This is a genomic window from Pseudomonas sp. GW821-FHT02H09 (assembly GCF_059421425.1).
On the sequence record NZ_JBWKVA010000004.1, the window covers coordinates 158959 to 363484 of the forward strand.

At 59.5% G+C, this 204526-nt stretch carries 142 protein-coding genes and 12 pseudogenes (1 of these 154 cut by a window edge); 91 read left to right on the forward strand and 63 right to left on the reverse strand.

From position 1 onward, the window contains the following. From AC07VR_RS07080 to AC07VR_RS07090, 3 genes are all read right to left on the reverse strand, one after another. On the reverse strand, positions 1–1027 hold the 5' portion of the coding sequence (locus AC07VR_RS07080; RefSeq protein WP_495010822.1) for an ABC transporter ATP-binding protein. 149 nt of this gene lie to the left of the window's left edge; 1027 of the gene's 1176 nt are visible here — the first part of the coding sequence; it begins with the start codon at positions 1025–1027; its stop codon lies beyond the left edge, outside the window. Next, positions 915–1859, reverse strand: a complete 945-nt coding sequence (locus AC07VR_RS07085; protein WP_495010930.1) for a fatty acid desaturase — start codon at positions 1857–1859, stop codon at positions 915–917. Before AC07VR_RS07085 ends, AC07VR_RS07080 begins: the two co-directional genes overlap by 113 nt. Before the next feature lie 827 nt (positions 1860–2686). After that, a complete protein-coding gene (locus AC07VR_RS07090; protein ID WP_495010823.1) occupies positions 2687–3805 on the reverse strand; it encodes an NADH:flavin oxidoreductase in 1119 nt (372 codons plus the stop codon). 102 nt (positions 3806–3907) lie between these two features. On the opposite strand from AC07VR_RS07090, the gene AC07VR_RS07095 reads away from it, so the two are divergent. Next, complete coding sequence (locus AC07VR_RS07095) at positions 3908–4282, forward strand: winged helix-turn-helix transcriptional regulator (RefSeq protein WP_495010824.1); 375 nt, start codon at positions 3908–3910, stop codon at positions 4280–4282. A 207-nt stretch (positions 4283–4489) separates the two neighbouring features. On the opposite strand, the gene AC07VR_RS07100 is transcribed toward AC07VR_RS07095, so the two are convergent. The 6 genes and pseudogenes from AC07VR_RS07100 to AC07VR_RS07125 form a co-directional block, all read right to left on the reverse strand. Then, positions 4490–5785, reverse strand: a complete 1296-nt coding sequence (locus tag AC07VR_RS07100; RefSeq protein ID WP_495010825.1) for an OprD family porin — start codon at positions 5783–5785, stop codon at positions 4490–4492. Between the two features lie 286 nt (positions 5786–6071). Then, on the reverse strand, positions 6072–6767 hold the full coding sequence (locus tag AC07VR_RS07105; protein WP_495010826.1) for a hypothetical protein: 696 nt from the start codon (positions 6765–6767) through the stop codon (positions 6072–6074). Positions 6768–6788: 21 nt separating this feature from the next. Further along, positions 6789–7682 (reverse strand): fumarylacetoacetate hydrolase family protein, encoded by an 894-nt coding sequence (locus AC07VR_RS07110; protein WP_495010827.1) that lies wholly within the window; start codon positions 7680–7682, stop codon positions 6789–6791. Positions 7683–7685: 3 nt separating this feature from the next. Further along, positions 7686–8486: a 2-keto-4-pentenoate hydratase gene (locus tag AC07VR_RS07115; protein ID WP_495010828.1), complete on the reverse strand. Its 801-nt coding sequence runs from the start codon at positions 8484–8486 to the stop codon at positions 7686–7688. Then, on the reverse strand, positions 8483–9289 hold the full coding sequence (locus tag AC07VR_RS07120) for an IclR family transcriptional regulator (RefSeq protein ID WP_495010829.1): 807 nt from the start codon (positions 9287–9289) through the stop codon (positions 8483–8485). Before AC07VR_RS07120 ends, AC07VR_RS07115 begins: the two co-directional genes overlap by 4 nt. Before the next feature lie 287 nt (positions 9290–9576). Continuing rightward, positions 9577–10524: pseudogene (locus AC07VR_RS07125) on the reverse strand (fumarylacetoacetate hydrolase family protein); the annotation flags it as partial. A 253-nt stretch (positions 10525–10777) separates the two neighbouring features. Here AC07VR_RS07125 and AC07VR_RS07130 point away from each other — a divergent pair. The 5 genes from AC07VR_RS07130 (at position 10778) to AC07VR_RS07150 (ending at position 16609) form a co-directional block, all read left to right on the forward strand. Beyond that, entirely contained in the window at positions 10778–12358 is a 1581-nt protein-coding gene (locus AC07VR_RS07130) for an aldehyde dehydrogenase (NADP(+)) (protein ID WP_495010830.1), read from the forward strand. A 417-nt stretch (positions 12359–12775) separates the two neighbouring features. Continuing rightward, entirely contained in the window at positions 12776–14209 is a 1434-nt protein-coding gene (locus tag AC07VR_RS07135; protein WP_495010831.1) for an MFS transporter, read from the forward strand. 117 nt (positions 14210–14326) lie between these two features. Beyond that, a complete protein-coding gene (locus AC07VR_RS07140; RefSeq protein WP_495010832.1) occupies positions 14327–15253 on the forward strand; it encodes a shikimate dehydrogenase family protein in 927 nt (308 codons plus the stop codon). 158 nt (positions 15254–15411) lie between these two features. Beyond that, the gene (locus AC07VR_RS07145) at positions 15412–16431 is read left to right on the forward strand and encodes a Gfo/Idh/MocA family protein (RefSeq protein ID WP_495010833.1); all 1020 of its coding nucleotides are present in this window, start codon (positions 15412–15414) and stop codon (positions 16429–16431) included. A gap of 7 nt (positions 16432–16438) precedes the next feature. Then, complete coding sequence (locus tag AC07VR_RS07150) at positions 16439–16609, forward strand: hypothetical protein (RefSeq protein ID WP_495010834.1); 171 nt, start codon at positions 16439–16441, stop codon at positions 16607–16609. 31 nt (positions 16610–16640) lie between these two features. Here the strand turns inward: AC07VR_RS07150 and AC07VR_RS07155 are convergent. Then, positions 16641–16967 (reverse strand): annotated as a pseudogene (locus AC07VR_RS07155) (MFS transporter); the annotation flags it as partial. 204 nt (positions 16968–17171) lie between these two features. Here AC07VR_RS07155 and AC07VR_RS07160 point away from each other — a divergent pair. Continuing rightward, the gene (locus tag AC07VR_RS07160; RefSeq protein ID WP_495010835.1) at positions 17172–17495 is read left to right on the forward strand and encodes a hypothetical protein; all 324 of its coding nucleotides are present in this window, start codon (positions 17172–17174) and stop codon (positions 17493–17495) included. A 180-nt stretch (positions 17496–17675) separates the two neighbouring features. Here AC07VR_RS07160 and AC07VR_RS07165 read toward each other — a convergent pair whose 3' ends face one another. Beyond that, on the reverse strand, positions 17676–17900 hold the full coding sequence (locus AC07VR_RS07165) for a hypothetical protein (RefSeq protein ID WP_495010836.1): 225 nt from the start codon (positions 17898–17900) through the stop codon (positions 17676–17678). 115 nt (positions 17901–18015) lie between these two features. On the opposite strand from AC07VR_RS07165, the gene AC07VR_RS07170 reads away from it, so the two are divergent. From AC07VR_RS07170 to AC07VR_RS07230, 13 genes are all read left to right on the forward strand, one after another. Continuing rightward, positions 18016–19890, forward strand: a complete 1875-nt coding sequence (locus AC07VR_RS07170; protein ID WP_495010837.1) for a 3-dehydroquinate synthase — start codon at positions 18016–18018, stop codon at positions 19888–19890. Continuing rightward, positions 19887–20777 carry a UbiA family prenyltransferase gene (locus AC07VR_RS07175; RefSeq protein WP_495010838.1) on the forward strand — a complete coding sequence of 297 codons (891 nt, stop codon included), beginning with the start codon at positions 19887–19889 and terminating at the stop codon, positions 20775–20777. Before AC07VR_RS07170 ends, AC07VR_RS07175 begins: the two co-directional genes overlap by 4 nt. After that, on the forward strand, positions 20774–21547 hold the full coding sequence (locus AC07VR_RS07180; protein ID WP_495010839.1) for an EboA domain-containing protein: 774 nt from the start codon (positions 20774–20776) through the stop codon (positions 21545–21547). The genes AC07VR_RS07175 and AC07VR_RS07180 overlap by 4 nt, the downstream gene beginning before the upstream one ends. A gap of 36 nt (positions 21548–21583) precedes the next feature. Next, positions 21584–22468, forward strand: a complete 885-nt coding sequence (locus tag AC07VR_RS07185; protein WP_495010840.1) for a TatD family hydrolase — start codon at positions 21584–21586, stop codon at positions 22466–22468. Further along, positions 22465–23697, forward strand: coding sequence for a metabolite traffic protein EboE (gene eboE, locus AC07VR_RS07190; RefSeq protein WP_495010841.1), 1233 nt, complete (start codon positions 22465–22467; stop codon positions 23695–23697). Before AC07VR_RS07185 ends, eboE begins: the two co-directional genes overlap by 4 nt. Continuing rightward, positions 23687–25132, forward strand: coding sequence for an alkaline phosphatase family protein (locus AC07VR_RS07195; RefSeq protein WP_495010842.1), 1446 nt, complete (start codon positions 23687–23689; stop codon positions 25130–25132). The genes eboE and AC07VR_RS07195 overlap by 11 nt, the downstream gene beginning before the upstream one ends. Beyond that, positions 25111–26250, forward strand: a complete 1140-nt coding sequence (locus AC07VR_RS07200; RefSeq protein ID WP_495010843.1) for a hypothetical protein — start codon at positions 25111–25113, stop codon at positions 26248–26250. Before AC07VR_RS07195 ends, AC07VR_RS07200 begins: the two co-directional genes overlap by 22 nt. Positions 26251–26260: 10 nt before the next feature. Next, complete coding sequence (locus tag AC07VR_RS07205; RefSeq protein WP_495010844.1) at positions 26261–28645, forward strand: hypothetical protein; 2385 nt, start codon at positions 26261–26263, stop codon at positions 28643–28645. A 66-nt stretch (positions 28646–28711) separates the two neighbouring features. After that, positions 28712–29635 (forward strand): hypothetical protein, encoded by a 924-nt coding sequence (locus AC07VR_RS07210; RefSeq protein WP_495010845.1) that lies wholly within the window; start codon positions 28712–28714, stop codon positions 29633–29635. A 19-nt stretch (positions 29636–29654) separates the two neighbouring features. Next, positions 29655–30947 (forward strand): hypothetical protein, encoded by a 1293-nt coding sequence (locus AC07VR_RS07215; protein WP_495010846.1) that lies wholly within the window; start codon positions 29655–29657, stop codon positions 30945–30947. Between the two features lie 3 nt (positions 30948–30950). Next, positions 30951–32759 carry a hypothetical protein gene (locus tag AC07VR_RS07220; RefSeq protein WP_495010847.1) on the forward strand — a complete coding sequence of 603 codons (1809 nt, stop codon included), beginning with the start codon at positions 30951–30953 and terminating at the stop codon, positions 32757–32759. A gap of 33 nt (positions 32760–32792) precedes the next feature. After that, positions 32793–33848, forward strand: coding sequence for a hypothetical protein (locus tag AC07VR_RS07225; RefSeq protein ID WP_495010848.1), 1056 nt, complete (start codon positions 32793–32795; stop codon positions 33846–33848). 572 nt (positions 33849–34420) lie between these two features. Next, entirely contained in the window at positions 34421–35965 is a 1545-nt protein-coding gene (locus AC07VR_RS07230) for a Fic family protein (RefSeq protein ID WP_495010849.1), read from the forward strand. A 437-nt stretch (positions 35966–36402) separates the two neighbouring features. Here AC07VR_RS07230 and AC07VR_RS07235 read toward each other — a convergent pair whose 3' ends face one another. From AC07VR_RS07235 to AC07VR_RS07250, 4 genes are all read right to left on the reverse strand, one after another. Further along, a complete protein-coding gene (locus AC07VR_RS07235; RefSeq protein ID WP_495010850.1) occupies positions 36403–39528 on the reverse strand; it encodes a multidrug efflux RND transporter permease subunit in 3126 nt (1041 codons plus the stop codon). 44 nt (positions 39529–39572) lie between these two features. Then, positions 39573–40727, reverse strand: a complete 1155-nt coding sequence (locus tag AC07VR_RS07240; RefSeq protein ID WP_495010851.1) for an efflux RND transporter periplasmic adaptor subunit — start codon at positions 40725–40727, stop codon at positions 39573–39575. Positions 40728–40797: 70 nt separating this feature from the next. Beyond that, complete coding sequence (locus tag AC07VR_RS07245; protein ID WP_495010852.1) at positions 40798–42219, reverse strand: diaminobutyrate--2-oxoglutarate transaminase; 1422 nt, start codon at positions 42217–42219, stop codon at positions 40798–40800. A 117-nt stretch (positions 42220–42336) separates the two neighbouring features. Continuing rightward, entirely contained in the window at positions 42337–44397 is a 2061-nt protein-coding gene (locus tag AC07VR_RS07250; protein ID WP_494994870.1) for a TonB-dependent receptor, read from the reverse strand. A 257-nt stretch (positions 44398–44654) separates the two neighbouring features. Between AC07VR_RS07250 and AC07VR_RS07255 the strand changes: the two genes are divergently transcribed. The 8 genes from AC07VR_RS07255 (at position 44655) to AC07VR_RS07290 (ending at position 82015) form a co-directional block, all read left to right on the forward strand. After that, the gene (locus AC07VR_RS07255; RefSeq protein ID WP_495010853.1) at positions 44655–45632 is read left to right on the forward strand and encodes a TauD/TfdA family dioxygenase; all 978 of its coding nucleotides are present in this window, start codon (positions 44655–44657) and stop codon (positions 45630–45632) included. 8 nt (positions 45633–45640) lie between these two features. Continuing rightward, positions 45641–49069: a condensation domain-containing protein gene (locus tag AC07VR_RS07260; protein ID WP_495010854.1), complete on the forward strand. Its 3429-nt coding sequence runs from the start codon at positions 45641–45643 to the stop codon at positions 49067–49069. 17 nt (positions 49070–49086) lie between these two features. Further along, a complete protein-coding gene (locus AC07VR_RS07265; protein ID WP_494994867.1) occupies positions 49087–50133 on the forward strand; it encodes a TauD/TfdA family dioxygenase in 1047 nt (348 codons plus the stop codon). A 111-nt stretch (positions 50134–50244) separates the two neighbouring features. Further along, on the forward strand, positions 50245–53307 hold the full coding sequence (locus tag AC07VR_RS07270) for a non-ribosomal peptide synthetase (RefSeq protein WP_495010855.1): 3063 nt from the start codon (positions 50245–50247) through the stop codon (positions 53305–53307). A 58-nt stretch (positions 53308–53365) separates the two neighbouring features. Then, positions 53366–67300, forward strand: a complete 13935-nt coding sequence (locus AC07VR_RS07275; RefSeq protein WP_495010856.1) for a non-ribosomal peptide synthase/polyketide synthase — start codon at positions 53366–53368, stop codon at positions 67298–67300. An 87-nt stretch (positions 67301–67387) separates the two neighbouring features. Beyond that, a complete protein-coding gene (locus AC07VR_RS07280) occupies positions 67388–76489 on the forward strand; it encodes an amino acid adenylation domain-containing protein (RefSeq protein WP_495010857.1) in 9102 nt (3033 codons plus the stop codon). 58 nt (positions 76490–76547) lie between these two features. Then, complete coding sequence (locus AC07VR_RS07285) at positions 76548–80375, forward strand: non-ribosomal peptide synthetase (RefSeq protein ID WP_495010858.1); 3828 nt, start codon at positions 76548–76550, stop codon at positions 80373–80375. After that, a complete protein-coding gene (locus tag AC07VR_RS07290; protein ID WP_495010859.1) occupies positions 80372–82015 on the forward strand; it encodes a cyclic peptide export ABC transporter in 1644 nt (547 codons plus the stop codon). The genes AC07VR_RS07285 and AC07VR_RS07290 overlap by 4 nt, the downstream gene beginning before the upstream one ends. Here the strand turns inward: AC07VR_RS07290 and fhuF are convergent. Then, positions 82006–82752 (reverse strand): siderophore-iron reductase FhuF, encoded by a 747-nt coding sequence (gene fhuF, locus AC07VR_RS07295; protein WP_495010860.1) that lies wholly within the window; start codon positions 82750–82752, stop codon positions 82006–82008. The two genes, AC07VR_RS07290 and fhuF, sit on opposite strands and share 10 nt — an antisense overlap. Before the next feature lie 106 nt (positions 82753–82858). On the opposite strand from fhuF, the gene AC07VR_RS07300 reads away from it, so the two are divergent. After that, complete coding sequence (locus AC07VR_RS07300) at positions 82859–84562, forward strand: ABC transporter ATP-binding protein/permease (protein ID WP_495010861.1); 1704 nt, start codon at positions 82859–82861, stop codon at positions 84560–84562. Positions 84563–84795: 233 nt separating this feature from the next. On the opposite strand, the pseudogene AC07VR_RS07305 reads toward AC07VR_RS07300, so the two are convergent. After that, positions 84796–85629: pseudogene (locus AC07VR_RS07305) on the reverse strand (type II toxin-antitoxin system HipA family toxin); the annotation flags it as partial. 526 nt (positions 85630–86155) lie between these two features. Here AC07VR_RS07305 and hisN point away from each other — a divergent pair. Continuing rightward, positions 86156–86947 carry a histidinol-phosphatase gene (gene hisN / locus AC07VR_RS07310; RefSeq protein ID WP_495010862.1) on the forward strand — a complete coding sequence of 264 codons (792 nt, stop codon included), beginning with the start codon at positions 86156–86158 and terminating at the stop codon, positions 86945–86947. A 29-nt stretch (positions 86948–86976) separates the two neighbouring features. On the opposite strand, the pseudogene AC07VR_RS07315 reads toward hisN, so the two are convergent. The 4 genes and pseudogenes from AC07VR_RS07315 to AC07VR_RS07330 form a co-directional block, all read right to left on the reverse strand. After that, positions 86977–87075, reverse strand: a pseudogene (locus AC07VR_RS07315) (restriction endonuclease); the annotation flags it as partial. A 17-nt stretch (positions 87076–87092) separates the two neighbouring features. After that, positions 87093–88142, reverse strand: coding sequence for a patatin-like phospholipase family protein (locus tag AC07VR_RS07320; RefSeq protein WP_494994854.1), 1050 nt, complete (start codon positions 88140–88142; stop codon positions 87093–87095). 117 nt (positions 88143–88259) lie between these two features. Beyond that, a complete protein-coding gene (locus tag AC07VR_RS07325; protein ID WP_495010863.1) occupies positions 88260–91703 on the reverse strand; it encodes an adenylate/guanylate cyclase domain-containing protein in 3444 nt (1147 codons plus the stop codon). A gap of 239 nt (positions 91704–91942) precedes the next feature. Further along, on the reverse strand, positions 91943–92422 hold the full coding sequence (locus AC07VR_RS07330; RefSeq protein ID WP_495010864.1) for an Lrp/AsnC family transcriptional regulator: 480 nt from the start codon (positions 92420–92422) through the stop codon (positions 91943–91945). A gap of 124 nt (positions 92423–92546) precedes the next feature. Here AC07VR_RS07330 and AC07VR_RS07335 point away from each other — a divergent pair, with 124 nt between their 5' ends. The 5 genes from AC07VR_RS07335 to AC07VR_RS07355 all read left to right on the forward strand — a co-directional run bounded on the left by AC07VR_RS07335 (position 92547) and on the right by AC07VR_RS07355 (position 103007). Continuing rightward, positions 92547–93746 (forward strand): methionine gamma-lyase, encoded by a 1200-nt coding sequence (locus AC07VR_RS07335; RefSeq protein WP_494994851.1) that lies wholly within the window; start codon positions 92547–92549, stop codon positions 93744–93746. A gap of 12 nt (positions 93747–93758) precedes the next feature. Then, positions 93759–96449: an alpha-ketoglutarate dehydrogenase gene (mdeB, locus tag AC07VR_RS07340; protein ID WP_495010865.1), complete on the forward strand. Its 2691-nt coding sequence runs from the start codon at positions 93759–93761 to the stop codon at positions 96447–96449. Positions 96450–97134: 685 nt separating this feature from the next. Next, positions 97135–98391 (forward strand): multidrug efflux RND transporter periplasmic adaptor subunit MexE, encoded by a 1257-nt coding sequence (mexE, locus tag AC07VR_RS07345; RefSeq protein ID WP_495010866.1) that lies wholly within the window; start codon positions 97135–97137, stop codon positions 98389–98391. Positions 98392–98406: 15 nt separating this feature from the next. Then, positions 98407–101586, forward strand: a complete 3180-nt coding sequence (locus tag AC07VR_RS07350) for an efflux RND transporter permease subunit (protein ID WP_495010867.1) — start codon at positions 98407–98409, stop codon at positions 101584–101586. Next, positions 101583–103007 carry an efflux transporter outer membrane subunit gene (locus tag AC07VR_RS07355; RefSeq protein ID WP_495010868.1) on the forward strand — a complete coding sequence of 475 codons (1425 nt, stop codon included), beginning with the start codon at positions 101583–101585 and terminating at the stop codon, positions 103005–103007. The genes AC07VR_RS07350 and AC07VR_RS07355 overlap by 4 nt, the downstream gene beginning before the upstream one ends. A 218-nt stretch (positions 103008–103225) precedes the next feature. Here the strand turns inward: AC07VR_RS07355 and AC07VR_RS07360 are convergent, their stop codons facing one another. From AC07VR_RS07360 to AC07VR_RS07370, 3 genes are read right to left on the reverse strand one after another with little or no spacing between them, the layout of a single operon-like run. Continuing rightward, positions 103226–104200, reverse strand: coding sequence for an HlyD family secretion protein (locus AC07VR_RS07360; protein ID WP_495010869.1), 975 nt, complete (start codon positions 104198–104200; stop codon positions 103226–103228). A 4-nt stretch (positions 104201–104204) separates the two neighbouring features. Continuing rightward, positions 104205–104405 (reverse strand): DUF1656 domain-containing protein, encoded by a 201-nt coding sequence (locus AC07VR_RS07365; RefSeq protein ID WP_494995315.1) that lies wholly within the window; start codon positions 104403–104405, stop codon positions 104205–104207. After that, complete coding sequence (locus AC07VR_RS07370) at positions 104395–106542, reverse strand: FUSC family protein (RefSeq protein WP_495010870.1); 2148 nt, start codon at positions 106540–106542, stop codon at positions 104395–104397. The genes AC07VR_RS07365 and AC07VR_RS07370 overlap by 11 nt, the downstream gene beginning before the upstream one ends. Positions 106543–106864: 322 nt before the next feature. On the opposite strand from AC07VR_RS07370, the gene AC07VR_RS07375 reads away from it, so the two are divergent. Next, a complete protein-coding gene (locus tag AC07VR_RS07375; protein WP_494995313.1) occupies positions 106865–107920 on the forward strand; it encodes a tetratricopeptide repeat protein in 1056 nt (351 codons plus the stop codon). A gap of 162 nt (positions 107921–108082) precedes the next feature. Here the strand turns inward: AC07VR_RS07375 and AC07VR_RS07380 are convergent, their stop codons facing one another. Both AC07VR_RS07380 and AC07VR_RS07385 read right to left on the reverse strand, forming a co-directional pair. Beyond that, entirely contained in the window at positions 108083–108460 is a 378-nt protein-coding gene (locus AC07VR_RS07380) for a response regulator (RefSeq protein WP_494995312.1), read from the reverse strand. A 78-nt stretch (positions 108461–108538) separates the two neighbouring features. After that, positions 108539–108894: pseudogene (locus AC07VR_RS07385) on the reverse strand (histidine kinase); the annotation flags it as partial. A 264-nt stretch (positions 108895–109158) separates the two neighbouring features. Between AC07VR_RS07385 and AC07VR_RS07390 the strand changes: the two are divergent. The 11 genes from AC07VR_RS07390 (at position 109159) to AC07VR_RS07440 (ending at position 121775) form a co-directional block, all read left to right on the forward strand. Beyond that, on the forward strand, positions 109159–109527 hold the full coding sequence (locus AC07VR_RS07390) for a response regulator (protein WP_494995311.1): 369 nt from the start codon (positions 109159–109161) through the stop codon (positions 109525–109527). 455 nt (positions 109528–109982) lie between these two features. Further along, positions 109983–111275 carry a glycosyltransferase gene (locus AC07VR_RS07395; RefSeq protein WP_495010871.1) on the forward strand — a complete coding sequence of 431 codons (1293 nt, stop codon included), beginning with the start codon at positions 109983–109985 and terminating at the stop codon, positions 111273–111275. A gap of 245 nt (positions 111276–111520) precedes the next feature. After that, entirely contained in the window at positions 111521–111775 is a 255-nt protein-coding gene (locus AC07VR_RS07400; protein ID WP_495010872.1) for a hypothetical protein, read from the forward strand. 324 nt (positions 111776–112099) lie between these two features. Then, the gene (locus AC07VR_RS07405; protein WP_495010873.1) at positions 112100–113002 is read left to right on the forward strand and encodes a helix-turn-helix domain-containing protein; all 903 of its coding nucleotides are present in this window, start codon (positions 112100–112102) and stop codon (positions 113000–113002) included. A 332-nt stretch (positions 113003–113334) separates the two neighbouring features. Further along, positions 113335–114645: an ABC transporter substrate-binding protein gene (locus AC07VR_RS07410; RefSeq protein ID WP_494995307.1), complete on the forward strand. Its 1311-nt coding sequence runs from the start codon at positions 113335–113337 to the stop codon at positions 114643–114645. Between the two features lie 82 nt (positions 114646–114727). After that, positions 114728–115654 (forward strand): carbohydrate ABC transporter permease, encoded by a 927-nt coding sequence (locus AC07VR_RS07415; RefSeq protein ID WP_495010874.1) that lies wholly within the window; start codon positions 114728–114730, stop codon positions 115652–115654. A 10-nt stretch (positions 115655–115664) separates the two neighbouring features. After that, positions 115665–116495: a carbohydrate ABC transporter permease gene (locus tag AC07VR_RS07420; protein ID WP_494995305.1), complete on the forward strand. Its 831-nt coding sequence runs from the start codon at positions 115665–115667 to the stop codon at positions 116493–116495. 108 nt (positions 116496–116603) lie between these two features. Continuing rightward, positions 116604–117707 (forward strand): ABC transporter ATP-binding protein, encoded by a 1104-nt coding sequence (locus AC07VR_RS07425; protein WP_494995304.1) that lies wholly within the window; start codon positions 116604–116606, stop codon positions 117705–117707. 16 nt (positions 117708–117723) lie between these two features. Next, positions 117724–119199 carry a mannitol dehydrogenase family protein gene (locus AC07VR_RS07430; protein WP_495010875.1) on the forward strand — a complete coding sequence of 492 codons (1476 nt, stop codon included), beginning with the start codon at positions 117724–117726 and terminating at the stop codon, positions 119197–119199. A 120-nt stretch (positions 119200–119319) separates the two neighbouring features. After that, on the forward strand, positions 119320–120816 hold the full coding sequence (xylB, locus tag AC07VR_RS07435; protein ID WP_494995302.1) for a xylulokinase: 1497 nt from the start codon (positions 119320–119322) through the stop codon (positions 120814–120816). 14 nt (positions 120817–120830) lie between these two features. Beyond that, complete coding sequence (locus AC07VR_RS07440; RefSeq protein ID WP_495010876.1) at positions 120831–121775, forward strand: carbohydrate kinase family protein; 945 nt, start codon at positions 120831–120833, stop codon at positions 121773–121775. Between the two features lie 9 nt (positions 121776–121784). Here AC07VR_RS07440 and AC07VR_RS07445 read toward each other — a convergent pair. Together AC07VR_RS07445 and ampC are read right to left on the reverse strand one after the other, a co-directional pair. Next, positions 121785–121915, reverse strand: a pseudogene (locus tag AC07VR_RS07445) (IS5/IS1182 family transposase); the annotation flags it as partial. Positions 121916–121952: 37 nt separating this feature from the next. Continuing rightward, positions 121953–123134, reverse strand: a complete 1182-nt coding sequence (ampC, locus tag AC07VR_RS07450; protein WP_495010877.1) for a class C beta-lactamase — start codon at positions 123132–123134, stop codon at positions 121953–121955. A gap of 251 nt (positions 123135–123385) precedes the next feature. Between ampC and AC07VR_RS07455 the strand changes: the two genes are divergently transcribed. Further along, positions 123386–124570, forward strand: a complete 1185-nt coding sequence (locus AC07VR_RS07455; protein WP_495010878.1) for an MFS transporter — start codon at positions 123386–123388, stop codon at positions 124568–124570. 6 nt (positions 124571–124576) lie between these two features. Here the strand turns inward: AC07VR_RS07455 and AC07VR_RS07460 are convergent, their stop codons facing one another. Next, positions 124577–125614, reverse strand: a complete 1038-nt coding sequence (locus AC07VR_RS07460; protein ID WP_494995298.1) for an alpha/beta hydrolase family protein — start codon at positions 125612–125614, stop codon at positions 124577–124579. Positions 125615–125865: 251 nt separating this feature from the next. Then, a complete protein-coding gene (locus tag AC07VR_RS07465; protein ID WP_494995297.1) occupies positions 125866–126477 on the reverse strand; it encodes an FMN-dependent NADH-azoreductase in 612 nt (203 codons plus the stop codon). Positions 126478–126606: 129 nt separating this feature from the next. Between AC07VR_RS07465 and AC07VR_RS07470 the strand changes: the two genes are divergently transcribed. Beyond that, the gene (locus tag AC07VR_RS07470) at positions 126607–127515 is read left to right on the forward strand and encodes a LysR substrate-binding domain-containing protein (RefSeq protein ID WP_494995296.1); all 909 of its coding nucleotides are present in this window, start codon (positions 126607–126609) and stop codon (positions 127513–127515) included. Further along, a complete protein-coding gene (locus AC07VR_RS07475) occupies positions 127512–127871 on the forward strand; it encodes an MmcQ/YjbR family DNA-binding protein (RefSeq protein ID WP_494995295.1) in 360 nt (119 codons plus the stop codon). Before AC07VR_RS07470 ends, AC07VR_RS07475 begins: the two co-directional genes overlap by 4 nt. On the opposite strand, the gene AC07VR_RS07480 is transcribed toward AC07VR_RS07475, so the two are convergent. Together AC07VR_RS07480 and AC07VR_RS07485 are read right to left on the reverse strand one after the other, a co-directional pair. Continuing rightward, positions 127866–128291 carry a DUF1294 domain-containing protein gene (locus tag AC07VR_RS07480; protein WP_495010879.1) on the reverse strand — a complete coding sequence of 142 codons (426 nt, stop codon included), beginning with the start codon at positions 128289–128291 and terminating at the stop codon, positions 127866–127868. The two genes, AC07VR_RS07475 and AC07VR_RS07480, sit on opposite strands and share 6 nt — an antisense overlap. Next, positions 128288–129118, reverse strand: a complete 831-nt coding sequence (locus tag AC07VR_RS07485) for an undecaprenyl-diphosphate phosphatase (RefSeq protein WP_494995293.1) — start codon at positions 129116–129118, stop codon at positions 128288–128290. The genes AC07VR_RS07480 and AC07VR_RS07485 overlap by 4 nt, the downstream gene beginning before the upstream one ends. A 437-nt stretch (positions 129119–129555) precedes the next feature. Between AC07VR_RS07485 and pnuC the strand changes: the two genes are divergently transcribed. From pnuC to fapF, 8 genes are all read left to right on the forward strand, one after another. After that, positions 129556–130119: a nicotinamide riboside transporter PnuC gene (pnuC, locus tag AC07VR_RS07490; RefSeq protein WP_494995292.1), complete on the forward strand. Its 564-nt coding sequence runs from the start codon at positions 129556–129558 to the stop codon at positions 130117–130119. Then, positions 130116–130640 carry an AAA family ATPase gene (locus AC07VR_RS07495; RefSeq protein ID WP_494995291.1) on the forward strand — a complete coding sequence of 175 codons (525 nt, stop codon included), beginning with the start codon at positions 130116–130118 and terminating at the stop codon, positions 130638–130640. The genes pnuC and AC07VR_RS07495 overlap by 4 nt, the downstream gene beginning before the upstream one ends. A 329-nt stretch (positions 130641–130969) precedes the next feature. Beyond that, entirely contained in the window at positions 130970–131407 is a 438-nt protein-coding gene (fapA, locus tag AC07VR_RS07500) for a functional amyloid chaperone FapA (RefSeq protein WP_495010880.1), read from the forward strand. 1 nt (position 131408) lies between these two features. Beyond that, a complete protein-coding gene (gene fapB, locus AC07VR_RS07505; protein ID WP_495010881.1) occupies positions 131409–131981 on the forward strand; it encodes a fibril amyloid subunit FapB in 573 nt (190 codons plus the stop codon). Between the two features lie 53 nt (positions 131982–132034). After that, positions 132035–133135 (forward strand): amyloid-like fimbrin subunit FapC, encoded by a 1101-nt coding sequence (gene fapC, locus AC07VR_RS07510; RefSeq protein ID WP_495010882.1) that lies wholly within the window; start codon positions 132035–132037, stop codon positions 133133–133135. A gap of 70 nt (positions 133136–133205) precedes the next feature. Then, on the forward strand, positions 133206–133886 hold the full coding sequence (fapD, locus tag AC07VR_RS07515) for a fibril amyloid maturation endopeptidase FapD (protein WP_495010883.1): 681 nt from the start codon (positions 133206–133208) through the stop codon (positions 133884–133886). Between the two features lie 33 nt (positions 133887–133919). Next, entirely contained in the window at positions 133920–134660 is a 741-nt protein-coding gene (gene fapE, locus AC07VR_RS07520; RefSeq protein ID WP_495010884.1) for a fibril amyloid subunit FapE, read from the forward strand. Positions 134661–134707: 47 nt separating this feature from the next. Further along, positions 134708–135988: a fibril amyloid transporter FapF gene (fapF, locus tag AC07VR_RS07525; RefSeq protein WP_495010885.1), complete on the forward strand. Its 1281-nt coding sequence runs from the start codon at positions 134708–134710 to the stop codon at positions 135986–135988. Positions 135989–136045: 57 nt separating this feature from the next. Here the strand turns inward: fapF and AC07VR_RS07530 are convergent, their stop codons facing one another. Beyond that, entirely contained in the window at positions 136046–137371 is a 1326-nt protein-coding gene (locus tag AC07VR_RS07530) for a sigma-54 dependent transcriptional regulator (protein WP_495010886.1), read from the reverse strand. Between the two features lie 352 nt (positions 137372–137723). Between AC07VR_RS07530 and AC07VR_RS07535 the strand changes: the two genes are divergently transcribed. Continuing rightward, the gene (locus tag AC07VR_RS07535) at positions 137724–137990 is read left to right on the forward strand and encodes a hypothetical protein (RefSeq protein ID WP_494995283.1); all 267 of its coding nucleotides are present in this window, start codon (positions 137724–137726) and stop codon (positions 137988–137990) included. Between the two features lie 151 nt (positions 137991–138141). Here AC07VR_RS07535 and AC07VR_RS07540 read toward each other — a convergent pair. Continuing rightward, positions 138142–138309, reverse strand: a pseudogene (locus tag AC07VR_RS07540) (aldehyde dehydrogenase family protein); the annotation flags it as partial. Between the two features lie 377 nt (positions 138310–138686). Here AC07VR_RS07540 and nhaB point away from each other — a divergent pair. Then, entirely contained in the window at positions 138687–140189 is a 1503-nt protein-coding gene (gene nhaB, locus AC07VR_RS07545; protein WP_495010887.1) for a sodium/proton antiporter NhaB, read from the forward strand. 127 nt (positions 140190–140316) lie between these two features. Here the strand turns inward: nhaB and zwf are convergent, their stop codons facing one another. Together zwf and gnd are read right to left on the reverse strand one after the other, a co-directional pair. After that, positions 140317–141837 carry a glucose-6-phosphate dehydrogenase gene (zwf, locus tag AC07VR_RS07550; protein ID WP_495010888.1) on the reverse strand — a complete coding sequence of 507 codons (1521 nt, stop codon included), beginning with the start codon at positions 141835–141837 and terminating at the stop codon, positions 140317–140319. Then, complete coding sequence (gene gnd, locus AC07VR_RS07555) at positions 141834–142814, reverse strand: phosphogluconate dehydrogenase (NAD(+)-dependent, decarboxylating) (RefSeq protein WP_495010889.1); 981 nt, start codon at positions 142812–142814, stop codon at positions 141834–141836. Before gnd ends, zwf begins: the two co-directional genes overlap by 4 nt. A 356-nt stretch (positions 142815–143170) precedes the next feature. On the opposite strand from gnd, the gene AC07VR_RS07560 reads away from it, so the two are divergent. Next, positions 143171–143392: a hypothetical protein gene (locus tag AC07VR_RS07560; RefSeq protein WP_495010890.1), complete on the forward strand. Its 222-nt coding sequence runs from the start codon at positions 143171–143173 to the stop codon at positions 143390–143392. A gap of 156 nt (positions 143393–143548) precedes the next feature. Here the strand turns inward: AC07VR_RS07560 and AC07VR_RS07565 are convergent, their stop codons facing one another. The 4 genes from AC07VR_RS07565 to AC07VR_RS07580 all read right to left on the reverse strand — a co-directional run bounded on the left by AC07VR_RS07565 (position 143549) and on the right by AC07VR_RS07580 (position 146668). Next, positions 143549–144040, reverse strand: a complete 492-nt coding sequence (locus AC07VR_RS07565) for a GNAT family N-acetyltransferase (protein ID WP_494995278.1) — start codon at positions 144038–144040, stop codon at positions 143549–143551. 189 nt (positions 144041–144229) lie between these two features. Then, on the reverse strand, positions 144230–145351 hold the full coding sequence (gene zapE / locus AC07VR_RS07570; RefSeq protein WP_495010891.1) for a cell division protein ZapE: 1122 nt from the start codon (positions 145349–145351) through the stop codon (positions 144230–144232). Positions 145352–145555: 204 nt separating this feature from the next. Continuing rightward, entirely contained in the window at positions 145556–145897 is a 342-nt protein-coding gene (locus AC07VR_RS07575) for a nuclear transport factor 2 family protein (protein WP_494995276.1), read from the reverse strand. A 54-nt stretch (positions 145898–145951) separates the two neighbouring features. Next, complete coding sequence (locus tag AC07VR_RS07580) at positions 145952–146668, reverse strand: helix-turn-helix transcriptional regulator (RefSeq protein ID WP_495010892.1); 717 nt, start codon at positions 146666–146668, stop codon at positions 145952–145954. A gap of 261 nt (positions 146669–146929) precedes the next feature. Here AC07VR_RS07580 and AC07VR_RS07585 point away from each other — a divergent pair, with 261 nt between their 5' ends. From AC07VR_RS07585 to AC07VR_RS07600, 4 genes and pseudogenes are all read left to right on the forward strand, one after another. Then, positions 146930–147313, forward strand: coding sequence for a tautomerase family protein (locus tag AC07VR_RS07585; protein ID WP_495010893.1), 384 nt, complete (start codon positions 146930–146932; stop codon positions 147311–147313). 340 nt (positions 147314–147653) lie between these two features. Further along, a pseudogene (locus tag AC07VR_RS07590) lies at positions 147654–147752 on the forward strand (TetR/AcrR family transcriptional regulator); the annotation flags it as partial. A 213-nt stretch (positions 147753–147965) separates the two neighbouring features. Continuing rightward, positions 147966–148508 carry a cysteine hydrolase family protein gene (locus AC07VR_RS07595; protein ID WP_494995273.1) on the forward strand — a complete coding sequence of 181 codons (543 nt, stop codon included), beginning with the start codon at positions 147966–147968 and terminating at the stop codon, positions 148506–148508. 304 nt (positions 148509–148812) lie between these two features. Next, the gene (locus AC07VR_RS07600; RefSeq protein WP_494995272.1) at positions 148813–149766 is read left to right on the forward strand and encodes a 2-hydroxyacid dehydrogenase; all 954 of its coding nucleotides are present in this window, start codon (positions 148813–148815) and stop codon (positions 149764–149766) included. A gap of 27 nt (positions 149767–149793) precedes the next feature. Here the strand turns inward: AC07VR_RS07600 and AC07VR_RS07605 are convergent. Continuing rightward, positions 149794–149994, reverse strand: a pseudogene (locus tag AC07VR_RS07605) (type VI secretion system protein TssA); the annotation flags it as partial. Between the two features lie 106 nt (positions 149995–150100). Here AC07VR_RS07605 and AC07VR_RS07610 point away from each other — a divergent pair. Next, positions 150101–150256, forward strand: a pseudogene (locus tag AC07VR_RS07610) (hypothetical protein); the annotation flags it as partial. A 33-nt stretch (positions 150257–150289) separates the two neighbouring features. Next, positions 150290–150883 carry a toxin-antitoxin system YwqK family antitoxin gene (locus AC07VR_RS07615; RefSeq protein ID WP_495010894.1) on the forward strand — a complete coding sequence of 198 codons (594 nt, stop codon included), beginning with the start codon at positions 150290–150292 and terminating at the stop codon, positions 150881–150883. On the opposite strand, the pseudogene AC07VR_RS07620 reads toward AC07VR_RS07615, so the two are convergent. Then, a pseudogene (locus tag AC07VR_RS07620) lies at positions 150798–151004 on the reverse strand (DUF4280 domain-containing protein); the annotation flags it as partial. The gene AC07VR_RS07615 and the pseudogene AC07VR_RS07620 overlap by 86 nt on opposite strands. A gap of 231 nt (positions 151005–151235) precedes the next feature. On the opposite strand from AC07VR_RS07620, the gene AC07VR_RS07625 reads away from it, so the two are divergent. The 3 genes from AC07VR_RS07625 to AC07VR_RS07635 all read left to right on the forward strand — a co-directional run bounded on the left by AC07VR_RS07625 (position 151236) and on the right by AC07VR_RS07635 (position 154639). Further along, complete coding sequence (locus tag AC07VR_RS07625) at positions 151236–152303, forward strand: phosphotransferase family protein (RefSeq protein WP_495010895.1); 1068 nt, start codon at positions 151236–151238, stop codon at positions 152301–152303. A 39-nt stretch (positions 152304–152342) separates the two neighbouring features. Further along, entirely contained in the window at positions 152343–153110 is a 768-nt protein-coding gene (locus AC07VR_RS07630; protein WP_494995269.1) for an SDR family oxidoreductase, read from the forward strand. 413 nt (positions 153111–153523) lie between these two features. Beyond that, positions 153524–154639, forward strand: coding sequence for a Gfo/Idh/MocA family protein (locus AC07VR_RS07635; RefSeq protein WP_494995268.1), 1116 nt, complete (start codon positions 153524–153526; stop codon positions 154637–154639). An 88-nt stretch (positions 154640–154727) separates the two neighbouring features. On the opposite strand, the gene AC07VR_RS07640 is transcribed toward AC07VR_RS07635, so the two are convergent. Then, positions 154728–156011, reverse strand: coding sequence for a Zn-dependent hydrolase (locus AC07VR_RS07640; protein WP_494995267.1), 1284 nt, complete (start codon positions 156009–156011; stop codon positions 154728–154730). A gap of 150 nt (positions 156012–156161) precedes the next feature. Beyond that, the gene (locus AC07VR_RS07645; protein WP_495010896.1) at positions 156162–157646 is read right to left on the reverse strand and encodes an NCS1 family nucleobase:cation symporter-1; all 1485 of its coding nucleotides are present in this window, start codon (positions 157644–157646) and stop codon (positions 156162–156164) included. 623 nt (positions 157647–158269) lie between these two features. On the opposite strand from AC07VR_RS07645, the gene hydA reads away from it, so the two are divergent. The 3 genes from hydA to preA all read left to right on the forward strand — a co-directional run bounded on the left by hydA (position 158270) and on the right by preA (position 162545). Continuing rightward, positions 158270–159709, forward strand: a complete 1440-nt coding sequence (gene hydA / locus AC07VR_RS07650) for a dihydropyrimidinase (RefSeq protein ID WP_495010897.1) — start codon at positions 158270–158272, stop codon at positions 159707–159709. A 193-nt stretch (positions 159710–159902) separates the two neighbouring features. Further along, positions 159903–161270, forward strand: a complete 1368-nt coding sequence (locus AC07VR_RS07655; RefSeq protein ID WP_495010931.1) for an NAD(P)-dependent oxidoreductase — start codon at positions 159903–159905, stop codon at positions 161268–161270. After that, complete coding sequence (gene preA / locus AC07VR_RS07660; RefSeq protein WP_495010898.1) at positions 161271–162545, forward strand: NAD-dependent dihydropyrimidine dehydrogenase subunit PreA; 1275 nt, start codon at positions 161271–161273, stop codon at positions 162543–162545. A gap of 126 nt (positions 162546–162671) precedes the next feature. Here preA and AC07VR_RS07665 read toward each other — a convergent pair whose 3' ends face one another. Continuing rightward, positions 162672–163292, reverse strand: a complete 621-nt coding sequence (locus tag AC07VR_RS07665; RefSeq protein ID WP_494995263.1) for a TetR/AcrR family transcriptional regulator — start codon at positions 163290–163292, stop codon at positions 162672–162674. A gap of 177 nt (positions 163293–163469) precedes the next feature. On the opposite strand from AC07VR_RS07665, the gene copC reads away from it, so the two are divergent. Both copC and copD read left to right on the forward strand, forming a co-directional pair. After that, positions 163470–163835, forward strand: coding sequence for a copper homeostasis periplasmic binding protein CopC (copC, locus tag AC07VR_RS07670; protein ID WP_494995262.1), 366 nt, complete (start codon positions 163470–163472; stop codon positions 163833–163835). Between the two features lie 3 nt (positions 163836–163838). Continuing rightward, positions 163839–164714 carry a copper homeostasis membrane protein CopD gene (copD, locus tag AC07VR_RS07675; protein WP_495010899.1) on the forward strand — a complete coding sequence of 292 codons (876 nt, stop codon included), beginning with the start codon at positions 163839–163841 and terminating at the stop codon, positions 164712–164714. A 38-nt stretch (positions 164715–164752) separates the two neighbouring features. On the opposite strand, the gene AC07VR_RS07680 is transcribed toward copD, so the two are convergent. The 3 genes from AC07VR_RS07680 to AC07VR_RS07690 all read right to left on the reverse strand — a co-directional run bounded on the left by AC07VR_RS07680 (position 164753) and on the right by AC07VR_RS07690 (position 168554). Further along, positions 164753–165901: an HlyD family secretion protein gene (locus AC07VR_RS07680; protein WP_495010900.1), complete on the reverse strand. Its 1149-nt coding sequence runs from the start codon at positions 165899–165901 to the stop codon at positions 164753–164755. Next, positions 165898–167565: an MFS transporter gene (locus tag AC07VR_RS07685; RefSeq protein WP_495010901.1), complete on the reverse strand. Its 1668-nt coding sequence runs from the start codon at positions 167563–167565 to the stop codon at positions 165898–165900. Before AC07VR_RS07685 ends, AC07VR_RS07680 begins: the two co-directional genes overlap by 4 nt. A 188-nt stretch (positions 167566–167753) precedes the next feature. Further along, positions 167754–168554, reverse strand: coding sequence for a sulfite exporter TauE/SafE family protein (locus AC07VR_RS07690; RefSeq protein ID WP_495010902.1), 801 nt, complete (start codon positions 168552–168554; stop codon positions 167754–167756). 161 nt (positions 168555–168715) lie between these two features. Here AC07VR_RS07690 and AC07VR_RS07695 point away from each other — a divergent pair, with 161 nt between their 5' ends. Beyond that, positions 168716–169579 carry an MBL fold metallo-hydrolase gene (locus AC07VR_RS07695; protein WP_495010903.1) on the forward strand — a complete coding sequence of 288 codons (864 nt, stop codon included), beginning with the start codon at positions 168716–168718 and terminating at the stop codon, positions 169577–169579. Here AC07VR_RS07695 and AC07VR_RS07700 read toward each other — a convergent pair. Both AC07VR_RS07700 and bkdR read right to left on the reverse strand, forming a co-directional pair. After that, a complete protein-coding gene (locus tag AC07VR_RS07700) occupies positions 169566–172415 on the reverse strand; it encodes a TRAP transporter substrate-binding protein (RefSeq protein ID WP_495010904.1) in 2850 nt (949 codons plus the stop codon). The two genes, AC07VR_RS07695 and AC07VR_RS07700, sit on opposite strands and share 14 nt — an antisense overlap. 138 nt (positions 172416–172553) lie before the next feature. Next, positions 172554–173042 (reverse strand): Bkd operon transcriptional regulator BkdR, encoded by a 489-nt coding sequence (bkdR, locus tag AC07VR_RS07705; protein ID WP_018929722.1) that lies wholly within the window; start codon positions 173040–173042, stop codon positions 172554–172556. A 194-nt stretch (positions 173043–173236) separates the two neighbouring features. Between bkdR and AC07VR_RS07710 the strand changes: the two genes are divergently transcribed. The 5 genes from AC07VR_RS07710 (at position 173237) to AC07VR_RS07730 (ending at position 179385) form a co-directional block, all read left to right on the forward strand. Continuing rightward, positions 173237–174472, forward strand: a complete 1236-nt coding sequence (locus AC07VR_RS07710) for a 3-methyl-2-oxobutanoate dehydrogenase (2-methylpropanoyl-transferring) subunit alpha (RefSeq protein ID WP_495010905.1) — start codon at positions 173237–173239, stop codon at positions 174470–174472. Between the two features lies 1 nt (position 174473). Beyond that, positions 174474–175532: an alpha-ketoacid dehydrogenase subunit beta gene (locus tag AC07VR_RS07715; RefSeq protein WP_494995254.1), complete on the forward strand. Its 1059-nt coding sequence runs from the start codon at positions 174474–174476 to the stop codon at positions 175530–175532. Then, positions 175533–176804, forward strand: coding sequence for a dihydrolipoamide acetyltransferase family protein (locus tag AC07VR_RS07720; protein WP_495010906.1), 1272 nt, complete (start codon positions 175533–175535; stop codon positions 176802–176804). 17 nt (positions 176805–176821) lie between these two features. After that, the gene (gene lpdA / locus AC07VR_RS07725) at positions 176822–178207 is read left to right on the forward strand and encodes a dihydrolipoyl dehydrogenase (RefSeq protein ID WP_495010907.1); all 1386 of its coding nucleotides are present in this window, start codon (positions 176822–176824) and stop codon (positions 178205–178207) included. 158 nt (positions 178208–178365) lie between these two features. Continuing rightward, positions 178366–179385, forward strand: coding sequence for a branched-chain amino acid aminotransferase (locus AC07VR_RS07730; protein WP_494995251.1), 1020 nt, complete (start codon positions 178366–178368; stop codon positions 179383–179385). 98 nt (positions 179386–179483) lie between these two features. On the opposite strand, the gene AC07VR_RS07735 is transcribed toward AC07VR_RS07730, so the two are convergent. Then, complete coding sequence (locus AC07VR_RS07735; protein ID WP_495010908.1) at positions 179484–180377, reverse strand: LysR substrate-binding domain-containing protein; 894 nt, start codon at positions 180375–180377, stop codon at positions 179484–179486. A 105-nt stretch (positions 180378–180482) separates the two neighbouring features. Between AC07VR_RS07735 and AC07VR_RS07740 the strand changes: the two genes are divergently transcribed. Then, on the forward strand, positions 180483–181091 hold the full coding sequence (locus AC07VR_RS07740; protein ID WP_495010909.1) for a LysE family translocator: 609 nt from the start codon (positions 180483–180485) through the stop codon (positions 181089–181091). Between the two features lie 13 nt (positions 181092–181104). Here AC07VR_RS07740 and AC07VR_RS07745 read toward each other — a convergent pair whose 3' ends face one another. Continuing rightward, a complete protein-coding gene (locus tag AC07VR_RS07745; protein ID WP_495010910.1) occupies positions 181105–181902 on the reverse strand; it encodes an ArsR/SmtB family transcription factor in 798 nt (265 codons plus the stop codon). Between the two features lie 81 nt (positions 181903–181983). Between AC07VR_RS07745 and AC07VR_RS07750 the strand changes: the two genes are divergently transcribed. The 4 genes from AC07VR_RS07750 (at position 181984) to gstA (ending at position 185702) form a co-directional block, all read left to right on the forward strand. Next, on the forward strand, positions 181984–183117 hold the full coding sequence (locus AC07VR_RS07750; RefSeq protein ID WP_495010911.1) for a cytochrome P450: 1134 nt from the start codon (positions 181984–181986) through the stop codon (positions 183115–183117). A gap of 140 nt (positions 183118–183257) precedes the next feature. Continuing rightward, complete coding sequence (locus AC07VR_RS07755; RefSeq protein WP_495010912.1) at positions 183258–184508, forward strand: S-type pyocin domain-containing protein; 1251 nt, start codon at positions 183258–183260, stop codon at positions 184506–184508. Continuing rightward, positions 184505–184840 (forward strand): hypothetical protein, encoded by a 336-nt coding sequence (locus AC07VR_RS07760; protein WP_495010913.1) that lies wholly within the window; start codon positions 184505–184507, stop codon positions 184838–184840. The genes AC07VR_RS07755 and AC07VR_RS07760 overlap by 4 nt, the downstream gene beginning before the upstream one ends. Positions 184841–185096: 256 nt before the next feature. Beyond that, complete coding sequence (gene gstA / locus AC07VR_RS07765; protein WP_495010914.1) at positions 185097–185702, forward strand: glutathione transferase GstA; 606 nt, start codon at positions 185097–185099, stop codon at positions 185700–185702. Between the two features lie 13 nt (positions 185703–185715). Here the strand turns inward: gstA and AC07VR_RS07770 are convergent, their stop codons facing one another. Next, positions 185716–186954 (reverse strand): SGNH/GDSL hydrolase family protein, encoded by a 1239-nt coding sequence (locus tag AC07VR_RS07770; protein ID WP_495010915.1) that lies wholly within the window; start codon positions 186952–186954, stop codon positions 185716–185718. Positions 186955–187059: 105 nt separating this feature from the next. Between AC07VR_RS07770 and AC07VR_RS07775 the strand changes: the two genes are divergently transcribed. Continuing rightward, the gene (locus AC07VR_RS07775) at positions 187060–187965 is read left to right on the forward strand and encodes a LysR family transcriptional regulator (RefSeq protein WP_494995242.1); all 906 of its coding nucleotides are present in this window, start codon (positions 187060–187062) and stop codon (positions 187963–187965) included. Between the two features lie 5 nt (positions 187966–187970). On the opposite strand, the gene AC07VR_RS07780 is transcribed toward AC07VR_RS07775, so the two are convergent. After that, positions 187971–188309 (reverse strand): FKBP-type peptidyl-prolyl cis-trans isomerase, encoded by a 339-nt coding sequence (locus AC07VR_RS07780; protein WP_494995241.1) that lies wholly within the window; start codon positions 188307–188309, stop codon positions 187971–187973. Between the two features lie 209 nt (positions 188310–188518). Between AC07VR_RS07780 and AC07VR_RS07785 the strand changes: the two genes are divergently transcribed. Then, entirely contained in the window at positions 188519–189823 is a 1305-nt protein-coding gene (locus AC07VR_RS07785; RefSeq protein ID WP_495010916.1) for an MFS transporter, read from the forward strand. Positions 189824–189848: 25 nt separating this feature from the next. Then, positions 189849–190625: a substrate-binding domain-containing protein gene (locus AC07VR_RS07790; RefSeq protein ID WP_495010917.1), complete on the forward strand. Its 777-nt coding sequence runs from the start codon at positions 189849–189851 to the stop codon at positions 190623–190625. A 14-nt stretch (positions 190626–190639) separates the two neighbouring features. Here the strand turns inward: AC07VR_RS07790 and AC07VR_RS07795 are convergent, their stop codons facing one another. The 4 genes and pseudogenes from AC07VR_RS07795 to AC07VR_RS07810 all read right to left on the reverse strand — a co-directional run bounded on the left by AC07VR_RS07795 (position 190640) and on the right by AC07VR_RS07810 (position 195204). Beyond that, on the reverse strand, positions 190640–191569 hold the full coding sequence (locus tag AC07VR_RS07795; protein ID WP_495010918.1) for a LysR family transcriptional regulator: 930 nt from the start codon (positions 191567–191569) through the stop codon (positions 190640–190642). A 757-nt stretch (positions 191570–192326) separates the two neighbouring features. Beyond that, a pseudogene (locus AC07VR_RS07800) lies at positions 192327–192912 on the reverse strand (SDR family oxidoreductase). A gap of 36 nt (positions 192913–192948) precedes the next feature. Continuing rightward, the gene (locus AC07VR_RS07805; RefSeq protein ID WP_495010919.1) at positions 192949–194016 is read right to left on the reverse strand and encodes a phosphotransferase family protein; all 1068 of its coding nucleotides are present in this window, start codon (positions 194014–194016) and stop codon (positions 192949–192951) included. A 189-nt stretch (positions 194017–194205) separates the two neighbouring features. Continuing rightward, a complete protein-coding gene (locus AC07VR_RS07810) occupies positions 194206–195204 on the reverse strand; it encodes an NAD(P)H-quinone oxidoreductase (protein ID WP_494995318.1) in 999 nt (332 codons plus the stop codon). Between the two features lie 186 nt (positions 195205–195390). Here AC07VR_RS07810 and AC07VR_RS07815 point away from each other — a divergent pair, with 186 nt between their 5' ends. Further along, entirely contained in the window at positions 195391–196263 is an 873-nt protein-coding gene (locus AC07VR_RS07815) for a LysR family transcriptional regulator (RefSeq protein WP_495010920.1), read from the forward strand. A 99-nt stretch (positions 196264–196362) separates the two neighbouring features. On the opposite strand, the gene AC07VR_RS07820 is transcribed toward AC07VR_RS07815, so the two are convergent. From AC07VR_RS07820 to AC07VR_RS07840, 5 genes are all read right to left on the reverse strand, one after another. Then, a complete protein-coding gene (locus AC07VR_RS07820; protein WP_495010921.1) occupies positions 196363–196620 on the reverse strand; it encodes a fumarylacetoacetate hydrolase family protein in 258 nt (85 codons plus the stop codon). Positions 196621–196871: 251 nt separating this feature from the next. After that, positions 196872–197705 carry an enoyl-CoA hydratase/isomerase family protein gene (locus AC07VR_RS07825; protein ID WP_494995234.1) on the reverse strand — a complete coding sequence of 278 codons (834 nt, stop codon included), beginning with the start codon at positions 197703–197705 and terminating at the stop codon, positions 196872–196874. A gap of 259 nt (positions 197706–197964) precedes the next feature. After that, entirely contained in the window at positions 197965–198822 is an 858-nt protein-coding gene (locus AC07VR_RS07830) for a fumarylacetoacetate hydrolase family protein (protein ID WP_495010922.1), read from the reverse strand. A 50-nt stretch (positions 198823–198872) separates the two neighbouring features. Beyond that, complete coding sequence (locus tag AC07VR_RS07835; protein WP_495010923.1) at positions 198873–201812, reverse strand: FAD-binding and (Fe-S)-binding domain-containing protein; 2940 nt, start codon at positions 201810–201812, stop codon at positions 198873–198875. Between the two features lie 217 nt (positions 201813–202029). Continuing rightward, complete coding sequence (locus AC07VR_RS07840; RefSeq protein WP_495010924.1) at positions 202030–202941, reverse strand: bile acid:sodium symporter family protein; 912 nt, start codon at positions 202939–202941, stop codon at positions 202030–202032. Positions 202942–203382: 441 nt separating this feature from the next. On the opposite strand from AC07VR_RS07840, the gene AC07VR_RS07845 reads away from it, so the two are divergent. Continuing rightward, entirely contained in the window at positions 203383–204384 is a 1002-nt protein-coding gene (locus AC07VR_RS07845; RefSeq protein ID WP_494995230.1) for an AraC family transcriptional regulator, read from the forward strand. Positions 204385–204526: the final 142 nt, after the last annotated feature.

Consider the following 204526-nt stretch of genomic DNA (forward strand, 5'->3'; position numbering starts at 1 on the left):
CGTTACTCGACACCGTTGTCAGCTCGGGAACAGGCACGTCCGATTCACTGACCCACTTCAACGGGTTGGACTTATCATCCAGCAGAAGTTTGAATTCGCAATTGACTTCATCCGCTGGAAGATCAGAAACCTTCATCAGCGAAAGTCTTTTTAACAGCGGATCTTTGCCGATAAAGTTCTTCACAAACTCGCTGGCAGGATGGGCAAGGATATTGTGAGGCGTATCGAACTGAACAAGCTTTCCTTCGCCCTCGAAGATGGCAATCCGGTCCCCGACCTTGATGGCCTCCTCCATATCATGGGTCACCAAAATAATGGTTTTATGCAAACGTCTCTGAAGCGCAACCAGTTCATCCTGGAGTCGCTCGCGTATCACCGGATCAAGAGCGGCAAAGGGTTCGTCCATCAATACAACCGGTGGGTCCGAGGCCAATGCCCTCGCCAGAGCGACACGACTTTGCTGCCCGCCTGACAGCTGATTAGGATACCGGTCAAGAAATTCGGGCTGAAGTCCAACCAGGGAAATGAGCTCGCTCACGCGCTGGCAGATTTTATGTTTGCTCCAGCCCAAGAGCCGCGGTACTGCGCCAATATTTTCTGCAACCGTCTGGTGAGGAAATAAGGCTGCGCTCTGCATCATGAAACCAATGCCGCGGCGTAGCGTAACGACGTCAAGCTCATCGGTCGCGACCCCATTGACACAGATGCGACCACTGTCCTGGGTGTCCAGCCTATTGATCATTCGCAAGATGGTCGTTTTGCCACACCCGCTTGGCCCGACAAATACGCAGATCTCCCCCTCCCGAACATGAAGCGTTAAATCGCTCACGGCCATTCGCGGGCTGCCCTTATGAGTTTTCTTGATGGCTTCAAAACGTATCATTTTTCCGACGCCCAGATTAGCTTTGGTATTTTTAGTGCCTGGCAGGATGGCGAGGACAATCCACGGGATTGACCAGATGCCGATGCAATAATTGGAAGTAGCCGTGAATGACATAGCCGTTGTTTCGAGCGATCCATTGTTCACGCCTGGCTCTATACACCCGGGGCAAGTAAAACCAAGGTAAACCGGGAAGATCGTGATGAACCAAGTGAAGATTGAGGTTCAGAAAGAGCCAGCTCAAAAGCCCTGACGATTCATTGATAACCGTGCGGTGCTCCGGCAGCGTTGACGGCCGATGTTCGTAAAACGACCGGATCATCGAAATGGACAAGGCCGGCAGCGAAACTAAAAATATGTACTGCACGGAGCTGATGGCGCTGTATTGTTCAACCAAGGTCAGCACCGCGACAACACTTAGCGAGTGAGCCGCCCACACTCGCCTAGCGCTTCGCTCCCCGAGAAATAAGTCTCTGATCTCGCTACCCAGAAGGGATGTCACCGCCAATGGCGCTCCCATAAGCAAGCGGCCACCCAAGGTCTTATTTACCCAAAGCAACGCTTTCACATAACGAGGTGACTGCAACCAGAAGGCACTTGTGACATAGCGACTTTCTGGATCTTGCCCAGGCGCCGTCAGCACCGCGTTGTTGTGATGCGCCAAATGCGTGTCTCTATAAATATCGTAGGGGTACCACACGGCAAATGGCAGGAACCCGAGGGCTCTGTTTATGGCAGGCCAACGGGTTGGATGACCGTGGATAAGCTCATGCTGAATCGACAGCCAGAGCACGACCAATGGAATAAGCAGAACAATGGTGAATACTTCGCCAAATGCTTGCCCATAAAAAACAATAACGGCCCAGACCAGATAGAATCCGACCAATAAAAGCCAAGTAGGCCATTCAGTTTGGCTGGTTAATGTAGTGCTCAGCTTAACAATTTCAGCTCGATGAGCTTCATCCAAATAGTTTGGCATTTGTTGTAAGTCGCGATAGATCTTGCTCGGAACAGAAGCCCAATCACTCACGCGTCAAGCTGCAACCCCATGGGACCGGGTATTACCTGAAGATGATTGGCTAGACTAACGGTATGGAAGTGCCCAACAGCGATTATTCACATGGCGTAGAGAAGAAACGCCAAGCCTTCGCTGATTGCACTGCAGGCTTCGCTGTTGGCCTGACAAGGGAGAGGTTTGCCGGTAACGAATGGAGTGGCAATGGAGGCACAAGGACTAACGCGGATATTGCCTGAGTGAGAAATCACTGCATTGGCTCCGTCATACGACAGAGCCTCAAGGCTGATTTGTAAGATTCGGGCGCCGGACATAGTCGTACCATAAAAATAGGATTGAACATATCCGGCGGTCCGGTAACCGCAATGTAGCATGATGACTAATACGATCAAGGAATATATTTCATTATGCTTATTCCTAAAATGAATAATAATTAAGCAATGCGTCTCCCCCGCTCTGAATTTGCCTGCTCCGCTAGCCTAGTCGCCGATGCATTTTTTGCCGCCAGCCTTGCTGCTCCAATCGGTGGATGCCCGCGCCGCACAAATTTGGACGCCATGACACGGTGCCCGCCCGCGCCATGAAGAATCTAATTAGAGACGCGGTGTAGCCTGCGCGTAAATGCCCGGGCCACACTGCAACGCAATCCTATTTGCGCGGATGTTGAGTGGCCTTAACACGTCTGGTCATTAAAACAGTCATGGCTCATTCAACAACAGGTTACGATCTCGACCTCGCAAAATCCGAGGCTAAACCTTTGTGGCATCACACTCTCCACTCCGCTGTAAGGCTCAAACCAATTCGGCTAAAGATGTCGGATTGAAGCCCTTCAGATCCGCGTAATCGCCTTTTTCCACTTTGGCGACCCAATCCTTGTCACTCAGCAGAACACGCCCTACTGCGATCAGATCAAACTCTTCGCGCTCCATGCGCTCGATAAGCCGCTCCAAACTCGCCGGGGTTGATCCCTTGCCGGCGAAGGCATTAGTGACATCATTGTCTAGCCCAACCGAACCGACGCTAATGGTTGTGGCTCCAGTGACTTTCTTCGCCCAGCCCGCGCAGTTCAGGCCGTTCTCACCGTCAATCTCGGGGAACTCAGGTTCCCAGAAGCGGCGCTGTGAGCAGTGCAGGACGTCGACACCAGCCTCGACTAATGGCAACAGCCAGTCTTCCATCACAGCTGGCGTTTCAGCGACGCGTACTCCGTAATCCTGTTGCTTCCACTGGCTGACACGCATGATGATCGGGAATTCAGGGCCAACAGCATGACGAACAGCAGACACGATCTCACTGGCAAAACGCGAGCGTTCCTTGATTGTCGGGCCGCCGTAGCGGTCGGTGCGCAGATTGGTACCAGACCAGAAAAACTGATCGATCAAATAACCATGGGCTCCGTGGATCTCAACGGTATCGAAGCCCAGTCGTTTGGCATCCGCTGCGGCCTTGGCGAACGCTGCTACCGTGTCGGCAATGTCCTCTTCACTCATCGCCAAGCCACGCAGGTCACCTGGCGAATCAAGGCCCGACGGGCTTTCCACTGGCGCATCTGGCTCCCAGTCGTTGATGTAACGCGTGGCACCGGTGTGCCAGATCTGCGGTGCCATGCGCCCGCCAGCGTTGTGGACCGCATCGATCACGTTTTTCCACCCAGCCAGCGCCGCTTCGCCGTGAAAAAAAGGAATACCGGAATCATTGCGTGATGCTGGGCGATCAATCACGGTGCCTTCCGACAAAATCAGCCCGACACGTCCCTCTGCCCGCCGCCGGTAGTAGGCAGTGCTCGCTTCACCCGGGATGCCTTCAGGTGAGAACAGACGCGTCATTGGCGCCATGACAATCCGGTTCTTCAATTCAAGCGACCGGATGGAAAAAGGACGAAATAAAATGCTGGTATCAGGGTTTGACATTGGATGGACTCCATTTGCTTTTGGAAGCCATATAAGTATATTTTGTAAACCAAATGTCAATTAGGCACCTAGAGTCGCCTAGGTATACATGAGGAAACTTCGATGCTGGAATTAAAGCCGCAATGTTTTTCGTCGGAGTGCCCAAGCCGGGCGCTGTTCGACCAAATCGCAGACAAGTGGTCGATGATGGTTCTGGCGGTACTTGATGACGGGCCGCATCGTTTTAACGCCATCAAGCGTCGCCTGGAGGGCGTCACTCAGAAGGCCCTGACACAGTGCCTGCGGCGACTGGAACGAAATGGTCTCGTCTCGCGCCAGGTCATCTCGTTCTCGCCCGTGGCAGTCCAGTATGAGATCACCCAACTTGGTCGAACACTGCAGCAGCCATTTCGCGAATTGCATAAATGGACGCTCGACAAATTGCCTGAGGTTGAAACGGCCCGGTTGAAGTTTGACGAGGCCGCGGAGGGAAGCTGACGATGCGAGTCTTTTTATTGACTCGCCGCCACTGCCACCCTGCAATGCATTACTTGATAGATCTGCTGGCGGTATCCCTAAACCTACCAACGCTACATTGAGTGCCTAATTGACTCTAGGTTTATCTGCAACCGCCTGATGAGGTTATTGCTGGCTCAGGCGATCGCAGAAGCAACACTGCCAAGTGGTGAGCGTGCAGAATATTCGTCACAATAACGATATGGGATAATTAATAAAAATCCGGTTTTCATCAAACTCATTGGTGCTGAAATCCCTGCGAACACTCGAGTTTCGCCATCTAAAGCTAAGATTCTTCAGCGCGCCGGACTGCACGACGTAGGCCAATTCCGATTCTCGGCCCCATTCTTTGCCATCTGTGATCGAACCTGTGTGGACATTATCACCGCTGATATATCGGTTCATTAATGTCAGTCCCGGGACACCGAGCACAGCGAAGTTAAAGTCATGCCGTACCTGCCATGAGCGCTCCTGAGCGTTATCAAAACTGGCGTTATAGCTATCGTTGGCCAAAGTTCCGCCACTGGTGCCGTTGACCCGCATCCACGCGCTGTCGCCGGTGAGTTTTTGCAGGCCCACGTAGAAGGTGTTGCCGCTGTATTTGGCCGAGAGCAGGGCGAAGGTGGTCTTGTTGTCGAGCTCGCCAGCCCGGGCGCTGCCGTCTTCCTTGCCGTTGAAGAAACCCAGATTGGCCCCCAGGGTCCAGTCGCCCACGGGCTGGCTGTGGGTCAGATTGACGTATTGTTGCTGGTAGATATCGGTCAATTCGGCGTACCACAGGCCGACCTGGGTGCGCTTGTCGTTGAAGCTGTATTCGCCGCCGCCGAAGTTGAAGCGGTCGGAGGTGAACGCGGCTTTGCCGTTCATGAACATTTCTTCCATGCTCGCGTCGTTGCGCGGACTGTTGCCACGGAACTGGCCGCCATAGAGGGTCAGGCCGGCGATCTCGTTGGAGGTCACCTGGCCGCCACGAAAGGTCTGCGGCAGAGAACGGCCATCGTCGGAGCGCAGAATCGGCAGCACGGGCATCCATTCACCCACCTTCAACTCGGTTTTTAACAGTTTAGTTTTCAGAGCCACCCCGAGGCGGCCGAAATTATCGGCTGGTCGGCCGTCGTCGTGGATCGGCAACAGTTGGGTACCGCCGGTGCCTTTGCCACCATCAAGCTTTTGAGAATAAAGACCCAATACATCAACACCGAATCCTATCGGCCCAGCGGTATAACCAGAGCGAGCGTCAAGGATGAAGCTCTGTGTCCACTCCTCTGCTTTATTCTGTGGTGCGGCGCTGTTGGGATAGGCAGGATTGATGAAGTTGCGATTGATGTAAGCGTTGCGCAAGTTGAAGGTGGCCGTAGCGCCATCGACAAAGCCGCTATTTTGATCGGCTTGAACAGCGGCTGACGAACCCGCGCAGAACGCAAGAGTCAGACTGATCAGAGATTTATGTGCAGGCACGCTGCGGAAAATAACAGGGTAGCGCATGATGTTTTCTCACAATGAGTTATTATTGTTTTTGTTGCGATTTTTAGCTCGCGATTCAACTTATTCACAGGCAACACGAAGAGCTAATTACCGAGCAACTGCGGGAATCCCTTATCTGTCTTGTAATAGTCCGTTATTGAGAAACTTGATAATTGTTTAATATCGCCTTAAACAAAACCCGAGCGTGCGCAGACGCGAGCCTAACTCAATGCCTGTATCGGCACGCTCGTGGGGAATTGCGTAATAACAATGACTGAAAGTTAAAACGTGCTCTAACGCTCGGCGATCAACCCGCACTCCCCGGCGTTTTGCAACGTGTATATTCCAATTGATAAAGCGTGGTTTCCGCTCCCATCGATTGCCCCTCCAACAGCCGTTGCAGCTGCGCCACAAAAGCCTCGCCGGCGACACGAACGTAGTCGGGCGCACAGCCTTCGATCATGACGATCCAGGCCGGTATTTGGGTCCCTTCGGCGCGGGCTTTTTTCTCTGCGGTTTCAACCTTGCTCACGACCTCATCTGCCACACACAAATGCACGCCCGTAATACCCTGTTTATCAGCAAGGGGAGGAAGCACGCGTTGGCGCAATGCGTCTGACACCGATTTATGCTGCCCTTCGACAACATCGAAACGGACCGTTAACAAATACGCGCCCTGCCCCACACCGCTGGTGTAAGTGACCTCGCAAATGGATCGCGCGACGTTGCGATAGGACTGCACCGACTGCTGGGTCCATGCCGTCGGACTGTTGAGACGCGATAAATAATCCTGCCCTCCCAACACCTGCACAGTATCAGCCTCATAGAGGTTGAAATAGGTCGGACCTGCATCCAAAGCGATGTATCGGCGTCCCCGCAAAAAACCCGGAATTCCAGCCCGCTCAGGCATGTGCTCACGGTTATGCCACTCATAGAACTCGTCCCGCGCTTCGGGCAAAAGATCGTGCCAGATTGCGACTACACCTGTTCCAGCAAAGCTCATAGCGTTTTCCTCTAGCGATAGTCAGTCAACATTGGGATGGCGACCGGCGACCCATGCAGCCCCCATTTCAGCAACGTACGGAACCACGGTCTGAAATTGTTCACCCAGGCCTTGGCCACCGACACGCATGGTGTCACCCGCCTTGAGGAATACCGGCGGCTTCTGCCCGAGCCCCACACCTGGTGGCGTACCTGTAATGATGACGTCACCCGGCATTAGCGGCATGAAGCGACTGAGGTACGCGACGATATGTGCAACGCTGAAAATCATCGTACGGGTATTGCCGGTCTGGAGACGGTTGCCGTTCACATCGAGCCAAAGGTCAATTGCCTGCGGGTCGGCAATTTCGTCACGGGTGACCAGCCAAGGTCCCAGAGGAGCGAAAGAAAAACCGCTTTTCCCCTTGGTCCACTGACCTTCGTATTCAAGCTGATAAGCCCGCTCGGAAACATCATTGGCCAGGCAATAACCGGCAATGTGATCCAAAGCCTGCGACTCATCGATCTGCCAGGCAGGCGTACCAATGACGATGGCCAGTTCGACTTCCCAATCAAGCTTCTGAGCCCCCGTTGGTAAAATGACCGGGTCATTGGGTCCGCTGATGGACGCGGTGTGTTTGTTGAAGACCACCGGCTGGCTCGGGATAGGTGTATTCGTTTCAGCCGCGTGATCGGAGTAGTTCAGGCCGATGCAAATCAGGTTCGGTACGCTGCCTACGCATGGACCAAGACGTGTGCCAGGCGCCACCACCGGCAGCTTTTCAACGTCAACAGCACGCAGTTTTTCCAGCACTGTCGGGCTCAGGGCCGACGCATCGATGTCGTCGACAATGCCCGAAAGGTCTCGCACGATCCCTTGCGAATCCAAAATTCCCGGCTGTTCCTGCCCCGGTAAACCAAAACGAACTAAGCGCATTTGTTACTCCTCCAGCGTTGAGAAATGGACAGACAATGAGCCTGCTTCACCGAACTGAACATGCAGTGGCTGATTAACGGGCACATCGAGAACACCTGCATAGGACCCGGTGATAATCACCTGCCCTGCTTGCAGCCCTATCCCTTGTGTAGACAGAAAATTGGCCAGCCATACGATCGGCAGCAACGGATCCCCGTCCGGATGGCGGCCCTTGATATTCAGAAGCTCTGCCGTTGCATCGCTCAGGGTGATATCCAGTTCAGAGGGCATGCTCGCAGAGTTCGACAGCGTGATTGCCGCCCCAAGTACCAGGCCGTGATTGAATAGACCGTCCGCGAGCAATTGCTCGAACGGCAGTGTGTGTGGATCGGTAAAACGGCAATCGATCACTTCCAATGCCAAGTGCACGTCGCTGATCGCAGCAACGATCTCTTCAGTTGTATAAGGCTCGACACGAGCCGGCAAATCATGGGCCAGGACGCACGCCAGTTCAGGCTCGATGCGCGCCTTATCGGCGTCGGCGGCCAGTCGGTAACGTTCGCCTTTTACGATGCTGTCGCTGTAGATCGGGGCAACGATCCACTTGCCAGCCGGGGGTAACGCACACTTCCACCCCCCCACGGTTTTTCCAGCCAATGGCCCCACATGCTGCTGGATGGCAAAACCTTGTGCGAGGCTGCTTGGCAGGTTCGGGCCTGGCAAGGATGCCAGCCGAACACCCTCTAGCCGTGCACGGACCAGAGCGGCAGCGGCGACTTCCAACCCTGGCCCCGCCTCGGTCCATGCAGGGGCGAGCTGGCTCATACGTTCTCCGCATGCACGCTGTTCTGGCGCGGCCAAACCGTACCCAGCTTGTTGGCTGCATCTTCCAGCAGGGCATGCAATTCGTCATAACGTTCAGGCTGCATGCGCAAGACCGGGCCGGCGATACTCATCGTGCCGACCACAGTACCGGACGGAATCAGCTTGACCGGTACGGCAATCGCCCAAACACCCGCCTCGGCTTCTTCAATGACCAAGCCATACCCGCGCTTTCGGGTCAGCGCTAGCTCGGCCAACAAACCTTCGATGCTGTTGATCGCTTTCGGCCCCTGCCCCATCCCGGCGTCAGCTTTCCCCAATCCGCTACGCAGCGCATGCTCAATGGCCAGTTCATCAGGCATTGATGCCAGCCAGGCTTTGCCATTGGCGGTGGCGTAGAGATTGATCGGTTTATCCATGGCCGGCGAATACATGAGCCCCGGCGCGGCACCTTGGGCCGAAGACAGCCAGGACAAGGTGCCCTCGTTGACCACCGTCAACCGCACCAACTCATGACATTGAACAGCCACTTGCTCAAGGATCGGCTGGACCAATTCAGGCAAGCCAATCCCATGTAAATAGCGCTGCCCCAACAGTGCCAGCTTCAGAGTCAAGCGGTATTGCGAGGTGGCTTCATCCTGCTCTGCCCATCCTTGCTCGACTAATTGAGCAAGCACTCGATGAGCAGGCCCCTTTTCCAAGCCCAACTCAGCTGCGATATCGGACATCCGCATCCAGCGAGCTTCACGTGCCAGCAGCTCAATAGCCTCCAGGCAGCGGTCAACAGCACCTTTAACGACTCTCATATTTTTCTCGACTTATCTTTGACAATGAAGTGAATGTGAGCAACATTGTTCGTACTGGAACGATGTTCCAATAGTATGCGGGCGCCACCAGATAAGTCAAACCCACTTGTATCTGGTTGGCCTTATCGAGACAGAGCTGGACGCGCAGGTGGTTTCCAGGAGGCGGGACGCCTGACAGATATAAAAAACCGAACCCTTCGGTCCGGCTCTTTTATCAATAGACGTGCGCCTGTATATGTTCAATCTTTGCGGAAGAACGCCGAATGCATCTCCCTTCCCAGCCTTACCTACAGAAGCCCGCGAGCAGCAAGATTGTGCATCATTGCTCGCAAGCCGAAAGTCCAGGGCGCAGCCTCATGACTGTATGTGACTGTGTTGCGCAGTGTGCCCAACAACGGGCTACCTATGCTGACCTCATCACCCTGCTTATGCGTAAAGCCGCTTCCCGGCTCCTCACGATCCTGGGTAGGCGCAAACAAGGTCCCAAGAAAAAGCATGAAGCCATCAGGGTATTGGTGATCGCCGCCGACAGTCTGGGTCACGAGATCCAACGGGGCACGGCTGATCAATGCCATGGAACTGCTGCCTTTAAGGATAAAGCCGTCGTCGCCCTGAACTTGCAAATCCACGACGCAATTGCGCACGTCATCGAGCGTAAACGCTTCATCGAACAGACGAATAAACGGGCCGATCGCACAGGACGCATTGTTGTCCTTGGCCTTGCTCAACAGCAGTGCGCTGCGACCTTCGAAATCACGCAAATTGACGTCATTGCCCAAGGTGACGCCATGCACTTGGCCTCGACTGTTCACCGCCAGCACAATTTCCGGCTCTGGGTTGTTCCATTCAGACTTGTGATGAATTCCGATTTCGCTGCCGCAGCCCACTGCGGCCAGAACCGGTGCCTTCGTGAAAATCTCCGCATCCGGGCCGATACCAACCTCCAGGTATTGCGACCACATGCCCTGCTTGATCAGCACAGCTTTAAGGCGCATCGCTTCTGGCGAGCCCGGTTTGATTGCCCGCAAGTTATCGCCTATTGCTTCTTGCACCAAGCGGCGAACACTTTCGGCTTTGGCAGCATCACCTCGGGCCTGCTCCTCGATCACCCGCTCAATCATGCTGGACGCGAAGGTCACCCCAGCCGCCTTGATGACTTGCAAATCCGCTGGGGGCAACAGAGATGCCTTGCCGGGATCGGAATGGTTGCCGGTGTTCCAAAGCAGCTCATCGACTTTTTCTGAGATTGCTGCGGTGTCTCTTCTCTGTAGCCGCTTGCCGCTGTCTGGCGAACTCTAATAAGGTCGCAACAAACATCCGTGTTGTTCGCTCATGCTGCGCATTGCCTCGGGCGAGCGCAGCATGAGCGAACAACACGGATACGGACAAAATGAGTTCGTGCCTTGGCAGATCGGCGCCGTCACCTGATTTTCAGTCCTGGGAATACCTTGCCCACCTATCTCTTGCACGTTCAACCTGGAGACAACCATGTCCCTCATCACAGGCCAAAATTTTATCGGCGGTCAGCGCAGCGCCGCCGGCAGTATCATCGTCAAGAGTGTGGATGCCAGCACCGGAGAGACCTTACCCTATGCCTTCCACCAGGCGACTCCGCAAGAAATCGAGGACGCTGCCCATGCAGCCAACAACGCCTTTTCCAGCTACCGCAGCCTGAACGCGAGCAAACGGGCTGAATTTCTCGATGCCATTGCTGAAGAGCTAGAGGCTTTGGACGATGAGTTTATTGCGCTGGTTTGCCGTGAAACAGCATTGCCTGTAGCTCGCATCCAGGGCGAACGCGCACGTACCAGCGGTCAAATGCGCTTGTTTGCAAACGTACTGCGGCGTGGTGACTTCTATGGAGCTCGCATCGACCAAGCGTTACCACTTCGCAAACCGTTGCCGCGCCCTGACCTTCGCCAGTACCGCACCGCAATCGGTCCGGTTGCTGTGTTTGGTGCAAGTAATTTTCCGTTGGCTTTCTCCACGGCCGGCGGCGATACCGCCTCGTCACTCGCGGCGGGTTGTCCGGTGGTATTCAAAGCCCACAGCGGCCACATGGCTACTGCAGAACAGGTAGCCAACGCAATTATCCGGGCGGCCGAGCGCTGCGGCATGCCCGCCGGTGTCTTCAACATGATTTATGGCAGTGGCGTAGGCGAAGCCTTAGTAAAACACCCGCTCATCAAGGGAGTTGGTTTTACCGGATCGCTCAAAGGCGGTCGAGCGTTGTGCGATATGGCCGCCGCTCGCCCGGAGCCCATTCCAGTCTTCGCCGAGATGTCGAGCATCAACCCGGTTGTGATCCTGCCTCAGGCACTCTCGCGTCGAGCTGACAGTATCGCTCGGGATCTTGCCGCCTCGGTGGTTCAAGGTTGTGGGCAGTTTTGCACCAATCCCGGACTGGTAGTTGGCATTCGTTCGGATGCATTCAGTGCCTTTCAGAATAGAGTGGCAGCATTGATAAACGACCAACCGGCACAAACAATGCTCAACGCAGGGACCCTGCGTAGCTATGCGGCTGGCTTGCAGAACCTGCACGCACACCCCGGCATCGTGCACCTGGCTGGCAGCAGCCAACAGGGTCACCAGGCCCAGCCACAGTTGTTTAAGGCCGACGTAGAGTTGTTGCTTAACGGCGACAAGGTTCTTCAAGAAGAAATCTTCGGCCCCACGCCAATCTTCATCGAGGTCGCTGACCAGGCGCAACTCAACGCTGCCATCAATGCCCTTCACGGACAATTGACCGCAACCTTGATTGGTCAGCCAGAAGACCTTACGCAATTCGTAGAGTTGACTGCTTTGTTGGAGATGAAGGTTGGCCGCATCCTCATCAATGGCTACCCAACGGGTGTCGAGGTCTGCGATTCAATGGTGCACGGCGGCCCTTATCCTGCGACTTCCGATAGTCGCGGCACCTCGGTCGGCACCTTGGCTATCGACCGCTTCCTGAGACCAGTCTGCTTCCAAAACTACCCCGATGCATTGCTTCCCGATGCTCTCAAGAACGCGAATCCGTTGAACATTTCGAGGCTCGTCGACGGTTATCTCTCGCGAGATAGCTTGTAGGTTGGCAAACCTGCAAGGCGGCATGCAGACGAATTGATTTCCGATTCTCTTAAGGCGCGGGGCTAGTGCGCCTTAAGGTCACCCTGTACCGCTGACACGCCCAACTTTTGCAGAGCAACCTACTACAACGTTAAAACCTGTCGTTGGGGTCATTGCTCTCGACAGTGCTGACAGCTTGACGCTTGGGAACCTTTTCATCCTCTTACACCCTATTCGCTCAATTGCACGAGCGGGCTTTAGCGTGCTCGCTCGGCTTGGCGACAACGTCAGACGTATGAACTCAGCACCTAACAAATAACCAGCGTCCCGCCTTGATCGACCAAGGAACGACTCCCTTGACAAGGCAGCGACTCTGGTAACAGAATTACTGATGGAACGCAGTTACAATAACAACAATTGAGAAACCGGAGACACTTGATGAATCAGAGCATACCGATCGACGCTCATTCCAAAGGCCAGTCAAAGAAAGCCGCAGCTAGTGGCTGGATCGGCTCGGCACTGGAGTATTACGACTTCTTTATCTATGCGACCGCGGCGGCCTTGCTGTTTCCACAGCTCTTTTTTCCATCTGATAACCCAGCGGTCGGCATCATTGCCTCTCTGGCCAGCTTTGGCGTGGGCTATATCGCCCGGCCGATAGGCGCTGTTGTCCTAGGGCATTTGGGTGATCGCCACGGCCGTAAAACGGTTCTGGTTTACTGCATGTTCGTGATGGGCTTCTCGACGATGTGTATCGGACTTCTGCCAACGTACCAGCAGATCGGGATCTGGGCTCCGGTGGTGCTTGTGACGATGCGCCTGATTCAGGGTTTTGCGGTGGCCGGGGAGATCTCCTGCGCCAGTTCCATGATTCTCGAACACGCTCCGTCCGGTCGCCGTGGTTACTTCGCGAGCTTTACCCTCCAAGGGGTTCAGGCCGGGCAGCTGCTCGCGGCAGCAGTCTTCTTGCCTCTCGCTCATTTCATGCCTGCGGATCAGTTCGCTTCCTGGGGCTGGCGGATTCCGTTCCTGCTCAGCGTCGTCGTTGTCATCATGGGGTATATCATTCGCCGCCAGGTCGATGAGACACCTGCGTTTGCCGAACAAAAAACGCAAGGCGAAGCTCCTGTCCTGCCAGTCGTCGAAGTCATCCGGCAGAGCTGGGGTGATCTCTTGCGTGTGATCTGCATGGCACTTGCCGCTGTGATCGCAATTGTCGCCTCGGTATTCGGCGCTACCTACGCGGTTCAACCAGCCTATGGAATCGGCTTCCCTGCAGGCGTCTATTTGTGGATTCCTCTGCTGGGTAACATGTGCGCGGTGATCCTAATCCCCTTCGTTGGTAACCTCTCGGACAAGATCGGCCGCAGGCCCCCAGTCATCATTGGCGTTCTCTGCGCGGGACTGCTCTCGTACGCGTATCTGTACGCTATCAGCATCCATAACCTGTGGTTTTCGCTGGTTCTCTCCGTACTCATGTGGGGCGTCGCCTACCAGGGTTTCAACGGTGTATTTCCGAGCCTCTTTCCCGAATTGTTCCGTACGCGGGTGCGTGTGACCGGCATGGCCATCGGACAGAACATAGGGACTGCGATGACTGCGTTTCTCCCGGCAATCTTCGTTACTGTTGCGCCCCCCGGCTCCGACAATATCCCACTAAGAATCGGCTCTCTTACATTAGGTATTTGTGTTATCGCTGCGATCGCGGCGTTCACTACACGCGAAACATACCGGATTCGCCTTGAAGATCTCGGCAAGCGTAACGCGGTGCCTATCGCCAAAGAAGAATACGATCGTCTGCGGGCCGAAGCGATGCGGGGCACAGCTCCGACAGCCGCCCCGAACGACCTGGCTAGCCAACTGCGCTCGTAACGACCTTCGACGATTACACTGGTGCGACCATTAGGTTTTCGCGACCCACACAGGCCCGACGGGCAGAGCAGCATCATGCGGTCGGCACTTGCCAATGCATAGCCATCGACGCTGTGCATGCCCAAGAAGCCAGCCAGGGCGCCTCTTCCCGTCAACATCAAATATCAGGCAACCATGGCCTCACATATCACAGGAACAACTCGGCTTTATGGATTGGTCGGCCATCCGCTGATGGCTGCCAAGTCTCCGCAATTATTCAACCGGCTCTTTATAGAACAGCAGGCAGACGCGGTTTGTGTTCCATTGGAGGTCAAGGCCGATGACCTGTCCTCGTTCGTGGCGGGTGCCAGAGCACTGAACAATCTCGCTGGCATCTTGGTCACCATGCCACATAAGCAAAGGATGCTGGCTCTTGTCGACGAACTTCATCCGACTGCTCGTCAAGTGGGTGCAATCAATGTCATTCGTTGCGAAACAGACGGACGCTGGGTCGGCGCAGTATTCGATGGCCTCGGCTGTGTTCTTGGCATGCAATGGGAAGGCAACCATCCAGCGAACAAAAACGTTCTTTTGGTAGGCGCTGGAGGCGCAGGCAGAGCGATCGCATTTGCCGTCGCGTCGGCGGGTGCTCGATCGCTGACTATCTCCGATGTCGACGAACACCGAGCTGAGGATCTGGCGAAAGCCGTTGCTGCCGAAACAGGTTGCATCACGCAATCCGGTCCACCGGACCCACATGGCTATGAAATCGTGATCAATGCCACGCCGCTTGGCATGAGCAAAAATGATCCTATGCCTGTCGACCCCGAGCGGCTCGAGCCCGGCACCCTCGTTGTGGACATCATCAACTCGCCGGAATCGACACCGCTTTGCGATGCTGCGCGTAAACGAGGTTGTCGTACCCAGGACGGGGGCCCCATGCACAAAGGTCAGGCGTTGCTTGCACTGCGCTTCCTTGGGTTCGATTACCACCCCGATAACGTAACAGCAGTCGATGCCGAATTATTGTTGCCGCCGGCAAGAGATGCCGGCCATTTGACGTAAAAGCGCTTCAGCGAAAACGGAAAGAACGACCCGTTTTCATCGAAGCGAATAAAGGGGAAGACCATGAATGATTCCAAAGCCGCTGAAACCTATAGGGCGATCATTTTCAACCCGAACATTCCAATTGTCTGCTTGTACCGCGCCAGGAGTGAGTACGTATGAAAGTTGCGTTACTGGAGGTCAGCCATTGGCACGTTCCGTTGTATTTGGATGCTCTTGAGACCAACGGGGTCCAAGTGGTGGCCGTATCGGATTCGGAGCACGTGAAGGGCGAGGCAATTGCCGAGCGATTCAAATGTCCTTTATATAGCTCATCCTATGAGTTGCTTGAGCGCGAGGAGGTCGATTTTGCTTTCGTGTTCGGCAGGCATTCGGAAATGCCGTCGCTGGCAGAAGCCGTGATCGCACGAAACATCCCCTTTGCCCTGGAAAAGCCCTGCGGCATCAACATGGCACAGGTCACACGGCTACGGGAGCTGGCCGAGCAAGCCAATCTCTACTGCGCTGTACCGCTGATCTTCCGCATGAGTGAACTGCTGAGTGCTCTGCAAGATGCTGAGGGACGCTTGGCCGCAGACTTCAACTACATGTCTTTCCGTTTCATCGTAGGTCCGCCCGCTCGCTATGAAACTGCAGGCTCAGGCTGGGCCATCGATCCCGCTTTTTCAGGAGGCGGATCCACGATCAACGTGGCTACGCATTTCATAGATCTCTTCAGACTATTGACCGGTAAGGAGGTCTCGCGAGTCTCAGCCATCATGAATTCACTGACGCATCGGGGTGCCGTCGAAGACTATTCGTTATTGACCCTGCAGACTGAAGATGGCGTGATCGGTGTTGTGGAAACGGGATACAGTTTCCCCAGTACCGCCGACGAGCAGCGCGAGTTCTCCTTCACCCTTTCATCTGATCACATGTATGCCAAATCCGGTCCCGACCGAATCGAAATAAGGGATCGACAGAACCTTGCAGCCGGCACTCGAAGCCGCCGACTACAACTGGACACAGACGTCTATTACCCACTGTTCGTCAAGCAAGTGCTTGCTGAATGCCGTAACGGGGTCAAGCCAATTGCATCATTACGCGACGCCGAGGCAATCATGCAGGTCATGGACGCGGCCTACGCTTCAGCTCGGCAAGGAGGTACGCTTTTGACGCTTACGCAGACGTCTGAATGAGTCGAACATGCTGATGTCGCGCGATTCCAGACCCACGGGCCAGTTGCAGGAAGCCTTGTGCAAAGGTAACGAATTCATGTGGCCTCGATCGATTCTCGATGGAATGACAATCCAGGATGTCGACCCAAAGGCTTCGTTCCTGGATATCCTTGTTTGGGCGATGGCGGCCACGCACTGACGAAAATACACCCCCATCCGTGCGGTTCAACTCAGTCTGCGGCGATCTGCGCTCCTCCCTTGCGCGGCTCGGCACTGAAAAACAGAACTTTGATCACGATGACCAGTACGGCCAGCGCCGCAAATAGCAAACCACTGTACAGGGTGCCCTGCAAACCCATGCGCGCCAGGAACCACCCACCCGCGGTTGACCCGATCGTCACCCCCAGGTTGATGAACAAGATATAAATGCCGGTGGCGAATTCGGGCGCTTCCGGCGCTTCGGAGGTCAGCCATATCTGCGTGACGATCAGCCCGCTGGTATGGGTTGCGCCCCAGATCACCACAATAATCAACATTGTCATCAGGGACGGACCGGCAACGTTTGAAAAGTGGACAGCCCGAAAAATGCGCGTAATGCGTTATACAGATAATTTCATCATCACTGGTTGTTCGAAAGAATGACTGAAGAATGAAGTCAGGCCCGCTGTGGTTGAATCCCTGGCAGAACCTGGACTCATTCTCTCCCCCCGGAAAACCATAATAACTACATAGGGGACGGGCTCGACTTCCTCGGTTGGAACTTGCGCAAGTACCACGGCAAACTCCTGATCAAGCCATCGGAAGCGAACATCAGGGCACACCTTGCCCACCTCCGAGAAGTGATCAAGACCAACAAGGCGACCAAGCAGGTCAATTTGACAGGTCTGCTCGACCCGATTTTACAGGGGGTGTATCAAGAGCAAAAAGATAGAGTAACTCAAAACCACACTACCAAACGCTGGCGGATTTTATGTAGCAACGCAGACTTCAAAATGGTGCATACGCTTTTACAACGACTCTGTTCGATTTCAAAACACCTCACAGGGGTTGATCCGTATAGGGACGCCGCTCAGGTAATGCGATGACAACATGCTAACGGACACAAGGTTTCAGTAAAGAAAATCATTCGCGCTATACGTCCGTTTTTTTTCAGAGCCCCGTCCACCGAATGAATCAGTCAACTATCAAAAAAGCATATAGCCAGTAGCAATAACCCACATAACAAATATCAATACCACATGACCACTTCACCATTAACTCACTATTTATGACTGAAGCAACCTCATTGAATATCGTTCACTCAACAACGTCTTCACGGCACCATAAAAATCATCCAACTCACTGTAATCATTAAATAAAAACCTTATCAAGACACTCACTCCATTGACTGTACCACGTTGCTCCATCAGTTCATCTAAAACTCTGCCATCAGGCAAGCTTGCAAAAACATCACAACCGTCTAAGTTCATGATTATCTTTGCAAGCGTCATCAACCGCACATAAAAACAGCCATTCAGGCGGGGGAGCTTATTTTCTAAAACAAACCAGACGCTGCTTTTAATTGCTGAAACGGAAATCAGTCATAACAATCAAGAGGGATGCTTGATGAAGCGCAGCCGTTGGTATCGTGCGTTCTCGCAAAGAGGGCCAGCCGAACATTTTTGGTTGTCATTGTTTTGCTTCTCGGGCCTGGTGATCGCCAGCTTCTTGTTGTTCGAACAACAGATCCAGGACTTCCTGACCCATCTCAACCTGTACCTGCCTTCGACGCCCACCCAGAAACTCAACCTGGCGCTGCTGCTGATCGCCCTGCTGGCGCTGGACGTGGTGTTGCCAGTGCCTTCGAGCATGGTCGCGCTGCTGGCCGTGGCCATGCTTGGCGGTCTCGGCGGTTACCTGGTGATTTTCATTGGCCTGTGCCTGGGTGCCGGGTTGGGTTATGCACTGGGTGCTGGCTATTTTCGTCTGTTGTCCGGCCGCCTCGGCCTGCATCAGCGCCAGCCGGGGCAGCTGGCGTATCGGCTGAGCACGCTGTCGTTGATCTGCCTGCGCGGCGTGCCGGTATTGGCGGAAACCTCGGTGGTGGCCGCCGGTATGCAACGTTATCCGCTGCGCGCGTTTGTACTGGTCACCACTCTGGCCAATACCGGCCTGGCACTGGCCTACAGCGCCATCGGCACCTTCCTTGTCGAGCAGAACGCGCTGCTGGTGACCCTCCTCGCCAGCATGGTGTTGCCCGGGCTGTTTATCGCCGGGTACAGCCTGCTCAAGACCTTGCGCAAACAAGTCGCGGAGCAACCCCTGCACGGGCGCTTCGAGGTCAGTTACGACTACCCGGTGGTGTTCACCGATCACCTGTTCGAGCCGTCCAATCCTTGTCTGCACCGCCAGCTCACCGCTCAGCACAGAGGCCCGGTGACGGTGCTGGTGTTCGCCGATGAACAACTGTTGCAAAGCGCCCCACACCTGCTGGAACAGATCGATGCCTACTTTGCCGCGCATGCGGCGGATCTGCATTTGCAGGCGGCGCCGATTGCGCTGCCGGCCGGCGAACTGAGCAAGGATTCACAGGTGTTACAGCAGCTGTACACCGACATGCTGCAGCATGGGCTGGACCGGCACTGCTATGTACTGGCCCTGGGAGGCGGCGCGGTGCTGGATGCGGTGGGCTACGCCTGCGCCACCTTCCACCGTGGCATTCGCCTGATCCGCATCCCGAGCACCGTGTTGGCCCAGAACGACGCGGGCATCGGTGTGAAAAACGGCATCAATGCCTTCGGCCAGAAGAACCTGCTGGGTGCCTTCTACCCCGCCACCGCGGTGATCAACGACTTCCAGCTGCTGACCAGCCTGACCCGCCGCGACCAGATCGCCGGGCTGGCCGAGGCGGTAAAGGTGGCGCTGATCAAGGACCAGGCGTTCTTCCAATGGATGGAGCAACAGGCCGACGCCCTCGCTCACTTCGATCACCCGGCCAGCCGCTATGCCATCCGCCGCTGCGCCGAACTGCACCTGGCGCACATCACCGGCGCCGGTGACCCCTTCGAACGCGGTAACGGGCGGCCACTGGATTACGGGCACTGGGCCGCGCACAAACTGGAAAACCTCAGCCAGCACCGGCTGCGCCATGGTGAAGCCGTCGCGGTGGGCATAGCTCTGGATGGGCTCTATGCCAATGCCTTGGGGCTGTTGAGCGATGCCGACACCGAGCGGGTTCTGAACCTGCTGCTCAAGCTTGGTTTCAGCCTGTGCCCGCCGGAACTGACCTTGAAAGATGCTCAGGGACGCTCACAGGTTTTGCTCGGACTGGAGGAATTCCGCCAGCATCTGGGTGGGCAACTCTCCATCCCCATGCTCAGCCGGATCGGCGAGTCGGTGGACCTGCATGAAATCGATACCGCGCGGATGGAGCAGGCGCTGCAACGGCTGTCCACCCGCAGCGGCCCGGCGCTCACCCTGAGCGAGGGCTGCGCGCAATGAGCCAGACACCGCTGAACCTGAAGACCTGGATGACCCTCGGCCGGGTATCCAACCTGCCCACGGTGTGGACCAACACCCTGGCTGCCGCCCTGCTGGCCAGCAGCGCCAGTGCCCTGGCGCCGCCGTCGTCCCTGGTGTGGATCCTGCTGCTGGCCGCACTGTCGCTGCTGTATCTGGCCGGCATGTTGCTGAATGACCTGCTGGACGCCGACTGGGACCAACAGCACCATAACCCGCGCCCCATCACTTTGGGCCTGGTCAGCCGCCAGCAAGTGGGTCTGGCCACTGCGCTGTTGCTGATGCTGGCCGCAGCCTCAGTACTGGGCCTGAGCCAGTTGATCGACCAACCGCACTGGCTGCTGGGCAGCGCCATCCTGTTGGTGGGCTGCATCCTCGGCTACAACCTGCTGCACAAGAAATACGCCCACAGTGTCTGGCTGATGGGCGCCTGCCGCTCGGCGCTCTACCTCACGGCGGCGGCCAGCCTGGCGGTGCCACCGGAGCCGATCTGGCTCTGCGCCATTTTGCTCGGCATCTACATCAGCGGCCTGACCTACCTGGCTCGTCAGGAACACGACAACCAGTTGCTCAGCCGCCTCCCTCTACTCCTGATGTTGAGCCCGCTAGCGCTGGCGATCTATTCCGACAACGTCTGGTTCTGGCCGGTGCTGCTGCTCTGGCTTGGCTGGCTGGGCTGGCACTACTGGCAGCACCTGGCCAACCCGCAGCAACGGCAGGTCCGCGCCTTTATCGGCGCTGGCCTGGCGGCCCTGCCACTGTTCGATTCCCTGGTGCTGGCCGTGGCCAACCAGCCACTGGGCAGCCTGTTATGTGTCCTGGTGTTTTTCCTGCTTCCACACTTCCAGCGCTGGATCAAACCGACATGAACATGGACGTCACTGCGCCGCCATCGGCGGCCCTCGAAATGCGCCACGACTGCCTCGCCGAACAACACCAGGCCCTTACCCAACAGCTCGATGGGACGGAGCTGCAGTGGTGGCGCACGGCACAGGAGCGGCTTGCCCAACGCCCGGACGCCAATACCGCAGCGCTCTTGAGCAGCCAGTGCAAGCGCAGCCTCAAGGAAGCTGCACTGCCCAATAATGCTGGCTGGAATCACGTGCAACTGGCGCGGGCGTTGTTGCTGTCTCAGGTCCTGGAGCAACACCCCCTCACCGGGCAACTGCCCTTGCTGCGCCAGCTGTTTCTATGGGGCGACGATCAGGAAAAAATCGCTACCTTGAAAGCCCTCGACTGGCTCGACAGCCGAGGGCTGTGCGTGGAGCTGGCCCTGCAGGCAGGGCGTACCAGCAACAGCCAGGTGTTCGCCGCCCTCGCGCTGGACACCCTCTACCCCTCGCGTCACTACAGCGAACGCGCCTTCCACCAACTGGTGCTGAAAGCACTGGGCATGGGGCTCGACGTACGACGCCTGATCGGCCTGACGCAACGACACAGCGTCACCCTCAACCAGTTGGCCCTCGACCTGCTGGACGAACAGCTCGCGGCCGAACGAACCGTGTCCGCCGGGCTGCCCCGGGTAATTGCCTTCAACCTGCTCAGCCCGGCGCAACACCAGCGCCTTATCAGCCTGAGTCGGCAACAACGCTTACCGCCGGAATGGCGTGACCAGCTGGCCGGCACCTCACCGAACTGATGCTCAACGGTTCCCTTCCTTTGACGAGGATTCACCATGCTCAAGTACTTCGACCCGCATATTCATATGGTCAGCCGCACCACCGATGACTACCAGAACATGGCCGCCGCCGGCATCACCGGGGTGATCGAACCGGCCTTCTGGCAGGGCCAGGCCAGGACCAGTGTCGGCAGTTTCATCGACTACTTCGACACGCTGTTGGGCTGGGAGCGCTTTCGCGCCAGCATGTTCGGCATCCATCACTTCTGCACCATCGGCCTCAACCCCAAGGAAGCCAATGACCTGTCGGTGGCCAATGAAGTGCTGGAGATTCTGCCGCGCTATCTGGTGAAAGACGGCGTGGTGGCGGTCGGCGAAATCGGCTACGACGACATTACCCCCGAGGAGGATCGCTTTCTCGCCGCGCAACTGGAGCTGGCCAAGCAATTCAATTTACCGGTGCTGGTGCACACCCCGCACCGCGACAAGATCGGTGGCACCAAACGCACCCTGGCGGTGATTCGCGAAGTGGGGATTGCCGAGCACTTGGTGATCATCGACCACCTCAACGAACTGACCCTGCCGCTGGTGCTGGACAGCAACTGCTGGCGCGGCCATTCGATCTACCCCAACACCAAGATGTCGGAACAGCGCATGGTCGCCCTGCTGCAGGAATACGGTACTGAAAAAATGGTGGTCAACAGTGCTGCCGACTGGGGCATCAGCGACCCGCTCAAAGTGCCAAAAACGGGCCAGGCGATGCTGGCGGCCGGCTTCAGCGAAAGCCAGGTCGAACAAGTGCTGTTTCATAACCCCGTGGACTTTTTCGCCCAAAGCGGCCAACTGGACAAAGCCCTGGTCAGCACCCCGCTGCCCATCGACCAGCGTCGGCAGTGGCAGGACAACTCTGCCCTGCGTGGTCAGGAACCAGTGATCAAATGAACGCCGGCACGGGTTGGGCTGCCGCGCAGGTCGGTTATTGCAGCAACGTGCACCCGACCCGTGACCTGGCCGGGCTGCGGTCATCCATCGAACAGCATTTTCAGGGCGTGCGCACCCTGCGCGGCCTGGATGAGCAAGACAGTGGGCTATGGATCAGTGCCCTCGCCGCGGCCGAATTGCAACAGCCGTCGGCTCGCGCGGACTTCCTCAGCCTGCTGCAACGCAGCGGGCTACGGCTGACTTCGCTTAACGGCTTTCCCTATGGCCAATTTCATCAGGGCGCAGTGAAAACCGAGGTTTATTTACCCAGTTGGGCCGAGCCTGAGCGGCTGGCGTACAGCCTGAATCTGGCACGGATCCTTGCCGATGCGCTGCCGCTGGACTGTCGTCAGGGCGTGATTTCCACCGTGCCGTTGGGCTATGCCACCAGCTGGAGTCCGCAGTTACAGCAGCAAGCCGAACATCTGCTGCGCCAGCTCACCGCTGCGCTGGCCAGGCTCCATCTGGAGACCGGCAAGAAGATCGTGTTCTGCCTGGAGATGGAGCCGGACTGTGTACTGGAAAACACCGGCCAGGCGATCGCCTTCTTCCACCGCTACCAAGCCAGCGACCCGCACCATGACTATCTGGCGCTGTGCTTTGATGTCTGCCACCAGGCCGTGGTTTTCGAACACTGCTATCAGTCGCTGGAGAAGCTGCGTCAGGCGCGGGTGCCCGTCGGCAAGATTCAGTTGTCCAACGCGTTGATATGTCGCCTGCCCGCTGAAGACGACAACCGGCGCGAACACGTGCTCAAGACCTTGAGCGACTTCGCCGAAACCACCTACCTGCATCAAGTCAAAGCCCGCGATGCGCAGGAGCGGTTATCAGGCTGGGCCGATCTTCCCGCAGCCCTCGACGATTGTGCCAATAACCTGGAGCAGTACCCCGAGCTGCGGATTCATTTCCACATTCCGTTGTTCAGCGAACACTTGCTGCTGCCTGAGCTCAGCGGCAGTCAGATCGCCCTGTCGCAGACTTTCGACTTTCTCGCAGACCATGGGGATTTTCGTCCCGTGCTGGAAGTGGAAACCTACAGCTGGGGCGTCCTGCCCGCCACGCTTAGGCCCACTACCGAGCACGCCCAACTCCAGGGAATCGCCGCAGAACTGCACTGGGTCGAAGACCAATTGCGGCAGCGGCAGTTGCTGCAACCCCAAGCGCGGGAGGCGTACGCCGATGCCCTCTGATCACCCGCGCCAACCGCTGCTGCTGATCAACGTGGTGGGGCTGACACCGGCGCTGCTGGGGCCGGCGACACCGCACATCAATGCCCTGCTGAAAACGGCAAAAATGGCCAGCCTGCAACCGGTGTTTCCGGCCGTCACGTCAACGGTGCAGGCGTCGATTCTCACCGGCCTGTCGCCGTCGGAACACGGCATCGTCGGCAATGGCTGGTATTTTCGCGACCAGGCCGAAGTGCGTTTCTGGCTACAACCCAACGCACTGATCCAGGGAGAAAAGGTCTGGCAGGCGCTCAAGCGTGAGCTCCCCGGGTTTCGCTGCAGCCAGCTGTTCTGGTGGTACAACATGTATGCCGACGTGGACGCCGCCATCACCCCACGCCCGCACTACCCGGCCGATGGCCGCAAAATGTTCGGCTTGTATTCGGCACCGACAGCGTTGCACGAGCTTATCGAGCAGCAGATTGGCGAATTCCCCTTTCCGAGCTTCTGGGGCCCGGCGGCCGGCATTGCGTCGAGCCGCTGGATCGTCGACTGCGCCATCGCCGAGTTCCAGATCGATCGACCTGACTTGCAGTTGGTCTACCTGCCCCATCTCGACTACTGCCTGCAGCGACTGGGCCCCGATCATCCGTCGATTGCCGACGAGGTTCGGGCCATCGACAGTGAAGTGGGTCGCCTGCTGACCTTTGCCCAGGAGCAAGGCGCGGCGGTGATGGTGTTGTCCGAATACGGGATCGAAGCGGTGCAGCAGTCCGTATCGATCAACCGACTGTTGCGTGCAGAAGGCTTGTTGCAGGTCCGCCAGTCGCTGACCTGGGAGTTGCTCGACCCCGGCGCCAGCGCGGCCTTTGCCGTGGCCGATCATCAGGTCGCGCACATCTACGTGAAACAGGCGCATGACATCCCTCGGGTCAAAGCGCTGTTGCAGCGCCAGCCCGGCATCGAGCAGGTGCTGGATAAAGCCGAACAACGGGCCTGGCAACTGGATCATCCGCGCAGCGGCGAGCTGGTGACCGTGGCCACACCGGGTTACTGGTTCGATTACTACTACTGGTTCGACGATCGCAAGGCACCCGATTTTGCCCGCACTGTGGACATTCATCGCAAGCCCGGCTACGACCCGCTGGAACTGTTCATCGACCCGGCCATTCGCTTCCCGAAATTGAAAGTGGCGCGCCGCCTGCTGCAGAAAAAGCTCGGCTTTCGCTACTACATGGACCTGATTCCGCTGGACACCCGCCTGGTCCGTGGCAGCCATGGCCGCCTGCCCGACAGCGAGAAGACCGGCCCGCTGCTCATCACCAATTGCGATCTGCCGTTGCCGCAACGCCTTGCGGCCACGGCAGTGAAGCAACTGCTCCTGGAGCACTTCCTGGGGCACTCACACACCGACCCGGCCAATGCCAAGGAGCTTCCATGCGGCGAGCCATTTCTATAACAGTTCTGAGTGCCCTGGCCGGTTTGGCTCAGGCCGAGAACACCAACAACTTCGACTGCAGCAATTTCCTGCAATTTGGAGGAGACGTCGACAAGACCCGGGCCGCATTTGCGCAGAGTCCCGAGACCATGGCCTGGAACTGGTTCGTCTGCCTGAACCAGCCCGCAGCGGCGGGGAGCCCAAACCGCGAGTGGGAATCGATGAAACCTTCCGACCAGGTCTACCTGCCCAATGGCGCCAAACCCGCCCCTTATGGCACCTCCGTGCCGCCCCCGAACGCGGTGCTTACACAGGCCAAGGCGCTAGGAATGGACATGTCCCGAACCTTCCATAACCTCAAGGCCACCCAACAGGTCGATGGCTTGATTCTGCAAATGGGCGGTGCGGTGCCCACGACAGAAAAAGGCAACCCCGTGCGCTTTCAGCTGCTGATGGGCCAGGGCACGTTCGATTACATCGTGCAGAAGCAGGTCTACAACATGAACGGCCAGGCCGCCCTGACCAGCAATTTGGAGTTTCCACCCATCGCCTGGGAGTTGAAATCCTCCTGGCTGTGGATCGGCTCCGACGCGACCTACAAACAGAAACTGGAGAAAGACGGTTACTACATCGCCCAGGCCTATTACCTGCAAAACGGTATATACAAGGTCGGCTATGCCGCATTGAGCGGCTTGCACGTCGTCAATAAGCTGAACGCCAACTGGGTCTGGACCACCTTCGAAAACGTCAACAACAGCAAGTACACCGTGACCAATGCCGTACCGGCTACCCCGATGACCAACACCACAGGACCGACACCGGTTGCCAAAACGGTCAATACCAGCTTTCAGGCCGCTAATCCCGCCCTGTCGAAGTACGAACTGATCGGGGTGGAATTCCAGCCCATCACCCAGGTGCTGGCCAACTCCCAGCTGGAATCGGCCTTCCAGAACACCTCATCCTGCCTGGCCTGCCACGGCACCGCCGCCTACTCGAACCAAAAGGGTTACTTCAATTTCGCCCTGAAAGAACAGGGCGGCATTGTTTACCCCACCACCCCGCTGCCGAACTCGGCTTTCGCCGGTTACAACAAACTGGATTTTGTCTGGTCGTTGAAACACGCCCAGTGGCAACGCTAAGGAGCATGACATGAGCGTATTGAATTTCCCCCGTATCTACCTCAACGGCCATATGTTCTGGAACCCGCCAACGGCCAACAACAACGATGTGTTTCCGCTCTATGACGCGGTCAACATGGATATTAACTGGCCGTTTGTGAACTTCTACGACATCACGCGCCAGAACGCCCCCAACAAGCTGATGCCCTGGGTCATCAGTCCCGTGAATAACGTCCCGGACTACGTGCCGATGGTGCCGACCAATGGCAGCCCGACCCCGTACATTCCCGCGGAATGGGATCTGTTTGGCGACAATGCCTGCGGCACGGTGAGCTACGAAGATATCCGCTCCGTGGTCATCGGCGGCGAGCTACAGGCCAACAACTACATCGCCCAGGATGCGCTGGTCGGCAAGAACTACCAATTGCTCGGTAACCCCTTTGGCAGCGCCAGTCCTACTGCCGCGCGCTTCGTGGACATCAGCCCGTGGCAGAACACCTTCACCGCGTTGTATTTCGACAAACTGGTGCTGGGGGATGATAAATGCGGCCTGACCCTCAATCGGCAATACCGGATGCTGGACCGATTCCTGAACTTCAATTGGGGGGCCCTCGGTGGTCTGAAGTATGTCACCACCACCTGGCAGACCTGCTTTCCTCAGGAAAACCTGGAATGGGTTATCGGCAACTCCGCGCTGTTAAGTCAGCTTCAACAGCAGATGAAGCAACAAGGGGCTCGTGGCTTGATGTTCAGGTTTTCTACCTACCTGACCTGCTATGACAAGAACGGCATTTTCAACGACTTCCCGCCGATCAATACCCACTCCACGACGCCCGCGGACATGGCCAAAGTGCAAGCGATGTATCAGAAGGGCCTGGACAACGTCTCCGATATATTTTTCAACCCCGCCTATAGCAGCACCGCGGCGACCCTGGGCCTCTGGTTTGCCGACGAATACCCCACCGCACCCGCCGGCCGGCGCCTGGTGTCCGCCAACACCGTACCTGTTATTGAGATAACCGAACCTCAGGATGTAAAAAACGTCCCGCTGGGCGTGATTTCGGCCCAGATTACCGACAACACCCTGTCGCTGGATCTGGCCAATAGTTTTCCGTTCCATCCGGTGGACGGCGCCGCTCCTATCCTGACGGCCGAAAAATTCCATGCCGGCGATTATCAATTGGGCGTACGCCAGAATGGACAATTCAACCCGGTGATCAACTTCGGCTTCGAGGATTACCGACAAGCAGCCTTCGACAAACGCTCCGGCCTCCTGGACTTCCAGCTCACCTCGGCGCAGAAGACGACACTGCAGTCAGGTCCTCTTGAACTGCAACTGCAAGGCCATGGTGTGCGAGCACCCGTGATCGCCTCCACCCAGCAGATGTGGACCGCCGAAGTGATAGAAAGCGGCAGTTTCATCGACGTGGGTGATCACAAGACGCTGCAAATCATGGTGCAAAAAGATGGCAAGCCAGCGGCCAACACCGTGCTGTGGGTGGCGGAGTATGGCAACCCCTTCACGGTGACCACCAGCAACTACTATCTGGCATTCAGTAATCCGGCCGACTTCACGCTGTTCTACGACCATCCGGCAGACCGCACATTGAACAAGCCCAATCTGCCGCAATTCAACGACATGCTCGCGATATCAAGCCACCTGTCTACCGGTAGCGGCCGTGGACTCACCGCTCTACAGGCCGTGGATGAGTCGAATGTCGAGCCTTCGGGAATACCGGTAAATTATCAGCAGTTCCTGCATGACCTGGGTAGACCGGTCGCGGTCAACTTGCGCCCTTGCCTGGTATTTGACGCAGCCATCTCCAGAACCGGGACACTGCGCGATGCTCAGAACAGCACCGTCAATTACTCTGTTGCAAAGATCACCACCAACGCCAGCGGCATTGCCCAACTGGGCGTCAGTGCCCGAGCTCCGGGCTTTCCCACCCTGCGGTTCTTCGTGCAGGAAGACCACAACAACCCGGCCGTCCCCTTCAGCTTCAACTACACCCAGGCCTACACAGACTTCCTCGCCCCGATGCGCGTCCTGCCACTGGATCCCCAGTTGCAACAGGACTTCATCACCTACTGGAACTCCATCTGCACGCGTCAGAACGCCGCGACGCTGTTGTGGGAAAACTTCATCTACCCGCGCATCTTGCAGACCTTCTATTACCTGTACCCGATCATGAACAAGTTCATGCCGCTCAACTCCCAGGCACGAGTTGAAGGCGCCATCGACCAGCTGATTGTGCTGATCAGCAAGGAGTACCAGGAGGAAAGCACACTTGCCATGCCCATCACCCGCGACATGTCACAAAGCCGACGCGCAGTACTGGAGCTCTGGGCGCAGTCCCTGGTGAAACGCAATTTCCCGCCCGTCCCGCTCAGCATGAGCGACTACGAACAAGGCTAAAGCCACAATGCTTCAAGCAGGACCACCGGGTGACGAGCGTCACCCGGCACTTCACAGGAGTGTCATATGAAAGCCAGCATTTTGAACCGGCTGTTGCTGCTGACCCTGCTGCTCATCCCGGCTCTATTCGCCCAGGCGGACAGCGGCGCCGTCTACTTCACCATGGGGGTGCACAACACCGAGGGGTGCAACGAACAGAACGGCAACTGCATCGCCAAACGCGCACCGGGCGATCCTTCCGATCCGTTTTTTCCAGCGTTCTGGATCAGCGACTGGACCATGTACCGGGTGATGCACAACTACGAAAAAAACCCTCCGCCCTACAGCGATCCGCCCAGCACCCTTGCCCCGGCGGCCTACACCGTCTCCCGGGGTACCAGCTACTACGACACCACGTATATCCCGCCGGACGGCGACGGTTTCGGCGCGATGATGGAACACTACGAGAAGTACTGTCTGCCGATCTTCCCGATCAAGAACAACAACTACACCTGTTCCTTCGTATCCCTGGGCAACAAGGCGTACTTCCTGACTTACCCGCAAGACCGCCCCAAGGACATGCCGGCCTGTTGCATGTTTTCGCCGATGAATCATCCACCGCGGCAAGACTTTATCCAGCACCTGCCCTACAGCGCCGAGCGCAGCAAAAACCTCGATGGCAGCGTGCAGGCCTACGCGCTAGATCTCGAATCACCGCAAGGTCCGATCCTGTTCGGCTACGCCTTTTACAAAAAACCCTCGGGACAACCGCCCTACCGGCATCCCCAGTCATTCTATTTCTCCGGTGACGCCAGCGTCGCCAATGCGCCCATCGTCAGCCAGAACTACACCAACTTTCGCATCGCCAAACCGGACCCGGCCAAGACCTGGGCTCAGGTAGCCGCCATGTGCCCGGCGAATCCGCCGCCCTGCCAATTGTTCGAGCCACCGGCTTCACAGAGCAACGGCCAAAAGGCGCAGTGGAACAAGCTCATGCAGCGCAAACCCTGACCAATGACGAAGGATCGCCATGAAAACTTCACTCCGTCTCACCGTGATGCTAATGGGCCTGGCCAGCCTGCCGGGCCTGGCCCGGGAACAGGCCAGGCCGTCGACGCAGACCAGCAACCTGAATTGCCAGCCCCCCAGCACTGCGCCGGCCGCCACGGCCAGTCAGGACCTGTTCGATCAATACAGCTGGCAGATGTTCATCGCCTTGAACTGGCCCGCACAGGACGGGCAGCGAGGTGATCCCGACTGCAACAAACAGCCTGGGGATCCCGGCTACACCGTCTGGCAGACCTACAAGACCGTGGAGGAAATCTTTTTGCCGAGAGGGGCCGATCCTGGCCCGTGGAATACCCAGCAAGCCGCCAAAAGCCTGGGCATCATCAACATCGCCGCGCTGAAGAACAGCTCTCAGGTGAATGCCGTCGACCAGGCCGTCGGCGGCTGGCTGATCGACCAGGCCGGTAACCCGACCTATTACGACATCTCGGCAAACGAGACCTCCTACAACTACATCGTCGCCAACAGTTTCTATAACGCTGATGTGGTTTCCAAAGCCAACAACATCAACTTCCCCTATGGGGTCATCGAGGTCAAATCGAGCTGGCGCATCCTCACCACCCGTGACAATGCCAGCCGTTATCTGACCATGCTCGCGCGCGTGGCCAAGTTCGACGACCAGGGTCAGCGCATCGGTGTCACCGAGGCCTACCTGGGTCTGGTGGGCCTGCACATCATCACCAAGGTGAACGGCTATCCGCAGTGGATCTGGTCGACTTTCGAGCAGATCGATAACGTTCCGCCCAAGGTGTTGGTGAACGGCGTGTGGGTCGACCAGCCGACATCCGGCACGGCCTACTCCTACTTCAACCCCTCCGCCCCCGCCGCCAGCCTCAACCAGTCGCCGTGCGACTGGCAAACCCAGGGCGTGCATCTGGTCTGCGTGCCCAAACCCGGGACCACGTTCCAGACGCCGAACCCGTTGAACCGGTTTACCCCGATTGCCGAGGTCACCAACGGGGTCAACACCCAGTACCGCACCGACCCGGGGCTGCAAAGGAGCGTGTTGAAGTACTACCAGCTCATCACCACCCAGCGCCCGCTGATGCCGGATAACCCCAGCAATCCACTGGGCCAGCCGACACCGGCCCTCTCGGCCAACGTGACCATGGAGAGTTACATCCAGCCCAACAGCAGCTGCATGAATTGCCATTCCATGGCGACACCGGTCAAGAGCCCCTACAAGTCCGATTACTCCTACCTGTTCAAATTCGCCAATGCGCCTGTCGGCAAAACCATCAAGGACGAGGAATAAATCATGAGCATCCTGAACGGACCACGACTGAATTTCTGGGGCGGCATCCGCACGGACGTCAGCTTGCCGAACAACTCCCCCACCATTCCTTACGACGGCAATGATGAATGGCCGCTCTTCGACCTGACCACTTCGACCCTGGCGCCGGGTGCCCAGTCTTACACCGACGATCAGCTGAACAACATGATTAACGCGCCTGACGGCGACTACTACACCGCCGGCGGCTGGAATCACTACGGGCAGCATGTGGTCGACATGCAGAACGCCTTGATCAGTTCCCAGGGTAATCCTGGCAGCATCAGCACCACCGGCGACATGGTGGGCCAGCCGGTCTATCTGCTCGGTTCGGTGGACCCGGTGACCGGACAAGGGCCTGTGTCCGGCCCAATGATGGTGGACCTGGACCCCACCTCCTCAACGACCACCCAGATTTTCGTCGGCGGTCTGCAAATTGGCGGTAACAGCGACATCCAATTGCTGATTCGCAGCAATACCGTGTGCAGCAGTTTCGATGTGACCGGGCGTGTGCTGTTACCTGCGAAAATGGATGCGCCGGGCTCCTTTCACGCCAGTGGCACGTTCCAGTTGACCTTTCCCCTGAGCAGCATCGTCAGCTGGAACCAGAACAGCGCTGGCCTGCGATCGATCATCCAGGCACCAGGGGCGACAGGCATCGTCCTGCGTTTCGTCATGTTCGAAATGTGCCCCACGATGACCACCGAACAACTGGACGCCGATTACGCCGCCGGTCGATACACCCCCAATCCGAGCATCGGCCGGGTCATCGGTACGCTGGCCCCGGCTTTCGCCGACGAGCCGCTGAACTGTCAGCCAGGCCGGCAATTGGTCAACCAGAGCACGGGGAATGCCGGCTATGCCGACCTGGGCAACAACGGTTACCTGAGCATCGACATGGTGAACGTCATTCCGAAGGAAACCTTCAGGGCCGTCAGGGACGACATCACCAGCCCTATCGGGCCCAACGCGAACTACGGCCCCGTCACCATCACCGCAGGCACCACCACACTGGCTACCCTGGACCCGAGCAGCCGCTCTTTGTTCGACTACTACGTGTATGGCGGCATCGTTGACCTGCCGCTGACCTTCAACCAACTGCAGGCGGTGCAGACCGCCGCCCTGGCGATCAACGCGCCCGGCAAGGTCGCCGGGACCACGTTGCAAGCCACCGAATCGACCTATCGGATCTATGCCGACCAGCGCAACGTTTATCTGGAGGACTATCCGAATGGCCTGTCGCTCACCCTGCAGGTCAGGTATCTGGGCGGTCCGGTGCCCAGCACCACCGAAATCGACCTGCAGGCGGGTGCTCCTGCTGTGTACGTTGAACCGCAATACTGGGACTTCCTCGACTTCCCAGCCTCGTTGACCGTGAATGCCGGCCAGCTCGCCGTCAGTTTCCCCGTCACCATCAAACCGGGCAGTGCCGGCCAGGCGGGCTTTGTCGCCCTGACCTGCACGGCCAATGGCCTTCCAAGCAGCGGCTACTTCACCAGCTTTCGCAAATACGCGCAGACCGACTTCGGCATCCCCGCGGGCACCTCCATCACCTGGCCGCTGATGTATCCGAACGTCCTGCGTTTTCACTACCTGGCCTTCCCCGCCATGTCGCGCTACATCCCGCTCAATCAGCCCGACGCGATCATGGCCGCCAAGAACCCCATCCTCGCCCGAACCTCGGATGCCTACAAAGGCACCACGCTGTTCATGCCTGTGGTGCGCTCGATGTCGCCCTGCCAGCGGGCGCTGCTCCGGGCCTATCTCACCGGTGAACCGTGGCAACCGCCGCAGTAGCTACGCCCACCCTTGTCCATGGAGAGCGACCTTATGCCCGTACCCATTCATATCCCCGCACGCCCCGGCGAAACCCTGTGCCCGAGCACCATCATCGCCGAAGGCCTGCTGAACCCTCGCGGCGTCTGTGTGCAGGCCGATGGCAGCCTGCTGCTGAGCGAAGCCGGCTCAGGCCTGCCGGACCAGACCTTCAGTGGCCGTATCAGTCGACTGCGACCGGATCCGCACAGACCCGGCGCCTACCTGCCCCGCGAAATACTGGCGCAAGGTTTTCGCTCCATGAACATGCAGGCCCGCATGCTGCGTGATGAAATCATGGGGCTGTCGGACATCGCCTGCGGTGACGGACGCTGCCTGGTCAGCCAGACCGATTACGTCGAGGGCTCCAGACTGCTGGACCTGCAATACACCCCGCCCGAGCCGGTGTTTCACAGCCGTGGCAATCTGAATGCGCTGTGTTACCACCCAACCCGCCGCAGTTGGCTGGCCGTCAAACCCGATACCAATCGGTTGGTGGAGTTCACCAGCGGCCAGGACGAACGCGTGCTGGTCCAGTTGCCTGTACTGGACCAGGGCCAGGAAGCCGTTCCCGTGACCCTGGTGTACGAGCCGGCGACAGACGCGGTGCTGATCAGCCTGTTCTCCGGAGAACTGCAAGGCGACCCGACGCGCAAGGGCATCGACTTTGCCGACAAGGCAGGCCGAGTGATTCGGGTGTCGCCGGCCAGCGGGCAGATCGACATACTGATTCGCGGCCTGCAACTGCCCACCGGACTGGCGTTGTGTCCGAAGGGGAACGTGCTGGTCCTGGAACTCTGCGACCGCTTGCAGCAACCCTTGCCGCCGGACTGGAACGGCGAACCACTCCATGGCGGCTTTAGCCGATTCACCGGTCGACTGCTGAGCTGCAACCTGCAAACAGGTCAAGTCGCCGTGCTCGCCCGCGGCCTGGATACCCCTTCCAACCTGTGCCTGTTGCAGGATGCGGTACTGGTGAGCGAAGGCATGGGATTGACCGGCCGGCCTCTGCCCACGCCAGACAACAACGTCGTCCCGTTGAGCGGCAGATTGCGTCGGGTGCAACTCTGAAAAGCACGTGCCTAGTGGCCTGTGTGGGAGAGAACCTGCTCGCAAAGACGGCGGCACATTCTAGCGCCGGCAAGACTCGCATCGCCGAACTGTGCATTTTGCGCTGCCTGGCCAGGCGCTTCGGCAATGGCTCAACTCAAAAGCTATCGCCATGTCGAGCGCCTCACCCGATTGGCCCACGGCAGAGACAAAAGCAATGTGGGCAGAATTCTTGAAATGCTTCATACCTCGAGAGCAACTAACTTGGGCTGACCGACGATATCAGGCGCAACAGGGGCAAAACTGGAGGCAGATTTATGACCCAACTGCCTGAAAAGCCTAGATAGAGCCTTGGTGAAATGTTCTTTGGCGACCCTGAGAGTCTACTTTGACGACTTTACGCGGCCAGGCAAGCGTCGTCCCATACGCTTCTCCTACAAGGCACTCCAGGCCATTATCATTTTCGGAAAAAACCGTTGTTTTGTTATCACTTTCAAGTGATCGTTAGCGTTTTCGCGCCCCCCTGAATTATCATTTTCGCGTACTATCTCCTTCCGGTTATCATTTTTAAGCTCGCGTTAGGGGTTTCGACAATGAAGGCAGGCTTCAAGGCACTCGCCGATCGCTACGGTATCGCGCTTGCACAACCCCTACGTGTCGAATCGGTGATCGGTACGACACGGATGAGCCGCGAGAGCAACGGACATGTCGAGAACAAGTATCCCGCCAGCTACCAGCCGGTGGACAATTTCGCGGGGCATTTCGAGTTTGGGCTCAAGTACGAAGAAATTCACCTCGAGTTTTTCGCCCGTCTGTTTGCGGCTGTTGGCCCAGAGCCCATCGAAGCCTGGTGCCGGCAAGCGCCCTTTGGGCAATATGCCCGCCGCACCGGATTCCTGTACGAGTGGCTAACCGGACAACATCTGGATGTGCCGGATGTGACCAATGGCGGCTATGTCGATGCCGTTTCGTCGCAGCAGTACCTGACCCGCGTTGAGCCACTACGGATACGGCGCTGGCGCATCAACAATAATCTGCCCGGCGTGCCGGAGTTCTGCCCCCTGGTCCGCCGTACCGATACCGTACAGCAAGCGCTGCAATTTGACCTGGATGCAGCACTGCGCGAGCTGAACCAAACCTTTGGCGCCGACATCCTGATGCGCACGGCCAGTTGGCTGACGCTCAAGGAGTCGCGTGCGAGCTTTCTGATCGAGAAAGAGGCAGACCAGGCCGACAGGATCCAGCGGTTTGCCCACGTGATCGCCAAGTACTGTGGCCATATCAAGGATCCGTTGAGCAACGATAGCCTACACACGTTGCAAGCCGGTATTTTGGGTCATGAGGCCTTCGGACTGGGCCTGCGGTACTCGCCGGTCTTCGTAGGACAGGCGACCATGCGCGAGGATATCGTGCACTACATTGCGCCGCAATTTGAGGTGCTAGCGCAACTGCTCGATGGCCTGAAAGCATTCGAGCTGGCAACACGGGGCGCCGAGCCGCTGGCTCGAGCTGCGGCCATCGCCTTCGCCTTTGTGTATATCCACCCCATGCGGGACGGCAATGGTCGGATCCATCGCTTCCTGATCAACGACACCCTGATCCGCGATAAGGCGGTGCCTGATGGCGTGATCCTGCCGGTGTCGGCCACCATCACGAGCTCGATCGATTTTCGGGCGCGCTACGATCGTACGCTGGAGGTGTTTTCGCGGCCATTCATGCAACGTTACGCAGCGTCCTATCGGTTTGGCGAACTCGTCGTCTACGGGGACGGCACCCCAAGCAACCTGGTCTTCGATGACTACGACGACGCGCAATTCGCATGGCGCTATCCCGATCTGACTGAACACGTCCTGTACACGGCACAGGTCGTGGCGCATACGGTCCGTACCGAGATGGCCGATGAGGCCCGTGTGCTGGTCATTTTCCAGCGCGCCCAGGAGCGGCTCAAAGAGGTGGTAGAAATGCCGGATCAGGACACGAACCGCATCATTCGCTCTCTCAAGGAAAATGGCTGGCAGGTATCTGGCAAATTGAAGAAAGCGTATCCGCAGCTGGACGACGCTCACCGGGCGGAACGTGTTGTGGAAGCCGTGCGCTCCGCATTCGAAGAACAAGAAGTGGGGAGCGGCGAAGAGTGATCTTCAACTTCACATCTCTGTCTTTCACAACGCTTGGTTCCTAGGATCGAAAGCAGATCGAAGGTGACTTGTCCCGATTCCTCCGCGCCTCACCGAAAACTCTGCAGGCGTTCGGCCTACTCCTGGCGTTTGGCGATGTAATTTCGATACCTTTTCGACAACCTCGCTAGACATTCATACACCCCTCAGGGGAGGGGCTGGAGGGCATTATGTGTGCGGATGCGCGCCAACAAACATCAACGACATTTGCCAAGATAGTACAAGCATCTGGCGATGCAGTTGGCCCCGGTTTCCAATGGCCGCTTCAACCCAAAGCGGGCGCATCACCAAGATTTTTCGGCCTGAAACTACCGCTCTAGAGCCCAGTCAAAATGTTCTTTGGCGACCCTGAGAGTCTTTGAAAATTAACCGCCAACCTCTGGCTGGAGACTGCTCGACTATGCCGTGGGTTCGGTGATGACGACACGCTGGCGATTCAACCGCTTTGCCGCGGACAAGACCCAGACAAAGAACACCGGCACCCACAAAACTCCAAGCACGGTCGCCGCCAGCATGCCACCGATGACGCCTGTGCCGATCGCCCGCTGGCTGGCAGCACCCGCACCGGTGGCGATTGCCAGGGGTACCACACCGAGAATAAAGGCCAGAGACGTCATGACGATCGGACGAAAACGCAGACGCGCGGCCTGAGCAGCCGCTTGCGCGAGGCTGGCTCCCTCAGCGTGTAGCGCCTTGGCAAACTCGACGATGAGAATCGCGTTCTTCGCCGCAAGCCCAATGATCGTAATCAACCCCACCTTGAAATAGACGTCATTGGGCATACCCATGACCGTCACCGCGGCCACCGAACCGAGCATGCCGATAGGCACGATCAACAGCACGGCAAAGGGAATGGTCCAGCTCTCATACAGCGCCACCAGTACCAGCAGCACCACAATCAACGACAACCCCACCAGCAGCGGTACCTGATCGCTGGCCTGCTGTTCCTGAAGTGACAGCCCGGCCCATTCGAGGCTGAAACCGGCCGGCAGCTGACGGGCGATTTTCTGCAGTTCTTCCATGGCTTGACCGGTGCTGTAACCCGGCGCGGCATCACCGGAAAAACGTAGCGACGCCGAGCCGTTATAGCGAGCGATCTGCAGTGGCCCGACCTGCCACTCGAAACGGCTGAAGGCGTCCAGTGGCACCAATCGGTTCTGCCGGTTGGGCACTTGCAGGCGCAGCAGCGCTTCAGGCGTCTGGCGGCTGATGCTGTCCGCCTGAACGATTACCCGCTGCATCCGCCCCTGATTGGCAAACTCATTGATTTGTTCCGAGCCCAGCGCCGAGGACAACGCTGAACTGATCACATCAAAACTCACACCGAGGGCTTCGGCCTTCTCACGGTCGATGCTGACATTGATTTGTGGCGCATCAGCCAGGCCATCCTCCATAAGGTAGTCAATCACCGGCGATGCCTTGGCCGCCTCCAGCAATTGGGTTCGAGCGTTCAATAGCGCTTCGTGCCCCTGCCCCGCCAGATCCTGCAACCGTAACTCGAAACCATTTGAGGTGCCGAGGCCTTCCACCGGTGGAGGCACCACGCTGAACAGCGTGCCATCGGCGGCATTTTCAAAGGCCTCATTCGCGCGCCGGGCCACCGCATCGCTGGCCTGCCCGTTTCCACGAACCGACCAGTCCTTGAGGCTGACAAACGACAATGCAGCGTTGGCCCCGACCCCGGAGAAACTGAACCCCATGATCGCCAGCACCTGGTCCGTGGCAGGTTGCTCCAGGGCATAGTGCTCCCACGCTTGCACCGTCACGTCGGTGCGCGAGGCTGAAGCCGCGGGTGGCAGCTGGATATCCGTGATGATGTAGCCCTGATCCTCGGACGGCATGAATGAGGACGGCAATCGGTGATAGGCGAATGCGAGTACCAATAGCAACATCAAGTACAGGCACATGCTGCGGGTGCTGCGCCGGACCCAACTCGAACTGAGCCGTTCGTAACGCTGGGCCAAGGCATCGAAGCGTCGATTGAAGGCATTCGCCCAGCGGTTGGGGCGGGCCTGATGCGTCGGATCGAAGGGTTTGAGCAACGTGGCACACAGGGCCGGCGTCAGGGTCAGTGCGAGGAACCCGGAAAACAGAATCGACACCGACAGCGCCATGGAAAACTGCTGGTAGATCACCCCCACCGAACCGCCCATGAACGCCAACGGCAGGAACACCGCCGCAAGCACCAGAGTAATGCCGACAATCGCCCCACTGATCTGCTGCATCGCCTTGCGGGTCGCGTCTTTGGGCGACAGCCGCTCTTGAGTGATCAAGCGCTCGACGTTTTCCACTACAACGATGGCGTCGTCCACCAGAATACCGATGGCCAGCACCATGCCGAACAGGGTCATCATGTTGATCGAAAAACCCAGCGGGGCCATCACCGCGAGTGTACCCAACAGGCAGACCGGCACCACGATCGCCGGGATCAACGTGTAACGCAGGCTCTGCAAGAACAACAGCATCACCAGGAACACCAGCACCATGGCTTCGACCAACGTGTAGATGACTTGCTTGATCGCCACGTCGACAAAATACGAGGTGTCGTAGGGCACACTCAATGTCATGTTCGCCGGCAAGGTGCTCGACAGTTGCTCGAGCCGCGCCTTGATCGCGGCCGCTGTTTGCAGCGCGTTGGCGCCCGGTGCCAATTGCACCGACATGGCCGCCGCGGGTTTACCGTTGAGGCGAGCGTCGAAGCGGTAGTCCTGACGCCCCAGTTCGACCCGCGCCACATCGTGGATCCTGACGCTGGAGCCGTCGTCATTGGCCCGCAGCACGATGTTGCCGAACGCCTCCACCGATTCGAGCTGCCCCTGCACCATCACAGTGGCGGTAATGTGCTGGTCGGCAGGCCCCGGACGTTCGCCCATGCTGCCGGCAGGCACTTGCACGTTTTGCGCGGCAATGGCTTTGCTCACGTCAGCCATCGACAGGTTGTAACCGACCAGCCGGGTGGGATCGACCCAGATGCGCATGGCGCGCTCGGCGGTGTACATCTGCACCCGCCCGACCCCGGCCACGCGGCGAATCTCGTTGTTGATGCCCCGTGCGGCGTAATCCGCCAACCCGATAGAATCCTGCTGCCCATCGGTGTAAGACAAGGCATAGATCATCAGGAAGTTGGCGCGCACCTGTTCCACTTTCAGGCCTTGCTCGATCACGGCTTGAGGCAGCCGCCCAATCACCCGTTGCAAGCGGTTCTGGACATCGATCTGCGCCATGTCGGGATCGGTTCCCGGCTTGAAGGTGATGGTGGTTTCGGCGCTGCCGTTGGCGCTATTGGACTCGTAGTACAGCAAGTCTTTCAGCCCGTTGAGTTCCTCCTCGATCAGACTGGTGATGTTCTGATTGATGATCTGCGCCGAGGCGCCGGGGTAGCTGGCGCTGACACTGATTTGCGGTGGGGCCACGTCCGGGTATTGGCTGACCGGCAAGGTGCCCAGTGTCAGCGCTCCCACCAGCGCAATGAACAACGCGATGACCCAGGCGAAATTCGGACGATTAATGAAAAAATCGGGCATTGGTAAAATCCTGGCTAACAGCCGTGGAAGAATGCGTCAGACCGTCAGTTTCGGGCCTGCTGCTCAGCCAGGGTAACGACGGTGACCGGCGTGCCGGCACTCAGTTTATCGGCCCGCTCAATGACCACCTGCTCGCCGGCCGACAACCCTTGAGTGATTTGCCAATCGGAGCCAAGCATCGCGCCAGTGCTGATAATGCGCTCGCGCACCACCCCCTCTGCGTCCACCAACATCAAACGGGCCTGACCGTCAGGGCCCCGCTGCACTGCTTTTTGCGGCACAAATAGCGCATGAGGATCGACCCCCGCCGGCGCCACTACACGCACATACATCCCCGGCAGCAGCAGGTTGTCAGGGTTAGGAAACTCGCCGCGCAAGGTGACCTGCCCGGTGCTTCGATCCACGGAGATATCGGAGAACATCAACTTGCCTTGTCGGGTTTGTGCCGGACTGCCGATCTGCACCGTGACCTTGGCCGCGCCTGCGCCGGTGAGGGTCAGGCGACCACTGGCCACGGCTTGCTGCAAGGCCACGACCTGATCGACGGACTGGGTAAAGTCGGCGTAAATCGGGTCCAGTTGCTGAATCCTCGCCATCTGCGTAGCTTCATCCTGGCCGACCAGTGCACCCTCGCTGACCAGGGCACGGCCGATGCGGCCACTGATCGGTGCACGCACCTGACAGTAACCGAGGTTGAGTCTGGCAGTGGCCACATCAGCCTGAGCGGCCAGGCGATTGGCCTGGGCACTCTTGAGATCAGAGACCGCGTCGTCAAATGCCTGCGGGCTGACAGCGTTGACTTCCACCAGCTGTTTGTAACGCTGGACATGAGCATTGGCGCGATAGACATCCGCCTCGGCTTTGGCCAAGTCGCCTTCGACCCGCATCAAGGCGGCCTTGAGCGGCGCCGGGTCGATGCTGAAGAGCAGTTGGCCCGCCTTGACGTCACTGCCCTCCTGAAAATGACGGGTCAACACAACACCGGCAATTCGCGCGCGCACCTCGGCGATGCGCACCGGTTCGATTCGGCCCGGCAGGTCGGAGGTCATGGCAAACGGTCGGGGTTGCACGGTGAGCGTCTTCACCTGAGGCGCTGACGCAGTGTGTTCAGAGGGCTGATCCTGAGCACCGCAGCCGCTTAATCCCAACACCGCCATCAACACCCAAGCGGGTTTCATCGTCGCTAAAGCCTTGCGCATTGTCAGTCCCTGTGCAAAAAAGAGCGGGCTTGCCGGCCCATCTCGGCAAGCCCTGTGCATCGGCAGATCATTAACCCGTACAGCGCTCATTGATCGAGCTCGCTGCCTGGAACAGGATTTGCGCGACGAAATCGATTTCCTGTTCGGTAATGATCAGCGGCGGCAAGAAGCGCACGGTCGCACCGTGGCGTCCGCCCAGCTCGACGATCAAACCGTGCTTCAGACAAGCCTGCTGGAAGGCCTTGGCCCGAACCGCGTCCACTGGCGGATGCCCCTGTACGTCGAGGGCGCCTTGCGGGTCGACGATTTCCATGCCGAGCATCAAGCCGCGACCACGTACATCGCCAACCCAGGCGAACTCGCTTTGCAGCATCCGCAACTGCTTGCGCAGATGCGCGCCCGCGGTTTCGGCGTGTGCCACCAAGCCTTCATCGCGGATGAAGCGCAAGGTCGCGGTACCGGCGGCCATTGCCAGTTGGTTGCCACGGAACGTACCTGCGTGGGCACCCGGCTGCCAGACATCCAGCGAATCGTTGTAGACCATGACCGACAGCGGCAGACCGCCACCGATGGCTTTGGACAAGGTGATGACGTCAGGTGTGATACCGGACTGCTCGAAGCCGAACATCCGGCCGCTGCGGGCGATGCCGCACTGAATCTCGTCGACGATCAGCGGAATGCCGTGAGCCTGGGTCAACCGGCGAAGCTCCTGAAGCCAGCGGTCCGGCGCGGCAATCACCCCGCCCTCGCCCTGGATCGGTTCCAGAATCATTGCCGCCGGTGCAGTAACACCGCTTTCCGGGTCGCTGAGCAAATGCTCGAGGTAACGCACGTTCAAGGTTACGCCCTGATCGCCGGCCACACCGAATGGGCAACGGTAATCGTGGGGGAAAGGCAAGCGTTGCACGCCTGGCATCAGCGCGCCGAGGGCATTCTTCGGCGACAGGTTGCCGCTGATGGCCAGCGTCCCCAGGGTCATGCCGTGGTAAGCCCCTTCAAACGCCAGGATCGAGTGCCGCCCCGTGGCGGTGCGGGTCAGTTTGAGCGCCGCTTCAACCGCATCGGCCCCGCTTGGGCCGCAAAACTGGATGCGCGCATTGCGAGCGAATTCTGTGGGCAGACAGCCAAAAATTTCTTGTACGAATGCATCCTTCACCGGCGTCATGAGGTCCAGGGTGTGCATCGGTACACCAGCGGCCATGACCTGGGTGATGGCTTCGATAATCACCGGGTGGTTGTGGCCCAGCGCCAGGGTGCCGGCACCGGCCAGGCAATCGACGAACACTTGTCCACGACTGTCCTGCACGTAAATGCCATGGGCTCGTTCGAGCACCAGTGGAATGCGCCGAGGGTAACTGCGGGCGTTGGATTCCTGCTGTTGCTGGCGTTCGAGCAGCGGTGTCGGATCCAGGCAGTAAGGACTCGACAAACCGGTATGCAACAGATGTAGCTGTTGCGCGCCACCCGCCGTGACATTCGAAAAAGCATTCATGATTTCCTCCATGGAGGCTGGGTTTGGAAGGGAACGGGGCTGCCTGAAAACGAGCGTCGCAGGCAGCGACAACCTTGAAACCGAACGCGGGAAGACAGCCTCCCCGCGCCCATGGGTTTACATGTCGTAACGCAGAACCACACCCACCGTGCGCGGTGCGCCGACGTCGATGATGTCACCGCTGCGGTTGTTGGTGACGTATTCCTTGTTGAAGGCGTTTTTCATGAACCCGGACACTGCAACATTCTGGGTGACTTTGTACTCGGTGTTGAAGTTGGCCAGCCAGTAGTTGTCGCTCTTGCGCACACCGGTGACCTTGCCGCTCGAATCAAACTCGTATTCCGACGGGGTGGTGCTCTGGTAGGTGACGTCGGTGGCGAATGTCAGGCGGTCGTCGAAGCGATAGACGCCGCCCACCGACATCTTGTATTTGGGCGAAAAAAGGAACGATTGGCCGCTCCTGTCCTTGCCGTCATCCGCGACGAAGTCCTTGTACTTGCCATCGGTGACGGCGCCACCGACGGTCAGTGTCAGCTGTTCGGTGATGTCTTTTTCAACGAAGACTTCCAGGCCCTTGATGTCACTGCGACCGGCGTTGAAGATGTGAACGAACTGAGTGTCCGGGTCCAGCACACTGACCTGCTGATTTTTCCAGTCGGTGTAGTACAGGTTGGCGCGGGTACGCAGGGTCTTGTCGAAGAACGAGCCGCGGTAGGACAGCTCGTAGTTGGTGGTGTATTCCGGATCGTAGGCCGCGTGACCGCCACCGGCGCGTACGTTGACGCCACCGCCGCGATAGCCTTTCTGCACCATGAAGCCGACGAACTGATCCGTGGCCAGTTCATAGTTGATGCCGACTTTCGGCAGCGCGGCGTTGAACGACTTGCTGACTTTGCCGGCGCTGGAGAAGTCATCCTGGTCGATGTCGGTGTCGTTCTGCTCGTGGTCGAAGCGCAGGCCGGTGATCAGGGTCCAGCGCGGGGCGAACGTCCAGTTGATCTCACCGAACAACGCCTGGTTTTCAATGCGCGTGTCACCCTTGGTGGCGCCGGCCAGTTCGTTGTCGAACAACAACTTGTCGTGGAAGTTGTTGGTGGTGTGGCCGTAGTAGGCACCGACGAAACTGCGAACAGTGTCGGACTGGTAACCCAGGCGCAGCTCCTGACTAAACATGTCACCGTTCTGCTTGCGCAGAATGACGTCATTGACCTCGGCGGTCTGGTCGAAGTCCAGCCGGGCGCTATAGTCGGAGCGCGTGTTGGCGGTCAGGCTGGTCAGCGTCCAGGCATCGTTCAGGCGGTAATCGATCTTCGCGCTGAGGGTGTCCTGCTTGACGTTATCGAACGCCTGCGTATTGGAGGACAGCTCGTAATAACGGACCCGGTTGTTGACCCGCATCACCGAGTTGTCGCCCTGGCGGTTTTCGCTGTGGGCATAGGTCAACAGTACATCGACATCGTCGTTGGGCAGAATCAGCAACTTGCCGCGAGCGTTGCTGGTGCGTCGCGGGTTCGCGTCGTCATTCAGCGTGACGTTACGGATATAGCCGTCGCCGTCCTGATAATCCACGGCAATGCGCCCGGCAATCTTGTCGTCGACGATCGAACCGCCACCGGCTACGGCCGCTCCGCGCTCACCATAGTTCCCCACATTGGTCTGCGCCGAGAAGGTCGGCTGGAAGGTTGGATTTTTGGTCTGGATGACCACCGCACCGGCCAGGGAGTTACGGCCTTGCGTCGAGGATTGCGGACCGAGAAACACTTCGACCTGCTCCGCATCCCAGAGCGGGATCGGGCTGAGGGTCAACGCGCGGTTCGGCTGCTGGGCGCCGTCGATGAACACCGATACCGCACCGTTGAGCGTGGCCGGGCCCTGGTCGTCGAAACCGGACACCGGCACACCGCGAATACCCCAGTTTTCGTTACCGGCCTGGTTGTACACACCCGGCGTACGGGCAAACACATCCACCAGATCCTTGTCAGCATGTTCACGCAGCTGTTCGCCAGTAACTACCACGACGCTGGACTGGGTTTGCTCAAGGGTGCGGTTGATTTTTTCACCCGTCACCGTGATCGGAGCGATCTCCATTGTGTTCGACTGTTCAGTCGCCCATGCGCTGCTAGCCAGGCACACCGCCGACCCTACAGCCAACGCAATTGTATTCTTTTTGAAATTCACGCCCCGCTCCCATGCAACAGATATTTGTGTTTTTTTCTTACGTCAAGAACGCTGTTTTTCTACAGACGGCGGCAGTCTAGATCAAAAAAAAACTTAAAGGAATAGTATTGATAATCTATCTCATTTGTATTTAATATGCCGCCGCATATCAGAACGAATACATTTCAGTCGGACTTTGTCCTGGCAACCTTGCCCCGATTTTCAGGTTTGCCAACGTCATTCCGCCTGACCGAGAAAGATAAAAAGGATGCGTAAGGATGACTTCAATCGAACACCTGAGCGGGCGTTCCGAACCCTTATCCAATGCTCCAATGGATGGCCGCGAGCCAACGTTGCCCGTGCTGGTACTGGCGAAACCGGGACAGTCGATTCATGACCTCGACGCGTCGATCCGCGACACGTTGCCCCATATCCTGACCACCGTTGGCGGGGTACTGTTTCGAGGCTTCACCGTCGCCACGCCCATCGATTTCAAGCGCTTTGCCGCCAGTTTCGGCGCACCGCTGGCCAGTTACGAATTTGGTTCTACGCCGCGCAGTAAAGTCTTCGCCGGGGTCTATAGCTCTACCGAATACCCGGCCCATCAATTCATTCCCTTGCACAACGAGCAGGCCTACACCCGGCCGTGGCCTTCGCGAATCTGGTTCCACTGCATCAAGGCCAGCGAAACCGGTGGCGAAACGCCGATTGCCGACAGTCGCCTGATCTACCAGCGCATGCCCGCCGAGATCCGCGAACTGTTCGCCCGTCGCGAGTTGCTCTATGTACGCAACTACAGCGGCGCGCTGGATCTGCCGTGGCAGAAAGTGTTCAACACCGAAGACCGTGCCCAGGTCGAGCGCTATTGCCGGGACAACGACATCGAGTGGGAATGGAAAGCCGACGGCGACCTGCGTACACGCCAGCGTTGCGCGGCCGTGCTGCAGCATCCCGATTCGGGTGAATGGGTCTGGTTCAATCAGGCGCACCTGTTTCACGTGTCGGCCATCGAGCCGGGCGTGCGCGCCAGCCTGCTGGCCGCGGTGGGTGAAGAGAACCTGCCCCGCCACGTTTACTTCGGCGACGGCTCGGCCATTCCCGACGTGGTGCTCGATTCCGTGCGCGAGGTCTATCGCCAGACCGCCATCAGTTTCCCCTGGCAGCCCGGCGACATCCTGATGCTCGACAATCGACTGGTCGCACACGGCCGCAATCCTTACACCGGTGACCGCAAAGTCATCGTTGCCATGGCGTGAATCCCACCATGTTCTCATTCAATCACTGGATCGAAGTGCTGGAGGCCAACGCCCTGCACTTCCCGCAGCGTGCTGCCCTGCACTTCTTGCCGGACGGCGTCGAGATCGGCGAAACCCTGACCTTTGCCCAACTGTACGAGCAGTCCCGATCCCTCGCGGCCGCCCTGCAATCGCGTTACGCAGCGGGCGATCGCGTGTTGTTGATGCTGCCCAGCAGCCTCGACTACGCACGCGCGTTTTGCGCCTGCTTATATGCCGGCCTGATTGCTGTGCCGTTGTTCCCGCCGCCGTCGCGCAAGCCCCGGCACCTCGACCGCGTGCGCAAGGTGGTGGTGGATGCCGAACCGGCACTGATCCTCGCACCGGCGGATCATTGCCAGGCATTGCTGGAACTGGTGGAAAACCAAATCGACGTGTTGACGGTCCAGAACCTGGGCATGCCGCCATCCAGTGACTGGCAACGCCCGAATGTCGACGGTGCGACCGTTGCCTTCCTGCAATACACCTCAGGCTCCACCGGCACGCCAAAAGGCGTTGAAGTACGCCAGCGCAACCTGATCGCCAACGTCGAACTGATGCGTCAGGCTTACGGTTTCGATGAACATGGCGGCATGGTCAACTGGTTGCCGCTGTACCACGACATGGGTTTGATCGGTGGCATGCTGGCCCCGCTTTATAGCGGTATGCCCTGCTACCTGATGGCTTCGCAGACCTTCGTCAACGCGCCGTCTACCTGGCTTCAGGCGTTGAGCCGCTACCGCGCCAGCGCCAGTTTTGCCCCCAATTTCGCCTTTGCCCTGTGCAACCGGGTGGTCAGCGACAACCTGATCGCGCAGCTCGACCTAAGTGCCTGGCAACACGCAATCAACGGCGCCGAACCGATCCACCCCGGCACCCTCGAAGCCTTCGCCCAGCGCTTTGCCGCTTGCGGTCTCAATCCTCTGGCGATCAGTCCGGGTTATGGCCAGGCCGAAGCGACGTTGTGCGTCAGCGCCACGCCGGCCGACGCGCTGCCGGTGGTGTTGCGTCTGGACAAGGCCGTACTGGAAACCGGTCGTGTTGCCCTCGCGGCAACCGATGCCGCCGCCGTGGAATTCGTCGCCTGCGGTTATCCGCAGGCCTTGCACAGCATCGCCATCGCCGATCCGCAGAGCCATGAACGCTGCGCTGCCGATCGCATCGGCGAAATCTGGCTGAGCGGCCCGAGCAACGCCGAAGCCTATTGGAAAAACCCCGAAGCCAGCCGCGAAGCCTTTGAGGCGCGCATTGTCGGCGAACCCGGCAATTATCTGCGTTCCGGCGACCTGGGTTTCATGCACGAAGGTCAGGTGGTGATCTGCGGGCGTCTGAAGGATCTGCTGATTCTCAACGGGCGCAACCTGTACCCCCACGACATTGAATTCGCCATTACCGATTCCGAGCCGGGCATTCGCACCGGGCGCATCGCCGCGTTTTCGGAAATGGACCCGCTGCTGGGTCGCGAGAAATTGGTGATCGTCGCCGAGCCACAACGCAAGTTCGTCGACCCGGCGCATCACCCGGTGCTGTTTGCGTCAATGCAAAACGCCGTGCGCGAAGCCGCCGACTGCGGCATCGATCAGATTGTGCTGGTGCAAGCTGGCACCATCCCTATGACCACCAGCGGCAAGATCGCCCGTCAGGGTGCACGCAAACAACTGGCTGCGGGTACTTTGAGCATCATCGCCCAGAGCGGCGGGCAGATCGCCCCGAACAGCGAAACCATTGACCTCATTCAACTGAAGCAGTTGGTGGGCAATACGCCGCAACTCGCGCAAACCGCTTGCCGCCAATGGCTTGAACAAACCCTGCGCGAGGTCAATCCGTATCTCGTGGCAGACTTCGAACTCAGCTTGATCGGCTTGGGTCTGGATTCCATCAGCGTCGCCGACTTCGCCGCTCGCCTGCACAAGGATCTGGGCTGGAAGCTCGACACCCAAAGCCTGTTCGGCGAACAAACCCTGGCGCAATGGGCGCTGGCCTTGCAGGGTTTCCTGAGCGAGCCATCGCCGATGGCTAACGCCTCGACCGCACGTACGAACGTCAGCCAAAGTCGTCAATCATTCGCGCAAAGTCGCCTGTGGTTTTTGCGCCAACTGAATCCGGACGACACCCGGCACAATCTGGTGTTGCACCTGAGCCTGCAAGGTCCGCTGGATATCGAAACCCTGGCGCTGCGGCTGAACACGCTGGTCAGCCGTCACAGTGTATTGCGCACGGTGTATCGCGACGGGGTCAATGGCCCGCAGCAACAGGTGCTGCCGGCCACCGCCGTGCCACTGACCTGGCACGACTTGCGTGACCAGAGCGAGCCGCAGCAACAGCAAGCACTCCAACACTGCCTGGCCAACGAACACGCCACGCCAGTCGAACTGGAAACCGGACCGCTGCTGCGCGCTCAACTGCTCAGCCGAAACGACGAGCGGCACAACCTGCTGCTGACCCTGCACCACATCGCATTCGACGGGCGCTCGGCGCAAGTATTGCTGGCAGAACTGGCCGGCGTCACCGACGCCGAACTGCCGGTGCAATATCTGGATTTCGCCCACTGGGAAACCGAGCATTGGAGCGCTCAACGGATTGCTGCGCAGCAAGACTTCTGGCGTGAGCATCTGGCAAACGTGCCGCAAACCCTCGATCTAGGTGGCAGTGGCCAGACCCATGGCGAGCACAGCCTGAACTTCAGCGTGCCTCAAGCGACCTGCGAACACCTTGCAACCCTGGCCCGCGAGCAAGGCATGACCCTGTTCATGCTGTTGCTGGCCAGCTATCAGCTGGTGCTCAAGCAACTGGGTGGCCAGGAGCAGTTTCTGCTGGGCACCGACGTCAGCGGCCGTCCGTTGGCGGAACACAACGACGTCATCGGTTTCTTCGTCAACCAACTGATCCTGCGCTGCGACCTGCATGGCAAACCGACCCTGGCCGGTTTCCTTGAGCGGGTTCGCGACCAGGCACGACTGGCCTACGCCCATCAGGGTCTGCCTTTCGATCTGGTGGTGTCGGCACTGGCGCCGGAGCGTCGTGCCGGTCACTCGCCGCTGTTCCAGGTCAAGCTCAACTATCAACCGTCACGGGTAACCCCGACCGATATCGCCGGTGCGCACATGACGGCGCTGGACGTGGCGCAGGCGCCGGGGGATTTCCACCTGGTGCTCGATCTGGTGCACGGTGCCGAAGGCATCGATGCGACCCTCAAGTATCGCGGCGACTGCTTCGATCAGGATCGCGCCTTGCGCCTGCAACACCTGTGGACGCGCCTGTTGGGCGAAACCCGGAACCTGTTGGACGAATCGCTGCCGGCACTGGCCGAACGCCTCGGCGCATGGGATCAGGTTTTCCAGCGCGAACGCCAACAGTCCCAAGCCCTGGCCGGTCGCAGCCAGCTGATGCAAACCAAACGTCGCTCATTGACCCTTTAACCGAGTTGGATGCCTTTATGTCTATCGTGCCCCCATCGTCTCGCGCCCTCGGCGCTGTGCGCCGCAAAGCCATGAACGTCTCGGAACAGCAACTGGTCAGCGAGCGCCTGCTCAGCCCGGACCACGCCTTGCCGCTGGTGATTGAGCCGGCGGTCAGCGGCGTCGATCTGGTCGCCTGGGCGACCCGTGAACGTGAAAGCATTGAGAAGAAACTGCTGCAATACGGCGCCCTGCTGTTTCGCGGGTTCTCGGTGTTGTCCGTGGAGCAATTCGATCAGGTGATCGCCGCCCTCTCCCCCGGTGCGCTGGAATACATGTTCCGCGCCTCGCCGCGCACCCGGGTCGGCGGCAACATTTATACCTCGACCGACTACCCGGCCGACCAGATGATTTTTCCGCACAACGAACATTCCTATTCGCCACGCTTTCCGCTGCGTTTGTTCTTTTACTGCCATATCCCGTCCGAGACCGGTGGCGAAACCCCGATCGGCTCGACCCGTGCGGTGAAGGCAAAGATCAGCCCCGACATCGAAGCGCGGTTCCGTGAAAAAGGCGTGCTGTATGTGCGCAACTATGGCGACGGTTTCGGCCTGCCGTGGCAGACCGTGTTCCAGTCCGAAGACCGCAGTGAAGTGGAAGCCTACTGCGCCAGCGTCGGCATCGAAGTGGAATGGAAAGAAAACAACCGCTTGCGTACACGCCAGCGCGGGCCGGCGGTGGTGCGTCACCCGCGTACCGGCGAAGAAGTCTGGTTCAACCACGCGACCTTCTTCCATATCAGCACCCTGCCCCCGGCGATCCGCGATTCGCTGCAAAGCAACTTCAACGACCTCGACCTGCCCACCAACACTTTTTATGGCGATGGCGAACCGATTGAACCGCAGGTGCTGGAGTCGCTGCGAGCGGCCTACCTCGACTCGCTGGTGCGCTTCAGCTGGCAACAGGGCGACGTGTTGTTCATCGACAACATGCTCGCGGTGCACGGTCGCGAACCTTTCACCGGCAAGCGCGCAATCATGACCGGCATGGCCGAGGCCCTGCTGCAGAGTGACGTCGCCGTCTGACTTTCAACGGGTACACCAGTTGCTCGCCAGAGGTTGCCTGACATCTGTTCGGCGAGCCTCAGCGCCGCTGTCGTGGCCCAGTTTCAAGCCCCATTTTTAGTCGAGTTGAACATGAGCGGACTTCAAGGTTTTCGTATTTCGCCGCAACAGGCATCTGTGTACCCGCACATCAACGGCACGACCGAACACCCGTTCAGTTGCCATTTGCAGTGGTCGTTGTCCCGTCCGGTGGACGCAATTTCGCTGAACAGCCGTCTGCTGGCACTGATGGCCGACAGTGAAATCCTGCGCACGCGCCTGACGCCGGTGCCGGGTCTGCGGCACCCGGTGCAGGTGATTCACAACACTTGTGCACTGGCCGTGACCGTACAGGATTTGCGTCGGCACAGCCCCACGGATCAGGACGCTGCACTGGCCAGCCTCGCTGCGCTGGCCCGCGACTGGGCAAACCCGCTGTCCGTGACGTTGGTGCAACTGTCGGATGAACAATCGGTACTGGACCTGGCCGCCGCCAGCAGCCACTTCGACCTCGCCAGCCTGAAACTGCTGGCTGCTGCGCTGTTGCAAGACGCTCAACCGGACCTGTCCGAAGCCCTGCAATACGCCGATTACGCTGAGTGGCGCTGGAGCCTGACGGAAGACGAGCCGGACCATCCGGGCGTGAGCTTCTGGAAACCATTAAGCGAAACCGAACAGCCGGCCTTGCAGCTGTCGCTTGAATCCACCAGCGGCAAAGTGTTTGCGCCGGCGCACCTGGAGATCGCAGTGCCCGCCGATCTCGCCCGCCATCCGTCCCTGACCTCAAACCTGATGCTGACAGCCTGGGCCGCAGTACTCGGACGACTCGCCGGCCAGCAGCAAGTCCCGATCACACTGATCCACGAAAGCCGTGGCCCGGAACTTGAAAACGCGCTGGGTTTGTTCGAGCAGTGCCTGCCGGTGCGCATCGATCTGCAGGCCCAGGCGACCCTGCTGGAGCAAAGCCAACACGTCGGCGCCATGATCGAGCGGACGGTTGGTTGGCAGGACTATTACACCCAGGACCTGACTGGCGGTTACGCCTTCGCCTGGCGTTCGGGCGATACCTGGGAGCGTTATGCCAGCGCGGTGATGAGCCCGGTAAAGGCCTGTCTGGATGTTCGTCAATTGCCCGACAGGTTGCACGCTCAGGTGGTTTACGACCGCCACACGTTAAGCAGCGAAGCGGCGGCCTGCCTCGCCGAACAATGGCTACAGCTGCTGCTGGGCGCGCTGGCCGAACCGCAGCAAGCCTGGGCTCATCTGCCACTGAACGGGCCGCTTCAAGCACAAATTATCGGTGCCCAACCGAACTTGTCATCGATCGAACCGGTGACCCTGGTCGAGCTGATTGCCCGTCAGGTTCAGCAACAGCCGAATGCCATCGCGCTCAGCGACAAGGACGGCGACCTGAGCTACGCCCGGCTCGATGCCTGCGCAACGCATCTGGCCCATCAACTGGTGGCGGCCGGCATCGGTCCGGGCGTGCCCGTCGGCATTCTGTTCGCCCGCAGCAACGCAGCCATCGTCGCCATGCTCGCGGTGTTGAAGGCCGGTGGCGCTTACGTGCCGGTTGATCCGACCTACCCGGCGGATCGCCGTGCCTACATGCTCGCCGACAGTGCCATTGCGCACATCGTGGTCAGCGCCGAATTGGCTGACAGCGTGCCCGCCAGTCTGCAACGCTTTGTGCTTGACGATCTGACAACTGTAAAAAACAGTGACCTGCCGCCACTGCCCATGCCCGGTGCGGACGACCTGGCGTATCTGATTTACACCTCTGGCTCCACCGGCGCACCGAAAGCCGTGGAAATCAGCCACGGCGCACTCAGTTTATCGACCCAAGTGCGCATGGCCGCCTATGAGGCGCCGGTGCGCGCTTACCTGCTGCTGTCATCGTTTGCCTTTGACAGCTCGGTCGCCGGGATTTTCTGGACCCTGGCCCAGGGCGGCCGTCTGGTGCTGCCAGCCACAGGCGAAGAACTGGAGATGGCCCGTCTGGCGCAGTTGATTGCCCAGCATCGGGTCAGCCACGGTCTGTCGCTGCCGTCGCTGTATCAGGCTTTGCTCGATCAATTGCAACGCGATGGCGGTGCCAACAGCCTTGAGTGCTGGATTGTCGCTGGTGAAGCCTGCCCGCCTTCATTGATCGCCCAGCACAGCAAGACCTTGCCGCAAGCCCGGTTGGTGAACGAATACGGCCCCACCGAAGCCACGGTCTGGGCCACCTATGAAGTGCTGGACCCGAGCCGCGCCTTGACCATTGGCCGTCCGATTGCAGGCATGGACCTGCGGGTGCTGAACGAACACGGCGTCACCAGCAGCATCGGTGAACCGGGCGAAATCGTCCTCGCCGGCCCGACCCTGGCGCGCGGTTACCGCAACAAACCCGAAGAAACCGCCAAGGCCTTTGTCACCCTGGCCGACGGTACCCGCGCCTACCGCACGGGCGACTTGGCCTGCTGGCTGGCGGACGGACGCCTGGCGTTCCTCGGGCGCAAGGACCATCAGGTCAAATTACGCGGCTACCGCATCGAACTCGGGGAAATCGAGCGTCAACTGTGCAGCCATAGCGATGTGCGCGAAGCCGCGGTGATCGTGCAAGAGCACGCCGCCGGCAAACGTCTGCTGGCCTACATTTTGGCGGCGCATGGCTATGCGCCGGACTCGGAAGCGATCAAGCGTTTTCTCGGTGAACGCCTGCCGTCGTACATGGTGCCGACCCGAGTGCTGACCCTGCCGACCTTCCCGCGCACGCCCAATGGCAAGCTCGACACCCGCCAGTTGCCCGACCCGGACCAGTTCGACGAAGACGCCCACGTGGCACCGCGCAATGCGATGGAAACCACCCTGCAAGCCATCGTCGCCAAGGTCTTGAAGCTGTCGACCGTGAGCGTCACCGAGAACTTCTTCGCCATCGGCGGCGACTCGATTCTCAGCCTGCAAGTGGTGGCCCAGGCCCATGAGCAAGGCATTGCGCTCTCGGCCAAGCATGTCTTCGAGCGCCAGACCATCGCGGCCATGGCCGAAGTCGCACAGCCGCTGGCCGCTGACACCGTCGAGCCGCTTGCCGATAGCGTCGAGTTCAGCGCTTCGGGCCTGTCCGATGACGAAATGCAGGCGCTGATGGCCGAGCTGAGCGAGGCCGACCTGTGACCGGTTTCCCTCGCCGCCGTGCCATCACCGTCGCCCCTTTTTTTGCAGGACGCTTTCAATGACCACCGAAAAAAACACTGCCAATCCGATAGAAGACATCTACCCGCTGTCGCCGTTGCAGCAGGGGATGCTGTTCCATTCCCTGCTGCATGAAGACTCCGGCGTTTACCTGATGCAGGATCGCTACCGCATCGGCGGTGCCATTGATGAAGTGGCATTCCTTGAATCCTGGCGCCAGGTGGTGGCGCTGCACCCGTCGCTGCGCGCCAGTTTCCAGTGGAAAACCCAAAAACAACCGGTGCAGGTGATCCATCGCGAGGTCAAGGTGCCGCTGGACACCCTCGACCTGCGCGGACTCGCCCCGCACGAACAGGAAGCGCGGATCCGCACGTTGCTTGCGGACGAACAGAAAGTCGGTTTCAACCTGTCGAAGCCGCCGCTGATCCGCTTCCGCCTGGTGCGACTGGCCGATGAGTCCTACGAATTCATTCGCAGCTTCCACCACATCCTGATGGATGCCTGGTGCATTTCCCTGGTGACCGTGGACTTCCTCAAAGTCTACGAAGCACTGTGCAATGAGCGCGCGCCTGAACTCAAGAGCCCGCGCCCGTTCCGTGATTACATCCAATGGCTGCAACGTCAGGATGCAGGCAAGGCCGAGCAGTTCTGGCGTGGCCAGTTGCAGGGCCTGAATGCGCCCACACCGCTGACCGTGGACAACGGCGTGACTCGCGACCGTTACACCGACGCGGTGCTGGTGGACGATCAGCTGATTCACCTGACCGAGCAGGAAACCCAGGCATTGGCAGCGTTCTGCCGTAGCCACCGGATCACCCCGAACACCTTCTTCCAAGGTGTCTGGTCGCTGTTGCTGTCACGCTATAGCGGCCAACGCGACGTGCTGTTCGGCGTCACCGTCGCCGGTCGTCCGGCGGAGCTGACCGGCGTGGCAGAGATGATCGGCCTGTTCATCAACACCCTGCCGCTGCGGGTGTCGGTGGACCCCGACGCGTCGCTCGGCAGTTGGCTGAACGCGCTGCAAGGGCTGAACGTCGACATGCGCGACTTTGAGCACACACCCCTGACCGACATTCAGGGCTGGAGCGATTTCCCCCGGGGTGAAACCCTGTTCGACAGCATCCTGGTATTCGAAAACGCCCCGATCGACGAGCAGATTCTGGAAGGCGGTTTCCAGTTCAGCCTCGAAGGTATGGACCACAGCGTGCACACCCACTATGGATTGACCGTAGTGATCCTGCCCGGCGAGCAGTTGGGCATTCGTGTGTCTTACGATCGCGAGCGTTTCGAGGCGTCGACCGTGCAGCGCTTGCTTGGTCACATCGCCAGCCTGGTGCGCAGCATGCTCGCCGCACCGGATGCGTCGCTGGGCAGTTTCGAACTGCTGGCCGCTGATGAGCGTCAGCAACTGTTGAGCGACTGGGCCGTCAATCCCCACGACTTCCCGCTGGATCATAGTTACGCCGAACTGTTTGCCGCCCAGGTCGCCCAACGCGGCGGGCAGATTGCTGCGATCTGCGACGGTGAATCCCTGACCTACGCCGAGCTGGATCAGCGCGCCACGCGCCTGGCGCATGCCTTGCGCGAGGCCGGTGCCGTTGAAGATCAACTGGTCGCGCTGGTGGCCCCGCGTGGTCTGGCGCTGTTGACCATGATGATTGCCGTGTTCAAGACCGGCGCAGCTATGTTGCCCCTTGAAGTCAATCACCCGCCCGAGCGCCTGCGGGAAATCCTCAGCCTGTCCCGCGCACCGTTGCTGGTGGCCAGCGAAGAGTGCAGCGCTCTGGTCGACCAGTTGCTCAGCGGTCTCGATCAGGCACCAGACGCCCTGCTCGCCGAAGCCTGCTGGAAGTCCGCCAACGATGCGCCGCTGCCGTTGCTCGGCGGCCCGGACAGCCTGGCCTACGTGCTGTTCACCTCGGGCTCGACCGGTACGCCCAAAGGCGTGATGATCGAACAACGCGGCATGCTCAATAACATCTTCGGCAAAGTGCCGGCCCTGGGGCTGAACGCCGAAGACCGAATTCCACAGACCGCTTCGGTGGCCTTCGACATTTCCGTGTGGCAGTTCCTCGCCGCGCCAGTACTGGGCGCCACGCTGCACATCCTGCCGGACGACGTGGCGCACGACCCACAACGCCTTCTGCAAGTCATCGCCAGCGACCGCCTCAGCGTGCTGGAAATTGTCCCGAGCCTGATGCGCACGCTGCTTGCGCTGTGCCCGTGTGACCTGCAACTGCCCGATCTGCGCTGGGTGCTGCCCACCGGTGAAGCGCTGCCGCCGACCGTGGCCCGGGACTGGTTTGCGCGTTTCCCCGACATCGCACTGATGAACGCCTACGGTCCGGCCGAATGTGCCGACGACGTGGCCTTCCAGCCGATTTTCGAAGCGCCGGACGCTAATGTCAGCCATATGCCCATCGGCCAGCCGACCGCCAACAACCGCTTGTACGTGCTGGACGAAGCGCTGCGGCCGGTGCCGATTGGCGTTGCCGGGGAAATCTGTGTCGGTGGCGTCGGCGTCGGCCGCGGCTACCTGCACGATCCGCAACGCACCGCTGACGCATTCATCGACCACCCGCAGCTTGAAGGTCGCGTGTACCGCACCGGTGACCTCGGGCGCTGGCGTGCCGATGGGGTGATCGAATACCTCGGCCGCCGCGACCAGCAAGTGAAACTGCGCGGTCACCGGATCGAACTGACCGAAATCGAACACCGTCTGGCCCAGCACCCGAACGTGCGCGAAGCCGCCGTGCTGCTGCGCGAAAACAGCGTTGGCGAAGCCTGGCTGGTGGCCTACTGGTCGGCCCATGACGATACTTTGGGCAACGACGGGCTAACCGAACACCTGCGCGCACAACTGCCGCCGTACATGGTGCCGGCCGCGTTCGTGTGCCTGGAGCGTTTGCCGCTGAACAACAACGGCAAGGTCGACCGCAAGGCCCTGGCCGCCCAGGAACTGAACTGGCAGGCCGATACCCAGGAAAGCATTGCGCCACGCAACGAGCTGGAAGCTGCCGTGGCGAAGATCTGGGCTGAGGTTCTGGGTCGCGACACCGTAGGCGTGGAAGACAACTTCTTCACCCTCGGCGGCCACTCGCTGCTGGCCACCCAGATCGTCGCGCGCCTGCGCACCCATTTCAAACTCGACCTGCCGTTGCGGGTGCTGTTCGAACAACCGACCGTGGCGCTGCTGGCTGTCGCCATCGCCGTGCGCCAGGCTGACGCTGCAGCGCCGCAAGCCGCCGCGATCAGTGCGCCTAAAGCCCAGGTGCGCCCGGCGCTACTGCCGCTGTCGTTCTCGCAACAACGCCTGTGGTTCATCGAGCAACTGACGCCCGGCACGACGCTGTTCAACATCCCGTTTGCCCTGCATCTCAAAGGTGAACTCAACGTCGAAGCGCTGCACGCCAGCCTGAATGATTTGCTGGTGCGTCATGAAATCCTGCGCACCGGCATCCGCAGCACTGATGGCGTGCCCAGCCAGCACATCAGCGAATCGTTGAACATTGCATTGCCGTTCGATGACTTGTCGGGCCTGGGCGCCACTGCTCGCGAAGGTGCGCAGTTCAATGCCCTGCAAGAAACCTTTGAGCAGCCGTTCGACCTGACCTCGCCGCCGTTGCTGCGTGCACGACTGCTACGTGTTGCACCGGGTGAACATGTGCTGGGCATCGCCCTGCATCACCTGGTCTCGGACGCGTGGTCGGCGACCATCGCCCTGCGCGAACTGGCGCTCGGTTATGAAGCCCGTTGCAACGGTGCGCCCGCCGAACTCCCGGCCCTGGCGGTGCAATACGCCGATTTTGCCCTGTGGCAGCGCGAACACCTGCAAGGCGCCGAACTCAAGCGCCAACTTGATTACTGGACCACCACGCTGGATCGTCGCAACAGCGAAGGCAGTCCGCTGCTGGCCTTGCCCACCGACTATCCGCGGCCTTCGGTGCAAACCTACCGCGCCGGCATTGTGCAGCGTGAACTCAGTGCCGACCTCAGTGGCCGGGTGCAAGCCTTTGCCAGTCGCCTGGGCACCACACCGTTCACCGTGTTGTTCACCGGGTTCACCGTGCTGATGCACCGCTTGAGTGGCGACGCCACCGTGTTGATCGGCACCCCGGTCACCCACCGTGAACAACCGGGCACCGAAGGTTTGCTCGGCATTTTGCTGAACAACCTGGCCATCCGTGCCGACTTTGAGCCGCAAGCGGATTTCACCACGCTGGTCGGCCAGGTGGCCCAGCGTCTGCGCGAGGGTTTGCAGCATCAGGATCTGCCGTTCGAGCAACTGGTGGACAGCCTGCAACTGCCGCGCAGCCTCAGTCATGCGCCGCTGTATCAAGTGATGGTCGCCCAGCAGCTGGCCATGGAATCGCGGTTGCGCTTCCCGGGGCTGGAATTCGAAGCCCTCGACACCCCGCTCAAACAGTCCGAATGCGATCTGGACCTGCACGTGCTGTGCCCGGCCAATACGCCGATTCAGCTGGAGCTGATGTTCGCCCTGGATCTGTTCGCCGCCGACAGCGCCCGCCAAACCCTCGCCCGCCTGGAACACTTGCTTGAGCAAATGCTCGCCGAGCCGCAACGCCCGGTGGCCGCCCTGCCGCTGTTGATGGCAGCGGAATGGCAGCGCACCGTGGTCGAGTGGAACCGTACCGAGATGGAGGTGCCGCAACACCTGACCTTCGCCCAACTGTTTGAGCAGCAGGCCGAGCGCACCCCGGAGCGTGACGCGCTGTGCTTCGAAGGCCGCAGCCTGAGCTACGGCGAACTGAACCGTCGGGCCAATCAGGTCGCGCATTACCTACGCAGTCAAGGCGTGGTCGCCAATCGCCCGGTGGCGCTGTGTGTCGAGCGCTCGCTGGAGTTGTTGATCGGTTTGCTGGGCATTCTCAAAGCGGGTGGCGCCTACGTGCCGCTGGACCCGACCTACCCGGTGGATCGTCTGGCGTACATGCTCGAAGACGCGCAACCTGCGTTGTTCCTCGGCCAGCAGGGCTTACTGGAGCAGCTGGGTGCCGAACTGCCGCGCTTGCGCCTGGACAGCGACGCGGCACTGTTCGCCGATCAGCCGGACAACAACCTCACGCCACTGGCCGGTCCCGATGACCTGGCCTACATCATGTACACCTCCGGCTCGACCGGTAAGCCCAAGGGCACATTGGTCACCAACGGTTCGGTGGTCAACCTGGCCTGGGCGCGCATCCATGGCCTGTATCGGCGCTACACCGATCAACCGATGCGCAGCAGTTTCAACTATTCGTTTGCCTTCGACAGTTCGGTGGCCGAGCTCATCTTGCTGCTCGACGGCCATAGCCTGTACCTGACCCCGGAAGACGTGCGCTACGACCCCGAGGCACTGGCGCAGTTTTTCCGCGAAACCCACCTGGACGCTTTCGAATGCACCCCGGCGCAGCTCAAGGTCTTGCTCGAAAGCGACGGCGTGCGCCGGGGCGAGGTTTACCTGCCGCGCTTCGTGCTGTTCGGTGGCGACGCGGTGGATGCGCAGCTCTGGCAGCGCCTGCCATCGATTGCCGGCAGCCGCTTCTTCAACACTTACGGCCCCACCGAATGCACCGTCGATGCGACCGGGTGCGCCGTCGATGACTACCCGCAGCGTCCGATCATCGGGCGGCCGATTGCCAACGTGCGCACTTACGTGCTCGATGCCTTTCTCAATCCGATGCCGGTCGGCGTTCCGGGTGAACTGCACATCGGTGGTGCCGGCGTGACCCTGGGCTACCTCAACCGCGCCGAACAGACCGCGAAGGTGTTCATCGAAGACCCGTTCTCGCCGCTGGCGGGTGCGCGGATGTACAAGTCCGGCGACCTGGTGCGCTGGCTGCCCGACGGTCAGCTCGAATACCTGGGGCGCATGGACCATCAGGTGAAAATCCGTGGTTTCCGTGTCGAGCTGGGTGAAATCGAAGCCTTGATCGGCGCCCAACCGGGTGTCCGTCAGGCGGTGGTGCTGGCCCGAGAAGACCTGCCCGGCGACAAGCGTCTGGTGGCTTACGTCACCTGCGACCAGCAGGCCAACATCAACGCCTGGCGCAAAACCATCGGCGCCGCCCTGCCCGACTACATGGTGCCGTCAGCGTTCGTGCTGCTCGATGAATTGCCGCTGACCGACAACGGCAAACTCAACCGCAAGGCCCTGCCAGCGCCGGACATCCAGGCTGAACCGGATGCGCAGGACCCGCCGCGCACCGTCGCCGAACAGCAACTCGCCGCCCTGTGGTCCGAGCTGCTGAACGTGCCGCTGACCCAGATTGGTCGCGACAGTCATTTCTTCTACCTCGGCGGTCATTCGCTGCTGGCGGCGGTGCTGTTTGCCCGTCTGCGCCAACAGTTCGCCACGGTTCCGTCACTACGTGCAGTGTTCGAACACCCAACCCTCGACGCGCTGGCCGACCTGTTGGGTGAGCCGCTGCATGCGCCAGCGGCGACCTTCATCCCGGTGGCACGTCCCGCCCGTTTGCCGTTGTCGTTCGAACAGCAACGCTTGTGGTTCCTCGAGCAATTGAGCGCCGGCGGTGGCGAATACAACGTGGTCAGCGCCGTGCAGTTCGACGGTGAGCTGAACACCCAGGCCTTGCAGTCGTCCCTGAACAGCGTGGTTCAACGCCACGAAATCCTGCGCAGCCGGATCGTGCGCGATACCGCTGGCGAGTTGGCGCTGATCATCGAAACCGACGCCCACCTCACCTTGCGCGTGGCCGCGCTGGACGCGCCCACCGACGATACCTGGCAACAGCTGACCTTTGATGCCATCCACGCCGAAACCGGACACCGTTTCGACCTTGCCACCCAAGTGCCGATCCGCGCCACGCTGATACAGCGCAGCGGTCGCGCCCAGGCGTTGCTGTTGCTGACCGTGCACCACTGCGCCACCGACGATGCATCCAGCCAGAATCTGCTGGATGAACTCGCGCAGTTCTACGCCGCTCAATGCCTAGGCACCGTCGCCGCACTGCCGAATCTGGCGCTGCAATACCCGGATTACGCGCTCTGGCAGCGCGAATCAGGGCAGCAGGCATTGTTCCGTGGTCAACTCGAGTACTGGCGCACGCAACTGGAAGACGGCAATTACCTGTTGGACCTGCCCACCGAACAGGGGCGGCCAAACCAGCTCGACCCGGTTGCCGGTGCGGTACAACTGCAACTGCCGCCAGAACTGGTGGGACGCTTGCGGCAGTTCGCCCAGCAACGCGGCGCCACCCTGTACATGCTGATGCTCAGTGCAGCGCAACTGCTGTTGGGACGCTATGCCAACCAGCGCGACGTACGGGTCGGCAGTCCGGTCGGCCAGCGTCCGCTGGCCGAACTGCAGCCGCTGATCGGTTGCTTCGTCAACACCCTGGTGATGCGCGCCGACCTCGACCCGGCGCTGGATTTCGAAGGTTTGCTGAGCCAGGTACGCAACCGCGTGCTGGATGCCCAGCAGCATCAGGACGTGCCGTTCGATCAGCTGGTTGAGCACCTGGCGCCAGAACGCAGCCTCGGCCAGACGCCGCTGTTCCAGGTGTTGTTCGTGATGCAGAACGCCGACACTTCGGCCAGCCACTGGCCGCAATTGCAGGTGCGCGAACGCGCGGTGACCGCTCAGGCCACCAAGTACGACTTGAACTGGGAAGTGCATGACGGCGAGGTGTTGTCGGTATTGCTCGAATACCGCGCCGCACTGTTCAGCGAAACCACGGCCCGAGGTTGGCTGGCGCAATGGCAACAATTGCTCGAAACCATGCTCGATGCACCACAGACTCGCCTCGGCGACTGGTCACCGTTGACGGTGCCGGAACGTCAACGGCAACTGTTCGAGTGGAACGCTACCGAACATCATTACAGCGGCCCGAGCAACCTGCACACCGCCCTGACCCAACAAGCGGCGCTGAGCCCCAACGCTCCGGCACTGGTGTTCGAAGGCCAACGCCTGAGTTACGCCGAGCTCGATCAGCGCGCGCAAACCGTCGCCCGGGCTTTGCGCGCTGCCGGTATTGGCTGCGGCGCCATCGTCCCGGTGTGCATGCAGCGCTCGGTGGAAATGGTCGTGGCCCTGCTCGGCATCGTGCATGCCGGTGCGGCGTGGTTGCCGCTGGATCCGGAACTGCCGGCTGCGCGTCTGGCGTTCCTGATTGCCGACGCTGACGCCCAGGTCAGCTTGACCCAACCACAATGGCTGGCGCGTCTGCCGGCCGGGCACAACGCCTGGACGCTGGATGCCTTGCCAAAGGCTGAAGTCGGCGAGCCGATCAGCGTCAGCGCCAACGACCTGGCCTACGTGCTCTACACCTCCGGTTCCACCGGCCAACCGAAAGGCGTGATGAACGAACACGGCGCCTTGATGAACCGTCTGCACTGGATGCAGGACGCCTTCCCGATTGGCCCGAACGACCGCGTCTTGCAGAAAACCCCGTACAGTTTCGACGTGTCGGTGTGGGAGTTCTTCTGGCCGCTGATCACTGGCGCCACCTTGGTGGTGGCTCGTCCGGACGGTCATCGCGATCCGGCGTACCTCAGCCAATTGATCCAGCAGGAACAGGTCACCACCCTGCACTTCGAACCGTCGATGCTGCGCGCCTTTGTCGAAGAGCCGAGCCTGACCGACTGCCGCAGCCTGCGTCAGGTGTTTGCCAGCGGCGAAGCGCTGCCGGTGGATCTGGTGCGGCGTTTCATGAGCCAACACCCGGCCGCGCTGGTCAACCTGTATGGCCCGACCGAAGCGGCGATCGACGTCTCGGTATGGCGTTGCTCGGTGGACGACCTGGTCGTGCCGATCGGCCAACCGATCGCCAACCTGCGGTTGTACATTCTCGACGAGGCGATGCAGCCACTGCCGATCGGCAGCATCGGCGAGCTGTACATCGGCGGGGTCGGCGTCGCTCGGGGTTACCTGAAGCGGCCGGACCTGACAGAGGAACGCTTCCTCGCCAGCCCGTTCATCGACGGTGATCGCCTGTACCGCACCGGCGACCGTTGCCGCTTCCTCGCCGATGGCAACATCGAATACCTGGGGCGTCTCGACCATCAGGTGAAACTGCGTGGCCAACGAATCGAACTGGGGGAAATCGACGCTGAATTGCTGGCACAGACCGGCGTTCGCGATGCCGCCACGCTGTTGCTTGATCAGCGTCTGGTGAGCTTCTGGTGTGGTGACGCCGAAGAAGCTGCACTGCGCGCGGCATTGAGCGACAGCCTGCCTTCGCACATGCTCCCAAGCCTTTTGGTGCAACTCGACAGCCTGCCACTCAACAGCAACGGCAAGCTCGACCGCAAAGCGCTGGCCGCCATGGCATTGCCTGAAACGAAAAGTGACCAGCCACGCACAGCACCGCGCAACGCCACTGAAACAGTGCTCTGCGAGTTGTTCAGCGAACTGCTGGAATGCCCGTCGGTGGGAATCGACGATCACTTCTTCCACCTCGGTGGCCACTCCTTGCTGGCCACCCGGCTGGTCGCCCGGGTCCGTGAACGCCTCGGCGCCACCCTGCCGCTGGCGCTGGTATTTGCCCAACCAACGGTGGCGGCGCTTGCCGGTCATCTGCGCGCGGCGATGCCGGGCGAACTGATCACCGCACAGCCGCGTCCGGCACAACTGCCACTCGGTCTGGCTCAGCAACGGTTCTGGATGCTCAGCCGCCTGGTGCCGGATTCCCGCGAGTACCACATGCCGTTCGCCCTGACCTTGCGTGGCGAGCTTCAGGTTCAGGCCTTGCGTGAGGCGTTCGAGCAGGTCAGCGAGCGCCACCTGGTGCTACGTAGCCGCATTGTCGAAGTCCAGGGCGAGCCGCAGTTGTTGATCGACGATCACGGCCCGGCGCTCGCGGTCACTTCGGTCGCCACACAAGACTGGGCGGCGGCGTGCGCCGTTGCTCAGAACGAGCTGATGGCACCGTTCAACCTGGCTGCCGCCGCACCTTGGCGCGCGCAACTGTTGCAACGTCAAGGCAGCGACGAAAGCCTGTTGCTGGTGTGCCTGCACCATAGCGCTACCGACGGTTGGGCCATGCAATTGCTGATCGACGAACTGGCCCAGGCCTACAGCGCCGGCCTGAACGGGCAGTCGCCCGTCTGGGCGGCGCTGGACGTCGACTATGTCGATTTCGCCCTGTGGCAGCAGCACCCGGACACCCAGGCTCGGCGCAACGACAGCCTGGATTACTGGAAAAACCACCTCGGCCAGGACGACTACCAACTCGACCTGCCGCTTGACCATCCACGCGGTGTCGAAGCGGAACGTCGCGCCCAACAACTGACTGTCAGCCTCGGCGCCCAGCGAGCCGAGGCGATCCGCCAGTTCGCCCGTCAACGCGGCACCACCACCTATGTCGTGCTGGCCACTGCCCTGACTGCCCTGCTCGCCCGCTACAGCGGTCAGCGTGATATTCGCCTTGGCACCCCGGCCGATCAACGTGATCAGCCACAAACCCAGGCGCTGCTGGCGTGCCTGGTAAACACCTTGGTGATTCGCGGTGAAGTCGACCAACAGGCCCCGGCCGAGCAGTTGCTCGCCAGCGTTGAAGCAGACCTGCGCGCAGCTCAGGCCCATGCCGACCTGCCGTTCGCCACCTTGGTCGGCGCCGTGGCCCAACGCCGCGACCTTAACCGCACGCCGCTGTTCCAGGTGATGTTCTCCCTCAACCACGGCCGCATGGACAGCAGCCAATGGCCGGGGCTGAACATCGAAGAGCAGACGCTGCCGGTGATCGATGCCAAGTTCGAACAGAGCTGGGAAGTCCAGGACGACGGCAGCGACATGAGCCTCGCGCTGGAATACCAGGCGGCGCTGTATGACGAGTCGACGATGCAGCGCTGGAGCGCGCAATGGTGTGCCCTGCTGGACGCTCTGGTGGCGACGCCGGAGCTGGCGCTGGTTGAACTGTTCCCGCAACAACAGGATCAGCAGCAACTGGATCGCTGGAACGCTACCGAACGTCATTACAGCGGCCCGAGCAACCTGCACACCGCCCTGACCCAACAAGCGGCGCTGAGCCCCAACGCTCCGGCACTGGTGTTCGAAGGCCAACGCCTGAGTTACGCCGAGCTCGATCAGCGCGCGCAAACCGTCGCCCGGGCTTTGCGCGCTGCCGGTATTGGCTGCGGCGCCATCGTCCCGGTGTGCATGCAGCGCTCGGTGGAAATGGTCGTGGCCCTGCTCGGCATCGTGCATGCCGGTGCGGCGTGGTTGCCGCTGGATCCGGAACTGCCGGCTGCGCGTCTGGCGTTCCTGATTGCCGACGCTGACGCCCAGGTCAGCTTGACCCAACCACAATGGCTGGCGCGTCTGCCGGCCGGGCACAACGCCTGGACGCTGGATGCCTTGCCAAAGGCTGAAGTCGGCGAGCCGATCAGCGTCAGCGCCAACGACCTGGCCTACGTGCTCTACACCTCCGGTTCCACCGGCCAACCGAAAGGCGTGATGAACGAACACGGCGCCTTGATGAACCGTCTGCACTGGATGCAGGACGCCTTCCCGATTGGCCCGAACGACCGCGTCTTGCAGAAAACCCCGTACAGTTTCGACGTGTCGGTGTGGGAGTTCTTCTGGCCGCTGATCACTGGCGCCACCTTGGTGGTGGCTCGTCCGGACGGTCATCGCGATCCGGCGTACCTCAGCCAATTGATCCAGCAGGAACTGGTCTCCACCCTGCACTTCGTACCGTCGATGCTGCGCGCCTTTGTCGAAGAGCCGAGCCTGACCGACTGCCGCAGCCTGCGTCAGGTGTTTGCCAGCGGCGAAGCGCTGCCGGTGGATCTGGTGCGGCGTTTCATGAGCCAACACCCGGCCGCGCTGGTCAACCTGTATGGCCCGACCGAAGCGGCGATCGACGTCTCGGTATGGCGTTGCTCGGTGGACGACCTGGTCGTGCCGATCGGCCAACCGATCGCCAACCTGCGGTTGTACATTCTCGACGAGGCGATGCAGCCACTGCCGATCGGCAGCATCGGCGAGCTGTACATCGGCGGGGTCGGCGTCGCTCGGGGTTACCTGAAGCGGCCGGACCTGACAGAGGAACGCTTCCTCGCCAGCCCGTTCATCGACGGTGATCGCCTGTACCGCACCGGCGACCGTTGCCGCTTCCTCGCCGATGGCAACATCGAATACCTGGGGCGTCTCGACCATCAGGTGAAACTGCGTGGCCAACGAATCGAACTGGGGGAAATCGATGCAGCGCTGCTGAACCAGCCTGCAATCACCGGCGCCTGCACCCTGGTGATCGACAACCGCTTGGTGGCGTTCTACAGCAGCAGCGCTGCGCAGTCGGCGCTGGGCGCCCTACTCAGCGCCGAGCTGCCGGCGTACATGGTGCCAGCGGTATGGGTCGAAGTACCGGCCCTACCCCTGACACCCAACGGCAAGATCGACCGCAAGGCCTTGGCCGCCCTGCCATTGCCACAGACTCAGGAAGATTACGCCGCACCGCGCAATGAACTGGAAACCCTGCTCTGCCAGTTGTTCGGCGAACTGCTCGGCGAAGCCTTGACCGGTGGTCGCGAGGTCGGTACCTCGGACAGTTTCTTCGCCCTCGGCGGTGATTCGATTCTCGGTTTGAAGCTGATCTCGCGGCTGCGTGAGCAAGGCTACTCGCTCACGCCAAAAGACCTGTTCCGCTCGCCGACCCCGGCGGCATTGGCTCAGGTGGCCAGCCCGCTGCTGACCCTGGCCGAACAAGGCGACGTGACCGGTCCGATGCCGTTGATGCCGTTGCATCAGTGGTTCTTCGACCAACAACAGCCGCAGGCCGCGCACTGGAACCAGTCGGTGTTGGCCGACAGCGACCGTCGTCTGCAGCCGGACCTCGTGCAGGCAACGCTGGACCGACTGGTCGCCCATCACGACGCCTTGCGCCTGCGCTTCACCGAGGTTGACGGGCAATGGCAAGCACACCTCGCCCCCGTTGCACCCGCGCAATTGACGTGCTGCGAGCATTTGGAGCAACTGGAAAGCATCGCGCAAAACCTGGACCTGCAACACGGCCCACTGTTCGCGGCGGCCTTGCTGGAGGGCGAACCGCAACGCCTGTATCTGGTCGCGCATCACCTGGTCGTCGACGCGGTGTCGTGGACGCCGTTGCTGGAAGATTTCCAGCAGCTGTATCAAGGGCTGGAACGTGGCGAGAAGCCGAGTCTGCCGGCGAAAACCACGTCCTACCGGCAATGGGCCGAGCACCTGCACGCCCATGCGGCCACGGTCGGTACCGAACAGCGCTACTGGAACGCCCAGACCACCGCGAACATCCCGCCGGTGGCCACAGTCGCCGAGCGGCAGACGTTGTCGGCTCGCTGGGATGCCACCCGCACCCACCAATGGCTGACCGAGTCCCAGGCCGCGTACCGCACGCAACCGGAAGAACTGCTGATTGCCGCCCTCGCCGCCACCCTGGCGGAAGCCGAAAGCCGCGCCGACATCGTGGTGGATCTGGAGCGCCATGGCCGCGATGCGCCGTTCGAAGGCCTGGATGTCAGCCGCACCGTCGGTTGGTTCACCACCCTGTTCCCGTTGCGCGTGAACGCAAGCGGCCCCCCCGGTGATCGGGTGCGCAACGCCAAGGAAGCCTTGCGCGCCGTGCCGGGTCAGGGCCTTGGCCATGGGCTGCTGCGTCAACGCGGCGAGTTGCCGCCGGGCCGTGGCGATGTGCTGTTCAACTACCTGGGGCATGAGCAAACGCCGCAGGGTTGGTTGCGCGCCAGCACCCTGACCCCGCCGCCGGAAGTGGCGTTGGCCAACCGGGTGACCCATGACCGTGAAGTGGTGGCCTGGCTGGAAGATGGCGTACTGCGTGTCGAATGGCACAGCGTCACCCCGGCCGCTGACAGCCGCTTGCCTGGCCGTCTGCTGGAGTACTTGCAAGCGCTGGTCGAGCATTGCCTCGACCCGCAGGCCGGGACGCTGATGCCGTCGGACTTCCCGCTGGCCAAAGGCATGAACCAGGCGACCCTCGACACCCTGCTCAAACGCCTGGGGCCGAAGAAGTGAGCCCCGTCATTGCCCTGAATTTGACTTCGGAGTGCGCCGACCGCGGCGCACGTGCCTCTACGTTTTTCTGGATTGAACACTGCTGCCATGCATGACCAAATCGAAAACATCTATTCGCTAACGCCACTGCAAAAAGGCCTGCTGTACCACGAGGCCTATGCGCCCGAGTCGCGGGTCTACTACCAGCAAATGAGCATCGGCCTGGCCGGTGAGCTCGACCTCGACGCGTTCCGTCAGGCCTGGCTGGCCCTGATGCAACGCCACGCGGTATTGCGCACGGCGTTTCTCTGGGAAGAGCTGGACGACGCCTATCAAGTCATCCTCAAGGAAGTCGATCTGCCGCTGCGCGAAGTCGATTTGCGCGGCAACCCGCCAGGGCTGGCAGCCCTGGCGGCGGAAGATCACGCTCAGGCCTTCGAGCTGGGTGCCGCTCCGCTGATGCGTTTGACCCTGGCGCGGCTGGACGATCAAAACGGCCAGGCCCACTGGTCGTTGTTGTGGACCCACCATCACTTGCTGCTCGACGGCTGGAGCGTCGGCTCGCTGCTGGCGGACTGGCGCGACCTGTATCGCGCGGCACGTCGAGGGCAGCACGCGGCGCTGGAAACGGTGCGCCCGTTCCAGGATTACGTGGCCTACCTCAGCGAACGCCCATCCGCCGATGAGTTCTGGCGCAGCCGCCTGGCGGACTTCGCCAACACCACCCGCGTGCCCGAGTCTGACCCGCGCGGCCTGCTCGCCGACCCGGTGGAGGCGCACCTGCCCTGCACCGAACATCTGCGTGTGCTGGATGCGGCAACGACTGCACGCCTGAGCGGTTTCGCCCGCGACAACAACCTGACCGTCAACACCCTGCTGCAAGCGGCTTACGCTTACCTGCTGGGCCGCCACAACGGTAGCGACGAGGCCTTGATCGGTGTCACCGTGGCCGGGCGTCCGCAGCGGCTGAGCGGCGTCGAGCGCATGGTCGGTCTGTTCATCAACACCTTGCCATTACGGGTGCGCTGGGACGATGCACCGACCGTTGGCCAATGGCTGGCGGGCATCCAGGACTGGAACGCCGAAATGCGCGAGCACGAACACACACCGCTGGCCAGTCTGCGGGCGTTGACCGCGCTGCCGCCCGGTGGCGAGTTGTTCGAAGCGATCATGGTGTTTGAAAACTTCCCGTTCCCCCGGGAGCTGGATCAGATCGACGATGGCCTCGTCGGACTGCCGGACGCCGACCACACCGCGCCTTCGCGCCACACCGGCGGGCGCAACAACTATCCGATGTCACTGATCGCATCGATGGAAGGCGACAGCTTGCAGCTGCATCTGGTGCATCAGCGCAAACGCTTGTCCGATGCTGCCGGTGCCCGCCTGCTGGAGCAATTGGTGGTGCTGCTCGAAGAACTGAGCCGCGACGCCAATCGACCGCTGGCCGAGGTGCCGCTGTGCCAGGCGCAAGAACTGAGCCTGACTTGGACCTGGGGCAACGGCGCGCCCCTCGAATTGCCTGATGCTCCGCTGCATGAACTGATCGCTGCCCAGGCTCGCCGCCATCCCGAACGTGAAGCCGTCCGCGACACCCATGGCGTCTTGAGCTACGGCGAACTGCTTGAAGCCTCGAGCGGACTGGCCAGCGCCTTGCGCCAGCGCGGCCTGCAACAGGGTGATCGCGTAGCGCTGGCCCTGCCCCGCTGCAACGACACAGTGGTCTCACTGCTGGCGGTGATGCAGGCCGGCGCTTGCTTCCTGCCGCTGGACCTGGGCCAACCAGCCTCGCGCCTGAGTGCGCTGATGGCCAGTGCCGACGTGGACTTCATCATCGGCTCGCCGGCCTTCGACACCGCCGCGGCGCAGGTGATCGACGCCTCGGCCCGCGCCACCGGCATCGACCTGCCCGCAGTGGATCAACAGGCCTGCGCCTATGTGATTTACACCTCCGGCTCCACCGGTACGCCCAAAGGCGTACGCCTGTCCCACCGCGCCATCGTCGCCTATATCACGGGCATTCTCGCCGAGTTGGGTTGCGCCGAGGCGGAACAACCGTGGCGCCACGCGCTGCTCTCGACCCTGGCGGCGGACCTCGGTTACACCCAGTTGTTCGGTGCGCTGGTCAGCGGTGGCAGCCTGTTGCTGGTGGACGACGACACCCGCGCCGACCCGAGCGCCCTGGCACAGTGTTTTGCCGAGTTCACACCGGATCTGGTCAAGCTCACGCCCAACCACTTGCACGGTTTGCTCGCCGCTCACCCCGACGCAAACTTGCTGCCACGTCGCGCTTTGTTGCTCGGTGGCGAAGCGCTGCAAGGTACGTTGCTCGACGCGATCCGAGGGCTTAGTCCGCAACTGGCGGTCTACAACCACTACGGCCCGACCGAAAGCGCCGTGGGCATTTGCCTGTCGCGCATCGACCAGCCACTGGCCGGCGTACAACCGCTGGGCCATCCGCAACCGAACCGCCAACTGCGGGTACTCGACAGCCACGGTCACGCCGTGCCGGTCGGTGTGCCAGGTGAACTGTGGGTCGGCGGCGAAGGCTTGGCCATGGACTATCTGGGCGATCCGGCGCAAACCGCCGCTCGCTTCACGGCCGTTGCCGACCTGCCCCGCGCCTACCGTACCGGCGACCGAGTGCGTTGGCTGGAATCCGGTGAACTGGCGTTCCTCGGGCGCGTCGACAACCAGATCAAACTGCGTGGCTACCGCATTGAGCTGGGCGAAGTCGAAGCGCAAATCAAACGCCTGTCGAGCAACATTCAGCAAGTGCTGGTCCGTGTTGTGCAACCGGCCAACGAGACACCGCGGCTGATCGCCTGGCTGGTGGCCAGCACCTCGATGTCCACCGAAAAACTGCGTTATGACCTGGCCCTGCGCGTACCGGATTACATGGTGCCGGCGGACTTCATCGCGCTGGATGCGATCCCGCTGAACGCCAATGGCAAAGCGGACATCGCTCGCCTGCCATTGCCCGACGCCCCGACCAGCCAGGACACCTACGAAGCCCCGCGCGATGCGGTGGAAATCGCTTTCGCCGAGATCTGGCAGGATGTGTTGCGAGTTGAGCGCGTCGGCATTCATGACAACTTTTTTACCTTGGGCGGCGATTCGATTCTAAACCTGCAAATCATCGCGCGCGCCCACCAGCGCGGAATGAAGCTGACGCCCAAGCAGTTGTTCGAAAACCGCACCATTGCCGAGATTTCTGCGGTGATCAGTCAAGGCGCGAACTACAGCCGGGACACCAGCAGTGTTGCACGCAATGTTCCGCTGACCGCGGGCCAACACGCCCGCCTCGAAGCCGGCCCGTTAGCGGCAGACTGGCGCTGTGTGGCGTTGAATGCGCCGATCAGCCTGGAGGTGCTGAACCGCGCGATATTGGCCCTGCAACAGCAACACCGTGCGCTGCAACTGGGACTGACCCAAGAGGCGGACGGCCGCTGGGCGCAAAGCCTGCCGAGCATGCCGAAACCGGTCAGCGCCAGTTGTCAGCCACTGAACGTTGATGACTCGAACGCACTGGCCGAGCTGGCCGAAACCACCCTGGCCACGCTGGACCACGTGGCAGGCGAAGGCTGGCACGCCTGCCTGTCGGCGCAGGGCGACGCCGTGCTGTTGGTTACCCACGCCCTGCGTCTGGATGCCAGTTCCTGGGCTTTGCTGATGACCGACCTGGCGCTGGCTGTGGCTCAAGCGCAATACGATCGTGCGATCGAATTGCCGCGTCACGGCGGTAATCTGGATGAATGGGCCGAACACCAAAACCGCTGCGCCCGCGATGAAGACGGTCTGGAATCGGCCTGGGAATACTGGCTGCAATACGCCGGTGAAACCCTGCCATCAACCACGCAGGACAACGTGGCGACTGAAAGCCGCGTGCAGATCTCGGCGCCACTCAGCGCTCGTCTGAAACTGCTGCAACGCCGCAGTCACGCACCGTGGGCATCGCTGGTGGCCACCGCCGTCGCTACAGAATTGGCGCAGCAAAGTGCCGAACAAGACGTCTGGCTGACCCTGGATCGCGGTCGTTGCGAGCGTGCCCGTTTGCCGCTCACCAGTCCCTTGAGCCGCACCGACTTCGACCCGGCCACAGTGATTGGCGTGCTGAGCCACGCCGTTCCCCTGCGTCTGAGCGTGACACCCACCGGCAACGCCGCGCAGTTACTTGGCCAGATCGACGCGCAACTGGCCGCCGCCCCACACACCGGTGACGACTACGGCGTGCTGCGTTACCTGGCCGACAACGACTACTTGCGCGAACCGCTGCTGAGCCTGCCGCAGCCAACCGTGCATATTGTCATGGCCGGCGAATGGCAGGCCCCTGAAGGGCCGTTGGGCGAGGTTATCGCCACCAGCGCGCCAGTCGATGCCACCGGGCTGACCCTGTCCGTCAGCCTGCAACACGGTCAACTGCAAATCGATTGCCGTGGCCCAGGCGCCGAACACTGGGCCGAGGCGCTTGCTCGGCGTCTGGCCCTGCTCGCTGCCGACGCCGAGCAAGCGATCCCGGGCGTCCATGCCTTCCCGTTGTGCCGCGCCGCCGGCCACGACCTCACAGCCTTGGGTGTAAACTTCGACTGGGCCGGCATCGACGACTTGCTGCCCCTGTCGCCCATGCAAGAAGGCATGCTGTTGCACACGCTGCTGCGTCCCAACAGCGGCATCTACCTGATGCAACAACGTTATCGCTGGGACGGCGAACTGGACCGCAGCGCCATCGAATACGCCTGGGCCCGGCAACTGGCCCGGCACCCGATGCTGCGCACCGGCTTCTGGTGGCAGGACGGCAAGGCTGCGCTGCAATGTGTCTACCACGACACCGACCCGGCATTCGCCTGGTACGACTGGCGTCACCTCGACGAAGCGACCCGCCAGCGCCAACTGGGTGCCGTGCTGGACGCCGAATGCCGGCACGGTTTCGACATGCGTCGCCCGCCGCTGACCTTCCTTCGGGTATTCCAGGTGGCCGATCAGGAGTTCCTGATCGTGCGCAGCTTTCATCACATCCTGACTGACGCCTGGTGCTTCGGTCTGTTGATGGCTGACCTGTTCGCCCACTACCAGGCACGCGTATTGGGCCAGCCTGTGGCGCGTCCGTTGCTGCCGCCGTTCAGCAACTACATCCATTGGTTGCAATGCCAGGATACGTCCATCACTGAACAATTCTGGACCCGCGAACTGGCCGGTTTCAGCGCACCGACGCCGTTGGTGGTGGATCGTCCGGCAGTGACCGAGCAAGCGGTCGAAGCGGTGGCCAACCTGGACGTCACCCTGTCGATTGCCGACACCCGTGCATTGACCGCGTTGTGCCAACAGCATCAGCTCACGCCCAACACCTGGATTCAGGGCGCCTGGGCCTTGCTGTTGTCCCGTTACAGCGGCAGCGACGACGTGCTGTTCGGCGTCACGGTGTCGGGACGTCCGACGGAGTTGCCGGGCGTGGAAGACATCGTCGGGCTGTTCATCAACAGCCTGCCGTTGCGGGTCAAGGTCGACGATTCGCAAACCGTGGTGCCGTGGCTACAAGCGCTGTTCGCGCACAACTTCGAGTTGCGCGCCTACGAACATGCGCCGCTGGTGGACATCCAGCGCTGGAGTGAAATCGAGCACGGTCGCTCGCTGTTCGACAGCCTGGTGGTGTTCGAAAACGCGCCGTTCGACGCCGGCCTGTCGGACCGCCAGGTCGACTTCAACGTCGACATCTACGAAGACCGCGTGCACACCAACTACCCGATGACCGTGGTGCTCTACCCCGGCGATCGCCTGGGCATTCGCCTGACCTACGACGCCGCACGTTTTGACACCGATACCGTGCAACGCATGCTCGGCCACCTGCGTCAGTTGCTGACGCAAATGGTTGCGCAGCCTGACGCGCCACTGGCAACGCTGTCGCTGCTGACGCCGGAAGAACGCCAGACACTGTTGGTGGACTGGAACCGCAGTGAACTCGACTTCCCGCTGGATCAAACCTACGCCGAGCTGTTCGCCCGGCAAGTGGCGCAGCATCCGCAGCGCATCGCTGCCGTGTGTGGTGCCAACAGCCTGAGCTACGCCGAACTGGATCAGCGCTCGAATCGTCTCGCTCGTGCGCTGATCGAAACCGGCGCCGGTCGTGACACGCTGGTGGCCTTGGCCGCCGAACGCGGGTTGCCATTGCTGAGCATGATGATCGCCGTACTCAAGGCAGGCGCGGCCTACTTGCCGCTGGACATCAAGCATCCACCACAGCGCCTGAGCGAAATTCTCGAACTGTCTGGCGCGACAATTCTGATGACCAGCGAAAGTGCCGACTCGGTTATCGACCCGGCACTGGCCTCCAGCTCCGCGACCCCGAGTCACCTGCGCACCGAAGCCCTGTGGCTGGCGGGCGATGCAACGCCACTTAACGTGGCGGGCAGCCCTGATGATCTGGCCTATGTGATCTTCACCTCAGGCTCCACCGGCACGCCGAAAGGTGCCATGGTCGAACAACGGGGCATGCTCAACAACATCTTTGGCAAGGTGCCGACGCTGGGCCTGTCGAGCGCGGACCGAATTGCCCAGACCGCCTCCCCGGCATTCGACATTTCGGTCTGGCAGTTCCTCGCCGCACCGATCCTCGGCGCCACCGTGCACATCCTGCCGGACGTGATTGCCCACGACCCCGAACGCCTGCTGCAAGCGCTGGAGAACCAACAACTGTCGGTGCTCGAAGCCGTGCCGACGATGATCCGCGCCCTGCTCGACCTCGCCCGCACCGACACGCAACTGTTGGCGCTGCGCTGGTTACTGCCGACCGGCGAAGCCCTGCCTCCGGCGCTGGCCCAGGCCTGGCTGAGCCGCTTTGCCCATGTGCCGCTGATGAATGCCTATGGCCCGGCGGAGTGCTCGGATGACGTGGCGTTCCACCCGCTGACTTCTGTGCCTGAAGAAGGCGGCACTGCCATGCCGATTGGCCGGCCGACCGCCAACAATCATCTGTACCTGGTGGACGCCGCGTTGCGGCCCGTGCCAGTGGGTGTACCGGGGGAAATCTGCGTCGGCGGTGTCGGCGTCGGTCGCGGCTATCTCAACGATCCGCAGAAAACCCGAGCCGCGTTTGTCGCGCATCCGTTTGAACCCGGTGCGCGTTTCTACCGCACCGGTGACCTGGGACGCTGGCGTGCGGACGGGGTGATCGAGTTCCTCGGTCGCCGCGATCAGCAGGTGAAAATCCGTGGCCACCGGATCGAACTGGGTGAAATCGAAGATCACCTCGGTCGTCATCCTGCCGTGCAAGCGGTAGTGGTAATCGTCAATGCCGACCTTCGAGGCGACTTGCAACTGGTCGCGTACTGGACCGGCGACGACACGCCGGTGGCGGTGCTGCGCGAATGGCTGGCCCAACGTCTGCCGTCGTACATGGTGCCGGCGCATTGGCAAAAACTGGAAGCACTGCCGCAGAACGCCAACGGCAAGGTCGACCGCAAACTGCTGACCGCACGTGCGCTGGACAGTAGCGACCTGAGCGAACAACGACTGCTGAGCAGCGACACCGAGCAGCAACTGGGTGCAATCTGGGCACAGATTCTCAACGTGTCGGCGATTGGTGCCGACGACAATTTCTTCGCCCTCGGCGGACACTCGCTACTGGCGACGCTGGTGGTCTCGCGGATTCGCAGCCAGCTCGCCGTGGACCTGCCGTTGCGTGCGGTGTTCGATCACCCGGTGCTGGAAAACCTCGCACGCGCCATCGACAGCGCTCGCTTGCAGGGGGCGCCTTTGGCCCTGCCGGCGATCACCGTGGCAGACCGTTCGCAACCGCTGCCGTTGTCGTTTGCCCAACAGCGGTTGTGGTTCCTTGAGCAACTGAACCCTGGCTCCAGCGGTTTCAACATTCCGTTCGCTCTGACCTTGACCGGGGCGCCGAATGTCGAAGCCTTGCGCCTGGCGTTCGAACAACTGATCGCCCGCCATGAAGTGTTGCGCAGCACCGTGCACAGCGATCATGGCGAACCGTGGCAGCGGATCGAAGTGGCGCAGGCGTTTGCCTTGCCGGTCACCGACCTGCAACATGTCCTGGCGCACGAACAGGAGCCGGCCATCCAGGCGCAATTGGCCGAGGTCTTCGGCCAACCGTTCGACCTGACGCAGGCGCCATTGATTCGGGCGCGGTTGCTGAAACTGGACGCGCAGACTCATGTGCTGGCCATCGCCATGCACCACATTGCGGTGGACGCCTGGTCGATTGCACAACTGGTGGACCAACTGGCCACGGACTACATCGGTTTCGGCACCGCCGCTCCTTGCATAGCCACCCCGGCCCTGCAATACGCCGACTTCGCCGTGTGGCAACGCACGCACCTGCCGGGTCCGGTCTGGCAACAACAACTGGCCTACTGGCGCCAGCAGTTGCAAGCCACCCCGGCGCCACTGTTGTTGCCGGGCGCCCAGCCCCGCGACCACGGCGGGTGCGCGCGTCATCGCAGTCGCCTGCCGGCGTCGCTGGCCCGGGCCATCGGCGAGTTGGCCACGGCTCGCGAGGCTTCGCCATTCATGGTGCTGCACAGTGCGCTGAACGTGTTGCTGCATCAGCAAACCGGGCGCGAAGACCTGCTGGTGGGCACCGACATCGCCAACCGTCATCAGCAACAAACCGAAGACATGGTCGGCTTCTTCGTCAACCAGTTGGTTCTGCGTTGCCGCGTCACGCCGCAGCGAACGTTCGATGAGTTGCTCCGAGATGCCCGCCGCGTCGCACTGGATGCCTTTGCCCATCAGGACTTGCCGTTCGACGCCCTGGTGGCCGATTTGCTGCCGCAGCGGGACGCACGTCACACGCCGTTCTTCCAGGTCAAACTGGTGGTACAGAACACCCGTCAGCAGGACCTGCATCTGCCGGGGCTGGCGATCAGCGAGCGAGAACTGGAACCTCAGGCCTCGGATGTGGACCTGCTGATCAACGTCGTGGATGACGGCGAAGGCCTGCTGGTGGTGTACGACTACGACACCGGGCGTTACGCCAGTGCCTACATCGAACTGCTCGACAGCCTGTTCGTCTGCCTGCTGGAGCAACTCGTCCTGAACGCCGACACCAGCGTCGCCCAGTTGCTGCTGCCTCTCAATCAACTGCAACAGACCCGCCGCGATCAGGCTCAAGCCGCGCTGCGTGAAGCCGGCAGCGCGCGTCAGAGCACCCTGGGCCAGGCCCGTCGCCGCAGTGTCGTGAAGGATGCCGAACAATGATTGCCTTCGGCCCGTCGACCCTAGCACTCATGTCCCACTTTTTTGTACAGGTCTCAGCATGACTCAGACTCACGAAGACACGCCATTCGAAGGCTTCGAACTGTCGCCGCAACAGGCGCACCTGTGGCGCCTGCAACAAACTCGTCTGGCTCCGTCAGCGCAGCGGGCCACGCTGCGCATTCGCAGCGAACAACCACTGGACAGCTCACGGCTGAAAACCAGTTTGCTGGCGTTGATGCAGCGCCACGAAATTCTGCGTACCCGTTATCAACAACTGCCGGGCCTGTCGTTGCCGATGCAGGTGATCGACGATTCGATTGATGATTGGCAGGCGCTGGGCATAGAACTGCACGTGGACACCCAGTCAGCGACCTTGCACCTGCCGGCCTTGCATCTGGACAGCACCAGCCTGGGCTACCTCAGCGAAGAATGGGCGCGGGGCTATTTGCAAGCAGCGCCTCAAGAGCCGCCGCTGCAATACGCCGACTATGCTGCCTGGCGTCTGGAGTCGGTGGACGATCAGGGCCGGCAGTTCTGGGATGAGCAGTTCAACGCGGTGGTCGCAGACGTGCCGTTGCCTTGGCAGCGCCAAAACTCGGCGCCCACCGGGCTGATCAACCCTGGCCGTTTGCAACTGAGTCTCGACGACTCGAGCCTGCATCGCCTCGATCAGCAGGCGGCCAGTCTCGGCGTCAGTGCAGGGACGGTCGTGCTCGCCGCTTGGTTAACCTTGTGGCAGCGCTATAGCGAAGCCGAGCGCCTGACGCTGGCCTATGAGAACCAGGCGCGCCCGGAAGTGTTGGGCGATGCCCTCGGCCTTTTTTCCGAACCGTTGCCGCTGACACTCGACACCGCACCCGAGCTATCGTTTGCCGCGTCGTGCCAGCAACTGACCGAGCGCGTCGGCCTGCTCAATGATGCCCGGGACAGCTACCCGAGCCACTTGAGCAACGTACCGTCGCTGTCCGGCGTGGGTTTTCGCGAACTCGCGGTCGTGCCGCACAGCGCCCTGAATGATGCCGGTTGGCAGATCGAACAGGCCGACAGCGTCACCGACGGTTGTGCGCTGTTGTTGCAGTATCAGCCGCGTACGGCCAGTGGTTTGTCGCTTCATTTTGACGCTGCGCTCTACACGCCAGCCCATGTCGAGCTCCTCGCCGAGCAATTGCTGAGCGTGATCGAGCACAGCCTGCGTGAACCGTCCGCCAGCCTGAGCCGGCTGTCGACCTGCAGCGCGGCCGAGCAACAACGCGTGACCGGCGCACTGGCCACTTCGCCGCCCCTCAGCCCGGCGCAAGAACAACTTTATGCCGCCACCTTCGCCCTGCCCAACCTGGCCGCCTGCTTCGCTCAGGGCTCGGCCACTAACGCCCAACGCCCGGCAGTCACCGGGCCGAGCGGCACCTTGAGCTACGCCGAGCTGGATCAGCGCGTCAGCGCCCTCACCCAGCAACTGCTCGCCCAAGGCCTGGAACCCGGAGCGCGGATCGCACACTTTCTGCCGCGCGACATCGGTGCGGTGGTGGCGCTGGTGGCGATTCTGCGCGCCGGTGCCTGTTATGTGCCGATCGATCCGGCGTATCCCGCCGAGCGCATCGAACATATTTTGCGCGACAGCCAGGCACGCCTGGTGCTGACCCACCACTCCCGTGTGCAAGACCTGCCAGCAGACTGGCAACCGAGCGCACTGGCGATTGATCAAGCGATGCCGACAGTGCCGTTACGGGACGAGCCGACAGTCTCACGGGATCAACCGGCCTACCTGATTTATACCTCTGGCAGCACCGGCCAACCCAAGGGCGTGATCATCAGCCATGCCAACGCCCTGCATTCGCTGGCGGCTCGGCTGACGGGGTATCCGCATCCGGTGGAACGCTTCCTGCTGCTGTCGTCGTTCGCCTTCGACAGTTCCATCGCCGGGCTGTTCTGGAGCCTGGCCCAGGGCGGTTGCCTGCACCTGGCCAGCGAAACCGAACAGAAAGACCCGCTACAACTGGCCCGATTGATCCGCAGCCACGGCGTGTCGCACCTGCTGGCCCTGCCTTCGTTGTACGCGTTGATACTGGACGAATTGGGCGATGCCCCGAGTCCGCTGAACACTACGATCGTCGCCGGAGAAAGCTGCCCACCAGCGCTGGTCGACAGCCACTATCGCCGCCAACCCGGTGCACAGCTGTACAACGAATACGGTCCGACGGAGGCGTCGGTGTGGAGTACCGTCGCGCTCTGCCAGCCCGATCAAGACGCGGCGACTGTGCCCATCGGCCGCGCCATTGCCCACACTCGGGTGTACTTGCTCGACAGCGACGGCGCCCCTGTGACCCGAGGGATCAAGGGTGAAATCCACATTGCCGGACCCGGCTTGTCCGAAGGTTATCTGGGCCTGCCGCAGATGACCGCCGAGAAATTCATCCGGGCCGGTCATCCATCCCTCGACGGTCAGCGTCTGTATCGCAGCGGCGATTTCGCCTGGCAGGATCTGGACGGACAACTGCGGTTCCTCGGGCGCACCGACTCGCAGATCAAACTGCGCGGTTACCGTATCGAGCTGGGCGAAATCGAAACCGCGCTGTGCAACGTCAGCAGCGCCAAACTGGCGGTGGTGTTGCTGGACACCACCCAGGCCGAGCCGAGCTTGCGTGCTTTCATCGAATCGACCACTCAACTTCAGGCCAGTGCCGTGCGCGAATCCCTGGCGGCGCTGTTGCCGGCGCACATGATTCCCGCCGACATTCAGTGGCTGGCGCAACTGCCGCGCACCGCCAATGGCAAGGTCAACCATCGTGCCTTGCTGGCCCGTGCGCCAAACCGCAGCCTCGCGGCTTACGCAGCGCCCGAAGGACATGTCGAACAGGTGCTCGCGGCGGTGTGGCAAGAGCTGCTGGAGGCCGAAGTGATCGGTCGCCACGACGACTTTTTCGCCCTCGGCGGCCATTCGTTGCTGGTGGTGCGCATGACCGCCAGGTTGCGCGCCACGCTCGGCATTGAAGTGCCGGTCAACGTGATCTTCCAGCACCCGACGTTGATCGGGCTTGCCGGACAGATTACCCAGCCCGACGACCATACGACGGTCATTACCTTGCAGGCCGGCGAAGCAGGACAGCCAGCGCTGTTTTGCCTGCACCAGCCTGCGGGCGGGGTTCATCACTATGTGCCGATGGTCGCCGGATTGCCGAAGGACAGGCCGGTGTATGGCATTGCGCTGCCCGAATCGCTGCGCAACCAGGACCTCGTTGCATTGGCCAGCGAATACTTGCCACAGATCCGCCAGATTCAGGCTCAGGGTCCGTATCGCCTGGGCGGTTGGTCCATGGGCGGATTGCTCGCGCTGGAGCTGACCCGGCAACTGGAGGCGCAAGGGCAAACGGTTGAGTGGTTGGGATTGTTCGATAGCACCTTCCACGCCGAGGACGAATCGCTGGCGTGGGATGCGCTATACACCATCGTGCAACAAGAGCTGAGCAGCGACGGTCGCCAACGACTGACCGCACTCGCCCCGGAACGTTTGACGGAACTGCGCACAGCCACTGCTGAGCTGGGTCGCGTGGATCAATTGCGTTTCGCTCTGCTGCAATGGTCGAGCGCCAACAGCCTGAGCCTCAATGCACCGCTGGCGTACGTCGAGAAAACCTTGAAGGTGATGGCCGACGCGCGCCGTTGGGTCAACGGCTATTCAGTGCCCACCGTGCGTGCCACCCTGCATCTGTGGTGGGCCGAACAGACCCTCGTCGAGCGCCCGACCCTGCCGGCGCAGTGGGACGCGATCAGCCAACGAACCTGTCATCATCAGGTCGCCGCCGATCACGACACGATCCTCGGGCAATCCACCTTCCATGAACAACTCAACAAGTCGCTGGCCGTGGCCTCGACGGAAACCGTCGCATGAACCTGATTCTTTATCTCTACCGCCAATCGGCACGCCTGCTGGCACTAGCCTCGATCACCGGCGCACTGGGCGGTCTGGCCAGTGCGGGGCTGGTGATCCTGATCAACCGCGGGCTGGCCAACCCGCAGCAATTGCCGGAACTGGCCCTGGGTTTTTTCGGGCTGTGTGCCGGCATGCTGGTGAGCAAACTTTGCTCGGAGTTGTCGCTGCTGCACCTGACCCAAAGCGCGATTTTCCAGATGCGCATCGACTTGTCGCGCAAGCTACTCGCGACCCCGCTCAAACGCCTGCAAGGCATGGGCAAACACCGTTTGCTGGTGATCCTCACCGAAGACGTGCACACCTTTACGGCGGCGTTCGAGTGGGTGCCGCTGCTGTTCGTCAACGCTGTGGTGACCCTGGCGTGCTTTGCCTATCTGGCCTGGCTGTCGTGGTCGTTGCTGGCGATTCTGGCGTTGTTTTTGCTGGTCGGTCTGGTGGCGTTTCACTTGGCCGAACGCGGGCCGCTGAGCCATCTGGAACGGGTGCGGCAACAAAAGGATGTGCTCTACCAGCACTTTCGCAGCCTGATCGAAGGCAGCAAGGAATTGCAGCTGAACAACGCCCGTGGCGAAGCCTTCGTCGAGCGGGTCATCCGTCCGGGCGCCAATGAGTTTCGCGTGCGGTTCCTGCGCGGCATGGCCGGGTATTCGGTGGTGGCCAACCTCGGCACGCTGCTGTTCTACCTCAACCTTGGCGTGCTGCTGTTTGTCGTGCCGTTCTGGCTGCCGCAACCGATCACCGTGCTGACCAGTTTCACCGTGACGTTGCTGTATCTGGTGCGGCCGATATCCGACCTGATGATCGCCCTGCCCTCGTTGCGTCAGGCCAGTATCGCGCTGAACCGCATTCGCCAACTGGATGCCGAGTTGAGCACCGAAGCCCAGGTGGCCGCACCGGTCGGTAACGTATTCGCCAGTGAAGGTCCGATGCGCCTGTTGCTCAACGGTGTATGCCACCGCTATCCCGGCGAACACGAGGATCATCCCTTCATGCTCGGGCCGGTGGACCTGGCGCTTGAACAGGGCGAACTGGTGTTTGTGGTGGGTGGCAACGGCAGTGGCAAGACCACGCTGTCAATGCTGATGCTTGGGCTTTATGCACCGGAAACCGGCTGTGTAATGCTGAACGGCGTGGAAGTGGACGACGACAACCGCGAGCAATACCGTCAGCACTTTGCCGCCGTGTTCGCCGACTTCCATCTATTCGAACATCTGCTGGGCGAGGACGGCCCGGACGCCGAACACCGCACCGCCGAGGCTACCCGTTATGTGAAAGCCCTGGGGCTGGGGCATAAAGTCAGCATCGTCGACGACCGCTTTTCTACCGTGGAGCTGTCCACGGGTCAACGCAAGCGACTGGCGCTGGTATCGGCCTATCTGGACGACAAGCCATTTTATCTGTTCGATGAATGGGCCGCCGACCAGGATCCGACCTTCAAGCGCGTGTTCTATATGGAGCTGTTGCCGGAACTAAAGGCCCGGGGCAAAACCGTGATCGTGATCACCCACGACGACGCTTATTTCCAACAGGCCGACCGGGTACTGAAAGTCGAGAACGGCCGTCTGACCCAGGTCGAAGCCCATGCGGCTTATGCCTGATGAGGCGCTGTGATGCCAGCGCCCGGCACCAGCGGACAGTTGTCGCAGTACGGGCGCGCATCACCGAGTTGGTGGTGCAAGCAGCACACCTTGCGCATCAGCAACGGGACGCCGCTCGGGCCGGGGGCCAGTTGCAGGAAGCCGTACAGCGGATTGCGCGTGCCATCGGCCCAGTGCCGCTCCCGGAACAGATGATCGCGCCATTGCGGCGCGTGCGGCATCTGGAAGTAATCGAGCGCGACATCGATGGCGGCCGCCACGTTGTTCCACAGCAAGCGCTGGGCTACCCGCCCGGCGCTGGCCAGTGCCTGCACGAGAGGCGCCATGTCGTCAGTCAGCAGTTGTTGCGCGAAGCCCAACGGGTCGTTCAACGGCAGTACTTCGCCGGCGGCAAACACCTGAGCCACGGGCATGCCGTTTTCCAGCGCCACATGGGGATCACGCACGCTACAACGCAGATTTTGCGCAGCGGCGGCCAACGGCAAGGCCAGCGTCACGCAGATCAAATCCATCGACCACTGCGACACCAGCGCGGCCCGAGGCGCAGCGGGATAGTAGTGGGCGTAAAGGCCCAACAATTCAGTGCAGGTTTGCGGATCGCGAAACTCAATCAACCCACGACCTTCAACGTGGCTGCTCAATCGGCATGTGCTGCGCAGAAAGGCGCCTTCGAAACGAAACAACTGATCGAGCAGGGCTTCGTCGAGCATTCGGGCGGTGGCTTGAAGAGACGTCATGAGGCTTCGTAACTGAGTTTGAGAACTGTTAACCTACCACGTTTTTTGAATTCCGAAGACTCAACACGGCGGGTCACCCCCCGAGTTTGCCAGGCAGGACGCTCTGATGTTCATCCATGATATGAAGTTACTGGCCGCGCCTTACTGGTCGGCTGAAGGTCGTCGTCGCGCGTGGCTGACTCTCGCCCTGGCCATGCTGGCGGTGGCCGGGATCATTGCGATCCAGGTGCGCTGGAACGAGTGGAGCCTGGGCTTTTACAACTCGTTGCAAAGCCTGGATGCCGCCGCGTTCGGTTATCACGTCGTGGAGTTGCTGGTGCTGGACGTCGCCTTCATCGCCTGCACCATGGCCAAATTCCAGGTTCAACAACGACTGCTGATCAACTGGCGAGAAAAACTCACCCAGGCCTTTCTCGCCAAGTGGCTCGACAACCAGCGCTACTACCGCAGCCGTTTTCACAGCGTGACCTACGACAACCCCGATCAGCGCATTGCCGAGGACTGCAAGATCTTCGTCGAGCAGACCCTGGACCTGGGCCTGAACCTGCTTCAGGCGATCATTCTGGTGGTGCTGTTCAGCATGATCATGTGGCGCATTTCCGGCACCCTGGAATTCGAAGTCGCCGGGCATGCCGTCGCCATCCCCGGCTATATGTTGTGGCTCGCCTTGATCTACGCCGTGATCGGCAGCGGCATCGCGCACTGGATCGGCAGACCGCTGATCGGGCTCAATTTCCTGCAACAACGTCGTGAGGCGGATTTTCGTTTCGGCCTGACGCGTCTGCGTGAAGACGCCGAAAATGTCGCCCTTTCCCGTGGTCAGGGTTGGGAAAGCAAGCAGTTATTGGGACAACTGGGACTGCTGCTGAGCAACTACGGCAAGCTGGTTCGCTCGAAAAAACACCTGCTGGGCATCAATGCAGCGTATGAGCGATTCGCCTTTACCTTGCCGCTGTTGCTGGTGTCACCGCGCTTCTTCTCGCGGGAGATTCAACTGGGGCAACTGACCCAGATCGCTTCGGCTTTTGGCGAAATACAGGCCTCGCTGTCGTTTCTGATTCACAGCTACCCGCAAATCGCCGAATGGCGCGCGACCAAGGCGCGCCTGTGCAGTTTCTGGCGTGAACTCGACGCACTGCCCGCCCCGGTCGACCCCGTTACCCGTCGTACAGCCGGCCTGCGGTTGCATGACTTTGCACCGTTGAATGAGCACGGTTTACCGCTGTTCGAAACGCTGACGCTGACACTGGCACCCGGCGAACGGCTGCTGCTGCGTGGCCCTTCCGGCGTGGGCAAGACCACCCTGCTGCGCTCACTGGCGGGATTGTGGCCACGGCACCAGGGTCGCGCCGAACTGGACCGCGATGGCCTGCTCATTCTGCCGCAGCGGCCTTATCTACCCAGTGGTTCCCTGTATGAACTCTTGCATCAACAGGGCGAGGCCAGCGCAATCGACATTGATGAAACGCACCTGGAAGAAGTACTCAAACTGGCAGAGTTGCAGCATCTGCCGTTGCACGGCACCGATGACTGGAGCCGGCGCCTGAGCCCCGGCGAGCAACAGCGTCTGGCCATGGCCCGCGCATTATTGATTCGGCCACCGTTGCTGTTCCTCGATGAAGCCACATCGGGCCTGGACGACGATGCCGAGCGACGATTGTACGAAGCGCTGGCGGCCACCAATATCACGCTGGTCAGCATCGGCCATCGTGAAAGCCTCACTGCCTACCACACCCGCGTGATTGACGTAGTGCCCACTGCTTCATCCGCCGCATCCAAACTAATCCCCGCCACCACTTTGGAATTCTGAGGTCGCCGGTGCTGGTCATCCAGATGGAGGGCCGATTTCCTGCCCTCCGAGTGAGTTACGCGCACGCCTGGCTCACCGGTCAGGTGGAGGCTGTTTTCCAGGCTGAGATTTCCGTCATGCCCTGCAATGAGTACAGAGGGCCATCAACTCACTTCAGACCTTCATCGCTGCCATCAGGGCGTTACCGCCCCGAAGGTTCAACACCCGTTTGAAGTTGTAGGCGAGCAGTGGCGTTAGCGCAGCTGGTCGATGTTCTCGTCGATTCGGCCTTGAATGGTATCCAGGGTGTCCTGGGTGATCGCGCGTGGGTACATGTTCTCGGCGATGGTCGCAAACTGGCTAGCGACGCGGCAAATCCTGTCAATGATGCCGCCAGCAGTCTCCACTGAGACCTCCGCTTCGTCTGCAAGTCTGAGCATCGCGTCTCGGTCAATCTCCAAGGCCTCGCCCATCACGTCCATCTGGTGATAACCGCCCGGTCCCTCGCAGAAAGTCACGTCGTAGGCCGGCGCCAGCTGCCATGCACCGGACGGCGACATGACGTAGGCGAAGTTTTTGGGGTGGTCATCTCGGTTGTTGAACGCGACATTGAAGATGGCACGCTCGAAGGCGATAGCTTTCTCTCGCACATCGTTGGTGCACATCTGTGTCGCACGCAAGAAGTTGACATAGTCCAAGGACCCCGGTGACTTGTAGTCGGCCCCGGTAAAGGCTGCAAGGCTTTGCATGGGCACGCGCTGACCGTCTATACGATCAAAGCGTTTACTCGCGAAGGCTGCCAGCCCGTTGGGCAGACTGAAGTGCTGCGTGTCCGGGGTCTGGATGCCGCACATGCGCAAGCACTCGGCATAGACCATTTCGATAGCACACACCTCGGGATGTTCTTCTTTTGCCGGGAACTTGATCAGCCAGGCTTCATAGCCCGGCTTGGCGGCGGTGGTAAAGGCTCCAGTTTGAGGATCGCGATAGGCCAACGCCTTTGGCCTGGCACCTTGAGGCGAGCCCCCCACCAGTAGCAACGTCTGCAGGAATTCCCCACCTTCACCATTGAGAACTTCCTGAACCTCAACCACAATCCAGCTCAAGGCGCGTAATTCCCTGAATTTGTGTCTTATTTAGGTATTTCCTGCCGTACCCACAATTTATTGGAATTAATACTATTTGTGGGAAGATTCGCCCTGCTGGTAGCACCTTCCCGGCCTCAACGATGAACAGCCGCGGCCGATACACCGCCGTGACCTGATTGAGCAAGTTGTTGAGCGTGGCGGTCTTGCCCGAGCCGGAGGGAGCGAACAGAGTACGGCGTGCAATCGGGGGCAAATGCGGGGGGGCAGTTCTAATAGTTTTTGGCCTGAAGCCATTGATCTAGTGGCCTGTGTGGCTAGTTCTGTTAGTCAACTTCGGCGCCAGCAGCCCATATCCTGCGTTGCTGTTCCTCGCCATAGCGGGCTATGACTCGTCACAGCGCCTTGGCTCTGGGCCGCCGGCATCCGAATTTGAGCTAACGAACTAGCCACACAGGCCACTAGAGCCCTATTAAAATGAGCCATTTCAGCAGTCTTCATCAATCAACCTGGATATAGGTGCGCCCCGATGCCACTCACTACCGATCAGCTCGATGAGTACCTGAATTTCGCCGGGCAACTGGCGCAAGCTGCTGCCGCGGCCATTGAGCCCTACTTCCGCACGGCAATCGAAGTACAGGACAAAGGTGGCCGGTTGTTCGACCCCGTCACCGTGGCCGACAAGGCGGCCGAGCAGGCCATGCGTGAACTGATCCGCAACCGCTACCCCACGCATGGAATCCTCGGTGAAGAGGAAGGTGTCTACGTTGGAGAAAGCGAACTGACCTGGGTCCTGGACCCGATTGACGGCACACGGGCCTTCGTCACCGGGCTGCCCCTGTGGGGCACGCTGATCGCACTCAACGATGGCCAGCGCCCGGTATTAGGGGTGATGAATCAGCCGTTCACCGGTGAGCGGTACATCGGCAGCGCACAAGGTGCCTGGCGCAATGGCACAGCGTTGAAAACCCGCGCCTGCTCCCAGCTCACATCCGCGCGGCTGATGTGCACGACACCCGATATGTTCGACACAATCGAACGAAAAAACGCCTTTGAACAGGTGGCCAGCCAGGCGCAGCTGGTCCGTTTTGGCGGTGACTGTTACGCCTACTGCATGCTGGCCTCCGGCTTCGTCGATGTGATCGTCGAGGCCGCACTGCAGCCCTATGACGTACAGGCATTGATCCCGATCATCGAGGCCGCGGGTGGCCGTATGACGGCCTGGGATGGAAGTACCGCGCAAAACGGCGGCACCGTCGTGGCCTGCGGAGATCCCGCGCTGCATGCCCGGCTGATTGAGCTGCTACAGCATGCCGGCTAAGTGAAAAGCAGGTCCGCCCGGGGCGTTTCCGCTTCACGCAGACGAGGCACAGCCATCATCGCCTGGCGAATGGAGGTAAAAGCGCCCTCCAGCACCCGATAACGCGAGTCGGCCGCGGCCACCTTTTCCCGTCTGATGGCGGTGTTCAAAGAAATTCCTTTCGGATGTCGATACTCGACCGTTCGCCAATATTCCGGTAGTTCTCCGTGAGCCACGCCTCGGCCTCGCATCGTCCGTTGTCGCGCAGTCCGCAAAGGAAGTCCCAGCCCGCGTTGTACTTGCTGGACACGCTGAGCGCGCACATTGCCTCGTCGGACCGAATGGAGTGGATCAGCATCTCTTTCATCTCGTCGCGATCGACCTTGCCTTGCTGGATGAGGTCGGTGACAAAGGCGATGGTGCGCATCTCACGCATCAGCGACGAGTTGAAGCTGATTTCATTGATGCGATTGAGAATGTCGACAGCTGTAATGGGCACGCCCGGGCGGACGAGCGGGTTGATGTGGACGATCACTACATCGCGCGTATTGCAGTGGTAGATCAACGGGAAAATGGCCGGGTTTCCCATATAACCGCCATCCCAGTAGTGCTGGCCGTCGATCGTGATCGCCTGGAACAATGTCGGCACACAGGCCGAAGCTAGCACTGCCTCGGCGCAGACGTCCTCGCCCGAGAAGATGCGTATCTTCCCCGTCTCGACATTGGTCGCGCACAGATAGAGGTGGAGCGGGCATTGCTTTCGCAAGGCGGCGAAATCGATCTGACTCTCCAGCACCTCCCGCAGCGGATTCAAGTTGTGGCGATTGAACTGGTAAGGCGAGAAGATACGAAGCGCCATGTCCGCGAACGCATACATGGGCGAATGGTCCAGTCCGAAGCTGTGGGTCCCTTTCAGCCATGGCATCCAGCGCAACGGGTTATGACGCTCGGCGGATTGCGCCACGGCGTACCAGAAATCGTGCAGCGCCTGGCGTGCGCCGGCCTCGTCACCCTGCAGCATGCCATAGGCCAGCACGACGGCATTCATCGCGCCGGCACTGGTTGCGCTCACCCCTTCAATGGCCAGCCTGCCGTCCTCGAGCAACCGATCGAGCACGCCCCAGGTGAACGCACCGTGCATCCCGCCGCCCTGCAAAGCCAGCGCGACCGGCTTACGCTCGTCACCGCCCCGAGGCTTTGCGTTCTTCGTGGTCATTCTTGATCTCCTCGTCGGTGCTGAGTCGAATCGAGAACTTGTTGCGGCGCCTCTCCTCGTCACGCGCTCGCCGACGACACGCCGATGCTCCATTGCGCGCCATGCGTCATCGATCGTTCACCCCCCGTTTGGTGTTGATGCATCGAGCAGCGCCTTGGCTTGTAGCAAATCAACGCTGTCAAAGCCTTCGGTGAAGAAGCTATAGATGTCGGCCAGCATCTGCCTGGCCGCCTCCTTGTCTCGTGTTTCCCATAGCTGAGCAAGGCTCACTGTGGCTCGTAGCTCGAGTGACTTTGCCCCTTGTAGTCGAGCGATCGAGATCGCCTTTTGAAAGCATGCTTGCGCTTGCTGCTGCACGGAAGAATCCTGTCCGTCTTCGCCCGGACATTGGAGGGTAAGAACTCCCTTGAGCCGGTACAGTTCTGCTTCGTAAAAGTGCTCACCTGTTCGGTTCACCATCGCCAGAGCGTCGGTCACGGCATCCAGTCCAGCCTGCGGTTGCCCGGCGCGTCCGTGAGCTGTGGCCAGCAGGGCCAGAAAATAAGAACATCCAAGCTCTGCTCCGGCTGCCTGGTAAGTGGCGATACTCTGGGTTATCTGAGCGATTCCTTCGTCAATGTTTCCCTGCTCGGCGCGAGCCCAACCCTGGAGAATATTTCCCCACGCCAAATAAAACGGAAACCCTTGTTCGAGTGAAAGCTTGATGGCGGCATCAGCACACTCTTCGGCGAGTCGTACGTCGTGCCGAAACTGTCCCAGTATCGACGTAGCAGACAGGGTGAAGGCCAGGCTGAACGGGTCGCAAATCTTGTTGGCCAGAGCAAGGGCATCCCGGCTGCGCGTGCTTGCCTGATCGGGGAAACCCAAGTACCAAAGGCACCAGGCCGAAAATGTCAGGGTGTAGCCCGGATCCATGCCGTACGTAATGGCATATGTGTGATGACGGTCCGGGTTGTAGAGGTCACGCGCCCGCTCCAGGTGTTCAAGGGCATTGCGCAGATCACCCTGGAAAAGCAAGGTCGCCCCGAGTGCGGCATGGGCTCCCACGAGCAAGTCCGGATTCTGCGCAGTTTGCGCAACACTGAGCAATCGCTCACCCAGTTCGCATGCAGTTGAGTATTGCGCACGCAACTCGTAGTACATCCGCAACCCCAGCAGCGCAGGGAAAAGCGCGTCGTCGCCTACTTGCGCACATAGCGCCAGTGCACGGGTGTAGGTGGCCTCCACCTCGGGCGCACCATAGCCGCGCACGGCCATCAAGGCCGGCCCCAGGCAGAGCAGCAACGTCAATTCCTGATGAGCACGCGCGGGCGTGTCTGGCAAATGCTCGAGCAATTCCAGCGCCGCACCGAGGTGACGCATCGCATCGAGATGGGCGCAATGCTGGAGGGCCTGTTGCCCGGTACGCTGCAGGTATTCCACGGCCTTCGGAACATTGCCGCTCAGCCTGTAGTGGTGCGCCAGTTCGCTGCTGTAATCCGCGATGCGGGCGGGGAACAGTGCCTCAATGGCCTGCGCCGTGCGTTCGTGCAGTGCGCTACGCCGCTCCGTGAGTAGCGAGTGGCCCGCGACCTCCTGGGTCAGCGCATGCTTGAACGAATACTCCACCTCCGGAAATGCGGGCCGCTGGTAAATGAACTCCGCGGCCTCCAGTCGGGCCAGCAGATCGCGCAAATCGTCGTCCATCCGCGCGCCCTCACAGATGCGCTGGATCAGACTGAACGCAAACTCCTTGCCGATGACGGCGAGCGTCTGCAGCAATTCCTTCTGCGCAACGGGGAGCCGGTCGATACGGGCGGCGAGCACACCCTGCACGGTGGTGGGAATATGCAGCGCAGCCGGAGTTTGCTCGATCCGGTAACGGCCGGGTTCGCCGAGCAGCGATTTCTCCTCGACCAGCGTTTGCACCACTTCCTCCATGAAGAAAGGGTTGCCCTCGGTCTTCTCCAGGATGAGCTGTTTGAGGGGGACGAGGGTGGGATCGTCCCCAAGCAGGGCCGCGAGCAGTCCCTGGGCTTCGGCCGGGCCCAGCGGTTCGAGCCGCAGCAGGCTGCAATGACCCGCGTGCGTCCACGCAGGCTGATACTCGGGCCGATAGTTCACCAGGAGCAGGATCGGAGCACTCGCCACGCGGTCGATGAGGCACGCGAGGAATGCTTCGGTCTCGCGGTCCAGCCATTGCAGGTCCTCGAACAGCAGTTCGATCGGCTGATCGCGACTCTCGCGCGCCAGAAGCTGCGTAATCGCGTCGAACATGCGATCACGCCGGATCTGCGGATCCATTTCCGCGAGCGCCGAACTGCGCTCGCCGATACCCAGCAGATAGAGCAGGTAGGGCACGAGCTCCTCGAAACTGCGCTCGAGCGTCAGGGCCTTGCCCATGACCTTTTCCCGGCACCGCCGTTCGTCGTCCAGGGCAGTGATCTGAAAGTAGTTTTTCAGCAGCTCGATGAGCGGAAAATAGGCAAAGGCCTTGCCGTGCGACACCGAGAATGTCTCCAGCACCAGACAGCCGCGCCGCGAGCGTTCCTTGAACTCATGGAACAGCCGCGACTTCCCGACCCCGGCCTCGCCTACCACCGCGACGACCTGCCCGCGGCCCGCCTTGGCCTGATCGAGCGCCTGATGCAGGTGGTCGAGCTCGACCTGGCGGCCGACGAACCTGGCCAGTCCGCGATGTGCCGCCAGTTGCAGGCGCGTGCGCAGCGCGCCGATACCCTGAACCTCGTACACGACGAGCGGCTCGGGGATGCCTTTGACCTGGGTGGCCCCCAGAGTCCTGAACTCGAAATAGCCCTCTGCCAGCTTGTAGGTGGACTCGCTCACCAGGATCGACGATGGCGCGGCGATTCCCTCCATCCGGGACGCAATGTGGATCGTGTGCCCCACCGGATCGTAATCGGTATGCAAATCGTCCGTGCGGATCGAACGCACGACGACCTCTCCGGTGTGGATGCCGACGCGGATTTGCAGCGGAATGCCTTTCTCCAGACGAATACGGTCGCCATGTCGGTGTATCGCCTCCTGCATACGCAGTGCCGCATACAGCGCCCGCTGCGGATGGTCTTCATGGGCGATGGGTGCGCCGAACAGCGCAAGGATGCCATCACCCAGCGTCTTGGCCACGTAGCCTTCGTAGTAGTGGACGGCTTCCATCATCAACGCGACGACAGGCTCGATCAGGCTCTGGGCCTCTTCCGGATCGAGGTCGTGGATCAGCGCCATGGAGCCGGCCATGTCGGCAAACAGCGCGGTGACGGTCTTGCGTTCACCGGCGGTCTCGCCCCGGGCTTCCATGGCCGCCTGTTCGGCGCGGATGCGCTCGGCAAGGTAATGGGGCGTGTAATGAATGGGCGCTGGAGAAGGCCCTGAAGCAGGCATGGGACGCGGTGATGGCGCGGCAGGCGCATCGGTTAGCGGTGCGCCGCATTCACTGCAGAATTTGGCGCCAAGGCCCGCCTCGTGGCCACAACGCGGACAGCTGCGAAACAGCCTGGTGCCGCACGCTTCACAGAAGCTGGCCCCGGAGGGATTCTCGAATCCGCAGTTTGCGCAGCGCATACGACCTCCTCCCTTGCCTGGTGCCTGCTTCTTAACATTAGGCGCCGAACCCGCTGGCGGCAAGACGCGACCGGATGAGAGTCTCTCCCTTGGTACCTATGCCTCAGGTGACTTGTGAATTCCAACCCTCCCGCCGCATTGAGGCAATGCGTTGCCATGAAGCGGGTCAGACGAGAAACCGGACGCCAGGCATAAATCGCGCACAAACAAAAACGCCACTCTATTGAGTGACGCTTTGGTTAATTCGCAGCGGCAAGCACCGGGATCACCCGCGACGGCTTGACCGATTTAAACGAAAAACTGGAGTAGATCTCTTTGACCGCCGGCAAGGTTTGCAGCACCTCTCGGGCAAACTCGCCGAAGGACTCCAGGTCCTTGGCCACCACTTCCAGCAGGAAATCGTAGCGCCCCGACACGTTGTGGCAGGCGACGATTTCCGGGATTTCCAGCAGGCGCTGTTCGAAGGTTCTGGCCGTGTCCTGGGAGTGGGATTCCATCATCACGCTGACAAACGCGGTGACACCGTAGCCGAGGGCCTTGGGCGAAAGAATCGCCTGGTAGCCGCTAATCACCCCGTTTTCTTCGAGGATCTTGACCCGCCTCCAGCACGGCGAGGTGGTCAGGGCAACGCTGTCGGCCAGTTCGGCGATGGTCAGTCGGGCATTGCCTTGCAGGGCGATGAGTAGGGCTTTGTCGGTACGATCCAGGCCAACAGGCATGTCTTGCCTCTCTATCTTGTTTTTATGGGTATTTATTCCAAATTACCCGTTATTCATGGGCCAGTTTGGAATTTATCGCGTTGAAATTGAGCATAGCATTGTAGGAAATCCGGGAGCGTTCACCATGAACAATAAAAACAATGACCTTGGCTTTTCCACCCGTGCGATCCATCACGGCTACAACCCGCTGGACAACAACGGCGCACTGATTCCGCCGATTTACCTCACTTCCACCTTCGCCTTCGCCACCGCCGAATACGGCGCCGGCTGTTTTGCCGGCGAAGAACGCGGGCATTTTTACACGCGTATTTCCAACCCTACCCTGGCACTGCTGGAGTCGCGCATGGCGACCCTGGAAAACGGCGAAGCGGCGGTGGCCTTCAGCTCCGGCATGGGCGCCATTGCCGCGACCTTCTGGACCCTGCTGCGGCCCGGTGACGAGATCATCGTCAACCGTACCCTGTACGGTTGCACCTTCGCCCTGCTGCACCACGGTATCGGCGAGTTTGGCGTCAAGGTGCGCCATGTCGACATGTCCAACCTGGCCGAACTGCGCGATTCCATCGGCCCTGCCACGCGCATGATCTATTTCGAATCCCCGGCCAACCCGAACATGCAGTTGGTCGACATCACGGCGGTGGCCGAAATCGCCGGTGAACACCGGGATGTCACCCTGGTGGTGGATAACACCTACTGCACCCCCTACCTGCAACGACCGCTGGACATGGGCGCCGACGTGGTGGTGCATTCGGCCACCAAGTACCTCAGCGGCCATGGCGACATCACCGCCGGTATCGTGGTTGCCAGCCAGGTACTGGCGGACCGGATTCGTCTGCAAGGGTTGAAGGATCTGACCGGCGCGGTGATGTCGCCCCAGGACGCCTTTTTGCTGATGCGCGGGCTCAAGACCCTGTCGTTGCGCATGGAACGCCATTGCAGCAACGCCCAGGTGGTTGCCCAATATTTGCAGGACCACCCGGCCGTCGAGTGGGTGACTTACCCCGGCCTGCCCTCCTTCCCCCAATACGAATTGGCGTCCCGGCAGATGAAATTGCCTGGGGGCATGATCGCCTTCGAACTCAAGGGTGGACTGGTCACCGGTAAGCGTTTCATGAACGCCCTGGAGCTGTTCAGCCGCGCGGTCAGCCTGGGGGACGCCGAATCCCTGGCCCAGCACCCGGCGAGCATGACCCATTCCACCTACACCCCTGAAGAGCGCGCTCGCCACGGTATTTCCGAGGGGCTGGTGCGCTTGTCGGTGGGGTTGGAAGACATTGCCGACCTGCTGGCCGACGTCACCCAGGCCCTGGACGCCTGCGCTTAAGGGAGGTTGAACATGGTCACACATAACCCCGTCAACGATGGCGACCTCAGTGCGCAGGACCAGGACCCGCAGGAAACCCGGGAATGGCTCGACGCCCTGGCCTCCACCCTCGCCGCCTGTGGCCCGGAGCGCGCCCGCTACCTGCTCAAGCGCCTGGAGGAATACGCTGGCGAGCACGGCATCAGTCGCGATGCCCAGGCGTTTTCCGCCTACCGCAACACCCTGTCCCTGGAGCAACAGGGCACCTACCCCGGTGATTTGCTGCTGGAAGAGCGCATCACCGGTCTGCTGCGCTGGAACGCCCTGGCCATGGTGGTCCGGGCCAACCATGCCTACGGAGAACTGGGCGGGCATATCGCCAGTTACGCCTCGGCGGCGGAAATCTTCGAGGTGGGCTTCCAGCACTTTTTCCGCGGTGATGGCGACGCGGGACAACGCAACGCCGACCTGGTGTTTTTCCAGCCGCACTCGGCGCCCGGAGTGTACGCCCGGGCCTTTCTCGAAGGTCGCCTGAGCGAAGAGCAACTGGCCAACTACCGCCAGGAAATCAACGGCCCGGGGCTGTGCTCCTACCCCCATCCGTGGCTGATGCCGGACTTCTGGCAGTTCCCCACCGGCTCCATGGGCATCGGTCCCATCAGTGCGGTGTATCAGGCGCGGTTCATGCGCTATTTGCAGCACCGTGGCCTGGTGCAGACCGCCGGGCGTCACGTCTGGGGCGTGTTTGGCGACGGCGAGATGGACGAACCGGAGTCCATCGCCGGCCTGTCCCTGGCGGCCCGGGAGCAGCTGGACAACCTGACCTTTATCGTCAACTGCAACCTGCAACGCCTCGACGGCCCGGTGCGCGGCAACGGCCAGATCATCCAGGAACTCGAAGCGCTGTTCGCCGGTGCCGGCTGGAACGTGATCAAAGTGCTGTGGGGCTCGGAGTGGGATGCGCTGTTCGCCCGCGACACCGACAACGTGCTGCTCAAACGCCTGGCGGCCACCCCGGACGGCCAATTCCAGACCCTCGGTGCCCATGACGGCGCGTATAACCTGGAACACTTCTTCCAGAAGGACCCGCAAGTCCGGCGCCTGGTGAAGCATATGAGCGCCGAAGAGATCAATGGCCTCAAACGCGGGGGGCATGATTTTCGAAAACTGTATGCCGCCTTCGCCGCCGCCAAAGCCTGCAAGGGCCGCCCGACGGTGATCCTGGCGAAAACCAAAAAAGGCTTTGGCATCGGCGCGGCCGGTGAGTCGCGGATGACCGCGCACCAGGCGAAAAAACTCGATGTCGCCGCCCTGCTGACCTTCCGCGACCGCTTCCATTTGCCGCTGTCGGACGAGGACGTGGAGCAACTGCGTTTCTATCGCCCGCCCGAAGACAGCCCGGAAATGCACTACCTGCGCGCGCGTCGCCAGGCCTTGGGCGGGCCACTGCCAGCGCGCAAGAGCCAGGCGCCGAAAATCCCGGTGCCGCCACTGGAAGCCGCCGGCGGTTTTGCCTTGAACAGCGAGGGCAAGGAGATGTCCACCACCATGGCCGCCGTGCGCATGCTCACGGCCTGGCTAAAAGCCCCGCAGCTGGGGCCACGGGTGGTACCCATCGTGGCCGATGAGGCGCGCACCTTTGGCATGGCCAGCCTGTTTCGGCAAATCGGTATTTATTCGCCCCTCGGGCAGTTGTATGAACCGGAAGACTGTGGCTCGATCCTGTCCTATCGCGAATCCCGGGACGGCCAATTGCTCGAAGAAGGCATCACCGAGGCCGGCGCCCTGTCGTCCTGGGTGGCCGCGGCCACCTCCTATTCGGTGCACGGCGAACCGATGCTGCCAGTGTATATCTACTACTCGATGTTTGGTTTCCAGCGGGTCGGCGACTTGATCTGGGCTGCCGCCGATCAGCGCTCCCGGGGCATTTTGCTGGGGGCCACCGCAGGCCGCACCACCCTCGGCGGTGAAGGCTTGCAGCACCAGGACGGTTCCAGCCTGGTGATGGCGTCGATGGTGCCCAACTGCCGCGCCTGGGATCCGTGTTTTGCCGGGGAACTGGCGGTGATCCTCGACCACGCTGCACGACGCCTGCTGGAAGAGCAGTGCGACGAGTTCCACTACGTGGCGGTGATGAACGAAAACTACCCCCAGCCGTCGATCGCTGAAACCCGGCATGCCGATATCCTGCGTGGCCTGTATCGGTATTCGAGCAGCAGCGCCGAGCCGTCGCGGATTCGCCTGCGGCTGGTGGGCTCAGGAACCATCCTGCGGGAGGTGATCGCAGCCAGCGAGATTCTGGCCCGGGACTGGGGCATCGACAGCGAGGTGTTCAGCGCCACCAGCTTCAGCGAACTGGCGCGTCAGGCCCGCGAGGTCGAGCGGGACAATCGGCTGGACGCCAGCGCCCGGCGCAGCAGCCATCTGGACAAATACCTGGGCGGCACGCGGCCAATCATCGCTGCCACCGACTACATCCGCGCCTGGCCCCAACTGATCGCCCAGTACCTCGAAGCGCCCTACACCACCCTGGGCACCGACGGTTTTGGCCGCAGCGATAATCGACAAAACCTCAGGGCATTCTTTGAGGTGGATCAGCACAGCATTGTCATTGCCAGTTTAAAAAGTCTGGTGGACCATGACGGCCTCGACCCCGGCGTACTCGCCGACGCGATCCAGCGCTACAAACCCGCCCCTTCGCGCACCGCGCCCTGGGATCGCTGAATCACCTGCAACACCCTTTGAATCGTTACCCACAGGAGTAGTGTCTAGTGGCCTGTGTGGCTAGTTCTGTTAGTCAACTTCGGCGCCAGCAGCCCATATCCTGCGTTGCTGTTCCTCGCCATAGCGGGCTATGACTCGTCACAGCGCCTTGGCTCTGGGCCGCCGGCATCCGAATTTGAGCTAACGAACTAGCCACACAGGCCACTAGTCCTGAAGATAGGTCAGAAGGTGTAAACCTTATTCAGGACGAGACATACAGAACAACCAGCCACCACTGGCCGCCCTCGACAACCTGCAGCGGTGATTTATATTGGCAGCATTTCTAAAAGCATGGCGCCCTCGCTGCGGGTTGGCTTCGTCACTGCCGAACCGGCAGTGGCCGAAGCTTTGCTGCACTACATTGGTATTAATCGCCTGCAAGCCATGCCGCTACGGGCTTTACAGGAACCTGCGGGAGGAAAACCTGCCAGCGACAGGAACGAGGCGATACCTCGTCTTTTGCATTCCCTGCAATAGTGAATTGTCGTCAAAAAGATTGATAGCCGCCTAACGAAAGCCTCATGCTAGAGGGCTCGTTTCGAACTCATATCATTCCGAATGATAGTTACCTTTGCTTCATTCGATTCGTGCGATACAACCTCGCCGAGCATTATCCGCCCATCTCAATACATTGGCGGATGCACTCATGGAACAGTCACTCAAACATATGCGCTTCCCCTTGGCCGTTCTGGCCTTGCTGGTGATGAGCGCCTGCGGCAAGACGCCAAACACTGCCGCCAGCATGCCAGCAGCCAAGGTCAGCGTGGCCAAGGTGCTGGAACAACCGGTCAACGAGTGGGACGAATTCACCGGTCGCCTTGAAGCACCGGAAACCGTGGAAATCCGTCCTCGGGTGTCCGGCCAGATCGATGAAGTAGCCTTTATCGAAGGTGCACTGGTCAAGAAAGGCGACCTGCTGTTCCAGATCGACCCTCGGCCGTTCCAGGCTGAAGTCCGCCGCCTCGAAGCTCAAGTTGCCCAGGCCCGCGCCAATGCCACCCGCAGTGAAAACGAAGCCCAGCGTGGCGAGCGCCTGCGGACCAGCAACGCGATCTCCGCCGAACTGGCTGACTCGCGCACCAGCGCCGCGCAAGAAGCCCGCGCCGGCGTCGCGGCAATTCAAGCGCAACTGGACGTCGCCAAGCTGAACCTGAGTTTCACCCGCGTGATCTCGCCCATCAGCGGGCGCGTCAGCCGTGCGCAAATCACCGCCGGCAACCTGGTGACCGCCGACACCACGGCCCTGACCAGCGTGGTTTCCACTGACAAGGTTTATGCCTACTTCGACGCCGATGAACGTGTATTCCTCAAATACACCCAACTCGCCCGCCAGGGCCAACGCGGTCAAACCACCCCGGTTTACCTCGGCCTGTCCAATGAGGACGGCAACCCGCACCAGGGTCAGATGAACTTCGTCGACAACCAGGTCAATCCGAAAACCGGCACCATCCGTGGTCGTGCCGTCTTCGACAACAGCAAAGGCGAATTCACCCCCGGCTTGTATGCCCGCCTGAAACTGGTCGGCAGCGGTACCTACTCCGCTGTGCTGATCAACGACGAAGCAGTCGGTACTGATCTGGGCAAGAAGTTCGTGCTGGTAATGGATGCCGACAACAAGTCGGCCTATCGCGCGGTCGAGCTGGGTCCGAAAATCGAAGGCTTGCGCATCGTGCGCAGCGGCCTGAACAAAGACGACACCATCATCGTCAAGGGCTTGCAGCGGGTACGTCCGGGTTCACCGGTCGCCCCTGAAGTGATCCCCATGGCCAGCAACGAAACCCTCGCCGCTTTGGCGCAACAACGACAAGCACTGGAAGCCAGCAACCTGCCCCAAGTCGCGCCCGCCAAGAGCACAACTGGCGTAGCGGTGAAACTGGCCAGCGCTGCGACTCCACGCGGTTAAGGGGAGACAACTCCGATGAATTTTTCCCAATTCTTCATCTCACGGCCGATCTTCGCAGCGGTGCTTTCGCTGCTGATCCTGATCGCCGGCGCCATCTCGCTGTTCCAGTTACCGATCAGTGAATACCCGGAAGTGGTACCGCCGACCGTGGTGGTGCGCGCCAACTTCCCGGGTGCCAACCCTAAAGTCATCGGTGAAACCGTGGCCGCTCCCTTGGAGCAGGCCATCACCGGCGTCGAGAACATGCTGTACATGTCCTCGCAGTCCACCGCTGACGGCAAGATCACCCTGACCATCACCTTTGCTCTGGGCACCGACCTGGACAACGCTCAGGTGCAGGTGCAGAACCGCGTCACCCGTTCCGAGCCCAAGCTGCCCGCAGAAGTGACCCGCATCGGCATCACGGTGGACAAGGCCTCGCCCGACCTGACCATGGTTGTGCACTTGACTTCGCCGGACAAACGCTACGACATGCTCTACCTGTCCAACTACGCCCTGCTCAACATCAAGGATGAGCTGGCGCGTCTGGGCGGTGTGGGTGACGTGCAGCTGTTCGGTATGGGCGACTACTCGCTGCGGGTCTGGCTCGATCCGAACAAGACCGCTTCGCGTAACCTGACCGCGACCGATGTGGTCAACGCGATTCGCGAACAGAACCGTCAGGTTGCCGCGGGTGCCCTGGGTGCGCCGCCAGCACCGAACGCCACCGCGTTCCAGCTCTCGGTCAATACCCAAGGTCGTCTGGTCACCGAGGAAGAGTTCGAGAACATCATTATTCGCTCCGGCGAAAACGGTGAAATCACCCGCCTCAAAGACATCGCTCGCGTCGAGTTGGGCTCGAGCCAATACGCCTTGCGTTCCTTGCTGAACAACCAACCGGCCGTGGCGATCCCGATCTTCCAGCGCCCGGGTTCGAACGCTATCGAGATCTCCAACGAAGTTCGGGCGAAAATGGCCGAGCTGAAGAAGACCTTCCCTGAAGGCATGGACTTCAGCATCGTGTATGACCCGACGATTTTCGTTCGCGGTTCTATCGAGGCAGTGGTGCACACGCTGTTCGAAGCACTGATTCTGGTCGTGCTGGTAGTGATCCTGTTCCTGCAAACCTGGCGCGCCTCGATCATTCCGTTGGTGGCAGTGCCGGTATCGCTGATCGGTACGTTCGCGGTGATGCACCTGTTTGGCTTCTCGCTGAACGCGCTGTCGTTGTTCGGACTGGTATTGGCCATCGGTATCGTCGTTGACGACGCCATCGTGGTGGTGGAAAACGTCGAACGAAACATCGGCCTGGGCCTGACACCGATCGAAGCGACCAAGCGCGCCATGCGTGAAGTGACCGGCCCGATCATCGCCACCGCGCTGGTACTGTGTGCGGTGTTTATTCCGGCCGCCTTCATCTCCGGGTTGACCGGGCAGTTCTACAAGCAGTTCGCGTTGACCATTGCGATCTCCACGGTGATCTCGGCCTTCAACTCGCTGACGCTGTCGCCAGCATTGGCTGCGGTATTGCTCAAAAGCCATGATGCGCCCAAGGACCGCTTCTCGAAGGTCCTCGACGGGATCTTCGGTGGCTGGCTGTTCCGTCCGTTCAACCGCTTCTTTGATCGTGCCAGCCATGGTTATGTAGGCACCGTGAGCCGCGTGATCCGCAGCAGCGGTATCGCCCTGCTGCTGTACGCCGGCCTGATGGCGCTGACGTTCCTCGGTTTCTCCAGCACACCGACCGGTTTCGTGCCGGGCCAGGACAAACAATACCTGGTGGCCTTCGCCCAACTGCCGGATGCAGCGAGCCTGGACCGTACCGAGGATGTGATCAAACGCATGTCCGACCTGGCCCTGAAACAGCCTGGCGTGGAAAGTGCAGTGGCCTTCCCGGGTCTGTCGATCAACGGTTTCACCAACAGCCCTAACGCCGGCATTGTGTTCGTCACCCTGAAACCGTTCGATCAGCGCAAGGACCCGAGCCAATCGGCCGGTGCCATTGCCGGTGCCTTGAACGGCCAGTACGCCGGCATTCAGGAAGCCTACATGGCGATCTTCCCTCCGCCGCCAGTACAGGGCCTGGGCACCATCGGTGGTTTCCGCCTGCAGATCGAAGACCGTGGCAACCTGGGGTATGACGAGCTGTTCAAAGAAACCATGAACATCATCAACAAAAGCCGCAGCGTGCCGGAACTGGCCGGGCTGTTCACCAGCTATACCGTGAACGTGCCACAGGTCGATGCCGCCATCGACCGGGAGAAAGCCAAGACCCATGGTGTGGCCGTCAGCGACATCTTCGACACCCTGCAGATCTACCTGGGCTCGTTGTATGCCAACGACTTCAACCGCTTTGGCCGCACCTATCAGGTCAACGTTCAGGCCGAGCAACAGTTCCGCCTCGAGCCTGAGCAGATCGGTCAGTTGAAAGTGCGCAACAACAAAGGCGAGATGATCCCGCTGGCAACCTTCATCAAGGTCAGCGACACCTCGGGCCCGGACCGCGTGATGCATTACAACGGCTTTATCACCGCTGAAATCAACGGTGCCGCAGCCCCTGGCTACAGCTCCGGCCAAGCCCAGAAAGCAATCGAGAAACTGCTCAAGGACGAATTGCCTAACGGCATGACCTACGAATGGACCGACCTGACCTACCAGCAGATTCTCTCGGGTAACACTGCGCTGTTCGTGTTCCCGCTCTGCGTGCTGCTGGCGTTCCTGGTACTGGCCGCACAATACGAGAGCTGGAGCCTGCCACTGGCGGTGATCCTGATCGTACCGATGACCCTGCTCTCGGCCATCACCGGTGTGATTGCTTCGGGCGGCGACAACAACATCTTCACCCAGATCGGCTTGATCGTACTGGTGGGACTGGCCTGTAAGAACGCGATTCTGATCGTCGAGTTTGCCAAGGATAAGCAAGAGGAAGGACTGGACCCGCTCAGTGCGGTACTGGAAGCCTGCCGTCTGCGTCTGCGGCCGATCCTGATGACCTCGTTTGCCTTCATCATGGGTGTGGTGCCATTGGTCTACTCCAGCGGTGCCGGTGCGGAAATGCGTCACGCCATGGGTGTGGCGGTGTTCTCCGGGATGCTCGGGGTGACCTTCTTCGGTCTGTTGCTGACACCGGTGTTCTACGTATTGATTCGCCGTTATGTGGAGCGCGGCGAAACACGCAAAGCGGCCAAGGCCCTGAAACTGGAGGAGCAACAATGAGCCTGAAAGCCTTCTTGCCGAGCTTGCTGGTACTAGCCTTGAGCGCCTGTGCCGTGGGCCCGGACTATAAGACCCCTGCCACGGAGCCGGCCAACATCACGGCCGCCACCGATGGCGCTGCCGGTCAGAAGAACTTCGACCGCGCGCGTTTCGAAGGCATCTGGTGGCAACAGTTCGACGATCCGACCCTCAACCAGTTGGTGACTCGATCCTTGCAGGGCAACCGTGAGTTGCGTGTGGCCTTTGCCCGCTTGAAAGCGGCTCGAGCGATCCGCGATGACGTCAGCGATGACGCCATGCCGACCATCACCAGCCGCGCCAGCAGTAATCTAGGCACGGCTCAGCAACCTGGCATCACTGAAAAGCGCGTGCACACCGAACGCTACGATCTGGGCCTGGACATGGCCTGGGAGCTGGACTTGTTCGGACGTATCCAGCGCAATCTGGAAGCCAGCGATGCCGACACCCAAGTGGCCGCCGCCGATCTCTACCAACTGCAAGTCACCATGATTGCCGAGTTGGTGGATGCCTACGGGCAACTGCGCGGCGCGCAACTGCGGGAAAAGATCGCGCTGGCCAACCTGAAGAACCAGCAGGACTCGCGCAAAATCACCGAAAGCCTGCGTGACGTCGGTGTCGGTGACCAGCTCGATGTGGTGCGTGCCGATGCCCGCCTCGCGGCGGTCGAAGCCAGCGTGCCGCAATTGCAAGCCGAGCAAGTGCGCGAGCGTAATCGCATCGCCACCCTGCTCGGTGAGCGCCCGGACAAATTGAGCGTGGACCTCAGCCCGGCGAATCTGCCGGCGATTGCCAAGGCATTGCCGATTGGCGATCCGGGTGAGTTGCTGCAACGCCGTCCAGACATCCTCAGCGCCGAGCGCAAACTGGCGGCAGCGACGGCGCGAATCGGTGTGGCCAAGGCCGACTTGTTTCCCAAGGTCAGCTTGAGCGGTTTCCTCGGTTTCACTGCCGGACGTGGCTCGCAGATCGGTTCTTCGGCCGCCAACGCCTGGGCGCTGGGCCCAAGCATCACTTGGGCAGCGTTCGACCTGGGCAGTGTGCGGGCTCGCTTGCGCGGTGCCAATGCTCAAGCCGAAGGCGCGCTGGCGACCTATGAGCAACAAGTGCTGTTGGCACTGGAAGAATCGGAAAATGCCTTCAGTGATTACGGCAAACGTCAGCAGCGCCTGATTTCGTTGATTCGTCAGAGTGAATCAAGCCGCGCTGCTGCCGACCTGGCGGAAATTCGCTACCGCGAAGGCACTGCGGACTTCCTCGTGTTGCTCGACGCGCAACGCGAACGTCTGGCTGCCGAAGATTCCCAGGCCCAGGCCGAAGTCGATCTGTACCGCGGCATCGTCGCCATCTACAAAGCCCTCGGCGGCGGCTGGCAGCCAGAGACGGTTGCCAGTAGCAACTGATTCAAACACTTCTTTGGTTGGCCGCAACCAGCCATTTTTCAGCCCCGCGCCTCATTCGGTCGCGGGGCTTTTTTTTGGGGTTTTCCATAGATGATCGTTCCCACGCTCCTGCGTGGTAACGCATCCCGGTGACGCTCTGCGTCACATGGACGCGGAGCGTCCAGGGCGGCATTCCCACGCAGAGCGTGGGAACGATCGAACGCAGCCTTCGGCAGCTGCTACGGACCGCGTTCTGACCCAGGAACCACATTGGTTTCAAGCACCGTGACGGTGGCGGTGGTACCGGCTCTGAGCCGATGTTTACCGGCATAGTCAGGATCGATCTGTATCCGCACCGGCACCCGTTGCGCCAGTTTGACCCAGGTATAACTGGGGTTGATGTTGGCCAGCAAGCGACCGCCGGGCAAGTTCTCCCGGTCGGCGATGGCGAAGGCAATGCTTTGCACGGTGCCGCCAAAGGTTTCGCCGCTCATCAATTCGATCCTGACGCGGTCGCCCTCCTCGATTCGCGGCAGTTTGGTTTCTTCGAAGTAGCCGCTGACATAAAACGAGTCACTGTCCACCAGCGCCAACAGCGCGCCACCGGCGGCGGCATAGTCGCCTTGGCGGGTCAGCAGGTTGGTGACGTAACCACTGACAGGCGCTTCGACCCGGGTGCGCTGCAAATCCAGTTCAGCCTGGGTCAATGCGGCGATTGCCAGTTGCACGTTGGCCTGAGCCAACCCCAGGTTGGCCTGGTTGCGCAGCAACTCAGCCTGCGCCACCGCCACTTCCGTGCTGGATTTTTCCCACTCTTCGCCGGAGATCGCGAAGCGCTGCTTGAGGGTGCGCCGTCGGCGCTCTTCACTCTGACGCTGGCTGAGCAGCGCTTCACTGGCAACAATCGTTGCTTCGGATTGACCCAGGGTGGCTTTCGCCACCTCCACCGAGCGCTTGGCATGCTCGACCGCCAGGACGTAGCGCGCCGGGTCGATCTCCAACAGCAGCTGGCCTTTGTCCACATGCTGGTTGTCCTGGACGCCCAGGCCGACGATGCGCCCCGAGACATCGGCGGACAAGGTCACCACATCGGCACGTACCCGTGCATCCCGCGTCCAGGGCGCGCGGGTGTAATGCTCCCAGGCAAACCAGCCAAGAACAAAGGCCAGCAAAACCACCGCCACCGTCACGAGTCGGGCAAGGATCTTCTTCAACGCATCAAGCTCCCATCACCAGAATCAGCGTTGCGCAAACGCAGGCGTACAACGCGCCTTCGAACAAGGCTTCATGCCAGACGAACCGCAGCACACCGAAGCGGCGCAGGATCCAGTCCAGCAGCAGGAAAACCGGAAAGGCCAGCAGCAGCGCCTGGGCGATTGGCGGCAAGTAGACGCCACCCACTTCCAGATCAATGGGCAAGGGCCGGAACTCCTTCCATGTCTACGGGTTGAAAGTGTTTGCGATGTCGCTCCAGAAACGACACCACAATCAGCAGCGCCACGCGCATCCTGAAGACCGACCACAGGTGTTCATGAACGTCTAAATGCAAGTCGTCCATTTCGTCGCCCAGGACCCGCAGGTTTCCGAGCAATTGCTCAAGGTCAATCCCTGGCCGTCCGGCGACCAATCGTCCAGTCTCACGGACTGCAGCCAGCAGACGGTTTTGTTGTTCAGTGCTCAGCAGCGTGTTGCTTCGTCCCTGTTGCCTTAGCTGGTTCAACGCCACACCCAGTGCCATGCACCCGAGGCTGACTTCGAACAGCTCGCTGGACTGCTTGTCGTGGGTGGCCGGTAATAATCCCAACATCATGGTCAGACGATCGACCATGCGGCTTTCAAACGCAAATTGCTGCTCATCGGTGGCCGGTGTCTTCAGCAAAGCGTAGACCTGCTCGCAGTTTTCTTTGAACAGCCGGCGCATCCGCAAAACGGGCCTGAACGGAAAGATCAAGGCGTAGACACTGAGCGCAAGCGTGGCTGCGCAGGTATACGCAGCGGCAAACTCGAACCACAGAATGGCCGTATTTTGGCCGATTCCCACGTTTTGTGGGCCCAGCAACAGCATCGTCGTCAGTCCAAGCCCAATGCCTGTGCCAGTGGTTGGTGGACTGGCCAGCCCTACCGCGACGGCATACAGCAATGGGGCGAACAACAAGGCGAGTAATTCGAAGTCACTGATCATCGGTACCAGCATGAACTGATACAGCGCCGACACCACCAAAGCCAGACCCAGCCCCCTGGCAAAGCTTTGACTGGCCAGATACGGTCGCGGAAAAGTCGCCATCAGCGAACAGAGAATCCCCAGCACGATCATCCCGCCACGAGCTCCGTCCCAAGCGGTCTCGATCCAGATCAGGCCGGCCACCAGCAACGCGGTAAATGCCCGGATCGCGTTCATCGCCGCCAGGGTGAAGTCCAGATGCAGCGGATTGTCCTGGCCGCGAAACACGCAACTGGCTTCACGCCCGTCCTGGATCGCGTCGCTCAGTTCGAGAATCTGGCCGAGCTGCTCCAGCATCCGCGCCTGCTCCCAGCGCAGAGCCCAGGCTAGTGAGCGTAGCGTGGCAGGCATCGTCTCGGTGAGTTGTTCGGCCTTGTAGGCCTGGTCATCGAAGCGCTGTTGCAGCGCCGAGAAATGATGGCGAGCCTCGGCTGATAACGAGCGTCCCTGCTGGGCCAATTCATCGAGAAAGGCCAGCTCTTCGGCGCGCAAACGCTGTATCTCCTCCGGCAACGCGCCTTCCCAGCGCTCGGCAAGCAGCTCCCGCTGGTGGCGCAAAGCCGTCAACCGCGAGGTCAGCAGCACCAGCTGATTACCCAGCAACTGCACCAGCCCATTGGCGCTGCGCAAACGTGGCGCATCGAAATACAAATGCCGACGTACGCCTTCCAGGGCGCTGATCGCGCCTAGCAGCTGCATCTGGCGCCGGTGGAAATCGGCTTCGCTTTCTTCGGTTCGAATGACGGCAGCAGCGTGGGTCGCGAGCAGCTTGATCACTTGATCGATCTTGGCGAAGTAATCCCGGGCCACGGCTTCCGGTCGCGCCGTAAGAAGGCTGACAACGCACACGCAGGCAACCGCCAAGAGTGTCTCGGTCACGCGGGTGACGGCCAGCAGGAACGTGCCGTCCTGATCAGGCACCGCCAGCAGTGCAACAACCACTGCCGTGTATCCGCTCAAAACAAACGCCTGGGAACTGGTGTAGCGCAACAAGGTGCCGCCGGCGGTACACAGCGCCAGCCACAAGGCCAGGGTGGTGATGAAAGGCAGCGGCGCCTGGGGAAAGATCGCCATGATCAACACCGCCACGACCGCACCCAGGGTGGTGCCGATGACCTGGCCGAAACTGCGGGCCAGGGCCATGCCGCCCAGTGGCTGGCTGACGATGACCACCGCCATGATCGACCACTTGGGCTGGTCGAGGTCGAACAAGAAGGCCAGATACAGCGTCAATAGCCCGGCCGCGATGGTTCTCAGGGCGAACAACAGCACCCCTTGCCCGGGGTTGAGTATCGCCTTGAAGTACTGAAGTAGCGGTTGCATGGGAACACTCATCGAGTCATCTCCAGCAAGCGTAGTCACTGCTTCGGTGCCTCGACAGGTTTCAGTGTCGACACAAGTTCCAGGCAAACTCGCCGATGGGTCAGACGCTTCCGATAGATATGCTCGATCACCCTTCAGCCATAGCGATTGGACAGAAACGAGCCGCGCTTCCAGGTTGGAACCGCTGCGAAAGCGTCACTCGATAAAGCCCAGCCCCATGCTTGTGCGTCCCAAGCCGATCGAGTACGTACTGACATGAGTCAGGGTTTGACTCCTGGCCCCTCCTGACCGAAGCTGACGCCTTTGTAAAAGCTGCCAGCCCCCGGACTCCTGCATGCCCAAGCCCCGCCGCTATCTGATCATCGGTCTGCTTATCGTGTTTGCCTGCGCCATTGCCTGGTTTTTTATGCGCAGTACTGCGCCAGTCGTGCCTCCTGCGGTGAAGCAGGGTTATGGCAAAGCGCTGGAACAGGCCCACAATGGCCAACCGGGCGCGGCGCGGGTGCTCTATCAACAACTGGCCCGCCCGGACCTGTCGGACAGCCAACGGGTCAGGCTACATGCCGAACTTCCCGACTACCCCAGCCCGCAAGCCTTGAAACTGGCCGAAGCCGATTTGCTCAACCCCTCGATAGTGGTTCGTCAGGCGGCGATACAGAGCATTGTCGGGCTGGTGCCTGGCGGGCAAAGGAGCCTGTTGCTCGGGCCCTTGCTCGAGGACAGGGAACAAAGTGTGCGTTTCGCCGCGGCTAACGCGCTACTGGGGCTTTCGCCGGACGATCTGGGTTTGTATTTCGGTCCCCTGGAGCAAGTCCTCGACGAGTATGAATCAGTCCTCAAGGCCCAGCCCCAGAGTGTCGAGGCGCAATACCAACTGGCGCGCCTGCACCTGCACAACGCTCAATTGAAAGAGGCACAACAGGCTCTCGAAACGGTGCTGCGCCTGCAGCCTGAAAATCTACGCGCCGTCGTCACGCAGATTGAGGTGCTGGACAAACAAGGTCAGGCTGATGCTGCCCGGCAGTTGCTTGCCAGGCAGCTGCAAGAGCAATCCGGCTCGGCTTATCTGCAACATGCCCTGGGTCTCTGGCTGTTGCATCACGGGCAAGGTGAATACGCCTTGCTGGGTCTGTCCAAAGCCGTGGAGCTTGAACCGGACAACAACGAATACCGATACGACCTGGCCACCACACTGCACGGCGAAAAAGAACTTGAGGCCGCACAAAAGCAGCTCGAAGAGATCGTTCAACGCCAGCCAGCCAATCGTAAGGCGCGGGTACTGCTGATCAACTACTGGAAAGAAAGCGGGCAACTGCAAAACGTGCAAATCCTGCTGGCGCAGCTGGAACAACAGAATCCGGATGACCCGGCGTTGCAGCAGGGGTTGTAGGCCCAAGCCTGCGACAACCCCCCGAAAGATCGTCCGAACGCGGGCTCGGCAACTCCTGCAGGTTATGCGTACACCTGATCATCCACGGCTGTACCAGGTCGATGCAGGATCTGCGCGAATGCCTGGTCCGCCGGTTGCGGTCTCGTAGAGAACAACCGCTCGCTACGCCAGCATTTCCTGAATTTTCTGCTGCAAGGTACTCAGGTTGAAGGGCTTTTCCAGGATCGGTGCAGTCCGCGTGATAGGGCTGCCAGATTCTCGAATTTCAGCCGCGTAACCACTGATAAAGATCACTTTCAGGTCCGGGCGAAGCTTGAGCGCAGGCTCGGCGATCATCACCCCGGTGATGCCACCGGGCAGTCGATAATCGGTGATCATGACGTCCAGGTTCGGTTTACTGGCCAGAATCTCGAAGGCCTGCTCGCCATTCTCGGCCTGTAATACCCGATAGCCCAGGCCCGACAGGTAGTCGGCGAGAAGCATCAGGATTACCGGTTCATCTTCGACGATCAGTACGACGTCTTGTGCATCTTCACTCATGGGAAGCCTTTGTTCGTTCAATAGCTGCCGGATACGACCATCCGGTCAAGCAGAGGTTGCGTCGCTTGTAGCTGTTTTCTACAACGGCAGGCAAACGCGAAATAAGGAGCCTTCATAATCTTGCATTCAACAGTGATGGAGCCAGCATGGGCTTCGAGCCGTGCCTGGCCGCCTTCGGTGTACACGTGCAGGTCGATCGGACCCTTGGCGCCATAACGCAAAGCAATTGTCAGCAGGCTGGATACTACCTGTTCGATGGGGGACTCGTCCCGGTTGCCTTCTACCGGTAGATCGGCAACGAAGCTCACCGAGGATTCAGCCGAATCGACTTGCAGCGCGAAGTTCTGCAACAGGAAAAGCACAAATTGTGCCAGATAAAACCGGCTGGAGAGGATCGACAGCTTGCCGGTACGGAACCGCGAAACATTGCGCATGCACACCGCTTAAAGGCCTTGGTGAAGTGCTGAAACACGGGGCTTGCTCCTGAGCCGGGCTGCTATTTTTCTGACAGCTTAGCGCGCAATGTCCTATGTCGTACCTGCCCTGGGTCAAGCAGAAGGTTATTCTTGTCGGCCGGTATACCGCTATGCTGTTTTGTACAACCTCGAGAACTTGTCGGGACTCGCTTATGGCTCATGCCAGTAGCGAGTCTGTTTCACCGACCGGCACCCGCGCCTTCACTTTTAGAGAGCCCCGCAATGTCCGCCATCGCCTCCACCGTCCTTGTAGTCGAAGACGACGCCATCGTACGCGAGCTGATCGTTGACGTATTGCAAGAGCTGGAGCTCAAGGTGCTTGAAGCCGATGGCAGCGAAACCGCCTTGAAACTTCTCGGGGACAGCGGGCAGACTATCGACCTGTTGATGACAGACGTCGGACTACCGGGCATGGACGGTAAAGAACTGGCAGTCCGTGCCCGTGAGCTTCGACCCACATTGCCAGTTCTGTTTGCCAGCGGTTATGCCGAAAGCATTGAAGCCCCGGTCGGCATGTCGGTCATCGGCAAGCCGTTCTCTATAGATCAACTGCGGGACAAGGTTCAGAGCATGCTCCGACAAGGGCGCTGAACGCCGCTTTAGAGTTCAGCCTTCTTGATTATTTTCGCGACTGTGTTTTTCGGCTCGCCTTGCCATGAACGCATCGATTTCGCTCGAGGACAGGAATTTCCATGCATTGACAAACACGGGATGGACGATTCTCACCCCCTATATCGTACAAACCGGTTTTGATTGGTACATGCTGGACTTGGACACCCTGACGCCGAGGGGACCCAAACTCATGAATTTTCAGTTAGAGATTGCCCCATCACCGACAGCAGCACGTTGAGCATCACCCCTCACTGATTAGCTTTAACAAGACCCAATCCACCCGGTCAGCTCCACCTCTTTGAGGTGGCTGCCGGGCGCCAACTCACCAGGCTGAAATGCCGTGAGAATCTGCGAAGCGACTTTCATCTGAAGCGTGGTTTAATTGCGCCCTTTTCGCGTCCCCTGCCACCCGCTCGCATCAAAGGAACCGTTCTATGAGTCAGCCTGCAACCAAAGTCCTGGTCATTGGTTACGTCTGGCCCGAGCCACGCTCATCCGCCGCCAGCGGGCATGTGATGCAGATCCTTGAGACTTTTTTGCAGCAGGGTTGGGACGTCACCTTCAGCAGTCCCGCGGGCATCGGAGAACATAAGGCGGACCTGCTTGCGTTGGGCATTCGCGAATGCCCGATCGAATTGAACAACAGCAGTTTCGACGCCTTTGTCGCCGAGCTGGCGCCGGATATCGTGCTGTTCGACCAGTTCATGATGGAAGAGCAATTCGGTTGGCGCGTCGAAAAACAATGCCCCGACGCCCTGCGCGTGCTGGAGACGTCGGACCTGCAAAGCCTGCGGCATGCGCGTCATCAGCGGCTCAAGGACCGCCTCAAAGCCGGCGATGACCAGGATGACTTCCGTACGCTATTCGCACCAGCCCTGCGCGAGGAATTCGAGCACATGGCCGACACTGATCTGGCCAAACGGGAAATCGCCGCACTCTATCGCTGCGATCTCAGCCTGATGATCTCCGAGGTCGAAATCGAACTGCTGGTCGAGCAATTCAAGGTGCCACGTAATTTGCTGCACTGGTGCCCACTGATGCTCGACCCGCCAGCACAGTCGTTCGCCCCGTTCGAAGACCGCGCGCACTTTCTGAGCATCGGCAACTTCCGCCATGCGCCGAATTGGGATGCGGTGCTCTGGATGAAAACCACCCTCTGGCCATTGATCCGTCAGCAACTGCCCGGTGCGCAGTTGCATATCTATGGTGCCTATACCCCGCCCAAGGCCACAGCGTTGCACAACCCGGCCCAAGGTTTTCATGTAATGAACTGGGCTGAGGATGCCTTACAGGTCATGGCTGCGGCGCGAATCTGTCTTGCACCGCTGCGTTTCGGCGCCGGGATCAAAGGCAAGATTGTCGATGCCATGCTCTGTGGCACCCCTAACGTCACGACCCCGATTGGCGCCGAAGCCATGGGTGGCGACCTGCCTTGGCCAGGCGCCATAGCCGAAACCGCGAGCACGCTGGCCGATGCCTCGGTGCAGCTCTATAAGGACAAGACGCTGTGGAATCAGGCTCAGGATCGTGGCCGTGAACTACTGGCCGCCCGTTACCAGCAACAGGTGCATGGCCCGGCGTTGATTGAACGCTTGCAGTCGTGCCGAATAGATCTGTTGCAACTACGACGGGACAACTTTACCGGCAGTATGCTTCGGCACCACCACCATAAAAGCACTCAATACATGGCGCAGTGGATCGAGGCGAAGAACCGAACTGCCCCTTAAGCCACACATTTCAATGGTTCATGATTTTTTGCCATTGAATACGCTGCACTTCTGCCCCTGACATTAACCTTGCTTGCTCCGCCAGCAAGGTGTCACGGTGCGATTAGTTATCCAGACATTTCAATTCCCCGCCACTCGCCGATCATTGAACTATATATAAAACTGTGTGACCAGCAGCCCTGGCGACACACACCGTGAATCACACTACAAAGCAACTTATTACCCTATTGATATTGAGCGATGGAATGCATTATGGCGACTTCAAAGGTTTTAACAGTGCCATTCTGGAGGCACTGGGATCGCGACTGATCCCCAAACAAAATAAATACCTGACGCTGGGGGAATTAAATAAGATTAGCAACCAGCAACGAATTGTACTGGCGACCCGGAGGCATCCTGACATGGACAGCCCGATATTCTGGCCGAAGATCGAACATAAGTGGAGTGGTAACGACATTACTTCCCCTGATGAACTCAAACAACACATTGCTCGCACATGAAAATCCCCACCTTCGGGTGCAATGCCCTGGTCACTATCTGCAACCAGTTATGAAAAACTGGCGGGGGTGAAAAGAATTGCCAAAGAGCTGAATGAATGGTTTGGTCCAACGTCTGGCTGGACACCAAAATGCAGCATTATCAATGTCGATTTTCTGGGCGATAGTTTGCTCGTTGATTATTGACGGGAAGTCAACATGGCGACGGGGCGAAACAAACACTGAACCTTTGGAAAAGCCGATACCTTTCCCACGGGTACGGCGGGCTGGTGCTGCCTGTCTGGAGAGGGCATCATCAGGACGCAAGAACAATAAAAGCGCCCCAAGATGACCCGAGCAGCCAGAATCACCGACCCTTCCTACGAATTGATGGACGACCACAACGGGTTGTCCATCATCTATCGGCAGCACGGCTTCCCATGCCCTCTGGTGCGCTGGCATTTCCATAAGGAGTACGAACTGCACCTGATCGTTGCCAGCTCCGGCAAGGTGTTCATTGGCGATTACATCGGCAATTTCTACCCCGAAACGCTCTTCCTCACCGGCCCCAACCTACCCCACAACTGGATCAGCCAGGTTGCCGAAGAGGAAGTGGTGCCCAAGCGCGACATGCTGGTGAACTTCACCGACGAGCTGTTCGAAAGCGGCCATCAGGTATTCTCCGAGCTGAAGGCGCTCACGCCTTTGCTCGAGCGCGCGCATTACGGAATCGAGTTCCGCTGCAAACACACCATTGGCCAGGCAATGGCCTTGATGCAACACATCGCCGACTCCAAAGGTGCTACCCGGCTTGGGCACTTTTTCATTCTGCTGGAACTGCTCAGCACGTGCGACGATTACCAGGTGCTCTCGGGCGCGACTACCCCGCAACTGGCCGATGAGCACAATATCGACCGCACCAACCGCGCGGTGGATTACATCTTTGCTCATTACGCCCGCGAATTGCCGCTTGAAGAAGTCGCCGAATATCTGGGCATGAAACCTACGTATTTCTCCCGGGTGTTCAAGCAGGCCACGGGGCGCTGCTTCATCGAGTTCGTCAATCGCTTGCGCATCAGCAAGTCCTGCGAGCTGCTGGCTGATGGCAAAAAGCCGATCACCGATGTGTGTTTCGAATCTGGCTTCAACAATATTTCCAATTTCAACCGGCGTTTTCAGCAGCTCAAGGGCATGACGCCTTCGCACTATCGACGCTTGGCGGTGCAACGGTTGACTGAGCAGAATCTGTAAAATACACCCCTTGTTGATCGTTCCCACGCTCCGCGTGGTAACGCCGCCCTGGACGCTCCGCGTCCGTTCGCGATTGTGACGCGCAGCGTCACGGAATGCATTCCCACGCGGAGCGTGGGAACGATCAGCGCTGACATTCTGCTGAATCGTTTATCCCGAATTATCCTCATCTTGTCCCCCAGTGCAAAATAGTATCGATTCAAGTGTCATGGATGATTTGTCATCGCACCGTTTGAGGGCTGTAATCAGCCTACATTCTTGCTTGCCTACGCAAGACACAAAAACAATAACGGTCCTTCTGCTGCCCACCGGGCGTAGAAGAGGAGTGCGCGATGAAACCCTCTGTAAAAGCTCTGCTTGTCACCACCTGCATGACCCTCAGCGGCGTCAGCCTTGGCGCACAAACCCTGACCATTGCCACGGTCAACAACAGCGACATGATCCGCATGCAAAAGCTCTCGAAGACCTTCGAAGCCGAGCACCCGGATATCAAGCTCAATTGGGTCGTGCTGGAAGAAAACGTACTGCGCCAACGACTGACCACGGACATCGCCACCCAGGGCGGACAGTTCGACGTATTGACCATCGGTATGTACGAAGCCGCACTCTGGGGCGCCCAGGGTTGGCTGGAGCCGATGCGGGACCTGCCCGCCTCCTACGACCTCAACGATGTTTTCCCTTCGGTGCGTGCAGGCCTGTCGGTCAAGGGCACGCTCTACGCCTTGCCGTTCTATGCCGAAAGCTCCATGACCTACTACCGCACCGACCTGTTCAAGGATGCCGGGCTGACGATGCCTGAACATCCCACCTGGAAGCAGATCGGCGAGTTCGCCACCCTGCTGAACAAACCCGGGCAGGACCAATACGGCATCTGCCTGCGCGGCAAGGCCGGCTGGGGGGAAAACATTGCGCTGATTTCTACCATCGCCAATGCCTATGGAGCGCGCTGGTTCGATGAGAAATGGCAGCCGGAATTCAGCGGCCCCGAATGGAAAGACGCGGTGAATTTCTACGTTGACACCCTGAAGAAATCCGGCCCGCCAGGCGCGTCCAGTAACGGGTTCAACGAAAACCTGGCGTTGTTCAACAGCGGCAAATGCGCCATGTGGATTGATGCCACGGTGGCCGGTTCCTTCGTCACCGACAAAACCCAGAGCAAGGTCAGCGAGCATGTCGGCTTTGCTTATGCGCCCCATCAAGTGAGTGACCAGAGTTCGGCCTGGCTTTACTCCTGGTCCCTGGCGATCCCGACCAGCTCCAAAGCCAAGGATGCGGCAAAAACCTTCACCAGCTGGGCGACTTCCAAAGAGTATGGCGCACTGGTCGCCGAGAAAGACGGCATCGCCAACGTTCCCCCAGGCACCCGCGCTTCTACCTACAGCGAGGCCTACATGAGCGCGGCTCCGTTCGCCCGGGTGACGCTGGAATCGCTGAAAGCGGCCGACCCGAGCAAACCGACTATCAAACCCGTGCCTTACGTTGGTATCCAGTTGGTGACCATTCCTGAATTCCAGGCAATCGGCACTCAGGTGGGCAAGTTGTTCTCCGCCGCATTGACCGGTCAGAGCAGCGTCGACCAAGCCCTCGCCTCCGCCCAGCAAACCACCGAACGCGAGATGAAACGCGCCGGTTATCCCAAATAACCCGGAACCCCCTGTGGGATCGCCGCACCGTCGCTCCCACATTTGATCTTCATCTGCCTGTCACCAATCGGTTGTGATCACCATGAATACTTCGACGCTCAAAGCACATATGGAAATTCCCCAGCCGGTTCGCAAAAGCCGTCTGAGCAATCCCGGCTGGTTTCTGGTCAGCCCCTCGGTGGCGCTGTTACTGCTGTGGATGATCGTGCCGCTGGGCATGACCCTGTACTTTTCGCTGATCCGCTACAGCCTGCTCTACCCCGGTGAAAACCAGTTCGTGGGGCTGGAGAACTTCACCTACTTCCTGAGCGATTCGGGCTTCCTGCCCGGCGCCACCAATACCCTGTTGCTGGTCGGCAGCGTGCTGCTGATCAGCGTGGTACTGGGGGTGTTGATCAGCGCCTTGCTGGAGGCCAGCGAGTTTCTCGGGCGCGGCATCGTCCGCGTACTGCTGATCTCGCCGTTTTTCATCATGCCCACCGTGGGTGCGTTGATCTGGAAGAACCTGATTTTCCATCCGGTGTCGGGGATTCTCGCCTACGTCTGGAAGCTGTTCGGCGCGCAACCGGTGGACTGGCTGGCGCATTACCCGCTGCTGTCGATCATCATCATTGTCTCCTGGCAATGGCTGCCCTTCGCGATCCTGATCCTGATGACCGCCATGCAGTCCCTCGACCAGGAACAGAAAGAAGCCGCGCGCCTCGACGGTGCCGGCCCGATCGCAATCTTCTGGCACCTGACCCTGCCGCACCTGGCGCGGCCGATTGCGGTGGTGGTGATGATCGAAACCATCTTCCTGCTCTCGGTGTTCGCCGAAATCTTCACCACCACCAACGGTGGCCCCGGCTATGCCTCGACCAACCTCGCGTACCTGATCTACAACCAGGCGCTGGTGCAATTCGATGTCGGCATGGCGTCCGCCGGCGGCTTGATTGCGGTGGTGATTGCCAATATCGCGGCGATCCTCCTGGTCCGGATGATCGGCAAAAACCTGACAGACAAAGCCTGAGGCCTGCACCATGACCCTTCAACAATCCCGTCGTCTGCAAAGCCTGCTGCTGGGCACTCTGGCCTGGGCCATCGCGATCCTGATTTTCTTCCCGATCTTCTGGATGGTGCTGACCAGTTTCAAAACCGAAATCGACGCCTTCGCCACGCCACCGCAGTTCCTCTTCACCCCGACGCTGGAGAACTACCTGCACATCAACGAGCGTAGCGACTACTTCAGTTTCGCCTGGAACTCCGTGGTGATTTCCTTCAGTGCCACGGCCCTGTGCCTGCTGATCGCGGTGCCGGCGGCTTATTCGATGGCGTTCTACGAAACCCAACGCACCAAAGGCACGTTGCTGTGGATGCTCTCGACCAAGATGCTGCCGCCGGTGGGCGTGCTGATGCCGATCTACCTGCTGGCCAAGAGTTTCGGCCTGCTCGACACGCGCATCGCGCTGATCGTGATCTACACGCTGATCAACCTGCCGATCGTGGTCTGGATGATTTACACCTACTTCAAGGACATTCCTAAAGACATCCTCGAAGCCGCGCGCCTCGACGGCGCCACGCTCGCTCAGGAAATGCTTCGAGTGCTGCTGCCGATTGCCAAGGGCGGCCTGGCGTCCACCGTGCTGCTGTCGCTGATCCTGTGCTGGAACGAGGCGTTCTGGTCGCTGAACCTCACCTCGTCGAAAGCCGCGCCGCTGACCGCGTTGATCGCCTCCTATTCAAGCCCCGAGGGGTTGTTCTGGGCCAAGTTGTCGGCGGTATCCACCCTGGCCTGTGCGCCGATCCTGATCTTCGGCTGGATCAGCCAGAAACAGCTGGTGCGTGGTTTGTCATTTGGCGCGGTGAAGTAGGGACACGGGGCATACACGATCCAATGCAGGAGCTGGTACAGCCTGTGATCTTTTGATCTTCGGCTCCTGCATAAACCCAATCAGAACAATTAAAAATGGAGGCCCATCATGGCCAACCTGAAAATCAAGAATCTGCAAAAAGGCTTCGAAGGCTTTTCCATCATCAAAGGCATCGACCTGGAAGTGAACGACCGCGAGTTCGTGGTCTTTGTTGGTCCGTCCGGTTGCGGCAAGTCCACACTGTTGCGGCTGATCGCCGGGCTGGAGGAAGTCAGCAGCGGAACCATCGAGCTCGATGGCCGCGACATCACCGAAGTCAGCCCGGCCAAACGCGACCTGGCAATGGTGTTCCAGACCTACGCCCTGTACCCGCACATGAGCGTGCGCAAAAACATGTCCTTCGCGCTGGATCTCGCTGGCGTGGCCAAGGCCGAAGTCGATAAAAAGGTAAACGACGCCGCGCGGATTCTGGAACTTGCGCCAATGCTGGAGCGCAAACCGAAGCAGCTTTCCGGCGGTCAACGCCAGCGCGTGGCTATCGGTCGGGCGATCGTGCGTAATCCGAAAATCTTCCTGTTCGACGAGCCGCTGTCCAACCTCGACGCCGCCCTGCGGGTGCAGATGCGTCTGGAACTGGCGCGGCTGCACAAAGAACTGCAAGCGACGATGATCTACGTGACCCACGACCAGGTCGAAGCCATGACCCTGGCCGACAAAGTGGTAGTGCTTAATGGTGGACGCATCGAGCAGGTCGGCTCGCCACTGGAGCTCTATCACCAGCCAGCCAACCTGTTTGTGGCTGGCTTCCTCGGCACGCCAAAAATGGGCTTTCTCAAAGGCAAGGTCAGCCGTATCGACGCTCAGGGCTGTGAAGTCGAACTGGACGCCGGCACCCGCATCCGCCTGCCACTCAGTGGCGCGACGTTGAGCGTTGGCGGCCCGATCACCCTGGGGATTCGTCCGGAACACTTGAACCTGGCGCAACCGGGCGACTGCACCTTGCAGGTCACAGCCGATGTCAGCGAGCGCCTGGGCAGCGACACCTTCTGCCACGTCCTGACCGCCTCCGGCGAAGCCCTGACCATGCGCATACGCGGTGACCTGGCCAGCCGTTATGGCGAGAAGCTGAGCCTGCACCTGGACGCTGAACACTGCCATTTATTCGATGCCAACGGTGTGGCGGTTACCCGACCGCTACGCGCCGCCGCCTGATTGCCGAGAGCTCAACATGAAACTGAACAAGCAGAACCTTAGCCGTCTGGCGCCTGAAGTGGCGGTGCCCGCCTATGCCGTGGCGGACACCCGGCAAGGTATCGCGCATATCGGTGTCGGTGGTTTTCACCGCGCCCATCAGGCGTATTACACCGACGCCTTGATGAACTTGGGTGAAGGCCTGGACTGGAGCATCTGCGGCGTCGGCCTGCGCCCCGAGGATCGCCGCGCCCGGGATGACCTGGCCGGCCAGGACTACCTGTTCACCCTGTTTGAACTGGGCGATACCGATGACACTCAGGTCCGGGTCATCGGCGCCATCAGCGACATGCTGCTGGCCGAAGACGGTGCCGATCCGCTGATCGACAAGCTCGCCAGCCCGCAGATTCGCATCGTCTCGCTGACCATCACCGAGGGCGGCTATTGCATTGACGACAGCAACGGCGAGTTCATGGCGCATTTGCCGCAGATCCAGCATGATTTGGCCCATCCGGGCAGCCCGAAAACCGTGTTCGGTTTCCTCTGTTCAGCCCTGGCCAAGCGCCGCGCCGCTGGCATCCCAGCGTTCACCCTGATGTCCTGCGATAACCTGCCGCACAACGGCGCGGTAGCCCGCAAGGCGCTGCTGGCCTTTGCTGCCCTGCGCGATGCCGGCCTGCACGACTGGATTGGCGCCCACGTCAGCTTCCCCAACGCCATGGTCGATCGCATCACGCCGATGACCAGCGCCGCCCACCGCCTGCAACTGCACGACGAACACGGCATCGACGATACCTGGCCGGTGGTCTGTGAGCCCTTTGTGCAATGGGTGCTGGAGGACAAATTCGTCAACGGTCGTCCAGCCTGGGAAAAGGTCGGCGTGCAGTTCACCGACGACGTCACACCCTATGAAGAGATGAAGATCAAACTGCTCAACGGCAGCCATCTGGCGCTGACCTATCTGGGAGTTCTCAAAGGTTATCGCTTCGTCCACGAGACCATGAACGACCCGCTGTTCGTACGTTTCATGCGCGCCTACATGGACCTCGACGTAACGCCGCAACTGGCGCCGGTCCCGGGAATCGATCTGACACGTTACAAAGACACTCTGGTAGAGCGCTTCTCCAACCAGGCGATTGCCGATCAGCTTGAACGGGTGTGTTCTGATGGCTCCTCGAAATTTCCCAAGTTCACCGTGCCGACCATCAATCGGCTGATCGCCAATGGCGAAGAAACAGAGCGCGCGGCATTAGTGGTTGCCGCTTGGGCGCTGTATCTCAAAGGCGTCGATGAGAATGGTGACAGCTACGCCATTGCTGACCCTCGAGCTGAGTTTTGTCAGGCGTTGGTGGCGGATGATGTGTTGGTCACGCAGAGATTGCTCGCGGTTGAGGAGATCTTTGGTACGGCGATTCCTGAATCGGCCGAGTTTGTCGCGGCGTTTGAGCGGTGCTTGAACAGCTTGCGCGAGGATGGGGTGACCAGGACGTTAGAGAAGCTACTCGCAAACTGATCGTTCCCACGCTCTGCGTGGGAATGCAGCCCGTGACGCTCCGCGTCACCTCCAAGAACGGACGCAGAGCGTCCAGTGAAGCATTCCCACGCGCAGCGTGGGAACGATCAAGGTCTTTGCATGGCAAACCAAAAACTATTCCTGGGCATCGACTGCGGCACCCAAGGTACCAAAGCCATTGTCCTCGACTCGGTCAGTGGCAAGGTTCTGGGCCATGGCGCAGCCAGCCATAGCATGATCAGCGGCGCCAATGGCCGTCGCGAGCAGGACACTGACCAGTGGCTTGGCGCCTTGATACTCTCGACGCGCAGAGCGCTGCAGGCGGCCGATGTCAGTGGTCAGGACATCCTTGGCATCGGCGTTTCCGGCCAGCAGCATGGCTTGGTGCTGCTCGATGATGAAGGTCAGGTACTGCGCCCGGCCAAGCTTTGGTGCGATACCGAGTCCACCCCGGAAAATGATCGGCTGCTGGCTCATCTGGGCGGCGAACGTGGTTCGCTGGAACGCCTCGGCGTGGTCATCGCACCTGGCTATACGGTATCGAAACTGCTCTGGACCAAAGAGCGGCATCCTGAGGTTTTTGCCGAGATAGCGACGATATTGCTGCCCCACGACTACCTTAATTACTGGCTGACCGGCCGCCGTTGCAGCGAATACGGTGATGCCTCAGGCACCGGTTATTTCAATGTGCGCAGCCGTGAATGGGATGTGTCATTGCTCAACCATATCGACCCCCGCGGTCGGCTGGCCGCGGCCTTGCCACAACTGATCGAAGCCCGTACGCCGGTGGGCACTTTGCTTCCAGACATCGCTGAGCTGCTGGGTGTCAATCCCAAAGCACTGGTATCCAGTGGCGGTGGCGACAACATGATGGGCGCCATCGGCACCGGCAACATTCAGCCCGGGGCGATCACCATGAGCCTCGGGTCCTCCGGCACTGTGTATGCCTACGCCGAACAGCCGCACGTCAGCCCGGACGCGTCGGTGGCAAGCTTCTGTTCATCCAGCGGCGGCTGGCTGCCGTTGATCTGCACCATGAACCTGACCAACGCCACGGGGATGATTCGCCAGTTGTTCGAGCTGGACATCGATCGCTTCAACCAGCTTGTCGCCCAGGCGCCTATTGGCGCCGAAGGTGTGTGCATGCTGCCGTTCCTCAACGGCGAACGGGTCCCCGCCCTGCCCCATGCCAGCGGCAGCCTGCTGGGTTTGAACATGACCAACCTGACTCAGGCCAACCTGTGCCGCGCCGTGGTCGAAGGCACCACCTTCGGTTTGCGCTATGGTCTGGATCTGTTGCGCAACAACGGTTTGCAGAGCCGCAGTATTCGGCTGACTGGCGGCGGATCAAAAAGCCCGATATGGCGGCAGATGGTCGCCGATATCATGAACACCCCCGTGATCTGCCCCGAACAAAGCGAAGCCGCGGCCCTCGGTGCGGCGATTCAGGCTGCCTGGTGCGAGTCCTGGGCAAATGGAACAGAACAAAGCCTGTTTGAACTGTGCGAGCGTTGTGTCAGCCTCGACCCAGTCAGTCAAACCTTGCCGGGCGCGGCCAGCGTAAACGCCTATCAACAGGCCTATGAACGCTATCAACAGCATGTGGCAACCCTTTAAAAGAGAGAACGACTATGTATTTGGTGTGTGGTGAAGCGCTGTTCGATTTCTTCAGCGAAAACGACATCAGCGGTCAGGCTTCGAAAGTGAATTACAAAGCGATTGCTGGCGGTTCACCGTTCAACGTGGCCGTAGGTTTACGGCGTTTGGGCATCGACGTGGCGCTGCTCGCCGGGCTGTCCAACGACTACCTGGGTCGACGTCTGCGGCAGGTGTTGCAGGAGGAAGGCGTGCGCCCGGACTACCTGTTGGACTTCGACGCACCGACCACTCTGGCGATGGTCGCCGTCGGCACCGATGGCTCGCCGCATTACAGCTTCCGCGGTGAAGGCTGTGCTGATCGTCTACTGTTGCCTGCACATTTGCCTGTGTTGGGCGCCGATGTGCGCGGCTTGCATATTGGTTCGTTCTCGTTGGTGGTGCAGCCGATTGCCGATACCCTGCTTGCCCTGGTGCGCCGGGAAAGCGGCAAGCGTCTGATCAGCCTCGACCCCAATGTACGACTCAACCCCGAACCGGATATCGAACGGTGGCGCGAGCGCATCAGCACACTGGTCGAACATGCCGACCTGATCAAGGTCAGCGATGAAGACCTGAAGCTGCTCTACCCGGAGTGTGATCCGCAGAGCGTGATCGAAGGCTGGCTGGAACACCGCTGTCAGCTGGTATTCCTCACCCGTGGCAGTCAGGGCGCAACGGTATTCAGCCGCCGCCATGGCAATTGGTCGGTACCGGCTTGCCCCGTGGTGATGGCTGACACCGTGGGTGCCGGCGACACCTTCCAGGCGGCCCTGATCGCTTGGCTGACCGAACAGCGACTCGATTCAATCGAAGGCCTGCAACGCCTGACCCGCGAACAGATCGGCGCCATGCTCACCTTCGCTGTCAGCGCCGCCGCCCTGACCTGCAGCAAAACCGGGCCGGACTTGCCGTATCGGCATCAGCTGGATCTTCGCTGACGGTCCGGCTCTGAACCAATAGTGCTGCCATAGGCGCCGCGGCGTGCAAGCCAGCGAGGCCATGGCAGCAAAACTTCTTGCCGGTTTGTCGTAGCGGGTACCGATCCTTGGCTTTCCTTCAGCCAATCAAACATCCGCTCGGCGGTGTCCGTAAGCAACCAGTCTATCCAGGCGACCTCAGTTCGCTATTGGTAAACAGCAATCCAGCTTGTTCAGTATTCGATGCGCCAGGCGAACCCGGGACTCGTTGGGATAGTTCTTGTTGGCCAGCACCACAATGCCGAGCTGCTTCGCAGGCACAAAGGCCACGTAGGCACCAAAACCACCGGTCGAGCCGGTCTTGTTGATCCAGACAGCCTCCTGCGGCGGCAGGGGCGGATTCAGTTCTGTGACGGAATTGCTCTGATAAATCATCTTGTCGGAGTTGCCTTCGATCAGCGTATTCAGCTCCGCCGGGTAGCTGTACTGCTCCCAGACCAGATCCTGTGTCATCGAACCCAGCTTGAAGTAGCCCGTATGGGTATCGACGATCGCACGTTTGAGTTTTGTCTCTGCCTGTATGAGGCCCAGGTTGGCCTCGACGAAGTGAATCAGGTCCCTGGCGGTGGTTTTCACGCCGTAGGCTTCAGCTCCAAGTACACCGGGGTTCAACCGGACCGGAGCATCCTCTTTGTTGTAGCCCTGAGCGTAGAGGGGCATCTTGCTTGCCGGAACGTTGATGAAGCTCTCAGGCATACCCAATTTGGGAAACAGCCGTTGCTCCATCGCCTCTTCAAACGGCATTTTCATGCTCTTGGCCGCGATCAAGCCGAGCATCCCGATACTGGGGTTGGCATAGGTCCTGTACGTGCCAGGGGCGTAGCTGGGCTGCCAGGCCTTGAAGTAGTCCATCATCTGCCCGGTATTCTGTATGTCGTCAGGAAACTGAAGTGGGAAGCCTCCAGCCGTGTGAGTCCCCAAATTCATCAACGTCACCTTGTCGAAATGACTGCCCTGGAGTTGAGGCAGATACTTGCCTGGGCTGTCGGTGAGTGAAAGCTGCCCATTGGCCTGAGCGTAAGTCGCCAACGTGGCCGTGAATGTTTTGCTGATCGAGCCGACTTCAAAGAGCGTATCGCTCGTAACCTTCTGCTGTGTTTCCCTGGAGGTCACGCCGTAGTTGTAGAACCGCTGCTTGCCATTGGCCGTAACCGCAATGGCCAGGCCGGGAATGTTGTATTGCTGCATGACCTCTCGAGCGGCATCTTGCACGAGGGTATCGATATCCGGCTGTTGGGTATTGGCCATGGCGAATTTGCCGAAAAAGACTGCCCAGGCGAGCAAGAGAAATTCTGCGCAACGCTTTGCGATTGGGCGCATTCGGATTGTCCTCAGGTCTTTTTAATGGGGGACGAAAACTATCATCTCAATCCGACTGCTTCAAAGGTGTTCTATCACCGAATGTTTCGCCAGTTCCGTAGCGACGATCAAGCATTCCATCCACCAAACGCATCCCACCCACCGAGACATCGGCAGCCCCGCCTCGGCAAACAAATCGTTAGCCTGCTTCCTTTTATTCCACCTCCACGCCATGATGCAACTCTCCAACCGCCGCCCGCGAACGAGCCCTCATGTCTGCGCAACAAATGGCCACACTCAGCTCCATGGCGATCACCCGGCAGATCGTCTCCATCGTTTTCTATACCTTCATCGCATTTCTGTGCATCGGCTTGCCGATCGCCGTGCTGCCCGGTTACGTCCATGAACAACTTGGGTTCAGTGCCGTGGTGGCCGGGCTGACCATCGGTTCGCAATACCTCGCGACCCTGCTCAGCCGCCCCATGGCGGGACGCATGTCGGACAGCATCGGCACCAAGCGCGCGATCATTTATGGCCTGATAGGGATTGTTCTAAGTGGCGGGCTCACGCTGATCTCTACCTTGCTGCAAAGCTTGCCGCTGCTGAGTCTGCTGATTTTGATCGGCGGCCGCTTATTGCTGGGCATCGCCCAAGGTTTGATCGGGGTCGGCACCATCAGTTGGTGCATGGGCCAGGTCGGCGTGGAGCATACCGCCCGCTCGATTTCCTGGAATGGCATAGCGTCTTATGGCGCCATCGCCATTGGCGCACCGCTGGGGGTGGTGATGGTCGGTGAGCTGGGCTTTACCAGTCTGGGCATCGCCCTGTCGCTGTTGGCACTGGCAGCCTTGCTGATGATTCGCAACAAACCCTCGGTTCCCGTCATTCGCGGCGAGCGCCTGCCCTTCTGGGCCGTGTTTGGCCGCATTGCCCCGTTTGGCGCCAGCCTGAGTCTGGCATCGATCGGCTATGGCACCTTGACCACCTTTATTACGCTCTTCTATGTCAGCCGCGGCTGGACCGGTGCCGCGTACTGCCTGACGGTATTCGGGATGTGTTTTATTCTGTCGCGTCTGCTGTTTATCTCCAGCATCAGCCGGTTCGGTGGTTTCACAGCGGCGATTGCCTGTATGTGCATCGAAACCGTGGGGCTGGTATTGCTCTGGCTTGCGCCATCGACAGGCGTTGCCTTGATGGGCGCCGGGATGACCGGATTCGGTTTGTCGCTGGTCTACCCAGCCTTGGGCGTCGAGGCGATCAAGCAGGTACCCAACACCAGTCGCGGTGCGGGGCTGAGTGCTTATGCGGTGTTTTTCGATCTGGCGCTGGCGATTGCCGGGCCATTGATGGGCGCCGTGGCGCTGAACCTGGGGTACTCGTGGATCTTCTTCTGCGCAGCACTGCTTTCGATGACGGGGCTGGGTCTGACCCTGTTATTGAAGTACCGATCCGTGTAGGAACAACTATTGATCGGCGGTCTGCAACCCTGCCCTGCTTGGCTTGCCCAGCTCATGGGAAAAGAAGCGGCCGGCTTCAGAGATCAAGTTGCGGTGAATGTCTTCGCGGTCGACGCCGACAGCGTCGGTACACAAGGCCGGCATCGCCACCAGTTGCTCCTCTGTACAGGGCGCCATGAACACAAAGTGCCCGGCACCGGCCAGCAGCTTGAAATCCGGAGCAGTCGGCAGTTTTCGCGCCAGCGCAGCAGCGTTTTTATCGATAGCCACCAGTTTGTCGCCATCACCGCTATAAAGCAGCACCGGCACATGCACCCCGGACAGCGTATTACGACCGAACTTCAGGCTCAGCGGGGCCATCAGTAACAATGCATGAACCCTCGGGTCAGCGACTGGCCGCAAGTCATCGCGATCGACGATCAATTCGCCCTGGGTGTTACAGGCGTCGTTGTCGTCGGGGCGCTCCTGGCAATAACGGCGCAGGCGATCCAGATCCGGCGTGGCACCGGACAGGATCAATGCGGTTTCGCCGCCGGCCGAATAGCCAATCACGCCGACCTGGTCGGCATTGACGAACGGCGACAGCATCGGATCAGCCAGTGTTGCGGTGATCGCTTCGGAAATCTGGATCGGCCGGCCATACAGATTGCTCAATGTGCCGAGGCGACTGTGATCCTTGTAGTTGTCACCGGGGTGTATCACTGCTACCACCACAAAACCTTTGCGCGCCAGCGACGTGGCCAGATCATGCAAAGCCAGCGGGGTCCCGGTATTGCCGTGGGACAGCATCAGCATCGGAAACCGGCCAATCGCAATTTTGGCATCTTTGGAGGCTTCGATCTTATACCCCTCAACCTTGCTTGAATGCTCTATGCCGGTCGATGGGTAGAAGGCAATCGCCCGCATTGGCTGCAAATCCAGCGGATCGAGAAAGCTCATCTCATGGAAGCCGACGCTCCAATGAGGGTGCGGCGCAGGTGCGGCTTGCACTGTATTCAGGCTGCTGAGCAGGCAGATCAGTAACACTGCACAAAGACGCATCATGGGATGCCCTACCTTTGCTGCGTAATTAGAAAGCCCGTTTTTTGCTGCCAGCCCTTACAGCCAAGGCTTTGTGCCAGTCCTGGCCACTTCTGAGGCATGCACAGCGCGGGGTCGGTAACCCATGAGTGCATAACCCGGGCCAAAACCTGAAACGTCAAAAACAAAAAACTCCGTACCCTGACCATCTACTGATGGGCAGGGTACAGAGTTTAGTGGGTATTACCTGAGCTATTTACTTTTTTACACTAGTTTTACGCAGCGGCGAACAACTGCTCGCTGATTTGCACCTGGGCATCGCTCATGGCTTTAACGCGGACTTCGTCACCGTAGGCCAGGCCGTGGGCACGGACGAACTCGATGTCAGTGATGCCCATGAAGCCGAGCATGACTTTCAAGTACTCTTCGTGGCCGACGCCGGTAGCCTGGCCGACGTGCATACCGCCGGAAGTCGAAACCACGACGACTTTCTTGTTACCGCACAGGCCTTCAGGACCGGCTTCGGTATAACGGAAGGTCTGGCCGGCAACTGCGATGCGGTCGATCCAGGCTTTCAATTGGGTTGGAATGGTGAAGTTGTACATTGGCGCGGCGATGACTACGGCATCAGCCGCGAGGAATTCGGCCAGGGTCGAAGCACTCAGCTGCGCTTCGTGCTGCTGTGCAGCATCGCGCAGTTCAGCGGTGGTGCCGGCGGCAACCAGAGTGGCGGCGGAGAAGTGGCTGATCGCGTCGCTTGCCAGGTCACGGTAAGTCACCACAGCTGCCGGCTCTGCGGCTTGCCAGGCGTGAACGACGCTGCGGCTGAGCTGACGGGAAGCCGAGTTGTCGCCCAGGATGCTCGAATCAATATGCAAGAGTTTCATGTGGGATCTCCAAGTGAGGATCGCCACCGGGCGATCAAGTGAGGACAATCCTACAGATGAAACCAATGGCTGATTAGTCGACAATAATGCGATAGTTCGTCCCACTGATAGAACAATCGAGTCCTGACCATGCAAGACCTGAATGACCTCTACTATTTCGCCAAGGTCGTGGAAGCCGGCGGTTTCGCCGCCGCAGGGCGCTTGCTGGGCATTCCAAAGTCGCGTCTGTCCCGGCGCATTGCCGAGTTGGAGGAGCGACTCAACGCCCGCCTGCTGCAGCGCACCACACGCCAATTGAAGTTGACCGCCGTCGGTGAGCGTTACCTGCGGCACTGCCAAGCCATGCTACTGGAAGCGGAAATGGCCGACGAAGCAGTCGCCAGCATGTCCAGCGAACCTCGCGGACGCCTGCGGGTATCGTGCCCGGTTGGCCTGGCCCATGAGTTTCTACCCTCGGTGATCAGCACTTTTCTGGAGAAATTCCCCCAGGTTCAGCTTGAGATGACGTTACTCAACCGCCGCGTTGACCTGGTGACCGAAGGCATCGATGTCGCCTTGAGAGTGCGAGAAATCGGGGATGAAGATCCACTGCTGGTCACCCGCCGTCTGCGCCAGGCCCAAATGGTGATGATTGCAAGCCCGGCCTTTCTGCGCGAACGGGAAATCAACAGTCCTGAGGACTTGAAAAACGTCCCGGTGCTGGGCGCGCTGGAGGCCGACCGCATGGTGCATTTGCGCATGCTGGATAAGCACGGAAAAATCTGTGAGTTGACCCTTGAAGCGCGCTTGGGCATCGATGATTTTATTGTGCGCAAAGCCAGCACGCTGGCAGGTTTGGGCTTCACTATCCTGCCGATGATGTATTGCGAGCAGGAGCTGGAAAACGGCCAGCTGGTGCAGCTACTGCCCGATTGGTCGTTGCCTGGCGGATGGCTGCTGGCGGTCTACCCTCATCGACGCGGCCTGCTGCCTGCGGTGCGTGCCTGGATTGATCATCTGACCGATTCGTTCAAAAGCTGCGGAGATCGACTGCTATGAAAGCCAGGCCCATGACTGAAGAAGATGTGGCGCACTTCTGCCTGGCACTGCCCGGTGCCAGGGAAGATTACAAATGGGGTGGTGTGCGGGTGTTCTCGATTGCCGGGAACAAGATGTTTGCGCTGCAGAACCTGCGGGGTGCGTCACTGGCCTTCAAGGTCGATAAAGAGCTGTTTCTCGGCCATGTCGACCGCCCGGGCATTCATCCTGCGCCTTATCTGGCACGGGCGCAGTGGATCATCATGGAAACGCCCTACCCGCTGGCCACCGAAGAACTGCAAGGCTTGCTGCAACGCTCCCATCAATTGGTGGTCAGCAAGTTGCCCAAGCGCATGCAGATCGGCTTACAGCTATAGGGAAAACAGCCTGGCGCCAAGGAACAACCGGTCGACCCAGAACACCTGGTGCAGCAGGACGATCGCCCAGAACACCAGCTGATACGAGACCTTGCGCGTCTTGTGCCGAAAAAACTGTTGAGCCAACAAAGCCCCTGGCCAGCCACCGGCCAGTTCCAGGGCATGCAGGACGTTTTCCGGAGTTCGCCAACTGTCGGCGCGGGCCTTGCGCTTGTCACTCCAGTACAGGAAAAACGCCAGTACGCTCACAACTCCATAGGCTGCCAAGGGAATCAAAGAGACACCCCGCAGCCACAGGAGCACCGAGCCCAAGACCGGCAGCGCGCACAACACCAGGAACACCAGCCCTTTGAATCGCGGGTTTTGAATGGCAACCCCGGGCTTTGGCCCGGAGTTGCCACGCGGCCGAAGCTCGATCACGGTTTGGCAGCCGCCCAGTCGACCCAGCCAAACTGCCAGGTGGCGAGAATCAGCAGGCCAAAGGCAATTCGATACCAGGCAAATGCCGCGTAGCTGTGGCTGGCAATGAACTTGAGCAGCCCCTTGACCGCAATCATCGCGAAGATGAACGCGGTAACGAAGCCAATGGCGAAGACTGGAAAGTCATCGGGCTGGAATAAATGACGGTATTTGTAGCCCGAGTACACCGCCGCACCGACCATGGTCGGCATTGCCAGAAAGAATGAAAACTCCGTGGCGGTTTTGCGCGACAGGCCAAACAGCAAGCCACCGATGATGGTCGAGCCGGAGCGGGAGGTACCGGGAATCATCGCCAGACACTGGGCAAAGCCGACTTTCAACGCGTCTTTCCAGGTGATTTCGTCGACGCTTTCGGCATGCACTTCATGTTGACGTTGCTCGGCCCAGAGCATGATGATCCCGCCCACCACCAACGCTGTAGCGACGGTAATCGGGTTAAAGAGGTAATGGTGAATCAGGTTGGCGAAAATCACCCCCAACACCACGGCCGGCATAAAGGCAATCAGCAGATTGACGGTAAATCGTTGGGCATTGCGTTGTGTCGGCAACCCGAGAACAACATCCAGGATCTTGCGGCGAAACTCCCAGACCACAGCCAGTATCGCCCCGAGCTGGATGATGATGTTGAAGGCCATGGCCCTTTCCCCACCAAAATTCAGCAAGTCCGCGACAATAATCTGGTGCCCGGTACTGGAAATGGGCAAGAACTCTGTGAGCCCTTCTACAACTCCTAAAATCAATGCCTGAGTGGCGGTCCAAAGATCCATCTATCCCCCATGAAGCCATGCCCCAGGCATGCCTCGTTAATATATTTCATAGCGTACAGTGCGATAGCGCAGCTGAATTCCTGCGCGCACAAGATCAACAAAAACCGTAAAAAAGCTTGAAAAAACAAGCCGTATTCAGGTTTTTCATGCGCGGCCGAAATGCTACCAGACATACCCGATTAACGCTGTAGCCTTAGTACACTTGGGTAACGTTGGCTCCCAAAGCATTCCGGGATGCTGGCGGGCATTTATGACAAGAAAAAGAATACGCCGTGACGGGTTATCAAAAGCGGGTGCTCAATGCGGCCATTGATGTGGCCCGGGCCGTTGAGCAAGGCTCCGATCTTTGCGCAAATACCCCGATCACGCTGATTAACGCGTCAGGCCACTCTCTGGTTACAATCGCCCCCCCTCTTCGACTACCCCAAGGAAACCGCATGTCCGGGCTTGAACTGTTTGCCGCCGCGCTCGGTGTAATTGCCGTCTGGCTGACAGTCAAACAGAACCCCTGGTGCTGGCCGATCGGCCTGGTCATGGTGCTGCTCTACAGCTGGATCTTCTTTGAGGTGAAACTGTATTCGGACATGCTCCTGCAAGTGATCTATGCCGCGTTGCAGCTCTATGGCTGGTGGCAATGGACTCGCGCGGGCGAGGCTCGGCAGGGACGGCCAGTCAGTCAACTGGACACTCCATCGATGCTGCTTGGCCTTGCTGTCGGTGCAGTCGGCAGTCTACTGCTGGGGGCCGCCATGGCCTACTGGACGGATGCGGCTCAGCCATGGCTGGACGCCGCGCTGACCGGATTCAGCCTGGTCGCACAACTGTGGATGGCGCAGAAGCGCGTGCAGTGCTGGCCACTGTGGATTGCGGTGGATGTGATTTTCGTTGGTCTGTTCGTCTACAAGGGCCTGTACCTGACAGCCGCGCTCTATGGCCTGTTTACCCTGCTGGCCGTGCAAGGCTGGCGGGAATGGCGCGCTGCTCCGGCGTTGCGCGCATGAAAGTACTGGTCTTGAGCGGCCCGGAATCCAGCGGCAAGAGTTGGCTGGCCGCCGAGTTGCAAGCCCGTTTCGGCGGGTTGCTGGTGGGCGAGTACGTGCGGCGCTTTATCGAAAAGGAGGCCCGCGAAACCTGCTACGAGGATATTTCGGTGATTGCACTTGGCCAGCTACGGTGGGAGGACAGGGCTCGCGCCAGACAACCATCGCTGTTGATCCTCGACACCCACCTGCTGAGCAACATGCTCTGGAGCCATGCGCTGTTCGGTGACTGCCCGGCCTGGATCGAAGAAGCCTTGCTGGCGCGGCACTACGATCTGCACCTGCTGCTCAGCCCGGAGGCGGTCGTCTGGACTGACGACGGTCAACGCTGTCAGCCGGATCTTGCCGATCGCCAGGCATTTTTCCAGGCCAGTCGCGATTGGCTCGACCGGCACCAGCAGACTTACCAGATGCTGCGTGGCGACTGGGCACAGCGCAGGCGCGATGCATTCGAGGCGGTTAATCGGCTGCTGGGCGCCTGACTTCAGCACGCCCCGCCCGGCAAAATGTCCACTCCTGAAACACCCTCCTCCCGACAAATCCGCCAAATGAAGCGGCTCAAGCCTGGCGGGGGGCAAAGTGTTAATCAACGGAAACAGTCAATCCACACAGTCCATGATGAGCAATGGCGGACAGATAAACGGCACCATGCCCGGCCATCTGTCTCAGCGTCGTTACAACAAATTTTGACTCCTGCCACAAAGAATCACAACCCACTGTTTTAACTATAAAAATAAAAGGCGGCACACCTTCTGCTCTCTTCCTCGCAACGCTGAGAAGGGCCAGCGCACTTTAAGAAGGAGTTGCCGTCGTGGGGAATATTGATAAAGGCATTTTTCACCTCCTGCTGATCGGATGTGCATTGGGTTCGAGTATCAGTCTGCCTGTCCAGGCCGGCGATGGGGTCATCGTCGTGCAGCGGGAGGTCCAACCGCGCTCCGCGACTCGTCCCCCCCTGGTTCCCGACCCTAACCCCCTGACCGTCAATGCCAACCCGTCCAGGCAAGTCATCAGTGCAACGAACGAATTGACGGACGGCGACTTTGCCGGCATCAGCAGCGGCGCAGGCATCACCGGAATGATCGCTCAAGGCACCGGCACGCTGCGCGGCAACATCAACGATCAGACACAGCTGCCCGGCGTGTCCGCTGGACATTCCCCAGGTTCCGGCAACGGCATTGCCAACAGGATCAACGGAACCATCCAGCAAGGCCTGGGCGGTCTGAAAATGATATCGGGAGACCGTTGAAATGAATCGCACTCTGCTGATTCTGGCCATGTTTTGCAGTGCGCCGACCTTTGCCCAACCTCCTGCCGTCGATACTGCCACCATCGAAAACTCCGGCAGTCAGTACCAGGGCAACTTCTCGGTCAACCAGGCTGCCGGCGATCAGCAACAACAGGCCAACGCCCGAGCCATCGCCATTGACACCGACGCCAGCGCCACCACGCAGATTCGCCAACGGTTGCGTACTCATGTCGATCCCAGGATCGATGCCCAGTCAACCATTAAAGGCAACTCCTTCAGTAACGGCAATGGCGTACTGGGGGTCAACCAGAGCTCGGGCGCCAGTAACCAGCAAGCCAACGCCCTGCGGATAAGCATCAGTGCTACGCCGCAAAGTATCGACGACAGCGTCCTCATGCAACAGAACGTGGCACTGCTCAACAACTCCGATTCAACTGATCTTACTTCTGGCCATCGCCAGGTCGCTACCAGCGACCAGGCCTTCACCGGTAGCCGTGGGGTGATCCAGTTGAATCAGAGCGCCGGGGTGGGAAACCGAACGGCCAACACCCTGAGCGTACGGGTCGCGGACTGACCCAAACAGGTAAGAACAACACTTAACCTAAAAATAAAGTACGGAGAATCAGCATGAAAGCTTCAATGGCAATCAAACCTCTGGTTTTCGCAATCGCTGCGGTCATGGCTGTTGCTGTACAAGCTGCAGATCCACAACCAAATCCAAAAGACACCACCGACGCCGGCGCCACCGCGAAAGCCTGGGATACACAAACCAGCACTGGCAACTCCATCCTCAATCAAGGGACTAAAAACAAAGCCGAGATAAACAACTCGGTCAAGGGCGCCTCTGGTAACGTGGGCGTCAACGTTGCAGCAGGCGACGGCAACCAACAAGACAATGCTGCCGCCATTGCCAGCGGCGATGGCTCGTTTGTCTTCGGTACTGCGTCGGCAACCTCTTCTGTCAAGCAATTCGGCAACAACAACCTGGTCGATAACTTCTCCAGCACAAGCAGCGCCGATATGAGCGGCTCAGCCAATGGCGGCAGCGGCAACATGGGTATCAACATGGCTGCTGGCGACCTTAACCAACAGAAAAACACCATGGCGATCGCTGTGTCTGGCGGCAAGCACGCTGACGCAAGCGCAACCGCCGATCAGCAAAGCCCTGGCCTGGAAGTGAATAACAAAGCCGATCGGACGTTCCGCAAGGATACGCTGTCGTCTACCAACTCATCCAGCGGGCATTCCTCTTCCAGTAATTCATCCAGTTTGCACGTTGAGAAGCACGTTGATAAGCGCTTTGAGAAGGACGTTGATAAGAAAGTTACTGTGAAAGCTGATGTGAAAGTTGATGTGGACGCTGCCAAGACCGTTACTAAGGATGATGGCCGTCACGAGCGCCGCAGTGTGACTTTCGACGCATCGATCAAGGCAAAGGTCGACGCATCGGTCGAAAAATCGTTCGACAAAAAGGTCCACGAAAAGGTCGACAATTCGTTCGACAAATCGCGCGAATTCAGTGAGACCAGTTCTTTTGATTTGAGCAACACCGTGTCTTGGCAAGTGCTGACCCCAACTGGCTGGGCAAACCCTGTGACCAACACTGCTACCCTGAGCGGTTCGGTTAATGGCAGCAGTGGCAACCTGGGCGTCAACGTGGCTGCCGGTGTTGGCAACCAACAAAGCAACTCGCTGTCCATTGCAGCCGGTTGCAAAACTTGCCTGTAAGCTAATTTCCAGGGTCTGGAGGGTCCCCTTCGGGGGGCCTTTCCTCACTACTACGCGAAGGCATCCGACCATGCGCATTTTCGCCCTAGCGCTCCTGCTTTGTCTGGCTGGCCTGAGCGAAGCAGGACAAATGCCGCTTTCCGTCTTGCCAGGTGGAACGGTCGTTTTCAAACCGATCCAGAGCGTACGTGAGCGCAAATTCGCCGACCTGGTCCAACAGAAAACCGACTTCAGTTGTGGCGCAGCTTCCCTGGCGACCATATTGCGCCAGGCCTATTGGCTGGACGTGAATGAAGAACAAATCATCGAAGGCATGCTGGCTCACTCCGACCAGGATCTGGTCCGCGTCCAGGGCTTCTCCATGCTCGACATGAAGCATTACGTGGAAAGTATCGGCATGCGGGCCCGTGGTTACCGGGTATCGCCGGAAGGTCTGACCAGTGTCGCCATTCCGGTCATCGTGCTCATGGACATCCGCGGCTACAAGCACTTTGTAGTCATGCAAAAAGCGGAGAAAGACTGGGTGTATATCGGTGATCCGGTACTCGGTCACAAACGCTTCAAGTTCGACGACTTTGTCAAAGGCTGGAACGGCATCATCTTCGCCGTCATAGGCCAGGGCTACGACAAGACCAACGTCTTGCGCGAACCACCTATGCCACTGACCGCCAAGAGCCGCATCAACACCTTCAGCCCGGTGCAGGACGCAGAGTTGATGGATTTCGGATTCATCCAGAGCGACTTCTTCTAATGGCAAGGGAGCACGAAGCTCCGGGAGCATCCAATGAAGACTCCATACTGGCTGGCCGTCGCCTGCCTGGCCGCCAGCCTGCCGACCCAGGCACAAGCGTTCAAACCGATTGAACTCAAGGATCAGGAGTTGGCGACCCTTCGCGGCCGGTATGTCATGCCGGGCCGGATCATCAGTTTCGGGATTGTCATGACTAGCACCTGGCAAAATGCCAGCGGTGAAGTGATCGGGGCAACCTCCTCGATGCAGATTCAAGAATCGACCATCAAGCCGCAGTTCTATGTGTCGATAATCGACAAAAAAGGTGATGGCTCGGCGCCCTTACAAGGGGCCGGCAATGTCAGCGGCGGCGGCGGCCTCAGCACCACCCAGGGTGTAACCCAGGTCGTGCGCGCCGCCGGCGACTACAACAGCGCGTACAACAATGTCGACATCAACGTCAAAGAAGCCAACCAGGCACCACAAATGGATACCCAAGGCCAGCCATTGACCGCCGGCACGACCCTGTCCGCCTCCAACGGTGCCGGGACCTTCAGTATGTCGTCGAGTGGCGCGGGCGTGCAGTTGAACATCCAGGCCAACAACAATCAGGGCAGTTCCATGCAACGTATTGCCCAGGGCGGCCTGATGCAGAACGCGACCTTGCTCGGCGGCAGAAACCAGGTGAACAACCTGACGTCCCTCAATGTCGTCCTGCGCAACAACCTGCCGACAGCCGGGGCGCTGGACTGCAGTCTGGACCAACTAAAAGGCCTACGCACTCTGGGATACTGATCTACGCTCAGTCTCATAAAAATGTAGTCAGAAGGGACGGCTAACCCATGCACCGATCGTTTTCGTTAAAAGCAGTCGTTTGTTTGAGTACCCTGGTCCCGGCCACATTGTTGCAAGCAGCACCGGACCCCCAGGTAGAAGCCCTAAAACAAGAACTCACGGAGCTGAAAACACGTTACGAAGCACAACAGAAGGCGCTGATGGTACTTGAACAGCGCGTTAAGCAAGTCGAAGAAACACCTGCAACACCTGTCCCCAAACGCCTGACAAAATCCCCGGCCGAACAGACCAGAGGTGGTCAGGCGGTGGCCACCGGTGCACCTGGAACCACGGGCAGCTCCTACGGGCAGTCGCTCAAGGAAGATTCGGCACCGGCACAAAGCGTTTCCAACCTCTACGACGAAGCCAGCGGTTTCTTCGGCGGGGGCAAGTTCAGTGTCGAAACCGGCCTGACCTACACCCACTACGATACCCGGCAGCTGGTTCTAAACGGCTTTCTGGCACTGGACTCGATTTTTCTCGGCAACATCAACATCGACAAGATCAAGGCCGACAACTGGACCCTGGACCTGACAGCCCGCTACAACCTGGCGCAACGCTGGCAATTCGACGTCAACGTCCCGGTCGTCTATCGCGAATCGACGTACTCTTCTGGTGGTGCAGGAGGCGCAGCACCGGTCTCATCCGAAGCCACCGTTACCCGCGATCCGACCATAGGCGATGTCAACTTTGGTATTGCCTACAAATTCCTCGATGAATCGGTCAACCTGCCCGATGCGGTCGTCACTCTGCGAGTCAAGGCGCCGACGGGTAAAGATCCGTTCGGAATCAAGCTGGTCAATGACCCGAACAACGACAATTTGTCGGTACCTCAGTCACTCCCTACCGGCAACGGTGTCTGGTCGATTACCCCGGGTATCGCGCTGGTCAAGACCTACGACCCTGCCGTGCTCTTCGGCAGCCTGGCCTATACCTACAACAAGCAGGATTCATTCAGCGATATCAGCCCCACTATAAATACCAAGGTCCCGGGAGACGTGAAACTGGGCGATTACTGGCAGGTCGGCGCCGGCATTGCGTTTGCCTTGAACGAGAAGATGAGTATGTCGTTTTCGTTTTCCGACCAATTCGCCCACAAAAGCAAAGTCAGACCGGACGGCCAGGGCTGGTCAACAATCCCGGACAGCGACTACAACGCTGCCAACTTCAACGTCGGCCTGACCCTGGCGGCAACCGACAAACTGACGATAGTCCCCAACCTCGCCATCGGCTTGACCCAGGACGCACCGGCCTTCTCCTTCAGCCTGAAATTCCCGTACTACTTTTAACGGCCACTCAAACGACAAAGCCCGCTTCGGCGGGCTTTGTCGTTTGAAGCTTGAACGTCAGCGTATCTGGTGCTTGTGCAACAAGCGGTAGAAGGTAGGCCGCGAAATACCGAGCACTCTTGCCGCGATACTCAAGTTGTCACTGTGGCGATTCAACACATCGCACAGTGCCTGGCGTTCGGCGCGGTATTTGTAGTCCTCAAGAGTTCCCATGGGCGCTGCAATGGCCTGATGGCTGAGTAACCCCAAGTCCTGGGCTTCGATTTGCCGCCCTTCGGCCAGGACCAATCCCCGGCGAACACGATTGGCCAGTTCACGCACATTGCCCGGCCAGTCATGTTTGCCCATGGCGATCAGCGCGTCCTCACTGAAGCTGCGCGGACGCCGCCCGGTTTCCTGGCTGTAAAAGTGGGAAAAATGGTTGGCCAGCTTCGGCAGGTCACCATGGCGCTCGCGTAAAGGCGCGGTGACGACCTGTAAAACGTTCAACCGGTAATACAGATCTTCACGAAAACGCTTTTTCTCGATAGCGGATTCAAGATCAACGTGGGTCGCTGCCAGTACCCGTACATCGACCGGAATAGGCTGGCTGCCACCGACCCGCTCAATGTGCTTTTCCTGTAAAAACCGCAGCAGATTGGCTTGTAACTCCAACGGCAGGTCGCCGATCTCGTCGAGAAACAGCGTGCCGCCGTGGGCCGCCTCGATACGTCCGACCTTGCGCTGGTGAGCGCCGGTAAAAGCACCCTTTTCATGACCAAAGAGTTCGGACTGAATCAGATGTTCAGGGATAGCACCGCAATTGATCGCCACAAACGGCTTGCTGCGGCGTTGTGACAGCCGGTGCAACGTTCTAGCCACCAACTCCTTGCCGGTGCCGCTCTCGCCGCGGATCAAAACCGGCGATTCGGTAGGTGCCAGTTTGCTCAACAGTTTGCGCAACTCGCGAATCGGCGGGCTGTCACCGAGCAATTCATGTTCCAGCTTATCAACATGAATCGAGCCTTGGCCGCGCAACCGTGCCATGCCGAATGCACGCCCCAGGGTTACCTGTACCCTGGACACATCGAACGGCAAGGTATGGAAGTCAAAAAACCATTCGCAGACAAAATCACCGACATTCTGCAAACGCAGAACGTCCTGGCTAAGCACAGCGATCCATTCGGTTCCGCTGTGGCTGATCAGTCCCTTGACCGCCTCCTGTTGCTCCAGGTGAAACGGCTGCAACCGTAGCAGGCCGACATCGCAGGAACGGTCATAAGCCAATTCAAGCGTACAACTGTCTACGTCCCAACCCACCAAGCGCAATCCGGGCAGCAGACGGTGACAATCATCACAGGGATCGACCACTAGCAATCGTCGTAAGACAGGTGTTTCGATCATGACTGTTCCTTGGCGCCAAATTTATGAAATGTTATTAGAAACAGTCATTTGGCAGAACCAGTTGTAACATTAGCAATATTTTGACGCCCTCTTGTATCAATTGATTATAGGGCTAAGACCAAATCCTTACGAGTTCGTTATAAGGGGGAAGGCTATTAGCTGCCTAACTAATTGAAACCTTTCATTCAGCTTTCAAAATCGCGGTTTAAGCATCGTGAATAAAAAAAGTTTAAAAAACTTGTTATCGTGTGTGACCTGCCCCCACTCTGCGGGCATCAGTACAAGTAACCAGCCGAAAGGTAAGCCCAACCGACGGCACATCACTTGTTTGGGCACAAGGAGAGAAGACCCCATGAACGCCCCGCTCCGCATCAACGAAGCACTTTTGATTGCCGGCCACGCATTCGAGCCTTTTCAATGCGTTGCCTGGGCCCCGCAAGACGGTAATGGCGAACTCAGCCTGACCGTTATCGACCGGACCAACACCCATATTGGCCGCAAACAGATTCCGAGCAGTGCCTATTCCGACCCGGCGCAACTGGAAAGTCTGCTGGAAGAGGTACGTGCCGAGTTGAGCCAGGAAGGTTATAAACTGCAATCCTGGACAATGCCGGAATAAGCACGCTCACGGATCACTATCAGTGATCCGCGCAATGCTCTCGCCCAACTCTGGATATACCGCCTTTCGTCGCGTTTGCTTTAATGCTTGAAAGCGATCTGGCGGTATATCAGCTTCTTGAAGTTCCCCGGTTCCCTCCTGTTTACGATTTTCAATGTCGTATGCAAACAGATTTGGTTTCAGTGAACGCGTCGAGCCCATCGGCGCCGAAATCTCGCCCGATTCCAGACTGTTTGAAACCACCAAAAGGCATGTTCGCATCAATGAGTGTGTGGCTGTTGACCCATACCGTACCGGCCTCAATCAGCGAGAGACGGTCGTCGGGATTGATGACTAGCGTAGGTGAAACGTAAAAACCTTCACCGTTGGGCACCGTTGTGCCGCTGATCAGTTCAGGGTGGTGGCCTGGGATGTGGAAGTGACCAATCAGCTGGTAGAACTGGTGGCCAGCTATGACATTTTGACCTTGGTGGTGAAACGCGAGGAGTAACCACGGCTGCAGATCGTTCCCACGCTCCCGCGTGGGAATGCCGCCTTGGACGCTCTGCGTCCGCCCCTTGGTGACAAGGAGCGTCACGGGATGCATTCCTTTGCTGCGCGTGGGAACGATCCTCAGGCCTGAAGGCTTTTTCCCACACTTGATCTTCCCTTTCGCTTACGGCAACTTGCGCGCCTCTCACTACAAAGGAGCTGCCGATGTCCGGTTCAATGGCCCAGGCGTTCGCGCACAATTTTCTCGGGCATTCACCACGCTGGTACAAGGCAGGCATTGTCGCGTTCCTGATCCTCAACCCGCTGGTGCTCTGGACCGTCGGCCCGGTGGCTGCCGGTTGGCTGCTGGTGGTGGAGTTCATTTTTACCCTGGCCATGGCACTCAAGTGCTACCCGCTGATGCCCGGCGGATTGCTGATGGTCGAAGCCCTGCTGCTGCGCATGACCACGCCTCAGGCACTGTATGACGAACTGCTGCATAACTTCCCGGTCATCCTGCTGCTGATGTTCATGGTGGCGGGCATTTATTTCATGAAAGACCTGTTGCTGTTCCTGTTCTCGCGCCTGCTGCTGGGGGTTCGGTCCAAGGCGTTGCTGGGGTTGATGTTCTGCTTTCTCTCGGCGTTTCTGTCGGCGTTTCTCGATGCCTTGACGGTAACGGCAGTGATCATCAGCGCCGCGGTGGGGTTTTACTCAGTCTATCACCGTGTTGCCTCGGGCAATGATCCACGCCAGGACAGCGAGTTCAGCGACGACAAACACCTGCCGAAGCTGCACCACAAAGACCTTGAACAGTTCCGCGCCTTTCTGCGCAGCCTGCTGATGCACGGCGCAGTGGGCACCGCCCTGGGTGGTGTCTGTACGCTGGTGGGCGAGCCACAGAACTTGCTGATCGGCCATGAGATGGGCTGGCACTTTTCCGGGTTCTTCCTGAAGATCGCCCCGGTATCGCTGCCGGTCCTGGTGGCAGGCCTGGTGACTTGCGTGCTGTTGGAGAAGTTGCGCTGGTTCGGTTACGGCACCTTGCTGCCGGATAACGTGCGCGCAGTACTGGCCAACTATGCCGCTGAAGACAACGCCGAACGCACCTCCCGTCAGCGCGCGGCGCTATTGGTTCAGAGCCTGGCGGCACTGATTCTGATCGCCGGGCTGGCGTTTCACATCGCCGAAGTCGGCCTGATCGGCTTGATGGTGATCGTGCTGATCACCTCGTTCACCGGCATCACTGAAGAACACCGCATCGGCAACGCCTTCAAGGACGCAATGCCATTCACCGCATTGTTGGTGGTGTTTTTCGCGGTGGTGGCGGTGATCCACGATCAACAGCTGTTCACCCCATTGATTCAGTGGGTGCTGGCCCTGCCGCCCGAGCAACAACCGGGCATGCTGTTTATCGCCAACGGCCTGCTATCGGCCATCAGCGATAACGTGTTCGTGGCGACGATTTACATCACAGAAGTGAAACAGGCGTTCATTTCCGGCCATATGAGCCGCGAACACTTCGAGACCCTGGCCATCGCCATCAATACCGGCACTAACCTGCCGAGCGTGGCGACGCCAAATGGGCAAGCAGCGTTTTTGTTTTTGCTGACGTCGGCGATTGCGCCGCTGATTCGTTTATCGTACGGGCGAATGGTATGGATGGCGCTGCCATATACGGTGGTGATGGGTGTGCTGGGCTGGCTTGCGGTCAGTTACTGGCTGTAAGCCGAAAGATAATCGCGTAGCAGCTGCCAAAGGCTGCGTTCGGCAGCTGCTACGAAGAGCTGGCTTCAGCGCGGCAGGATAGACCGCTCGAAGGCCCCTGCCGCGCCATCCTCGACATTGCTGCCGGTCACCCGAGACGGTGCCAGGCGCGTCCGTCACGGGCCAGCAATTGCTCCGCCGACGCCGGGCCGTCTTCACCTGCCGGGTAAGTCTGAATGGTGGAGTCCTCCTTCCAGGCATCAAGGAACGGTTGCACGGCGCGCCAGCCATTCTCGATATTGTCGGCACGCTGGAACAACGTCTGGTCGCCGGTCAGGCAGTCATAGATCAAGGTTTCGTAGCCGGTGGACGGCTGCATCTCGAAGAAATCCTTGTAGGCGAATCCCAGCTCGATGTTGGCCATGGCCAGCGCCGGCCCGGGGCGTTTGGCCAGCAAGTCGAACCACATACCTTCGTTGGGCTGGATCTGGATCCTCAGATAGGTCGGTTGCAATTCATCAACTTCGGTATCGCGGAACTGCGCGTACGGCGCGGGTTTGAAGCAGATGGCGATTTCCGTGTGGCGCACGCTCATGCGTTTGCCGGTACGCAGGTAGAACGGCACGCCGACCCAGCGCCAGTTATCGATCATGACCTTGAGCGCGACGTAGGTTTCGGTGTTGCTGTCGGGTGCTACCTTAGGCTCATCGCGGTAACCGGGCAGCGGCTTGCCGCCAAGTTCGCCCGCTGCATACTGGCCGCGCACCGAGTTCGCCAGCGCCTCCTCGGTGGACCAAGGGCGAATCGCTCCGATGACTTTGGCCTTTTCCCCACGCACCGCATCGGCACCGAAAGCGGCCGGTGGTTCCATCGCGACCATTGCCAACAACTGGAACAGGTGATTGGGCACCATGTCCCGCAGCGCGCCGGTGTGTTCGTAGAAGCTGCCGCGCGTCTCGACACCGACGGCTTCCGCCGCGGTGATTTGCACATGATCGATGTAATGGTTGTTCCAGAAGGCCTCGAACAGGCTGTTGGAAAACCGGCTGACGAGGATGTTCTGAACCGTTTCCTTACCCAGGTAATGGTCAATCCGGTAGATCTGCTTCTCCGTCATGACCTTGAGCAGACAGGCGTTCAGCTCTTGCGCGGTTTGCAGGTCGGAGCCGAAAGGTTTTTCGACCACCACCCGGCGGAAGGCCTCCGGCGCTTCTTCGAGCAGGCCGGAGGATCCGAGACGACGCACCACTTCACTGAAAAAGCGCGGCGCCGTCGCCAGGTAAAACACTGCGTTACCGGTGCCACTGGCGGCGATTTTTGCCGCCAGTGCCTCGTAGGTGCTGTCGTCGAGGAAATCGCCCTGGACATAGCTGATGCCCTTGGCCAGTCTGGACCACGACGCTGGTTCAAGGACGTCGTCGCCTTTACCGATTTTGTTGGCCGCCTCGGTACGAATGAAATCTTCGAGCTTCTTGGCAAAGTCCGCATCGCTGATCGCGTTGTGATCGACGCCCACGATACGCAGGCCATCGCTCAGCAAACCATCGCGACTGAGGTTGTACAGCGCCGGCATCAGCAGGCGCTTGACCAGATCACCATGGGCGCCGAACAGAAACAGCGTGGTCGCCGGCGCGGGTTCAGCCTTGGATTTTTTTCGGCGCGAGGTCATTTCTTGGGTGTCTCGACATGGCCGCCAAAACCGAAGCGCATGGCTGACAGTAATTTGTCGCCATAGGTACTTTGCTGGCGGGAGCGGAAGCGCGCGAACAACGAGTTGGACAAGACCGGTACTGGCACCGATTGCTCCATGGCCGCCTCGATGGTCCAGCGCCCCTCGCCGCTGTCGGCCACGGCGCCAGAATAACCGTCGAGTTTCGGATCGCTGGCCAGCGCATCGGCGGTCAGGTCCAGCAGCCAGGAGGAAACCACGCTGCCACGGCGCCAGACTTCGGCGATGTCGGCCACGTTCAGATCAAAGCGCTGATCTTGCGGCAGGTTTTCCGAGGCTTTGGTTTTGAGGATGTCGAAACCTTCGGCAAACGCCTGCATCATTCCGTATTCGATGCCGTTGTGAATCATTTTCACGAAGTGCCCGGAGCCCGCCGGGCCGGCGTGGATGTAACCGCGTTCGGCGCGATCATCCTCGGCCACCCGATCCTTGGTCCGCGGGATGTTGCCCAGGCCCGGCGCCAGGCTGTCGAACAGCGGGTCCAGACGTTTGACCACATCGGCATCGCCGCCAATCATCATGCAGTAACCGCGCTCCAGCCCCCACACGCCGCCGGAGGTGCCGACGTCGATGTAGTGCAGGCCTTTTTCCGACAGCGTGTGAGCGCGACGGATGTCGTCCTTATAAAAGGTGTTGCCGCCGTCGATGATCACATCGCCAGCATCGAGCAATTGACTCAAGATTTCGATGGTTTCTTCGGTCGGCCCACCGGCTGGAAGCATTACCCAGACCGCTCGCGGTTTTTCCAGGCCCGCGACCAGCGCCGGCAAGTCCGCAACACCGGTTGCGCCCTCTTCGCTCAGGGCGGTGACAAATGCGGCGTTGCGGTCGTAAACCACGGTGCAATGCCCATTGAGCATCAGTCGCCGCGCAATATTGCCGCCCATGCGGCCCAGTCCGATAATCCCCAATTGCATGTACTGATGCTCCTTACTACAAATAAATATGTTTTAAAAGTTATAGCGCAATGAGGCTAATGAAGGTTAGTCGAAAGCGTCCAGACATAGTTTCCTCTCAAGCGGAGCAATACGCTGGATCACCTGAGACATTACGAAGAAGACAGACGACAATTAGAAATAAAAAAGTTCCATTCGCAGAAAAAAAGAAATCAGAAACGGCACCGGCTGCTTCCCGCCCTCGCAACGAGGATCACAACCACTTCTTCGCCCCATGCAACTGTTAACTTGCGCTTAATAGAATGGCCACACACTGCGCCCATGACCTCATATCACGGACGAAGCAGGCACCACACATTCTTGATGGAAAACACAGCATGAAACTTTCAACTCTGATCCTCGCTGGCCTGATGGCCGTTAGTTCTGCCGCCGTGTTCGCCGAAGGGGGCGCCGAACGATCCAGACAGCATTGGGACAACTTCAATCTGAGTCAGCAAGAAGTCCATGACAAATCCGATAACACGGCGTCTGCCGACGCGGTTAAAACCGCACCTGCCAATGACGATCAGGCAGTAAGGAAACAAAAACCCAGCGCCTGATCCCTACGCAGCAATCTATGAAACTCTGGCAATACCGCTTCTTTGGCAGAGATTAACCTTGGCGTCCTTCCGGACGCCTTTTTATGCCTGGAACATTCGTAACGCCCGCCTTACTGGTCGGCGCAGCCACTCATGCACGCCTGGTGCCCGACGGTGTTACAAGGCTTTGGTCCAGAACAGCATACGGCCATGGGCCGGGTCTAACATCCCTGCGGCGAAACCGAATTTACCGTAGGACGCCTGAGCTACCTCATTGCCCTCGAGGACTTCCAGGGTGATTTTGCAGCAGCCACGCTGGCGGGCAATGTCCTCGACCTTTTTCAGCATTTTCTGGCTCAGGCCACGCCCACGAAATTTCTTCACCACCGACACGTCATGAACGTTGACCAATGGACGGCAGGCGAACGTTGAAAACCCTTCGAAACAATTCACCAACCCGGCCGGCTCGCCACCGACGAATGCTAAAACACTGAATGCATGGGGACGCTTGGCCAGTTCGCCGGGCAGATTGTGCAACACATCGGCCGATAATGACTCGCCGCCGCCCATAGGATCTTCGGCGTAGTGATTCAGGATAATGCTGATGGCTTCGGCATGCACCGGGTTGGTATAGCTGGCTTGTAGTACCAGAATTTCTGCGGATTCCATTTCCATCCTCGATCGCATAGTGATGTTCGCTCCCTCAACGCGTCTCCAGACGACGGAGAAGGTCAACGGACCTTATCGTGACCGGGCCGGTTCCGACAACAGCTGCGTGAGATTGCTGTAGTCCCTGGAATTTACCGTCGGCGTCAGCGTCAGCGTCTTACGCCGCAAATCTGCTCTCCGGTCCAGATTTCAACGCGCTCCAGAAAACCGCTGCAATTGCATCTCCCGCAAGCGACTGAGGGTGCGGCGAAACGCAAACTCCAGGTAACCCTCGGTGTACAACGATTCCATCGGCACCAGGGCCTCGATGTACAGAGGAACCTTACGGTCGTAACACTCATCGACCAACGCGATGAAGCGCCGCACGCTGTCGTCATGCACCGACAACTGCGGCAGCTCCCGATCTCCTGCATCGACCCGCTCGACCCCGTCTTCGGTGCCGCGGGCAATTCGCCCGGGACGCTTGTGAGCGCTGAGGTTCGGTACTTCGCTCAATAGAATAGCGTTGAACCTGTCGCACAACGCCATGAAGTCCATCGCTGCAAAGGGTTGCTCGCACAGCTCCGCATAAAGACTCCAGAGCACGGTTTCGCTGGACTGCACGGCAGTGAGACGACGGTAACCGACGCTGACCGGCTCACTGGAAACGGCATACCCGGCAGCCAATCCCTTGAACACTTCGTCCATGACGTCCGGTTGGCCAGGCGTACGGACCCAATAACGCTGAACTCCGAGGCCCGGATGCAAGCGATGGTCTTCCCTGCCATCCATTGCCACCACCTGCATATGGTTTTTGATCGCTTCAATGGCCGGCACAAACCGCTCACGATTGAAGCCATCGGCGTAGAGCTGCACCGGAGGTTGATTGGAGGTGGACACGATGACCACGCCTTCCTCGAACATCACCTGAAACAATCGCCCGAGAATGATCGCGTCGCCGATATCGTTGACGAACAACTCGTCGAAACACAGTACCCGCACCTCAGCGCTCAGCTCACGGGCCAGCGCCTTTAGCGGGTCGGCAGTACCGGTCAATTGAAACGAGCGCTGATGCACCCAGCCCATGAAATGGTGAAAGTGCTGACGTCGGGCCGGTATCCGCAAACTTTGGTAGAACTGATCCATCAACCAGGTCTTGCCTCGGCCCACCGGCCCCCAGAGGTAGACGCCGCTGATGTGCGTATGGCCCTGGTGCAGCGTTCTGTGACACTGCTCAAGCGCCTGCACCGCTTGCCATTGGGCGTCGTCCTGGACGAAGCCCTTTTGCTCGATGGCGTGTTGATAGGCGCTGAGGGGGGAATCGAAGGTCATACGGGCAAATAGGTCCGGGGGCTGAAGCCGGACAGTATGCCAGTAAACAACGATATCTCCCGTAGCAGTTGCCGCCAGGCTACGTTCGGCCGCGTAGCGGTCGTAATTCGGTCATCGCGATTAGCCTGGAGAACCGCGATGGACGATTTTACGACCGCTACGCGGCCGAACACAGGCTTCGCCTGCGGCTACAGGAGCGTACAGTTACAACGAAATATCCAGCCGAGCGATCTTGCCTTGCTCGTCGAGCCGGAACACATAACGCAGCTCCAGCGGGCTTCCGGGAAAGGTGCCGCGGATCTGGTTTTTGACCAGCACCTTGCCGGTGCGTTGTTGCACATCAAGGACTTCAACCCGCGGTTGGTAACGTCGGGCGGCGTCCTCCATCCATTGGGCAATGGCAATGGTGCCGACCCGATGCTCGCCCTCATCGAAAACGTTGGCATCCTCGGCGAAGAAACTGGCGACCGCCGAGCTGTCACGGGCATTGGTGGCAGCAATGTAAGCGGCGATGGCGGGCGCGAGTGAAGAGGCTGGATTCGACATGTTGATACGGCTCCTTGTTTGTTGATTCTGGAGCCATGCTAAGACAGCCATGTGTCAATTCTTGTCAGGAGTGAAACGCCCCGCCTCATCCAGTTGCATCAACTTGCGCCAGGCCCGCAACAGATCACTGCGACGCCCCGGATAGCGCTCACCCTGCTCGCTGGCGGCGGCAATCCGGTCGGTGCGAAAAGTCCGATAGGCCTCACGCAACTCACACCAGGCGACAATCACCCGCACCTCATTGAAAAAGCCTAACGCCAACGGCCATATCAGCCGCTGGCTGGGGACTTTATTCACGTCTGCGTAATCGATGTGCAGCTTTGCCTGGCCGCGAATGGCCTGGCGAAAGACATTCAACTCCACGGCATTCTGCGGATACCCATAACCGGGCGGTCCGGGCAACACCGTCGGATTGCGCAAGGCATCCTGCGCCGCCGGTGCCAATACCGCCGCGATCTTCGCCAGGGCATCGGCCGCCGCTTTACTCAACACTTCATCGCCGCGCTGATCGACATAACGCAAACCCAACACAATGGCTTCAGTTTCGTCGGCGTTGAGCATCAACGGTGGCAGAAACAGACCGCTGCGCAGTACGTAGCCAATGCCCGCCTCGCCAAAGATCGGCGCCCCAAGGGCGGTCAATTCGGCAATGTCGCGGTAAATCGTGCGCTCGGAAATCTCCAGCTCGCTGGCCAGCGCCGCTGCCGTCACCGGGCGGCTCTTGCCGCGCAGTACTTGCAGCAACGTCAATAAACGGGTGGTACGCGACACGCTGATCACGCTCCTGTTCGAAAGGTTCGTGAAGATTAGCAGAGCATCCTGTCAGAAATTGTCAGCAGAGAAATAGGCGGTGAACCGCCACTCGCAGGTGTGCCCGGAAAAATGCCTCGCGGGCATGCCTGCGATGACGATCTGACAAGCAATGGATATTTCTGCAGAAGAAAATAGATTCCAATAGAAATTTATTTTATAGGAGTTGCCCAAGATGTATTTTTGATCCATTCAACAGCCACCCGCCTCTGGAGTCATCCCATGCCTTTAGTTCGTGTCGACATCAAAAAGCATCAGGATCCCACCTACGTAAAACGGGTCGGCAAGTTGATCTACAACGCCATGCACACCGCTATCGGCGTCCCCGATCACGACAACTTCCAGATCCTCGCCGAGCACGATGAACAGCACTTCATCTACGACCCGGTTTACCTGGGCATCAACCGCACCGACAACCTGGTGATCATCCAGATCACCCTGAACGAAGGTCGCAGCACCGAGCAGAAGAAACTGCTCTACAAGGCCATCGCCGAGAGCCTCAACACCGAACTGGCCGTGCGCCTGGAAGATGTGTTCATCAACCTGGTGGAGGTCAAGAAAGAGAATTGGTCGTTCGGCAATGGGGTTGCTCAGTACGCCGATTGATTGAACTGGACGCTGATCGTTTGCCGCAGCATTCTCTGTAAACACACCGCTTGATCGTGGCTTACGCCCCGATCCCGGGGAGCTATCCATGAATAACGCGCTTATTTCGCCTTCGCCTTGTCGGGCCTGATCTGGAGCACCAACTTCATCTTCATGAAATGGGCGGCGGCCTGGATTTCGCCGACACAGATCTTTTTTGCAGGTGCTGTTCGGCTTTGTGCCAATTCTGATTTTCGCCCTCAGTCGGCGCGCACCGAGCTGCTCGCATCTGCGTCACGGACACCACTTTATGGTCATGGCCTTACAGGCGACGGTGATCTACTACGCCTTCGCCAAGGGTGCTGCCGGACTGCCCCATGGTGGTTTCTATCGTCACTTCGATTCCAGGGAAGCCTTGGCGCAGGAGGCATGTGGTCGTGCATTCGAGCAATCGGCGCAGCACTGACGGTGCCGTTGACAAGCTTCGATGGCCAACAGCATGATCGGCCTATGAACATTCTCGCGCTTGATCTCACCCGCACCACCACGACCGCCTCCGGCGGGTCGTGAGGTCGTTACGTGGATTGAACATCGCGCAGTGAACCCAAGGCCCGGCCAGCAATGGACAGGGGCTTTTGTTTCTCCGTCCACCTGGCACACAAGGAGAAACACCATGCCGTCACTCAGCACCAGGCACCCCGCGCTATTGATCATCGATATGCAGGTCGGGCTATTCAATGGACCGCACAAACCCCATGACGCAGAGCGCGTTCTGGCCAACATCAATCAACTGATCGCCAAGGCTCGTCAGACCGGCGCGTCAATTTTTGCGGTGAGGCATACCGGCCCGCAAGGTTCGCCCATCGCCTCCGGGAGCCCACTGTGGCAACTGCTGCCCACCCTTGAACTTGATGCGAGTGTTGACACACTGTTCGATAAAACCACACCCAGCTGCTTTTTCGGTAACCGTCTGGCTGATCAGCTGACAGCAGGCGGGATCAATGAATTGGTCATCGTCGGCATGAAAACCCAGTACTGCATCGACACCACCTGCCGTGTTGCCGTCGAACTGGGATTTCAACCAATACTGGTAGCGGACGCCCATACCTGCATGGACACGCCAGCGCTGCCGGCCAAAGCGATCATCGAACACCATAATGCGACGCTTGGCGGGGCTTTCGTGAAACTGCTGAACACAGCAGATGTTCAATTTTGACGGGATAGGTGCCGCCGCCAAAAGATCGTCCGAACGCGACGTGATGGAACACCGTTGCTACGCCGACCGAGGTGAGTACCGATCCCCGGTAGGAGCTGGCGCAGCCTGCGATCTTTTGATCTTGCTCGGGACAGCTGTTTCGATAAGCTGCGATCTTTGGACCCATGCCGCGCCGCGCCAGCTACCCTTGTCAAACAATTCCCGAGCCAGCAATCCCGGGTCTTTTCAGAGATGTCCCGGGGACGGGCAAAACACTATTTTCAGCGTCGGCAAATCCACCCTTTGAAGTCATCAGGAGCGCAGCATGCCCATCACCGTTCTGGTACTGGTTGAAACCATTAACGACTATTTGCCGATTCTTGAAAGCCAGGGGTTTCACCTGATTCTTGCACCAACACCCGCCGAGCGAGCCCACGCCATTCAGACCCACGCCAGACAGATCCGGGCGGTACTGACGCGCGGTCCGCTTGGGTTTTACGCCGAAGAAATCGCTGCTCTGCCGCTGCTTGAAATCATCTGCGTGATCGGCGCGGGCTATGAACATGTCGACCTGCAGGCCGCCAGCAATCGGGGCATTACCGTGACCAACGGCGCGGGGGTCAACGCTTCGTCGGTGGCCGATCACGCGATGGCGCTCTTGCTGTCTCTGGTACGTGGCATCCCTCAAGCCGATGCGGCGGTCCGGCGCGGCGAATGGCCGAAGATCATGCGGCCTTCACTGGCTGGCAAGCGCCTGGGCATTCTCGGCCTGGGCGCGGTGGGTCTGGCCATCGCCAAACGCGCCGCCAAGGGCTTCGATATGTCGGTGAATTACCACAGCCGCCAGCAGCGCGACGACGTCCCTTATAACTACTGTGATTCGGCGACCGAACTGGCACGTGCGTCGGACTTCCTGATCATTGCCACTCCCGGCGGCGCCAGCACTCGCCACCTGATCGATAAAAAAGCCATTGATGCCCTCGGGCCGAAGGGTTTCATCGTCAATATCGCCCGGGGTAGCGTGATCGTCACTGACGAGCTGATCAGTGCCCTGGAACATCGGCGCATCGCCGGCGCGGCGCTGGATGTCTTTGATGACGAACCGCAAGTGCCGGACGCCCTCAAGATCCTGAACAACGTGGTACTGACACCCCATGTCGCCGGGCTATCGCCGGAGGCGACGCAGGCGACCGTGCATTTGGTGGCCGAAAACCTGCTGGCGTTTTTCTCCGGCAAAGCGGTGCTTACCCCGATCCCGCTGCCTCCCCCGCGCGACTAAAAAGGACGGAACTCTTTGCGGGTCCCTCTACAGAACTCCCAGCAGTGTCCAGAGGCGACGGGACTCCGCATCGGCGGATATCAGCTCGCCAAGCAATTCGCTCAGCGGCTTGTTGCCCCACTCCACCCCTCGCCGGATCAGATAGGGCACCGGACTATGAGGCTCGGTCCGTGCCAGGTATTCGGCGATCAGCAACAACTGACGATAGGCTTCTTCCCGGTTCGCAGGCTCGCTGAACACCCTTGGCACATCGGCCTGGGGAGGCCGATCAGAATCCGCTACTGCCGGGGTAGGTTCACGTTGCGATTGAGCGGGCTGTTGCGGGTGCATGGCAATGAACGACACCACCGCCACCGTCGGCCATGATGAAATCCTGAGCGTCCAGAACGCCCGCACCCGCACAGTGAAGGAAGGCGACGAAACGGTCACCCTGGAAAAAGGCAAACGCAGCGTGGCGATCCAGACCGGCAGCATCAGCCTGACCATCAAGGGCGGTTTGGTGAAGGTCAATTGAGCAAATGCCATGAGCGAATCCACCAGGCTTGAGCTGATCCGCGGTGACAGTCACCTCACCGGCCGCCTGCTCGACAGCGAGCTGGAAGGCCCGTTGCGCATTGAGGAAGCCGGTCGCCAGCAAGCCGACCTCAGTTACAGCCAAGGGCAATTGCAGGGGGCGAGCACTCTCTATCACCCCAACGGCAAGGTCAGCGCGCTATTGCCCTATGTCAGCGGCAAGCTGCACGGCATGGCAACCTTTCATGCACCTGAGGGCTGGTTGCAACGCAAGGCCACCTATCGCAAGGGGCTGCTGCATGGCGAAGCGAGTAATTACTTTCCCGATGGGCAACTGGCTGAACTGGAGCATTACCGCGACGGCGTCCGCGATGGGTCGTATCAGCGCTTCCATCCCAACGGAAAGAAGGCCCTTGACGCCCGTTACCTGAACGGTCAGTTGCTCGATCCCGGACAGCCTTTCGCCAGCGATGGACGCCCGCTGGACCCCGAGGACAAGCCCATGTCGCGGTTACGTTGGCGGTGGCCGCGGCGACCATCGGGTTGGCCGGACTCTGGCACATGCCGAAGGTGGGAATGTTCACCAGCGGAATGTGGTCCATGATATTCGCCGCCGGCAGCCCGCCGGTGAGCGTGCGATTGACCGGCAGCACATTGAGCACCGTCGGGGCCACACCGAAACTGCATTGCAAGGTAGCGGTAGCACACACCTGCGGACATCCCACCTGACACCTCCTGTGCGGATGGAGAACTCATGGCAACTGACCCTCGCCAATGATCAACCATAGCTCGCAGGTGCGCGGCCTGCACGGCTGAACGCCAATCAGCCCATCAAGAACGCTGATTATCCGGCAACACGCTAACCTATAAGACCTTGCGGCACTTGTGAGCACACCACTGCGCGAATTAGATTAGCCAATAATGTCGGGCCTCCAAAATAAGCAGAAGGGATAAGCATGGCGCTTACTGACCAGTCCACCCGTATCCGCTCCGGCGAAGAACTCGATGTCAGTCGCATCGATCCGTACCTCAAGGCGCATATTCCTGGCCTGAGCGGGACGCCGCAGATCAGCCAGTTTCCGGGCGGCGCGTCGAATCTGACCTACCTGCTGGAATACCCTGAGCAGGAATTCGTCCTGCGCCGGCCGCCGTTCGGCCACAAGGCCAAGTCGGCCCATGACATGGGCCGTGAATACCGCATTCTCAATCAGCTCAAAGACGGCTTCCCGTATTGCCCGAAAGCCTACGTGCACTGCACCGACGAGTCGGTGATCGGCGCCGAGTTCTACGTGATGGAGCGGGTCAACGGCATTATCCTGCGTTCTGACCTGCCAGCGGAACTGGGCCTTGATGCGCAGAAAACCGAAGCGCTGTGCAAGAGCTTCATCGACAAGTTCGTCGAACTGCACCGGGTCGACTACAAGGCTTGCGGCCTGGCCGATCTGGGCAAGCCCGAAGGTTATGTCCAGCGGCAGATTCGCGGCTGGAGCGATCGCTACGACAAGGCGCTGACCCCCGACGCACCGAGCTGGGAAACCGTCAAAGCCTGGCTCAACGACAAGATGCCCGCCGATCACCCGACCTCGAGCATCGTGCACAACGACTATCGCTTCGACAACGTGATTCTCGACCCGCACAACCCGATGCAGATCATCGGCGTGCTGGACTGGGAACTGACCACCCTCGGCGATCCGCTGATGGACCTGGGCAACACCCTCGCCTACTGGATCGAAGCCGGCGACCCGGCACCCGTGCAACTGATGCGCCGCCAGCCGAGCCATGCGCCCGGCATGTTGACCCGCCGCCAGTTCGTCGATTACTACGCCGAACGCGCAGGGCTGCAGATCGACAACTTCGACTTCTACTACACCTATGGGCTGTTCCGCCTGGCCGGTATCGTGCAGCAGATCTACTACCGCTTCTTCCATGGCCAGACCCAGGACAAACGCTTCGCGCAGTTCATTCACATGAACAAACTGCTGGAGCAGATGAGCCTGCAAGTCATCCAGAAATCCAGCCTCTGACTACGCGCCTCGCACCTGGCATACAACAAGGAGAAAACCATGTCCAAGACTCAGCTGTTCGACCTTGACGGCAAGATCGCTTTCGTTTCCGGCGCCAGCCGCGGTATTGGTGAAGCCATTGCCAAACTATTGGCCCAGCAAGGCGCCCACGTAATCGTCTCGAGCCGCAAACTCGACGGTTGCCAGCATGTTGCCGACGCCATTATCGCCGACGGTGGCAAGGCCACAGCCGTCGCCTGCCATATCGGTGAAATGGAACAGATCACTCAGGTCTTCGCCGGGATTCGCGAGCAGTTCGGGCGTCTGGATATTCTGGTCAACAACGCGGCGACCAACCCGCAGTTCTGCAACGTGCTGGATACTGACCTCGGCGCATTCCAGAAAACCGTCGACGTGAACATTCGCGGCTACTTCTTCATGTCGGTGGAAGCCGGCAAGCTGATGCGCGAGACCGGTGGCGGCAGCATCATCAACGTCGCGTCGATCAATGGCATCTCGCCGGGGATCTTCCAGGGCATCTACTCGGTGACCAAGGCTGCGGTGATCAACATGACCAAGGTCTTTGCCAAGGAGTGCGCACAGTTCGGCATTCGCTGCAATGCGTTGCTGCCGGGGCTGACTGATACCAGGTTTGCTTCGGCGCTGGTGAATAATGACGCGATTCTCAACGTCGCTCTGCAGCAGATCCCGCTCAAGCGTGTGGCGGATCCGAGTGAGATGGCCGGTGCAGTGTTGTATCTGGCAAGTGACGCGTCGAGTTACACCACTGGGGTTTCGTTGAATGTGGATGGTGGATTTTTGTCCTGATTACAGCGGGTTTTGGGTGAACAAGAGGCAGCCTTCGGGCTGCCTCTTGTTTTTCCGGCGATTGTAATTCCACCTTTGGCTTCGACGGTGCAACACAATCCCGGTTTCGCGCCCATCATCGATCTCACTGTGTTGCACGATCCCTGTAGGAGCCGAGCTTGCTCGCGATGGCCTGACAGCCGGCCAGTCTCTCGCTGGTGTACATATCCATTTCTTGCGGTAACGACGGGAATGGATATTCACTCAGTCGATATCAAGGGTGAATGTGCCGCCGCCATCGCGAGCAAGCTCGGCTCCTACAGGGAATGGTGATCACAACCAAAGAATGAATATTTATTCCGAATCTTGAATTTTGAGAATATTTATTCTATTAATGTGCACCCTGAAAACAAAAATCCAAAAGGACCCCAACAATGCGCGAACTTGGAATCGGCTTGATCGGCACAGGCTTCATGGGCCGCGCCCACGCCCTGGCCTTTCGCAACGTCAGTGCAGTCTTCGAACTCCCCATACACCTGCATCTGGCCGCACTGGCCGACGCCGACACCCAGCGTGCCGAACACTGCGCCAACGCCTGGGGCTTCGAAAAAGCCCATGGCGACTGGCAACAATTGATCGACGACCCAAAGGTCAACGTCGTAGCAATCACCACACCCAACCACCTGCACTACCCCATGGCCATGGCCGCCCTGGCCGCAGGCAAACCCGTGTACTGCGAAAAACCACTGGCCGTCAGCCTCGAACAGGCCGATCAGATGCGCCGCGCCGCCAAAGCCGCCGGCGTGGTGACGCGGGTCGGTTACAACTACCAGCACAACCCGATCATTGGCCTGGCCCGTGAGTTGATTCAGAGCGGCGAGCTCGGAGAGATCATCAGTTTTCAGGGCGAGTTCAGCGAAGACTTCATGGCTGACCCGCAATCACCCTGGTCCTGGCGCTGCGAAGCACAGCATGCCGGTGGTGCCCTGGCGGATCTGGGCAGTCATTTGCTGGCGATGGCCCGGTACCTGGTCGGTGATGTGGAAGCAGTATGTGCCGACAGCCAAACCGTGCACCGGCAACGCCCTGCCACCACCGGCAGCCATGAACAACGCACCATCGCCGTCGATGATCAGGCCCATGCCTTGCTGCGGTTTACCAACGGTGCACGTGGCACGTTCAGCAGCAGTTGGCTCAAGCATGGTTACAAAAACCACTTGAGCTTCGAGATCAGCGGCACCCGCGGCACTCTGGCGTTCGATCAGGAGCGCTTGAATGAACTGCGCTTGTGCCGTGCGGGTCAGGAAGGCTTTCAGCGTTTACTGGCCGGCCCTTCCCTGCCCGGTTATGCCGCCTTCAGTCCGGCGCCGGGTCATCAGTTGGGCTACAACGAGTTGAAGACGCTGGAGGTGCACGGGTTGATTATGGCACTGGCCGGGCAAGGCTCGGACGGTACCGACTTTGAAGAAGCCTGGGAGGTGGAACGCCTGGCGACGGCCATTCGGCTGGCCGCGCTGGAGCAACGTTGGGTCAGGGTGGATGAGGTGTAACTGCGCGTTCTGGCGCGGTGGGTTTCGAAGCAAACCACGGCTTCGAAGCCCACCCACCAATCGCTTCAGGTCTTGGTAATGACGCCTGTCAAGCCGCCAACTTTCTGCTGGCAATCGCCGCCGACGCCGCCAACATTGCCCGCAACAGCACCGCACAACCAGCCGCCAGATCGTCCGGCGCGGCGTTTTCGATTTCGTTGTGGCTGATCCCGCCTTCGCACGGCACGAAGATCATCCCGGCCGGGCCCAGTTCAGCGAGGAAAATCGCGTCATGCCCGGCGCCGCTGACGATGTCCATGTGCGACAGGCCCAAGCCCTGGGCGGCACTGCGCACGGCATCGACGCAGCCTTTGTCGAAATACAGCGGCGGGAAATCGGCGGTCGGCGTCAGCTCGAAGCTCAGGCCGTGCTCCTGGCAAGTGGTGTCGATCACCTGCCTGACCTCAGCAATCATCGAATCCAGCCGCGCGGGTTCCAAGTGACGGAAGTCCAGGGTCATGCGCACTTCACCGGGGATCACGTTGCGCGAGCCGGGGTAGGCTTGCAGACAACCCACGGTACCGCAGGCGTGAGGCTGATGACTCAGTGCGGCACGATTGACCGCCGCGACCACCGCCGCCGCGCCGACCAGTGCGTCCTTGCGCAGGTGCATCGGGGTCGGACCGGCATGGGCTTCAACGCCCTTGAGTTTGAGATCGAACCACTTTTGCCCCAGCGCGCCCATCACCACGCCGATGGTCTTGCGCTCATCCTCAAGGATCGGCCCTTGTTCGATGTGCGCTTCAAAATAGGCGCCCACAGCATGGCCACTGACCTTGCGACTGCCGGCGTAACCGATGGCGTTCAGCGCTTCGCCGACCGTCACGCCTTGGGCATCGGTCTTGGCCAGGATTTGCTCCAGGGTGAATTTCTCGGCGAACACTCCAGAGCCCATCATGCACGGAGCAAACCGTGAACCTTCTTCATTGGTCCAGACCACCACTTCCAGCGGTGCCTCGGTTTCGATGCCCAGATCATTGAGCGTGCGCAGCACTTCCACACCGGCCAACACGCCGAAGCAGCCGTCGAATTTGCCACCCGTGGGCTGAGTATCGATATGGCTGCCGGTCATCACCGGCGGCAGCGTTGGATCGAGCCCGGCACGACGGGCGAAGATGTTGCCGACAGCGTCGATGCTCACGGTGCAGCCAGCCTCCTCGCACCATTGCACGAAGATGTCACGGGCCTGGCGGTCGAGGTCGGTCAGGGCCAGGCGACAGACGCCGCCCTTGACCGTGGCGCCGAGTCTGGCCAGTTCCATTAACGACTGCCACAGACGGTCGCGGTTGATGTGCTGATGGGTGGACTGCAGAACGTCAAGGGCAGCGTTCATGATGATCTCCTCAGACAGTTGTTATGGGTTTCTTCAGGTATTTCTTTGGTGTATTCGAGGCCGCCATCGCGAGCAGGCTCGCTCCCACACTGGATCTCCAATGTTCACAAAACCCTGTGGGAGCGAGCTTGCTCGCGATGAGGCCATCCGTCACGCCGCAGATTTCGCCACAGTCGGGCTCCGCTGCATCGAGCACAGCCCGTAATACAACAACCCACCCAACGCCGAGCCGGTGAACCAGCCATAGCTGTAAAACCAGCTGAATGCGTTGCTGCCCAACGACAGCAAGGTCAGCGCCACCGGGATGCCGAACGCGATAAAGCCGTTCCAGTTCCACGCCGGATACACGTCATCGCGGTACAGCCCCGCCAGGTCGAGCTGCTGTTTCTTGATCAGGAAATAGTCCACCACCATGATCCCGGCGATAGGCCCGAGCAGGCTGGAGTAGCCCAGTAACCAGTTGGAATACACGGTTTCCAGGCTGATATCTGAAACCAGCAAGCCGAGTTTTTTCAGCAGCTCGTGAGCCATCAACGCCAGCCCCACCAACCCGGTCAACATCACCGCTGTGGTCCGATTGATCAGCTTGGGCGCGATGTTCTGGAAGTCGTTGGTCGGCGAAACAATGTTCGCCGCAGTGTTGGTGGACAAGGTCGCAATGATGATCAGCGCCATGGCCAGCGCCACCCAGACGGGGCTTTGAATATGACCGATCAGGGTCACCGGATCGGAGACCGTCACCCCTACCAGCCTGGCGGATGCGGCTGTCATCACCACGCCAAGCGCGGCGAACAGGAACATCGTCAGCGGCAAACCGATGATCTGCCCGAGGATCTGGTCCTTCTGGCTTTTCGCGTAGCGGCTGAAGTCCGGAATGTTCAGCGACAGCGTCGCCCAGAACCCGACCATGGCGGTCAGCCCGGCAAAGAAGTAACCGGCCACGCCAGCACCTTCCGGGCGTTTGGGCGGTTGCGCCATCAATTCAGTCAACGAGACATTTGGCAAGGCCCAGACCAGCAAGCCTGCGCCCACCAGCACCAGCAACGGCGCAGACAGGGTTTCCAGCCATTTGATCGATTCCGCGCCGCGCAGCACCACCCACAGGTTTAGCGCCCAGAACAGCATGAAACCGATGACCTCACCGGTGCCGCCGAGAGCTTTCCAGCCCTCGAATACCGTACCGAGAAACAAGTGAATGGCCAGGCCGCCGAACATCGTCTGGATGCCGAACCAGCCACAGGCCACCAGAGCCCGGATAAGACATGGCACGTTGGAGCCAATCACCCCGAAGGACGAACGCAGCAGTACCGGAAAGGGGATGCCGTACTTGGTGCCGGCAAAGGCGTTGAGGGTCAAGGGGATCAATACGATGATATTGGCGAAAAGAATGGCCAGCAGCGCCTCGCCGACCGACAGCCCGAAATACGCGGTGAGCACCCCGCCGAGGGTGTAGGTCGGTACGCAGATCGACATGCCGATCCAAAGCGCCGTGATGTGCCATTTGTTCCAGGTGCGCTCATGCACTTTGGTCGGCGCAATGTCGTGGTTGTAACGAGGACTGTCGAGTACGTCGCTTCCGGCATCCAGCTCGTACAAGCCTTGGCGTTCGGTCACCTGTGATCTGATCTGTTGCATGGCCGCTCCACTGTTCTTTTGATTATTTTGCTCATCGGGTTGGCTGGCGGGTTAAACCGCAAACCGGGCGATGGCCGGAGTACTTACGACTTCTGCGGACCGGCCAGCGTGTCAGCGGCGGCACTCAATAAACGTGCCGGGTATCCCACTGGCTCACTTGCCACTCCGTAAAATCCATGTAAACAACTGATGTTCATCAGTTTTATTTAATGACTCATTGAGCCCTTGGCTACTTGCCCATTCACTCAGGCTGAATGTCAGGCAAGTTGTCCGAACAGTCAGGACTCAATCTGGTGCATCACTATTTTTTAAAATGATTTCGCCCGCTGACAGGCATAGCTCAAACGGCTGATTTCACATAGGAAATCTTGACCATATTTGGATCCTGTCAAGTGCGTCAAAATGGTGAGCGACCTCACCATTTTGGTGATTTTTATAATTATTCGTTTATTTTCAATGAGTTAAACACGTTATAAGCTTATAAAAAATATTCTTGCTCATTCAAAGAACACCAGCTAGCGTTTATTCCTGACAGCACTGACAGGAATATAACTTCCTCCAGCTTGCCGTAACGACAACACCTAGAACTGGCATTAGCCGGTCAAGCCTGTGAGGAACTCGGAATGTCTCTGTTGATCCGTGGCGCCACCGTTGTTACCCATGATGAAAGTTACCGCGCTGACGTGCTTTGCGCTGACGGTTTGATCCAGGCAATCGGCAATAATCTGGATATCCCCACCGACTGCGAAGTGCTCGATGGCAGCGGTCAATACTTGATGCCCGGCGGCATCGATCCCCACACCCACATGCAACTCCCCTTCATGGGCACCGTCGCCAGCGAAGACTTTTTCAGCGGCACGGCAGCCGGACTTGCCGGTGGCACCACTTCGATCATCGACTTCGTGATTCCCAATCCGCAGCAATCGTTGCTGGAGGCTTTTCATCAGTGGCGCGGCTGGGCCGAGAAGTCCGCCGCAGACTACGGTTTTCACGTCGCCATCACCTGGTGGAGCGAGCAGGTTCGCGAGGAAATGGCCGAGCTGGTCAGTCACCATGGCGTGAACAGTTTCAAGCACTTCATGGCTTACAAGAACGCGATCATGGCCGCCGACGATACGCTGGTGGCCAGCTTCGAACGCTGTCTGGAGTTGGGCGCGGTGCCGACGGTGCACGCGGAAAATGGCGAACTGGTCTATCACCTGCAACGCAAACTGATGGCCCAAGGCATCACCGGCCCCGAGGCGCATCCGTTGTCGCGGCCATCCCAGGTTGAAGGCGAAGCGGCCAGCCGCGCAATCCGGATAGCCGAAACCCTCGGTACGCCGCTGTATCTGGTCCACGTCTCGACCCGTGAGGCACTGGATGAAATCACCTATGCGCGCAGCAAGGGTCAGCCGGTCTACGGTGAAGTCCTGGCCGGACACCTGCTGCTGGACGACAGCGTCTACCAGCACCCGGATTGGCAAACAGCCGCCGGTTATGTGATGAGCCCGCCCTTCCGCCCTCGCGGCCATCAAGACGCGCTTTGGCACGGCCTGCAATCGGGCAACCTGCACACCACCGCCACTGACCATTGCTGCTTCTGCGCCGAACAGAAAGCCGCTGGCCGTGATGACTTCAGCAAAATCCCCAACGGCACTGCCGGTATCGAAGACCGCATGGCCGTGCTCTGGGATGAAGGGGTGAACACCGGACGGCTGTCGATGCAGGAATTCGTCGGCCTGACCTCAACCAACACCGCGAAGATCTTCAACCTCTACCCACGCAAAGGCGCGATTCGCGTCGGTGCCGATGCCGATCTGGTGCTCTGGGACCCGGAAGGCACCCGCACCATTTCGGCCAAGACCCATCACCAGCAGGTCGACTTCAATATCTTCGAAGGCAAGACCGTGCGCGGTGTACCCAGCCATACCATCAGCCAGGGTCGGCTGGTCTGGATCGACGGCGACCTGCGGGCCGAACGCGGTGCCGGGCGTTATATCGAACGCCCGGCCTATCCGGCGGTGTTCGATCTGCTGAACAAACGCGCCGAGTTGCAGCGACCGGTTCCCGTAAAGCGCTGAATCCGGGGCTGATCGTTCCCACGCTCTGCGTGGGAATGCAGCCCGTGACGCTCTGCGTCACAAGCGTGGGACGCGGAGCGTCCCCGGAGGCGTTACCACGCAGAGCGTGGGAACGATCACCAGGTAGAACGTGCGATACCCCAATACCAATGCCCATCAGAGGCAGTACCTCAAAAACCGTGAGGCCATCACCGTGATCAAGACCCTGAGCCACCTCCCGCATCCCCATGAGGACGCGGCCGCCCTTGCCGGCCATTTCACCGATCTGGCGCCGCCGCTCAATGCCCGTCAGGCCACACTGGAAGCCTCGCGCTGCCTGTATTGCTACGACGCACCGTGTGTCAATGCGTGCCCGAGCGAGATCGACATTCCGTCGTTCATTCGCAATATCCATCAGGAAAACGTTCAGGGCGCCGCGCAGACAATCCTTTCGGCGAACATCCTGGGCGGCAGTTGCGCACGGGTCTGTCCGACCGAAGTCCTGTGTCAGCAAGCTTGCGTGCGCAACAACGCTCAAGAGTGCGCGCCAGTGCTGATCGGCTTGCTGCAACGTTACGCCGTGGACAACGCGCAGTTCAGCGAACACCCATTCAAACGTGCCGCGCCGACCGGTAAACGCATCGCCGTGGTCGGTGCCGGGCCGGCGGGGTTGTCCTGCGCTCATCGCTCGGCGATGCATGGCCATGAGGTGGTGATTTTCGAGGCCCGCGAGAAAGCCGGCGGACTCAACGAATACGGGATCGCCAAGTACAAGCTGGTGGACGACTTCGCTCAACAGGAACTGGAGTTTCTACTGGGTATCGGCGGGATCGAGATCCGTCACGGGCACAAACTCGGCGACAACCTCAGCCTCACTGAACTGCATCAGCAGTTCGATTCGGTGTTCCTCGGCCTCGGCCTGGCTGCCAGCAAGCAGCTCGGTCTGGCCCACGAAGACGCCCCCGGCATGCTCGCTGCCACCGATTACATCCGTGAGCTGCGCCAGGCCGATGACCTGACGCAATTACCACTGGCCGATCGCTGCATCGTCCTTGGCGCCGGCAATACTGCCATCGACATGGCCGTGCAAATGGCTCGCCTCGGCGCTCGCGACGTGAACCTGGTGTACCGACGCGGCCTTGCGGAAATGGGCGCCACCGAGCATGAACAGAACATTGCCAAGGCCAATCAGGTACGTCTGTTGACCTGGGCTCAGCCCGAAGAAGTCTTGCTCAATAAAAAGGGTCAGGTACGCGGCATGCGCTTTGCCCGCACGCGGCTGGAAAACGGTCGCCTGCAATGCACCGGCGAGACCTTCGAGCTGGCCGCCGACGCGATCTTCAAAGCCATCGGCCAGTCCTTCGATGACGCAGCGTTGAACGATCCGCTGGCCCGTGAACTCAAGCGCGAGGGCGAGCGCATTCTGGTGGACGAACAGCTGCGCACCAGCATCCCCGGAGTCTACGCCGGAGGCGACTGCACCAGCCTCGGCCAGGACCTCACCGTCCAGGCCGTGCAGCACGGCAAGCTGGCCGCTGAAGCCATCAGTGCCCAACTCATGCTCAATGTGGAGGCTGCATAAATGGCCGATCTGTCGATTGTCTTCGCTGGCATCAAAGCCCCCAATCCATTCTGGCTGGCCTCCGCACCGCCCACCGACAAAGCCTACAACGTAGTCCGCGCCTTTGAGGCCGGCTGGGGTGGCGTGGTCTGGAAAACCCTCGGTGAGGACCCGGCGGCGGTCAACGTGTCGTCGCGCTACTCCGCCCACTTCGGCGCCAACCGCGAGGTCATCGGCATCAACAACATCGAGCTGATCACCGACCGTTCACTGGAAATCAACCTGCGGGAAATCACCCAGGTCAAAAAGGACTGGCCGGACCGCGCGCTGATCGTGTCCTTGATGGTGCCCTGCGTCGAAGAGTCGTGGAAAGCCATCCTGCCGCTGGTGCAAGCCACCGGCGCTGATGGTGTCGAGCTGAACTTTGGTTGCCCTCACGGCATGCCTGAACGCGGCATGGGCGCAGCGGTCGGCCAGGTCCCGGAATACGTCGAGCAGGTTACCCGCTGGTGCAAGACTTACTGCTCACTGCCGGTGATCGTCAAACTCACGCCCAACATCACCGACATTCGCGTTGCCGCCCGCGCCGCCCACCGTGGCGGTGCCGATGCGGTGTCGCTGATCAACACCATCAACTCCATCACCAGTATCGACCTGGATCGCATGGTCGCTCATCCAATGGTTGGCAGCCAAAGCACCCATGGCGGTTACTGCGGCTCGGCGGTCAAACCGATTGCGCTGAACATGGTGGCCGAGATTGCCCGTGACCCACAAACCCGTGGCCTGCCGATTTGCGGCATTGGCGGGATTGGCAATTGGCGCGATGCGGCAGAATTCATCGCCCTGGGCAGCGGCGCGGTGCAGGTGTGCACGGCAGCGATGCTGCATGGTTTTCGCATCGTTGAGGAGATGAAGGACGGTCTGTCGCGCTGGATGGACAGCCAAGGCTACGCCAACCTGCAGGAGTTTTCCGGGCGGGCGGTGAGCAATACCACGGACTGGAAGTACCTGGACATGAACTACCAGGTCATCGCCAAAATTGACCAGGAGGCCTGCATCGGTTGCGGTCGCTGCCACATCGCCTGTGAAGACACCGCGCACCAAGCTATCGCCAGCCTCAAGCAGCCTGACGGCACGCATCAATATGAAGTAATCGACGACGAGTGCGTGGGCTGCAATCTATGCCAGATCACCTGCCCGGTTCAGGACTGTATCGAGATGGTACCCATCGACACCGGCAAGCCATTCCTGGACTGGGACCACGATCCGAGGAATCCGTATCGCGTGGCGGTTTGAGCTGAAATATGATCGTTCCCACGCTCTGCGTGGGAATGCAGCCCGTGACGCTCTGCGTCACAAACGCGGACGCAGAGCGTCCTGAGAGGCATTCCCACGCAGAGCGTGGGAACGAGCTGCGTGGGTTCACGGCTCTAACCCAATCCCCCGCAGAATCACGCTGGTCACGGTCTGTACCGCCCGTTCAAACTGCATATCCGACAGCGGTTGGTGATCGTTGAGGATCATCACCTGGTGATCGAAGTCAGCGTAATGCTGGGTCGAGGCCCAGATCATGTACAGCAGCGCGGAGGGTTCCACCGCCAGGATGCGTTTGTCTTCCACCCACTGACGAATTTTCGCTTCCTTCATTTTCGCCCAGTCGTACAGGCTCGCATCCAGCGCCTCTCCAAGGGTCGGTGCGCCATGAATGATTTCATTGGCCCAGACTTTCGAGCCATAAGGCCGGCTACGGGAATGGTTCATCTTGGCGCGGATGTAGCTGCTCAGCACCACCCGCGGATCATCGAACATCTCGAAGCACAACGCGTCCTGCTTCCACACATCCAGCAGATCAAACAGCACGGCGCTGTACAGCTCACTTTTGGTGCTGAAGTAGTAGTGCAGGTTGGAGCGCGGCAGTTGCACTTCTCTGGCAATATCGGCCATCGCCGTGCTGCCGTATCCTTTCTCGGCGAAGATTTTTTCGGCCGCCAGCAGAATTTTTTCGACGTTACTGCGACGAATCTCGATCTTGTGATTGCCCATGAGGGCTCCCTGACGACAGCGTTGGTCAAGACTAGCATCCGCTCTAGTTCGGGGCGACAGCCGCAAACGAAACTTCGTACGCTAGACTTCCCCCGAGAAAACGCTGAGTACCGTTTCGCTCGGCACCTGCGTCATGCTCTATTAGCGCCCCCTCGTATTCAATGAAGGTACCTGCCAATGCTGATCAAAAAAGCCCTGACTACCACCGCCCTGCTGAGCGCGCTGCTCGCCGCCTCTTCGGTGTTTGCCCACGCGCACCTGAAAAGCGAAACGCCGGCCGCTGACAGTACCGCTGCTGCCCCCAAGGAATTACGACTGGTGTTCTCCGAAGGTGTTGAAGCAGCCTTTACCAAAGTCACCCTCAGCAAGGACGGCGCTGATGTCGCGGTCAAAAGCATCACCACCGAAGGCAGCGACAAAAAGACCCTGATCGTGACTCCAGCAGCTCCATTGGCAGCGGGCAATTACAAGGTCGAGTGGCACGCGGTCTCGGTCGACACCCATAAAAGTGAAGGCAACTACAGCTTCAAGGTCGGCCAATAATTCATGTCGAGCGCGCTGGTCCTGTGCCGATTCCTGCATTTCGCCGGGGTGCTGATGCTGTTTGGTGCCTGTGTCTTCAGGCCCCTGCTGTTACGCCGCGAGCCGCTTACAGAGGCGCTTGGCGTACTGGATCGACGTCTCGCTGGCGTAACGAAACTACTCGCCTCGTTGGCGCTCGCCAGCGGGGTTTGCTGGCTGTTGCTGATCACCGGCAGCATGGCTGGTTCATGGCAGGCGGCGATTGACCTGCCGACGTTGCAGTTAGTCCTGAGCAATACGTTTTTCGGGCAGGTCTGGAGCTGGCACCTGCTGCTCAATCTGTTGTTAATGGTGTGCCTGATCACACCGCCAGGCAGATCGTTTCCTCTACGACTGGCCCTGAGCAGCCTGCTGCTGGCAACGCTGGCGCCGGTCGGACACGGCGCAATGCTCGATGGTCTCAACGGCCAGTTACTGATCCTCAACCAGGTGATTCATCTAGCGTGCGTCGGCGCCTGGCTCGGTGGGTTGATGCTGTTGGTCATGATTGTGCTGCAACCAGCAACCCATCCGGTCAGCTTGATACTGCAACGATTCAGCGGTGTCGGTTACGGGCTGGTGGCCGGTTTGCTGGTCACCGGGTTGATCAACGTCCGCGTACTCACCGGCGCCTTTTGGCCGACGCCGTTGCTGTCCGGTTTTGCGCTGATTCTACTGATCAAGGTGCTGCTGGTCGGCGGCATGCTGGGACTGGCGCTGTTCAATCGCCTTAGAGTGAAAGACTGCCACAAGCGCCTGTCGACGCTGCGCACCAGTGTGATGCTCGAATGGTTGATGGGCGTTGCCGCCGTGGCAGCGGTATCGTTGCTGGGGACGATGCCACCAATGATGGCGAGTTAGAGTCACCTTGATCGTTCCCACGCTCCGCGTGGGAACGATCAATTTTTACCTGCAACACCCTCTTCCCCCGCCGTATCAATGCTCACCACCACCGACATCCCCGGTCGTAGCCGTTCGCTTTGTGGCTGATCGGGATCGACGGTAATACGCACCGGAACCCGCTGGGCGATTTTGACGAAGTTGCCGGTGGCATTGTCGGCTTGCAGCAGGCTGAACTCCGAGCCGGTTGCCGGAGAGATCCGCTGCACCCGACCGTGGAATTTCTGGTGATTGAGGGCGTCGACGGTAAAAGTCGCTGGTTGGCCAGTCTGGACGTTGTCCATCTGGGTTTCTTTCAGGTTGGCGATCACCCACAGCTGATTCGGCACCAGCGCCATCAACTGCGCGCCCGAATTGACGTAGGCCCCCAGACGCACACCGATCTGCCCGAGCTGACCGTCCTGTGGGGCGATGACCCGGGTATTGGACAGATCGATGCGGGCCAGTTCAACCACAGCCTCAGCGCTGGCCACCGCCGCCTCCAGCGAACCGCGATTGACGATCACCGTTTGCAGGTCCTGCCGGGCGATTTCCAGGGTCGCCTGGGCTTGAGCCTCGGCGGCGATGGTTTGCGCGTTGGCCGCGCGGGCCACATCCAGGTCGCGCCTGGAGACCGAGCCATCAATGATCAGTTCTTCGTTACGCCGCAGGTCTGCCGCACTTTTACGGACCTGGGCCTGACTGTCGACCAACGCGGCCTGACGCAATTTAATGGTCGCTTCGGCACTGTTGCGTTGTTGCACCACATTGGCCAACCCCGCCTTCTGCACCGCGAGTTGCGCCAGCGACTGATCCAGACGCTGCTTGTAGATGCGGTCGTCCAGGCGCACCAGCAGATCCCCGGCTTTGACGAACTGGAAATCCTGCACCGGCACCTCATACACATAGCCGCTGAGCTGCGGCCCGATGATCGTCACCTGGCCCCGGACCAACGCGTTCTCCGTAGTCTCGATGGCGCTGCTGAACGGTGGCAATTGCCAGGCATACAGCACAATCAACACTCCGACGATGGCAATGGCAGCAAAGCCCATGGACGAGATAACCCGCACCCGTAGCGAGCGCGGCTCGGTGGCCGGCGTTGACGGCGGCTCAGTGCCCTCGGGCGTCGCGGCAATGGCGTTGGTGGTCGTCTTCGTCAGTTCGGTCATGGAGAGGTGGCACCGCTGGGTTGAACGGGAGATGGGGTGGCAAGCACAGGCTTGGGCGCTTTGGTCGTGCTCATCAGCCACAGGCTGCGCAGAAAAATCCAGAGCATGGTCAACACGGCGATCACCGCAATCAGCATGAACACATCGTTATAGGCCAGCACGTTGGCTTCGCGGGTCGCTGCGCTAGCGAGGCTGCGTATGCCCTGGAGGGTGCGTAAATCCGGGTCAGCGATGATTGATCCATAAGCCGAGCCGCCGCTTTGCACGCGGCCGGCTACCCGTGGGTCGAGCAGCGTCAGGGGCTCGACGATAGTGTTGGAATGAAACTTCTCGCGCACGATCTGGAACGTCCCCAGCAACGCCGAGCCGATCAGCCCGCCGAGGTTCTGACAGATCCCGAACAGCACCGAAAAACTCACCAGATTGCGCGGATTGGTCAGTACATTGCGTGTGCCATAGACCATGGTCGGCCCGAGAAAAAACGTTCCGCCAAAGGCCAGCAGGAACTGGCTGAAGTACATGTTGGCCGGGCGGGTCAGGTTGTTCGAAAAACTGTCCATCACCGAGCCCACCGCCATCAACGCCAGAGAGATGACCACAGGCATGAACAGATGCGCCGGGTTGATGGTCAGGGCGCTGGTCGCCAGGCCGGCAATACTGCCCAGCAGCATGACGGCATAAAGGGTGCGCATCTGCTGGCTGCTCATGTTCAGCGCCTGCAAAAAACCCACCGCTCCGGTGGACTGCTCCGAGAGCACCATACGAATCAGGATCACCGCCAACGCCAGGCGAATCATCGCCCCACTGCCCAGCCATCGGGTCATCAGCATCGGGTTGCTGCGGTTATGCTCGATGGCCAGCCCGGCCATGATCAGCATGATCGAGCCCGCCGAAGCAATGCCGATCCACGGTGCCTCAAGCCACCAGTCGATACGCCCCAGCGACAGCACCGCGCAGAGCAAAGCGACGCCGCTGGCCAGCAACGTGAACGTCAGGAAGTCGAGTCTCTCAAAGGTTTTGAAGCGGTCGCCCGGCGGCAGCTTGAGCAGGAACACACAGCCCAGCGAGGTCAGCGCCAGCCCCAGCTCGAACAGATACAGCCCTCGCCATTCGGCGATCTGTAGCAAATCTTCGGAAAACAACCGGGCCAGGGGCAAGGCCAGTTGCGAGGTGCCCAACCCCAGCACCAGTGCCTTCATTCGCCACTTCGCCGGGAAGGCCTGGATCATGTAATACAAACCCAACGAGTTCAGCGCTGCGCCGACCATGCCATGGGCGGCCCGCACGGCAATCGCCGAGTTCAGGTCATTGACGAACAAATGGCCAAAGGTCACCAGCGCATACAGCACCAGAAAAACCTCGGTAAACGCCCGCAGACCGAACTGCTGACGAAATTTCACCAGCAGCAGGTTCATCGACACGTTGGTCATGACATAGGCCGCCGGTAACCAGGCCATCTCGGCGGTGGTCGCCCCCAGCGCACCTTGCAGGTAAGGCAGATTGGCGATTACCAGCGAGTTCCCCAAACCGCCGGTCAACGCCACCAGCAGTCCGACCAGCGCATAGGCCAGACGTTTGCGTGTGGGGTGCAGCGGGGTCGACGGCGAACCCGGCAAGCTGGGCCGTTCGTGGGGTTGCCAGGATCGCGGGGCGTAGTGATCCATTTTTTAACCTTGATGTCTGTGCCTGTTGTAACCACGACTGCGCACAGTAATGCCATTGCAGTGTTACTAGTAAACCTGAGCAGGGTGCATCTTGCCAGTTACACCGTTTGCACCGCTGCAAAAGACATTACCCGCTATCAGGAACTTCTATGCGCTTCACTGGTGGTATTTCAGTGAGGCTTGCCCCCTCACGCCTTGAACAGCATGTAGCCGGCCACGACGATGCAAATGCTGGCAAATCCCACCTGCAACCCTCTGGCCGAAACGCGGGATGTCAGGCGTCGACCAAACAGCATTCCGACGATGCTCGCGACAATAAAAGCCCCACCCATAGCGCTAATGGACACCCCTGCCTGAAACGCGCCGATAACCCCTATCGCCGAAATCAGGCTGATCACCATCAACGAGGTGGCAACGATTCCACGCATCTGTACATCGGTCAGTTGCTTGAAGGCCGGCACGATCAGAAAACCGCCGCCGACTCCGAGCAGCCCGGAAACAATGCCCGTGACAGCGCCCAATGCCGCCAGGGTCGCCGTGCATTTAGCGGTCCAGGAAAAGCGCCCGGTGCGTTGATCGAGCATGCAGTTTTTCTGCCCCCAGGAAGCGCTGCCATGATCACTCGGCCCGCAATCCCGCGACTCGCGCCGCAGCATCCGCCACGCCACGATGACCATGAGCAGGCTGAACAGAATCATCAAGACTTTTTCCGGCAAGCGATGGGCGAAGTAGATACCCACCGGCGAGAACAGCGCCCCGAGCAATGCGATCAACAACGCCGCGCGGTAACGCACCAGGCCGTGTCGCAAGCCGTCGATGGCACCGACCGCCGCCGCGCTGCCCACGGCGAACAGCGCCACCGGTGCCGCCTGGGTCATGCTCCAGCCTAAACCCAACACCAAAGCCGGCACCGCGAGAATGCCGCCACCGGCACCGGTCAAGCCCAGGACCAAGCCCATTACCACACCAAAGAATGTTGTAAGCAGCATAAAACGCTCTGATCGACTTTTAAGACAACCGGAAAAAACCGGCACTGGAATCCCCTACAATACAACCCACGACAACTTATCCGCACTTGAATCACATCAATGCTGGTCAGGGTGCAGACAATCCATTTACCTTCTGGACTTATCCCGAAAGGATCTGCCCCATGTCAGCGTTGATTCAAGCCTTCCTGGACGAAGCCTCGTCGACGTACACCTACGTGATCTTTGAACTCGATGGCGGGCACTGCGCGATCGTCGACTCGGTGCTCGACTATGATCCCGCATCGGGGCGAACCGCTACCACCCAGGCCGACCGAGTGATTGCCTTCATCCGCGAACATCGTTTGCAGGTGCAGTGGCTGCTGGAAACCCACGCCCACGCCGACCACCTGTCCGCGGCGCCCTACCTGCGCCGGGAACTGGGCGGCAAGATCGCCATCGGCCAGCTGATCTGCAAGGTTCAGGACGTGTTCAAAACCCTGTTCAACCTTGAGCCGGAATTCAAAATCGACGGTTCGCAGTTCGACCATCTGTTTGCACCGGACGAGGAGTTCACCATCGGCAACCTCAAGGCCAAGGCGTTGCATGTGCCGGGTCATACCCCGGCGGACATGGCCTACCTGATCGACGATGAACTGATTCTGGTGGGCGACACCTTGTTCATGCCCGACGTGGGAACCGCACGCTGCGACTTCCCCGGTGGTGACCCGCGGCAAATGTTCGCCTCCATACACAAGCTGCTGGCATTCCCCGCAGGCACCCGCCTCTACGTCTGCCACGACTACCCGCCTGCGGACCGCGCATTTGCGTGCCAGTCCAGCGTCGCCGAACAACGCAAAAGCAATATCCATGTGCATGACGGTATCGACGAAGCCGCTTTCGTCGCCATGCGCACCCGGCGTGATGCCGGGCTATGCATGCCGAGGCTGTTGCTGCCGGCGATTCAGGTCAACATGCGCGCAGGGAATCTGCCGCCCGCCGAAGACAACGGCGTGACTTACCTGAAGATTCCGATCAATCGGTTGTGACGTGCCAGCGGCTCACCGACAGTCGACTACCTGGCACTCTGAAGCGCCCGTTGACCTTTCCCGTTTGCTGACTTGATCCTGTCGGGGCACCACACATGCGTAATTCAGGATCACCTATGATCTGGAATTCCAGGGCCATGTCCGCATAGCCCGAGTTCTTGCCGTAGGCATCGATGGTTTTCTGTAAGGCCCGATTGAAAATATCAATGAACCGTGCGGATGTACCACTTGCGCGCAACTGCTGAGCCACCGCAACGAAACTGACCGAAAGCCGGGTACCGAAATCCGAGTCCACCGGGAAAGGTGAAGCAACCACGGCGCCCACACCTCGACGCACCAGCATATTGACGAAAGTCTGGCTGGCGGCCGAGACGCCAAGGGTGGAACACGCCGTCAGGATTGCCACGCTACCCGGCGTGAAATGCCTTCTCATGTCAGAGTCCAGCACCCGGCCAGGAAGCCCTGAGGTGGAGAACGAGACGTCACCCTTGCCGTGATGCGCGAGAAGCACCAAGGCGCTGCTGGTCACCGAAGGTGTGTCAGCCTGGGTCATGAACTTGAGCAAGTCGGTGTTGTTCTGATACCAGTTGACATCACGCCCTTGCATCCGCCAGTCATCTTTCATCAACAATTCCGCGGACTCGGCCCCCACGCCATCCAGTGCTTTGGGAATTGCAAAGTCCCAACCGCTGAAACAGGCGCCGGGTTCGAGCGTCTGGGCGTCCTGTAACGGCTGGACAACGGTAATTCGATGGGAGAACAGTTGGTCAGGCGCATCGGCGCCCAACAAGGCCAGCGGCAGGTTTTGCATTTTCCCCCACGAATCGAAGTAACGCACCAATACCACCGGGACTTCGACTCGTTGTGTCAGACGCTGCATGGCCGCCCTTGCCGCGTCAGCATTTCGCTGATCTTCCGGGGTACGGCCGTTGAACAGCATATTGTTCATCTGCCTGACGACATCGGTGTAAGGCTGGGCGGAGCCCAGGTGCTCGCGGGTGTTCGCGATTGAGGCTGGCAGCATGGAGTCCTGCTCCAGAAAGTGCGTCAGATTGCCTGCAAGCTCCCACGCATAGACTGGCGGCATCTTTCCTTGACGCTGGGCGGCGTCAAACTCTGAGTGATCAACGTACACCGCAACCGTCGCGGCATCGCCCTCGCCCCTGGGAATCGAGTCAAACAAATGTAAGGCGGCGTCTGCGGACGACCTCTGCCGCGCATTTTTTCCGAGTTCCAGCAGCCTCTCCAACCCGGACACCAGTTCACCGCCTCTCAGGCTGGTGTCGCACGCCGGCGGGTACTGCTGTCCGACGTCGCTCACCGGCACGCTGACCACGATGTAGTCCAGAGGCCGCAGCCCCGCAGCATCCCAGATCGAGAGGGCGACCTGCGCACAACCCGCCTGGCGGGCGATAAGCGGCCACGCCATGGGCGCATCGACACTCAACGCCTTGGCCAGGTCGCTCAAGGTGATGAGGTGATGGCGCGCTTTTTCCCGCAGAGACTCGTCAGCGGTCCTGGCTGGCAGGCGATCGCGGTGGACATTGAATCTGCGAGCCCGAAAATCCGAACCCGGTGCCGGCTCGAGGATCCCGCCCATCAGCACTGGCCGAACCAGCAAGTGGATCTCGTCGCTGTCCGGATCCGCAGCGATTTCTTGCTGCAGCAGGCTGCTGATCCCGCTACTCAATGCCCCGGGATAGATGCCCCGACCAAGATCCAGTACAAAATCATAGGGTTTGCCTGCGGCCAAAACATTCTTGACCTGCCTGGGCGAGGATTGAAACCAGGCATTCCAGTTGATGGAAAAGGTCGGGATCGCCTTGCTCAAGCGCAGTGTGTAATTCGGATTGTTTCTCGCCTCGCTCACCAGCGATGGACCAATTTTCTCGATAGCCGATGCCTGGCGGTTGGCCAATGCCACCTGCCATTGAGCACGCATCCCCTCATCGACGCCCATCCAGGTGATGTACGGGGAGGACTGCACCGCATCGATCGCCTCACTCTCCCGAGCGATAATGTTCGAGGTGACATATTCCTCGGCGTAGTTCATGACCTGGGTGATGCGCTCGCGCGCTGGAGCAGGCAATGCTGAAAAACGCGAAGCCTTGTAGATGGCAATCAACCCGCTGAAGCGATGATCGCTTTGCGTCACGAATGCGGCCTTGATTTTCGTAACGCGATCCCAGGGGACTTCTGCCGCATCAACCGCCCCGGTGGCCAATGCCGACGCCATGTCCGTATCAGACATCTTGATCGACTCGGCGCCCACGCCTGAAAAATCCATCGACTGCCAATCATCGCTGGAAACCGCGAGCCTGGTGCCCTTGAAGTCCGTAGGCGAACGCCGGGGAAGCTGGCTGGCAATAACCCGCGTTCCCCCGTACCAGACCCCACCCAACGCCTGCAATCCCTGCTCTTTAAGTTGCTCGGCCAGTTGTGGCTGCAACTGCGAGCTCATGAAAAATGAAAAGGGCCTGGTCTCGGAGAAGGTAAATGGCAGGCCGTATATTGCGAAGGCAGGGACAAATTCACTCAGGGCAGAAACGGGAACGACGGCTAAATCGGTCTCCCCTTGCATGACACTTTTGATCACGCTATCGGCAGACGCCACATTGAGGTGTCTAACGGTTGCAACGTCTTCCAGGCCCTCCTGGATAGCGCCCGCTGCCTGGTCAAATGTCTGGTTATGGGCAATAGCGATGGCGATCAGAACGGGCCGATCCTGAGCAGGTACGACCTGCGAGGCAACGCACAACAGCAGAGCCAAAAGCAGTCTGTGCCAACCTGACCAGGAAGCTGCGCCCTTGCACTCGCAAACCTCCCATTCGCCCATCTCATCACCTCAGGCTCGGCAACGCTTATCGGCTTGCGCAGATGAGGGCGACTGGCTCTCTTATGCACTTTTATGAATAAAGCACCGCGCAAGCGTTATGGCAAAGTCCTGTGATGAACGGAGCTATCCTTAATGGAGCTATCCCGCCAGCGTCAAGCCATTGGCCGGCAATGGCAACGCAGTCTTGTACCTGACCTGTTTGAGCGCAAAGCTTGAACGGATGTTCGCCACGCCCGGGACCTTGGTCAGAAAGTCCATCATGAAACGCTCCAGCGACTGGATGGTCGGCACCAGTACGCGGATCAGGTAATCCGGATCGCCGGCCATGAGGTAGCACTCCATCACTTCCGGTCGGTCGGAAATCGCTTCTTCGAAGTGCTGCAGGGCTTCTTCGACTTGTTTCTCGAGGCTGACGTGGATGAACACGTTGACGTGCAGCCCGAGCAAATCGGCGTCGAGCAGCGTGACTTGCTCGCGAATCAGCCCCAGTTCTTCCATCGCCTTGACCCGGTTGAAGCAAGGCGTCGGCGACAGGTTGACCGAGCGTGCGAGGTCGGCGTTGGTGATGCGGGCGTTCTCCTGGAGGCTGTTGAGAATCCCGATATCGGTACGATCCAGTTTGCGCATGAGAATAAACCACCTGTTTTTTATGTTTATGCAGATTTTTTATCCTCAAATGACTTAAAGCGCAACGAAACACAGAGAAATATTCTTCTTGGCGAGGCCTATGATTGTTGTAGGACAAGATTTCTTTTACCCAAAGAAAGATCGTCAGCTAGCGCGCCCACTACAAGAAATTCACAAGATCGAGCGTAGAAGCCATGAACCAACCGTACGAACCGCTGCGCCTGCACGTTCCCGAACCTTCGGGTCGCCCGGGGTGCAAAACCGACTTCTCCTACTTGCGTCTGACCGACGCAGGCCTGGTGCGCAAACCCCCAATCGACGTTGAACCCGCCGACACGGCCGACCTGGCCCGCGGCCTGATTCGCGTGCTCGACGACCAGGGCAATGCCCTCGGTCCGTGGGCCGAAGGCGTGCCGGTCGAGATCCTGCGCAAAGGCATGCGCGCCATGCTCAAAACGCGGATCTTCGATAACCGCATGGTGGTCGCCCAGCGTCAGAAGAAAATGTCGTTCTACATGCAGAGCCTTGGCGAAGAAGCCATCGGCAGCGCTCAGGCCCTGGCCTTGAACATCGACGACATGTGCTTCCCGACCTACCGCCAGCAAAGCATCCTGATGGCTCGCGAAGTACCGCTGGTGGACCTGATCTGCCAGTTGCTGTCCAACGAGCGCGACCCGCTCAAGGGCCGTCAGTTGCCGATCATGTACTCGGTTAAAGACGCAGGCTTCTTCACCATTTCCGGCAACCTGGCCACCCAATTCGTACAAGGCGTGGGCTGGGGCATGGCTTCGGCGATCAAGGGTGACACCAAGATCGCCTCGGCCTGGATTGGCGACGGCGCCACCGCTGAATCAGACTTCCACACCGCCCTCACCTTCGCCCACGTTTACCGCGCGCCGGTGATCCTCAACGTGGTCAACAACCAGTGGGCAATCTCCACGTTCCAGGCGATTGCCGGTGGTGAAGCCACTACCTTCGCCGGTCGTGGCGTCGGTTGCGGCATCGCCTCCCTGCGGGTCGATGGCAACGATTTCATCGCGGTCTACGCCGCCTCTGCGTGGGCCGCCGAACGCGCCCGCCGCAACCTTGGCCCGACCATGATCGAATGGGTCACCTACCGCGCCGGCCCGCACTCGACGTCCGATGATCCGTCCAAATACCGTCCTGCCGACGACTGGAGCTACTTCCCGTTGGGCGACCCGATTGCGCGCCTCAAGCAGCACCTGGTGAAAATCGGTCAGTGGTCTGAAGAAGAACACACCGCCGTCAGCGCCGAACTCGAAGCCGAAGTCATTGCTGCGCAGAAAGAAGCCGAGCAGTACGGCACCCTCGCCGGTGGCCAGATTCCGAGCGCCGCGACGATGTTCGAAGACGTCTACAAAGAGATGCCGGAGCACTTGAAGCGCCAGCGTCAAGAGTTGGGGATCTGACATGAACGATCACAACAACAATATCCAGTTGGACACCGCCATGACCACAACCACCATGACCATGATCCAGGCCCTGCGCTCGGCCATGGATGTGATGCTTGAGCGCGACAACAACGTCGTGGTCTTCGGCCAGGACGTAGGTTACTTCGGCGGTGTATTCCGCTGCACCGAAGGCTTGCAGAGCAAGTACGGCACCTCGCGGGTGTTCGACGCGCCGATCTCCGAAAGCGGCATCGTCGGCGTCGCCGTGGGCATGGGCGCCTACGGTTTGCGGCCGGTGGCCGAGATTCAGTTCGCCGATTACGTCTACCCGGCGTCGGACCAGATCATTTCCGAAGCGGCGCGTCTGCGCTATCGCTCGGCCGGCGAGTTCACCGCGCCGATGACCCTGCGCATGCCATGCGGCGGCGGCATCTACGGCGGCCAGACCCACAGCCAGAGCATTGAGGCAATGTTCACCCAGGTCTGCGGCCTGCGCACCGTCATGCCATCCAACCCCTACGACGCCAAAGGCCTGCTGATCGCCTCCATCGAAAACGATGACCCGGTGATCTTCCTTGAGCCCAAACGCCTCTACAACGGCCCGTTCGACGGCCACCACGACCGCCCGGTAACCCCTTGGTCGAAACACCCGGCCGCGCAAGTGCCGGACGGTTACTACACCGTGCCGCTGGACGTGGCGGCCATCGCCCGTCCGGGCAAGGATGTCACCATCCTCACCTACGGCACCACGGTCTATGTGTCGCAAGTCGCGGCCGAAGAAACCGGTGTCGATGCTGAAGTAATCGACCTGCGCAGCCTGTGGCCGCTGGATCTGGAAACCATCGTCAAGTCGGTGAAGAAAACCGGACGTTGCGTGATCGTTCACGAAGCGACCCGCACCTGCGGTTTCGGCGCCGAACTGGTCGCCCTGGTGCAAGAGCACTGCTTCCACTACCTGGAAGCGCCTATCGAGCGCGTCACTGGCTGGGATACCCCGTATCCGCATGCTCAGGAATGGGCGTATTTCCCCGGTCCGTCCCGTGTGGGCGCGGCTTTGCATCGGGTTATGGAGGTCTGAATGGGCACGCACGTTATCAAGATGCCGGACATTGGCGAAGGCATTGCAGAAGTTGAATTGTCGGTGTGGCACGTCAAGGTCGGCGACATGGTCGTCGAAGATCAGGTGTTGGCCGATGTGATGACCGATAAGGCGATGGTCGACATTCCTTCGCCGGTTCACGGCAAGGTGATTGCGCTGGGCGGTGTACCGGGCGAAGTCATGGCGGTTGGCAGCATACTGATCAGCATTGAAGTCGAAGGCGCGGGCAACGTTAAAGAGTCGGCTCAGCCTGCGGCAGTGAAAGAAACACCTGCGCCGATCGAAGCACCCAAGGTTGAAGTGGTGGTTGAAAGCAAACCGGTTGCGGCCCCGCGCCCAGCCGTGTGCCAAGGCCCGATGGTTGCTCGCGAGGCCGATGAGCGTCCGCTGGCCTCCCCGGCCGTGCGCAAACGTGCACTCGACGCCGGCATTCAGTTGCGTCTGGTTCAGGGCACTGGCCCTGCCGGGCGGATTCTGCATGAAGACCTCGACGCGTATCTCGCCCACGGTCCATCCGTTCAGTCGACCGCTGGCGCTGCTTACACCGCACGCCATGACGAACAGCAGATCCCGGTGATCGGCATGCGGCGCAAGATTGCCCAGCGCATGCAGGAAGCCACCCAGCGCGCTGCACACTTCAGTTATGTCGAAGAAATCGACGTGACCGCCGTGGAAGAACTGCGCGCACATCTGAATGAAAAACACGGCGCCAGCCGCGGCAAGCTGACCCTGCTGCCATTCCTGGTACGGGCCATAGTCGTTGCCCTGCGCGACTTCCCGCAGATCAACGCCCGTTACGACGACGAAGCCCAGGTCATCACCCGCCTCGGCGCGGTGCATGTTGGCGTCGCCACCCAAAGTGCCATCGGCTTGATGGTGCCGGTTGTGCGTCACGCCGAAGCTCGCAGCTTGTGGGACAGCGCCGCAGAAATCTCCCGCCTGGCGACTGCCGCGCGCAATGGCAAGGCCAGCCGCGATGAATTGTCCGGCTCAAGCATTACCCTGACCAGCCTCGGCGCTCTTGGCGGCATCGTCAGCACCCCGGTGTTGAACCTGCCGGAAGTGGCGATCATCGGCGTCAACAAAATCGTCGAACGGCCGATGGTGATCAAAGGCCAGATCGTGATTCGCAAGATGATGAACCTCTCCAGTTCCTTCGACCATCGCGTGGTCGATGGCATGGACGCCGCGCAATTCATCCAGGCCATGCGTGGCTTGCTCGAACAACCCGCCACGCTGTTTGTGGAATAGCATTTGTGGAGCAAGGCATGCAACAGACTCTAAACACCACGCTGCTGATCATCGGCGGCGGCCCTGGCGGTTATGTGGCGGCAATTCGCGCTGGCCAGCTGGGCATCAACACTATTCTGGTCGAAGGCCAGGCACTGGGCGGCACCTGCCTGAACATCGGCTGCATTCCGTCGAAAGCGCTGATTCATGTAGCCGAGCAGTTCCACCAGACCCAGCATCACAGCCAGCACTCGGCCCTCGGGATCAACGTCTCGGCGCCAACCCTGGACATCGGTAAAAGCGTCGAGTGGAAGGATGGCATCGTCGATCGCCTGACCACCGGCGTCGCGGCGTTGCTGAAGAAGAACAAGGTCCAGGTCATACAGGGCTGGGCCAAGGTCATTGACGGCAAGACCGTCGAAGTTGGCGATACCCGCATCCAGTGCGAGCACCTGTTGCTGGCCACCGGCTCGAAAAGCGTCAACCTGCCGATGCTGCCAATCGGCGGGCCAATCATCTCCTCCACCGAAGCCCTGGCGCCGAAAAGCGTGCCAAAACGGCTGATCGTGGTCGGTGGCGGCTACATCGGGCTGGAACTGGGCATTGCCTATCGCAAGCTCGGCGCTGAGGTCAGTGTGGTCGAGGCACAGGATCGCATTCTGCCGGCCTACGATCAGGAACTGACTCAACCGGTTGCTGACGCGCTGAAACAGCTGGGCGTGAAGCTGCATCTCAAGCACAGCGTCGAAGGCTTCGATGCGCAAGCCAACACCCTGCAAGTGCGCGACCCAAACGGCGAGATCCTTAATCTGGAAACCGATCAGGTGCTGGTAGCCGTGGGCCGTCGCGCCAACACCCAAGGCTGGAACCTCGAAGCCCTGAACCTGGACATGAACGGTTCGGCAATCAAGATCGACAACCGTTGCCAGACCAGCATGCGCAATGTCTGGGCCATCGGCGACCTGAGCGGCGAACCCATGCTCGCCCACCGCGCCATGGCCCAAGGGGAAATGGTTGCGGAGCTGATTTCGGGCAAGCACCGCGAATTCAATCCCGCCGCCATTGCTGCCGTGTGCTTTACCGACCCGGAACTGGTAGTGGTCGGCAAGACCCCGGATGAAGCAAAGACCGCAGGTTGGGACTGTATCGTTGCCAACTTCCCGTTTGCCGCCAATGGCCGGGCGATGACCCTGGAGTCGAAAAGCGGCTTCGTACGGGTTGTGGCACGCCGCGACAATCATCTGATCGTCGGCTGGCAAGCGGTGGGGGTCGGTGTTTCGGAGTTGTCCACGGCGTTCGGCCAATCCCTGGAAATGGGCGCACGGCTGGAAGACATCGCCGGCACCATCCACGCCCACCCGACACTGGGTGAAGCGGTGCAGGAAGCGGCGCTGCGCGCTTTGGGCCACGCGCTACACCTGTAACCGCCCCACCATGATCGTTCCCACGCGGAGCATGGGAACGATCAGTAACCGCATTCCGGGCTGCGATTTAGGCCCGGAATGAAGTATTGTTGTCCCCATCCAAAAAAACGTCAGAAGCCTTGAACCGTTCCGACGGTTGTTAAGTGATAGAGGGTGTCATGGGTAACGAAAGCATTAATTGGGACAAGCTGGGTTTTGACTACATCAAGACAGACAAGCGTTTTCTGTCGTACTGGCGTAACGGTGCGTGGGACAAAGGCACCCTGACTGAAGACAACGTGCTGCACATCAGCGAAGGCTCCACTGCCCTTCACTATGGCCAGCAATGCTTCGAAGGCATGAAGGCCTATCGTTGCAAGGACGGCTCGATCAACCTGTTCCGTCCGGACCAGAATGCCCTGCGCATGCAGCGCAGCTGTGCTCGCCTGCTGATGCCGCAGGTCGAAACCGAAGATTTCATCGAAGCCTGTAAGGCCGTAGTTCGTGCCAACGAGCGCTTCATTCCGCCGTACGGCACTGGCGGCGCGCTATACCTGCGTCCGTTCGTGATCGGCGTGGGTGACAACATCGGCGTGCGCACCGCTCCCGAGTTCATCTTCTCGATTTTCTGCATCCCGGTTGGCGCCTACTTCAAGGGCGGCCTGACCCCGCACAACTTCCTGATCTCCAGCTACGACCGCGCTGCACCACAAGGCACCGGCGCAGCCAAGGTCGGCGGCAACTACGCCGCCAGCCTGATGCCCGGTTCCCTGGCCAAGAAGGCGCATTTCGCCGATTGCATCTACCTGGACCCAATGACCCACACGAAAATCGAAGAAGTCGGCTCGGCCAACTTCTTTGGTATCACCCACGACAACAAATTCGTCACGCCCAAATCCCCTTCAGTGTTGCCGGGCATCACCCGCCTGTCGCTGATCGAACTGGCAAAAAGTCGTCTGGGCATGGAAGTCGTTGAAGGCGACGTGTTCATCGACAAAATCAGCGACTTCAAAGAAGCCGGCGCCTGCGGTACTGCCGCCGTGATCACGCCGATTGGCGGCATCGACTACAACGACAGACTGCACGTGTTCTACAGCCAGACGGAAGTCGGCCCGGTCACCCAGAAGCTCTACAAAGAGCTGACCGGTGTGCAGACTGGCGACATCGAAGCGCCAGAGGGTTGGATCGTCAAGGTCTGATCCAGCGCTTGCGGCACTAAAAAGCCCATCCATCGCTTGCGCGGTGGGTGGGCTTTTTGCGGGCGCTCAAGACCTCAATTATCCTGCGATCAACCGACCTACCGCATGGCGTCCTCTTCGATTTTGGCAAACAACCACTCCAGAAACACCTGAGTCTGCGCCGTCATGTCCGGCGAGACACCGTAGTAATAACGCGGCAACGGCATACGCAAGTCAGGCAGCGGACAGATCAGTCGACCGCTCGACAGGTCACTGCCCAGCAAGGAGGCCGGACACAAGGCAATGCCTTGTCCCTCTACAGCGGCCTGAAGCACCGGATGCATGTGATCGAATTGCAGCGCCGACTGAGTCGCTGACTGCGCTTCGCCAAAACGCAGGGCCCAGTTGTGCCAATCCTCGCGGCGTGTCTTGGCGGTCAGCAAGGTATGTCGGCTCAGGGCGTTCAAGTCGTCGAGCGGTAGACGCTTGATCAGCGAAGGCGCCGCGACCAGCAGCAATTCATCTTCGAACAGTACCTGTGCCTGAATGTCGGGTGCCCAGCCGTCGCGGCCACGTCGAATAACAATGTCGAACCCGTCTCGTGCGTGATCGGGCGCCAGTGTGGAAGTGACCACCTCAGGTTTGATGTCCGGGTGCAGCGCCATGAAATCCGCCAGCCTGGGAGTCAGCCAGCGCTGGGCAAAGGTCGGACGGACATTGATCTTCACTGTGCGCAGCGAGGCCTGTTGCTTGAGTGCCGCTGCGGCGTTGGCAATCTGTGACAGTCCAGCGCTGACCTGTTCAAAGAAGCTCTGACCTGCCGGGGTCAGGACCGATTGCCGGATACGCCGCTCGAACAGCAGCACGCCAAGGTGCTCCTCAAGCCGTTTGATGTGACGACTGACAGCACTGTGGCTGACATGCAGCTCCTCGGCCGCGAGGCTGAAGCTCTGATGACGAGCGGCGGCCGCGAAAGCGCGAACAGCATTCAAGGGAGGGAGTTGATTGATCATGTGTCTAATTTAGTCACATATGCCGTGCAATTAAAGCGTTTGTCACGCTCACCTCGTCACGCCAATCTGCGGGCACGCAGCCAGCGCCACCTGATGGAGTGAGAGATGAATAGCTACGGGTTATTTTTACTGTTCGCCGCCTTGACCATTCTGAGTCCTGGGCCTGGCGTGGTCATGACGCTTTCCAACGCGCTGCGCCATGGCTGGCGCGGCGCGCTGCCGGGTATTTTGGGTATCGCCCTGGGGGCCTTTGTCGTTGCCGGTATCAGCGCAACCAGCGTTGGCCTGATACTCGCGACCTCCGCAAGCGCGTTCACCGCGCTGAAATATGCAGGCGCGGCGTACCTCTTGTACCTGGGTTACAAAAGCTGGCGCACCGATCGTTTCATCCCCGAGCGTGAAGTGAGCTCGTCCAGCCCTGGGTATCGCTTCATCGAAACGGCGTCGATCCAGCTGTTGAACCCCAAAGCCGTGTTCTTCTTTCTTGCGGTGTTTCCACAGTTCATCGACACCTCGGCGCACTACTACAGCCAGTTTTTTACCCTGGTCAGTTCCTACAGCGTGCTGGTGATCGTGATCCATGGCAGCTATGCCCTGCTCGCCAATGCGGCCAAAGGCTGGCTGTCGAGTCAAAAAGGATCCTGGCTGGCCGCGAAGGTGTCAGGCGTCACCTTCGCAGGCTTTGGCATGCTGATGGCCTCGGCCAGTCGATAGTGAACACCTGGCGCTAAGGCGAAGGGCTGGCGACCGAGCGACTGCCTGGCTCAGTGGCACCACGCAGGTTCACCTTCGCCGGAGCCGGCAGCTCAATCGCGAATCTGGCCGTGATCTCTTTACGTCCAGTCGCCGTCAACGCCAGCGCCCGACTGTCCAGATCCTGTGTCAGCCATTTGTGCTTGATCGCCGTTTGCAGCAACGCCGCGCCCAATGAGCCGCCGAGATGCGGACGACGCATACTCCAGTCGAGACAGGAACAGGCAAAGCGCCGACGCAGACTGCTCAAGGACTTCACTGCGATGCCCAGCCCTTCGAAAAACCACTCACCGGTTTCACTCAGCGCGTACTGCTGATCGCCTTGCTCCGACATCACCAACCAACCTGCTTCCAGCATCCGGTCGTGCATCAACACCGCCAAGGTGCCGGCCATATGGTCGTAGCAGGTGCGGGCGAATTGCAGGCGATCCGGGGTGCGGGGAGTAAAGGTGGGCGCGGCGTTCTGGCCGATCACCATCAGCGCTTCCAGAGCCTGGGCGACCCGTTGATCTGCCAGGTTGTAATAACGATGGCGGCCCTGAACATGCAGCCGCACCAACGCAAGTTCCTTGAGTTTCGCCAGATGAGCGCTGGCGGTGGAAGCGCTGACGTCGGCGATCACTGCCAGTTCGGTACTGGTGCGCGCGTGGCCGTCCATCAGCGAGCAAAGGATTTTCGTCCGGGCCGGCTCGGCAATCGCTGCCGCCACCTGCGAGACGCCGATGTCGTGTCGTTCTACGTTCTCTCCACTCACTACGTTCGATACGTTCATATTTCGCTCCCGGACGAATCGTGCCCCTTTCGGACTGGAGATAGTAGCAACACTTTCCACCAACGAATAAGGCAGCACCTTGTGGACCCGATCATCGCCGCTACACATGCCGATCCCTACCCTTATTACGCCAGCCTGCGGGCCGAAGGTGGTCTTTCATTTCATCAGGGACTGGGTTTGTGGGTGGCCAGCAGCGCCCAGGCCGTCACCGCCGTACTCGCTCATCCCGACTGCAAGGTCCGTCCGACCCACGAGCCGGTGCCCAACGCCATTGCATACGGCGCGGCCGGCAAGGTGTTTGGTCAGTTGATGCGAATGAACGACGGCGAGCGCCAGCGCTGCCCCCGGTCAGCCATACAACCGGGACTGGAAATGCTCGACACCGAAGCGGTTAGCGAACTGGTCCGCACCCGGTCGACCAGCCCATCCGCCGACGGACTGCACAAGGCAATGTTCATGGGGCCGGTTTGCGTGGTTGCTGCGCTGCTCGGCTTTGCTCCAGCAGAACGTCGAACCCTCAGCGAACTGACGGCTGATTTCGTCGCGTGCCTGTCGCCCCTGAGCAGCCCGGCCCTGCTGGACACGGCCCATGCAGCGGCGGAACAGTTGAACGGTTACTTCAAAGAACGCCTCAGCGCGCAGGATCACCAAAGCCCTCTACTTGAGGGGATTCGCCAACGCCTGGCAGACCCCGACACCCTGCTCGCAAACCTGATTGGCCTGCTTTCCCAGACCTATGAAGCCACCGCCGGGTTGATCGGCAACGCCGTGCTGGCATTGATCCGCAACCCGCACCTCAAGGCTGAAATGCTGCGCGACCCGGCGCAGGTCAGCAACCTGCTGGCGGAAGTCCAGCGCCATGATCCTTCGGTCCAGAACACCCGGCGCTTCGTCAGCGCGCCCTGTGAAGTCGACGGTGTGAGCCTCAAGCCCGGCGATGTCATTCTGGTGCTGCTGGCCTCAGCCAACCGCGACCCACAACTCAACGACAACCCGGACGCTTTGATCCTCTACCGCCCGGCCCGCCGCAGCTTCACCTTCGGCACCGGCCGCCATCAATGCCCTGGCCAGACACTGGCCTTGAGCATCGCCAGCGCCACACTCAGCGAAATCCTGACGCACAACGGTGCGCTGGATCAGCTTGCCTGGGATTACCGCCCTTCCTTGAACGGGCGTATTCCGTTATTTCGCGAGCGGTTGGAGGTTCAGCGATGAGTGCGATAGTGTTCGAAGCCCTTCCCCATGCCGAACATCGCGAGCGTTACCGGGACACATTTTCAGACCCGTCCTACAGCCACGACACTCATACTTGAGATAGCGTCTCGTCACATTTAACAGGCGAAACAAGGACGCGCATGGCTCATAACAAGGACATACCAAAAGTCTGGAATCCTCCGTCAGGTGACGGTCATTACCGCACCTCCCGATACATGACGCCAACCGAGCTTGCAGAGCGCGAGGCTCGACAGCAGGCATATGAAGACATGCTCGCGAGACAACAAAACATCGAAAGGAGTTTTGGGGAGCAAAACAAGAAACAGGTACAGCCACTCGTTGGCTGTGTGTTCGCAAAATCCTGCAACTTGCCGGATGGCATCATAAATCACGACAGTCCGACCGGATTCGTGCCTGTTACCAGCCTGAAAGATTATGGTCATTATGCTCTGCTTGGTGGTCGGGATGTGGACGAACATGGCCAAGTACTACTCAAGAAAATCAGTGGAACTGTACCCGCCAACATTGGCTCTTTGACGTTAGGCGCAGCAGCTATCGCCTCATCAGGAGCAACCGGCTCAGCGACATCGGTAGTTAGCGTGGGCAGCTTGGCGGGTGCTGGCGTTGTTACAGGGGCGCTTCTCGGTCTGGTCGCGATGCTTGCTCCATCAAGCCTGGGTGACAGCGCCCTATACACGGAAGACCAACTCAGAACACTCAAACAAGCCCGTACACGTGTTCGATTGCGTGTCGAAGAAAACGCCGACGGCACTCTAAAAGGGTACGGCTACAATACGCAGAGTCGCCGTGAATGGGAGCTCATCCCTGTTGTCACGTTTAAGGCCCAAGGCTCCCGGCAAGTGGCCGACTTGGGTGATGGCATTACCTTGATTTGGACTCCGGCTCTCACTCCGGCCAATACCTCGACAATCCCCGCACTGGAGGGGGCACCGCAAGCTCCACAAATCTGGATTTACCCGCCTACGCAGGCAGCTGACAACATCATCGTGAACCCTGTCTATCCGCCTGAATACAAAGACTTCATTCTTGTTTTCCCGGCGGACTCCGGTATTCAGTCGCTTTATATCGTCATGAACATGGAGTTCGACGCGGCTGATTACCACGGCAAAACGGACTCCCCGGTCAAGAGCAAAGGGCCCGTCAATGGACAGGAAGCGCTAGACAATTCTGTGCAGGTAAAACCGACATCACCACGCCGTATTGGCGTTGATCCGGACACCCAGGAGTTTGTGGTCTTCGACCGAACAGGAGGAGACGTCTATCACGGTCACGTAAGGCCGTGGGATAAACTCCACCAGGATATGAAAAATGCTCTGATCAAAGCCGGAACGGTCGACAACAAAGGCAACATTCAGGGAGTTAAAAAGTGAGCCTGCTCTATCAAGATCCATCGATGAACCATGACAAAGCGAGCACTCTTCTTGCTGAAGGAAAGGAGACCGATGTCATCGCCGCACTGATTTCCATCGGTCTTAACGAGCCAGATGGAGTGTGGGCTCAGAACACTTGCCTGCACTATCTGAACAGTGGGAGTGAAAACGTTGCATCAGCAGCCATCACAGCCCTTGGCCATGTGGCACGCCGACACGGTCAGTTGGAGGTAGAGAAAGTAATCGCAGCCTTTGAACGTGCGAAGGCGAGATTCCCCTCTCTTGAACCTGTCATCTCGGACACCCTCGAAGATATCGAGCTATTTACCTGACCAGCGCGTTTCATCAATTGAAAAATAATCGACGCTGATTCGAGCCTGGAGGCGTCCTTATGAAACGGCATGACAAAAAGACATGCCTTAAGAAACGACCGCTGGGAACGAATCAAGGGCATGCGGCCAAGGCCATAATAACGCCACCATCGGGCTCATTTTGTTGCGCTATGCTTTATAGCCAGTTCCCCACTCCCTGATTTGTTTGACATCTCGGTTTGGATTCCCGACGTCACTTGCCGAAATGGAGAAAGGTATGAAGCTCTACTACTCCTCTGGTGCCTGCTCACTTTCGCCACACATCGTCCTCTGCGAACTGGGCCTGGCCCACGAAACGGAGAAGGTTGATCTCAAGTCCCACACCACCGCCAGTGGCGTGGATTTCTATACGATCAACCCCAAGGGCTACGTCCCGGTGTTGCAGCTGGACAACGGTGAACTGCTCACTGAAGGGCCGGCCATCGTCCAGTACCTGGCCGACCAGAAGCCGACCGCTGGCCTTCTGCCACCCACCGGGTCCATGGCTCGCAGCCGCGTGCAAGAATGGCTGAATTTCATCGCAACCGAGCTGCACAAAAGCTTTGCGCCGCTGTTCAACCCCACCAGCCCGGATGAACTCAAAGACAGCGCCCGTGCCTCCATTGCCCGTCGCCTGGGTCTGATCGACAAGGCCCTGACTGGCCAGGACTATCTCGCTGGCGACCAGTTCAGCGTGGCCGACGCTTACCTGTTCACGATCGTCAATTGGGCTGGCTACATGGCCATCGACCTGACACCCTGGCCAGCCATCTCGGCCTTCCAGAAGCGAGTTGGCGCTCGCCCCGCCGTGCAACAGGCACTGAAAGTAGAAGGCTTGATCTGATCATTGTTCGCAGCTACGGCCGAGGAACCTGGAACAGGGCTTTCAGGTCGATCGCCTCGGCCATTGCCTGATTGCCCAGATCCCCTGGGTGCAGGTGGTCTCCAGAGTCGAATGCCGGCAACAGCCGCGCAGGATGCTGCGGATCACGGACGATGTTATCGAAGTCGATCACTGCATCGAACGCTCCACTGCTACGGATCCACCGGTTGAGCTCTTGACGCAGTTGTTCTTTCTTCGCGCTGTGGTAATGCTCGATGATGCTTCCCTCCAGAGCGCCTTCGAAAGGCAACAACGTCGCCCCGACGATGCGAATCTTGTGTTGTCGGGCTTGCCCGATCAGCTGCTGGTAGCCGGTGACCAGCGTTTCGATTGATGGCAGCGGCGCATTCGGCGCGAAGGTGCTGCCCGGCCAGCTGATGTCATTGATCCCCAGCATCAGCACCACACTGCTGACGCCGGGCTGGCGCAACACGTCGCGCTCGAAGCGCTTGGCCGCACTCACGCCCATGCCGTCGTCGAGTAGCCGCGCGCCGGAGATCCCGGCGTTGAGCACGGCGACAGGCTGGGCGCTCAAGCGTTGCGCGAGAAAGTCAGCCCAGCGCCGATTGCCGTTCAGCGTCGAGCCACGACCGTCGGTGATCGAATCCCCCAGCACCACCACGCCACGGGTTTCAGGCGCTGCGTCGACCAGTACTTCGCTGAGGAACAGCCGCGCTTCGACCTCACTGTTGCCCTTTAGCTGTATGGCCTGGGTCTGGTTACCCGGGCTGATAACGGCTGTTTGCTTGCCGTCCCAATGGAAGGTGGTCAGCGGCGTGCGTTGCGGCAGGTACAGCGAGACCAGCAGTTCCGCGAGGGCCGGGACATGGAGGTCAATCGGGTCGCTGGTGCGTTTTTCGCCGGGGGCGATGCGCAATTGCGTCTGGCCATTGAAGGTCAGCGGCTGTCCAGCATTGCTCTCCTCGACCCGCTTCAGCCGTGCAGCGCCGATCACCAGAGGCTGCTGACCGTACTCGTTGGAAATCACCACGCGCACCCGGTCCCCCGCGCTGCTGATCCGCAACTGCTGATGCACGGTGCTGTCGGTGAGGGTTTCGGGAATGCGTGTGGGCAGTGGCAGTTCATGGCCCCAGATCGGTTGAGGGCTGGCGGTCCAGGTGCTGACCCAATGCTCCTGGGCGTTGACCGGCGCCATGGCGAACAAGGCGCTCAAAGACAGAATCAATGGCAATGCACTGTGAAGGCTTTTCATGCTGAATCTCCTTGAGGAAGCATTTCGAGGAGGCCAGCGTGCTCCATTCAAAAAAGACGTGGTAGAAGGTTAATTCGAATACAGCCCATTCCAGAATTGAATGCAATGAATGATCTGAAAGCCATGCAGTGCTTTGTCCGTGCACTAGAGCTCGGCAGTTTGTCCGCTGCAGCTCGTGAGCTTGCGACTACTCAACCCAGCGTCAGCAAGCTGATCGCCGCGCTGGAAAAACAATTGGGTGCCCGCCTGCTGACCCGTGGCAGCAGTGGATTGACGCCGACCGAGCCGGGCAAGCGTTTCTACGAACGCACGAAACGAATTCTTGAGGAATACGACGAAGCACTCGCCGACGTTAGAGGTCTGACCGAACGCCCCCAAGGATTACTGCGCATCAACGCGCCGGTCAGCCTCGGCGTGTTGCGCCTGAATGCCTTGCTGCTGGAGTTTATGGCGCAGTACCCGGAGATCGAGGTCGAGCTGATCCTCAATGACCGCTTTGTCGACTTGACCGAGGAAAACGTCGACCTGGCACTGCGTCTGGGAGGCGTACTACCGCCGAATGTCATTGCCCGCCGTGTCGCAACATCGCCACGGATTCTGGTGGCTGCGCCTGCGTACCTGAGCAAGCATCCGCCATTGAAGCACCCGACAGATCTGGCCCCACACAACTTCCTGCGCTTCGCCTGGCTGACCACCGGCGATCAACTGGAACTGAGCGGCCCCGAGGGGGAACGCACAACCGTCATTGCTCAAGGACGCTATCGAGCCAACAGCTCATTGGCGATCCGTGACGGCCTGCTGCTCGGCGCAGGGCTGTGCATCACGCCAGCCTGGCTGGTCAGCGATCTGCTGGAAAACGGCCAACTGGTGCGGGTGCTGCCACAGTGGAACGGCCCGGCCAACGAAGCGTTCCTGCTCTACCCGGAACGCCGCTACCGACCGTTGCGCGCACGGTTGCTCACGGAGTTTCTCAGCGCGCGAATCGGCCAGTTACCGGGGTTCGAAGCGTAACAGCGTCAGTCGTCGCGCGTCAGCACTTCCAGCAATTCAATCTCGAAAATCAGATTGGAATTGGGCGTGATGGCGCCCATCGAGCGCTCGCCATAGGCCAGATGCGCCGGCACCAGCAGCTTGCGCTTACCGCCAACCTTCATGCCCATCAAGCCCTGATCCCACCCCTTGATCACTCGACCAGTGCCAATCACGCACTGAAAAGGTTTGCCGCGATCCCAGGAAGAATCGAACTGTGTGCCGTCCTCCAGAAAGCCGCGGTATTGGGTGGTAATCAAGGCGCCTTTGACGGCCGCTTTGCCGTCACCCAATTCAAGGTCGATGACCTGCAATTCTTCGTTCATTACTGCTCTCTCGTTAGCGATGACCCTAAACACGGACCGCGTTTTCTCAGATTTTACGTTGCAGGGCAATCCTGTTGGAGTGATAACCTTCACGCATCAATAGATGCTAAATATGCACTTATCATATCGATCGACCTGCTCCAGTATTGCGCCCTAATAAGATCCATGCGCCACGTTGCGCATGTCATAAAAAGCGCGGGAGACAAAACATGCAAGCTACTACCCATCCGCCAGCGACATCCGCTCGCAGCAAGGCCAGTGCAATTTTCCGGGTCACCTCGGGCAACTTCCTGGAACAGTTCGACTTCTTCCTCTTCGGTTTTTACGCCACCTATATCGCGGCGGCGTTCTTCCCTGCCAGCAGTGAATTCGCCTCGCTGATGATGACCTTCGCGGTGTTTGGCGCAGGTTTTTTGATGCGCCCGTTGGGCGCAGTGATACTCGGAGCCTACATCGATGATGTCGGCCGCCGCAAAGGTTTGATCGTCACCCTGTCGATCATGGCCAGCGGCACGATTCTGATTGTGCTGGTGCCTGGCTACGAGACCATCGGCCTGTTTGCCCCGGCGCTGGTGTTGATCGGCCGGCTGCTTCAAGGGTTTTCCGCAGGTGCTGAGTTGGGTGGCGTGTCGGTGTACCTGGCGGAAATCGCCACACCGGGCCGCAAGGGCTTTTTCACCAGTTGGCAATCGGCCAGCCAGCAAGTGGCGATCGTCATTGCCGCCGCGCTGGGCTATGGGCTGAACCAATGGATGCCGGCGACGATAATTGCCGACTGGGGCTGGCGCATTCCGTTTTTCGTCGGTTGCATGATTGTGCCGTTCATCTTTTTTCTGCGGCGCAATCTCGAAGAAACCGCAGAGTTCACTGCTCGCCGTCACCGCCCTAGCATGCGCCAGGTGTTCGGCACGCTGCTGCAGAACTGGCAGATCGTAATCGCCGGGATGCTGATGGTGGCGCTGACCACCACCGCGTTTTACCTGATCACCGTGTACGCACCGACCTTCGGCAAAACCGTGCTGCACCTGAGCACCGCCGATGCGTTGCTGGTGACCCTGCTGGTCGGTGTGTCGAACTTCTGCTGGCTGCCACTGGGTGGCGCGCTGTCTGACCGCATCGGCCGACGTCCGGTGTTGCTCGCCATGACCTTGCTGACCCTGGCCACAGCCTATCCGGCGTTGTCGTACCTGGTGCAGGCACCGAGCTTCATCAACATGTTGCTGGTGCTGTTGTGGCTGTCGTTCATCTACGGTTTGTACAACGGCGCAATGGTTGCGGCACTGACCGAAATCATGCCGGTGGAAGTCCGCGTGGCCGGATTCTCCCTGGCCTACAGCCTGGCAACTGCGGTATTCGGCGGCTTTACCCCGGCAATTTCGACCTTCTTGATCCAGTATTCCGGCGACAAGGCCGCCCCCGGTTACTGGATGAGCTTCGCCGCCCTGTGTGCGTTGTGCGCAACGCTTTACCTGTACCGGCGCTCGACCGGTCGTTTGCAAGCCGCCGTGCAATAAGCCAACCCCTGACAGAGATGTGTCGATGAAAAAATTACTGAACCTCGCGGCGCTGACATTGCTCGGCGCTATGGGCCTGAGCACTGTTGTGCAAGCCGAAGAGCTGCGTGTGATGACCTCCGGTGGTTTTACCGCCGCCTACAAAGTACTTGGCCCGAAGTTCGCCGCCGCCACCAGCAACACCCTCGACACCGCACTCGGTCCGTCCATGGGCAAGTCGCCTGAGGCAATCCCCAATCGCCTGGCCCGTGGTGAGCACGCAGATGTGGTGATCATGGTTGGCTACGCCCTGGATGAGTTGATCAAACAAGGCAAGGTCTTGCCCGAGTCGCGGGTTGAACTGGCCGATTCGAGGATTGGCCTGGTGGTGCGCGAGGGTGCGGCGAAGCCGGACATCAGCTCGGTCGAGGCGCTGAAGGCGACATTGTTGAACGCCAAGTCCGTAGCCTACTCCGACAGCGCCAGCGGTGTGTACATACAGGACCAGATGTTCAAGCGCCTGGGCATCGAACCGCAGCTCAAAGCCAAATCAACCATGGTGCCCAAAGTCCCGGTGGGCTCCGTGGTTGCCACTGGCGACTACCAACTGGGATTCCAACAGGTCAGTGAATTACTTCCGGTGCCCGGCGTGACATTCGTCGGCAAGATTCCGGAATCCGTGCAGTCGGTGACACGCTTCGCCGCTGGCATTCCGGTCGACGCGCAACACCCGGCGCAAGCCAAGGCGTTGCTCGACTACCTCGCCTCCCCGGCCGCCCAGCCAGATGTCACGGCAACCGGACTGGACTCGGTCAGCCACTAAGCCTGGCGCCGACCTCAGCCGATCTGCGCTGAGGCCGGTGCTGGCGGTTGGCTGACCTTCATTTCGACGATCAATCGCTCCAGCTCCAACGCCGCAGGCGTCAAGGTCCGTCCCCTGCGTTTGAGCAGGCCAACGCTGCGCATCACTTGCGGGTCGGTCAGCGTTACATGAGTCAGAATCGGATGGTCACTGCCGGGCATCGCCATCAACGGCACCGCGGCAATACCCAACCCGGCTTCGACCAGGCCGATCATCGTGGTGACATGACGGGTTTCGCAGATGCTCTGACGCGCCGGTACGATCCCGCTCAGCGCCTGATCCAGCAGAAAACGATTGCCCGAGGTCTTGTCGAGGGAAATGTAATCCTGCTGGTACAGCTCGCTCCAGCTCACGCTTGCGCGACTGGCCAAGGGATGATCGCGTCGACAGGCGACCACATAGCGCTCCTGCACCAGTGGTTCGAACTCGACCTCGGCCTCCAGTGTGCCCATGAAACTCAAGCCGAAATCCGCCTCGCCATTGACCACCGCGCTCAGCACGTCATGGGCGCTCGAGTCGAGCACCTTGACCTTGATTCGTGGAAACCGCTGATGGTATTGGGCGACCACCCGTGGCATGAAGTAGTAGGCCGCCGAAGGCACGCAGGCCACGGTGACGTAACCCAAACGGGTCGACGCGACATCGCTGAGCCCCAGCAGTGCCACATCCAGGTCATCCAGCAAACGGTCGACACTGGGCGCAAACGCTCGCCCTGCCTGCGTCAGGCTAACGCGGCGGGTGGTGCGCTCAAACAGCTTGACGCCCAGCGCGTCTTCGAGCTTTTCAATTCGTCGACTCAGCGCCGGTTGGGAGATGCGCACCGTGTCGGCGGCCTTGCGAAAGCTGCCCTGCTCGACCACGGCGCGAAAAGCCTGCAAGTCATTCAGGTCGAAATTGATGGCCATGGCGCCCACTCAGCGACAAACGAATTGATCAGCTTATCCTATGAATGTAACAAATTGATGCAAATTGTAACGAACTAATCGGTCATCTTCACTGAGAGTTAAATTCTTTTCAGATAAGTTGTAATGGGCAAGCCGGATTACACAGCCACCGAATAAGTTGCCCCCCCTTCCTATTGGGCGACTCATCAATTCGCCGCCGCCACTGTAGGCGCAAGGAATCGGTTTTGGGGGCGGTACGTGCAGAGATTTATGCCGAACGATTGAAGCGATAAAACTTGGTTCAGGGGCAGAAATACCAGCGGACTGGCCGAGATTGGGAGACTAGCCAGCAGCAAAGGACCTACTTCATTCAATATTGACCGGCAGAAATCGGCTGGCAACCGCCCCTTTTAGAGTGGCTTCGGGCCGGCGCAAGCCCCCTGTTGTGACAGACTGGAGTTGCCTCGAATGCGATGTTTTAGCGAGCATAGACAAGCTTGCAGACTCACATTTTAGTCGGGCTCAATGAGATTCGAAGGGCCCTACGAAATCAAGAACAACTATGTCGCGGTGCACTTTTCAGCGGCCTTATTTGCCTTGCTCTCTGCTTTCACTGCGTCGCTTACCAGTTTTCCGTTTCCTGGGCTCATTGATTTGTCCGGGCCGTGCAACTCGTAATAGCCTGCAGGGCCATCCGGCATGAGTTCTTTGCTGTAGCTGCGGAAGACATCACAGGCGGTGGTCATGTCGCAGGCGGCATTTCACCATCATCCCTCAATCAGGACAGGAAGCCGCCATCCTCGTTAAGCGTCACACCCGTGGTGTAGCAGGACGCATCGCTGGCCAGGTACAACACAGCACCGGCCAATTCGCTCGGAGCAGCCACACGTTTGAGTGGGATCCGGGACAGGGCCTGGGTCAGGATCGTGTCGTTTTTCACCAGTGCCGAAGCGAACCTTGTGTCGGTCAGGCCTGGCAACAGAGCGTTGCAGCGGATGCCAAATTGCGCGCATTCCTTGGCGAAAACCTTGGTCATGTTTATCACTGCAGCCTTGGTCACTGAGTAGATGCCCTGGAATGGGCCCGGCGATATACCGCTGATCGACGCCACGTTGATGATGCTGCCGCCACCGTTTTCGCGCATCAGCTTGCCGGCTTCCACCGAGATGAAGAAGTACCCGCGAATGTTCACATCCACGGTTTTCTGGAAGGCGCTGAGGTCGGTGTCCAGCACGTTACAGAACTGCGGGTTGGTGGGCGCCTTGCTGGGCCAGCAGTTTGGCGATGGCTTCACCGATGCCACGGCTGGCGCCGGAAACGAAAGCGATCTTGCCTTCGAGGTCGAACAACTGAGTCTTGGACATGGTTTACTCTTGTTTTGGGCCGGCCGTTGCGGGCGATCAGAGGCTGGATTTCTGGATGACTTGCAGGCTCATTTGTTCCAGCAGTTTGTTCATGTGAATGAACTGTGCGAAGCGTTTGTCCTGGGTCTGGCGATGGAGGAAGCGGTAGTAGATCTGCTGCACGATACCCGCCAGTCGGAACAGCCCATAGGTGTAGTAGAAGTCGAAGTTGTCGATCTGCAGCCCCGCGCGTTCGGCGTAGTAATCGACGAACTGGCGGCGGGTCAACATGCCGGGCGCATGGCTGGGCTGGCGGCGCATCAGTTGTACCGGCGCCGGGTCGCCCGCTTCGATCCAGTAGGCCAGGGTGTTGCCCAGATCCATCAATGGGTCGCCGAGGGTAGTCAGCTCCCAATCCAGCACGCCGATGATTTGCATCGGGTTGTTCAGGTCCAGAATCACGTTATCGAAGCGATAGTCGTTGTGCACGATGCTGGACGTCGGGTGGTCGGCCGGCATCTTGTCGTCGAGCCAGGCTTTGACTAATTCCCACTGCGGAGCGTCCGGGGTCAGCGCTTTCTCATAGCGGTCGCTCCAACCTTTGATCTGCCGCGCCACATAACCTTCAGGTCTGCCCAGATCGGCCAGGCCGCAAGCGGCGTAGTCTACCTTGTGCAGTTCGACGAACTTGTCGATGAAGCTTTTGCACAGGGCTTCGGTCTTCGTTGCGTTGAAGTTCAATTCACTGGGCAGTTCAGAACGAAGGATGATGCCGTTAACCCGTTCCATGACATAGAACTCAGCCCCAATCACCAACTCATCAGTGCAGTGCACATAGGCCTTGGGACAGCACGGGAAACTTTCACTGAGTTGAGTCAGGATGCGGAATTCGCGCCCCATGTCATGGGCCGATTTGGCCTTGTGACCAAACGGCGGACGGCGCAGGACGAATTCCTGTTGCGGGTATTTGATCAGGTAGGTCAGGTTCGATGCGCCACCCGGAAACTGGCTGATCTGCGGCAAACCGCTCAAGCCCGGAATGTGGGCCTTGAGGTATGGATCAATCAGGTTGGCATCGAGTTCTTCGCCAGAGCGGATCTTGGTGGATTGGTCAGTAAGCGCCATGTCTATCTCCTCTGCTTATTGTGAGGGGCAGATACTATTGACGAACTTAATGCGGAAAATGCCTGCTCACAAGGCAGAGACGGCCTTATAAGTGAGCGTAATGCGGGTATATCTTTTAAAAAAATGTCCTTTCTTCACACCCAAGTCCAAACCGGCAGAGGCTTGCCGGTTTGGTGAAACGCCAGTCTTTTAGCCGATTAGAGTGGCGCCTGTCGTCAGGACAATTTTTCCAAAGTGCGTGCCGGAATCGATCAGCTCGTGAGCGCCGCGAGCGTCAGTGAGCGCAAAGGTCCTGTAGATAACCGGCTTGATCTTGCCGCTCTCGATGTGCGGCCAGACCTGCTGTTCGAGTTCACTCATGATGGTCGCCTTTTCCGCGGATGTGCGCGAACGCAAGGTTGAGCCCATATGCGTTAGACGTTTCATCATCATCGGTATGACGTTGAGGTCCTTCGCCGGGCCCTTGATCACACCCACCTGAAGAATCCGGCCGTCCATTGCGGCGACGTCATAGTTTTTCTGCACATAGTCGCCGGCAATGATGTCGAGGATCACATCGACGCCTTTGCCATCGGTGGACTGCTTCGTTTCGGTGACGAAATCGGCCTCGAGGTAATTAACTGCGATGTCCGCACCTAGCGCCAGGCTGGCCTCCTGATGCGCCTGCGATCCGACTGTCGTGATGATTTTCGAAGCGCCAAATGCCTTCGCCAGCATGATCGCGGTGGTACCGATACCTGACGCGCCGCCATGGACCAACACCGACTCACCAGCAACCAGCTTGCCGCGCTGAAAAACGTTCAGCCATACCGTCATAAACGTTTCTGGCATGGCTCCCGCTTCCAACAACGACAGGCCTTTGGGGATATGCATCGTGTTGCAGGCATCCGCGACTGCAAATTCTGCGTAACCACCGCCGGGAATCAGCGCACACACCAGTTCACCGATCTGGAAGTTGGACACGTTGGAGCCAACGGCGACGACCTGACCTGACACTTCCAGGCCTGGAATGTCAGTCACTCCAGCGGGTGGATCGTACAGCCCTTTGCGCTGGAACACGTCTGGGCCGTTCACGGCAGCCGCGTGGATGCGGATCAGCACCTGATCGGCGGTTGGCGTCGGTACCGAGCGCGTAGTCGGCACCAGGACCTCAGGACCGCCGGGCTGTTGAATTTCAATGGCCGTCATGTGGGACGGTACGCGATAAGTTGGAACAGACATAGCTATCACTCCTTCAAAAGATGATGCTTGATTGATCCGTGCGGATCATTGAGCGTGGGCTCCGAGTCAGCGCAGTATAGGTATCGACTCTGATGCTGGCGTGCAGCATTATTCATGTCGTGAGATGCAAATCTGCATCACCAGGAGGGCACGATGAATTGGGATGATGCGAGAGTGTTTCTAGCGGTGGAGCGTGAAAAAACGCTCCGTGGAGCAGGCAGAGCGCTCAATCTCGATCAGGCGACGGTCGGCAGGCGGATTGCGGCACTGGAGCACGCTCTACGTGCAACGCTCTTTCTCCGCACATCTGAGGGTTACGCGTTGACCACCGCTGGCGAGGTCGCGCTGAGATCAGCGGAGAAAATGGAGCACTTCGCACACGAACTCGTCAGGCAAACTCAAGGTACGGATACACGGCTTGCGGGGGACGTACGGGTCACCAGTACCGACTTGATCGCGTTCGAGTTCCTGCTTCCGGCCATCGAACGACTGCATGCCTTGCATCCCGAAGTGCGCGTCCTGCTGGACACTTCGACACGCATGCTAAACCTGGCAAAGCGCGAAGCGGATATCGCGGTCCGGTCAGTCCGACCGGATAATCCCGATCTTGTCGCGCGACGCATTGCTCGGTGGCCCATGGCGCTCTTTGCATCGAGTGCTTATCTTGAGCGAAACGGCAAGCCCGTCGCTGGCTCCGCATTCGCGGGCCACGATCTTGTCCTTTGGGCCACTAATCGATCACCAACGCTTGCTGGCGAACCGATACACGCGGGGCGCATCGTATCAACCTTCAATTCCAGCCTCATGCTGCGCACTGCGGTAAAGGCCGGCATCGGCATCGGCGAGCTTCCGATACATCTGGCTGAACACGACGGCCTCGTGCAGATATGGCCGGAACCCGCACGTGGGGCGGTCTATGAAGTCTGGCTCGTCACGCATCAGGACCTTCGGCATACCGCGCGCATCGCCGCAATGATTGATGGCATCGTCACCGCGTTCGAAGATCACGCAACTCACACAAAATAGTTAGGCTCACCGGCGCCAGACCTGTTGCTCATCATCGGGGCGCTTTGCCCGGCCACACGAGGCGGAGCCCATGCGAGGTTGCATGGCCTGCCGCTACCGTTACGCTTCGTCCATCACCGGATTGACCAGTTTGCCGATACCTTCGATTGAGACCTCAACCACGTCACCGGGCTTGAGGTAGACCTTGGGGGTCATGCCAAAGCCGACGCCAGCCGGAGTGCCGCTCACTATTACGTCGCCGGCCTCCAGGGTGAGCGCTTCGCTGAGGGTGGAGATGATGGTCGCTACATCAAAGATCATGTCCTTGGTATTGACCCACTGAACGAGTTTTCCATTAACGCGGGGTTCCAGCCGCAAGTCCTTGCCGCCGGAGGGCGGACACGTAACGACGCGACAACTACCTTGAAAAACGCCGCTGGGCGCGTACATGACGGTGAGCGCACCGCCGTCATGTACTCGCTGATCGTCAGCCCAAGTTCAATGGATATATCCCCACGCCGATCTGCGCCATGTGCAACCAGCCATCGCCGACTATCCACGAACTTCGAAGCTTTGCTCTCCCCGAAATGTTGAAACACTCCGCCAAATGGCAATCCGAAATGGCGCTATTAGTACAGTGGGGAAAGTTTCGACATAAAGTCCATCTCCAGCTCACCTTCATAAGTTTCAGCACCAACCTTCAATGCCTCCGCCACACGCGCTTGCGCCACGTCGTGAGCGACACTCAAATCTGACTCATGGGCTTCAACCAGCAGTCCCTCTGCCAAGGAGCCAAATGCTCCAATATCCACGGCTGCCTTGGTATGAGCAATGGCATGCGCAGGGAATGAGGCGATTCGGTGAGCGAGTTCCTCGACAAAAGGTGTCAACTCCTGCGCCGGTAACGCTCGATTGATAAAGCCATAACGTTCAGCCTGCTCCGCCGAAAAATCGTTGCAACCCAAAAGCACCTCCAAGGCGCGTCCCCTCCCGACGAGCCGTGGCAATCTTTGCGTACTGCCACCGCCCGGAACAAGCCCAACGGCGACCTCTGGCTGGGAGAAAACCGCTTTGCCTTGGGCAGCAAAGCACATGTCCATAGCCAGTGCGATCTCGCTCCCTCCTCCCCGAGCCCGTCCTTCGATTTTTGCAATGGTTACCTTAGGCATGTTCTTGAACCGTTCGCCGATCATCTGTGTAAGGCGAAAGCTGCGGGTATGGGAAACAGTTTTGGGAGCGGCTCCAACCCTCCCCAATCCAGAGTGAGCTATAAAGAAATCAGGAAGTTCGCTCTGTAGGACCACGACTCGGACACTCTCATCGACCTCGAGTTCTTTGCCAAGTTTGTCGAACTCCAACGACAGCACTTCATCAAGAAGATTTATCGGTGGGTGATTGATGCTGACGAATGCAATTCCAGAATCAAACCTGAACCGGAAGCATTTGTAATCAGAATATCGCATGATACTGGCTCCATTTTGGTGATCGCTTCGGTAAACCATTTCGGCATGGTTTATGTTCTCGTTCTCGTGACATTACGCAGATATGCCAACTCGCCAGATTCGAAATCAATGCCAAAAAACCGTTCGATGCAAAACTCTCTTGGCACCACAGTGCGATGCGGAAATCGTCTGCGCACTCGCCAGCGTAAAAAAATGGTGACCGTTTCCAGTACAGACGGCACCCCACCAAACATGAGGGCGTTAAAAGCACTGGGTTCAATTACTCATCCACAATAGGGTTTACCAAGCTACCCAGACCTTCCGAAGTTACGACACAGGTGTCACCTGGCTTCATCCAAAGCGGCGGCGTACGTGCCATACCGATACCGGAGGGGGTACCTGAAACAATCAGGTCGCCTGGGGCTAGTGTCATCACTTCGCTGACAGTTTCGATGAGCGTCGCCACATCAAAAACCATGTCGTTGGTATTACCTTCCTGAACGACCTGGCCGTTCAGCAGTGTTTGCAGTTTCAGCCCCTTCACACCGGCAGGCAGTTCATCTGCCGTCACGATGTAAGGACCAAATGAGCCCGTACCGTCGAAGTTCTTGCCCATTGTCCACTGGGGCGTACGCATCTGATAATCGCGTAAGGTCGCGTCGTTGAACAAAGAGTATCCAAAGACATGTGTTAACGCCGAGGTCTTCGCAATTGCCCGTCCACCCTTACCGATAACGATGACGATCTCCCCCTCGTAGTCGAGTTTTTGGGACACTTTGGGCCGGACGATTGGTTGGCGGTGTCCGATGAGGCTCGATGAGAAACGCGAGAAAATGGTTGGGTAATCTGGTTGTGCCAATCCCGCCTCGCTCGTGTGGTCACGATAGTTCAATCCGATACACACGATTTTTTCGGGTGAACTGAGCGGGGGAAGTTGGTCGCAGGTTGCGAAATCCACGGGCTCCCCTTGCAACAGTCGTGCGCCAAGCAAAGCGACTGCCTCCTCGCCTGCAAGTAGAGCGTTACCAAGGTCGCCAAATTCCGGAATGTCAGCGAGAAAGAATCCATAGAACTCTTCTCCTTTTGCCGCTGCAGCTAGCCCGACACGACCATCTTTGGCAAAGCGCATAAATTTCATGATCGGCCCTTCAATTTAAAGTGAGATCGGTTAACGAGGGAGCGGCGCACTCAGATATCTCGGGTGCATTGCTCCAGACTAAAGACGAAAGACTCATAGGGTTTACCCGTAACATGCCGCAGCCCCATTTCGCATGTACGGTTTGCCGACACGTAGGCGTCTGCTGTCGTCGCATCCACATAGGCATGCTCTTCTCGCGTAGCTGACGCTACCAACTCTGGATGCAAGAGGCCTCGGTCGCCCGCGGTGCCACAGCAAGTCGCGCCAATCGGGACGACGACTTCCTGCGCCATGTGCTGAGCCACCTGCTTGAGTTGGCCCGACAGATTGAGGTGCAACATCGCGCAGGTAGGATGCAAGATAATGCACTTCAATGGCGTGCTTACCTTGAGGTTGGGTAGGAGGCTGGCACACCAGGTTACTGAATCGATAATGCTCAGGCGCGAATAGCGCTCGCGCAGTTCAGGGGTAAGATGCTCAGCTATCCCGCTCACCAGGCCGTGAGTACAAGATGCCGCGTCGACCACAACTGGCAAGCGAGCTTCATCGGTCCACCGCAAAAGTGCCTGCGCAATCGCATTGGCCATGAAGTCATGCGCAGCAACGAAACCCTTTGAACTGAACGGCGTCGCACAGCAGAGTCCACCGATGTCCGGCGGAATCCACAGCTTTTGCCCGCCGCGATGCGAGACCCGAACGAGGGCCTCCTGAATCGATATCGCGTCGCGAGCGGTGTCGGGGTCACGGCCAAACATTCGATTGACGCACGCGGTGAAGTAGACCGCATCAGCGCCTTCGCGGACGGTCTCTGGCATACGGCTTGCGGCCGGCTTCGGCATCGGTCCCGGCACGGTAGGGAGGATATCGGCGCTAACAAATATTCGCGCCGTGTCTGCAATCGCTTTCACTGGCCGCCAACCAAAAGTATTGCCCAGAATTTTCACACCAGTGAGTGCGACGGTGCTAACGCGCTCGACAGCGCTCCATTTTTTGGCAACGGACAGGGCCACGTTCTCGGAGGTCTCGCTCTGTGAACGCCGGCGAAACTCGCGCATCAATTCGCCCGTGTTGATTCCAATGGGACAAGGCACCGAACAAGACCCGTCACCGGCGCAGGTTTGAATGGCGTCGTATTGATATTGTTCCTGGAGCCGTCGCAAGATCGGAGAATCCTCCCTCTGTCGGGCCATTTCCCGGCGCACAACGATACGCTGTCGCGGTGTCATGGAAACGTTTCGGCTCGGACACACTGGCTCGCAAAAACCGCATTCGATGCACTGATTGGCATTGGAAACGCCTTCTATCGTCGGGAGCGACTTGAAGGATTTCAGATGAATATCCTGGTCCCGGGAGAGGATAACGTTGGGTGCGAGAATGCCATGCGGATCAGCTAGGCTCTTGACTCGCCACATGATGTTTGTCGCCCGCTCCCCCCATTCGTGGGTGATAAACGGTGCCATATTCAACCCGGTTCCATGCTCTGCTTTCAGGGAACCGTCGTATTTGCGCACCACGAGGTCGACAAGTTCCTCCATAAACTTTGCATAGGTAGCTCTGCCCTCTTCCTCATCAAATCGCGCGATCAGAGTGAAGTGAAGATTGCCATGGGCCGCGTGCCCTGCAACTCCAGGCATAAACCCGTGTTTGCGCAATAGGTCTTGCAGGTCATGGGCTGCGCTAGCCAGTAGTAGCGGGGGGAAACACACGTCTTCGGTGATAAGCAAGGAACCCAGTGGTCGCTGCTTGCCAATCAGGCCCAGCAGCCCCTCCCTTACATGCCAAGCGAGCTCGATTGCCTCCGCGTGACTGGTAAAGGTTAAATCTCCCAGCAGCGTGACTTGGTCAGTCAGGTGCATGACGAGAGCTTGCTTTTCGGTCAGGCTGTCCTCGTCGCTGGCCCCGATCTCGATCAGCAGGGCAGCTGCCTCCAAGTCGAGCGATTTCCAGTATTCAGGCGTGCCGGGGAACGCTGCAGCCGCAGCCCGTAAGGCCGGTGCGATCATCAATTCGACTGCGCTGGCCCCGAGCGCAACCAGTTCCGGCACGAGCGCAATTGCGTCATTAATGGAAGGAACGGCAATCCATGCGACGCTGGTGACCGCCGGAAGCTCAACAGTACTAAATGTCACATCCGAGATGAATCCAAGCGTCCCTTCCGAGCCCACCAGGAGGCGACGGAATATCTCCAGGGGAGAGCGACCATCCAGGAATGCGTCAAGGCGGTAGCCATGGGTATTTCTGATGGAGTATTTCCGACGAATTCGTCCGACAAGTTCCTCGTCTGCAAGGATCTCCGCTTGTAGCGCCATCAGCCCATTCGCCAGCTCGGGCTCGCTTGCCTGGAAGCGTTGCTCCGCATCTGGGTCCGACGTGTCGATTTTCGTTCCGGATACCAGCACGAACGTTAGCGCGCTAACGGTTTGATAGGCATTTTGAGCAATGGTGCAGCGCATACCGCCTGAATTGTTTGAAACCACGCCACCAAGCGTACACGCTGCGGAACTTGCCGGGTCCGGCCCAATCTTGCGACCGTACGGTGCAAGATGCGCGTTTGCATGCGATAGGATGGTTCCGACACCAGCCTTTACGCTGAGCCCCCCCTCTCCGATGCCCTTGATGCCGCCGAAAAACTTCCGCACGTCGATGAGGATTTCATCTGACAATGCTTGCCCGTTCAGACTGGTTCCCGCAGCGCGAAAAGTGGCGTGTCGACCTGTTTCTGAACAGAATCGAAGGACTTTCGCTACATCGTCCTCATCGTGCGCGACGACCACGACTTGCGGCACTAGCCGATATGGGCTGGCATCTGAGGCATAGCGGACCAGATCAACCAGTCGATGCAGTACGCGGTCGGGTCCAAGTAGCTGCTCCAGAGCTTGCCTCAACGGCGCGGGCGTTCCATCACACAGCTCGTCCGGAACAGCATCCGGCGAGCCCGAACCCGGCGGCCTGCCAATTTTCGCAGGGTCTACGGAAAGAAGCTTTTTCATTTTTGAGCTCATGAATGATGATGTGGGAACTAAATGATGGGGAGGTCAGATGGCCTCTCCGTCAAACCCGCAGCTATTCAACTCGAATTTGTAGCAAGTTTTAGCCTAGCCATAATTGTTACGTCATGTTACGAGGGCCTACCTCCTTCGACGAAGGGTATAGGCCACCTTCTGAGCACACAAAACACATACCAATGAGTGTTGATCGGCAAACGTTCTACCGTTGAGACACCGAGGCCGGGACGCCTACCTTGATTGCCAGTTCCTTGGCATGGGTCACATTGACCCACCAGCCGAAGGTTGCAGCGGTGAAGAACATGAGGACGCTGTAAATGGCTGCCGGAATGGCCATGGTCGGGTTGTTCAGCAACGTAGGGCTGAGCGCCAGGGCGATAGCCAGAGCGCCATTGTGAATACCAATTTCCATGCCTATGGCCACTGCCTGGCGCTGCGGCAACTGGAACAGGCGTGGCACCCAGTAGCCGATGCCGAGGCTGAGCAAATTGAACAGCAATGCGGCCATACCTACTACAGGGGCGTAGTCCAATACCGTCTGCCAATCTTTGACTAAGGCGAGTACTACGGTGACTACAAGGAACAGCGCGGAAATGATCTTCATCGGGCGCTCCATGAGTACGGCAAAGTGTGCCGCCAGTTTGCGTACCAGCATGCCCACCGCTACCGGCACCAAGACAATGGCGAATACCTGCACGACTTTTGTAAATTGCAATGGAATGGCCTGACCATCTGCCATGAAATACATCAGTGACCAATTGACGAGCAATGGCATGGTCAGAATCGCGACCACCGAGTTCACTGCCGTCAGGGTGACATTCAGTGCCACATCACCGTGCGCCAAGTGGCTGTAGAGGTTGGCAGAGGTACCGCCTGGGGAGGCAGCCAGAAGCATGAGGCCCACGGCCAGTACCGGTGCCAGAGCAAAACACTCAGCAATGAGGAAGCAGAAAAACGGCAGCAGGATTAACTGGCAGACCAAACCGATCAGGACAGGCTTGGGAAACTTCACTACTCGGACAAAATCCGCCGGGGTGAGCGACAACCCCAGTCCAAGCATGATGAAGCCTAGGGCAATGGGGAGGAATGTAGTCAGCAAGGGCGATGCCATCATTATTGTTGTACTCGCAGCAAGGCAAGCCCGGCGGTTAACCGGGATGCAAAGGGCCTGGTGGTCTGGCCGGACAAACCGAAGCTTGTACCTTGGCCGGTACGTTACTGGTTGTAACCTTTGCGTTGATTGGGCTGCCAAGGAGTCTAGTGATGGGGGAGACGGACGAAATTCTCCTTGCCAGCCAGACCGATTGCCTTGCCGGCCAAATAAAGACCTTATGAAGCATCAATATCATTGGAGGGCCGGTACTTCGGCGTTCCTGGATACCGCAAAGGTCCCGCCTATGTACCCTTGTGGCGCTAGCGCGCGGTGCTGAAAGACCGCCGGGGGGCGAGACAGGTCAACCCCTTCAGGCGCTGTTGCCCCCGCGTCACAAGCTGTTGTCTCGAGTGTTGGTGCTGGTGTAAAACTGCTGCGCCTGAATCGAGTAGGAGCCTGCAGATGAGTCAGCGTACTACTTCCTCCAGTTGGGCTAGCGCCATTGTCCGATCCCTGGAAATCGGCGGTGTCGACTGCCGCAGTCTGTTCGAACGTCTTGGGATGGATTATTCCGCTCTGAGCGACTCCGAAGCACGCTTCCCACAGGATTGCATGACGGGCCTATGGCATCTGGCGGTAGAAACTTCTGGAAATCCGGTCATTGCCCTGAACATGGCCCAGGTGGTGCGACCATCCTCCTTCCATGTGGTCGGCTATGCATTGATGTCCAGCCGCAACTTGCATGAGGGCATTTCTAGTCTGGTCCGCTATCAGCGCATCATTGGCGAGAGTGCAGATCTCAGCTTTCACCCTACGTCGGACGGCTATGAGTTGACTCTGGCAATTCATGGCGATCGCTTGCCTTCTGCCAGGGAAAGCGCGGAGGGGTCGCTGGCCTATATTCTGGCCTTTTGCCGCTGGCTAGCGTGTCGCCCATTGACTCCTCGCCTTGTCAGCTTTAGCGGACCTGCGCCGGCTAATCTGAAGCCATATTGCGAGGTGTTTCAAGCACCACTGAAGTTCAATGCCGAGCACTATGCATTGTTGTTCGACCGCACCGATCTGGATGCCCCGCTGCATTCTGCTAACGAGGCCTTGGCGCAATTGCACGAACGCTTCGCTGGCGAGTATCTGGCGCGCTTTTCGGACGGTCAGATCACCCACCAGGTGCGTCAGTTGCTCTGTCGTTTGCTACCCAAAGGTGAGCCCAAACGTGAAGTGGTGGCCCAGACAATATTAATGTCTGAGCGTACCTTGCAGCGCCGCCTGCTAGCGGAGGGAACCGGTTTTCATCAACTGCTCGATGGTACTCGCCGAGAGCTGGCCAGCCAGTACCTGGTCCAGCCCAATCTAACCCTGCAGGAAATTTCCTATCTGCTGGGCTTCGCCGCTCCAAGCAATTTCTTCCGCGCCTTCCGCCGCTGGTTCAATACCACACCTAATGAGTACCGGGCAGGTCTGTAGGGAGTTGAGCGATACGCTCGTTAAGCGCCTGAGCAGCGGACAGCGACGCCCCTGATGGAATGCCAGAGCGAAGGAACACCGAGCCTGAGCGAGGTGCCGGACGCTTGGGGCGAAGCCTTTTGCTTACTTTTCGGCGTCTGGA

Excerpts from the sequence above, each read along its gene's own strand:
- AC07VR_RS07105 (WP_495010826.1), bottom strand. The coding sequence starts at position 6,767 with ATGAGCTTTGCTGGAACAGGTGTAGTCGCAATCTGGCACGATCTTTTG.
- AC07VR_RS07645 (WP_495010896.1), bottom strand. The coding sequence starts at position 157,646 with ATGCAACAGATCAGATCACAGGTGACCGAACGCCAAGGCTTGTACGAG.
- AC07VR_RS07180 (WP_495010839.1), top strand. The coding sequence starts at position 20,774 with ATGAACATGGACGTCACTGCGCCGCCATCGGCGGCCCTCGAAATGCGC.
- AC07VR_RS07085 (WP_495010930.1), bottom strand. The coding sequence starts at position 1,859 with ATGCCAAACTATTTGGATGAAGCTCATCGAGCTGAAATTGTTAAGCTG.
- AC07VR_RS07405 (WP_495010873.1), top strand. The coding sequence starts at position 112,100 with ATGACCCGAGCAGCCAGAATCACCGACCCTTCCTACGAATTGATGGAC.
- AC07VR_RS07215 (WP_495010846.1), top strand. The coding sequence starts at position 29,655 with ATGAAAACTTCACTCCGTCTCACCGTGATGCTAATGGGCCTGGCCAGC.
- AC07VR_RS07170 (WP_495010837.1), top strand. The coding sequence starts at position 18,016 with ATGAAGCGCAGCCGTTGGTATCGTGCGTTCTCGCAAAGAGGGCCAGCC.
- AC07VR_RS07690 (WP_495010902.1), bottom strand. The coding sequence starts at position 168,554 with ATGCTGCTTACAACATTCTTTGGTGTGGTAATGGGCTTGGTCCTGGGC.
- AC07VR_RS07330 (WP_495010864.1), bottom strand. The coding sequence starts at position 92,422 with ATGCCTGTTGGCCTGGATCGTACCGACAAAGCCCTACTCATCGCCCTG.
- AC07VR_RS07220 (WP_495010847.1), top strand. The coding sequence starts at position 30,951 with ATGAGCATCCTGAACGGACCACGACTGAATTTCTGGGGCGGCATCCGC.
- AC07VR_RS07740 (WP_495010909.1), top strand. The coding sequence starts at position 180,483 with ATGAATAGCTACGGGTTATTTTTACTGTTCGCCGCCTTGACCATTCTG.
- AC07VR_RS07745 (WP_495010910.1), bottom strand. The coding sequence starts at position 181,902 with ATGAACGTATCGAACGTAGTGAGTGGAGAGAACGTAGAACGACACGAC.
- AC07VR_RS07790 (WP_495010917.1), top strand. The coding sequence starts at position 189,849 with ATGAAAAAATTACTGAACCTCGCGGCGCTGACATTGCTCGGCGCTATG.
- AC07VR_RS07285 (WP_495010858.1), top strand. The coding sequence starts at position 76,548 with ATGACTCAGACTCACGAAGACACGCCATTCGAAGGCTTCGAACTGTCG.
- AC07VR_RS07465 (WP_494995297.1), bottom strand. The coding sequence starts at position 126,477 with ATGAAACTCTTGCATATTGATTCGAGCATCCTGGGCGACAACTCGGCT.
- AC07VR_RS07755 (WP_495010912.1), top strand. The coding sequence starts at position 183,258 with ATGGCTCATAACAAGGACATACCAAAAGTCTGGAATCCTCCGTCAGGT.
- AC07VR_RS07265 (WP_494994867.1), top strand. The coding sequence starts at position 49,087 with ATGTCTATCGTGCCCCCATCGTCTCGCGCCCTCGGCGCTGTGCGCCGC.
- AC07VR_RS07240 (WP_495010851.1), bottom strand. The coding sequence starts at position 40,727 with ATGCGCAAGGCTTTAGCGACGATGAAACCCGCTTGGGTGTTGATGGCG.
- AC07VR_RS07630 (WP_494995269.1), top strand. The coding sequence starts at position 152,343 with ATGTCCAAGACTCAGCTGTTCGACCTTGACGGCAAGATCGCTTTCGTT.
- fapD (WP_495010883.1), top strand. The coding sequence starts at position 133,206 with ATGCGCATTTTCGCCCTAGCGCTCCTGCTTTGTCTGGCTGGCCTGAGC.
- AC07VR_RS07400 (WP_495010872.1), top strand. The coding sequence starts at position 111,521 with ATGCATTATGGCGACTTCAAAGGTTTTAACAGTGCCATTCTGGAGGCA.
- AC07VR_RS07780 (WP_494995241.1), bottom strand. The coding sequence starts at position 188,309 with ATGAACGAAGAATTGCAGGTCATCGACCTTGAATTGGGTGACGGCAAA.
- AC07VR_RS07135 (WP_495010831.1), top strand. The coding sequence starts at position 12,776 with ATGAATCAGAGCATACCGATCGACGCTCATTCCAAAGGCCAGTCAAAG.
- AC07VR_RS07425 (WP_494995304.1), top strand. The coding sequence starts at position 116,604 with ATGGCCAACCTGAAAATCAAGAATCTGCAAAAAGGCTTCGAAGGCTTT.
- AC07VR_RS07600 (WP_494995272.1), top strand. The coding sequence starts at position 148,813 with ATGCCCATCACCGTTCTGGTACTGGTTGAAACCATTAACGACTATTTG.
- eboE (WP_495010841.1), top strand. The coding sequence starts at position 22,465 with ATGAACGCCGGCACGGGTTGGGCTGCCGCGCAGGTCGGTTATTGCAGC.
- AC07VR_RS07575 (WP_494995276.1), bottom strand. The coding sequence starts at position 145,897 with ATGTCGAATCCAGCCTCTTCACTCGCGCCCGCCATCGCCGCTTACATT.
- AC07VR_RS07720 (WP_495010906.1), top strand. The coding sequence starts at position 175,533 with ATGGGCACGCACGTTATCAAGATGCCGGACATTGGCGAAGGCATTGCA.
- AC07VR_RS07455 (WP_495010878.1), top strand. The coding sequence starts at position 123,386 with ATGTCTGCGCAACAAATGGCCACACTCAGCTCCATGGCGATCACCCGG.
- AC07VR_RS07495 (WP_494995291.1), top strand. The coding sequence starts at position 130,116 with ATGAAAGTACTGGTCTTGAGCGGCCCGGAATCCAGCGGCAAGAGTTGG.
- gnd (WP_495010889.1), bottom strand. The coding sequence starts at position 142,814 with ATGCAATTGGGGATTATCGGACTGGGCCGCATGGGCGGCAATATTGCG.
- AC07VR_RS07090 (WP_495010823.1), bottom strand. The coding sequence starts at position 3,805 with ATGTCAAACCCTGATACCAGCATTTTATTTCGTCCTTTTTCCATCCGG.
- AC07VR_RS07835 (WP_495010923.1), bottom strand. The coding sequence starts at position 201,812 with ATGAAAAAGCTTCTTTCCGTAGACCCTGCGAAAATTGGCAGGCCGCCG.
- AC07VR_RS07585 (WP_495010893.1), top strand. The coding sequence starts at position 146,930 with ATGCCTTTAGTTCGTGTCGACATCAAAAAGCATCAGGATCCCACCTAC.
- copC (WP_494995262.1), top strand. The coding sequence starts at position 163,470 with ATGCTGATCAAAAAAGCCCTGACTACCACCGCCCTGCTGAGCGCGCTG.
- mexE (WP_495010866.1), top strand. The coding sequence starts at position 97,135 with ATGGAACAGTCACTCAAACATATGCGCTTCCCCTTGGCCGTTCTGGCC.
- AC07VR_RS07205 (WP_495010844.1), top strand. The coding sequence starts at position 26,261 with ATGAGCGTATTGAATTTCCCCCGTATCTACCTCAACGGCCATATGTTC.
- AC07VR_RS07635 (WP_494995268.1), top strand. The coding sequence starts at position 153,524 with ATGCGCGAACTTGGAATCGGCTTGATCGGCACAGGCTTCATGGGCCGC.
- AC07VR_RS07770 (WP_495010915.1), bottom strand. The coding sequence starts at position 186,954 with ATGAAAAGCCTTCACAGTGCATTGCCATTGATTCTGTCTTTGAGCGCC.
- gstA (WP_495010914.1), top strand. The coding sequence starts at position 185,097 with ATGAAGCTCTACTACTCCTCTGGTGCCTGCTCACTTTCGCCACACATC.
- AC07VR_RS07410 (WP_494995307.1), top strand. The coding sequence starts at position 113,335 with ATGAAACCCTCTGTAAAAGCTCTGCTTGTCACCACCTGCATGACCCTC.
- AC07VR_RS07280 (WP_495010857.1), top strand. The coding sequence starts at position 67,388 with ATGCATGACCAAATCGAAAACATCTATTCGCTAACGCCACTGCAAAAA.
- copD (WP_495010899.1), top strand. The coding sequence starts at position 163,839 with ATGTCGAGCGCGCTGGTCCTGTGCCGATTCCTGCATTTCGCCGGGGTG.
- nhaB (WP_495010887.1), top strand. The coding sequence starts at position 138,687 with ATGTCCGGTTCAATGGCCCAGGCGTTCGCGCACAATTTTCTCGGGCAT.
- AC07VR_RS07230 (WP_495010849.1), top strand. The coding sequence starts at position 34,421 with ATGAAGGCAGGCTTCAAGGCACTCGCCGATCGCTACGGTATCGCGCTT.
- AC07VR_RS07380 (WP_494995312.1), bottom strand. The coding sequence starts at position 108,460 with ATGAGTGAAGATGCACAAGACGTCGTACTGATCGTCGAAGATGAACCG.
- AC07VR_RS07375 (WP_494995313.1), top strand. The coding sequence starts at position 106,865 with ATGCCCAAGCCCCGCCGCTATCTGATCATCGGTCTGCTTATCGTGTTT.
- AC07VR_RS07565 (WP_494995278.1), bottom strand. The coding sequence starts at position 144,040 with ATGGAATCCGCAGAAATTCTGGTACTACAAGCCAGCTATACCAACCCG.
- AC07VR_RS07805 (WP_495010919.1), bottom strand. The coding sequence starts at position 194,016 with ATGGCGCTTACTGACCAATCCACCAAGATCCGCTCTGGCGAAGAACTC.
- zwf (WP_495010888.1), bottom strand. The coding sequence starts at position 141,837 with ATGACCTCGCGCCGAAAAAAATCCAAGGCTGAACCCGCGCCGGCGACC.
- AC07VR_RS07255 (WP_495010853.1), top strand. The coding sequence starts at position 44,655 with ATGACTTCAATCGAACACCTGAGCGGGCGTTCCGAACCCTTATCCAAT.
- AC07VR_RS07110 (WP_495010827.1), bottom strand. The coding sequence starts at position 7,682 with ATGCGCTTAGTTCGTTTTGGTTTACCGGGGCAGGAACAGCCGGGAATT.
- AC07VR_RS07165 (WP_495010836.1), bottom strand. The coding sequence starts at position 17,900 with ATGACGCTTGCAAAGATAATCATGAACTTAGACGGTTGTGATGTTTTT.
- AC07VR_RS07535 (WP_494995283.1), top strand. The coding sequence starts at position 137,724 with ATGAACGCCCCGCTCCGCATCAACGAAGCACTTTTGATTGCCGGCCAC.
- AC07VR_RS07245 (WP_495010852.1), bottom strand. The coding sequence starts at position 42,219 with ATGAATGCTTTTTCGAATGTCACGGCGGGTGGCGCGCAACAGCTACAT.
- AC07VR_RS07845 (WP_494995230.1), top strand. The coding sequence starts at position 203,383 with ATGAGTCAGCGTACTACTTCCTCCAGTTGGGCTAGCGCCATTGTCCGA.
- AC07VR_RS07300 (WP_495010861.1), top strand. The coding sequence starts at position 82,859 with ATGTTCATCCATGATATGAAGTTACTGGCCGCGCCTTACTGGTCGGCT.
- AC07VR_RS07275 (WP_495010856.1), top strand. The coding sequence starts at position 53,366 with ATGACCACCGAAAAAAACACTGCCAATCCGATAGAAGACATCTACCCG.
- AC07VR_RS07195 (WP_495010842.1), top strand. The coding sequence starts at position 23,687 with ATGCCCTCTGATCACCCGCGCCAACCGCTGCTGCTGATCAACGTGGTG.
- AC07VR_RS07320 (WP_494994854.1), bottom strand. The coding sequence starts at position 88,142 with ATGACCACGAAGAACGCAAAGCCTCGGGGCGGTGACGAGCGTAAGCCG.
- AC07VR_RS07830 (WP_495010922.1), bottom strand. The coding sequence starts at position 198,822 with ATGAAATTTATGCGCTTTGCCAAAGATGGTCGTGTCGGGCTAGCTGCA.
- AC07VR_RS07485 (WP_494995293.1), bottom strand. The coding sequence starts at position 129,118 with ATGGATCTTTGGACCGCCACTCAGGCATTGATTTTAGGAGTTGTAGAA.
- AC07VR_RS07710 (WP_495010905.1), top strand. The coding sequence starts at position 173,237 with ATGAACCAACCGTACGAACCGCTGCGCCTGCACGTTCCCGAACCTTCG.
- AC07VR_RS07470 (WP_494995296.1), top strand. The coding sequence starts at position 126,607 with ATGCAAGACCTGAATGACCTCTACTATTTCGCCAAGGTCGTGGAAGCC.
- AC07VR_RS07560 (WP_495010890.1), top strand. The coding sequence starts at position 143,171 with ATGAAACTTTCAACTCTGATCCTCGCTGGCCTGATGGCCGTTAGTTCT.
- AC07VR_RS07355 (WP_495010868.1), top strand. The coding sequence starts at position 101,583 with ATGAGCCTGAAAGCCTTCTTGCCGAGCTTGCTGGTACTAGCCTTGAGC.
- AC07VR_RS07430 (WP_495010875.1), top strand. The coding sequence starts at position 117,724 with ATGAAACTGAACAAGCAGAACCTTAGCCGTCTGGCGCCTGAAGTGGCG.
- ampC (WP_495010877.1), bottom strand. The coding sequence starts at position 123,134 with ATGCGCCCAATCGCAAAGCGTTGCGCAGAATTTCTCTTGCTCGCCTGG.
- AC07VR_RS07730 (WP_494995251.1), top strand. The coding sequence starts at position 178,366 with ATGGGTAACGAAAGCATTAATTGGGACAAGCTGGGTTTTGACTACATC.
- lpdA (WP_495010907.1), top strand. The coding sequence starts at position 176,822 with ATGCAACAGACTCTAAACACCACGCTGCTGATCATCGGCGGCGGCCCT.
- zapE (WP_495010891.1), bottom strand. The coding sequence starts at position 145,351 with ATGACCTTCGATTCCCCCCTCAGCGCCTATCAACACGCCATCGAGCAA.
- AC07VR_RS07415 (WP_495010874.1), top strand. The coding sequence starts at position 114,728 with ATGAATACTTCGACGCTCAAAGCACATATGGAAATTCCCCAGCCGGTT.
- AC07VR_RS07120 (WP_495010829.1), bottom strand. The coding sequence starts at position 9,289 with ATGAGAGTCGTTAAAGGTGCTGTTGACCGCTGCCTGGAGGCTATTGAG.
- hisN (WP_495010862.1), top strand. The coding sequence starts at position 86,156 with ATGCCACTCACTACCGATCAGCTCGATGAGTACCTGAATTTCGCCGGG.
- AC07VR_RS07260 (WP_495010854.1), top strand. The coding sequence starts at position 45,641 with ATGTTCTCATTCAATCACTGGATCGAAGTGCTGGAGGCCAACGCCCTG.
- AC07VR_RS07685 (WP_495010901.1), bottom strand. The coding sequence starts at position 167,565 with ATGGATCACTACGCCCCGCGATCCTGGCAACCCCACGAACGGCCCAGC.
- xylB (WP_494995302.1), top strand. The coding sequence starts at position 119,320 with ATGGCAAACCAAAAACTATTCCTGGGCATCGACTGCGGCACCCAAGGT.
- fapB (WP_495010881.1), top strand. The coding sequence starts at position 131,409 with ATGAATCGCACTCTGCTGATTCTGGCCATGTTTTGCAGTGCGCCGACC.
- AC07VR_RS07680 (WP_495010900.1), bottom strand. The coding sequence starts at position 165,901 with ATGACCGAACTGACGAAGACGACCACCAACGCCATTGCCGCGACGCCC.
- AC07VR_RS07370 (WP_495010870.1), bottom strand. The coding sequence starts at position 106,542 with ATGAGTGTTCCCATGCAACCGCTACTTCAGTACTTCAAGGCGATACTC.
- AC07VR_RS07825 (WP_494995234.1), bottom strand. The coding sequence starts at position 197,705 with ATGCGATATTCTGATTACAAATGCTTCCGGTTCAGGTTTGATTCTGGA.
- AC07VR_RS07665 (WP_494995263.1), bottom strand. The coding sequence starts at position 163,292 with ATGGGCAATCACAAGATCGAGATTCGTCGCAGTAACGTCGAAAAAATT.
- fapC (WP_495010882.1), top strand. The coding sequence starts at position 132,035 with ATGAAAGCTTCAATGGCAATCAAACCTCTGGTTTTCGCAATCGCTGCG.
- AC07VR_RS07640 (WP_494995267.1), bottom strand. The coding sequence starts at position 156,011 with ATGAACGCTGCCCTTGACGTTCTGCAGTCCACCCATCAGCACATCAAC.
- AC07VR_RS07185 (WP_495010840.1), top strand. The coding sequence starts at position 21,584 with ATGCTCAAGTACTTCGACCCGCATATTCATATGGTCAGCCGCACCACC.
- AC07VR_RS07475 (WP_494995295.1), top strand. The coding sequence starts at position 127,512 with ATGAAAGCCAGGCCCATGACTGAAGAAGATGTGGCGCACTTCTGCCTG.
- AC07VR_RS07350 (WP_495010867.1), top strand. The coding sequence starts at position 98,407 with ATGAATTTTTCCCAATTCTTCATCTCACGGCCGATCTTCGCAGCGGTG.
- preA (WP_495010898.1), top strand. The coding sequence starts at position 161,271 with ATGGCCGATCTGTCGATTGTCTTCGCTGGCATCAAAGCCCCCAATCCA.
- AC07VR_RS07810 (WP_494995318.1), bottom strand. The coding sequence starts at position 195,204 with ATGACGGCCATTGAAATTCAACAGCCCGGCGGTCCTGAGGTCCTGGTG.
- AC07VR_RS07145 (WP_495010833.1), top strand. The coding sequence starts at position 15,412 with ATGAAAGTTGCGTTACTGGAGGTCAGCCATTGGCACGTTCCGTTGTAT.
- AC07VR_RS07735 (WP_495010908.1), bottom strand. The coding sequence starts at position 180,377 with ATGATCAATCAACTCCCTCCCTTGAATGCTGTTCGCGCTTTCGCGGCC.
- AC07VR_RS07715 (WP_494995254.1), top strand. The coding sequence starts at position 174,474 with ATGAACGATCACAACAACAATATCCAGTTGGACACCGCCATGACCACA.
- AC07VR_RS07625 (WP_495010895.1), top strand. The coding sequence starts at position 151,236 with ATGGCGCTTACTGACCAGTCCACCCGTATCCGCTCCGGCGAAGAACTC.
- AC07VR_RS07140 (WP_495010832.1), top strand. The coding sequence starts at position 14,327 with ATGCCCAAGAAGCCAGCCAGGGCGCCTCTTCCCGTCAACATCAAATAT.
- AC07VR_RS07615 (WP_495010894.1), top strand. The coding sequence starts at position 150,290 with ATGAGCGAATCCACCAGGCTTGAGCTGATCCGCGGTGACAGTCACCTC.
- fhuF (WP_495010860.1), bottom strand. The coding sequence starts at position 82,752 with ATGACGTCTCTTCAAGCCACCGCCCGAATGCTCGACGAAGCCCTGCTC.
- AC07VR_RS07390 (WP_494995311.1), top strand. The coding sequence starts at position 109,159 with ATGTCCGCCATCGCCTCCACCGTCCTTGTAGTCGAAGACGACGCCATC.
- AC07VR_RS07460 (WP_494995298.1), bottom strand. The coding sequence starts at position 125,614 with ATGATGCGTCTTTGTGCAGTGTTACTGATCTGCCTGCTCAGCAGCCTG.
- AC07VR_RS07095 (WP_495010824.1), top strand. The coding sequence starts at position 3,908 with ATGCTGGAATTAAAGCCGCAATGTTTTTCGTCGGAGTGCCCAAGCCGG.
- bkdR (WP_018929722.1), bottom strand. The coding sequence starts at position 173,042 with ATGCGCAAACTGGATCGTACCGATATCGGGATTCTCAACAGCCTCCAG.
- hydA (WP_495010897.1), top strand. The coding sequence starts at position 158,270 with ATGTCTCTGTTGATCCGTGGCGCCACCGTTGTTACCCATGATGAAAGT.
- AC07VR_RS07695 (WP_495010903.1), top strand. The coding sequence starts at position 168,716 with ATGTCAGCGTTGATTCAAGCCTTCCTGGACGAAGCCTCGTCGACGTAC.
- AC07VR_RS07200 (WP_495010843.1), top strand. The coding sequence starts at position 25,111 with ATGCGGCGAGCCATTTCTATAACAGTTCTGAGTGCCCTGGCCGGTTTG.
- fapE (WP_495010884.1), top strand. The coding sequence starts at position 133,920 with ATGAAGACTCCATACTGGCTGGCCGTCGCCTGCCTGGCCGCCAGCCTG.
- AC07VR_RS07815 (WP_495010920.1), top strand. The coding sequence starts at position 195,391 with ATGAATTGGGATGATGCGAGAGTGTTTCTAGCGGTGGAGCGTGAAAAA.
- AC07VR_RS07420 (WP_494995305.1), top strand. The coding sequence starts at position 115,665 with ATGACCCTTCAACAATCCCGTCGTCTGCAAAGCCTGCTGCTGGGCACT.
- AC07VR_RS07395 (WP_495010871.1), top strand. The coding sequence starts at position 109,983 with ATGAGTCAGCCTGCAACCAAAGTCCTGGTCATTGGTTACGTCTGGCCC.
- AC07VR_RS07775 (WP_494995242.1), top strand. The coding sequence starts at position 187,060 with ATGAATGATCTGAAAGCCATGCAGTGCTTTGTCCGTGCACTAGAGCTC.
- AC07VR_RS07115 (WP_495010828.1), bottom strand. The coding sequence starts at position 8,486 with ATGAGCCAGCTCGCCCCTGCATGGACCGAGGCGGGGCCAGGGTTGGAA.
- AC07VR_RS07840 (WP_495010924.1), bottom strand. The coding sequence starts at position 202,941 with ATGATGGCATCGCCCTTGCTGACTACATTCCTCCCCATTGCCCTAGGC.
- pnuC (WP_494995292.1), top strand. The coding sequence starts at position 129,556 with ATGTCCGGGCTTGAACTGTTTGCCGCCGCGCTCGGTGTAATTGCCGTC.
- AC07VR_RS07530 (WP_495010886.1), bottom strand. The coding sequence starts at position 137,371 with ATGATCGAAACACCTGTCTTACGACGATTGCTAGTGGTCGATCCCTGT.
- AC07VR_RS07290 (WP_495010859.1), top strand. The coding sequence starts at position 80,372 with ATGAACCTGATTCTTTATCTCTACCGCCAATCGGCACGCCTGCTGGCA.
- AC07VR_RS07100 (WP_495010825.1), bottom strand. The coding sequence starts at position 5,785 with ATGCGCTACCCTGTTATTTTCCGCAGCGTGCCTGCACATAAATCTCTG.
- AC07VR_RS07795 (WP_495010918.1), bottom strand. The coding sequence starts at position 191,569 with ATGGCCATCAATTTCGACCTGAATGACTTGCAGGCTTTTCGCGCCGTG.
- AC07VR_RS07210 (WP_495010845.1), top strand. The coding sequence starts at position 28,712 with ATGAAAGCCAGCATTTTGAACCGGCTGTTGCTGCTGACCCTGCTGCTC.
- AC07VR_RS07325 (WP_495010863.1), bottom strand. The coding sequence starts at position 91,703 with ATGCGCTGCGCAAACTGCGGATTCGAGAATCCCTCCGGGGCCAGCTTC.
- fapF (WP_495010885.1), top strand. The coding sequence starts at position 134,708 with ATGCACCGATCGTTTTCGTTAAAAGCAGTCGTTTGTTTGAGTACCCTG.
- AC07VR_RS07335 (WP_494994851.1), top strand. The coding sequence starts at position 92,547 with ATGAACAATAAAAACAATGACCTTGGCTTTTCCACCCGTGCGATCCAT.
- AC07VR_RS07700 (WP_495010904.1), bottom strand. The coding sequence starts at position 172,415 with ATGGGCGAATGGGAGGTTTGCGAGTGCAAGGGCGCAGCTTCCTGGTCA.
- AC07VR_RS07175 (WP_495010838.1), top strand. The coding sequence starts at position 19,887 with ATGAGCCAGACACCGCTGAACCTGAAGACCTGGATGACCCTCGGCCGG.
- AC07VR_RS07785 (WP_495010916.1), top strand. The coding sequence starts at position 188,519 with ATGCAAGCTACTACCCATCCGCCAGCGACATCCGCTCGCAGCAAGGCC.
- AC07VR_RS07270 (WP_495010855.1), top strand. The coding sequence starts at position 50,245 with ATGAGCGGACTTCAAGGTTTTCGTATTTCGCCGCAACAGGCATCTGTG.
- AC07VR_RS07130 (WP_495010830.1), top strand. The coding sequence starts at position 10,778 with ATGTCCCTCATCACAGGCCAAAATTTTATCGGCGGTCAGCGCAGCGCC.
- mdeB (WP_495010865.1), top strand. The coding sequence starts at position 93,759 with ATGGTCACACATAACCCCGTCAACGATGGCGACCTCAGTGCGCAGGAC.
- AC07VR_RS07225 (WP_495010848.1), top strand. The coding sequence starts at position 32,793 with ATGCCCGTACCCATTCATATCCCCGCACGCCCCGGCGAAACCCTGTGC.
- AC07VR_RS07235 (WP_495010850.1), bottom strand. The coding sequence starts at position 39,528 with ATGCCCGATTTTTTCATTAATCGTCCGAATTTCGCCTGGGTCATCGCG.
- AC07VR_RS07440 (WP_495010876.1), top strand. The coding sequence starts at position 120,831 with ATGTATTTGGTGTGTGGTGAAGCGCTGTTCGATTTCTTCAGCGAAAAC.
- AC07VR_RS07595 (WP_494995273.1), top strand. The coding sequence starts at position 147,966 with ATGCCGTCACTCAGCACCAGGCACCCCGCGCTATTGATCATCGATATG.
- AC07VR_RS07150 (WP_495010834.1), top strand. The coding sequence starts at position 16,439 with ATGCTGATGTCGCGCGATTCCAGACCCACGGGCCAGTTGCAGGAAGCC.